202 protein-coding genes, 1 tRNA gene, 2 other RNA genes and 4 pseudogenes (1 of these 209 cut by a window edge) are annotated in these 230,686 nt (G+C 64.0%); 83 read left to right on the forward strand and 126 right to left on the reverse strand.

Annotated elements, in window-relative coordinates; translation table 11 throughout:
• Positions 1-101: 101 nt before the first annotated feature.
• The 3 genes and pseudogenes from IVB50_RS04540 to IVB50_RS04550 form a co-directional block, all read left to right on the forward strand.
• On the forward strand, positions 102-1,529 hold the full coding sequence (locus IVB50_RS04540) for an ATP-binding protein (RefSeq protein WP_247294780.1): 1,428 nt from the start codon (positions 102-104) through the stop codon (positions 1,527-1,529).
• A 480-nt stretch (positions 1,530-2,009) separates the two neighbouring features.
• A complete protein-coding gene (locus IVB50_RS04545) occupies positions 2,010-2,222 on the forward strand; it encodes a hypothetical protein (protein ID WP_204512002.1) in 213 nt (70 codons plus the stop codon).
• Between the two features lie 471 nt (positions 2,223-2,693).
• Positions 2,694-2,940, forward strand: a pseudogene (locus IVB50_RS04550) (DNA polymerase IV); the annotation flags it as partial.
• 718 nt (positions 2,941-3,658) lie between these two features.
• Here the strand turns inward: IVB50_RS04550 and IVB50_RS04555 are convergent.
• Positions 3,659-3,829 carry a hypothetical protein gene (locus IVB50_RS04555; RefSeq protein WP_018460462.1) on the reverse strand — a complete coding sequence of 57 codons (171 nt, stop codon included), beginning with the start codon at positions 3,827-3,829 and terminating at the stop codon, positions 3,659-3,661.
• 1,080 nt (positions 3,830-4,909) lie between these two features.
• Here IVB50_RS04555 and IVB50_RS04560 point away from each other — a divergent pair.
• Together IVB50_RS04560 and IVB50_RS04570 are read left to right on the forward strand one after the other, a co-directional pair.
• Positions 4,910-5,308 (forward strand): hypothetical protein, encoded by a 399-nt coding sequence (locus IVB50_RS04560; RefSeq protein ID WP_094183477.1) that lies wholly within the window; start codon positions 4,910-4,912, stop codon positions 5,306-5,308.
• A 1,384-nt stretch (positions 5,309-6,692) separates the two neighbouring features.
• Positions 6,693-6,908 (forward strand): hypothetical protein, encoded by a 216-nt coding sequence (locus tag IVB50_RS04570; RefSeq protein ID WP_247294782.1) that lies wholly within the window; start codon positions 6,693-6,695, stop codon positions 6,906-6,908.
• 1,296 nt (positions 6,909-8,204) lie between these two features.
• On the opposite strand, the gene IVB50_RS04575 is transcribed toward IVB50_RS04570, so the two are convergent.
• From IVB50_RS04575 to IVB50_RS04590, 4 genes are all read right to left on the reverse strand, one after another.
• The gene (locus IVB50_RS04575) at positions 8,205-8,543 is read right to left on the reverse strand and encodes an ABC transporter substrate binding protein (RefSeq protein WP_018460464.1); all 339 of its coding nucleotides are present in this window, start codon (positions 8,541-8,543) and stop codon (positions 8,205-8,207) included.
• The gene (locus IVB50_RS04580; RefSeq protein ID WP_157643160.1) at positions 8,540-8,848 is read right to left on the reverse strand and encodes a hypothetical protein; all 309 of its coding nucleotides are present in this window, start codon (positions 8,846-8,848) and stop codon (positions 8,540-8,542) included. The genes IVB50_RS04575 and IVB50_RS04580 overlap by 4 nt, the downstream gene beginning before the upstream one ends.
• Before the next feature lie 383 nt (positions 8,849-9,231).
• On the reverse strand, positions 9,232-9,435 hold the full coding sequence (locus IVB50_RS04585; protein WP_247294784.1) for a hypothetical protein: 204 nt from the start codon (positions 9,433-9,435) through the stop codon (positions 9,232-9,234).
• Between the two features lie 17 nt (positions 9,436-9,452).
• Positions 9,453-9,701: a hypothetical protein gene (locus tag IVB50_RS04590; RefSeq protein ID WP_247294787.1), complete on the reverse strand. Its 249-nt coding sequence runs from the start codon at positions 9,699-9,701 to the stop codon at positions 9,453-9,455.
• Between the two features lie 1,355 nt (positions 9,702-11,056).
• Between IVB50_RS04590 and IVB50_RS04595 the strand changes: the two genes are divergently transcribed.
• Positions 11,057-12,466, forward strand: a complete 1,410-nt coding sequence (locus IVB50_RS04595) for a patatin-like phospholipase family protein (protein ID WP_247294790.1) — start codon at positions 11,057-11,059, stop codon at positions 12,464-12,466.
• A 48-nt stretch (positions 12,467-12,514) separates the two neighbouring features.
• On the opposite strand, the gene IVB50_RS04600 is transcribed toward IVB50_RS04595, so the two are convergent.
• Positions 12,515-15,865: an adenylate/guanylate cyclase domain-containing protein gene (locus tag IVB50_RS04600; protein ID WP_247294791.1), complete on the reverse strand. Its 3,351-nt coding sequence runs from the start codon at positions 15,863-15,865 to the stop codon at positions 12,515-12,517.
• 706 nt (positions 15,866-16,571) lie between these two features.
• Here IVB50_RS04600 and IVB50_RS04605 point away from each other — a divergent pair.
• The gene (locus tag IVB50_RS04605; protein WP_247294793.1) at positions 16,572-17,594 is read left to right on the forward strand and encodes a tyrosine-type recombinase/integrase; all 1,023 of its coding nucleotides are present in this window, start codon (positions 16,572-16,574) and stop codon (positions 17,592-17,594) included.
• A gap of 61 nt (positions 17,595-17,655) precedes the next feature.
• Here IVB50_RS04605 and IVB50_RS04610 read toward each other — a convergent pair.
• From IVB50_RS04610 to IVB50_RS04630, 5 genes are all read right to left on the reverse strand, one after another.
• Positions 17,656-17,731: transfer RNA gene (locus IVB50_RS04610), tRNA-Lys, on the reverse strand.
• Between the two features lie 211 nt (positions 17,732-17,942).
• Positions 17,943-18,566, reverse strand: a complete 624-nt coding sequence (locus tag IVB50_RS04615) for a Spy/CpxP family protein refolding chaperone (RefSeq protein WP_018457502.1) — start codon at positions 18,564-18,566, stop codon at positions 17,943-17,945.
• 193 nt (positions 18,567-18,759) lie between these two features.
• The gene (locus tag IVB50_RS04620; RefSeq protein ID WP_018457501.1) at positions 18,760-19,764 is read right to left on the reverse strand and encodes a TRAP transporter substrate-binding protein; all 1,005 of its coding nucleotides are present in this window, start codon (positions 19,762-19,764) and stop codon (positions 18,760-18,762) included.
• 170 nt (positions 19,765-19,934) lie between these two features.
• On the reverse strand, positions 19,935-21,497 hold the full coding sequence (locus tag IVB50_RS04625; RefSeq protein ID WP_018457500.1) for a 2-isopropylmalate synthase: 1,563 nt from the start codon (positions 21,495-21,497) through the stop codon (positions 19,935-19,937).
• A 429-nt stretch (positions 21,498-21,926) separates the two neighbouring features.
• The gene (locus IVB50_RS04630; RefSeq protein ID WP_018457498.1) at positions 21,927-22,190 is read right to left on the reverse strand and encodes a hypothetical protein; all 264 of its coding nucleotides are present in this window, start codon (positions 22,188-22,190) and stop codon (positions 21,927-21,929) included.
• Positions 22,191-22,466: 276 nt separating this feature from the next.
• Between IVB50_RS04630 and IVB50_RS04635 the strand changes: the two genes are divergently transcribed.
• From IVB50_RS04635 to IVB50_RS04680, 10 genes and pseudogenes are all read left to right on the forward strand, one after another.
• Positions 22,467-23,687 (forward strand): SMP-30/gluconolactonase/LRE family protein, encoded by a 1,221-nt coding sequence (locus IVB50_RS04635; RefSeq protein ID WP_018457497.1) that lies wholly within the window; start codon positions 22,467-22,469, stop codon positions 23,685-23,687.
• 198 nt (positions 23,688-23,885) lie between these two features.
• A complete protein-coding gene (locus IVB50_RS04640; protein ID WP_247294795.1) occupies positions 23,886-25,070 on the forward strand; it encodes a hypothetical protein in 1,185 nt (394 codons plus the stop codon).
• A gap of 10 nt (positions 25,071-25,080) precedes the next feature.
• Positions 25,081-26,184: an FAD-dependent oxidoreductase gene (locus tag IVB50_RS04645; protein ID WP_018457495.1), complete on the forward strand. Its 1,104-nt coding sequence runs from the start codon at positions 25,081-25,083 to the stop codon at positions 26,182-26,184.
• A 250-nt stretch (positions 26,185-26,434) separates the two neighbouring features.
• Complete coding sequence (locus IVB50_RS04650) at positions 26,435-27,676, forward strand: ABC transporter substrate-binding protein (protein WP_026233384.1); 1,242 nt, start codon at positions 26,435-26,437, stop codon at positions 27,674-27,676.
• A gap of 104 nt (positions 27,677-27,780) precedes the next feature.
• The gene (locus tag IVB50_RS04655; protein WP_018457493.1) at positions 27,781-28,656 is read left to right on the forward strand and encodes a branched-chain amino acid ABC transporter permease; all 876 of its coding nucleotides are present in this window, start codon (positions 27,781-27,783) and stop codon (positions 28,654-28,656) included.
• A 1-nt stretch (position 28,657) separates the two neighbouring features.
• A complete protein-coding gene (locus IVB50_RS04660; RefSeq protein WP_018457492.1) occupies positions 28,658-29,584 on the forward strand; it encodes a branched-chain amino acid ABC transporter permease in 927 nt (308 codons plus the stop codon).
• Positions 29,584-31,065 (forward strand): ATP-binding cassette domain-containing protein, encoded by a 1,482-nt coding sequence (locus tag IVB50_RS04665; protein ID WP_026233383.1) that lies wholly within the window; start codon positions 29,584-29,586, stop codon positions 31,063-31,065. Before IVB50_RS04660 ends, IVB50_RS04665 begins: the two co-directional genes overlap by 1 nt.
• Positions 31,066-31,106: 41 nt before the next feature.
• On the forward strand, positions 31,107-32,348 hold the full coding sequence (locus tag IVB50_RS04670) for an ABC transporter substrate-binding protein (protein WP_026233382.1): 1,242 nt from the start codon (positions 31,107-31,109) through the stop codon (positions 32,346-32,348).
• Between the two features lie 175 nt (positions 32,349-32,523).
• A pseudogene (uvrA, locus tag IVB50_RS04675) lies at positions 32,524-35,027 on the forward strand (excinuclease ABC subunit UvrA).
• Positions 35,028-35,180: 153 nt separating this feature from the next.
• Positions 35,181-36,491 carry an ABC transporter substrate-binding protein gene (locus tag IVB50_RS04680; RefSeq protein WP_018457488.1) on the forward strand — a complete coding sequence of 437 codons (1,311 nt, stop codon included), beginning with the start codon at positions 35,181-35,183 and terminating at the stop codon, positions 36,489-36,491.
• 270 nt (positions 36,492-36,761) lie between these two features.
• On the opposite strand, the gene IVB50_RS04685 is transcribed toward IVB50_RS04680, so the two are convergent.
• From IVB50_RS04685 to IVB50_RS04720, 8 genes are all read right to left on the reverse strand, one after another.
• Positions 36,762-37,931 carry a Gfo/Idh/MocA family oxidoreductase gene (locus IVB50_RS04685; protein ID WP_247294797.1) on the reverse strand — a complete coding sequence of 390 codons (1,170 nt, stop codon included), beginning with the start codon at positions 37,929-37,931 and terminating at the stop codon, positions 36,762-36,764.
• 42 nt (positions 37,932-37,973) lie between these two features.
• Positions 37,974-38,285: a septal ring lytic transglycosylase RlpA family protein gene (locus tag IVB50_RS04690; protein ID WP_026233379.1), complete on the reverse strand. Its 312-nt coding sequence runs from the start codon at positions 38,283-38,285 to the stop codon at positions 37,974-37,976.
• A 103-nt stretch (positions 38,286-38,388) separates the two neighbouring features.
• Positions 38,389-39,234, reverse strand: a complete 846-nt coding sequence (locus tag IVB50_RS04695; protein WP_247294798.1) for a CmcJ/NvfI family oxidoreductase — start codon at positions 39,232-39,234, stop codon at positions 38,389-38,391.
• 405 nt (positions 39,235-39,639) lie between these two features.
• Entirely contained in the window at positions 39,640-40,740 is a 1,101-nt protein-coding gene (locus tag IVB50_RS04700) for an LLM class flavin-dependent oxidoreductase (RefSeq protein WP_018457484.1), read from the reverse strand.
• Between the two features lie 29 nt (positions 40,741-40,769).
• Complete coding sequence (locus IVB50_RS04705; RefSeq protein ID WP_018457483.1) at positions 40,770-41,942, reverse strand: acyl-CoA dehydrogenase family protein; 1,173 nt, start codon at positions 41,940-41,942, stop codon at positions 40,770-40,772.
• Positions 41,936-42,736: an ABC transporter ATP-binding protein gene (locus IVB50_RS04710; protein WP_018457482.1), complete on the reverse strand. Its 801-nt coding sequence runs from the start codon at positions 42,734-42,736 to the stop codon at positions 41,936-41,938. The genes IVB50_RS04705 and IVB50_RS04710 overlap by 7 nt, the downstream gene beginning before the upstream one ends.
• A complete protein-coding gene (locus tag IVB50_RS04715; protein WP_247294801.1) occupies positions 42,730-43,752 on the reverse strand; it encodes an ABC transporter permease subunit in 1,023 nt (340 codons plus the stop codon). The genes IVB50_RS04710 and IVB50_RS04715 overlap by 7 nt, the downstream gene beginning before the upstream one ends.
• On the reverse strand, positions 43,730-44,833 hold the full coding sequence (locus IVB50_RS04720) for an ABC transporter substrate-binding protein (protein ID WP_247294802.1): 1,104 nt from the start codon (positions 44,831-44,833) through the stop codon (positions 43,730-43,732). The genes IVB50_RS04715 and IVB50_RS04720 overlap by 23 nt, the downstream gene beginning before the upstream one ends.
• A 475-nt stretch (positions 44,834-45,308) precedes the next feature.
• On the opposite strand from IVB50_RS04720, the gene IVB50_RS04725 reads away from it, so the two are divergent.
• Positions 45,309-46,289 carry an ABC transporter substrate-binding protein gene (locus IVB50_RS04725; RefSeq protein WP_026233378.1) on the forward strand — a complete coding sequence of 327 codons (981 nt, stop codon included), beginning with the start codon at positions 45,309-45,311 and terminating at the stop codon, positions 46,287-46,289.
• A 381-nt stretch (positions 46,290-46,670) separates the two neighbouring features.
• A complete protein-coding gene (locus IVB50_RS04730) occupies positions 46,671-47,765 on the forward strand; it encodes a catalase family protein (RefSeq protein ID WP_026233377.1) in 1,095 nt (364 codons plus the stop codon).
• A gap of 5 nt (positions 47,766-47,770) precedes the next feature.
• Here the strand turns inward: IVB50_RS04730 and IVB50_RS04735 are convergent, their stop codons facing one another.
• Positions 47,771-50,842 carry an AAA family ATPase gene (locus IVB50_RS04735; protein ID WP_247294805.1) on the reverse strand — a complete coding sequence of 1,024 codons (3,072 nt, stop codon included), beginning with the start codon at positions 50,840-50,842 and terminating at the stop codon, positions 47,771-47,773.
• Positions 50,843-51,044: 202 nt separating this feature from the next.
• Here IVB50_RS04735 and IVB50_RS04740 point away from each other — a divergent pair, with 202 nt between their 5' ends.
• The gene (locus IVB50_RS04740) at positions 51,045-51,224 is read left to right on the forward strand and encodes a hypothetical protein (protein WP_018457475.1); all 180 of its coding nucleotides are present in this window, start codon (positions 51,045-51,047) and stop codon (positions 51,222-51,224) included.
• Between the two features lie 204 nt (positions 51,225-51,428).
• Here the strand turns inward: IVB50_RS04740 and IVB50_RS04745 are convergent, their stop codons facing one another.
• A complete protein-coding gene (locus tag IVB50_RS04745) occupies positions 51,429-51,860 on the reverse strand; it encodes a hypothetical protein (protein ID WP_018457473.1) in 432 nt (143 codons plus the stop codon).
• Positions 51,861-52,195: 335 nt separating this feature from the next.
• On the opposite strand from IVB50_RS04745, the gene glgC reads away from it, so the two are divergent.
• The 3 genes from glgC to IVB50_RS04760 are packed head-to-tail and all read left to right on the forward strand — an operon-like array spanning position 52,196 to position 55,207.
• Positions 52,196-53,458 (forward strand): glucose-1-phosphate adenylyltransferase, encoded by a 1,263-nt coding sequence (glgC, locus tag IVB50_RS04750; protein WP_007613273.1) that lies wholly within the window; start codon positions 52,196-52,198, stop codon positions 53,456-53,458.
• Positions 53,455-54,909, forward strand: coding sequence for a glycogen synthase GlgA (gene glgA, locus IVB50_RS04755; protein ID WP_018457472.1), 1,455 nt, complete (start codon positions 53,455-53,457; stop codon positions 54,907-54,909). The genes glgC and glgA overlap by 4 nt, the downstream gene beginning before the upstream one ends.
• Positions 54,910-54,946: 37 nt before the next feature.
• Positions 54,947-55,207 carry a SemiSWEET transporter gene (locus IVB50_RS04760; RefSeq protein WP_018457471.1) on the forward strand — a complete coding sequence of 87 codons (261 nt, stop codon included), beginning with the start codon at positions 54,947-54,949 and terminating at the stop codon, positions 55,205-55,207.
• Between the two features lie 44 nt (positions 55,208-55,251).
• On the opposite strand, the gene IVB50_RS04765 is transcribed toward IVB50_RS04760, so the two are convergent.
• Complete coding sequence (locus IVB50_RS04765) at positions 55,252-56,049, reverse strand: class III extradiol ring-cleavage dioxygenase (RefSeq protein WP_247294809.1); 798 nt, start codon at positions 56,047-56,049, stop codon at positions 55,252-55,254.
• Positions 56,050-56,207: 158 nt separating this feature from the next.
• Between IVB50_RS04765 and IVB50_RS04770 the strand changes: the two genes are divergently transcribed.
• Positions 56,208-56,387 carry a hypothetical protein gene (locus tag IVB50_RS04770; RefSeq protein WP_007601069.1) on the forward strand — a complete coding sequence of 60 codons (180 nt, stop codon included), beginning with the start codon at positions 56,208-56,210 and terminating at the stop codon, positions 56,385-56,387.
• 15 nt (positions 56,388-56,402) lie between these two features.
• Here the strand turns inward: IVB50_RS04770 and IVB50_RS04775 are convergent, their stop codons facing one another.
• Together IVB50_RS04775 and IVB50_RS04780 are read right to left on the reverse strand one after the other, a co-directional pair.
• Positions 56,403-57,863, reverse strand: a complete 1,461-nt coding sequence (locus IVB50_RS04775; RefSeq protein ID WP_018457469.1) for a carboxylesterase family protein — start codon at positions 57,861-57,863, stop codon at positions 56,403-56,405.
• Between the two features lie 81 nt (positions 57,864-57,944).
• Positions 57,945-58,190, reverse strand: coding sequence for a hypothetical protein (locus IVB50_RS04780; RefSeq protein ID WP_018457468.1), 246 nt, complete (start codon positions 58,188-58,190; stop codon positions 57,945-57,947).
• Between the two features lie 191 nt (positions 58,191-58,381).
• Between IVB50_RS04780 and IVB50_RS04785 the strand changes: the two genes are divergently transcribed.
• From IVB50_RS04785 to IVB50_RS04795, 3 genes are all read left to right on the forward strand, one after another.
• Complete coding sequence (locus IVB50_RS04785) at positions 58,382-61,072, forward strand: alpha/beta hydrolase fold domain-containing protein (RefSeq protein WP_026233376.1); 2,691 nt, start codon at positions 58,382-58,384, stop codon at positions 61,070-61,072.
• Positions 61,073-61,200: 128 nt separating this feature from the next.
• Positions 61,201-61,473, forward strand: coding sequence for a hypothetical protein (locus tag IVB50_RS04790; protein ID WP_018457466.1), 273 nt, complete (start codon positions 61,201-61,203; stop codon positions 61,471-61,473).
• Positions 61,474-61,561: 88 nt separating this feature from the next.
• Entirely contained in the window at positions 61,562-61,867 is a 306-nt protein-coding gene (locus IVB50_RS04795; RefSeq protein ID WP_018457465.1) for a hypothetical protein, read from the forward strand.
• 19 nt (positions 61,868-61,886) lie between these two features.
• On the opposite strand, the gene IVB50_RS04800 is transcribed toward IVB50_RS04795, so the two are convergent.
• The 10 genes from IVB50_RS04800 to IVB50_RS04845 all read right to left on the reverse strand — a co-directional run bounded on the left by IVB50_RS04800 (position 61,887) and on the right by IVB50_RS04845 (position 72,878).
• Positions 61,887-62,042 (reverse strand): hypothetical protein, encoded by a 156-nt coding sequence (locus IVB50_RS04800; RefSeq protein ID WP_018457464.1) that lies wholly within the window; start codon positions 62,040-62,042, stop codon positions 61,887-61,889.
• A 111-nt stretch (positions 62,043-62,153) separates the two neighbouring features.
• On the reverse strand, positions 62,154-62,669 hold the full coding sequence (locus IVB50_RS04805) for a septal ring lytic transglycosylase RlpA family protein (protein ID WP_018457463.1): 516 nt from the start codon (positions 62,667-62,669) through the stop codon (positions 62,154-62,156).
• 93 nt (positions 62,670-62,762) lie between these two features.
• Complete coding sequence (locus tag IVB50_RS04810; protein WP_026233375.1) at positions 62,763-62,984, reverse strand: hypothetical protein; 222 nt, start codon at positions 62,982-62,984, stop codon at positions 62,763-62,765.
• A 30-nt stretch (positions 62,985-63,014) separates the two neighbouring features.
• On the reverse strand, positions 63,015-64,265 hold the full coding sequence (locus tag IVB50_RS04815; RefSeq protein WP_018457461.1) for a DUF1501 domain-containing protein: 1,251 nt from the start codon (positions 64,263-64,265) through the stop codon (positions 63,015-63,017).
• A 2-nt stretch (positions 64,266-64,267) separates the two neighbouring features.
• The gene (locus tag IVB50_RS04820) at positions 64,268-65,719 is read right to left on the reverse strand and encodes a DUF1800 family protein (protein WP_018457460.1); all 1,452 of its coding nucleotides are present in this window, start codon (positions 65,717-65,719) and stop codon (positions 64,268-64,270) included.
• Positions 65,720-65,890: 171 nt separating this feature from the next.
• A complete protein-coding gene (locus IVB50_RS04825) occupies positions 65,891-68,407 on the reverse strand; it encodes a M56 family metallopeptidase (protein WP_018457459.1) in 2,517 nt (838 codons plus the stop codon).
• Positions 68,404-68,796 carry a BlaI/MecI/CopY family transcriptional regulator gene (locus IVB50_RS04830; RefSeq protein ID WP_018457458.1) on the reverse strand — a complete coding sequence of 131 codons (393 nt, stop codon included), beginning with the start codon at positions 68,794-68,796 and terminating at the stop codon, positions 68,404-68,406. The genes IVB50_RS04825 and IVB50_RS04830 overlap by 4 nt, the downstream gene beginning before the upstream one ends.
• 261 nt (positions 68,797-69,057) lie before the next feature.
• Complete coding sequence (locus tag IVB50_RS04835) at positions 69,058-70,710, reverse strand: NAD-dependent malic enzyme (RefSeq protein WP_083926483.1); 1,653 nt, start codon at positions 70,708-70,710, stop codon at positions 69,058-69,060.
• 313 nt (positions 70,711-71,023) lie between these two features.
• Positions 71,024-72,019: a tripartite tricarboxylate transporter substrate-binding protein gene (locus IVB50_RS04840; protein ID WP_085350245.1), complete on the reverse strand. Its 996-nt coding sequence runs from the start codon at positions 72,017-72,019 to the stop codon at positions 71,024-71,026.
• A 385-nt stretch (positions 72,020-72,404) separates the two neighbouring features.
• Positions 72,405-72,878: a helix-turn-helix domain-containing protein gene (locus IVB50_RS04845; RefSeq protein ID WP_018454364.1), complete on the reverse strand. Its 474-nt coding sequence runs from the start codon at positions 72,876-72,878 to the stop codon at positions 72,405-72,407.
• Positions 72,879-73,006: 128 nt separating this feature from the next.
• On the opposite strand from IVB50_RS04845, the gene IVB50_RS04850 reads away from it, so the two are divergent.
• Together IVB50_RS04850 and IVB50_RS04855 are read left to right on the forward strand one after the other, a co-directional pair.
• Positions 73,007-73,981 carry a zinc-dependent alcohol dehydrogenase family protein gene (locus IVB50_RS04850; RefSeq protein ID WP_018454363.1) on the forward strand — a complete coding sequence of 325 codons (975 nt, stop codon included), beginning with the start codon at positions 73,007-73,009 and terminating at the stop codon, positions 73,979-73,981.
• Between the two features lie 106 nt (positions 73,982-74,087).
• Positions 74,088-74,807: a hypothetical protein gene (locus IVB50_RS04855; protein WP_018454362.1), complete on the forward strand. Its 720-nt coding sequence runs from the start codon at positions 74,088-74,090 to the stop codon at positions 74,805-74,807.
• A 334-nt stretch (positions 74,808-75,141) separates the two neighbouring features.
• Here IVB50_RS04855 and IVB50_RS04860 read toward each other — a convergent pair whose 3' ends face one another.
• From IVB50_RS04860 to IVB50_RS04900, 9 genes are all read right to left on the reverse strand, one after another.
• The gene (locus IVB50_RS04860; RefSeq protein ID WP_018454361.1) at positions 75,142-77,463 is read right to left on the reverse strand and encodes a mechanosensitive ion channel domain-containing protein; all 2,322 of its coding nucleotides are present in this window, start codon (positions 77,461-77,463) and stop codon (positions 75,142-75,144) included.
• A gap of 1,040 nt (positions 77,464-78,503) precedes the next feature.
• A complete protein-coding gene (locus IVB50_RS04865) occupies positions 78,504-79,463 on the reverse strand; it encodes a polyphosphate kinase 2 family protein (protein ID WP_018454360.1) in 960 nt (319 codons plus the stop codon).
• Complete coding sequence (locus IVB50_RS04870; RefSeq protein WP_026232717.1) at positions 79,423-80,442, reverse strand: branched-chain amino acid ABC transporter permease; 1,020 nt, start codon at positions 80,440-80,442, stop codon at positions 79,423-79,425. The genes IVB50_RS04865 and IVB50_RS04870 overlap by 41 nt, the downstream gene beginning before the upstream one ends.
• Positions 80,439-81,320 carry a branched-chain amino acid ABC transporter permease gene (locus tag IVB50_RS04875; protein ID WP_018454358.1) on the reverse strand — a complete coding sequence of 294 codons (882 nt, stop codon included), beginning with the start codon at positions 81,318-81,320 and terminating at the stop codon, positions 80,439-80,441. The genes IVB50_RS04870 and IVB50_RS04875 overlap by 4 nt, the downstream gene beginning before the upstream one ends.
• 13 nt (positions 81,321-81,333) lie before the next feature.
• Positions 81,334-82,038: an ABC transporter ATP-binding protein gene (locus IVB50_RS04880; protein ID WP_018454357.1), complete on the reverse strand. Its 705-nt coding sequence runs from the start codon at positions 82,036-82,038 to the stop codon at positions 81,334-81,336.
• Positions 82,038-82,808: an ABC transporter ATP-binding protein gene (locus tag IVB50_RS04885; protein ID WP_018454356.1), complete on the reverse strand. Its 771-nt coding sequence runs from the start codon at positions 82,806-82,808 to the stop codon at positions 82,038-82,040. The genes IVB50_RS04880 and IVB50_RS04885 overlap by 1 nt, the downstream gene beginning before the upstream one ends.
• A 31-nt stretch (positions 82,809-82,839) precedes the next feature.
• Positions 82,840-84,162, reverse strand: a complete 1,323-nt coding sequence (locus IVB50_RS04890) for an ABC transporter substrate-binding protein (protein ID WP_247294813.1) — start codon at positions 84,160-84,162, stop codon at positions 82,840-82,842.
• Between the two features lie 95 nt (positions 84,163-84,257).
• Positions 84,258-84,962, reverse strand: coding sequence for a hypothetical protein (locus IVB50_RS04895; protein WP_018454354.1), 705 nt, complete (start codon positions 84,960-84,962; stop codon positions 84,258-84,260).
• Positions 84,963-84,991: 29 nt separating this feature from the next.
• Entirely contained in the window at positions 84,992-86,017 is a 1,026-nt protein-coding gene (locus IVB50_RS04900) for an ABC transporter substrate-binding protein (protein ID WP_018454353.1), read from the reverse strand.
• Positions 86,018-86,155: 138 nt separating this feature from the next.
• On the opposite strand from IVB50_RS04900, the gene IVB50_RS04905 reads away from it, so the two are divergent.
• A complete protein-coding gene (locus tag IVB50_RS04905; protein WP_018454352.1) occupies positions 86,156-86,605 on the forward strand; it encodes a cupin domain-containing protein in 450 nt (149 codons plus the stop codon).
• A gap of 45 nt (positions 86,606-86,650) precedes the next feature.
• On the opposite strand, the gene IVB50_RS04910 is transcribed toward IVB50_RS04905, so the two are convergent.
• Positions 86,651-87,436: an ABC transporter permease gene (locus IVB50_RS04910; protein ID WP_018454351.1), complete on the reverse strand. Its 786-nt coding sequence runs from the start codon at positions 87,434-87,436 to the stop codon at positions 86,651-86,653.
• Positions 87,436-88,254: an ABC transporter ATP-binding protein gene (locus IVB50_RS04915; RefSeq protein WP_026232716.1), complete on the reverse strand. Its 819-nt coding sequence runs from the start codon at positions 88,252-88,254 to the stop codon at positions 87,436-87,438. Before IVB50_RS04915 ends, IVB50_RS04910 begins: the two co-directional genes overlap by 1 nt.
• A gap of 146 nt (positions 88,255-88,400) precedes the next feature.
• Between IVB50_RS04915 and IVB50_RS04920 the strand changes: the two genes are divergently transcribed.
• Together IVB50_RS04920 and IVB50_RS04925 are read left to right on the forward strand one after the other, a co-directional pair.
• Positions 88,401-89,183 (forward strand): ABC transporter ATP-binding protein, encoded by a 783-nt coding sequence (locus IVB50_RS04920; protein ID WP_018454349.1) that lies wholly within the window; start codon positions 88,401-88,403, stop codon positions 89,181-89,183.
• Positions 89,180-90,739: a glycine betaine ABC transporter substrate-binding protein gene (locus tag IVB50_RS04925; RefSeq protein ID WP_018454348.1), complete on the forward strand. Its 1,560-nt coding sequence runs from the start codon at positions 89,180-89,182 to the stop codon at positions 90,737-90,739. Before IVB50_RS04920 ends, IVB50_RS04925 begins: the two co-directional genes overlap by 4 nt.
• A 56-nt stretch (positions 90,740-90,795) precedes the next feature.
• Here IVB50_RS04925 and IVB50_RS04930 read toward each other — a convergent pair whose 3' ends face one another.
• From IVB50_RS04930 to miaA, 11 genes are all read right to left on the reverse strand, one after another.
• On the reverse strand, positions 90,796-92,508 hold the full coding sequence (locus IVB50_RS04930; RefSeq protein WP_018454347.1) for a sulfatase-like hydrolase/transferase: 1,713 nt from the start codon (positions 92,506-92,508) through the stop codon (positions 90,796-90,798).
• Between the two features lie 232 nt (positions 92,509-92,740).
• Positions 92,741-93,031: a DUF1330 domain-containing protein gene (locus IVB50_RS04935; protein WP_018454346.1), complete on the reverse strand. Its 291-nt coding sequence runs from the start codon at positions 93,029-93,031 to the stop codon at positions 92,741-92,743.
• 62 nt (positions 93,032-93,093) lie between these two features.
• Positions 93,094-93,945: an SDR family oxidoreductase gene (locus IVB50_RS04940; RefSeq protein ID WP_018454345.1), complete on the reverse strand. Its 852-nt coding sequence runs from the start codon at positions 93,943-93,945 to the stop codon at positions 93,094-93,096.
• Between the two features lie 472 nt (positions 93,946-94,417).
• Positions 94,418-95,437: a ketol-acid reductoisomerase gene (gene ilvC, locus IVB50_RS04945; protein WP_007600992.1), complete on the reverse strand. Its 1,020-nt coding sequence runs from the start codon at positions 95,435-95,437 to the stop codon at positions 94,418-94,420.
• Between the two features lie 147 nt (positions 95,438-95,584).
• The gene (locus tag IVB50_RS04950; RefSeq protein WP_018454344.1) at positions 95,585-96,187 is read right to left on the reverse strand and encodes a LysE family translocator; all 603 of its coding nucleotides are present in this window, start codon (positions 96,185-96,187) and stop codon (positions 95,585-95,587) included.
• 7 nt (positions 96,188-96,194) lie between these two features.
• Complete coding sequence (locus tag IVB50_RS04955; RefSeq protein WP_018454343.1) at positions 96,195-97,070, reverse strand: EamA family transporter; 876 nt, start codon at positions 97,068-97,070, stop codon at positions 96,195-96,197.
• Between the two features lie 69 nt (positions 97,071-97,139).
• Positions 97,140-97,829 carry a class I SAM-dependent methyltransferase gene (locus IVB50_RS04960; protein WP_007613338.1) on the reverse strand — a complete coding sequence of 230 codons (690 nt, stop codon included), beginning with the start codon at positions 97,827-97,829 and terminating at the stop codon, positions 97,140-97,142.
• 3 nt (positions 97,830-97,832) lie between these two features.
• The gene (ilvN, locus tag IVB50_RS04965) at positions 97,833-98,375 is read right to left on the reverse strand and encodes an acetolactate synthase small subunit (RefSeq protein WP_007613340.1); all 543 of its coding nucleotides are present in this window, start codon (positions 98,373-98,375) and stop codon (positions 97,833-97,835) included.
• Positions 98,376-98,398: 23 nt separating this feature from the next.
• Positions 98,399-99,382 (reverse strand): threonine dehydratase, encoded by a 984-nt coding sequence (locus tag IVB50_RS04970; RefSeq protein WP_026232715.1) that lies wholly within the window; start codon positions 99,380-99,382, stop codon positions 98,399-98,401.
• A gap of 5 nt (positions 99,383-99,387) precedes the next feature.
• The gene (locus IVB50_RS04975; RefSeq protein ID WP_018454341.1) at positions 99,388-101,163 is read right to left on the reverse strand and encodes an acetolactate synthase 3 large subunit; all 1,776 of its coding nucleotides are present in this window, start codon (positions 101,161-101,163) and stop codon (positions 99,388-99,390) included.
• Between the two features lie 330 nt (positions 101,164-101,493).
• Positions 101,494-102,450 carry a tRNA (adenosine(37)-N6)-dimethylallyltransferase MiaA gene (miaA, locus tag IVB50_RS04980; protein ID WP_018454340.1) on the reverse strand — a complete coding sequence of 319 codons (957 nt, stop codon included), beginning with the start codon at positions 102,448-102,450 and terminating at the stop codon, positions 101,494-101,496.
• A gap of 11 nt (positions 102,451-102,461) precedes the next feature.
• Here miaA and serB point away from each other — a divergent pair, with 11 nt between their 5' ends.
• A complete protein-coding gene (gene serB, locus IVB50_RS04985; RefSeq protein WP_018454339.1) occupies positions 102,462-103,367 on the forward strand; it encodes a phosphoserine phosphatase SerB in 906 nt (301 codons plus the stop codon).
• A gap of 122 nt (positions 103,368-103,489) precedes the next feature.
• Here the strand turns inward: serB and IVB50_RS04990 are convergent, their stop codons facing one another.
• The 11 genes from IVB50_RS04990 to IVB50_RS05040 form a co-directional block, all read right to left on the reverse strand.
• A complete protein-coding gene (locus tag IVB50_RS04990; protein ID WP_018454338.1) occupies positions 103,490-104,992 on the reverse strand; it encodes a Do family serine endopeptidase in 1,503 nt (500 codons plus the stop codon).
• A gap of 144 nt (positions 104,993-105,136) precedes the next feature.
• Positions 105,137-105,343, reverse strand: a complete 207-nt coding sequence (locus IVB50_RS04995; RefSeq protein ID WP_018454337.1) for a DUF2065 domain-containing protein — start codon at positions 105,341-105,343, stop codon at positions 105,137-105,139.
• Between the two features lie 71 nt (positions 105,344-105,414).
• Positions 105,415-106,311, reverse strand: a complete 897-nt coding sequence (locus tag IVB50_RS05000) for a protease modulator HflC (protein ID WP_018454336.1) — start codon at positions 106,309-106,311, stop codon at positions 105,415-105,417.
• Positions 106,308-107,444 (reverse strand): FtsH protease activity modulator HflK, encoded by a 1,137-nt coding sequence (gene hflK, locus IVB50_RS05005; RefSeq protein ID WP_007600977.1) that lies wholly within the window; start codon positions 107,442-107,444, stop codon positions 106,308-106,310. Before hflK ends, IVB50_RS05000 begins: the two co-directional genes overlap by 4 nt.
• Before the next feature lie 153 nt (positions 107,445-107,597).
• Positions 107,598-108,107 carry a dihydrofolate reductase gene (locus IVB50_RS05010; RefSeq protein WP_018454335.1) on the reverse strand — a complete coding sequence of 170 codons (510 nt, stop codon included), beginning with the start codon at positions 108,105-108,107 and terminating at the stop codon, positions 107,598-107,600.
• Entirely contained in the window at positions 108,107-108,592 is a 486-nt protein-coding gene (locus tag IVB50_RS05015) for a GNAT family N-acetyltransferase (protein WP_018454334.1), read from the reverse strand. Before IVB50_RS05015 ends, IVB50_RS05010 begins: the two co-directional genes overlap by 1 nt.
• Positions 108,593-108,597: 5 nt before the next feature.
• Entirely contained in the window at positions 108,598-109,392 is a 795-nt protein-coding gene (locus IVB50_RS05020) for a thymidylate synthase (protein WP_007613362.1), read from the reverse strand.
• 221 nt (positions 109,393-109,613) lie between these two features.
• Positions 109,614-111,179, reverse strand: coding sequence for a tripartite tricarboxylate transporter permease (locus IVB50_RS05025; RefSeq protein ID WP_018454333.1), 1,566 nt, complete (start codon positions 111,177-111,179; stop codon positions 109,614-109,616).
• A 7-nt stretch (positions 111,180-111,186) separates the two neighbouring features.
• Complete coding sequence (locus IVB50_RS05030; RefSeq protein WP_018454332.1) at positions 111,187-111,948, reverse strand: tripartite tricarboxylate transporter TctB family protein; 762 nt, start codon at positions 111,946-111,948, stop codon at positions 111,187-111,189.
• Positions 111,949-112,043: 95 nt separating this feature from the next.
• Complete coding sequence (locus IVB50_RS05035; RefSeq protein WP_247294815.1) at positions 112,044-112,574, reverse strand: chromate transporter; 531 nt, start codon at positions 112,572-112,574, stop codon at positions 112,044-112,046.
• Positions 112,571-113,188, reverse strand: coding sequence for a chromate transporter (locus IVB50_RS05040; RefSeq protein ID WP_018454330.1), 618 nt, complete (start codon positions 113,186-113,188; stop codon positions 112,571-112,573). The genes IVB50_RS05035 and IVB50_RS05040 overlap by 4 nt, the downstream gene beginning before the upstream one ends.
• A gap of 84 nt (positions 113,189-113,272) precedes the next feature.
• Between IVB50_RS05040 and ssrA the strand changes: the two genes are divergently transcribed.
• From ssrA to IVB50_RS05075, 7 genes are all read left to right on the forward strand, one after another.
• Positions 113,273-113,639: a transfer-messenger RNA gene (gene ssrA / locus IVB50_RS05045) on the forward strand.
• A gap of 114 nt (positions 113,640-113,753) precedes the next feature.
• Positions 113,754-114,269, forward strand: a complete 516-nt coding sequence (locus IVB50_RS05050) for a ClpXP protease specificity-enhancing factor SspB (RefSeq protein ID WP_018454329.1) — start codon at positions 113,754-113,756, stop codon at positions 114,267-114,269.
• A gap of 99 nt (positions 114,270-114,368) precedes the next feature.
• Positions 114,369-115,814 carry a class II fumarate hydratase gene (gene fumC, locus IVB50_RS05055; protein WP_244561280.1) on the forward strand — a complete coding sequence of 482 codons (1,446 nt, stop codon included), beginning with the start codon at positions 114,369-114,371 and terminating at the stop codon, positions 115,812-115,814.
• A gap of 276 nt (positions 115,815-116,090) precedes the next feature.
• Entirely contained in the window at positions 116,091-116,279 is a 189-nt protein-coding gene (locus IVB50_RS05060) for a DUF4169 family protein (RefSeq protein ID WP_018454327.1), read from the forward strand.
• Entirely contained in the window at positions 116,276-116,530 is a 255-nt protein-coding gene (locus IVB50_RS05065) for a ribbon-helix-helix domain-containing protein (protein WP_018454326.1), read from the forward strand. Before IVB50_RS05060 ends, IVB50_RS05065 begins: the two co-directional genes overlap by 4 nt.
• A gap of 140 nt (positions 116,531-116,670) precedes the next feature.
• Positions 116,671-116,946 carry a FeoA family protein gene (locus IVB50_RS05070; protein WP_018454325.1) on the forward strand — a complete coding sequence of 92 codons (276 nt, stop codon included), beginning with the start codon at positions 116,671-116,673 and terminating at the stop codon, positions 116,944-116,946.
• Positions 116,947-116,966: 20 nt separating this feature from the next.
• Positions 116,967-118,838 carry a ferrous iron transporter B gene (locus IVB50_RS05075; RefSeq protein ID WP_018454324.1) on the forward strand — a complete coding sequence of 624 codons (1,872 nt, stop codon included), beginning with the start codon at positions 116,967-116,969 and terminating at the stop codon, positions 118,836-118,838.
• 169 nt (positions 118,839-119,007) lie between these two features.
• Here IVB50_RS05075 and IVB50_RS05080 read toward each other — a convergent pair whose 3' ends face one another.
• Together IVB50_RS05080 and IVB50_RS05085 are read right to left on the reverse strand one after the other, a co-directional pair.
• Positions 119,008-120,669, reverse strand: coding sequence for a hypothetical protein (locus IVB50_RS05080; protein ID WP_247294818.1), 1,662 nt, complete (start codon positions 120,667-120,669; stop codon positions 119,008-119,010).
• A 319-nt stretch (positions 120,670-120,988) separates the two neighbouring features.
• A complete protein-coding gene (locus tag IVB50_RS05085; protein WP_247294820.1) occupies positions 120,989-122,164 on the reverse strand; it encodes a GAF domain-containing sensor histidine kinase in 1,176 nt (391 codons plus the stop codon).
• Between the two features lie 143 nt (positions 122,165-122,307).
• Here IVB50_RS05085 and IVB50_RS05090 point away from each other — a divergent pair, with 143 nt between their 5' ends.
• Positions 122,308-122,805, forward strand: coding sequence for a GNAT family N-acetyltransferase (locus tag IVB50_RS05090; protein WP_018454321.1), 498 nt, complete (start codon positions 122,308-122,310; stop codon positions 122,803-122,805).
• 15 nt (positions 122,806-122,820) lie between these two features.
• On the opposite strand, the gene IVB50_RS05095 is transcribed toward IVB50_RS05090, so the two are convergent.
• From IVB50_RS05095 to IVB50_RS05115, 5 genes are all read right to left on the reverse strand, one after another.
• A complete protein-coding gene (locus IVB50_RS05095) occupies positions 122,821-123,306 on the reverse strand; it encodes a DUF417 family protein (protein ID WP_085360657.1) in 486 nt (161 codons plus the stop codon).
• Between the two features lie 269 nt (positions 123,307-123,575).
• Entirely contained in the window at positions 123,576-123,818 is a 243-nt protein-coding gene (locus IVB50_RS05100; protein WP_018454319.1) for a hypothetical protein, read from the reverse strand.
• Between the two features lie 58 nt (positions 123,819-123,876).
• Positions 123,877-124,995, reverse strand: a complete 1,119-nt coding sequence (locus IVB50_RS05105) for a DUF2336 domain-containing protein (protein WP_018454318.1) — start codon at positions 124,993-124,995, stop codon at positions 123,877-123,879.
• Positions 124,996-125,321: 326 nt separating this feature from the next.
• The gene (locus tag IVB50_RS05110; RefSeq protein WP_247294821.1) at positions 125,322-128,945 is read right to left on the reverse strand and encodes an AsmA-like C-terminal region-containing protein; all 3,624 of its coding nucleotides are present in this window, start codon (positions 128,943-128,945) and stop codon (positions 125,322-125,324) included.
• A gap of 139 nt (positions 128,946-129,084) precedes the next feature.
• Positions 129,085-130,314: a cytochrome P450 gene (locus tag IVB50_RS05115; RefSeq protein WP_018454316.1), complete on the reverse strand. Its 1,230-nt coding sequence runs from the start codon at positions 130,312-130,314 to the stop codon at positions 129,085-129,087.
• A 127-nt stretch (positions 130,315-130,441) separates the two neighbouring features.
• Here IVB50_RS05115 and IVB50_RS05120 point away from each other — a divergent pair, with 127 nt between their 5' ends.
• The 4 genes from IVB50_RS05120 (at position 130,442) to IVB50_RS05135 (ending at position 132,635) form a co-directional block, all read left to right on the forward strand.
• Positions 130,442-131,053 carry a TetR/AcrR family transcriptional regulator gene (locus IVB50_RS05120; protein ID WP_018454315.1) on the forward strand — a complete coding sequence of 204 codons (612 nt, stop codon included), beginning with the start codon at positions 130,442-130,444 and terminating at the stop codon, positions 131,051-131,053.
• 187 nt (positions 131,054-131,240) lie between these two features.
• Entirely contained in the window at positions 131,241-131,777 is a 537-nt protein-coding gene (locus tag IVB50_RS05125; RefSeq protein ID WP_018454314.1) for a hypothetical protein, read from the forward strand.
• 59 nt (positions 131,778-131,836) lie between these two features.
• Positions 131,837-132,190 (forward strand): hypothetical protein, encoded by a 354-nt coding sequence (locus tag IVB50_RS05130; RefSeq protein WP_026232714.1) that lies wholly within the window; start codon positions 131,837-131,839, stop codon positions 132,188-132,190.
• Positions 132,191-132,212: 22 nt separating this feature from the next.
• Positions 132,213-132,635 (forward strand): hypothetical protein, encoded by a 423-nt coding sequence (locus IVB50_RS05135; RefSeq protein WP_018454312.1) that lies wholly within the window; start codon positions 132,213-132,215, stop codon positions 132,633-132,635.
• A gap of 76 nt (positions 132,636-132,711) precedes the next feature.
• On the opposite strand, the gene IVB50_RS05140 is transcribed toward IVB50_RS05135, so the two are convergent.
• Together IVB50_RS05140 and IVB50_RS05145 are read right to left on the reverse strand one after the other, a co-directional pair.
• Positions 132,712-133,167 (reverse strand): hypothetical protein, encoded by a 456-nt coding sequence (locus IVB50_RS05140; RefSeq protein WP_026232713.1) that lies wholly within the window; start codon positions 133,165-133,167, stop codon positions 132,712-132,714.
• Between the two features lie 114 nt (positions 133,168-133,281).
• The gene (locus IVB50_RS05145; RefSeq protein ID WP_231190451.1) at positions 133,282-133,770 is read right to left on the reverse strand and encodes a MarR family winged helix-turn-helix transcriptional regulator; all 489 of its coding nucleotides are present in this window, start codon (positions 133,768-133,770) and stop codon (positions 133,282-133,284) included.
• A 120-nt stretch (positions 133,771-133,890) separates the two neighbouring features.
• Here IVB50_RS05145 and IVB50_RS05150 point away from each other — a divergent pair, with 120 nt between their 5' ends.
• Both IVB50_RS05150 and IVB50_RS05155 read left to right on the forward strand, forming a co-directional pair.
• Positions 133,891-134,799 (forward strand): alpha/beta hydrolase, encoded by a 909-nt coding sequence (locus tag IVB50_RS05150; RefSeq protein ID WP_026232712.1) that lies wholly within the window; start codon positions 133,891-133,893, stop codon positions 134,797-134,799.
• Positions 134,800-134,855: 56 nt separating this feature from the next.
• Positions 134,856-135,659: an isocitrate lyase/phosphoenolpyruvate mutase family protein gene (locus IVB50_RS05155; RefSeq protein ID WP_018454308.1), complete on the forward strand. Its 804-nt coding sequence runs from the start codon at positions 134,856-134,858 to the stop codon at positions 135,657-135,659.
• Between the two features lie 95 nt (positions 135,660-135,754).
• Here the strand turns inward: IVB50_RS05155 and IVB50_RS05160 are convergent, their stop codons facing one another.
• The 4 genes from IVB50_RS05160 to IVB50_RS05175 all read right to left on the reverse strand — a co-directional run bounded on the left by IVB50_RS05160 (position 135,755) and on the right by IVB50_RS05175 (position 140,548).
• Positions 135,755-137,059: a glycoside hydrolase family 130 protein gene (locus tag IVB50_RS05160; protein ID WP_026232711.1), complete on the reverse strand. Its 1,305-nt coding sequence runs from the start codon at positions 137,057-137,059 to the stop codon at positions 135,755-135,757.
• A gap of 44 nt (positions 137,060-137,103) precedes the next feature.
• On the reverse strand, positions 137,104-139,380 hold the full coding sequence (locus tag IVB50_RS05165; RefSeq protein ID WP_018454306.1) for a glycosyltransferase family 4 protein: 2,277 nt from the start codon (positions 139,378-139,380) through the stop codon (positions 137,104-137,106).
• Positions 139,368-140,228, reverse strand: a complete 861-nt coding sequence (locus IVB50_RS05170; protein ID WP_247294824.1) for a class I mannose-6-phosphate isomerase — start codon at positions 140,226-140,228, stop codon at positions 139,368-139,370. Before IVB50_RS05170 ends, IVB50_RS05165 begins: the two co-directional genes overlap by 13 nt.
• 128 nt (positions 140,229-140,356) lie before the next feature.
• Positions 140,357-140,548: a hypothetical protein gene (locus IVB50_RS05175; protein WP_018454304.1), complete on the reverse strand. Its 192-nt coding sequence runs from the start codon at positions 140,546-140,548 to the stop codon at positions 140,357-140,359.
• A 417-nt stretch (positions 140,549-140,965) separates the two neighbouring features.
• On the opposite strand from IVB50_RS05175, the gene IVB50_RS05180 reads away from it, so the two are divergent.
• Positions 140,966-141,250, forward strand: a complete 285-nt coding sequence (locus IVB50_RS05180) for a hypothetical protein (protein ID WP_143273233.1) — start codon at positions 140,966-140,968, stop codon at positions 141,248-141,250.
• Positions 141,251-141,315: 65 nt separating this feature from the next.
• Here IVB50_RS05180 and IVB50_RS05185 read toward each other — a convergent pair.
• The 3 genes and pseudogenes from IVB50_RS05185 to IVB50_RS05195 all read right to left on the reverse strand — a co-directional run bounded on the left by IVB50_RS05185 (position 141,316) and on the right by IVB50_RS05195 (position 147,835).
• Positions 141,316-143,900, reverse strand: a pseudogene (locus IVB50_RS05185) (EAL domain-containing protein).
• Between the two features lie 151 nt (positions 143,901-144,051).
• Entirely contained in the window at positions 144,052-145,344 is a 1,293-nt protein-coding gene (locus tag IVB50_RS05190) for an MFS transporter (protein WP_018454302.1), read from the reverse strand.
• Positions 145,345-145,444: 100 nt separating this feature from the next.
• Positions 145,445-147,835: an EAL domain-containing protein gene (locus tag IVB50_RS05195; RefSeq protein ID WP_018454301.1), complete on the reverse strand. Its 2,391-nt coding sequence runs from the start codon at positions 147,833-147,835 to the stop codon at positions 145,445-145,447.
• 349 nt (positions 147,836-148,184) lie between these two features.
• On the opposite strand from IVB50_RS05195, the gene IVB50_RS05200 reads away from it, so the two are divergent.
• The gene (locus IVB50_RS05200) at positions 148,185-149,318 is read left to right on the forward strand and encodes an ABC transporter substrate-binding protein (protein WP_018454300.1); all 1,134 of its coding nucleotides are present in this window, start codon (positions 148,185-148,187) and stop codon (positions 149,316-149,318) included.
• 6 nt (positions 149,319-149,324) lie between these two features.
• Here the strand turns inward: IVB50_RS05200 and IVB50_RS05205 are convergent, their stop codons facing one another.
• From IVB50_RS05205 to IVB50_RS05215, 3 genes are read right to left on the reverse strand one after another with little or no spacing between them, the layout of a single operon-like run.
• Positions 149,325-150,302: a hydroxyacid dehydrogenase gene (locus IVB50_RS05205; RefSeq protein WP_018454299.1), complete on the reverse strand. Its 978-nt coding sequence runs from the start codon at positions 150,300-150,302 to the stop codon at positions 149,325-149,327.
• Between the two features lie 12 nt (positions 150,303-150,314).
• Positions 150,315-152,192: a TRAP transporter large permease subunit gene (locus IVB50_RS05210; protein WP_018454298.1), complete on the reverse strand. Its 1,878-nt coding sequence runs from the start codon at positions 152,190-152,192 to the stop codon at positions 150,315-150,317.
• A 7-nt stretch (positions 152,193-152,199) separates the two neighbouring features.
• On the reverse strand, positions 152,200-153,231 hold the full coding sequence (locus tag IVB50_RS05215; protein ID WP_085350285.1) for a TRAP transporter substrate-binding protein: 1,032 nt from the start codon (positions 153,229-153,231) through the stop codon (positions 152,200-152,202).
• A gap of 68 nt (positions 153,232-153,299) precedes the next feature.
• On the opposite strand from IVB50_RS05215, the gene IVB50_RS05220 reads away from it, so the two are divergent.
• Entirely contained in the window at positions 153,300-153,614 is a 315-nt protein-coding gene (locus IVB50_RS05220; protein ID WP_026232707.1) for a hypothetical protein, read from the forward strand.
• Between the two features lie 43 nt (positions 153,615-153,657).
• A complete protein-coding gene (locus IVB50_RS05225; RefSeq protein ID WP_018454295.1) occupies positions 153,658-155,154 on the forward strand; it encodes a caspase family protein in 1,497 nt (498 codons plus the stop codon).
• Here IVB50_RS05225 and IVB50_RS05230 read toward each other — a convergent pair.
• Positions 155,148-156,494, reverse strand: coding sequence for an ATP-binding protein (locus IVB50_RS05230; protein ID WP_247294825.1), 1,347 nt, complete (start codon positions 156,492-156,494; stop codon positions 155,148-155,150). The genes IVB50_RS05225 and IVB50_RS05230 overlap by 7 nt on opposite strands.
• 18 nt (positions 156,495-156,512) lie before the next feature.
• Positions 156,513-157,223 carry a response regulator gene (locus IVB50_RS05235; RefSeq protein ID WP_018454293.1) on the reverse strand — a complete coding sequence of 237 codons (711 nt, stop codon included), beginning with the start codon at positions 157,221-157,223 and terminating at the stop codon, positions 156,513-156,515.
• Between the two features lie 171 nt (positions 157,224-157,394).
• Between IVB50_RS05235 and IVB50_RS05240 the strand changes: the two genes are divergently transcribed.
• The 4 genes from IVB50_RS05240 (at position 157,395) to IVB50_RS05255 (ending at position 160,186) form a co-directional block, all read left to right on the forward strand.
• A complete protein-coding gene (locus IVB50_RS05240; RefSeq protein ID WP_018454292.1) occupies positions 157,395-157,724 on the forward strand; it encodes a hypothetical protein in 330 nt (109 codons plus the stop codon).
• A gap of 90 nt (positions 157,725-157,814) precedes the next feature.
• Positions 157,815-158,096: a hypothetical protein gene (locus tag IVB50_RS05245; protein WP_143273231.1), complete on the forward strand. Its 282-nt coding sequence runs from the start codon at positions 157,815-157,817 to the stop codon at positions 158,094-158,096.
• Complete coding sequence (locus IVB50_RS05250; RefSeq protein ID WP_018454291.1) at positions 158,090-158,356, forward strand: hypothetical protein; 267 nt, start codon at positions 158,090-158,092, stop codon at positions 158,354-158,356. Before IVB50_RS05245 ends, IVB50_RS05250 begins: the two co-directional genes overlap by 7 nt.
• A 162-nt stretch (positions 158,357-158,518) precedes the next feature.
• Entirely contained in the window at positions 158,519-160,186 is a 1,668-nt protein-coding gene (locus IVB50_RS05255; RefSeq protein WP_018454290.1) for a SulP family inorganic anion transporter, read from the forward strand.
• 6 nt (positions 160,187-160,192) lie between these two features.
• Here the strand turns inward: IVB50_RS05255 and IVB50_RS05260 are convergent, their stop codons facing one another.
• Together IVB50_RS05260 and IVB50_RS05265 are read right to left on the reverse strand one after the other, a co-directional pair.
• Complete coding sequence (locus IVB50_RS05260; protein ID WP_026232706.1) at positions 160,193-160,555, reverse strand: hypothetical protein; 363 nt, start codon at positions 160,553-160,555, stop codon at positions 160,193-160,195.
• Positions 160,556-160,605: 50 nt separating this feature from the next.
• Positions 160,606-162,030, reverse strand: a complete 1,425-nt coding sequence (locus IVB50_RS05265; RefSeq protein WP_085350292.1) for an FAD-linked oxidase C-terminal domain-containing protein — start codon at positions 162,028-162,030, stop codon at positions 160,606-160,608.
• An 87-nt stretch (positions 162,031-162,117) separates the two neighbouring features.
• On the opposite strand from IVB50_RS05265, the gene IVB50_RS05270 reads away from it, so the two are divergent.
• Positions 162,118-162,624, forward strand: a complete 507-nt coding sequence (locus tag IVB50_RS05270) for a thioesterase family protein (RefSeq protein ID WP_085385101.1) — start codon at positions 162,118-162,120, stop codon at positions 162,622-162,624.
• Between the two features lie 5 nt (positions 162,625-162,629).
• Here the strand turns inward: IVB50_RS05270 and IVB50_RS05275 are convergent, their stop codons facing one another.
• Positions 162,630-162,803 carry a DUF1328 domain-containing protein gene (locus IVB50_RS05275; protein WP_007600914.1) on the reverse strand — a complete coding sequence of 58 codons (174 nt, stop codon included), beginning with the start codon at positions 162,801-162,803 and terminating at the stop codon, positions 162,630-162,632.
• A 234-nt stretch (positions 162,804-163,037) separates the two neighbouring features.
• On the opposite strand from IVB50_RS05275, the gene IVB50_RS05280 reads away from it, so the two are divergent.
• The 9 genes from IVB50_RS05280 to IVB50_RS05320 all read left to right on the forward strand — a co-directional run bounded on the left by IVB50_RS05280 (position 163,038) and on the right by IVB50_RS05320 (position 171,341).
• Positions 163,038-165,677, forward strand: coding sequence for a UvrD-helicase domain-containing protein (locus IVB50_RS05280; RefSeq protein ID WP_085385100.1), 2,640 nt, complete (start codon positions 163,038-163,040; stop codon positions 165,675-165,677).
• Positions 165,678-165,684: 7 nt separating this feature from the next.
• Positions 165,685-165,975, forward strand: coding sequence for a type II toxin-antitoxin system HicB family antitoxin (locus IVB50_RS05285; protein ID WP_018454285.1), 291 nt, complete (start codon positions 165,685-165,687; stop codon positions 165,973-165,975).
• Between the two features lie 88 nt (positions 165,976-166,063).
• Positions 166,064-166,480: a hypothetical protein gene (locus tag IVB50_RS05290; protein ID WP_247295143.1), complete on the forward strand. Its 417-nt coding sequence runs from the start codon at positions 166,064-166,066 to the stop codon at positions 166,478-166,480.
• Positions 166,480-167,151, forward strand: a complete 672-nt coding sequence (locus IVB50_RS05295) for an OmpA family protein (protein WP_018454283.1) — start codon at positions 166,480-166,482, stop codon at positions 167,149-167,151. The genes IVB50_RS05290 and IVB50_RS05295 overlap by 1 nt, the downstream gene beginning before the upstream one ends.
• 154 nt (positions 167,152-167,305) lie before the next feature.
• On the forward strand, positions 167,306-167,842 hold the full coding sequence (locus tag IVB50_RS05300; RefSeq protein ID WP_018454282.1) for an Mpo1-like protein: 537 nt from the start codon (positions 167,306-167,308) through the stop codon (positions 167,840-167,842).
• Between the two features lie 29 nt (positions 167,843-167,871).
• A complete protein-coding gene (locus IVB50_RS05305) occupies positions 167,872-168,903 on the forward strand; it encodes an NAD-dependent epimerase/dehydratase family protein (RefSeq protein ID WP_018454281.1) in 1,032 nt (343 codons plus the stop codon).
• Positions 168,904-168,933: 30 nt separating this feature from the next.
• Positions 168,934-169,560, forward strand: a complete 627-nt coding sequence (locus IVB50_RS05310) for an isoprenylcysteine carboxylmethyltransferase family protein (RefSeq protein WP_007600907.1) — start codon at positions 168,934-168,936, stop codon at positions 169,558-169,560.
• A gap of 124 nt (positions 169,561-169,684) precedes the next feature.
• Complete coding sequence (locus IVB50_RS05315; protein ID WP_018454280.1) at positions 169,685-169,894, forward strand: hypothetical protein; 210 nt, start codon at positions 169,685-169,687, stop codon at positions 169,892-169,894.
• 142 nt (positions 169,895-170,036) lie between these two features.
• Entirely contained in the window at positions 170,037-171,341 is a 1,305-nt protein-coding gene (locus tag IVB50_RS05320; RefSeq protein WP_018454279.1) for a sorbosone dehydrogenase family protein, read from the forward strand.
• Positions 171,342-171,344: 3 nt separating this feature from the next.
• Here the strand turns inward: IVB50_RS05320 and IVB50_RS05325 are convergent, their stop codons facing one another.
• Together IVB50_RS05325 and IVB50_RS05330 are read right to left on the reverse strand one after the other, a co-directional pair.
• Entirely contained in the window at positions 171,345-172,169 is an 825-nt protein-coding gene (locus tag IVB50_RS05325) for an aspartate dehydrogenase (protein WP_247294827.1), read from the reverse strand.
• Between the two features lie 37 nt (positions 172,170-172,206).
• Positions 172,207-173,124 (reverse strand): LysR family transcriptional regulator, encoded by a 918-nt coding sequence (locus tag IVB50_RS05330; RefSeq protein WP_018454277.1) that lies wholly within the window; start codon positions 173,122-173,124, stop codon positions 172,207-172,209.
• Between the two features lie 133 nt (positions 173,125-173,257).
• Between IVB50_RS05330 and IVB50_RS05335 the strand changes: the two genes are divergently transcribed.
• The 4 genes from IVB50_RS05335 to IVB50_RS05350 all read left to right on the forward strand — a co-directional run bounded on the left by IVB50_RS05335 (position 173,258) and on the right by IVB50_RS05350 (position 175,687).
• Positions 173,258-174,331: a tartrate dehydrogenase gene (locus IVB50_RS05335; protein WP_247294829.1), complete on the forward strand. Its 1,074-nt coding sequence runs from the start codon at positions 173,258-173,260 to the stop codon at positions 174,329-174,331.
• Positions 174,332-174,530: 199 nt separating this feature from the next.
• Complete coding sequence (locus tag IVB50_RS05340; RefSeq protein WP_247295145.1) at positions 174,531-174,986, forward strand: Hsp20 family protein; 456 nt, start codon at positions 174,531-174,533, stop codon at positions 174,984-174,986.
• A gap of 117 nt (positions 174,987-175,103) precedes the next feature.
• Positions 175,104-175,421 (forward strand): hypothetical protein, encoded by a 318-nt coding sequence (locus tag IVB50_RS05345; RefSeq protein ID WP_018454274.1) that lies wholly within the window; start codon positions 175,104-175,106, stop codon positions 175,419-175,421.
• 26 nt (positions 175,422-175,447) lie between these two features.
• Positions 175,448-175,687, forward strand: a complete 240-nt coding sequence (locus IVB50_RS05350; RefSeq protein WP_018454273.1) for a hypothetical protein — start codon at positions 175,448-175,450, stop codon at positions 175,685-175,687.
• Positions 175,688-176,023: 336 nt separating this feature from the next.
• On the opposite strand, the gene IVB50_RS05355 is transcribed toward IVB50_RS05350, so the two are convergent.
• Together IVB50_RS05355 and IVB50_RS05360 are read right to left on the reverse strand one after the other, a co-directional pair.
• Complete coding sequence (locus IVB50_RS05355; RefSeq protein ID WP_247294832.1) at positions 176,024-176,956, reverse strand: LysM peptidoglycan-binding domain-containing protein; 933 nt, start codon at positions 176,954-176,956, stop codon at positions 176,024-176,026.
• A gap of 128 nt (positions 176,957-177,084) precedes the next feature.
• Positions 177,085-177,702, reverse strand: a complete 618-nt coding sequence (locus IVB50_RS05360; RefSeq protein ID WP_247295147.1) for an ABATE domain-containing protein — start codon at positions 177,700-177,702, stop codon at positions 177,085-177,087.
• 124 nt (positions 177,703-177,826) lie between these two features.
• Here IVB50_RS05360 and IVB50_RS05365 point away from each other — a divergent pair, with 124 nt between their 5' ends.
• Complete coding sequence (locus IVB50_RS05365) at positions 177,827-178,678, forward strand: alpha/beta hydrolase (protein WP_247294835.1); 852 nt, start codon at positions 177,827-177,829, stop codon at positions 178,676-178,678.
• 22 nt (positions 178,679-178,700) lie between these two features.
• On the opposite strand, the gene IVB50_RS05370 is transcribed toward IVB50_RS05365, so the two are convergent.
• The gene (locus tag IVB50_RS05370; protein WP_346770966.1) at positions 178,701-179,801 is read right to left on the reverse strand and encodes a putative zinc-binding metallopeptidase; all 1,101 of its coding nucleotides are present in this window, start codon (positions 179,799-179,801) and stop codon (positions 178,701-178,703) included.
• Between the two features lie 302 nt (positions 179,802-180,103).
• Positions 180,104-180,817, reverse strand: coding sequence for a hypothetical protein (locus tag IVB50_RS05375; protein WP_247294840.1), 714 nt, complete (start codon positions 180,815-180,817; stop codon positions 180,104-180,106).
• Between the two features lie 280 nt (positions 180,818-181,097).
• On the opposite strand from IVB50_RS05375, the gene IVB50_RS05380 reads away from it, so the two are divergent.
• On the forward strand, positions 181,098-182,021 hold the full coding sequence (locus IVB50_RS05380) for an ABC transporter ATP-binding protein (protein WP_018454267.1): 924 nt from the start codon (positions 181,098-181,100) through the stop codon (positions 182,019-182,021).
• Positions 182,018-182,779 carry an ABC transporter permease gene (locus IVB50_RS05385; RefSeq protein WP_018454266.1) on the forward strand — a complete coding sequence of 254 codons (762 nt, stop codon included), beginning with the start codon at positions 182,018-182,020 and terminating at the stop codon, positions 182,777-182,779. The genes IVB50_RS05380 and IVB50_RS05385 overlap by 4 nt, the downstream gene beginning before the upstream one ends.
• Before the next feature lie 48 nt (positions 182,780-182,827).
• On the opposite strand, the gene IVB50_RS05390 is transcribed toward IVB50_RS05385, so the two are convergent.
• Positions 182,828-183,151, reverse strand: coding sequence for a hypothetical protein (locus IVB50_RS05390; protein WP_085349135.1), 324 nt, complete (start codon positions 183,149-183,151; stop codon positions 182,828-182,830).
• 305 nt (positions 183,152-183,456) lie between these two features.
• Between IVB50_RS05390 and IVB50_RS05395 the strand changes: the two genes are divergently transcribed.
• The 4 genes and pseudogenes from IVB50_RS05395 to IVB50_RS42650 all read left to right on the forward strand — a co-directional run bounded on the left by IVB50_RS05395 (position 183,457) and on the right by IVB50_RS42650 (position 186,463).
• The gene (locus IVB50_RS05395) at positions 183,457-184,263 is read left to right on the forward strand and encodes a L,D-transpeptidase (RefSeq protein ID WP_085349071.1); all 807 of its coding nucleotides are present in this window, start codon (positions 183,457-183,459) and stop codon (positions 184,261-184,263) included.
• A gap of 60 nt (positions 184,264-184,323) precedes the next feature.
• Complete coding sequence (locus tag IVB50_RS05400) at positions 184,324-184,743, forward strand: acyl carrier protein (RefSeq protein WP_231190427.1); 420 nt, start codon at positions 184,324-184,326, stop codon at positions 184,741-184,743.
• A gap of 24 nt (positions 184,744-184,767) precedes the next feature.
• Positions 184,768-185,898: pseudogene (locus tag IVB50_RS05405) on the forward strand (AMP-binding protein); the annotation flags it as partial.
• A 43-nt stretch (positions 185,899-185,941) separates the two neighbouring features.
• Positions 185,942-186,463 carry a hypothetical protein gene (locus IVB50_RS42650; protein ID WP_346770967.1) on the forward strand — a complete coding sequence of 174 codons (522 nt, stop codon included), beginning with the start codon at positions 185,942-185,944 and terminating at the stop codon, positions 186,461-186,463.
• Positions 186,464-186,469: 6 nt separating this feature from the next.
• Here IVB50_RS42650 and IVB50_RS05410 read toward each other — a convergent pair whose 3' ends face one another.
• Genes IVB50_RS05410 through IVB50_RS05420 form a run of 3 tightly spaced genes read right to left on the reverse strand, consistent with a single transcriptional unit; the run spans position 186,470 to position 189,845 of the window.
• Positions 186,470-187,432 (reverse strand): hypothetical protein, encoded by a 963-nt coding sequence (locus tag IVB50_RS05410; protein WP_247294842.1) that lies wholly within the window; start codon positions 187,430-187,432, stop codon positions 186,470-186,472.
• Positions 187,433-187,457: 25 nt separating this feature from the next.
• Positions 187,458-188,840 (reverse strand): MBOAT family O-acyltransferase, encoded by a 1,383-nt coding sequence (locus IVB50_RS05415; RefSeq protein WP_247294845.1) that lies wholly within the window; start codon positions 188,838-188,840, stop codon positions 187,458-187,460.
• A gap of 45 nt (positions 188,841-188,885) precedes the next feature.
• Positions 188,886-189,845 (reverse strand): fatty acid desaturase, encoded by a 960-nt coding sequence (locus IVB50_RS05420; protein WP_247294847.1) that lies wholly within the window; start codon positions 189,843-189,845, stop codon positions 188,886-188,888.
• Positions 189,846-190,065: 220 nt separating this feature from the next.
• Between IVB50_RS05420 and IVB50_RS05425 the strand changes: the two genes are divergently transcribed.
• Positions 190,066-191,013, forward strand: a complete 948-nt coding sequence (locus IVB50_RS05425; protein ID WP_247294849.1) for a glycerophosphodiester phosphodiesterase — start codon at positions 190,066-190,068, stop codon at positions 191,011-191,013.
• A gap of 9 nt (positions 191,014-191,022) precedes the next feature.
• On the opposite strand, the gene IVB50_RS05430 is transcribed toward IVB50_RS05425, so the two are convergent.
• The gene (locus IVB50_RS05430) at positions 191,023-193,302 is read right to left on the reverse strand and encodes a fused MFS/spermidine synthase (protein ID WP_018454256.1); all 2,280 of its coding nucleotides are present in this window, start codon (positions 193,300-193,302) and stop codon (positions 191,023-191,025) included.
• Positions 193,303-193,470: 168 nt separating this feature from the next.
• Here IVB50_RS05430 and IVB50_RS05435 point away from each other — a divergent pair, with 168 nt between their 5' ends.
• The gene (locus tag IVB50_RS05435) at positions 193,471-195,081 is read left to right on the forward strand and encodes an NAD(P)/FAD-dependent oxidoreductase (RefSeq protein WP_085385411.1); all 1,611 of its coding nucleotides are present in this window, start codon (positions 193,471-193,473) and stop codon (positions 195,079-195,081) included.
• Between the two features lie 275 nt (positions 195,082-195,356).
• Here the strand turns inward: IVB50_RS05435 and IVB50_RS05440 are convergent, their stop codons facing one another.
• Positions 195,357-195,521, reverse strand: a complete 165-nt coding sequence (locus IVB50_RS05440; RefSeq protein ID WP_018454254.1) for a Flp family type IVb pilin — start codon at positions 195,519-195,521, stop codon at positions 195,357-195,359.
• 153 nt (positions 195,522-195,674) lie between these two features.
• Here IVB50_RS05440 and IVB50_RS05445 point away from each other — a divergent pair, with 153 nt between their 5' ends.
• Complete coding sequence (locus IVB50_RS05445; RefSeq protein WP_018454253.1) at positions 195,675-196,562, forward strand: 50S ribosomal protein L11 methyltransferase; 888 nt, start codon at positions 195,675-195,677, stop codon at positions 196,560-196,562.
• A gap of 24 nt (positions 196,563-196,586) precedes the next feature.
• On the opposite strand, the gene IVB50_RS05450 is transcribed toward IVB50_RS05445, so the two are convergent.
• Positions 196,587-196,766: a hypothetical protein gene (locus IVB50_RS05450; RefSeq protein ID WP_018454252.1), complete on the reverse strand. Its 180-nt coding sequence runs from the start codon at positions 196,764-196,766 to the stop codon at positions 196,587-196,589.
• A 188-nt stretch (positions 196,767-196,954) separates the two neighbouring features.
• On the opposite strand from IVB50_RS05450, the gene IVB50_RS05455 reads away from it, so the two are divergent.
• Both IVB50_RS05455 and IVB50_RS05460 read left to right on the forward strand, forming a co-directional pair.
• Positions 196,955-198,784, forward strand: a complete 1,830-nt coding sequence (locus IVB50_RS05455) for an aminopeptidase P family protein (RefSeq protein WP_247294851.1) — start codon at positions 196,955-196,957, stop codon at positions 198,782-198,784.
• Positions 198,785-199,166: 382 nt separating this feature from the next.
• Complete coding sequence (locus IVB50_RS05460) at positions 199,167-200,441, forward strand: multidrug effflux MFS transporter (protein WP_085349080.1); 1,275 nt, start codon at positions 199,167-199,169, stop codon at positions 200,439-200,441.
• 174 nt (positions 200,442-200,615) lie between these two features.
• Here IVB50_RS05460 and ligA read toward each other — a convergent pair whose 3' ends face one another.
• From ligA to rsmH, 19 genes are all read right to left on the reverse strand, one after another.
• On the reverse strand, positions 200,616-202,769 hold the full coding sequence (gene ligA / locus IVB50_RS05465; RefSeq protein WP_247294856.1) for an NAD-dependent DNA ligase LigA: 2,154 nt from the start codon (positions 202,767-202,769) through the stop codon (positions 200,616-200,618).
• Positions 202,770-202,875: 106 nt separating this feature from the next.
• Positions 202,876-204,549 carry a DNA repair protein RecN gene (gene recN / locus IVB50_RS05470; protein ID WP_247294859.1) on the reverse strand — a complete coding sequence of 558 codons (1,674 nt, stop codon included), beginning with the start codon at positions 204,547-204,549 and terminating at the stop codon, positions 202,876-202,878.
• A 13-nt stretch (positions 204,550-204,562) separates the two neighbouring features.
• Positions 204,563-205,468, reverse strand: coding sequence for an outer membrane protein assembly factor BamD (locus IVB50_RS05475; protein WP_026232697.1), 906 nt, complete (start codon positions 205,466-205,468; stop codon positions 204,563-204,565).
• A gap of 295 nt (positions 205,469-205,763) precedes the next feature.
• Positions 205,764-206,726: a UDP-3-O-acyl-N-acetylglucosamine deacetylase gene (gene lpxC, locus IVB50_RS05480; protein ID WP_247294861.1), complete on the reverse strand. Its 963-nt coding sequence runs from the start codon at positions 206,724-206,726 to the stop codon at positions 205,764-205,766.
• A gap of 357 nt (positions 206,727-207,083) precedes the next feature.
• Positions 207,084-208,889, reverse strand: coding sequence for a cell division protein FtsZ (ftsZ, locus tag IVB50_RS05485; protein WP_018454245.1), 1,806 nt, complete (start codon positions 208,887-208,889; stop codon positions 207,084-207,086).
• An 87-nt stretch (positions 208,890-208,976) separates the two neighbouring features.
• Complete coding sequence (gene ftsA, locus IVB50_RS05490; protein WP_018454244.1) at positions 208,977-210,299, reverse strand: cell division protein FtsA; 1,323 nt, start codon at positions 210,297-210,299, stop codon at positions 208,977-208,979.
• Positions 210,296-211,324 (reverse strand): cell division protein FtsQ/DivIB, encoded by a 1,029-nt coding sequence (locus IVB50_RS05495; RefSeq protein ID WP_026232695.1) that lies wholly within the window; start codon positions 211,322-211,324, stop codon positions 210,296-210,298. The genes ftsA and IVB50_RS05495 overlap by 4 nt, the downstream gene beginning before the upstream one ends.
• A 350-nt stretch (positions 211,325-211,674) precedes the next feature.
• Positions 211,675-212,661 (reverse strand): D-alanine--D-alanine ligase, encoded by a 987-nt coding sequence (locus tag IVB50_RS05500; RefSeq protein WP_085349138.1) that lies wholly within the window; start codon positions 212,659-212,661, stop codon positions 211,675-211,677.
• Between the two features lie 22 nt (positions 212,662-212,683).
• Positions 212,684-213,604, reverse strand: coding sequence for a UDP-N-acetylmuramate dehydrogenase (gene murB, locus IVB50_RS05505; RefSeq protein ID WP_247294863.1), 921 nt, complete (start codon positions 213,602-213,604; stop codon positions 212,684-212,686).
• A 4-nt stretch (positions 213,605-213,608) separates the two neighbouring features.
• Positions 213,609-215,012: a UDP-N-acetylmuramate--L-alanine ligase gene (gene murC, locus IVB50_RS05510; protein ID WP_204513990.1), complete on the reverse strand. Its 1,404-nt coding sequence runs from the start codon at positions 215,010-215,012 to the stop codon at positions 213,609-213,611.
• 138 nt (positions 215,013-215,150) lie between these two features.
• Complete coding sequence (gene murG / locus IVB50_RS05515; RefSeq protein ID WP_085349085.1) at positions 215,151-216,251, reverse strand: undecaprenyldiphospho-muramoylpentapeptide beta-N-acetylglucosaminyltransferase; 1,101 nt, start codon at positions 216,249-216,251, stop codon at positions 215,151-215,153.
• 111 nt (positions 216,252-216,362) lie between these two features.
• Positions 216,363-217,514 carry a putative lipid II flippase FtsW gene (gene ftsW, locus IVB50_RS05520; protein WP_018454238.1) on the reverse strand — a complete coding sequence of 384 codons (1,152 nt, stop codon included), beginning with the start codon at positions 217,512-217,514 and terminating at the stop codon, positions 216,363-216,365.
• Between the two features lie 238 nt (positions 217,515-217,752).
• The gene (gene murD / locus IVB50_RS05525; protein ID WP_247294865.1) at positions 217,753-219,153 is read right to left on the reverse strand and encodes a UDP-N-acetylmuramoyl-L-alanine--D-glutamate ligase; all 1,401 of its coding nucleotides are present in this window, start codon (positions 219,151-219,153) and stop codon (positions 217,753-217,755) included.
• Between the two features lie 7 nt (positions 219,154-219,160).
• Positions 219,161-220,264 carry a phospho-N-acetylmuramoyl-pentapeptide-transferase gene (gene mraY / locus IVB50_RS05530; RefSeq protein WP_007600847.1) on the reverse strand — a complete coding sequence of 368 codons (1,104 nt, stop codon included), beginning with the start codon at positions 220,262-220,264 and terminating at the stop codon, positions 219,161-219,163.
• A 163-nt stretch (positions 220,265-220,427) separates the two neighbouring features.
• Positions 220,428-221,807, reverse strand: coding sequence for a UDP-N-acetylmuramoyl-tripeptide--D-alanyl-D-alanine ligase (gene murF / locus IVB50_RS05535; protein ID WP_204512073.1), 1,380 nt, complete (start codon positions 221,805-221,807; stop codon positions 220,428-220,430).
• Positions 221,804-223,276 carry a UDP-N-acetylmuramoyl-L-alanyl-D-glutamate--2,6-diaminopimelate ligase gene (locus IVB50_RS05540; protein ID WP_247294867.1) on the reverse strand — a complete coding sequence of 491 codons (1,473 nt, stop codon included), beginning with the start codon at positions 223,274-223,276 and terminating at the stop codon, positions 221,804-221,806. Before IVB50_RS05540 ends, murF begins: the two co-directional genes overlap by 4 nt.
• Before the next feature lie 84 nt (positions 223,277-223,360).
• Positions 223,361-225,115, reverse strand: coding sequence for a penicillin-binding protein 2 (locus tag IVB50_RS05545; protein WP_166517606.1), 1,755 nt, complete (start codon positions 225,113-225,115; stop codon positions 223,361-223,363).
• On the reverse strand, positions 225,112-225,504 hold the full coding sequence (locus tag IVB50_RS05550; protein WP_247294869.1) for a hypothetical protein: 393 nt from the start codon (positions 225,502-225,504) through the stop codon (positions 225,112-225,114). Before IVB50_RS05550 ends, IVB50_RS05545 begins: the two co-directional genes overlap by 4 nt.
• A gap of 3 nt (positions 225,505-225,507) precedes the next feature.
• A complete protein-coding gene (rsmH, locus tag IVB50_RS05555) occupies positions 225,508-226,497 on the reverse strand; it encodes a 16S rRNA (cytosine(1402)-N(4))-methyltransferase RsmH (RefSeq protein ID WP_162496556.1) in 990 nt (329 codons plus the stop codon).
• A gap of 523 nt (positions 226,498-227,020) precedes the next feature.
• Between rsmH and IVB50_RS05560 the strand changes: the two genes are divergently transcribed.
• On the forward strand, positions 227,021-227,803 hold the full coding sequence (locus IVB50_RS05560; protein WP_085349089.1) for an N-acetylmuramoyl-L-alanine amidase: 783 nt from the start codon (positions 227,021-227,023) through the stop codon (positions 227,801-227,803).
• A gap of 120 nt (positions 227,804-227,923) precedes the next feature.
• On the opposite strand, the gene IVB50_RS05565 is transcribed toward IVB50_RS05560, so the two are convergent.
• Both IVB50_RS05565 and IVB50_RS05570 read right to left on the reverse strand, forming a co-directional pair.
• A complete protein-coding gene (locus tag IVB50_RS05565; RefSeq protein ID WP_247294871.1) occupies positions 227,924-229,156 on the reverse strand; it encodes an RNA polymerase sigma factor in 1,233 nt (410 codons plus the stop codon).
• 22 nt (positions 229,157-229,178) lie between these two features.
• A complete protein-coding gene (locus IVB50_RS05570) occupies positions 229,179-229,532 on the reverse strand; it encodes a YciI family protein (RefSeq protein WP_018454229.1) in 354 nt (117 codons plus the stop codon).
• A 149-nt stretch (positions 229,533-229,681) separates the two neighbouring features.
• Here IVB50_RS05570 and rnpB point away from each other — a divergent pair.
• An RNA gene (gene rnpB, locus IVB50_RS05575) (RNase P RNA component class A) lies at positions 229,682-230,161 on the forward strand.
• A gap of 55 nt (positions 230,162-230,216) precedes the next feature.
• Here rnpB and IVB50_RS05580 read toward each other — a convergent pair.
• A protein-coding gene (locus IVB50_RS05580; RefSeq protein WP_247294873.1) for an alpha/beta hydrolase crosses the window boundary here: on the reverse strand, positions 230,217-230,686 show its 3' portion. It continues 244 nt past the right edge of the window; the window shows 470 of its 714 coding nt (coding positions 245-714); the start codon falls outside the window, past its right edge; the stop codon is at positions 230,217-230,219.

Consider the following 230,686-nt stretch of genomic DNA (forward strand, 5'->3'; position numbering starts at 1 on the left):
CAACGATGGGATCGAGGTCATCGCCAAGTCGACCGACCGTCAGCCCATAACCGCTGCCGCCTGACCGGCACCGCCGTCACCAAAATTTGGCGATAGCTCACTTGTCTATCCCTTGGAATGATATCGAATCGAGCCTTCCGCTTTTAATTGAACTACTAAAGACTGAAGCGCGGGTTCATATGGCCCTAGCGCGCGCAAGTTCTGCCACGGAGGCGGCTACTCACGCAACGCATCTTGCGAGAGCACTCGATGGTGCGCGTAAAGATGTGTCCGCTACGTCCTTAAAGCTACAGCAACTCAATGCGACGCTGGAACAGCGTGTAGCGGAAGAAATCGCGCGTCGAACGGAGGCCGAAGCAGCGCTGCGCCAAGCTCAAAAGCTTGAGGCCATCGGTCAGCTTACCGGCGGTGTTGCACACGACTTTAACAACCTGCTTACGGTGATCATGGGTGGTCTTGATACGATCGGACGGCAGATCGCAAGCATGTCCGATGCGCCACAGTTTGGGCGCATCATGCGAGCGCAGGCGATGGCGCATCATGCATCCCAGCGCGCGGCCACACTCACCGCCCGCTTGCTAGCTTTTTCACGTCGCCAACCGCTGGATCCAAAGTCCATTGATGTAGATCGCTTGCTCGGGGGAATGAGCGAACTGCTCAAGAGCACTTTAGGAGAGCAAATCAGGATCGAGATAGTTGGCAATGCCGGTTTGTGGAGCGCCTTTGCTGACGCATCGGAACTAGAACATGGCATCCTCAATCTGGCGGTTAACGCGCGGGATGCAATGCCCGGCGGCGGACGACTTACAATCGAGACCGGCAACACCTGGCTGGATGATGAGTATGTTGCCGCGCTCCCAGAACCCGTGCCTCCCGGCCAATACGTTTTGGTTGCTGTCACCGACACTGGAACCGGAATGGATAAGGCAACCCTGGATCGCGTGTTCGAGCCGTTCTTCACGACTAAGGAGGTCGGCAAAGGAACTGGGCTGGGGCTAAGTCAAGTTTACGGGTTCGTGCGACAGACGGGTGGCCACATTAGGATTTATAGCGAACCGGGGCATGGCACGACGGTCAAACTCTATCTTCCTCGGTCCAAGACTGAACCCGACAAGCAGGAAGATCGCAGTATTCCGACAGCAACAATGTTACGGGGGAATGAGGCCATCCTCGTTGTGGAAGATCATGACGATTTGCGCGCGTATTCATCCGGTGTGCTCCGCGATCTCGGATATCAAGTTTTCGAAGCAGCCGACGCGGCATCAGCGATTGCTTTCCTTGAATCATCTCGCACCATCGATCTTCTCTTCACCGACGTCGTGCTCCCGGATGGCCTTCACGGACGTAACATCGCAGATCGGGCTAGAAGGTTGCATCCAATGATCAAGGTGCTGTTCACGACGGGCTACACACGGAATGCGATAGTCCACAACGGTCGACTTGATGCGGGGGTCAACTTGTTGAGCAAGCCATTTACCTTTCGCGGTCTGGCGGAGAAAGTACGAAGAATTCTTGACGAACAAACATGACTGAAATCGGATCGAGGCTATTCATTTGCCGGCCTTCGGATGGGTGCCGTCCTTCTCCTCCCGAAGTTGATCGTTTTCCAGATGCCGGAATGCTCAAATCCTCTGCGGAATCGCGAGACATAAATATTCGCCATCATTCGTCCAATAATTTCGGGGTTGCATGCGCAACGACTTACGCGAGACGTATCTGTTTGAAGCCAGGCCAGTTCTGAAATGGCGCTTGCATTTTCAGTGCGAGTCTAATCCGCTGAACCGCAGCCTCCCCTTCACGGTTTCATCGGAAGCAGCCGTTATCGGCCGGCCGGGCAAGCCTTCCGGAATGGATAGGACACTGCCATCTGATTCCCCGCGCTGCCCATCAACGTCCTTCGCCACTGCGATCTCAAGTCGGTCGCAGAAAGTTGCGCGGGTGCGTCGGCTCTTCTTGACTTCGCAACCGTAGCCTACTCAACTGAGAGCAGTGATGTTGCGAGGTGCGTCATGGAGCAGGAATTCTACCAGGGTCTCGCGCAGCGGGTCCGCGCCATCGCCCCGAAGGCCGATCCGTTCACCCGCCGTCGGTTGCTGGATCTCGCCAAGCGATACGATGCGAAGGGCAAGCCGGCGTCCCGGTCCGGAGCAAGCGAGCGGCCGCTCCCGGGGCCGCGCACAACGCCACCGCCATCGATCTTCTCCGGACCGGGCGAGGCCTGAGGCACCGGCGCCAGCAGCCACCTCAAAGGCCGTTTGTGATGAGATCACTCTCACCCGCTCCACGAACTCGGCCGGGAATCAAGAGTGCCAGCAGTGCCCCTCGAAGAAATCGAAAATGAGAATTGAGAATATGCTGAAAGCAGCACTCTCCAGGAACGCCGGGGGAGAGGGTGCGATGCCGGAGGCACAGAGCGGAATCAGCCGGCGGATTCGCATTTGAAGCAGCGCCACGTCGAGGGCGCGTTGCAATTGCAACTTTCGGCTTCTTGCAACCCGGACAGGCGGGAATGGAGCGCGGCATCGGGTTCGAGACGCAGGAGCCGTGCAGAGAATTTAGCTGAAGGGATTCGACGCGCTGGCTAACTCAGGAGAACTTCGAATATGATCCTGCGGAGGCTTCCGTGGCAAGCCTTTCGGCCTGTTCGGCGAGTACGGGCCCGCTGATTGCGTATCCGGGATCAGTCTAAGCCCCACTGCGAGGACAAGGGCGCACCGGGCCGGACGGACACGCTGAAGATAAAGTTCAAGGACTTCGGGATCATCACCCGCAGCGGTCTGTCTCCGTGGTGGTCTCGAGCAGAGACGACCTCGAGCGCTGTCCATCGCACTGCTTCAAAACGCGATGCCGCTTCCCAGGCTGGTCCGGCTGTTGGACGTCTCACTCTCCTCGCTGCAAGGGGAGGGCTTGGCAGAGCCGCAGTTTGGCCTGCCGATCTGATAGTCGATGGAAGCCACTAACTTCCCTAGGCAGCCGCGCGGGTTCGATGCAGCGGGAGGGCCATCAGGTGTCCTGAGATCGACCTTCGCGCCGAGACTGCTCATGTCACATTCGACGTGAATAAAGGTGATGCAATCGCGGCTGCTCTAAGCTAATTTCAGTGCTACGGCGCCACGCAAGAGTGCCACACAAAAACAGATCGCCGGACCGAAAACATCAATAAAATCAATGAAAAGCAGGATTGTGATCATAGTTCAATCCTGTCTGGCAGCACCAGCTAATTCAAACACTTACCTCCATCGTGCTCTCCGCAAAATTCGCGCCGGAAGCACCCCGGAAGCACGGTGAGCGGATCTTCGCCGCTCACCGATGCCTCGTGCAGCAATCAGTGGAGCTGCAGGAGCTTCTACGACTGTTGCTCGGCACAGAAAGGCAGTCGCCCTTCTTGCGCCAACGTCGGTCCGGCAAATAGGCCGACGGCAGGAAAAGTTCTGGTCATCGCAATATTCCGTCGGACCTGGTTGAGCTGATTCCCGCTTCGATTGTATCGCATTCTCCTGAGAGATGGCGCCACAACCTTGGCCGGCTATCCCCTGAAAGAGCAAAATAGGATCGACGGGCGGAGTCGATACTTGGCATCTCGCGGCCCCGAGTCCGGAGTTCGAAATACCCCTACCCCTGACCCATCCGGCGATTTCGCTGAGGGGCGCCTGAAGCTCTATTCACGATGTTCGGCGCCGAGGACCGTATTGGTTGCAGGGTCGAATGGACAGCCTTGCGCGAACGTGCCGCCGCCGACCGCGCCGATCCGAATGATATTGCCGGCACGGTCAAAAGGCATCGGTAGACCATCGAGCAGATCGCAAGCGATCAGTACGACGACGGGCAACGAAATCCCGGTCGTTCGGACCGAGCAGCTCGTGCCGGCCGGCGGACGGCCCAACGACCGGACCGCGGCTCAAGCGCGACACCCTGACGCAGTGAGCCTGACGAATCAGTCAGCTATTTTACCTGTGGTAGTCTTTTACTTTTACTACTCGCGATCTTTTGCTCTGACGCCGTCCTGATAGTGCCTTTTTTGTGCTGGGGAGGACATTTATGCGAGGCTCTCGCGCAATCCTTTACGTCGAACAACTTAGCGAACTCACTTCTCAGCTCTCAGAATTGGAAGATCTTCGAGGTCTGGTCGACGAAGCAGAGCGTCACGCCCGCGGTGTGCCCCCATTTCGCTTCACACGCCCTACTTCGCGCCGCCTTCGAAGTCGCAAACCGAGCGCCCTCTCTGTCCCATTCCGCCGCCTCACGCCACCAAGCTGGAACGCAGGAGCTCTCAGCCCTCCTGACAACGACAACCAAATCGATCGGACCTTGCTTGAGCCATTCCCCGATGGATGATGGGCTTCCCCCTGAGCCGCTCCAAGCGCGACCTTGACGAACAGATCGATCCATGGTGACAGCCGCGCAAGAGGCGTCAAAGGTCCTTGCCGATCGCATCTTGGAATAATGCCCTTTCCACCCTGATTTGCCGGTCCATAAGATGGCTCGTGAGCATTGTGGCGGCGTTCTTGATCTGCCTCTTTATCTATGCCGGGTCCGTCTTCGTTGCGGCCTTGAGCCTAGTTTCGGCCGTGCGAAGCGGAGATGCCGCTGAGGTGATGGCCGTACGAATTTGCCGCGCATCCGGCATTCGATCGTCGACCAGCCACAATTTTTGGTCCGCGCTGCGCACGGGGAACGACCCCGGTCGTCCCGGGGCTGGCGCCGGACGCGCCGGGGCCGCCCGACGTGCCACCGAAGCAGCGCGCCGTTGCCATCTTGCTTCCGGCAATAACTAGCTGGTGTATCATTTGATAGAACGGGCGCTAAATCCCGCTTCCCTCTTTCGAATGAATCCTCGGAGATGCCAGAACGGCACCAATCCCTCCCGACGCAAAAATGAGATATCCTGCCCCGACTCAGGGAGCCTCCCATGGCTAAAAAATCAATAGTCGAACGAATTTCAGACACTGTAAAAGAGATCGTGGACACCGCCTCGACTGCAGCCGCGGATGCTATGAAGCCCGATCCAGAAGCGGTTGCCGGAGTGACCAACGAGCAAGTCTACATTCCTGAAGCGACCGATGCTGCCGCTGTTCCGCCGCCGATCATCACTCGGAAGAAGAAGCGCGTTCCTGCCCCTATGAGAGCTAACAGACGGGTCGCAGCTGCTCGTACAAAGAAGACCGTATCCGCGGCGAAGAAGTCTGCCAAGAAGCCGGCTAAAACGCCACCCAAGGAGGCTGCAAAGAAAGCCGCACCACAGAAGGCGACCAAGAATTCTGCGTCTAAGAAGACCGCGAAGAAGAGCAAGAGTAAATCGAAGCGCTAGCGCTCCTTCGCGGAGCAGTTCGTTGCGACCACCAGAAACGACTCATGCTTTACTTCTGCGGCGCTCGGGTCTTCCTCCCCGTGTTCGTCCTTCACAGCCCGGCCGTCCTGACAGTCGGGGTAGAACCTTGTGATCCCCCAATGCGATGCCTTTACAACGGCTGAAGCTTTCTAGCCGGTTACTTTCACGTCTCGAACTGGGACGGGCGAAACCACATTTCTTTCAGACTCCTCTCCTAAGCATTACGCAGGAGGCCGATGATGAAGCCATCAGAGATTTACAAAGAGAACGCAGACAACTGCGCAACGCTCGCTGAAGGGGAACCATCTAAGAATAGTCCGGCTTACAAGCGGTACCGGCGCATGGAAGAGGCGTGGCGAGCTTTAGCCGAGGAGCAGGAATGGCTAGATGGGGAAGTGCCCCCCGTCGGGTCAAACCGAGCCGACACAACGAAAAAGCGGCCCGGTTAGGGCGGCTACGTCGGAGCATTCAATAGGTTGCGAGGTACTTCCGCTTTGATGGTGGCATGTCCCCTCCTGCTAGACGCCACACGCCAACGGCCGAGCGCTCAAGATCACCTTCGGCGAGATGCGCGAGATGGGCCTACGCGGTGTCCTGGTCTGCTGCCACTCCGGCCACAACGTTGCACTCAGCGCCGCTCGCTGGTCGGACGATGTTCGCCTGTCTGATATCGAGGCGCGTTGTGTATGCGCCGGATGCGGCAACCGAGGGGCTCAGGTCAGACCGGATTTTAGCACCGGCAAGCCGCCGCAGTTTGCGAGATCGAGCGCTCGTTGGAGGAACGAACGCGCAGAGGAAAAATTGCAGGTTTTGTTAGCTCTCTTCTTCGAGCTGGCGGAGCGGCCCCGGCATCAACCCTCAAGCCCCCAAGCCGGGGTCGTCTCTCAGTGCGCCAGCTTCCGCTGCCAACATATCCCGGATAGCTTCCGACCGCCACCCTTTCATCTGCCAAATTGACATAGGCGACCGCTAAATCAAACTGGGCGCCAAGACGGTCCTGGAAAAAGCGGCCCCAGGCAGATGATTCCTGAGGCCGGAAGTTCTACGCGTCCGCTCCGAGACATCGCCCGGAGCTGGAGGCGAACGCACCCAGATTGCCGAATGTTCCCGATCCCCATGGACCTGAGAGCCGGGGCACTGATGCACGTTAAGCCTTCTGCCGATTGTGAAACTGATCATATTGCGAGCCAGAGATGCTGCGGTACGATCATCGCACCGGGGCTGGCTGCATATTTCACCTAGTCGTTTTTGACCCGGAATTTTTGACCGCGCGGGCCGCAGCAGCAGTCCCCCTGCTGCGGCCTTCGTGATCACGGCTCTTAGTACCAATGACTTCGCGTCCTGTGCCATTGGAGAAGGTATTATGCCCAAAGAGAAAAATTGCCTGATTGTTCGTGCTGCGGGAAGACAACTGGACCTGTTACGCGACGAAGCCTCCCGCATCGCAAAAGGCAGTAACGTCGATTGGTGGATCGATCAGGCAGAGGTCGGCACTCGCTTTTGCTTCGAGGATACAAAAGCAAAAGAGTCATTCGCTCTCGCTTGTGACAACTTCGGTATTCCCTGCCAAGACGGCTAGTCCGCAGTTGAGCTGTAAGCCAGCGGCAGGGCCGCACAACCATCATAGCAGTCCAGCCCTATCCGGCTCCCGTGCCTGGAGGTCCGCACCTGATCCGAAGCACGTGAACCGAGCCCGTCAGCGCCGGCGCCGACAGCGGGCCATGAAGCAACGCACTGGCCGAGATAAGGGCCAAGCTGTTCCCGTCTGAACTCGTTGTCACCCGCTCTGAGGCCATCGCACTGAGATCAGATTGCGCTGTGTAGAGCCCGCCTGAATGGGGCGCGAGATCAGAACCAGGTGCGGTTATTTTGGAAGCATGCCTGTTTGGTGCGGTCCCAGATGAAATCCCCGCCGCCGCAGGGTGGACGGGGGCGAGCGGTCGCCGGGCATTCGTTCCGAACCTTGGCTCCCGTGCCCCAGCCGTCGACGACACATGCGCCACCGGTTGTCCTATGACAGCCCTCGCCACAGCCACCCGCTGCGTGCGCCCCACTAGCAGCAGCCAGAACCGTGGTCGCGAGGAGCATTCCTTGTAAGATTTTTATCACGCCAGACTCCTTCGAAGCGAATGACCCGAGCGAGAAGGAACAGATCATAACTCCTGCCGTGCCTCTTAGCTACGATCAGCGCGGCGCGAAGTCCCCGGCTCCCCACGAACCGCTCGATGGATGCGCTCCCCGTTCGAAGCTGTTGATCCAGCATTTTTACAAACTACAACCAGGTCAGCACAGCTGCATTTTTCGAATCATCCACCTGTCTCCGGACTGGAGGGACGTTCTGTTCCCGAGGCGCGTGTGAGCCACTTTGCCTCGGTCCTGCTCTTGCTGGCCAACTTGATGCTAACGCTATGTTTCGGCTTGGCAGCGTGGCGCGTTTCCGACGAGGGGACGCTGGTAAACCCGTAGCATTGGCCTAGGCTGGATGCAAACCTCGGCCAACTGACATATCCGCGTACCCCTCGCATTTTGATCTCGCGGGCTGCTGAGCGCAGGCGACCACCTGCCCCGCTATGCGCCGCGACGCTGCTACGCTCTCAACGGCAAGGCGGTCCTGAAGCATATGACGTCCAGAGTGGGTCACGAGCGGCCTTTGGTGTCCCAGGCTGCTTACTTCCGCTTGAGCTCCGGGGACCATCATCAGCGCCGGTCAGAATGTCCGAGATGGGCCCAACAGCAGACTCGTGCAGCGCAGAAGATCGTTATTCAATCACCTCGGCCGAGCAGCGTCGCAGGGAGATCGATGCCGAGCGCCTTGACCTTCGAGAACATCGGAATGCTCCCGGTCCTCAACCCGGAGGTCTGCAATCGGTGGTCATTAGCGGACAATCAACTCGTCAGCCCTCGCGACCAAATGCTGAGGAACAGATAGGCCCATATCTTTGGCAGCTTTGAGGTTGATCGCAAGATGGAATTCGCTCGGCCCTTCGACGGGCAAATCACTTGGCTTTGCCCCGTTGAGGATCTTCTCGACGAAATATGCGCCCCGACGCCATATTCCATCAATTGTAGGACCAAAGGCAAGCAGTCCGCCGCTCTGCACCCATTCTCGATATTCATGGGCGTTCGGAATTTTGTTTTCTATTCCGAAGTCGACAATCCTCTTCCGATCAAAGACGAACATCGGATCGGTGACGGTAGTCATCGCATCAATCATCGGATCCTGCCTTTTGCGCAGGATTGAAGCAAACGCGACCTCAAATTCCGGCGGTGAACGAACTTCAAACGTTCCACGATCACGTCGACATTCTGCCGGACCAGATCGGCAGCCATCCCAGGCAGAAGTTCCGAATGTCCTTTTGCCTCCCGCCATTCGATGGTGAGATTGTTGCCCTCCGAATAGCCGCGATCACTTAATTCGCGAACGAAGCCGTTTACCCAAGGATAGCTGCTCAAATTAGCCGTCAGATATCCAATGCGGTAAATCTTTTTAGATTGCGCGCTTGAGCCGCCAGCGGCCACACCGCAGCGCCGCCGAGTGCCGTTATGAACTCGCGCCGCTTCATGTCTGATGCCTCGGCAAAGGTAGAGACAACCTATCACTCGCCCCAAACTAACACATTGGGACTGGCCGGCCATGACTTCTGCCACAGAATCTCGAGTACGCCTGCCAGCCGCGCGATGTGCGGTGCGGGTTCAAAAGCGAAAACCTCAACGCGAGCATATTCAGTCCGCTAAGCCCCATGGAACGGACCTCAATGAGACGTGGATGGGCCACTTGCAGACATCGCGCGAGCGGTGTGCATTTCGAGGCAACCGTATTTCGCTTTCGGACGCGTGCAGCAAGATCAAACGCCCACCCTCAAAGAGGATGGGCGCGTGGTGACTTACGACATGATGACGTCCTACTTCTTCTCGGCGCTGGCTTCCTTAGCTGGAGGCGGCTTCATGCCGACGGTCAACTGGCGGATTTTTAAAGCGCCGCCTTCACGTATGTCGATGGCGCCCCAGAACACTGTAACCTTGGTGGCGTCGCCGCTCTTAGGGTCCTTACCGAAGATGTCGGTCTCGCCGTTGGCAACGACCAGATCGTTGTTGATGACCGACATGTTGCCGACTCTGATCTCTATATGATCGGTGCCGTTCTTGAAGTTGTTTTCGTATACGGTCTTGAGATCGGAAAACACACCGCCCGGTTGATCTGGACCCCGTCCTTTGTATAGAGCGCAGCGACACAGGCCGCGTCTTTCTTGGCGACGCAGTCGGTGTAGGCGACGGCTAATTTTTCGGCCTCCTGCTTGACCTCATCGGCCAGTGCCGGTGCAGAGATGAAGGCGGAAGAACACAATGCCAAGAGCAATGAACGTCGCTTCATAGCAACTTCCCCTCTGGTTGTGATGCACAATTGCATCGCGACGTCCTCCTGACGTAGGACGTCGCGTTGCATTTGTTCCGGGGGGCATTCTTTCGTTAGGCTGTAATACTACGAGTATATGCCACTTTGCACGGCTTGGCGCGCGCCAACTTTGATCATCGACGACGGAGGCGGCATTCCTTCGAGAATGCGGCGAATGCGGTCGGGAAAGACAGGCAAGTTGACGCATGTGACAGATGAAAGTGTCTTGCTCGACGCGCGCGATGGCCTTGTTATCCAGATTGTTTACCAAAGCGGCCGGCAAACGGCCCAAGCAATTGCTGGATCGCTATCAAGCGGCCAGAGGCACGCACATCCCGATCCAGCTACTTGTGCGCGACCGCACCGCTCGATAGGCCCACTAGTGAGAGGGAGTCTCGGAACTCGGCCTGCGGGACGCATAATGCGTTGCACTATCACTGATCTTGTCGGGGACCCATTCCTCCGCGGTTGAGTCCCAATGATGAGTGTCGTCGAAGTGTTTCCAGAGTGGCCGCTTTGGCTTGCTTTCACCCTTCTGTCGGTTTGCATTCAGTGTGCGGAGTTGGACGACGAGCACCCCAGCCATCATCACCCATTCGCGAGCGCTATATCGGGAGTTCCATTTGATTGCGGCGAGCATTGGATGCCTCCTTTAAAGTAAGAAGCCTCTGCCACATTAGGGTGGGCCAAGAATGCAGGGATATAAACTACCTCACAGTTTGCCAACATCTTCGACATAGCCGCGGGCGATCTCACTGCGCGGCGACTGTAACCTACGTTCGTTCGGTACTCGGGCGTCATTTGCCGGGCCATCAAAACGCCCGCGACGATGTGTAGGATTGTTTTTTGGTCGCAAAGGCACGTCTCTCTTAGAGAGTGGATTTTATCGATCGTAGGTGCGCTCTCCATGGAGGTCAGCGCATGCTCCGTCCAAGGACGACTTCGGGTCAAAATGCGAAGAACTCAACCGGAGCAAATCTGGTCCGCCTTGCCGTACAGAGCGGACCTCAACGAAGCGCTCAGCGAGTTCGCTGACGCGCCATTACCGGAAGTCACGAAATGGACTACAGCTACTCCTACTACCGTCAGCGATTAATATCTAACGCGAACTGGTTCACACCTGTACGAGAGGGTCAAACGTAATCGCACGATACCAAGTCCTCGCGCTCCTAGCGTATGTGCGCTAGTTCGATGCGAAGGTCCAAGAAAGCGTCGAATATCCACCTCAACCGCGCTTTCCAATGATCCCAAAAACGATTAATCTCTTCCTCTTCACGCAATTCGGAAACTCGATCGGAGAATAAGCCACACGATAAAATAGATGGGAGGAACCAATGGTGAAGAGAGCGATTACGCTCGGCGGCGGCGGACCGGCAGCAGGGCTACACATCGGGGTTCTGAAAGCACTTGCTGAGGACGGCAAGACGTTCGACGATAAGTCTGATGTGTGGGCGTTGTCCTGCATCGGCGCCTGGGTTGGCATCGTCTACAATCAATTCGATGAAGAAAAAATCAAAAAAGAAAACAAAAGCAGAGCCGAGCTGACCTATGAATTCTTCAGGGACGGCGTGTTTCGGGACGATGAAGGCTATGAGCGTTTCCCCATAAACACCGTATTCGGGACGGATTGGAACGCCAACATCAAGGCCTTCCAGGACTTCGTCACCGATCCCAAAAGTTACAGTGATTTCCGATGGCAACCGTACAAAATGATGGAACAGATCCAGGGCAACATGTCCGCTTGGTTCAATCGTCTGCCTCGTGGTGAACAACCCTTCAAGGAATGGCGCGAAGGAGACATCAACAACTGGATACTCAATAAGGTGCTCGCACCTAATCCACTTGTCCGATACCTCACCTCCCTGGTGTACTTGTCCAAGGTCAACGGCCTATCCAGGATCAACTATCCGGATAGCGAGTTTATGAAGAGCATAAACTTCGACGAGCTGAAAAAGGACGGTATGCCACACATCTATCACAACGCCTGGAATCTCGACGAACAGAAGCTGGCGTTGTTTTCCAATCGTCGGATGAAGGAGGACGAGAAAAAGCAGTACAGGGGAGCTATCGACTCACGCAGCCTGTGTGCGTGTTCGTCTCTTCCCTTCGTCGAAGGGACGGTTGAGATCGACCAAGTTACATATTGCGAAGGGGCGTTAGTCGATACTGTGAACTTCGATAGCTTGCTCGAGGAGCACCCTGATTTGGATGAAATCTGGGTGAGCCGGATCGTCGATGCGAAGCAAATCCGCGTTCCGGAAAATCTTCACGATGCACTAGCAAATCTCTGCCAACTGTTTGCGGCAACGGTCGGTGAGGATGACGTCAAGCTTTTCAAATATCACGTCAAAGAGGCGCACACACTCGACAGAGCAGCCGAAGCCGGAATACTCGAGAAAGCGGTCGAGTGCGGGATGCTCGACAAACCAGCCGTGGACAGGAGGAACGGGAAAACGCCTTGGAGAGGCGTAGTCGTCGAGATTCACGTGCCGGGGCACATCAATTTCAAGTGGAACCACAGCAATCTCGAAAATTCGATAACGCTAGGATACGCCGCCGCTAAACAAGCAATCGATGCATTTAACAAAGCGGAAAACGAGATTAAGGCGAATAGTAAAGACGACAAGCTGCTCAAGCCCATTTTCATAAACGAGAATCCACAGGACGACCCGAATTGGTTAGAGCTGCGAGATCGTACTTATGCGGCTCTAAAGAGGGCGGCTAGTGGTGCCAAGCCCAAGTAAGCAGATCGCGTTGCGATTTAAATCTGCGCAAGCGTTGTCCCGGCTTGATCACCGTAGCCCATCGAGAAGCACCTTTGCCACCTTTAGATCATGCGTCTCGAACCCTTCGGTGAAGCTGGCATAAATCGGCGCGAGAAAATTGAGCGCTTCCTCGCGTCTGCCCTGATGGATCCACAGAGCAGCTTGGTCCGTTGCGGCGCGGAGCTCAAGCGTCCTGGCGTGTTGACTTCTTCCCGTGCTCAATGCCCGGTCGAGCAGCGCCTGCGCCTCGGCTTCCACGGCCGGTCCACCGCGGGCGACCAGCACCCGTGCCTTTAGACGATACAGTTCGGCTTCTAGGATTCGTTCGCTGTTACGGTTAGCTGTAGCTAGGCCGTGCTCGATCAACTCCAGCGCGGCCTCGTAGTCGTGACTATTTAACAATGGCGGACACAACAACACGTCGAGCGCGGTGATGGCCAGCTGATAACCGGCGCTGCGATATCCGTCCAAGACGGCACCGATCTCCCCCAGTGCGCTGGGTGAAGGATCGAGCGAAGCCACGCATATGCCCCGAAGGGCGCGCGCCAGGCGCCATTGCCGGAATCCATGTTCCTCGGAAAGGGCGATGCAACGTTCGGCATGACCTTGCGCGACCAGGAACTCGCCGCGAAGCGCGTGAAGAATGCATGCGTAGTAACAGGCATACGCCTGGGAATGCGGATGACTTATAGCGTCTGCGCGCCGAATGGCAGCGTCCATTCGCACAATTGCCGTATCGGGCTGGCCGAGCAGCCAGAGCGCCCACGACATCAGCGCCAGGTCCGCCACGCCGGCATCCTGGCCGGCCGAACGCGCCGCCAGCCTGTCGTCCTCGCTGCTCGCCTCGAACGCTTCATAGGCGCGTCCAATCGCTTCATGGGCACCGGTAAGCTGTCCCATGAAGAGGCGGATCATTGCCTGCCCGCGCATCGCGTTGAGCAACGCCGGTAGATCGTCGCGCGCTTCGGCGAGCTGGAGCAGGGCCGCGATCGTTTCCTCGGCGACCGGCAACTCACCGCGCATTACGCTCGCAGTGGTCAACCAGAACATCACCTGGAGTTGCTCGGGAGGGTCTCCCAGGCGCTCGCACAGCTCGCGCGCGCGGGCAAAGGTTGCCATCGCCTTGTTCGAGGCTGGCCCTTGCGTAGCGATCAGGCAGGGCCCAAGGGCGAAGTGGAAGGCAAGTTCCAGCTTATCCTTTCCGGCGCCTTCTGGCAGATGGCCCGAGGCCTCGATACCCCGCTGCAAGTGTGCGATGGCTTCAAGGTTGGCCGAGCGCATGGCGGCCTTCTTGCCTGCCTGCAGCCAATATGCCTCCGCCTTTTGAAACAGGCCGGCCTCTGTCAGATGATGCGCAAGAGTTTCGGGTTGAGTCTCCACAAGGTCCGGGAACCGTTGCTCGAAGGCACCCGCGATCGCAGCATGCAGCGCTGCGCGTCGGCTCTTCAGGAGTCCCGAGTAGGCAGCGTCCCGCACAAGCGCGTGCTTGAAGGTATAGATTGCCTGCGGTATCTCGCCCCGGCAGAATATCAACTCCGAGCGAACCAACTGAGCAAGCGCCTCCTCAAGTCTCTCTTTTGACAACCCGGCTACGGTGCTCAGCAGTTCGTAGGAGAACTCGCGACCCACCACAGCGCCGATCTGAGCCACCTCCCTCACTGGAGCCAATCGATCGAGCCTTGCCATCAGCGATGCGTGCAAACTCGTTGGAATCGCCATCGGGGGGAGAGGACGGTTGAGGACGTAGTGATCGTCCTGTTCATTTAATAGCCCGGTTTCGAGCACCGTCTTGGTCAGTTCCTCCACGAATAGGGGCACGCCATCGGTGCGGGCGAGGATCTGGTCCATTACCTCTTCCGGGAGCGTCTTGCCAGCGGTGACGCGCTCGATTAACGCCGCCCCGTTGCGTCGGTTCAGCCGCGTGAGCGAGATCGTCGTCACATGCGCATGACCTGGCCACGGCGGAGTGAACTCTGGCCTCGCCGTGATGAGCAGCAGCCCCCGAAGCCGGGGTAGGTGTTCCAAGGTCATCGTGAGCAGCTCCAGCGACGTCGGATCTGCCCAATGGACATCCTCTACAATGACGAACACCGGCTGTCTTGCGGCCAAGCCAGTTAGCTGGGACAAAAACGCCGCTAACGTTAGCTCCTTGCGCTTCTGCGGGCTCAGCTCTGGCATACGGTAGCGGTTACTCGGTGGAAGGGACAGAAGGTTGGCCAGAGGTAGCAACACGCGGTCGGCATCAGCCCGCACGAGCAGAGCCTCGAGCTTAGCGAACTTCTCTGCGGGCGGGTCGCCCCGCTCGAACCGGGCAGCGCGTTCGAGCTGGCGGGTGAAAGGATACAGCGCACTGTTGGTGTGGTGCGCCGAGCAGAACTGGCGCACCGTTATATGCGGTTCGCCTTGGAGCCGCTCCTCAAGCGCCAGCGCAATGTGCGACTTGCCGATACCGGGCTCTCCGGTGAGCATCACCGCGCAACCTTCGCTACGCCTGGCGTGCTGCCAGCGACGCAAGAGCATCTCGATTTCCTCGTCACGCCCGATTGGCGGCGCCAATCGAGATTTGTGCTGTGCCTCGAAGCGGCTTTCCACTTCGGTTGTTCCCAGTACCTGCCAGGCTGGCATTGGCTCGGCCCATCCTTTAAGCGCGACAGGGCCGAGATTGCGGAACTCGAAATGCCCATCAGTGAGCCGGTGCGTACTTTCGGAAATCAGCACGGTACCGGGATTGGCGAAGGTCTGCAGGCGCGCAGCCAAGTTTGGCGTCTCGCCAATGACCGTCTGCTCTTGAGCTGAACCTTCGCCGGTCAAATCGCCCACGACCACCATACCGGTAGCGATGCCAACGCGAACCTGCAGCTCGGTGGCGGGTTCTGTCCGGAGGCTAGCTACGGCATCGACCAGCGCCAGCCCGGCGCGTGTCGCTTGTTCGGCATCATCCTCGTGGGCCTGGGGATAACCGAAATAGGCGAGCACGCCATCTCCCATGTACCGCGCGATAACCCCTTCATTCCTGGCAACAACCTCCGCGATGCAGCGGTGATAGGTGCCCATTACGGCCCGCAGGTCCTCCAGATCAAGGCGGGCCGCAAGTGCCGACGAGCCGACCAAATCGCAAAACATGATTGTAAGCTGACGCCGGCCGGCGTGATCCGTCGAGGCCGGCTTAGCGCCCGCTTGAGGCGTTCGCAGGACCTCTCTCTGAAGTTCTACGATCGCGCGCAGCATCTTGCGGCGATGCCCAAGCAGGACGCCCAAATCCTTTAAATCCTGCTCCGTGAGATCGCGAACGACCGAGAGGTCGATGGCGTTTTCGCGGAATCGCTCGGCGTACTCGCCCAAACCGATCGATGCTAGCCACTCTGCAATACCTGCCATGGTATACCTATGGCTTATACGATGAGAATAGCACATTGGAGAGGCTTGCGAAGGCACATCTGTCGACCGAAGCGCCGGACGTCTTGCCCAATGTAACACAGTGGCCCAGGCGAAAAGTGAACGCCGCTGGGCGCGATGTCTGTTAGGGGTCAAAGTGCGAAGAACTCAACCTAAGCAAATCTGGTCCGCCATGCCTCATTAAGCGGACCTAGTCGAGATGTGCCGGTACTTCGCTAACGGGCCATAAGCGGGCAATCAATGCATGCCTCGTTAAGGGACCAGAAGCCCACATACCGAACAGCTCCCCCTCATCACCGAATCCCTTGGCACCTGGAGCTAAATGCGTAGACTGGGTCCGACCGAGCCAGGAGGGAGATTTGGCGATAGAGCGGCCAAATCGACGGCTGACGACGATCCTGGCGGCCGATGCAGTCGGCTAGCCCCCGCTGCAGCTTGCACGCTATCGGCTTCAGATCGACCTTGCGTTCGTTCAGCGACCTCGCACAGTTGATGTCGACTAGGGTGAAGAAGAAAACCTTCCTATCGGTCGCCCTAGTGGTGTTGTCGTAGCCAAAGTAAGGCTCCAGTTCCTCGCAGAGGAAATGGGCCCAGCATATCCGTGCCGAGCGACAGACCCTGAGCGGCGTAGGCGACGCCAAAAACTGCGAGACAGAGGGTGCGGCCTTGGACGAATGGAGGATGAACCGTGCGCGTCGTTCTGAAAGGAATTCATAAGGTCAAGAGACGGCTCGCAAATGGCGAGACGAAAGTACATTGCTACGCATGGCGTGGGGGCCCCGCCATCCATGCGCAGCCCGGTGCGCCAGACTTCGTTCGAGAGTATCACGATGCGCATGCGAGCCTTCGGCAGCCCCGCGCCGGCACCTTCATGACGATCGTTGCGCAGTACAAGGCCGCACCAGAGTTCACCGGACTAGCGGCATCGACCCGTCGTGCGTACCTCGCCTACATTAAGCTGATCGAAGATGAATTCGGCGACCTGCCGGTGGCAGCTCTGGCCGATCGTCGAGTGCGTGGTGAGTTCAAGGCCTGGCGCGACCTGTTCGCCGAGACACCACGTAAGGCGGACTACGCCTGGACCACGTTGGCGCGGATCATGTCGTTCGCAAAAGACCGCGGCATCATCGCGACCAACCCATGCGAGCGCGGGGGCCGCCTCTACGTAGCAGACCGCAGAGACAAGATTTGGACCGAGCAGGACATCGCAGCGGTTCTTGCGATCGCCTTTAGCGAGATCCAGCCCGCCTTAGTCCTGGCGTTGTGGAGTGGCCAGCGCCAAGGCGACTTGCTGCGACTGCCCTGGTCCGCCTACGAGAACCCCTACATTCGCCTGCGCCAGTCTAAAGGCGGGCGGCGCGTCGCGATGCCAGCCGGCGCGCCTTTGCGAACCCTTCTCGATATCACCGAGCGCCGAGGCCCCCTGATCCTGACCAACACGCTCGGTCGGCCATGGACGTCGGACGGCTTTCGCACGTCCTGGGGAAGGGCATGTGAGCGCGCCGGTATGGGTGAACTGACCTTTCACGACCTGCGCGGCACGGCAGTGGTGCGCCTCGCAATCGCAGGCGCCAGCGTGCCACAGATCGCAGCCGTCACAGGTCATTCGTTGAAAGACGTCGAGGCCATTCTCGATGCGCACTACCTCGGTCGCGACATTCAGCTCGCTGAAGCTGCGGTGGTGAAGCTCGAAGCGAGAACAAAACTGTAAACGGTGGTGTAAACGGCGCTGGTTTTGCCGTTTGCTCAGCCCGCAAAGTGTTTGAATTATATGGTGGGCGCACCAGGGCTCGAACCTGGGACCCGCTGATTAAGAGTCAGCTGCTCTACCAACTGAGCTATGCGCCCGAAAGGCGGTTAAAGCCTTGCGAGGCCGGTCGTTTAGCAAAGCGATCCGGGTCTGGCAAGCGATGGCACGTAAGTTTTCCAAGGGTATGCCAAGGGTACGCCAAGGGTACGCCAAGGGTACGCCAAGGGCGTGCCCACATCCCCCAAAAAAGCGAAAAGCCGCTGGATTCCAGCGGCTTCGCCAGGGTTGATCGCGGCAACCCTTGTAGGCTCAGAGCCGGCCCTCGCGGTCCCGGTCCGGGCCATCGTCGCGGTCGAAACGGTCGCGGTGGAAGTGGTCCATGCCGCGCTCCATCATGCGGTCCATGCCACGCTCCATGAAGTGGCGGCGCGGGCCGTCTTCGCCGCCGCCGAACGGGCCGCGGTGACGGGTCAGCACGGCGAGGCGCCGCTTCTGGCCCTCGTCGAGGGTCTTGTAGAGCGGATCGGCGGCATCGGCGATCTTCTTCAGGGCCGCCGACGTTGCCCCCATGTCCTCGGCGCGCTGACGCAGGCGGGCGACCGGATCCTCCGGCCTGACGGCGTCCTTGTTAGCGTCCTTGCCGGCATCGCCGGCTCCGGCATTCATCCGCGCATTGGCGCGGTCGATGCGCAGCTTGGCGAAGTCGCGCACGGCGGCCTCGACCGGCGGCCACAGCTTTTCCTGGTCGGCGTTGAGCTTCAGCCCGGCATGGACGGCAGCGATCCGCGCGTCGACCATGGCGGCGCGGTCTTCCGGGTTCATGCGGATGTGGCGCATGTGCTCGTGCATCCACGGGCGATGATACTGGGCATAGACCGCGCCCGAGCCGGCGATGCTGAGCACGGCGATGGCGGCGATGGTGAATTTCCTCATGCGAACTCTCCTCTGGAAGGATGTCGTGAGGATGAGCGCAGCGCGGCTTACGCGCAACTTACAACTTGGACAGGGAGCGAGTCCTTTCCAAGATGTAACGCTCCTGAATTTTAGTTCAGTCGCAATCGGAATCATTCGCAACAAAAGGGGCTTCCGCGCCAGGCACGGAAGCCCCTTTCAACCTCCGTTCAAATCAGTTCGTCGTGCTCTTCGCTTCCTTCTGGAACTCGTCGATCAGCGGCTGGCCGACGCGGCCTGCGGCGTCCTTGTAGACCGGCTCCATGGCCTTGCGCATCGCCTCGTCCTGCTCCGGCGTGAGCTTGATGATCTCGCTCTTGCCGCTCTTCCTGATCTCGGCGAGCGCGTCCTCGTTCTCCTTCTGCGACTGCGTATTGTTGAAGTCGGTCGCTTCCTTCATCGCCTTCGTCAGCTGGTCGCGGATGTCGGCCGGCAAATCGTCCCAGAACTTCTTGTTCACGATCACGACGTAGCCGATGTAGCCGTGGTTGCTCTCGGTGATGTACTTCTGCACCTCGTGCATCTTCTGGGTATAGATGTTCGACCAGGTGTTCTCCTGCCCGTCGACGACGCCGGTCTGCAGCGCCTGGTAGACTTCGCCGAACGCCATCACCTGCGGCAGCGAGCCGAGCGCCTTGAACTGGGCCTGGAGCACGCGCGAGGACTGGATGCGGAACTTGACGCCCTGATAGTCGGCCGGCGTCACCAGCTTCTTGTTGGCGCTCATCTGCTTGAAGCCGTTGTCCCAATAGGCGAGGCCGGTGATGCCCTTCGGTTCGAGCAGCTTGAGCAGCCTGGCACCGAGCGGACCTTCCGTCACCTTCCGCAGCGTCTTCAGATCAGGCAGGATGTAGGGGAGATCGAATACCTCGAACTCGCGGATGCCGAGCGGGCCGAACTTGGAATTGGACGGCGCCAGCATCTGCACGCTGCCGAGCTGGAGCGCCTCGAGTTCTTCCTTGTCCTTGTAAAGCGTCGAGTTCGGGTAGATCTCGACCTTGACCTTGCCGCCGGTGTACTTATCGGCGAGCTCCTTGAATTTCTCCGACGCCTTGCCCTTCGGCGTGTCGGTGGCCACCACGTGGCTGAACTTGATGATGATGGGCGACTGGGCCGATGCCGGCCCGGTCAAGCCAAGTGCCAGGACCGCGATGGACGCAGCGATCGCGAAGGTGCGCATAATCTCTCCCTGTTGTTATTTGGGCCACCGGGCGCGCGGGTGGCCTATGCCGTCAGCATCAATACAGGTCGACATCACCAGCTGCTATTGGTCGTTAGCAGGGCAGCCATTCATGGTGAACGCCGCAAGCACCGCCTCTCCCGCTTCCGGAAGAGGCGGTAGTAGCCACCTCAGCTCGCCGCCGCGGTCGTTACGGTGTCGCGCTGGCGTTTCATGACGATCTTGTTGAGCGCGCCGAGATAGGCCTTTGCTGAGGCCACCAGCGTATCCGGATCCGCCGCGCGCGCGGTCATCGCGCGTCCCTCGTGCGACAGCCGCACCGAGACTTCGGCCTGCGCGTCGGTGCCTTGGGTCACGGCGTGGACCTGGTACAGCTCGAGCTTGGCTTCGTGCGGCACCAGGCGCTTGATGCAGTTGAACACGGCATCGACCGGCCCGTTGCCTTCGGCCTCCTCGATCTTGATCTGGCCGTCGACATCGAGCTTCATCGTCGCGCGCTGCGGGCCATGGGTACCGGCGATCACGGTCAGCGAGGTCAGCTTGATGCGGTCGTGCGAAGCCGCCATCTCCTCGTCGACCAGCGCCTCGATGTCCTCGTCGTAGATGTCCTTCTTGCGGTCGGCCAGCGCCTTCATCCGCGTGAACGCATCTTCCAGCTGGTTCGGACCGAGCTTGTAGCCCATCTCCTCCAGCTTGTGCACGAAGGCGTGGCGGCCGGAATGCTTGCCCAGCACCAGCGAGGACTGCTTGAGGCCGACCATCTCGGGCCGCATGATCTCGTAAGTGGAAGCGTCCTTCAGCACGCCATCCTGATGGATGCCGCTCTCATGCGCGAACGCGTTGCGGCCGACGATGGCCTTGTTGTACTGCACCGGGAACGAGGTCGCCGCCGACACCACCTTCGAGGCGCGGGTCAGCTGCGTCGTGTCGATCTTATTCCAGAAAGGGAATTTGTCGTTGCGCACGTTGATCGCCATCACGATCTCTTCCAGCGCGGCGTTGCCGGCACGCTCGCCGATGCCGTTGATGGTGCACTCGACCTGGCGCGCGCCGCCAATGACGCCTGCCAGCGAGTTCGCCACCGCCATGCCGAGGTCGTTATGGCAGTGCACGGAGAACACCGCCTTGTCCGAGTTCGGCACGCGCTCGATCAGCGTCTTCATGAAGTGGGTGTATTCGTCGGGCGTGGTGTAACCGACGGTATCAGGAATGTTCACCGTGGTGGCGCCAGCCTTGATGACGGCTTCGACGATGCGGCACAGATAGTCCATCTCGCTGCGGGTGCCGTCTTCGGCCGACCATTCGACGTCGTCGATCTGGTTGCGGGCGCGCGCGACCATGGCCACCGAGGTCTCGAGCACCTGCTCCGGGGTCTTGTTCAGCTTCACCCGCATATGCAGCGGCGACGTCGCGATCACGGTGTGGACGCGGCCACGCTTGGCGAATTTCACCGCTTCTGCGCAGCGGTCGATGTCGGCCGGATGGGCACGCGACAGACCGGCGATGACGGCGTTCTTGGAGCGGCGGGCGATCTCGCTGACCGCCTGGAAGTCGCCTTCCGAGGTAATGGGGAAGCCGGCCTCGATGACGTCGACGCCCATATCGTCCAGCATCTCGGCGACCTCGAGCTTCTCCTCGAAGGTCATGGTGGCGCCGGGGCACTGCTCGCCGTCGCGCAGGGTGGTGTCGAAAATGATGACGCGGTCCTTATCGGACTTGTTCACGGGGGCCATTTGAATTTCCTTTTGAGCTTTTTGCGCCGTCAGTCTTCTGGGCGCTTGAGGTGTCCGGTGATCTCGACCAACCCCTGAGCGCCCAGGCGCATGGCGCCCAGCCGGCCCTCAGGGGCAAGTAAGAAGAAGCCCGCCAATCAGGAGGGTAGGCAGCAGCGCGGCCGGGATCGCGGCGGCGGCAAGAGCCACCTCCCCCGAAATCCCATCGATTTGGCCGCGAATCAGCATTACCGGACCCTTTGAGCCCTCAAATCCTCGGTCAAAACCGTTGACGGTTGGTTGCCGGGAGGCTCGATGCGTCGTTTCTAGACGAGAAATGGCAGCAACCGCAACGCCAAAAGATGGACAGAAGGGCTGACATGATCGCAGCGCCGGATGCGTGACCGGTGCCAATTGTTTGGCCGACCGAACGCCGGCAAGGCGGTCAAGCTATGCCGAGCGGCGAGCGCGAGCCCTGCTCTCCCAGCGGTTCAGCATCTGACCGAGCTCGCTGGTGGCAACCGGCGTAGCCGTGCCAGCGATCGCGATATCGTTGGTGTTGGCTGGTGCGTTGGCACTGAGCCAATCCGGCTCGCTGTACTCACGCCAGCGGCGCGCCTCGGCTCGTCTTTTTCGGGAGACGTAGTCGCGGGTGAAATAGCCGGCCGCAAATGCAATCCCGAGCAGCAAAACCAGTACGACGACAGCGACCACAGTAAACTCCGACTTACGCCCCGAATGACGTTCTGCCAGCATCGCGCAGGAGGTCAAGGCTTGACATTCCCCTGCTTGGCAATGTCCCGAAGACAGCTCCGGTAAACCCCGTCACGCCTGATGAATTTGTCGTTTCCATGTTCGACGTTGCAGCGCTTTGCCGCCCCGATCTCGCTGAGGATGCGTACCTCCCCCTCGCAACCGTCATCGGACCGGACTAACCTTGCCCTGCTCGGCCGGATCAACCGGCTAGCCGAACATGACCGGGAGGACGCGATGACACGCCAAAAGCAGCGTGACCAGGATGCTGCGCTTTCACGACGAACGCTCGTTCAGGGGTTTGCGCTCGGCGCCGCCACTTTTGCCGGCGCCGGCTCCGCGCTGGCCCAGACCGGACCAGCCGCACCGCCGACGACGATTACCACCCCGCCACGCGATTTCGGTCCCAACGGCGCGCCGACCACCTATTTCTGGGACCCCGATGTCGTCACAGTCGATCCGTCCTTCAACGATCTCGCGCAGCCCAACACTGCGATCAAGCGTCTCTATACGGGTTTGCTGTGGGCTGAAGGCCCGGCGTGGAGTGCACAGGGCCGCTATCTGCTATGGAGCGACATTCCCAACAACAGGCAGATGCGCTGGAGCGAAGACGACGGTCGCGTCAGCGTGTTCCGCTCGCCGTCCAACAATTCCAACGGCAACTCGTTCGATTTCCAGGGCCGTCAACTTTCCTGCGAACATTTGACCCGGCGGGTGACGCGTTATGAACATGACGGCACCGCGACCGTGCTTTGCGACAATTACAACGGCAAGAAGCTGAACTCGCCGAACGACGTCGTCGCGCATCCTGACGGCAGCTACTGGTTCACCGATCCGCCCTATGGCGGCCAGCTCTACGAAGGTGAGCCCGATGCCGTGGGCGGTCCGAGCAATTCCGGCGGCAAGCTCAATCCTCGGATTGGACAGCCGGCCGGCTTCGCACCGGGCAAGCGCGAGCTTCCGACCAATTGCTATCGCATCGACCCTAGCGGCCGTGTCGATCTCGTCGTCACCGAGGAGCAGGTGCCCGATCCCAACGGGCTGTGCTTCTCGCCGGACTTCAAGAAGCTCTACGTCGTCTCGACTGGCAAGGGACCCGGCGACACCGGCCCCGGCGGCAAGGGCGAAATATTCGTGTTCGACGTCGGCGCCGACAACAAGCTCACCAACCACAAGCGGTTCAGCGAGTGCGTGATTGACGGTGTGAAGTGCGGACCGGACGGCGTGCGCTGCGACGTCAACGGCAATGTCTGGGCCTCCAGCAATGCCGGCCGCGCCGTCGGCTACAGCGGCGTGACGACGTGGTCGCCGGAGGGCAAGCTGCTCGGCCGCATCCGGTTGCCCGAAGTGTGCGGCAACGTCTGCTTCGGCGGCCCCAAGCGCAATCGCCTGTTCATGGCGGCGAGCCAATCGCTCTATGCGGTGTACACGGCCACGCAAGGCGCCGGACCGGGCTGAGCCCGCGCGCAAGATCGCAAGCACGGGCGTCGGCGTGGATCGCCGGCGCCCGCGGTTCCCTGATCGCAATCAAATTACGCCGCGGGCAAATCTCCGCCATTAATCCAACGAAGATTGAATCGCGCGGCAAGGCCGCAGCGCGGTGCAAAGGCATGATGCTCTTCGTTCTCGCGCCCGACTTGAACCGGGAGTTGCGCGATGCGCCGTATGCCGAACGACACCATCATCGTCAGCGTGGGGAACCAGCAATTCGTGACGGAGTTCGGAGACCCGGGCCTTCCGAACGGAGGCCGCGGCGGCAGCGACAAGATGATCGCGACCGTCGACGGTGGCAACGCGGTCCTGATATTCGTTGGCGACGACCAGACCCTCCAAGGACATTCTCACGGAGGAGGCGACCATCTCGCCGCGACCGTCACAGGCTTCGGGGACTACGTGTTCCTGGACGGCGATGCGCAGGCGATGTCCGGCGACGCCCATGGCGGCAACGATGTACTTCATGTCGATGCATCGACATCGATCTACGCGTCTCTCGGCATTTTTGGCGATGCCGAAACCGCCATGTCAGCCGACACGGGGGGCGGCAATGACGTCGTCATTGCATCGATGGGAAACAGATCGTCCGGCACGTTCGGCGGAGATTCCGGCAGTTCCATGAGCGATCACGCGCGTGGCGGCAATGATATCCTCAGCGTGACCCAGGGCGGCAGTTACGGCGGCGCTTCAATCTCCGGCGATGCCCTCGTCTCCATGAGCGGCGATGCGCACGGCGGCAACGACATGCTCATCTACACCGTCGGTGCCCCAGCCCGATCCGGCGGCGCGTCTCTGGTCGGAGACGCCGGCTACATGAGCGACGATACCCGTGGCGGCAACGATATCCTGATCGCGACCGTCGACGGCAACCCGGACTCCACGTCCATCGTGCTCGTCGGAGACGCCTCGAACATGTCAGGCAATGCGCATGGCGGAGATGATATCCTCCTCGGCAGCAGCCGCGACGATTTCCTGTATGGCGACGCACAGACCTACGCTCCGTTCACAGCCGGCTCGATCACCGGCGGCAAGGACATGTTGAATGGCGGTGGCGGAAATGACCAGCTCTGGGGCGGACCGAACGACGACAGATTCGTCTTCGACAAAAATTCGGGCCTGGACGTGATCAACGATTTCGACCAGGGCAACAAGGCTGTCGGCAGCACGGCGCGAGAGCATGATTTGATCAATTTGCACGATTACGGCTTCGCAGACTGGGCGGCGCTGAAAAGCCTGATCAGCGATGACAGCACAGGAAACGCGGTGATCCACCTGACGGCGACCGATACGATTACGCTGGCGGGAATCCATACCGCGGATCTCCATGCGAAGGATTTCATTGTGTAAGGGAGCATTCATGCGCGTTGTGATCTGCGGCGGCGGCGTGATCGGCGCCTGCATCGCCTGGTTTCTCCGCCGCCGTGGCATCGAAATCGTCGTCGTGGAGCGGGCGGGCGTCGCGGCCGCGGCGTCAGGCAAGGCGGGCGGCTTCCTCGCGCGCGACTGGTGCGAGGGCTCGCCGCTCGATGCGCTGGCGCGACGGAGCTTTGCGATCCATGCGCAGCTGCCGGAACAGATCGCAGGCGATTGGGGCTATCGCCCGATGACCGCTTATAGCGGCTTCGTTGCCGCCGATGGCCACCCGCGCCGGGATGCACCGTCCGCGCTCGGCTGGCTCAGCAACGGCGTCATCATCGCCCAGCGCATCGGCACGATGGAGACCGCCGCGATCGTTCACCCCAAAAAATTCACCGCAGCCGTGATGAACGCGGCGCTCGCGGAAGGCGCCGAGTTTCGTCCCGGCCAGGTGACCGGCATCATGCGCGATGCGAACGGCACCACCGCGACGGGCGTCGAGGTCGACGGCGGCATCGTCGAGGCGGACGCCGTCGTGATCGCGATGGGACCATGGTCGCTGCTCGCGGCGCAATGGATGAGCCTGCCCGCCGTCTACGGCCAGCGCAGCCCGAGCATCGTGTACGACACCGGCACGGATGCGCCGGCCGATGCGCTGTTCCTGGAGTATGAAGAGAATGGCAGTGCCGTGTCGATCGAGGTCTTTCCTCGCGCCGACGGCAGCACGCATATCACCGCTCTCTCCGACATCGCGCCGCTTCCGCTCGATCCGGCGGCCGTGACGCCGGACAAGGACGCGATCGCGCGCCTGCAAACCATGTCCGAGCGGCTGTCGCCGCTGTTCCGCTCCGAGAGGATCATTGCGCAACAAGCCTGCTTCCGGCCGGTGACACAGGACGGCCTGCCGCTGATCGGCAAGGTGCCGCGAAGTGAAGGTCTGTATGTTGCGACGGGGCACAATGTATGGGGCATCCTGAATGCGCCCGCCACGGGCGAGGTCATGGCGCAACTGATCGCGGAGGGTGCGACGCGCAACGTCGACATCTCGCCATTCGATCCGGCCCGGCTCGCGCCGCTCGATCCATCGCTGCTGCAAGCGCGCTGAGCCGACGCGACGGCATCGCAATTCAGCGTTCCGGTTGCTGTGCGCCCGCGATAGCTGCGCATGCCTACCGACGAAATCTGCATGCCTCCGCGTGAAACGGGTCCGACAGCTTTCCTGCCCGCTATTGCCCAGCGCTAGACTTTAGTTCGTGCCTCACAATCCTGAACGCGGTTTCACTTGCCGAGAATGTCTCCGCCGGTATAGTCGCGGCATAATGGCTCATAAGAGGCCTGTTAAGGGAGAGAACAAGATGAAGAAACCGCTCTCTGTTGCGTTGCGAATAGCACTCGGTACCGCCGCGGCCGCTGTGTTGATGACGTCAGGCGCGGCGCTTGCGGCCGACCCGATCAGGATCGGCGTGATCGCGGAAGCGCAGGCGATTGCCGGCGCCTCCATCCCCCAGGCGGCACAGCTCGCCGCCGACGAGATAAACGCCAATGGCGGCGTCGACGGCCGCAAGATCGAGATCGTCTCTTACGACAATCATTCCTCCTCGGCAGATTCAGTGCGCGCCTTCCAGCGCGCGGTGAACGAGGACAAGGTCAATGCGGTCATCGCCAGCTACATCAGCGAAGTCGTGCTGGCACTGGAGCCCTGGGCCTCGCGGCTGAAGACGCCGTTCGTCACGCCCGGTGCCGCCTCCAACGAGATCAGCAAGAGCGTCCATGCCGACTACGAGAAGAACAAGTACACCTTCCACGGCTATCTGACCTCCGCCGCGCTGGCGCTTTCCGTCTGCGACGGCGCCAAGGACCTGCTCGTCGACAAGATGCACATGAAGACCGCGGTCATCATGAGCGAGGACGCCGCCTGGACCAAGCCGCTCGACATCGGCTACGAGGAATGCCTGCCCAAGATCGGGCTGAAGGTGCTCGACCACATCCGCTTCTCGCCCGATACCACCGACTTCACGCCGATCTTCAACAAGATCGAAGGCTCCAAGCCCGACGTGATCATCACCGGGATCTCCCATGTCGGCGTGCAGCCGACGGTGCAGTGGAAGAACCAGCAGGTGCCGATCCCGATGTTCGGCATCTCCTCGCAGGCCACCAACGAGACCTTCGGCAAGGACACCAATCAGGCGGCCGAGGGCGTACTCTACCAGGGCGTCTCCGGCCCAGGCGTCGCGGTGACGCCGAAATCAGTGCCGTTCGCCGAAGCCTTCAAGAAGAAGTTCGGCAACTATCCCTCCTATGCCGGCTACACCGCCTATGACGAGGTCTACTACATCGCCGATGCGGTGAAGCGCGCGGGCTCGACCGACGCCGACAAGCTGGTCGCCGCTCTGGAGACGACCGACTGGGAAGGCACGATCGGCCGTGTCCAGTTCTACGGCAAGGACGATCCGTTCACGCACTCGATCAAATACGGCAAGGGCCTGATCACCGGGCTGATGCTGCAATGGCAGGACGGCAAGCAGAGCGCGGTCTGGCCCAAGGAAGTCGCCAAGGTCGACGTCAAGTTCCCGAGCTTCATCAAGCTCTCGAACTAGCAGGACACGCTCCCGGGACCAGCTCCCGGGAGCTTCCACATGCGGCCCCCGCAGCACGTTGCTCCAGCAACATCGTCTCTCATAAATCGGATTGCCAACCCTAGATGCGTGCTTTCCAGATTCTGATCGATGGCTTTGCCATCAGCGCTCTCTATGCTCTCGGTGCCACCGGCTTCACGCTGATCTTCGGCGTCTCCGGCGTCCTCAACCTCTCCCACGGGGCCATCATGGTGGCGGCAGCGGTGGCGGCCTGGGCTGCCGCCAGCATCCTGAATGTCGGCACCTATGCCGGCGCACTGATCGGCGTCGGTGTCGCCCTCCTTACATCCTTTGCGACCTATTTCGCGGTGGTGAAGCCGATCCAGGATTCCCGGCGCATCCCGAATGAAGAGAAGGAGATCTTCGTCCTCACCGGCACGCTGCTATGGGGGATCATGATCCAGGAGGTGATCGCTTATTTGTTCACCAACAACGCCAAGACCGTGCTGCCGATCGTCGAGGGCGTGGTCGAGATTCTCGGCGTCCGCACGCCCAGGAACGAGATCTTTACCGCGATCGTGTGCTGCTTCGTCATCGCTCTGTTGTGGCTCCTGGTGAACCGCACCCGCACCGGTAAGGCGGTGCTGGCGGCCTCGATGAACCCACGCGGCGTCACCCTGCTCGGCCTCGAGCTCACCAACATCTACGTCGTGGTGTGGGCGATCTACGGCATCCTCGCCGGCATCGCCGGCGTGCTGCTCGGAATGTTTCTCGGCGTCAGCTCCTACAGCGTCGGACCGCTGACCGCGAGCGCGTTCTCGATAGTCGTGCTCGGCGGCCTCGGCAGCGTCTCCGGCTCGCTGATCGCAGCCTTCGTGGTCGGCTATCTCGAAACGCTCACGGCCTATCTGGTCTCGCCGGCCTACCGCACCATTCCGGCGCTGCTGCTGCTCGTGTTCGTGATGTACATCCGGCCCCAGGGCCTTCTGGGGAGGCGCTGAGATGGCCAGCTTCTTTACGACACGCCTGTTCTTCATCTCATTCGCGCTCGTCGTCATCGCGGCGACGCTGCCGCTCTACGTCTCCGGCTACGTGCTCGGGCTTCTCACCGTCGCCTTCTATTTCGGCGTGTTCGCAATGGCGTGGGACCTGCTGTTCGGCTTCGCCGGCGAGGTCAATTTCGGGCCGACCTTCCTGATCGGCGTCGGCGCCTACACCGCCGGCATCCTGAATGCCCAGTTCGGCTGGTCGGTTTACGCTTGCATCGTGCTCGGCGCGCTCGCCTCCGTCATCGCCGGCCTCGTGCTGGCGTTGCCGGCGCTTCGGGTGCGCGGACCGTATTTCGGCCTGACCACGCTGGTCGCGGTGCTGATGCTGCAGAATTTCATCGTGGTGTTTGCCGACCTCACCGGTGGCGAGATCGGGCTGACCATTCCCGACGTCATCTCCATCAACGCCGGCGTCAATTACTGGATCGCGCTCGGCTTCATGACGATCTCGGCGGCCATTCTCTATGGCCTGTCGCAATCGCCTGTTGGCCTGGTGCTGCAAGCCAGCGGCCAGGACCCGGTCCAGGCCGGCGCGCTCGGCTTCAACATCGTCAAGCACAAGCTCGCCGCCTTCATCGTCAGTGCGTTCTTCTCGGGGTTATCAGGCGCGCTGCTGGTGTTCTACTTCGGCACCGCCTCGGTCGGCACCGTCGTCGACGTCGCGGTCGGCGTCAACGTGATCGTCTCAGCCGTGCTCGGCGGCCGGCGCACCGTGCTTGGCGCGGCACTCGGCGCGATCTTCCTGATCGTCGCCGGCGAGTTCCTCAGGCCCACCGGCGAGCTTGCGACCTTCATCGTCTCGGCCGTCGCGCTGCTCGTCGTGCTGTTTTTCCCCGGCGGCTTCCTCGGAGCGGCCCTCTCGCGTGAGGCGCGCTCGTGATGGATATGCGATCTTCAAACCGGGCCGTGCTCGAAGTCCGCGGCCTGACCAAGCGCTTCGGCGGATTGACGGCGGTGAAGAACCTGGGCTTCGAGGTCAATAGCGGCGAGATCTTTGGCCTGATCGGCCCGAACGGCTCGGGCAAATCGACCGCGATGAAGAGCGTCATGGGCATCGAGCGCCCGACATCAGGCGAAGTCGTATTCGAGGGCGAGAACGTCGCGGGCTTGCCGGCGCACAAGATCGCGCGCAAGGGCTTTGGCATGGTGTTCCAGCATTCGCGACCGCTGAACCGGCAGACTGTGCTGGAGAACATCATGGTCGCGCTGCTGCCGGACAGCCTGTTCATGCTGTTTCCGGACAAGGCGCTGCTCGAGCGCGCCAAATGGATCGCCGATCGCGTCGGGCTCGGCAACGTGATGAACCGCCGCCCGCCGACGCTGCCCTTCGCCGACCTGCGCCGGCTCGAGCTGGCCAAGGCTATCGCGCGCGATCCCAAGGTCGTGCTGGTGGACGAGCCCTTTGCCGGGCTGACGCGGGCCGAGGTCGAAATGTTTTCCGACCTGATCCGCAGTTTCCGCGACGAGGGCCGCGCGGTGATGCTGGTCGACCACAACGTCAAGAGCGTCGCGGCGTTGGTCGACCGCGTGCTCGCGATGTATCTCGGCGAGGAGATCGTCACCGGCAAGGCCGAGGACGTCATGAAGAACGAGACGGTGCGGCGGGTCTATCTCGGCGGCGCCATCGAGACCCATGCGCGGCCCGAGACCAGCTTCAAGGACAAGGTGCCGCTGCTCCAGGTCGAGAATGTCAGCGTGTTCTACGGCAAGGCGCAGGCGCTGGAGAACGTCTCGATCCACGTCCATGAGGGCGAGTTCGTCTCGATCGTCGGTCTCAACGGCGCCGGCAAGACCACATTGTTCAACACCATCTCGGGCTTCCTGCCTTATAGCGGCGAGATCGTGCGCAACGGCGAGAAGCTGCGCGGCACGACGCCGGCGAAGATCGCCCGCAGCGGCCTCGTGCAGTGCCCGGAATCGCGCGAGCTGTTCGGCGAGATGAGCGTGCGCGAAAACCTCGATCTCGGCGGGCAACATCTGGCCGACGACAAGCGCGCGGCACAGCTCGCCTGGCTGTTCGAGCTATTCCCGATCCTGAAAGAGCGTCAGGGCCAGATGGCGCAAACGCTCTCCGGCGGCGAGCAGCAGATGCTCGCGATCGGCCGCGCGCTGATGATGCAGCCGCAGATCCTGATCCTGGATGAACCGACGCTGGGTCTCGCCCCCGTCATCCTCGAACTCCTGTCCAAGGCCCTAACGAGGCTGCGGCAGACGACGTCGATTACGGTGCTGCTCGGCGAGCAGAACGTGACCTTCGCGCTTCCGCATGCCGACCGCGTCTATGTGCTCGAGCATGCGAGGATCGTCTGGGAGGGCGATCCGGGCCGCTTCGCCGCGGAGGCTGGCGCCGATTTTCTCTAGTTCGCCCATACCAACAACAAAACAAGCAAAAGGAAACGACCATGCGACCATCGAAGAGTTTGAGCGGCAGCTTCCTCCTCGCCTCCGCGCTGGCGCTGTGCCTTGCTGCTCCCGCCTATGCGCAGTCGAACGATCCTATCAAGATCGGCGTCATCGCCGAGGTGCAGTCGATCGCTGGTGCCGCGACGCCCGGCGGCGCGCAGATCGCCGCCGACGAGATCAACGCCAAGGGTGGCATTCTCGGCCGCAAGATCGAGATCGTGACCTACGACAACAAGAGCTCCTCGGCGGACTCGGTGCGCGCGTTCCAGCGCGCGGTGAGCGAGGACAAAGTCTCCGCCGTGATCGCGAGCTATATCAGCGAGGTCGTGCTGGCGCTCGAGCCCTGGGCAGCGCGGCTGAAGATGCCGCTGATCACCCCCGGCGCGGCCTCGAACGAGATCACCAAGGCGATCCATAACGACTACGAAAAGAACAAATACACCTTCCACGGCTATCTGACCTCGGCCGCACAAGCGCAGCTCGTCTGCGACGCCGCCAAGGATCTGCTGGTCGAGAAGCTCAAGTTCAAGACGGCCGCGATCATGAGCGAGGACGCCGCCTGGACCAAGCCGCTCGACGTCGGCTACGAAGCCTGTCTTCCGAAAGCAGGCCTCAAGGTCGTCGAGCACGTGCGGTTCTCGCCCGATACCACCGACTTCACGCCGATCTTCAACAATATCGAGGCCAAGAAGCCGGACGTGATCGTCACCGGCATCTCGCATGTCGGCGTGCAGCCGACGGTGCAGTGGAAGAACCAGCAGGTGCCGGTCCCGATGTTCGGCATCAGCGCGCAGGCGCTGAGCCCGACCTTCTGGAAGGACACCAATGGCGCCGCCGACGGCGTGCCGTCGCTGGCGGTCGCAACGCCCGACGTCGCCGTGACCTCCAAGACGAAGCCGTTCGCGGCCGCCTTCAAGGCCAAGTTCGGCTCGCCGCCGGCCTACACCGGCTACACCGCCTATGACGAAGTCTACTTCATCACGGAGGCGATCAAGCGCGCCGGCTCGACCGATCCGGACAAGATGGTCGCTGAGCTCGAAAAGACCGACTACGAGGGCACGATCGGCCGCATCCAGTTCTACGGCAAGGACGACGAGTTCACCCACGGCATCAAGTCCGGTCCCACGACCGTATCCGGTCTGGTCTTCCAGTGGCAGGACTCCAAGCAGGTCGTGGTCTGGCCCGAGAAGATCGCGGAGGGCAAGCTGAAGTTTCCGAGCTTCGTGAAGCTGTCGCAGTAACACGCCACGCTGGGGCACCAGGGCCCCGTCCCGAGCGCCCCATCGCCCTTGCATGGCCCGTCGCTTCAATCGCGGCGGGCCTTCGCTTTGTGCAGAACGCAACCGATGCGCTGGCATCTGTGGACCCATCCTGCGATCCTGCCGTTATCTCCCATGCGTGGGCCGGAGCAGCGAGATGGACGACCGATCAAGACACCCCGATGACCTGATGCAGGATGACGGCTTCGTTCGCGTGCGGGGCGCGCGTGAGCACAATCTCAGGAACGTCGACGTCAGTATTCCGCGCAACGCCCTCGTCGTGTTCACCGGCGTGTCGGGCTCCGGAAAATCCTCGCTCGCCTTCGGAACGGTCTACGCCGAGGCGCAACGGCGATATCTGGAATCGGTGTCGCCTTACGCGCGGCGCCTCTTCCACCAGATGCAGATCCCTGAGGTGGACGACATCGAAGGCCTGCCGCCCGCCGTAGCGCTCCAGCAGCAGCGCGGCGCGCCGACGACGAGGTCGTCCGTGGGCAGCGTGACGACCATCTCGAACCTGCTCAGGATGCTCTATTCCCGTGCCGGCGAATACCCGCGCGGACAAAGGATGCTCTATGCGGAATCGTTCTCGCCGAACACGCCGGAAGGAGCCTGCCCGACCTGTCACGGTATCGGCAGGATGCTCGACGTCACCGAGAAGTCCATGGTGCCCGACGACACCCTCACCATTCGCGAGCGCGCCGTCGCGGCGTGGCCGAGTGCCTGGCAGGGGCAGAACCTCCGGGACATCCTGACCACGCTGGGCTACGACGTGGACAAGCCCTGGCGTGAGCTGCCCAGGAAGGACCGCGACTGGATCCTGTTCACGGAGGAGCAGCCGACCGTTCCGGTCTATGCCGGTTACGACTTGGCCGAGGTCAAACGGGCCCTGCGCCGCAAGGAGGAGCCGAGCTATCAGGGCACGTTCACCGGCGCCAAGCGCTACGTGATGCAGACCTTTGCCAAGTCCGAGAGTGCGATGATGAAGCGCCGCGTCGCGCAATTCATGATCACCCAGGACTGCCCGACCTGCCATGGCACGCGATTGAAGCCCGAGGCACTCAAGGTCAAATTCGCCGGACTTGATATCGCCGAGATGTCTCATCTGCCGCTCGAGAAGCTGCAGGAGGTGATGAACCCTTTCGCGGAGACTTCGACCGTCGGAGCATCGGAGAAAACCATCGTCGCCAGGCGCATCTGCGAGGATCTGTCGGCGCGGCTGGCCGTCCTGCTCGACCTCGGCCTCGGCTATCTCGCCTGCGAGCGCAGCACGCCAACGCTGTCGCCCGGCGAGTTGCAGCGGCTGCGGCTTGCGACCCAGGTTCGCTCCAACCTGTTCGGCGTCGTCTATGTGCTCGACGAACCGTCGGCAGGTCTGCATCCCGCCGACACCGAGGCGCTGCTGCGGGCGCTGGACCGGCTGAAACACGCGGGCAATTCGATCTTCGTGGTCGAGCACGAGATCGAGGTGATCAAGCATGCCGACTGGCTGGTGGATGTCGGGCCTGATGCCGGCGAAGGCGGCGGGAACATCCTCTATAGCGGACCGCCCTCAGGACTCGGGCAGGTCGCGCAATCGCGAACCGCCCATTATCTCGCGCATCCACGAAAGCCGCTGCCGATGGTCCGCCGCCAGCCGAAGGCGCATCTGAAAGTCCGGGGTGTGACCCGGAATAATCTCCGCGGCCTCGACGTCGATATCCCGCTCGGCGTTCTCGCCAGCGTGACCGGCGTGTCGGGCTCCGGCAAATCGAGCCTGATCAGCCAATTCCTCGTCGATGCCATGGCGGAGCATCTCGGCCATGCACGGGCTGCGGACGCGGACGACGATAGCCTGGCACCCACGGTCGAGACATTGGGCGGCGAGATCGTCGCCGGCCTCGACCAGGTCGATCGTCTCGTCGTGGTGGATCAGAGGCCGATCGGCCGCACGCCGCGATCCAACCTTGCAACCTATACCGGCCTGTTCGACCACGTCCGGAAGCTGTTCGCCGTGACGCCGCAGGCAAAGTCCCGCCGCTACGATGCCGGGCGCTTTTCCTTCAATGTCGCGAAGGGCCGATGCAGCACCTGCGAAGGCGAAGGATTTGTCTGCGTCGAGCTTCTGTTTCTTCCCAGCGTCTATGCGCCCTGCCCGACCTGCAAGGGCGCGCGCTACAATGACAAGACGCTGGAGGTGAAGATCCGCGGAAAATCCATCGCGGATGTGCTGGCGATGCGCGTCGACGAAGCCTTCGAATTCTTCCACGAAGATCCAACCCTCAACCGGTCCCTATCGGTCGTCCGCGAGGTCGGGCTCGGCTATATTCGTCTCGGTCAGTCCGCCACCGAATTGTCGGGCGGGGAAGCCCAGCGCATCAAGCTTGCGACCGAGCTCATGCGGCCGCAACGCGGTCACACGCTCTATGTCCTGGACGAGCCGACCACCGGTCTTCATCCCAGGGATGTCGAGCGGCTGATCGCCCAACTCGAGCGCATCGTGGACGCCGGCAACAGCGTGGTCGTGGTCGAGCACGACATGGATGTCGTCTCTCATAGCGACTGGATCATCGACCTCGGTCCCGGCGCCGGCGAGGAAGGCGGCCGTCGGGGACGCCGCGAGAGGTCGCCGCGGCCGGCGGGAAGACCGCTGGCTATCTTGCCCGTCGCTTGAAACAGTAACGGGCGCGCTCATCACCCATTTCGCAATTGCGTTCTGCGTCGCGGAGACCGGACCTCGACTTTCGCCATGTTGACTTTCCGCCGCCCCGCTCCCCATACTTCGAAAAAGAATAACAAGACCAAATCATAAGACGATCTTTGAGGGAGGATAGGATGCCCACTTCACGCAGGCAGCTGCTGAAGAGCTCGGCGGCTGCCGCCGCCGCACTCAGCCTCGATTGGACACGGGCCCAGGCGCAAGCCGAGAATTTGCGCATCGGCTTGATCTACGACCTCACCGGTCCGTTTGCCGCCGGCGGCTCGGTCGCCTCCTCGGTCGGCGCGCAGATCGCCATCGACCTCGTCAACGAAAAGGGCGGCATCGGCGGCAAGACCAAGATCGTGCCGGTCGCGGCGGACTCTCAGAGCAAGGCCGACGTCGCCATCAACGAGGCCGAGCGGCTGATCAGCCAGGAAAAGATCGACATCATCAACGGCGTCTATTCCAGCGCGCATGCGGTGCCGATGGCGGCGAAGGTCGAGCAGCAGAAGAAGATCCTCTGGATCACCACCGCGGTCTCGACCGCCGTGTTCAAGGACAAGAACCTGCAATATGTGTTTCGCGCGCAGATCCATTCCGATCAGTACGGCCAGGCCTTCGCGGGCTTCGTCGCCGAGCACGCGCAAGGCAAGCTCGGCATGGACCCGAAGGACGTCAAGGTCGCGCTGATCCACGAGGACGGCCCTTACGGCGTCGGCGTCGCGGCGGCCGACGAGGCCTATGCCAAGCAGGCGGGCATCCAGGTGGTGATGCGCGAAGGCTATTCGGCTTCCGCGCCCGATCTCTCGGTGCTCGTGACCAAGCTCAAGCGCGCCAAGGTCGATGTGATCTCGCACGCCGGCTACAACCCCGACATCACCCTGTTCCTGCGCCAGGCCCGCGAGAGCGGATTGCGCTTCAAGATGCTGTTCGGCGCGGGCGCCGGCTACAGCCAGCTCGACAAGCTGCGCGCGACCTTCGGCCCCGACATCGACAATTTCTGCAACATCGATCCGGTGCCGGCGCAACTGCTCGATGCCTCCAAGCTCGCGCCTGGAATCGGCGACCTGACCAAGACCATGGTCTCGCGCTACCAGGCCAAGACCAGCGCCACCGACGTGCCGCCGCATTGCTCGATGGGTTTCAACCAGACCTGGATCTTGCTCAACAACGTGCTGCCGGTCGCCAAGGAGAAGTACGGCAGCTTCGAGCCCGAGGCCATTCGCAAGGCCGCGCTCGACGTCGACATTCCAGCCGGCGGCACCATCCAGGGCTATGGCGTGAAATTCTTCCCGCCGGGCACGCCGATGTCCGGCCAGAACGAGCGCTCGACCCCGGTGGTGATGCAGAATGCCGGCGAACACATCTCGGTGGTGTGGCCGACGAACATCCGGACGCGGGACCCGGTGTTTCCGCTGCCGAAGGGCTCGACCTACGGGACGTGAGGCTACGCGCCGCGCCGACGGTGCACCCTTTCCCCTTGCTTGCGGGAGAGGGTGGCTCGCCGCGAAGCGGCGAGACGGGTGAGGGTTGCCTCCGCGAGCAAACCTCTCTCATTTTAAACCGCGGAGAGAACCCCTCATCCGGCGCTATAGCCGAAGCTACGCTTCGGCGTTCTTGAGAACGGCGGCCGAAGGCCGCCTATGCCACCTTCTCCCGCAAGGGGAGAAGGATTGGCACCGTGCCTGCGGCTAGCTCAGTGAGTTCATCACGCCCTACATCATCACCCTTCGTCCCTCCTCCGCCGCCCAGTATCCCGCGTAGTTCACCTTGATTGTCTCGTACGCCAGCGCGAGGTCCGACAGCGGCTGCCGTCCCGTCGCGGCGCATTCCATGAAGTCCTGGATCTCCTGGAGATAGCCGCGCGTCCACTCCTCTTCGAGGCAGACATATTGCCAGCCGGTTTTGCGGTCGACCTTCTCGGTGATGTAGACGGAGGCGAGTTTCTCCTCGGAGGTCTGGTAGCTCATCAGATGATCATTCGGCGTGATGTTGGCGAACAGCGAGCCGCCTGACGTGTAGGTCTCGATCAGATTGCGCACGCCGCCCATGATCATGTCGCCGGAGAACACGGTGGCCTTGGTGCCGTCCGAAAACGTCGCGGTCAGCGTGCCCCAATCCTCGACGTCGACAGGATTGGCCTTGATGTAGGTGCGCTCCTCCGGCTTGAGGATGGCCGTGACATTGCCGACATCGCCGCTGACGCTGGCGACGCGGATGGTTTCACCGCGCGCCTTGGCCTCGACCTGCTTGAGATACAGCACCGCCGAGAGCGGATGGCAGCCCATCCGGATCAGCGAGCCGCCCCCGGTCATCGCCCATTGCGCGGCATGGGCCGCATGCGATCCGGAATGGCTCTCCTCGCCCTTCATGAACAGGATTTTGTCCTTGGTCGCTCTCAGAATCTCCGCGGTCTTGGTCACGGCCGGCGCGTAGATCCAGTCCTCGGCATACATGAAGAGCTTTCCGGTGCGCTCGATCGCGGCACGCGTGGCGTCCATCTCTTCCAGCACGCGCTCATACATCAGCGCCTTCGGCACATGCCTGCCGATCGGCTGCCGGTCGCCGTCGCGGCCGAAATAGCCGGCGAACGGCTTTTCGCAGATCACATGCTTGCCGGCCTGCATGGCGGCGACGATCATCCCCGCATGAAGATTGGGCGGCGTGCAGATGTCGATGACATCGAGCTCGCGGTCTGCGATCAGCTCGGCGAAGCTGCGATAGACCCGTTGGATCTGGTGGCGGCCGGCGAATTCGACGACATGGTCGCCGCGCGCAGCGACCGCCGCGACCTCGACATCCACCCCGTAGACGCGCCGGAACGCATACATATGCAGCTCCGACACGAAGCCGCAGCCGACGAGTCCCACCCTGATCCTGGCCATAGCGCCCCCCGCTTTGGGCGGCACTATAGCGTGCTGGCAGGTCTATTCCACCGAGACCCGCACCACGCCGGCGCTCATCATGCCCAGCGCCTTGGCAGCCGGCACCGAGAGATCGACGATGCGGCCGCGGATGAAGGGGCCGCGATCGTTGACGCGGCACTGAATCGAGCGGCTGCCGTAGGACACCCTCAGCACGCTTCCGAACGGACGCGTCCGGTGCGCGCAGGTCAGCTCACCTTTCCCGGCTTTTCCGTAGCTGTAATAGGAGGCAAGCCCGCTTTCGGCCTGGGCAAAGGAAACTGCAGAAAGCGAAAACGTAGCAAGGCAAGAAAATAACGTGGTCTGCGCTCGCACGGCACCCCTCCGGGTTGGCCTGCCCCGGGCGCAAACGTTTGTCGGTTCCCGTGGGTTCCTGAGCCACTGCCGGGCCGCGCCCGGCAGTGCCATCACAGTTCTGTTACTGTTTGTGGAATACGAGCGTCCGAACCTCGATGCTCTCGCGCGGCGCGGCATCGGCCGGCGTGGTCGGATCGACGAACGCGGCGTGCGGCCCGAAGCGGGTGCGGCCATCGGTTGCGGAATCGTAGCACTTGAGCAGCAGTGCTTCGTCCGCCGTCATCTCGGGGAAATAGAACCAGCGATGGTTCGGATTGTATTTCACCGAATAGATTTCGCCGCGACGGTTGGGATAGATCAGATCCGAGGCGACGAGATCGTCGGGCGCAACCGTCGTGCCGTCGGCCATCGCCAGCGGCGAATCTCGCAAAGGACCGCGGATCGGCCGCCACAGATTGATCACCTGGACGCGGCCCTTCAGCAACTCTTCGGCCTCGTCGGGCAGATGCTCGCGCACGCGGTTGGCGCCTGAGACGGCGGTCTGATCCACGTGGACGCGCGTTGCCGGCTGACGCGGGCCACCGTCGCGGATGTCCGCGGCACCCTCAACGCGCCTGCGCACGGTATGGTCGAAGATGACGACGCGGTCGGCTTTCAGCGTTGCGCGCAGGAAGGCCTCGACGGCGGGATAGTAGACCGCCTTGATTTCCTCCTCATTAGAGAAGTCCTTCACCTGATGTGGATGCCGCACCAGCGCAAAGCCTTCGCGGTCGAGCGAGATGTTTTGTGCGATCAGCCGGGCATCGAAGATCGGTACCTGATGCGGCTCCGGCAATGACGTGCTTTTGGGCTCGCCAGGCGGTGGATCGAAGGCGTAAGTGCGCGGCTTGCCCGAAACCGGCGCGAGGTAATTGAGTTCAGCGGTGACGAAGGGAAGCGATTCGATTTTTGTTTCTTGCAGGCCCATGGCCGGTCTCCCGATGTGGTCGTCTGGATGATTTTTGAAGACACCGGGCGTACTGCAAGGGAGTTGGTGCAAATAGCAATGCGAGTGCTGTCGCTGGCATGAAACGCAGAACAAACGCATCGCGAAATCCGGCCGGGTTGGAATGCGCCCTGCCCGCTTCACGGATGCTTGAGAGCCTTTTGAGATCTCGTGCCCCGGACGCAGCGCATCACGCAGTGGTACGCTGCTGAGCCGGGGCCTATCTCACCGGGAGCATCTGTGCGGCATGGGTCCCGGCTCTGCGCAGTAGCGATCTCGGCCGCCTCGAGCTTCTGCTTGATCAGACCCCAGTGAAGGTAGAGGTCGATTTCGCTCTGCTCGTCCGCGACCAGCCGAACATTATCGCGTCGGCCAGCATGAGACGGATCATTCCGCCGCCTCGCCGCGAACAGGCTGGCGCTTGGCGATCAGCTCGCGCGTCAGCGGGATCAGCTCACGGCCATACTCGATGGCATCGGGAAGCGGATCGAAGCCGCGGATCAGGAAATGGCTGACGCCGAGGTCGCAATAGTCGCCGAAGACCTCGGCGACCTGCTCGGGCGTGCCGACCAGCGCGGTGGTGTTGCTGTTGGCGCCGGTGAGCTTTGCGATCTCGGTCCACAGCCGCTTGTCGATGCGGCTGCCCTGGTCGGCGAGCGAGAGCAGACGCCGCGCGCCAGCGGTGGCATGGCCGTCGGCGGGCTTGCGATAGCCGGTCTTGTCCTGGAGCGCGGTGGCGCGCGCAAGAATCTCGTCCGCCTTTTCCCAGGCCTGCTTCTCGGTCGGAGCGATGATCGGCCGCACCGAGAGGCTGAAGCGCGGCGTCCGACGGCCCTGCCTGACGGCCGCATTGTGAACCCGCGAGGTGACGTCGCGCACCTGCGCATAGGATTCACCCCACAGCGCAAAGGTGTCGGCATGCTTGCCCGCGACGTCGATCGCAGCGTCAGAGCCACCACCGACGAAGGTGTAGATGCCGGCCTTCTGCAGCGGCTTCACCTGCGAAAAACCGTTCTCGACGTTGTAGTACTTTCCGCTGTAGTTGAACGGCTTCTCGCTGGTCCATTCCAGCTTCACCACGTCGAGAAACTCGCTGGTGCGGGCGTAACGCTCGTCCTTGTCGTCGAGCGTATTGCCGTCCTGCCTAAGCTCGGCTGCATTGCCGCCGGTGATGACGTGGAGCGAGACGCGGCCTCCATAGAGTTGGTCAAGCGTCGCAAGCTGCCGCGCGAGCAGCGTCGGCGCGGTAAAGCCCGGTCGCTGCGCGATCATCACTTTCAACGATTTGGTGATGGTCAGCACATGCTGTGCGACCTGGAGCGCATCGGGCGTGGTTGAATGGAACGCCAGCAGCGCACGATCGAAACCCGCGAGCTCATGCGCCTTCGCCACCGTCTCGATATAGGCGGCATCGAGCACCGGGCCCTGGCGTACGATGGTCTCGGAAGCATTGCTGTTGGCGATAAAGCCGATGAACTCGACCGACATGATGTTCTCCCTGAATGTTTGGCGGCAGGCTAGAGGCCCAATGCGGCACGGCCGAGGCCGGTGCGCGTGGAATCGTCCTGCGGCGTGTGCACGCGACCGCACAGGACGTCGCGATAGTGCCGCTCCAGCGGATTGGCGCGGGACAGGCCGTGATTGCCGGTCAGCGACAAGGCATTCTCGACCGCGGCGACGGCGTTATTGGTGACGGCCAGCTTGATGACGTTGGACTCGGCCGCGGAAAGCGCGACACCGTCATCGAAATCACCGGCAAAGGATGCGATCAGCCGTGCATTGACGATGAGCCGCGCCTCGATCGCGCCAAGGATCTCCTGCGCCCGCGGCAAGGTCGCAAGCGGCGCGCCCAGGCTGGCAGGGACCCGCTGCTTCAGGAACCCGACCAGCCAGTCGCGTGCAGCCCGCGCAACGCCGTCATAGATCGCGGCGACAAAGATCGTGTGGACCGTCGCCTGCGCCACATCAGGTGCGCGCCAGTCCGCCGGCTCGCGCACATCGATCTCGGCATCGAGGGGTATCACGACGTCCTCGAAGATGACGTCGTGGCTGCCGCTGGCCCGCAGGCCGTGATGATCCCATGTCTCGACGATGCGCGTGCCTGGCAGGCCCGCCGGCACCAGGAACTGTCCAACGCGCGGCTCGGCTTCGTCCGTCCGCGCCCAGACCAGATACCATTTCAGGATCGGCGATCCCGTCGAATAGATCTTGTGCCCCGAGAGCCGCCAGCCGGTCTCGGTCCGACGTGCAATGGTCGCGGGCAGGCCGCCGCGCGCAGGCGAGCCCAGTTCGGGCTCGACGCGGAGCGCATTGACGAGCGCAAGGCCTTCGACGCTCTCGCGCGCGAGCTTGCGCGACAGCCGCGCCGGCCAGGTCGGGCTCCGTGCCATCACCAGATGGTTGATGTAGTGCATCGACAGCACCAGCGCTGTCGACGGATCGGCCTTGCCGATGATGCCGAGGACGCGGGCGGCGTATCGTGCGCCAGCTCCGGCCCCGCCATGGGCGGCAGGCACCGTCAGCGACAGCAGGCCTGCTTCGGAAAGCTCGCGAAAGTTCTCGAACGGGAAGCTGCCGGTGCGATCGTGCTCGGCCGCGCGGGCGGCGAAAGCCTCGGCCAGCGCCTCGGCACGTGCGATGTAGTCGGGCTCGTGATGCGCCGCGCGGCCCTTGGCGATCGAAGTCACCATGTGGCGTCCAATCCGAGCAGGCCAAGGATCTGGCGGCGCAAATCCACCAGATACGGATCGCCGCGATGGCGCGGATAGGACCGGTCGACACGGATGTCTGCCTTCACACGCGCCGGGCGGTCGCTGAACACGATGACGCGGTTGGCGAGCACCAGCGCCTCCTCGGCGTCATGCGTCACCAGCAGCGTGGTAAAACCCTTGCGCTGCCACAGTGAGACCAGCTCGGCCTGCATGGTGATGCGGGTCAGCGAGTCGAGCTTACCGAGCGGTTCGTCGAGGATGAGGATTTTGGGATCATTGACCAGTGCGCGGGCCAGCGCGACGCGCTGCGCCATGCCGCCCGAGAGCTGGTGCGGATAGGCATTGCGGAAGGACGATAGCCCGACGAGATCGAGCGCGGCATCGACGCGATGACGCTGGCTCTTCAAGATGCCCTGCGCCTCCAACCCGAGCGCGACGTTGTCCCAGACCGTGCGCCAAGGAAACAAGGTGGGATCCTGGAACACGACGACGCGCGACGGGTGCGGTCGCGTGATGCGCGCCTCGTCCTCGCGCAGCGTTCCGGACCGGGGCTTGTCGAGGCCTGCGACGAGGCGCAGCAGCGTGGACTTGCCGCAGCCGGAGGGGCCGAGCAGCGCAACGAACTCGCCCGGCTCGACGGAGATGCTGACGTCGCTGAGCACCGGCAGCTCGGCGCCGTCGATGTCGAAGGCGTGGCTGACCTGCTCGATGTCGAGCGCGGCACCGGCCGCCGGGTGAGCGTCGAAGTCAGCCAGTGCGGTTGCGGCTACCATTTCACTGTCCCCTTTTGCCAAACCAGCAGGCGATCGCGGATCGCAAACAGCAGCGTGATCGCGCCGGAGCAGAGCAACGACATCACGATCAGCGCCGCATACATGTTGGCATAGGCGGCCCAGCCCTGCGCCCATTGCAGGTACCAGCCGAGCCCTGCCTTGACGCCGATCATCTCGGCGACGACGAGCACGGCAAAGGACGAGCCGAGCCCCATGAACAGGCCCACGAAAACGTGCGGCAAGGCCGCGGGGATCGCGACCTTCAGCACCAGGAAGGAAGGCTTCGCCCCGAGCGTCCGCGCGACGTCGTAATATGCGTTGCTCACGCTCGCGACACCCGACCAAGTCAGCACGGTGACCGGGAAGCCGGTTGCCAGCGCGATCAGAAAGCTCGATGCGCTCCAGCTCGACGGAAAGGTGAAGAAGGCGATCGGCAGCCAGGCGGTCGCCGGCAACGGGCCGATGAAGCGCAGCACCGGATGCACCCAATAGCCGACCGCGCGCGACCAGCCGATCGAGACGCCGGTCAGGAAGCCGACCGTCGCGCCGATCAGATAGCCGCCGAGCTGGAGCTTGACCGAGGCGAACACGCTGTCGAGCAGTTTTGGCAGATCGTCGGTGTAGACCTCGATGATCGATTGCGGCGGCGGAAAGAACGGCAACGGTAGCCAGGCGAATTTTGCCGTCGCGACTTCCCACAGGGTCAGGACAACGCCGAGCACGACGAGCCACGGCGCGCGCTGGCGCAAGGCCCGGCCCGTCGAACCGAGGTAATCGGCGCCGACCGTCCCGAACAACGCGATCGCTGCGATGACAAACGCGGCAATGCCGAGCGAATGGGTCCGCGACCAGTCGCCGACGTCCTCCCACCACAGGCAGGACAGGCCGAAGGCAATCCACGCCACGCTGGCGAGAATGCCGGCACCGGAGTCCCGGACCCAGCTCGTCAGCCAGGGTGCGCGCGAGAGGCGCGGCGCGCCGGAGGCAAGGCCGTCAGACAGCGAATACGTCGACATAGATGCGCTCCGCGAATCTGGCCGTATCGGTGCTCTGCTTGAACACCTGCACGCTCTTGAGATCGTCGGCATAGGCCTTGAGCTCGCGCTTTAGCACTTCGCCGACGGGGTGATGGTGATGAGTGTGGTAGCGCACCATGCCCTCGATATCCGTGAGCGACGCCGTCTTCGGCGCGTAAGGCTGGAACGATTTCGCCGTCACAGACGGATTTTGCGCGGTGAACATCGCGGCATCAAGCAGCGCCTGCGTCAGGGCGCGCGCGACCAGCGGCTCCTCGCGCACCAGGCTGCCGCGCAGGCCGAGGATGCAGCAGCTCTTGTCGCGATACTCGCCATCGAGATTGGAGGCGACCTCCTTGTACTGGCTGTCCTTGAGCCAGAGATAACCCAGCGGGTCGGACGACAGGAATGCCTGCACCTCGCCCTTCTCGACGGCGACGTTGAGAAGGTTGCCGGGATAGGCGCGCCAGTCGACATCCTTGTTCGGATCGATACCGAGCTTGGCGAGCTGAATGGAGAAGAAATTCTTGTCTGGGCCGCCGAGATCACCGACCGCGACGATCTTGCCCTTGAGATCGGCAAGCTTGCTCACGCTGGAATCGGCGCGGGTCAGGACCCGCATGCAGCCACCGTGGGTGCCGGCGGCAATCTTGACGTCAAAGCCCTGCTCCAGCGGCTTTAGCCAGCGCAGCGCCATGCCGAGACCGGCATCGCTCTTGCCGGTTGCGATGGCCTCGAGCAGCTGGTCGGTCGAACCGGAATAATTGATGAGCTCGATGCCGAGATTATGCTTCTGGAACAAGCCGTGCTCGATGGCGACCGGCACCGGGGCGAGACAGACCGCGCCCGCGTTCCAGGATAGCTTGAGCTTGCGCGGCGCGCCGGTGAGCGCGGGCACATCCGACGCAGTCCGGCACAGCGGAAACTCCGAGAGATCGACGCCGGGCGCGATTGTCCGCGGCGCAAAGGCCTGTGCCGCACCGAAGGCACCGAGCGGCGCAGCGAATGCCGCAGCTAATCCCGCCTGGAGCAAATGGCGCCGGTCGAGCCTCGATCCGTCGCGCTTGTCGTCGTCGTTCATCCGTCTCCACTCCTGCGCTGGCACGGCTCCGCCATCGGCACAACAGCTTGCGTTGCGCCTGTTCCGTGCGGACCTGCGTCGAGAGAAAATCTTTTCGCCGGCGCCTGCTCGGTGCCTTGATGCGATGCGCAAATCATGCGGCGCGTTCGCCGTATCGTCAATGAAATGGAATTTCGAATGTGGCACGAAGCGAAGTCATTCTCTCCACCGGTGCGTGCGAGGACGACGAAAGGATTTCCGCCGATGGATCGATTGACGGAGCACGGGGCTACTCCCTCTCCTGCTTCATTTTTGCGCAGCATCAGTGGCGCATACCGCACGTTCTCGAAATCGGCGCCTCGCTGAAACGTCCTTGCCGATCGCGCGCGCAATACGGTTAGCCATTTCATTGACCGCGCATCATGCGGCCATAGACTTGATCGTCTCGATGCATCGTTCGCTCACGCGTCGTGGGCAAAGCAACAAGACAGGCCACATGAGCATCAACTCCCTCGATCATTCCATCGCGCGCCGGCTCGCTGCATCGCTGCTTGCCGCCGCCATCACCCTGTCGACGGCCGCGGCGTCGTTCGCAGCCGATGCCGTCGTGCTGCGGGTCGGCGACCAGAAGGGCGGCAATCGTTCGCTGCTCGAGATCTCGGGCTACGCGAAGGATCTGCCTTACAAGATCGAGTGGTCGGAATTCCCCGCGGCAGCTCCAATCCTGGAGGCGCTCAACGCCGGCGCGCTCGACGTCGGCTATACCGGCGACCTTTCGTTCCTTTCCGTCTACGCGGCCGGCGCGCCGATCAAGGCGATCGGCGGCACAAGGTCGGATGCCAAGACACAAGCCATCCTCGTGCGCCAGGATTCCCCGATCAAATCGGCCGCCGACCTCAAGGGAAAACGCCTCGCCGGCACGCGCAGCGGCTGGGGCCAGTTTCTGATCGACGCCACGCTGGAGAAGGCGCAGATCAGGCTGGAGGACGCGACCTTCGCGCCGCTCGGCCCGGTCGACGCCAAGATCGCGCTGGTTGCGGGCTCGATCGACGCCTGGGCGGTGTGGGAGCCCTACGTCTCGTTCGCGACGCTCAAGGACAAGGCCCGCGTCATCGCCAATGGCGAGGGCCTGACGCCGACCATCACCTTCATCGTCGCTTCCGACAACGCCATCGCCACCAAGCGCGCAGCGGTGCAGGACCTCGTGCAGCGGCTGAACAAGGCGCGGCTGTGGTCGCTGGATCATCTCGGCGAGTACGCCAAGAGCACGGCCGAGTTGACCAAGCTGCCGGAGGATGTGCTGCTCTCGGCCTACACCGCGCAGCGCACCAGCCCGATTCCGATCGACGAGAACGTCGTGAAGGAGGTGCAGGAAGCCTCCGACCGCTCGACGCGCTACGGCATCCTGCCGAAGAAGCTCGACGTCAGCAAAGCCGTCGACCGCAGCTTCACCGCTGCGGCCGCGGGATCGAACTAGGCGGAGGCGGCGGGATGCGCGGGCTCCGTCTCAACGCTGGCCCGCTGCATCTCGCCGCGATCTTACTCGCGCATTTGGCCTGCATGAGCCTGATCGTGTGGCTGTCGCTTTAGACGCCAGCCAGGACCCCCGCTCGCCGGCCCGGCCTTAAGGAAAAAATCAGGACAACATAAGGAACCCATAAGGACTTACGAGACGCCGCTGGCCTAGCATCGACCGTGTGATCGCGTCGGTAACAGGATGCCTCATCCCGCGGCTTGTCCAGGCAATCACAACTCGCTCTCGGGTTGCCGATCCCGACTGGACGGGCTTACAGTGATCCGCCCTGCGGCCGTCGACGCTTGCAATGGGAAGGCGACCTTCGGGCTGGAGATCAGCGCCATGTCAGCCGATCAGTATCTTCGTTACGATCCGTCCGTCGAACACATCCTGCCGGAGGAAGCGGCGGCGGTCGAGGAGATCGTTGCTTCGATTTCGCGAACGAGTGATCGCACTTTTCGCAAAAACAAGCATGGGACCCGGCAGCAGCACGCCAAGGGCGCCGGCTATCTCCGGGGCGAGCTGATCGTCTACGACAATTTGCCGGATCATCTGCGCCAAGGCCTGTTCAAGCAGGCTGGCCACTTCCCGATCATCGTCCGCCTCTCCACCGCATTCAACAGGAGCGATCGTGTACGTTCGCCGCGAGGGTTTGCCATCAAGGTTTTGGGTGTGACGGGGGCTAAGGCGCTCGGCGACGACGATTCGACGAACCAGGATCTCCTGCTCGTCAATCACCCCAGCTATTTCGCGGATGCGATGGCCTATATGCGCGCACAGCACAAGGTCGAGCACACCCTGTTCCTGCCTGATCTGGCGTACGGACCCATAGGCTTTTTGGCGCGCGCCCTGGTCGCCGCATCGGACAGAACAGGCATTCCGATCCCGATCGTCTTGAAAGCGCTCGGTGATGCCGGCAGCAACATCCTCGGAGAGACCTTTCACACCGAGGGTGCATTGCGGTTTGGCGATTATATCGCAAGGCTTCGCCTGATGCCGATGTCGGCGTCGGTTCGCCAACTCACCGGCCGACCCTGCCACGATGCCGATGATGCCGTGCTGAACAGCGTCGTTGCCTTCTTCAAGGATAATGCGGCCGAGTACGAATTATTCGCCCAGCTCTGCACCGACCTCGAGCGAACACCGATCGAAGATGCCTCGATCGACTGGCCTGAAGACGTCGCGCCGCCGCAAGCACTCGGCAAGATCACGCTTCCGCGCCAGACCGCCGACAGCCCCGCGCGTCGCGTCTATTCCGACGAGGTGCTTTCGTTCGATCCATGGCGATGTCTCGCCGCGCATCAGCCGCTCGGCTCGATCATGCGATTGCGCAGGGATGCCTACCGTGCCTCCCGCACGCTGCGGCAGCAGCAAAATCAATTCAAGGTCAAGCAACGGCCCGGCGAACCGCGAGAGATCGCGGACCTGCCGGATTGAGCCGATCAGCGTCCCGCAATATCGGGCCCGGTGTCCCGGCCTGCGTCGAAAAAGGATGCCGAGCGCAGCGGATCATTGGGATCAAGCGTCTCTGCCAGCGATGCGATCACCTGGCAGGAGCGGTCCCGCCACTTGGCAGCCCTTTGCGCTTGTCCGAGGCTCTCATAGAGCCCCGCGGTCGTGCGGTAAACCCGCCAGGTGGCATGCGGCAACCTGGCATGGCGGAGGATCGACATGGCCGCCGACAGATGCCCGCCGGCGAGTTGCGCATCGTGCTTCAGCATCGCAATTCTCGCCATGGCCTCGTAGCACAGCGCGAGAAACGGCCGGTCAGGTGCCGCGCTCGTCACCTCGTGAAACTGGCTGGCCGAGCCCTGGGCACGGTCCAGATCGCCGATCGCGATCCAATAGTCGCAGCAAGTCAGCAGATAATGGGGGATGACCAGCGACTCCATCGGCACCCGGTCGACCTCCATTCGCCGCTCCATCGCATCGAGATGCTGCCGCGCCCGAGCCAGGTCGCCCATCCTGACATAAGCTCGCGCCAGCAGATTCCTGCCAACGAAGAAGGTGAACGGATTGGCCTCGATCATCGGGCCGAGCGCATCCTCCGCACGCCGTGACGCGCTGCCATATTCCTCCGCCTCGGAGTACAGCCATCCGATCGCGAGATGACACAGCGCGACGGCCTGCGGATTTGCATTCCGCTCCGAGATAGCCAACGCGGAGACGAGGTTTCGTTGCGCCTGGCCCCATTCGCCGAGATAAATCTGGGCAAACGCCTCGACCGATTCATAAAGCACGAACAGATAGACGTCACCGACCAGGCGGGCGAGCTCCTTTCCCCTGGTCGTCGCATCGCAGCAGGCCGGATAATTCGCGCGCAGAAACTCCAGCACCATTTCCATCGAGCAGCGTCGCAGCCGCATGCTCAGATCCTGCTCTCCGGTGATCAGTGCTGACGCACGCTCGGCAAGGTCCGCATTCTCACGATCCCAGCCGCGGAGCATCAGCTTCAGATTGGCAACGTTGCCCTGGACCAGAGCGCTGAATGCGGCGTCGTCGATCGCCCTGCTTTTGATAAGGGCCTGTTCCGCAACAGGCAGGCTCTGGCGCCGATCGACGTAAAGACAGAATCTGCTGAGATCGACCAGCGCGTTCACCTCTTCGCGCACGTGCCCGTTCTCCGCCGCGTGCGCCACGATAGCGCTGAGATCCTGCAGGGAATTCAGGAAATCTCCACTGGCCCGCCAGGCCCAGGCGCGCTGAAGCAGCAACTTCAGACGTGTCGTCACCCGAAATTCCGGCGGCAGATGCGGCACCAGCTCCAAGGCGCGGGACAGGTAATTGGCGGCCTCGCGCGTGCTGAACCTTCGCGCCGAGCCCTCGGCCGCCGCGCCCAGATAATGCATCGCTTTCGGGAAATCACGGCCCAGTTCGAAATGGCGCGCGACAACGGCGGCGATCTCCGCAGCCTGCGGCCCATAGCCCTGCTCGAGCCCCGCCCCAAGCAGCGCATGGGTTTTCGCGCAGCGCGCTGGTGCGAGCCGCTGGTAGAGGATCTCCTGGTAAAGCGCGTGCTGGAACGCATAGCGACCGGAGACGCTTCCGTTCGGCCACTCGGTCATGCCGGCCCCGACGATAATGCGATCGGTCCGTGCCAGGTCCTCGCACATCTGCTCGACATCCAGCACGGGACGGTCCAGCGCACCGGCGATATGGAGCGCGGAAAACTCCGCTCCCGCCGCACTGGCGACCTCGAGCAGGCAGCGCTCGTCTTCGGTGAGGTGATCGATCTGCTGCTTGATCATTCCTTCCAGATCGCGCGGCATGCTGTCATGCGAGGCCGCGTCTTCGCTGACCAGCCGCCAGCCCAATTCGTGCTCGACCAGTGCACCCTGCGCCACGAGATGATCGAGCAGAGACGACACGAACAGAGGATGCCCGCCGGTTCGCGCGAAGATGCGCTCGACCAGCTCTCTGGCAAAATCGGCCGAGTTGAAGCGCAGGGACAGATAGCGTTCGACGTCGGTGCCGGTCAGTCGATCGAGCGCGAGCTCGGTGGCGTGTCCGTGAATCCGCAAGTCCTGATGAACGGCACGGATAGGATGTCCGCCGACGGCGACTTCCATCGGCCGGTAGGTGGCGAGCACGAGGATAGAAGCCCTCCGATCCCGCCGCGCCAGCCGGGAGAGCACATCCACGGTGGCAAAGTCGCTCCAATGCAGATCTTCCAGGATGATCACCCATGGTCGCGTGACAGCGAGATGTTCCATGAGATCGGAAAATTCGCGCAGCATGCGCTCCCGCGTTGCGCCAAAGACCTCATGCTGGAATGTGGCCCGCTCTGCTTCGCCGAGGAAACCGGGCATCTGCGCGAGCCAGGTCGGCGCGTGCTCGCGGATGGACGTCAGCAGCGATGCTCCATCGGTGCGACGGCAGCACTCGTTCAGCGCTCCGATCAGCGGAAGAAAGGCCTCATGGGTGCCGAACAACTCGTTGCAGCTACAATGCAGCACGCCCAGTCCCTGCTGGTTCATCCTGTCGAGCGTCATTTGCAAGAGGGTGGTCTTGCCGATCCCGGCCTCGCCGGTGATGAAGACGACCTGACGCTGTCCGGTGCGAGCGAGTTGCAATGCCTTCTCCAGCGTGTCGAGTGCCCCGGTGCGCCCGACTCTCCAGTGCCGGCGTCGATCGACGACCTGCTCCGTGACGGAAGCGGTCTCTTCTTCGGGCGCCCGCTCGATCGCAGGCAAGTCGGCGGTCGCGACCGGCGCAATGAAACGATAGCCGCGCCGCGTGACCGTCTCGATGTAATTGGGGGACTGCCTGTCGTCGCCGAGCACCGAGCGTAGCGCGTTCACGGCAACGGCGAGGCTCGACTCGCTGACGTGCAGATCGGACCAGACCGCGTCGAGCAACTCTTCCTTGGTGACGAGCTCACCGGGCCGACCGACGAGATAGCAAAGAACCTCGAACGGCTTCGGCGCCAGCGCGATCCGCTCCCCGCCTCGCCACAACAGCGCGTTGGCACGGTCGAGGCGGAATTCACCAAAGGCAAGCGCGTCTCTACGCACGGCTCAGACCCCCGGATGCTCGCCCATCTTAAGGGAAAGCTCAGCCAAATGTAAGGACGCGATAAAGACCTGCGCCCTGCGCCGGCACTAGCATTGGCCTGTCCATTTCAGAGACGCCGGCAAGGCGTCGGACGGCCTTTTCATCACGCTGTCATTTCAGTCGGCAGGCAGTCGATGCCTGAATTTTGGCAAGGAGTTGGCCATGAGCATTCTAAAACATCTGGCGATCTCGCCTCTCGCTTTTGCCATTCGCCATTACGACATCAGGGTCATATTGGGCCTCACCGTCCTCAGCCGCATCTTCCTCGTCGCCATCTACCTTGCGTGCGGCGGCCCGGGCCTGTCCGAGTTCGATCTCGCCAACGCCATCGCGCTGCCATGAGCTCGGGACCGCTCGAATGGTGCATCGAGATCGCGATCATCGTCGCGATCTGCATCGGGATTGTCGTGGGCGGGCATGGCCGGCTCGTCGTGCCGCATCACCGGGTTCAGCGCGCGCAAGCCGATCGGGCCGCTTGCATTCAGCGGCCCTCAAACCTCTTCAGCGTCGTCGCCCTGCGGCGAGCGGGTCCGCCCGTTTGATCGATCACCAATACGCGCGGTGATAGTGCCGGTAATACGGCCGGTAGTAGCCGTAACGAGGGCCGAAATACGGGCGGTAAGGCCGATAGTAGCGCGGATAAGCATAGGCCGGACCATAGCCGTAATAGGCCGGCGCATAACCATAGCCGTAGCCCGGGTATCCGTAGCCGCCATAATAGGGCCCGCCGCCATAGTAGCCATAGCCATAGGGCGCGCTGCTGGCGATGGCACCTGCGATGATCGCGCCAGCGGCAAGGCCGCCGAGACCCCATCCAAAACCTCGGCCGCGCCAGTGCACCTGCGTGACATCGTCGCCGACGGCGGCCTTCATGGTTGCGACATTGGTGGGCAGCGGAGCCGCCGCCGCCTGCTGAATCCCCCCCGCCATGACCGCGGCGGCGAGCGAACCGGCGACTGCCGTTTTCCAGACCCTCATCGTCTTACTCCTTTCTGACGTTTGGCTTTGACATGGATCGCAGCGCCATCATCGGGCATCCTGGCGCGAGGTCAAAGCCTCGAGTTTTGCGTGCACCGCACAAGACGCATGCCTCCATTCTGATCAACCGGTACCTGACGGGCTCGACAACCTTGCCGCGAGTGACACCGGCAGGACGGTGCCTGGGGCCCGATCACGGCGGCAAAGCATTAAGCTTCCGGCGCATTCGCAACCAACAACCACCTTCCCGATTTACTATTCGTGCCGTTACTATCGGTTCCAAATGAGCGCGGCCGGGAGGCTTCTCGCGAGCGCAAGAGTTGTGGGAGGATGACATGAGTGCCGCGAGACCCGAGCCGCTTGCCCGTCAGGCGCTGGCGTTTGTCCTGGCCGGCGGACGCGGCAGCCGGCTGCTGGAGCTGACCGACCGTCGCGCCAAGCCTGCGGTCTATTTCGGCGGAAAATCCCGCATCATCGATTTCGCGCTGTCGAACGCGGTGAACTCGGGCATCCGCCGCATCGCCGTCGCCACCCAGTACAAGGCGCACAGCCTGATCCGGCACCTTCAGATGGGCTGGAACTTCTTCCGCCCCGAGCGCAACGAGAGCTTCGACATCCTCCCGGCGAGCCAGCGCGTCTCCGAAAACATGTGGTATGTCGGCACGGCCGATGCAGTCTACCAGAACATCGACATCATCGAATCCCACGCCTGCCGCTTCATCGTCGTTCTCGCCGGCGACCATATCTATAAAATGGATTACGAGGTGATGCTGCGCCAGCACGTCGACAGCGGCGCCGACGTCACCGTCGGCTGCCTGGAGATGCCGCGCCAGGAATCTTCCGGCTTCGGCATCATGCATATCGACGAGAACGGCTGGATCAAAGAGTTCCTGGAAAAGCCGAAAGATCCGCCGCCGATGCCGGGCAAGCCGGACGTTTCGCTCGCCAGCATGGGCATCTACGTGTTCGACGCAAAATTCCTGTTCGAAGAGCTCAAGCGCGACGCCGAGGATCCGAATTCCAACCACGATTTCGGCAAGGACATCATCCCCTACCTCGTCAAGAACGGCCGCGCCATGGCGCACCAGTATTCGACCTCCTGCGTTCGCTCGGGCAGCGACCCCCGCGCCTATTGGCGCGACGTCGGCACGGTCGACGCCTATTGGGCCGCCAATATCGACCTCACCGACGTAGTGCCCGAGCTCGATTTGTTCGACAGCGCCTGGCCGATCTGGTCCTATTCCGAGATCACACCACCGGCAAAATTCGTCCACGACGAGGAGAGCCGGCGCGGCCAGGCCGTGAGCTCGCTGGTCTCGGGCGGCTGCATCATTTCCGGCGCCTCGCTGCGGCGCTCACTGCTGTTCACCGGCGTGCGCGTCAACTCCTACGCCAATGTCGAGAACGCCGTGATCATGCCCTATGTCAATGTCGGCCGCGGCGCGCGCCTGAAGAACGTCGTGATCGATCGCGGCGTCGAGATCCCGGAAGGGCTCGTCGTCGGCGAAGATCCCGAGCTGGACGCAAGACGCTTCCGCACCACCGAGCAGGGCATTTCGCTCATCACCCAGCCGATGCTCGACAGGCTCAATACATGACGCCTGTTCGCGTCCTCGCGGTCGCCTCTGAAGTCTATCCCATCGTCAAGACTGGCGGTCTCGCCGATGTCGCGGGCGCGCTGCCGATTGCGCTCAAGGCGCATGGCGTCGAGATGCGCACCTTGATGCCAGGCTATCCTGACGTGATGCGGGTGCTGGGGGGAGCCGACGAAATCCGGCGCTGGCCGGATTATTTCGGCGGACCCGGACGTCTGCTCGCCGGCTCGCATGACGGCCTCGATCTGTTCGTGCTCGACGTGCCGCATCTCTACGCACGGCCTGGCAACCCCTACGTGACGCCCGAAGGCGTCGACTGGCCGGACAATGGCGTGCGGTTCGCCGCGCTCTCGCGCATCGCGGCCGATATCGGCCACGGCCTCGTTCCCGCCTTCGTGCCCGACGTGGTGCATGCCCATGACTGGCAGGCCGGGCTCGCGCCGGCCTATCTGCACTATGACAATCGGCCGCGGCCGGCCACCGTGATGACCATCCACAACATGGCCTATCAGGGCAAGTTCGTGCCCGAGCTGATTGGTTCGATTGGCCTGCCGTGGCGCGCCTACGGCGTCAACGACCTCGAATATTTCGGCGGCATCAGTTTCTTGAAGGCCGGCCTGCAATTCGCCGATCGCATCACCACGGTCTCGCCGACCTATGCGCAGGAGATCCAGACCGACGAGGGCGGCATGGGGTTCGGCGGCCTGCTTCGCGCCCGCGCGAACGCGCTGAGCGGAATCCTCAACGGCATCGATGTATCCGTTTGGAATCCGCAAGAAGATCCGCACATCGCCTACCGCTTCGGCGCGGAGGACCTCACGTTCCGGGCCGCGAACAAGGCGGTGCTTCAGCAACAGTTCAATCTGGATTCCTCGGACGAAGCGCCATTGCTCGGCGTCATCAGCCGCCTGTCGTGGCAGAAGGGGCTCGATCTCCTGCTCGAAGCCATTCCGACCATTTTGCGCGAAGGCATGCAGCTCGCTTTGCTCGGCAGCGGCGATCGCGATCTCCAGGATCGCTATCAGGCCGTAGCGCGCGCGAACCCTGGCCGGATCGGGGTCGTGATCGGCTACGACGAGATCATGGCGCATCTGATCCAGGCCGGCTCGGACGCGCTCATCGTGCCCTCGCGGTTCGAGCCATGCGGCCTGACCCAGCTCTGCGCGTTGCGCTACGGCGCCGTGCCCATCGTCTCGCGGGTCGGCGGCCTCGAGGATACCATCGTCGATATCGGCGAGGCCGATAAATCAGGCCGCGATGCCACCGGCTTCAAGTTCGCACCCGTCACCGCGGATGCCCTCGCCGGCACGCTGCGCAAGGCCAACATCGCCTTCCACGACAAGCTGACCTGGCGCCGGCTGCAACTGAGCGGCCTTGCGACCGACGTGTCCTGGCGCAACCGCGCCGGTGACTATGCCGCGCTCTATCGCGGCCTCATGACCGCGCGCGCCTGAGGCGCGACCATCCTCGAATCAATGCTATAGAGCCGCCATGGACCCGTTCTTGATCAAGCTGATCGGCTTTGCCGCCGCGACCTGCACCACCGTGGCCTACGCGCCGCAAGCCATCAAAGTGTGGAAGACCCGCTCCACCGGCGATATTTCGCTCGGCATGTTCCTGGTCATGGTGCTTGGGCTGGCGCTCTGGCTCGTCTATGGCCTGCTGTCGGGCGATGCGCCCCTCGTCGCCGCGAACGCCATCACCATGGTGCTCGCCGGCGGCATCCTGTTCATGAAGCTGAAATACGGGTGAGCCACTCTTCTTCACCTCTCCTCGCTTGCGGGAAGAGGAGAAGATCACCCGCCAAACACATACGACGCCATCGCGACATTCGCGACCTCGTCGACGAAGACGCGCTTGCCCGTGTCGCTGACGGCGGCGCCGGCGGCCACCATCAGCGGCAGCAGATGATCTTCGCGCGGATGGGCCAGGCGCGCACTCGGCGCGTTCTCCCAGTCAACCAGCATCGCGTTGCGCCGCGCCGCGTCCTTGTGGCTGATCGCCTCGTTCAGGTAAGCCTCGAAATCATACGAGACCGGCTTCGATTCGGCACGGCCGAACCCGCGCATGTTGTGATAGGTGAGTCCGCTGCCGACGATCAGAATGCCTTCGTCGCGTAGGGAGGCAATCGCCTGCCCCATCCTGATGTGCTCGGCCGGATCGTAACTCGATCTCAGCGACAGCAGCACGATCGGCATGTCGGCGTTCGGATACATCAGCCCGAGCGGCACGAAGGTGCCGTGATCGAACCCCTGGTTGGGATCCTCCCGGCAATCAACACCCGCGCGCGTGAGCAGCGCCTTTACCTCCGCGGCGAGCTCGGGCCGCCCCGGCGCCGGGTATTTGAGGTGATAGGTGTGCTCGGGGAAACCGTGATAATCGTACACCATCGGCGGATGCGCGGAAGTCGACACGGTGAAGGCGTCAGCCTCCCAATGTCCTGATATGACGAGCACGGCCTTGGGCCTCTCCGGCAAGAGCTGTGGCAGCCGGCCGAACGCCTCGGCGGTTTTCGCGTATTGCACCCGCCTGTCTTCCATGAACGGCCACGGACCGCCGCCATGCGACAGGAAGAAGGTGGGAAATCGCACCATGGGCGAAGGCTCGTTTCGTTGGCAACATGCGCGTGCGAGTTGCCCGCGCGATCGGCCGCGAGCATAGGCAAACCCGTATGGTTAGCAAGACGTTAACGATTTGCTGCCCAGAATCCCGGGCGTAGCCGAAGGAGTCGGCCAGCAGCCAGGGACGTGAAATGAAGAAGTTTGCGTTGGGGGATGTCGTCAACAGTGACAAGGGCCGCCGCGGCGTCGTTCGCGCCGCCTACAAGTCGAAGGAAGGCCAGCAGTTCTACGCCGTCGAGAAAGACGGCGCGATGGATTATCTGGAGGAAGACCGGCTAAGCCCGGCGCCGCGCGTCGAGCTCGCGGCTTAAGTCCAACTCATCCCTCTAATGCGCGAACCGGTCCAGACGCTCCGACCAGGGGTCGTCTCCGCTCGCGATGCCATCGTTCGCGATCAGCAGCAGGCGATCGCTGCCTGCGGCCGAATCCCAATGCGGCAGGTCCGCACCGTTGGGATCGCCGCTCCTGGCGAAATTGATCCAGTAGGCGCGCATGCGATTTGCGACCTCGCGATCGGCTCCTGACAAGATGCCTGCACCGGGCATGCCTTCGACGCCGAAGATGAACTGCAATTCCCGCCCGTGACCGCCCTCGGGGTTTGCGCGCCGTGCCTCCGGCACATAGGTGAAGCGATAGCGAAAGGTCGGCGCACCGCTGGCGGCATGCAGGCGCGCCAGCAGTCTCACTGGCTCGGAGAAGACCCTGTCGGTGTAGAACCTTGCCGCGCGGTCCGAAGGTCTGGCGAGATCGGGATAGAGCCTGCGCAGCTCATCGCTGGTGGTGCCTGACGATGCCAGCTCTTCCCGGATATCCAGCTCGCCGTCGAAACCGGTCTCGTCGTCGTTCGAGCCGATGATCAAGGGGATGCGGCTCTCATGTCCAGCTGCGAAGCCCGCGGCGACCTCCTCGCTCACCAGACTCCCATCGATCGTCGGCGCGAAGCTGCGCGGCGATTTTTCCAGGAAATGTTTTTCGACGGCAAGCAGGCGTTGCGGTTCGGCTGTACGTAAATCGGCCTGTCGCCCCAGCACCGCCACGAATTGCCGCCCCACAATTTCGGCCTCTTGTGCCGAACGCAGGCGCGCACGGCCGGGGATCGATTGCAGAATGGCTTTCTGGAAGAGATCGCGCGATTGCTCCGACAGCATCAGCAGCGCGATCGACGTTGCGCCTGCGCCACTGCCGAACAAGGTGACGTTGGTGGGATCACCGCCGAAGGCCGCGATGTTGTCGTGCACCCAATGCAGCGCCGCGATCTGGTCCATCAGGCCGAAATTGCCGGAGCCGCCTTCCGACAGCGCGGGATCGCTGAGCCAGCCGAACGCGCCGAGGCGAAAATTCACGGTCACCACGATGAGGCCGGCTTGCGCGAGCCTGGCACCGTCGAACAGCGGATCATTCGCGGTGCCGCTGACGAAAGCGCCGTCGTGGATGAACATCATCACCGGTAGCGGGCCGTCGACCCCGAACGGACGAAACACGTTCAGCGTGAGGCAATCCTCGCTCGATCCCGGCAGCGAGGGCTGAAGACACGGCGCGCCATAGGCATAGGCGGTGCGCATCTCCGAACTCTCGGGTGCAGCCTGCGGCGGACGCCAGCGCAGCGGTCCGAGCGGCGCGGCCACATAGGCCAGCCCCTTGAACGAGGCCACCTCGCCTTCGACGGCGCCAAGCATCTGTCCTTCGCGCGTCAGCGCAAATGGAAACTGGCCGACCGGCTGGGCCACGACCGAGCCGGCGCAACAGAGGACGAGTGACGTCGCAAAAAGCGCGAACACGGACCGCATCTTCGGAGCATCTCGACGCGCGGAAGGATTTTGGGCAGGTTATGTCCGTGGCCCGCCGCGAAGCAAGCGCCGCGGCTGCGCCTAGCTCCGCTTGGCGGCAAGCTCCGCCAGTGCGTGCCGTGCGATGATGCCGAGCTCGCCGAGCGTGGAGTGACCGGACCGCGCCGCCTCGATCAGCCGCTCGGCGATGAACCTGCGGCTGTCGTGATCGCCGCCGTGAGGCAGTTGGCGGCACGTCTCCTCCAGGACGACGTCCATGTTCGCTTTGGTCCGCTCACTCAACTCTGTCATGACGCCCGTTTGCACGCGTGGCAAAAACAAGAGCATACACAGGTGGATCGACCCTGATTAGCCCGGGAAATCACGGCCCTTGTGCATCGCGATGCGTGTGCCGCCGCAACATTCACGCGGCCATGATGACGCCGCAAATGGCTACCGAAGATTGCACATGCCGTGATGACAAGCCGAACCTGCAGCGATAGCCTGCGGGCAAAACAAAACACACGGGAGGAAATGCCATGCCTGATGCAATGGTTGCTGCACGTGCCTCGGACACGGGGCGCGGAACCAGCCAGCAGGTCGATGTTGCCGTGGTCGGTGCCGGATTTGCCGGCCTCTATCTTCTGCATCGGCTACGCAAGGCCGGCCTGACGGCGGTCGGCCTCGAAGAAGCCGGCGACGTCGGCGGCACCTGGTACTGGAACCGATATCCCGGGGCGCGCTGCGACATCCAGACCATTGATTACAGCTACACCTTCGATCCCGACCTCGAGACCGCATGGACCTGGTCGGAGAAATATGCGACCCAGCCCGAGATCCTGCGCTATCTCGGCTTCGTCGCCGACCGCTACGATCTCAGGCGTGACATCCGCTTCAAGACCAAGGTCACGGAAGCGAAATGGGACGAGGCGATCGAGCGCTGGCAGCTCACCACCGATAATGGCCCGCCGGTCTCCTGCCGCCATTACATCATGGCCACCGGCTGCCTCTCGGCGCCCAAGCCGCCGGAGATCGACGGCGTGAAGGACTTCAAGGGCGAGGTCTATTTCACCGGACGCTGGCCGCATGACGGCGTCCATCTCGGCGGCAAGCGCGTCGCGGTGATCGGCACGGGATCGTCGGCCATTCAGTCGATCCCGCTGATCGCCGAGCAGGCTGCGCACCTGACCGTGTTCCAGCGCACCCCGAATTTCGCGCTTCCGGCGCACAACGGTCCCGCGCCGTCCGATCGCATGAGCCTGCTGCAAGGCGATCGCGCGGCCTATCGCGAGCAGGCGCGCCAGTCGATGGCCGGCGTGCCCTATCCGCAGCAGACGGTCGTTAGCTGGCAATTAAGCGATGCCGAGCGTCGTGAGCGGTTCGAACGCGCTTGGGCGGCCGGCGACCTCGTCCACATCCTGACCCAGCTCTGGGCCGACCAGGCGGTCGACATCGACGGCAACAAGATCGTCCAGGACCTGATCCGCGAGAAGATCCGCGCCGCCGTCAAAGACCCCGAGACCGCCGCGGCGCTGATGCCGGACGATCATCCGTTCGGCGCCAAACGCCCCTGCCTCGATACCAACTATTACGCGACCTACAACCGGCCGAACGTCACGCTGGTCAATCTGCGTCAGGAGCCGATCAAGGCGATCACCGCAAGTGGGATCACGACGGCCAAGCGCAGCGTCGACGTGGACGTGATCGTGTTCGCGACCGGCTTCGACGCCATGACCGGCGCGATCCGCGCCGTGCATCCGATCACCGGACGTGGCGGCAAGTCGCTCACCGACGTCTGGGCGCAGGGGCCGCAGACCTATCTCGGCCTCACCGTCGCAGGCTTCCCGAACTTCTTCATGATCACCGGTCCCGGCAGCCCGTCGGTGCTGTCGAACATGGCGGTGTCAATCGAGCAGCATGTCGACTGGGTCGTCGACCGGCTCAAAGCATTGCGCGACGGCGGCTTCACCACGATCGAGCCGACCGAGACGGCGCAAGCCGGCTGGAACAGGCACATGGCCGATTGCTCGATGGTGACGCTGCACCGGCTCGCCAACACCTGGTACACGGGCGCCAACGTGCCCGGCAAGGTGCAGGGCCTGATGCCCTATACCGGCGGCGTCGGTCCCTATCGCAGCATCTGCGACGAGGTGGTCAGCCGCGGCATGCTCGGCTTCAAGCTGACCGGCCCCGACGTCGCCGCGCAATGCAATGACGGCGAGGTGGTGCGGCTGCAGCCGGACGTGCGGCTGGTGCTGAACCTGCTGGCGTCACTCAACCTGCCGCCGATCGAGTCGATGGGCGCCCTCGGCGCCCGCGCCTTCGTCGACGAGTTCAACAAGGGCCGCCCGGCGGGACGGCCGATCGGCGAGATCGTCGACGGCACCCTGACAGGCGCCGACGGTCCGCTGCCTTACCGGGTATACCGGCCGGCAACGCCGGGGCCGCATCCGGTGGTGGTCTATTTCCACGGCGGCGGCTGGGTGCTCGGCGACGAGCAGTCGGACGAGCCGTTCTGCCGCGACATGGTGCGGCGGACCGGCATGATGCTGGTCAGCGTCGGCTATCGTCATGCGCCCGAGCATCGTTTCCCGGCCGCGGCCGAAGACGGCTATGCGGCGACGCGCTGGATCGCCGAGCACGCCGCCGAGCTCGGCGGCAGGCCGGGCCCGGTGCTGGTCGCGGGCTGGAGCGCCGGCGGCAACATCGCCGCCGTCACCTGCCAGCTTGCGCGCGATCGCGGCGGCCCTGAGATCGCGGGCCAACTCCTGATCTGCCCGGTCACCGACTGCACCTTCGACCGCCCCTCCTACAACGACAATGCGACCGGCTATTTCCTGACGCGCTCGCTGATGTACTGGTTCTGGGACCTCTACTGCTCGCCGACCGACCGCACCGATCCACGCGCCTCGCCGCTCCGCGGCAAGGTCGAAAGGCTACCGCCGGCCTTCGTCGTCACCTGCGAATTCGATCCCCTGCGCGACGAAGGCATCGCCTATGCCGAGGCGATGGCAGCCGCCGGCGTCCCGGTCGAGCAACTCAAGGCGCGTGGCCATTTCCATTCGTCCTTCACGATGGTGGACGTGATCATCACCGGCGCGCCGAGCCGGGTGCAGATGGCCGAGGCCTTGCGGCGCTTTGCCGGGCTTCCGCCCGAAGTTGGTCGCGGCGATGAGACCAGCCACGGGCACACCAGCCCGGGCCATAAAATCGCGGCGGCCGCGAGCTGAAAGCAAACATTTGCCGGGAACTATTTCCCGGTCATCGCGTTTGGTGCTGAGGCATTGAGATGCAGTAATGGGTGTAGGCCCCGGTACGCACGATCGTGTGCCGGGGTCTTTTTGCGTGAGGCGGGACGATGGGGGACGTGGTTGGGGATTCAAAGGTCGACTTTGGTGTCCTTGCGGTGCTGCATAAATGGCCGTCGCTTGCGAACCAGCGACGGTCGGACCGAGCGTCCTACCAGGTGATCGAGGGTACGCTCGACGAATGCATCTCGGCGTTCATGGCGAAGCCGGCGGCGACCAGGCATCTCTATGAGATCCGCACCATCGCGCAACCGCCGCTGGTCACGGACATTCTCTCGCCCGAGCACATCACGGAGCTGGCGCGGCTGCGCGAATTTCTCTGATCCTCGCAGAAGCACCGGCTGAGCGCGGGAACCTTCTGCCGGTTTTTCCCGTTGATGGTGATCGGAAGCGAAGGCGTGAGTGCCTCACATGCTTGAAGCCGGCGTGCCAGCCCCTGTCGTGCCCTATGGCGCAGACCAGACCCTGTTCGTGGTGATCGACCGCCTCGACAAGGCGACCGAAATTCGCGTCGAGCGAAGCGATCTCGACGCCACGATCGGCGAGCTCGTCGCTGGCTGCTTCAACGACCCCATCAAGGTCATCTCGTTCAACACGCTGGAGCACTGGATGAAGGACATCTCGACCGATGTCGCCGGCGAGATCCGGGCGCGCTGTGACATTGATGGCATGACGCTGCCGGACTATCTCAGCGACTTCGTCGAAAGCCACAGCTGAGCGCGCATGGGGATGAGAATCAGGCGCGCCGGTACTTGCCGGCGATGACCTCGATCTCGCGGCGGCGTTCGTGCGCGAAGGTCAGGAGCTTTTCGATCGTCAATGTATCCGTGATCCGTTTGGCCAGCCGCTCGGCGCGTGCGGCCTGATCTTCGAGATACTGGATCGTGGTCAAACGCCGCCTCCCAAGAGCTTAGATCTAGTCCCGAATGATTGGGTATCCATGGTGGCTTGAGGCGGCTAACAGCCGGTTAAGCACAGCGCTTCGGATCGATGCAGCCGCAAATTATTGCACCACGTCGAGCCGGACATTGGTGACACCCTTGTCGACCATGCCGAGCGCCTCCGCCGCGGAGGGAGAGACGTCGACCACGCGTCCGCGAACATACGGCCCGCGATCGTTGATCCTGACGGTGACGAAGCGGCCGGATGAGACATCGGTGACGCGCAGCTTGGTGCCGAACGGCAGGCTGGGATGGGCCGCGGTCAATTCGTTCTTGTCGAACCTCTCGCCGCTCGCCGTCTCCGTGTCCGAATAGAAACTGGCGACGCCGTGGGAGACGCTCTGCTTTGCATCACCGTCGGGGATGCGCGCCCGGCTGATCGGACGCGGATGCAGCGCCGCCACCCTGTGCGGTCGTTCGACAGCGGCCTGGCGGTGGGTGCCGAGATCGGCCTTCTGGTGGCCGACCGGCGATTGCGCACACGCCGCAAGCGACGCCGCGCCGATGGTGGCGAGCAGGATCCGGCACAGGCTTGCCGGCGAAATCCGGGCATTTTCGGCACGTGCAAAGCAAGACATGATGCGCCCTCCGAATGGCCCCGAGTTTCGGTGGGCAATGAGGGCAGAACCTTGTCGGAACGAAAGCGCGCCTGAGGCCGCAGCCGTTTCGGGTTAGCTGTGGCGATTCCACCACACTGGCTTGTCCTGAATCGAGACAGGCTCGTGGGATAAGCCCGATACGACGCGCCAGATCGGGCGCGTCTCCGGCGGAACCTCGTCAGGTTCGGCGCCGCTCCTCGAGAGCCGCGCGAGCTCGCGCCGATAGAGCCGCTGCCAGCCGGTCTTCAAGCTGGCGAGAAAGTCGAGCTCCCGTTGTGTCAGCGTGCACATCATGAACCCGATCCGGTTGCGAGAGCCGCGTCGTCAGCCGACGAGGCCTCCCATCGGTTTGACGTCGGCGCTGCCCGGGAAGACGGCTTCTGCGAGCACCTTCTCCTCGACGCGCAGATGATCCCTCAGCAGGCCTTTCAGCACCGCGCGCAAATCCGTGGTCGGCTTGAGATCGCGATCCTCGAAGAGTTGCGCCGGCTTCAGACCGGGCCAGTCCGCGATCACGCGACCACCGTTGAGCCCGCCGCCGATCAGGAAAGCGACCGTGCCCGTGCCGTGGTCGGTACCCTGCGTACCGTTGATGCGCGCGGTTCGCCCGAACTCGGTGACGACGGCCACGACTGTTTCGCGCCACGCTTCGCCCATATTGCTCTCGATCGCGGCAAAGGCGCCGTCGAGAGCACCGAGCAGATTGTAGAGCTGGCCCGAGGCCACGCCCTCGGCGATGTGCGTATCCCAGCCGACGAAGCCCATGGCGCCGACACGCGGGCCGTCAGGCTTGGCGAGATAGCGCGCGGCCGTGCCGGCGGCTTCGGCGAAATAGGCGCGCACGCGCGCGATGCCGGGCGGCGGCAAGGTCGGATCGTCGGACATCGGATCGCCCGCGCCTGGTGCGCCGCCGAGCGAAGCGAGCCTCATGCGGGCCTGGAGCACGGTCGCAAGCTTCGGATCGGTGTGCTGGTAGAGATCGAGCAGGCGGTTCTGCGTGTCCTCGCTCGCCGGCAACAATCTCTGCGGCACCCATGTCATGACGGGCGCCGAACCGCGCACCACCAGCGGCGTCACGGAGCCGATGCCGAGCGCGCGGCTGCCGCGCGGGTCGACACGCCCGCTGGATTCCAGCGCGAGCAGCGCGCGGTTGAGCCATCCCGAGCTGGTCATGCCCGGCTTGACGAGCCCGCTTTCCAGCACGTCCTGGCCGTCGAAATGCGAACGCTCGCGATAGGGCGTCGCGGCGGCATGGACGATCGCAGCCTTGCCGCTCTTGTAGAGCCGATGCAGATTCGGCATCGCCGGATTGAGCGCGAAGAAGGCATCGAGCGGCAGCGCGGGCGGCTTGCCGTCCAGCACCAGCGCACGATCGCCGCGCAAGGAGATCCAGTCGGGATCGCCGACCGGCGCAACCGCGCCAAGGCCGTCGAGCGCACCGCGCAGCACAATGACCAGCAGGCGCGGATCGCGCCCTTCGGCACGCGCGATCCGCGGCATCTGGCTCCACGTGAACAGCGCGCCGGAGCCGACCAGAAGCTCGCGCCGCGTGGGCAGATGATGGTCAAAGCCCATGGTCACCTCCTCTGGAAATCCGCCGACATGAACAACAGCGCGAGCGCCTGCTGCCGGCTCTCGGCGCGGCCGACGGCCTGCTTCACCTCGGGTGATATCTCCGATGCGAAGACGTCCTCGATGATCGCCTGCGGATCAGCCGTACCGGCGAGGCGCTCGGCAAAATTGTTGGCGATGTCGAGCCGCCGGCCGACGCCGTCGATCCAGCTCGCCTCGTCGTCCGGATAGCCCTTGGGCGCGGATGGACGCCACAGCGCCTCGCCGAGCAGCTCCAGCCCGCCGGTGAAGCGGACTGGATCGACCGTCGTGGCGCCGGTCGCGCGCACCATGCCAACGCCCCACTCGCTGGGACGCTTGAGCTTCGACGGCGGCCCGCGCCAGGCCTCGTCCGAGGACACCATCGCGATCGCGACCTGCTTAAGATCGCCCTCGGTGTCGCGAAAAGTCTTCGCCATCTGCTCGATCAGCACAGGCGGCGGCTCGTCGGCGACGAAATGGCGCGCGAGCTTGGTCGCGATATGGGTTGCGGTCGCCGGATGCGCGGCGAGATCGCGCAGCACCGCGCGGCCCTGCTCGGCATCCTCCTGCTCGTAGCGCTTGCCGAGCACGGTTTGCCCGCCGGGCTCGTGCAGCCGCGGATTGAAGGTGAACTCGCCACCGTGCTCGGGATTGTCGCCGGGCGGCACCAGCGTCCATCCCGTCAACACATTGGCGAAGCTGATGACGTCGTCCTGGGTGTAGCCGGCGCGCACGCCGAGCGTATGCAGCTCCATGATCTCGCGCGCGATGTTCTCGTTGAGGCCGCGGCTGCGGTTGATGCCGGCGATCGAGTTCGCACCCATCGAGCCGAGATTGTCGAGATAGAACAGCATCGCCGGATGGCCCTCGACGGCCAACAGGAGATCGACGAAGCGGCCGAGCATATTGGCGCGAACGGCTTCGCGCTCATAGGCGCCGGACATGCTCTGGATCTTGTTGGCCGAGATGCAGAAATGGTTGGACCAGAACCACACCAGCCGCTCGGCGAAGCCGATCTCGGCGGCAAGCGCGGCTTCCGTGCGCAGCTTGGCTTCCTGCAAATAGATCGGACGCCCGGGATCGGGCACGGCCTCGGCCGCCTGCTTGGCCGCCATCTCGGCGGCGTCCTTGTCCGCACCCTGCCCTTGCGTCTGGTCTTCCGACATTGTCGGCGCGGACGCCGTCTGCTGCCTCTTGGCCTGCTGCTGCGCCTGCTTGGCCCTAGCCGCGCGCCGCGCATTGGCGTCGGCAACGGTGCGATAGGCCTTTGCGCTGGTGGGAAGGACGGCGGCGGCGGTCAGCGTGAGCGGCCGGTCGAGATCGGCGATCAGTGCGCCGCGCGGGTCGGTGCCGACGGCGGCGATCGATCCCGGTCGCGGCCCCATCCCGAAGCGATGAAGCGCCAGCACAGCTTCGGCCTTTGCGGAATTGGTCATCGCGAACGCCTGATTTTCTCGAGCCTGCCAGCGGCACGCCGCGCAAGGCTACGAACCGTAATGCTACATATCGTAGCATTTGCGGTGCTGGCCCGCAAGCAGAGATTGCGCTGTCCCGTCCGATATCGCGAGCCGCCCATCCGGCGTGACTGATGGACGGCCGCAACGCTCCTAGAAATTCGGCCCGAGCGCGATCTTGGTGATCGTGCCGTTCCTGACGCCGATCCGCCATTCCGCCGAGCCGTTGGCGAACTGGGCGATGTAGATGTCGCTGTCGAGCGCGGTGACGCCGCGGAACGAGACCGCACGCAGCGCGCCGAGCTTCGCCAGGATCGCCTGGTCGAACGGAAGCTGCTGCCGCGTGATGTCGGCGACTTCCGACGTCATGTGCTCGTAGTCCGGCTGGCCCTTGCCGACATCAGCGATATAGCGGCGCAGCATATCCTCGCCATTGGCGATCGGAACGGCGCGGCGGGCGGCGCGCCCCGGCTTCGCGCCCATGTTGGAAGCCTCGACATTGTGGAAGCGCGTCTGCCGACCCGGCATCAGCACCTCGAGGCACCGTCCGGACTTGTCGGCGATCACCCAGGGATTGTTCACCGTGGTCGTGGCCGCCCAGCTCATGTTGGGCCGGACCACGCTCTGGGCCTTGCGATTGCCGTCGGCATCGAGATTGAAGACGCGGATGTCCTCGCCCATCTCGTTGTAGACCATGATCCGGATCGGCGAAGTGCCGGCGCGGCCGCGCACATTCGCCTCCTCGGCGCACGTGACGATGCCGCCGAGCTCATCATTGCCGTCGGCCCGGAAGATGACGTCGCCGGCCTTGCCGTCTGGCTCGAGCAGCAGGCGGAATTCCGCCGTGCCGTTCTCGAATTTCGCACCATAGATGTCGTAGCCGCCCGGTCCGACGCCGCGGAAGAACAGCGACTCCACCGGACCGAGGGCGACGAAGGTCGCGTGCAACTCGTCGACCTGGCGGTGGACCTTGGCGGCGAGCGGTGCGCTCATCCGGTCGTAGTTCGGCGTGCCGCTGCGCAGATCCTCGATCCCGCGCAGGATCATCTCCTTGCCGCCGGCGACCGGGACCTGCTCGCGGAAACGATCGGGGACTTCCGCAACGCGACGCGCGAAGTCGGCCTCGATCGCCTGCGCCGCGGCCGCATCGATCCGCGGTGCGAGGCGGGCGCCGAACACCGCGTTCTGGACCAGCACGCGCGAGACCCTGGCCTGCTCGTCGCGCAGGAAAACCAGCAGATTGTCGCCACGGATCGAGAAGGCGTCGGCCCCCTCAGCGAGGAGCGCAGCCCGGCCCTGTACGGTTTCCTGCACCTGGAGCCGATCCCCGTCGCGGTCCACCGTGAGCACGCGGTTCGGTGCGATCCTGTACCAGCCCACATATTGATCGAGTGATCCGGAATCGGTGGCCGCCGTCGGCATCTCGGCAACGAGAAGTGCGCGGATGTCGCGTCCATTCATGCGCAGCATCAGCTCGGCGGAGCGGCGCTCCGCATCGAGCGGGAACGTGATCTCACCGGACGAGGCGGGGTAGGATGCGATGCCGTCAGTGCCGACCGTCAGGCGCAATTTGCGCTGCCCGGTGAGCTGGCCGTAGACCTCGTCGCCGTCGCGGAAGATCGCGAACACCGAGGTCGGACCCATGGCGTAGAAATTGACGAAGGGGCGGTAATGCTGGGCCGGCACCTCTCCACTATCCGCGGCGAGCGGCGCAGGCTCCGGCGTGCGATAGGCGATCATGCCGGCGGACACGATCACGGCCGGGACGATCGCAGCCGCGATCCACGCCCGCTTGCGCCAGCCGACCGCGACGGGCATCGCGGCGGCCGCGATGATGCGCTCGACGCGGGCGCGCACGGTCGAGGCCCGCGCCATCGCGAGCTCGACCGGCCGCGGGTTTACCGTGCTTGCAAAATCAAGCAGGATTTCCGCATAGGACAGCCGGTCGTCGATCACCTCGATGGCCTCGGCGTCGCTGATGATCTCGGCAAGTTCGGCCAGACGCGCGAGCTGCCACCACGAGAACGGGCTGAACCAGAACACCGCGCGATTGAGGGAGGCGAGCAGGAGTATATAGAAATCGCGGTTGGCGACATGCGCGCCCTCATGCGCGAGCACCGCGAGGCGCTTCTTGGCGTCCCAGCCGGAAAATTGCGGCGGCACCAGAATGGTCGAGCCAAACGTGACGGGACCGCCGACGTCGCGGCTGACGCGCACATCGGCGTCGACCATGCGCGGACCGTTGATCGGCCTTGCCGCGCGCGCGAGGCGCCAGGTCAGACAGAGGCCGATGGCCAGCCGCAGCAGCAACAGGCTGGCGACGCCGGCATGGATGACGGTAGCGATCAGCCACCAATTGATTGAGACGCCGTTCTTCGACGGCGGAATCGCCGCGCCGGGCGTCATCGGCTGCATGGGCTGCGGCATCTCGAACGTCGAGATATCAACTGGCATGACATCAGCCGGCACCGATACCGGCGATGGCAGCCGGGTGATCGTGACCGTCGGCCAATGCATCACGAACGGCATCGCCAGCGACGCCAGCAGCACGACGACCCACGCCGTCATGTGGACGTGCGGATTGCGCACGCGAAACAGGTTGAGGCCGAACCAGACGACGCCTCCCAGCACAAGGGAGCGCAGCGCCGCCTCCGCCAGAGTTGCGATCATTCTTTCTTCACTCCCCTCGCCTTCTTCGCCTTGGCCACCTGGTCGGCCAGTGTGCGCAACTGCTGCTGATCGAGCATCGCATTGTCGACCATGCCGACGAGGACCTCCTCCATCGAGCCGTTGCAGAACCAGTCGACGATGCGCTGCACCGCCTTGGCCGCAACCCGCGCGCGCTCTTCGGCTGCGTGGTAGACATAGGTGCGTCCGTCCACCGTGTGCCGAGCATAGCCCTTTTCTTCCAGCCGGCGCAGCACCGTGCGGACTGTCGATTCCTTCAGCCGACGCGACAGCTTCTCGCGCACAATTTCGGCCGTCACAGGACCATGGGCCCAAACCAGTTGCATGACCTCGTGCTCGAGGTCGCCCAGTTCGGGCAAACGATCGTCCATGGCGGCTTACCTTGATTGAATTTCTTGTAACGCTACAGAGCGTCGCATATACGGCCGCGCCGCGCAACCGGGTTTCTACCTGAAATGGTATCGCTGTGCTGACCTAACGTGGCTTGCTTCAAGCGGTCGTCGGGCCCGGGCTTGTCCGGGGCATCCACGTTCTTCGTACCATCCGGCGAGGCGTGGATGGCCGGGACATAGGCGAGCGGAAGCGACGCCGTCCTTCGGACGGCTATGCCCGGCCATGACGAGGCGGAGGCCTCAGTACTGCGGCTCGTACATCTGGGACTGAACCAGTCCCTTCACGTCGTTCGGCGCGGGTCCGTCCGCGAGCCCGCGCTGAAAGGCGACATCGGCGACGGCGGCGGCGATACGCACCGAGACTTCGCGGATGCGTGGCAGCGCCGGGTAGAGGCTGCCTTGCGCGAGATCGTCCTTGCCGACGCAATCGGCGAGCGTATGGGCGGCCGCCATGAACATCTCGTCCGTGACCAGCCGCGAGCGGCTGGCGATGACGCCGAGGCCGACGCCCGGGAAGATGTAGGAGTTGTTGCCCTGGCGCGGCACGAAGGTTCGGCCGTTGAGCTTGACGGGGTCATACGGACTGCCGCAGGCAAACAGCGCGCGGCCTCCGGTGTAGCGGTAGGCGTCCTCCGCCGAACATTCGGCCTTCGAAGTCGGATTGGAGAGCGCGAACACGATCGGCTGCTCGTTGAGCTCGGCCATCGCCTTGAGCACGTCGGGCGTGAAGGCGCCACCGACCGCGGCAACACCGATGATGGCGGTCGGCTTCAGCGTCCTGATCGCGGTGAGGAAATCGGCGATCGGCGCCTGACCGGCATGGGCATAACGGAGCTTGTGACCGGACAGGCCTTGGCGGGCGCCAACGACGAGGCCGCGGGAATCCACCAGCCAGTTGCGCCGAAGCGCCTCGGCTTCAGAGGCACCTTCCGCCATCATCGCGGACGTCACGAGATCGGCGATGCCGGTCGCGGCCTCGCCGGCGCCGAGGAACAGGATGCGCTGGTCCTTCAGCTTGCCGCCGTTGACGCGCAGCGCCGAAAACAGGCCGGCGAGCGCCACCGCAGCCGTGCCCTGGATGTCGTCGTTGAAGACGCAGGCCTCATCGCGGTATTTGTGCAGCAGCTTGAACGCCGAGTGGTTGGCGAAATCCTCGAACTGGATCAGCACACCCGGAAAGGTCTTTCGCGCGGCGACCATGAACTCGTCGACGAAGCTGTCATAGGCCTCGCCCGTGAGCCGCCGCTCGCGCAGGCCGAGATAATACGGGTCCTTCAGGAGCTCTTCGTTGTTGGTGCCGACGTCGAGCACGATCGGCAGGCACGTTTCGGGATGCACGCCGGCGCAGGCCGAATAGAGCGAGAGCTTTCCGACCGGAATGCCCATTCCGTTGGCGCCGAGATCGCCGAGGCCGAGGATGCGCTCGCCATCGGTGACGACGATCAGCTTGGCCGGATAGGGCCAGTTCTTCAGGATCTCGGCGATCTGGCCGCGATCGCGCGAGGAGATGAACATGCCGCGTGGCCGCTGGAAAATCAGGCCGTATTTCTGGCAGGCGAGCCCGACCGTCGGCGTGTAGATGATCGGTTGAATCTCGTCGATATTGTCGACGACGACGCGGAAGAACAGCGCCTCGTTGCGGTCGTGCAAGGCATTCAGCGCGACATATTTCTCGAGATCGGTCGGCAGCGTGCGCAGATTGACCAGCACGCGCTCGACCTGGGTCTCCATCGTCAGCACGCAAGGCGGCAGCAGGCCGCGCAGGCCGAGATCGTCGCGCTCCTGCGCGGAGAAGGCGGTGCCCTTGTTGAGCAGGGGATCGCGCAGCAGCGCCATGCCGTGCACGGAATCGGACGATGTCGAATGGGCGCTGACCCGAGCAGGTCTATTCACGAATTCCCCCAGGGAGTTTCTTATTGAAGGGCGAGCATTGTCGGCCAGCACTCACCTGAGATCAAGGACGCAGAAAACTGCGGCAAGCATTGTGATCCCGCACCGCAGCGAGGTTTTGGTGACAGACCGGTCGTCGTGCGCACGAAAAGGTTAACGCCGCGAGGCTGTCGTTCTCCTCATGGTGAGGAGCGCGGAACGCGCGTCTCCGGACGATGCTTTGCATCGCCGGGCGAACCACGCAGGCCCTGCTCTCGCTTGCGGCGCATCCTTCGAGACACCCGCTCCGCGGGCTCCTCAGGATGAGGCAGTGGTATTATTCCGCCTTGATGTCGGCGGCCTTCACGATCGGCCACCATTTCTCGGTCTCGGCCTTCTGGAAGGCTCCGAGCGCTGCGGGCGTCTGCTGATCGGGCGGAGGAATCTCCTGCCCCAATTCGCCAAACCGCTGCTTGACGGTGGGATCGGCAAGCACGGTGACAATGGCCGCGTTGAGCTTTGTGACGATCTCCTTCGGCGTGTTCTTCGGTGCCCAGATGCCGTGCCAGTAGGAGATGTAGAGACCGGGCAACCCCGCCTCGTCGACCGTCGGGATATCGGGCGCGGAGGCGAGCCGCGTCGGCGACGTCACCGCGAACGCCTTGATCGCACCGTTCTTGTAGTGCGGCAGCGAGTTCGAGGCCTGATCGAACATGATGTCGATCTGCCCGGCCACGAGGTCGATCATGGCGGGCCCCGCGCCGCGATACGGCACGAACTGGAAGTCGGTGCCGGTCCTCTCCTTGAAGAAGACACCGGCGACGTGGGCCCCCGTGCCGGCGCCGGCCGTGCCGGCAGTCACCTTGCCGGGGTTGGCCTTCAGCCACGCGATCATCTCTTTCAGAGTGTTGGCTTCGAGCGTCTTCCGGCCGACGATGAGCTGCGTGCCCATCGCGATCGTCGCGACCGGCTCGAAATCGGCGATCACGTCGTATGGCAGCTTGAAGATCGCGCCGTTGAGCACATGCGTGCCCCAATGGCCGATCGTGATCGTGGTGCCATCAGGCGTTGCGCGCGCGACGCGGGCGCCGGCGATGCTGCCGGAGGCGCCGGCGATGTTCTCCACCACGATCGACGTGTGCAATTCAGCGGCGATGCGTTCGGACAGGATGCGCGCCAGCGTATCGGTCGGACCGCCCGCCGCGAACGGCACCACGAGGGTGATCGGCCGCGACGGAAACGGCTGGGCGCTTAGCGGCGCGATCAACCCATAGGCGATCAGCCCAGCAATGACGATCGCATGATTATGCAATCCGGCCCACAGCCCCCGCATCAGTCTCCCCCCACGCTTTTTGTCGCCCGCATGTTGTCAGCAGGCTGGAGCCGGAGTGAACGCTGCGGCGCGGGCCGAGGCAAGCTGAAAATGATGTCGGACAGCTTAGGACATGTACTCATAAACTCGCGCTGCACTTCGTCTGAGGTCCACTCTGCCTCCGATACCGGCCGCGTTGGCGCACCTCACCCTAGGTCCGAGTTGGGCCATGTGTGGAAATCGCGTGGGGCCCGCTCAGCTGGCGTTAGTGCTTCATTGGCGCGTGTCCGACCGATGATCCGCAGGCTCGGCAAATCGCACGATGGGACCCCGCCTGCTCAATCGCTCAAGAACTTCTTTCTTACTTTCAGCAAGCCGATCAACATTATTGACCACAAACGTGTGATTACCTCCGCACTACTGGTCGCACCCGCTCCACTGGGACATGGTCGCCGTTTTTGCTGACGACCTTCAGAAACACTTCTTCCCGAGTCGCTTTGTCGATCATGCGGGCAGATCCTTTGCCGAGATGCTCATCTCCCCATTGGCTCAATGCCATCAGCACAGGCAATAGCTTGATGCCGGCTTTGGTGGGTTCGTATTGATAGCGCTTTCGCGCCCCCGGCTCCTTGTAAGGAGTTTTTTCAAAGATTCCGTACTCAACAAGTTTTTCCAGGCGCTCAGACAGCACCGCTCTTGGTATGCCCAAAAACGTTTGAAAGTCCTGGAAGCGGCGAACCCCCCATGAGGCCTCGCGCAAGATCAACAAGGTCCAGGTTTCACCAACAATCTCGAGCGTTCGCTTGATGGAGCAGTTGTTTTTTAGCTCCAACATCAAGCGAAGATCCAGCTCGGGCGAATGCGCTTTTTCTGAGTTCATTTTTCATACACAGGTTGACGTTAATGACAGTTCGTTATATGAACTTAGCATGGTTTGGCCGGTCGAGCGGTCAGGGAACCGTAAGATTACTTGGCGGAATGAGCCATACAGCTCTCGCGGAGGGGACAATGAAGTTTCTGCAAATGTCTAAGTTTGGCAAACCCACCGAGGTGGTTGAAGTTGTCGAAAGCGATCCACCCCCACCGCCGGCAGCAAATGAAGCCACGGTCGCGGTCGAATACTCAGCGATCGGACTTGCTGAACTTCTGATGATCCGTGGCATGTATGCGATCAGGCCGCAGCCGCCCGCGCCGCTCGGGAACGAAGCTATTGGCCGCGTTGTCGCCGTAGGAGCCTCGGTTAAAAATGTAAGGACTGGCGATCGTGTGGCCATTCCGATCGGGCTTCCCGTGTGGAGACAGGCCATCACGGTGCCGGCCACCGATCTCATCGTCTTGTCTGAGCAAGCCGATCCCCAACAGATGTCAATGCTTCGGATCAATCCGCTCACAGCGGCATTGCTCCTAACCGAGTATGTCGAACTCGGCAAGGACGACTGGGTCATCCAGAACGCCGGCAATTCCGGTGTGGGACGCAGCGTCATTGCGTTTGCAAAGGAGTTCGGACTGCGCTCGGTAAGCCTCGTGCGCAGACCCGAGCTGGTGGATGAGCTGAAGTCAGCCGGAGCTGACGTCGTCCTTGTCGATGGACCCGACGTTGTGAAGCAGGTCGCAGCGGCGACCGGCAAGGCTAAAATCAAGCTGGGCATCGACGGCGTGGGTGGCGAGTCCTCGCACTCGGTAGCGTCTTGCCTCGCGTCGAACACCAAGATGGTCGTCTATGGCGGCGTCAGCGGAAAGCCCGCGGCCATGAGTCCTCTGAACATCATTTTCAAGCAGATGACCCTGGAAGGGTTTTGGCTGGGATTTCCGCGCTTTCGAGATGCACACGAAAAGCTTGCGGCTCATACGCGGACAGCCGAGCGACTGATCGCCGAAGGCAAACTGCACGTTCCGGTCGCCGGCGTTTATTCGCTCGAGCAGGCAACTCAGGCCATGGCGCATGCGCAAAAAGGCGGGAAAGTCCTTCTGAAACCCAACTAATGGATGATCAACGGTCAGGCGCCCTGAATTCTAAGCGCCTGAAACCGCAGCTAGTGCGATATCGAAAGCGATGGCCCTAATTCCAATAGGGCGAACCGGAGGACACATGACTGCTCTTTTAGATCTGGTGCTTGAGTCTCACGGAACTCTTGAACGATGGCGAAAATTCAACGCGATCGACGTGAACCTCTCGATGCATGGTTCGCACTGGACTAGAAAGGGATGGGATGGTGTCTTCGAAAATGTTCAATTGAAGGCGCAAACGAAAGAACAGCGAACTTGCTTTACGCACTTTACCGAAGAAGGCGTGCAAAGCATCTACGAACCGGATCGTGTTCGGCTAGAGACAATCGACGGGAAGCTTATCGAGGAGCGCGTACATCCAAGAAATGCGTTTGAAGGACATACTCTTCAGACGACGTGGGATAGGCTGCATCTGGCTTACTTTACCGGGTATGCACTTTGGAATTATCTGAATACTCCATTTATGTTTGTCACTGAGAGTGCCAAAGCGGAAGAGATAGACCCGGCGACCGACCAAGGCACGGTACGCCGGCGGCTCAAGATCACTTTTCCCGAGAAGGTTGGAACTCACTGTCCGGACCAGATATTCCACGTCGATGAAAACGGGCTCATCGCTCGTTTGGATTATACCACACTCGTGGCAGGTGGTGCTCCAGCCGCGCACTACATGTCCGAGTACAAGAACATTCAAGGGATTATGATGCCAACCAAACGGCGCGCGTTCAGGAGAAACCCGGACGGAAGTATAAATACCGAATCTGTCCTCGTCGGTATCGATATCTCTGCAATTGCTTTGACTTAAAAAAGCATTCAGACGGCAGGAAGCACGCAAGCAAATGGGTACCCCCCGACTGCCCCATGGCGCGCGCCGTGGGTGTCATCGGCGATTGGGGTAGACACAATCGACTTGAGGAGCGCGTACATCCAAGAAAAACGTTTGAAGGACACGCGCGAGTACGTTCATGGCGTGGACACAAACGAACTTAAGGGCAAGGCGGGGCCAAAAGGCGCCACCTCCTCTGTTCTGAGTTATCGTTGGCATGCCGACTTCCGGTTTGGATCACGAGCCGCCGATCACACGTAAGGTCGGACACTTCCGCTTTCGATTGGCAAGCCGACGTTTATGGACAGACTCTCTAGCCGACCGCTCGCCTTGGCGTCAGATGAGCGGCGCCATCAGCCGGCGGCGCGATGTGCATCAGGATGGTCTGGGTGGCGGATGCGACCTCGATGCCGTTGTGCTGGAAACGCTGCTTCATGCGGCGGTTGAATTCGCGCTGCACCGGCCAGCGGCCGGCCTCGGTGCAGCGGATCTGGCCGACGATCGACACCATGGCGCCGTCGACCTTGTCGATGCCCCAGAGCTCGAGATCGCCGCGGATCAGACTGCGGAATTCCACCTCGCGGCGCATCTCGTCGACGATGTCCTTGAGGATCTGGCCGGCGCGGTCGGTATCCTCCTTGTAGGCGACGTTGACGCTGACGGACGCATTGCCGGCGCCGCGGCTGGCATTGGTGATAGTCGTGACCGCGCTGAACGGCACGATGTGCACGGCACCGTCGCCGGCACGAAGCCTGATCGTGCGGATCGAGACGTTCTCGACCACGCCCGATAGCCCGGACACGCTGACGCTGTCGCCGACCTGGACGGTGTTCTCCAGCAGCAGGAACAGGCCGGTGATGAGATCCTGCACCAGCTTCTGCGAGCCGAAGCCGATGGCGATGCCGACGATGCCGGCGCCCGCCAGCAGCGGCGCGACGTTGACGCCGATCTCGCTGAGCGCCGTGAGCCCGACGACAGTGGCGATCACGCACAGCAAGGCCGTGCGCAGCATCGGCTGAAAGGTCCGCAGCCGCGCGGCCCGGGCATAGTGCCCATCGCGCGACAGCGTATTGATCTGGCGGTCCAGCAGCGCGTTGCTGGCTTCCCAGATCGCAGCTGCGATGAACACGGCAAGTCCGATCGTCACCACCGCCGAGATCAGCCGGCTGCCGATCTGGCCCCCATAAAACCATACGATGGCGTCGACGCCCCAGACTTCGAGCACGGCCACCAGGCCGATGAAGGCGATCACGCCGGATACGATCTTGCGCAGCAGCGGCAGGTAGCGGTTGGCGCGGATCTCGAGGCCCGGAAAGCGCTGGAGGATCTCGGGCTTGATGCGGAAGCCGCGGTCGATCAGGCCCAGCGTCAGCATGATGGCGACACGCGTGATCAGCGCCACCGCGATGGTGCCGACGAAATATTGCAGCAGCAACGAATAGCCGTTGCGAATGTTCAGCGCCCACACGGCCCACAGCGCAAGGTCGAGCGCGATGGCGAGATAGTGCCAGCCGCCCGCGATGCGGTTGCGCAGTCGCGCCGCGATCCCCTGCCGGTCGGCCGGCGCGCGGATCGCTTCGGCGACCTGGCGGCGGCATTGCAGGATGATGACGACGATGAAGAGATGCACGACCAGCATCACCATGCGCAGGAGCGCGGCGTAGCCGCCGCGATGCAGGCCGAGCAGCAGCGCCACATTCGCAAAGGCGATGCCGGAGACGCCGACACCGACGATACGGCGCGCCCAGATCTCGATATAGGCGGCGGTTTCGGCCTTGACCGGAAACAAGCCGAACGGTCCCGCCAGCACACGGACCACACAGAAGAGCCCGCGCGAGAACGCATAGGCGTTGACGACGGCGAGGATCACGAGACGGACGGTGGTGGGCCCGCCGATCTCGGTGCCGAGCAGCGCCGTGGCGACGCCGACAAAGACCAACACGGGTAGCAGCTCGAGCAGGAAGCGTCCCAGCACGAGCGGCAGCCGCAGCATGATTTGCCAGGCCCGCGCCAGGCTGTGGCGGCGCATGTGCAGTTCGGGCGCCGGGGTGACATCGGCCACGGATGACGGCGGATCGGCAATGGGCAACACCTGCACCGGCAGACGCGCCGTTTGCGGCATGCGCCCTTCCAGGAACACGACGGGGCGGCGGATCAGACGGAAGATCACCCATTCGGCGCAGAAGGCGCAGCCGAACACCAGCGCAAGCTTCCAGGCGATCTCGATCAGGAGATTGTAGGCCGCGGGATCGTTCGCGGTCCGCACGATCCAGTAATAGAACGCCGGGAAGTGCGTGAGCGTCCTGGCCATATCGGCGACGTCTCGCGAAATCTCGCCGATTTCCTCGGACACGGTGAGCATGAGCTGCGCACCGAGGCCGTCGGCCGCGAGCGGGATCGGCGATTTTGGCTCGGGCGCGGGCTGCTGTGCACCGGACGCATTGGCGATCGCGCGCAGCGTGTCGATCATCTGCGCGCGCTTCTTGTCGTCCTGCAGCGTTTCCAGCGCGCGCTTGGCCTCATCGGGCGACAACGCGGCAGCGCTACTCGTCGGCGGCGCGGCGCGGGCGCAGGAGAGAGATGAGATCGCGATCAAGAGCGCGGCGAGAAGCGCGGAGGCAAGCTTATGCGACACGAGGGATCCCTGGGAAAATGAATGCGACGGCGACGTCGGGCCCGTCACCGCCGAAGCACATGCATCATGTCGGATCGACGCTATTCGCCCGGGCGCTGTGTCGGAAGTTGGCCAATGAGGCGACATTCTCTTGGCATTTGCCGCGGTGCAGTAAACGGGAACCGCGGTCTCAAGGCAGGACGTGCAGCGATCGGAATGCAGGCACGCGGCTGGAAGCTCAACCGCGGCCATTCTTCGAGACGCCCGCCTGCGGCGAGCCCTCAGGATGAGGGATGAATATGCGGCAACATTTCAACGCAGATGGATGCAGCTGAGCCTCATCCTGAGGAGCCGCAGAACGCGGCGTCTCGAAGGACGAGGCGCTCGCTCAGGCGCCGCTGAGACGTCATATGCGACAGCCCTGATATGCGACAGCCCTCCGTCATTCCGGGAGTCGGCCCGGAATGACGGCCGTGAGGAGGAGGAAGAGAGAAGCACGATGTCAAAAGCACGGCGGCCGCGTCACGGCCCTCCGACGTGGATCGGTGTGCAATCGATGTGATGCACAATACAGCGCCGGGCAGGTAGGGGCTATGCCACACTGATGCAGCCCTCTAAACCTTGGCCCGGCGTGCCGTTCGCGGTTTTCTGCCGCTATGCGATAGTCCGAACGAGCTCCATCGCACTTAACGCGGCTGGATCTGCGGAGGTGGTGTCATAGACCTCCCCTTGCTCTTGATGTGGACGTTGCGCGTCGCTTGTTTGCGACCATTGAGATGGTCCTCCCGTGACGAAGAACTGTCAAGCAAGATCAACGGCGCGCAAATCACATTTGAGGGCGCGTTCCATCTGACTGCGACGGATTCGCTTGCAGCGAAATGCGAGAAGTGGGCGAATTGCGAGGCCGCCCTTCCCGCCAATGTAGAACGCTTCTGCTACCGGTGGACGCGAGTACTGAGGAATTTGGGGATGATCACATCATGCCCCTGTTTTGCCCGGCGAGTCAAACGATTTCGTTAAATCCGCAAGCGCTCGCGCTGACCTTCAAGTCATTGATTTCGTTATCCCCGGCTACTGTGCATGGGGTTGTTTTCGCGTTTTTGTTTCTTGCCCGCCTTCTCCTCCTTCTCCAGCGCCTTGCGCACCTCGTCGAATTCACCCGCCGAGGCCTTGTCGGCGCGAGGGAAGCGCAGATCGAGCTTTTCGAGCGCCGCGACGATGGCCGACCCGATCACGACGCGCGCGAACCATTTGTGGTCGGCCGGCACGACATACCACGGCGCATGAGGCGTTGCCGTGTGCCGGACGATGTCCTGATAGACCGCCTGGTAGCGCGGCCACAGCGCGCGCTCCTTAATGTCGTCCATGGAGAACTTCCACTGCTTGGACGGATCCTCCAGCCGGTCGAGGAAGCGCTCGCGCTGCTCGTCTTTGGACAGGTTGAGGAAGAACTTCAGCACCACGGTGCCGTTGCGCGCGAGATAGCGCTCCCACGCACAGATGTCCTCGAACCGCTCCTTCCAGATGTTCTTGGTGACGAGCATTGACGGCAGCTTCTCCTTGGCGAGGACCTCCGGATGCACGCGCGTCACCAGGCATTCCTCGTAATGGGAGCGGTTGAAGATGCCGATATGCCCGCGCTCCGGCAGCGCGACCACGTGGCGCCAGAGGAAATCGTGATCGAGCTCCTTGCTGCTCGGCGCCTTGAAGGCACTGACCTCGCAGCCCTGCGGATTGATCCCCTCGAAGATCGCCTTGATCGCGGAATCCTTGCCGCCGGCGTCCATCGCCTGGAACACGATCAGTACCGACCAGCGGTCCTGGGCGTAGAGCTTCTCCTGAAACGCGATCAGCCGCTTCATGTTGGCATCGAGAATCTCCTGGGCCTTCTCCTTGTCGAGGTCGCCCTTCTCGTTGGTCTTGTGATCCTTGAGATGAAACTTGCCCGAACCATCGTAGCGGAACGGCGTGATGTAGCGGTCAAGTTCCTGGGCGAGCGATTTGGACGACTTCTTGCTCATGAGCGCGGGACACCTTGCGTTGCGGCTTCAATCGGTCGAGCAAGCTACCAAGGATACCCTTGGGAAGGAATATGATGAAAAGCACGAGCAACACGCCGTAGACGAGATTGTCCCAGCCGACCGCCTTGGTGCCGAAGCCGATGCGCAGGGTCTCGGCCAGCATAATCGTGATGATAGCGCCGAAGGTCGGGCCGAGCGAGACGAACAGGCCGCCGACGATGGCCGCGAACACCATCTGGAGCGACACCGCGATGCCGCTGACGGTATCAGGCGTGATGAACATCTGGTACTGGCAGTAGAGCGCGCCGGCCAATGCCGTCATCAGCGCGCTGAGCAGCGTGATCTTCAGCTTCTCCGCGGTGACGTCGACGCCGGCGGCGGCCGCGGCGTCCTCGTCCTCCGAGATCGCCTCCAGCGCATAGCGGGCCATGCTGCGGTCGACCCAGTGCCAGACCACGATGCCGAAAAGCCAGACCCCGAGCGCGATCAGGTACCAGGTGATCTTGTCGTCGAATTGCAGCGACCAGAGCTTGTTGCCCGCGGCCCGGTTCGGCGTGTAGCCGAGCGAGCCGCCGGTGTAGTCGCGCGTCGCCGTAATGACCTGGAGCACGATGCCGGAGAGCGCGAGCGTCACCAGCACGAAATAGTGCCCGGTGATGCGGAAGCGGAAACAGGGATAGCCGACGATCAGCGCCAGCGCGCCGGCCGCGACCATGCCGATGGGGATGCCGATCCAGGGCGACCAGCCTAGGTGATTCCAGAGTAGCGCGGTGACATACGCGCCGATTCCCATGAAACCGCCGTGGCCGAGCGAGACGAGGCCGAACCGCCCCATCATCGACCAGGACGTATAGGCGAACGACCAGATCAGGATCAGCACCAGGATGTGCAGATGATAGGGATCGCGATAGACGAAAGGCAGCGCGACCAGCGCCGCCAATCCGATCCCCCAGGCTGCAAGCCGTCCCCGCCCCATCATCGGCGCCTCGCGAGCAGGCCCGCGGGCCGGATGAACATCATGACGATGAAGAACGCGAAGGCAAGCACATAGCCCCATTCGAGATCGGAGAACAGGCCGCCGAGCGAGATGATCTCGGCGAACACGAAGGCGGCGATGAAGCCGCCGATGAAATTGCCGAGGCCCCCGAGCACGCAGATCAGGAAGGTGATCGGGCCGAACGACAGGCCGACGAAGGGATGCACGTCATATTGCAGAACCAGCAGGCATGCTGCGAGCCCGGCCAGCCCCCCGCCGATCGCAGAGGTAATGAGATAGATCCGCTTCGTGTCGACGCCCATCAGCGCCATGATCTGCCGGTCCTGCGAGATCGCCCGGATCGCGGTCCCTGTGAAGGTCCGCGTCATGAACAGATAGACCGCGACCATGCCGACCAGCGCGGCCAGGAAGGACAGCAGTCGCGCGTAGCTGAAATTCATGTCGCCGAAGGCGAGCACCGGCAGGCGGATGCCGAGGTTACGGAAGTCGATGCCGAAGGCGACCGTGGCAAAGCTCTGCAGCACGAACAGCACCCCGCCGGTCGCCAGCAACTGGTTGATTGGCGGCGCCGTGAGCAGCGGCGCGATCACGAGGTAATGCAGCGCCGCGCCGAGCACCGCGACCAGCAGGATGGTGAGCGGCGCGGCGACGAAATAGCTGATGCCGTAATACTGCACCAGGAAGTACATGGCGTACATGCCGATCATCACCAGCTCTGCGTAGCAGATCCAGGTCACGTCGATGACGCCGAAGATCAAATTGAGCCCGAGCGCGAGCAACGCCAGCACGCCGCCGAGCAGGATGCCGTTGATCACGGCCTCCAGCAGGTAGATGTCGAAAATGTCCAGAAATGCTTGCATGCCTGCATGAACCTCACACCCCGAGATACGCTTCCTTGACCGTGTCGCTCGCCAGCATCTCGGCCGAGGTGCCTGAGGACCTGATCGTACCCGCCTCGATCAGATAGGCGCGATCGACCACTTTCAGCACCTGCTGCACATTCTGCTCGACGATCAGCACGGTCAGCCCGCTGGCGCGGATCCGCTTCACCAGCTCGAACACCTGCTGCACCACGACCGGCGCGAGCCCCGCCGACGGCTCGTCGAGCAGCAGCAGCTTTGGATTCGACATCAGCGCGCGGCCGATCGCGCACATCTGCTGCTCGCCGCCGGACATGGTGCCCGCCATCTGGTGGCGGCGCTCCTTCAGGCGCGGAAACAGCTCGAACACCACGTCCAGCCGCTCGGCATAGTGGCCGCGCGCCTCCTGCATGAAGGCGCCCATCTTGAGATTGTCGTCGACCGAGAGCTGCGGAAACAGCCGCCGGTTCTCCGGCACATGCGCGATCCCGAGGCTGACGATCTTGTGCGGCGGCGTGGCCACGACGTCGACGGCTTCCATTCTGATCGCCCCACGCGAGGGGCGGATCAGGCCGGAGATGACGCGCATCAGGGTGGTCTTGCCGGCCCCGTTGGGACCGATGACGCCGACGGCCTCACCCGCCCTCACGTCGAGATCGACGTCGAACAGTGCCTGGAAGGTACCATAGCCGGCATTGACGCCGCGGAGCTCCAACATCACTGCACCCCCGCGCGGCGGCGCGCTGCGGCGGCCGCAGCCTGCGTGGTCTCGGCATCGGTGCCGAGATAGACCTCGATGACACGGGGATCGCCGGCAACGGCACTCGGCAAACCTTCAGAGATCTTCTCGCCGTGATCGAGCACCATGACGCGATCGACGACGCGCATCAGCACGCCCATGATGTGCTCGACCCAGATGATGGTAATGCCGAGCTCGTCGCGGATGTTGCGGAGCATGTTAGCCGCCTGCCCCATCTCGGCCTCGTCGAGGCCGCCGAGGCTCTCATCGGCCAGCAGAAGTTTGGGCGCGGTGGCGAGTGCTTTCGCCAGTTCGAGCTTTTTCAGGCCGGCTGCGCCGAGGCCGTCGACGCTGGCATGGCGATCGGTCGGCAAGCCGACCATCGCCAGCGAGCGCTCGGCCGCCTCCTCGGCCCTGGCACGGCTGTGGCGGCCCTGGCCATAGAATCCGGCGAGCGCGACGTTCTCGAAGATCGTCAGGCGGCGGAATGGTCGCGGGATCTGGAAGGTGCGGCCGATGCCGCTGTTGATGATCCGGTGCGGCGGAAGGCCCGCGATCTCGGAGCCGTCGAACAGGATCGAACCGGACGTCGGCGCCAGTGTACCCGAGAGCATATTGAAGATCGTGCTCTTGCCCGAGCCGTTGGGGCCGATCAGGCCGAGGATCTCGCCCTGATCGACTTTGAACGACACATTGTTGACGGCGGTGAAGCCACCAAACCGCTTCACCAGCCCGCTGACTTCCAGCACCGTCCCGCTCTCCTCTCTGCGCGCATTTGCGCTACTGATTGCTGTAGGTGGTGCCCTTCGGCAGCGGCAGCACAGCCTCGCGCTGCGCCTGACTCTTGGGCCACACCACGGAGGACTTGTCGTCGATGTACTGGATCACGACCGGGAACGAGCGCTCGTTCTGCCCGGCCATCGGCGTGCCCTCGCCGTAAAACTTCACGCCGAAGCCGAGCATGGTGCCCCCTTCGGGAATATCAGTATCGAGGGCAGCCTTGCGCAGCGCATCCGGATCGACCCCGCCATACTTCTTGATCGCGCGCGGCAGCACGTCATTCATGAACACATAGGTGTTGGACGCACCGATGCCGACATGCGCCGAGCGGATCGCGACGCCGGGCCGGATCTTGTCGAATTCCTCGCCAACCATCTTGATCACAGGCGGGAGCTTGGGATCCATGGTCTTCTGGTTGGCAAGCCAGATCGAGATCGGGTCTGTGTTGAAGATGTAGGTGGCATCGGCTCCCATGCCTTCCTTCAGTTTTTCATAGACGCCGTAACCCGCGCCGTGCCCCATCAGCGCGCCGAACTTCAGCCCCTGCTCGCGCGCCTGACGCAGCAACAGCGTGATATCAGGGTTGTAGCCAGTGTGGAAAATGACATCAGGCTTGGCGCGCTTCAGCTTGGTCACCAGCGCGGAGAGGTCAGGCGCGGTGGCTGAATAACCCTCCTTCATCACGACGTTGAATCCCGCCTTCTTCGCGCCGGCCTCGTTGCCCCTGGACACGTCGACGCCATAGGCGCCGTCTTCGTGAATGATGGCGACGCGCAGATCCTTCGGCTCCTTGTCGAACTTCGCCTTGGCATTCTGCGCGATGAAATCCATGGTCATCATGCCGAACTGGTCGCCGCTCGCCTGCGGGCGGAAGACGTATTTGTAACCCTTCTCGTTGAACACGGCCGACGAGATGCAAGTCGTCATCCACATGAACTTCTTGAGCTGCTCGACGCGGGCCGCGACCGGCACACATTGCGCCGAGGAGAAGAAGCCGAGCACCATGTCGACCTTTTCCTGCTCGAGCAGGCGGACGGATTCGTTGATCGCGATGTCGGGCTTGCTTTGCGCATCGGCATAGACCGCTTCGATCTTGTAACCCTCGACGCCGGTCTTGGCGAAATGGTCGAGAATGATCTTTGCGCCGATATAGCCGAGTTCAGAGCCACCGCCGGCGAGAGGCCCGGTCAGATCGAAAACGACGCCGATCTTGATCTTCTTCTCTTTGCCTTGATCCTGGGCCTGGGCGGACAGCGCCAAGCCTGTCGCCGATACCGCGACCAACAGCCCACGTACCAAACGGGCAGCCATGCGCACGCGCATCAAAACCTCCCTGGACGATTGTGCATTGCATTCTTTTTGGTTTTATATTTTCGCCCATCACATGGGCTGAGCGCAGCGATGTCAAGCCTCGCGCATCAGCGCAACGCGAACTGCTGCTCGACGAAGGCCGTGACAAATCGCGGCATGGACGGCGTGAGATCGCTCACCCCGCGCACGAGATGAATGGCCGAGAGCTCTGGCTCGGCCTCGTCCGCCAGATTGGCTTCGATCCGCGCACGCGCCACATCACCCGGCATGTCCAGGTTGACGATTTGCAACATCGCAATCGTCGGGCCGGTGACGACGCAGTGCCAGTCCGGCTCGACCCGATAGTCGGCGGCGGTCAGGCCGGTCTCTTCCTCGAGTTCGCGGATCACGCTGCCGGGAATGTCCAGCGTGTGGCCCCTGACGTCTTCGAGATCGGGCGTACCGGACGGGAAATAAATCCGGCCCGCATTGGCGGTGTGCTGCGCCATCTCACCCATGACGAAGGCGCCGTCGGAGGCGCGCAACGCGCCCATGCCAAAACCGTTGAACACGGCCTTGTCGGGAAAACCCCAATCGCGCCAGGCGAGGAAGCTCGCGAAATCGGTCTCGAAATAGGTCGCAGAAAGATGCCCGTCGGCGAACGTTGCATCACGCCCGAGCAGGACGCGACCGTTCCAGATCTTTGGCCGCTCGCGCTGCTTCTCGGCGAAATGCGTGGCGATCTCGGCGCGCCGCTCCTCCGCGAACGCCCAGACGATCGGCCGCACGGCAAGTTCAAGCGTCGTGACCCGATGAATGATTGGTGACGTCATGACGCCTGATGACCACACCTTCGCGTCAGTTATTTGACGCTTCCCGTGGTCTTCTTGGCCTGCTCGACATACTTGTTGGTGAAGGTCTTGCTGACGTCGATCTTGGCGTTGGCGACCTCGGGCGATCCAACGCTGAACACCGCGAGCACGGCGTCGGCGCCCTTCGGGTCCATCTTGCCGGTCTCGGAGAACATTGGGATCGTGTTCTTCAGTGCCGCGAGATAGAGGTCCTTGTTCTTGCCAACCGTCTCCTCCGGCATCTTCGCCATGATCTCCTCGGGCGAGTGCGAGTGGATCCAGGCGAGCGTGCCCAGGATCGCGTTGGTCAGCGCCTGCGTCTCCTTCTCGTGGCCGGCGACCCAGGCCGCGGTCGAGTACAGCGCGCCGCCCGGATATTCGCCGCCGAACGTCTCAAGTGTATCCTTTTGCGTGCGGGTGTCCGAGAGGATGCGCAGATCCTTGTGGCTGCCCTGGAGCACGGTCACGGAGGGATCGAGCATCACGGCCGCATCGATCTGGCCCTGCTCCATGGCGGCGACCGCAGTGGCGCCGAGGCCAACGCCGATCACGGCGGTGCTGGCGGGATCGACGCCATTCTTCTTCAGCATATACTTCAGGAAGAAGTCAGTGGAGGAGCCGGGCGCGCTGACGCCGACCTTCTTGCCGGCGAGGTCCTTGATCGACTTGATCTCGTTGGTGTGCGACGGCGAAACCACCAGCACGAGGCCGGGATAACGGTCATAGACCACGAAGGCCTGAAGCTCCTGCTTCTTGGCCGCGAGGTTGACGCAATGGTCGAAATAGCCGGAGACCACGTCGGCGCTGCCGCCGAGCACGGCCTTGAGCGCGTCCGAGCCGCCCTTGAGGTCCACGAGCTCAACGTCGAGACCCGCCTTGTCGTATTCGCCGAGCTGCTTTGCCAGCACCGTCGGCAAATAGCACAAACAGGAGCCGCCGCCGATCGCGATCGTGACCTTGCTTTGCGCCGCGGCAAGACCGGTGGTGAGCGTCAGCGCGAGCAGCGCGCCCGCGAGCCTGGCTATCGTGTTCTTCATTGGTTTCCTCCGTTCGGCTGGCGGCACCATAAAGCAGCCGGGCTGGCTTGAGAAGCAGGACCGAAGGCGCTGGCCATCGGCCTTTCGGCGCAATAGCATGAAGCCCACAAGAACAATTCTTGATGGGGAGGATCATCCATGAATCGCCTTGCAATCGGACTGTCGATCGCCACCGCTTTTGCCGCCGGATGCGGCGCAACCCACCTGCTGCGGCCGGCGCTGGCCGCGGAGAACATCCCTCCGCAGATCATCCACACCGGCGAGATGGAGGGCGACGCGCTCGGGAATGCCAACGCCGTCGGCTACCGCTCCAAGACGTTCGCAAGCGCCGATGGCGCCACCATCTCGATCCAGGTCGGCAATGTGCCCAAGCACATGCATCCCAACACCAACGAGATCCAGTACATCTTAGAGGGCACCGGCACGATCTGGTTCGGCGACAAGGAGGTCACGGTGAAGCCGGGCGACCTCGTCATCATCCCGAAGGGGACGCCGCATGGCGGCACCAAGCCGATCAGCGGACAGGTCAAGGCGATCGCGATCAAGACGCCGCCGCAGGCCCCCGATGACACCAAGCTGCTGGATTGAGCTTTCGCGATCCGGGGCTCGCGCGGTGCGCGGGCCCCTCGCGGCTTAGCCACGCCCGTCCACGGTCGGGCGCCAGACCAGCAGTCTCCGCTCCACCAATGTCACGCCAAAATCGATCAGGATGACGAAGGCCGACAGCACGAACATGCCGGCGAAGACGCCGGCGACGTCGAATATGCCCTCGGCCTGCTGAATGAGGTAGCCGAGCCCCGCCGCCGATCCCAGATACTCGCCGACGACGGCACCGACCACGGCAAAACCGACCGACGTGTGCAGCGAGGAGAACATCCACGACAGCGCCGAAGGCCAATAGACGTGCTGCATCAGCTGCCGCTCGCTCATGCCGAGCATGCGGCCGTTGTCCAGCACGGTGCGGCTGACCTCCTTGACGCCCTGATAGACGTTGAAGAACACGATGAAGAACACCAGCGTCACGCCGAGCGCGACCTTGGACCAGATGCCCAGCCCAAGCCACAGCGCGAAGATCGGCGCCAGCACCACACGCGGCAGAGCGTTGACCATCTTGACGTAGGGATCGAACACCGCGGCGACCAGCGGCTGGCGCGCGAACCAGAAGCCGATCAGCACACCGCCGGCCGATCCGATCACGAAGGCCAGGATCGATTCCGTCAGCGTGATGCCGAGATGCTTCCAGATCACACCGGACGAGAACCATTTGACGATCTGGGCGAAGACATCGACCGGATTGGAGAAGAAGAACGGCGGCAGCAGGATCTTGCCGAACACGGGCACGGTCGACAGCAATTGCCACAGCGCGAGGCAGACCACCGCGACCAGCACTTGCAGCGTAAGCAGCGTGACGCGCGACATCAGACCGCCTCCGCCGCTTGCGTGGACTGCGCATAGCCCTTCATGACCTCGTCCTTGAGCACGCTCCAGATCTCGCGATGAAGCGCATGGAATTCCTTGTCCAGCCGCACTTCGAAAATGTCGCGCGGGCGCGGCAGGCTCACGCGCCAGTCGCCGATGATGCGGGAGGACGGCCCCGCCGACATGATCACGACGCGGTCGGCGAGCGCGATCGCCTCTTCCAGATCATGGGTGACGAACAGCACGGCCTTGCGGTCAGCGTTCCAGAGGTCGAGCAACAGGTTGCCCATCACCTGCCGGGTCTGTGCATCCAGCGGTCCGAACGGCTCATCCATCAGCAGGATCTTTGGATCGCGGATCAGCACCTGCGCCAGCGCCACGCGCTTGCGCTGGCCGCCCGAGAGCATGTGCGGATAGCGGTTGGCGAAGGCACCCAAGCCGACCGAGGTCAGCCATTTCTGCGCCCGCGGCAGTGCCTCGCTGCGCGGCGTGCCGCTGACTTCGAGCCCGATCGCGACGTTGTCGAGCGCGGTCTTCCAGGGGAACAGCGCATCGGCCTGGAACAGGTAGCCGGCGTCCCGGTTCAGCCCGGCAAGTGGCTGGTCGAATATCCTGACGCTCCCCGCAGCCGGCTTCAGCAGCCCGGCCGCGACGTTGAGCAGTGTTGATTTCCCGCAGCCGGTCGGGCCGACGATGGCGACGAACTCGCCCTGCGCCACCGTCAGATGCGCCTTCTCCACCGCCGTATAGACCCGCCCGTCCCCCAACTGGAACGCGACCTTGGCATCTTCCAGCGCCACTGCCGTAGGCGTTATCATATGCTTCCTCCGAACTTGGCCCGATGCCTTAGCCGCTCGCGCGACCAAGTTCAATCAAGCCGCCAAGCGTGCTACGCATGGGCCTTGTCATCCCCTCCCTTCCCCCTCCCTTCCCTGGGGCGGGTCAGCGCAGTGAGCCCCGCCCGATGCCGTCCAGGCCGATGATTGGCTATGCCCACGTCACCAAGAGCTTCGGCGCGCTCAAGGCCGTGGACGATGTGTCACTCGACATCGCCGAAGGCGAATTTGTAGCCGTCGTCGGCGGCTCGGGTTCGGGCAAGACGACGCTGCTGCGGCTCGCCAACCGCCTGATCGAGGCGGATGGGGGCACGATCACGGTCGAGGGCGACGACGTGCAATCCGTCGATCCGGTCGCGCTGCGGCGCCGCATCGGCTACGTTTTCCAGAGCGGCGGACTGTTCCCGCATCTGAGCGTCGCCGACAATATCGGGATCACGCCGAAGCTGCTCGGCGTCTCGGCAGCGGATATCGCAACACGGGTCGATGAGTTGCTCGAGCTCGTGCAGCTCGACCGGGCCGCCCATCGCGGGCGGTTGCCGGATGCGCTCTCGGGCGGCCAGCGCCAGCGTGTCGGCGTGGCGCGGGCGCTTGCGGCAAGGCCCCGCATCGTGCTGATGGATGAGCCATTCGGCGCGCTCGATCCCCTTACCCGCGATGCGCTCGGCGACGATTTTCGCGAGCTGCACCGCAAGCTCGGCCTGACCACCGTGATGATCACCCACGACATGACGGAAGCGATCCTGCTCGCCGACCGCATCGCGGTGATGCGCAGCGGGAAGCTGCTGGCGCAGGGCACGCCAGTGGAGCTCTCGAAAAGCAGCGACGCCTACGTGCTGGAGCTGCTGCGGACGCCGCGACGCCAGGTCGAGCGATTGAACGCGCTGCTGCTAAAGGGCGGGGCGGCATGAGCCTTTTCACGGATCCGCGTTGGGGCGAAGCGCTGGCGCATTTGCCCGACTATCTCGGCAACCACGTGCGGGTGAGTCTCGCCGCGCTTGCGCTCGGCCTGATCGTCAGCCTGCCGCTGGCGATTCTGACGCGCAACCGTCCCACGCCGCGCGCTGTGCTGCTCGCGCTCGCCAGCATCGTGCAGACGGTGCCCGGGCTGGCGCTGCTCGCGCTGTTCTATCCGCTCCTGCTGCTCGCGGCCTCCGTGGCGCTGGCCTGGTTCGGCGTCTCCTTCTCCGCTTTCGGCTTCCTGCCGGCGATGCTGGCGCTGGCGCTCTATTCGATGCTGCCGGTGCTGCGCAATGGCATCACCGGCCTCAACGGCATCGATCCCGCGCTGATAGAGGCTGCCAAAGGCGTCGGAATGACCGCGCGGCAGTCGCTGGTGATGGTCGAACTGCCGCTGGCGCTGCCGGTCATGATGGCGGGGATCCGCACCGCCGCGGTGTGGGTGATCGGCACCGCGACGCTGTCGACCCCGATCGGGCAGACCAGCCTCGGCAATTACATCTTTGCCGGGCTCCAGACCCAGAACTGGGTGTTCGTGCTGTTCGGCTGCTTTGCCTCGGCCCTGCTGGCGCTCGCCGTCGATCAACTGCTCGGCCTGGTCGAGAGCGGCCTGCGCTGGCGCAGCCGCGTGCGTGCGGCGCTTGGCGCGGCCGGGATCGCGGCACTGGTCGCCGCAACATTGGTGCCGACGATGGGGCGCTCGTCACAGAACTATGTCGTCGGCGCCAAGACGTTCGCCGAGCAGTATGTGCTGTCGGCGCTGATGCGGGACCGGCTTCAGGCCGCCGGTCTCGCCGCCGTCGCACGCTCCGGTCTCGGCTCAAGCGTGATCTTCGAGGCGTTGAAAGCCGGCGATATCGATCTCTACGTCGATTATTCCGGCACGCTCTGGGCCAATCAGCTTCACCGCACGGACATCAAGCCGCGCGCGGAGCTGTTGGCGGAGCTGCAGACAACGCTTGCGAAGGAGAACATCACCCTGCTCGGCGAGCTCGGTTTCGAGAACGCCTATGCGCTGGTGATCCCGAAGAAGCGCGCCGAGGCGCTTGGCATCCGCACCATCGCCGATCTCGCCGCGCATGCTTCGACCCTGTCGATCGCCGGCGACTATGAGTTTTTCTCGCGACCCGAATGGGCGGCGCTGCAAAAGGCCTATGGCCTCTCGTTCCGCGCCCAGCGCCAGATGCAGCCGGACTTCATGTATGCGGCCGTCGCCAGCGGCGAGGTCGATGTCATCGCCGGCTACACCAGCGACGGGTTGATCGCAAAATACGATCTCGTTGCGCTCGACGATCCCAGGCACGCGATCCCGCCCTACGATGCGATCCTGCTGCTGGCCCCAAAGCGCGCCGGCGACGAACGGCTGCGGGCCGCGGTGAAGCCGCTGCTCGGCAAGATCGACATCGCGACCATGCGCGAAGCTAATTTGCGCGCCGCCGGCAATGACGCGAATTCGTCGCCGGATGCAGTGGCGAAATGGCTGTGGGAGAAGGTGGGTGGGCGGTAGCCGCGCCATTCGTTCGATGTCGTCCTGGCCTTCGCCAGGACGACGTTGGAGAGACGCTACAGCCCCCTGATCATCCCCGCATCGATCAGCAGCCGGTTAAGCCGGCGCGCTTCGGCCCCGTCCTTGCATCCGTAGAATATGCCCTTGCAGCGGAGCATGATCTCCTTCTGCTCGGCGAAGGACGGATCGAGCGGGATGCCGGCGGCTTCCTGGATAACCAGCGGCAGATACGGGCCGTCGACCGTGTCCATCACGGCCTCGCTTTTCACCGGCTCGAAATTGACGGCGTCGATCGCGTAGTAAGTCGCGTAGAGACGTGCGTCGTAGGCGTCGAGCTTCTTGCCGAGAGCGCCCTCGTCGAGCCCGGGCTCGAGGATACCGGGCGCGAATTCCGGCTGATGATCGCCGTAGCGCACGATCAGGAAGGGTTCGCCGGGAAATTTCTTCTTCAAGCCCGCGAGGAAAGCGTTGTACTGCTCGGCGCTCATCGCCTGCCGCCGCAGGTACTCGTCGATGGACGGCACATTGCCCGGTGCGCGCCAGTTCGGCAGCAGATCCGGGCGGAAGCGCGTCTCCCAGGGGAAATGATTGGCGCCGAGATAGATGAAGGTGAACAGCGGCTTGTTCGGCGTCCGCTCGCCCATCAGCCGGAGCGCCTTGTCGTAGAAGAAGCTATCCGGCTCGACATCCTTGGCGCCGAGATCCTTGGAGTCGAGAAAGCGTTCGATGCCGGTCGTCACCTGAAAGCTGCGCGCGGCCATGAAGCCGCCATAGGCGGGGTACAGCGACATCGTGTCGTAGCCGCAGCGGCGCAGCGCCAGCGGCAGGCCGCGCTCGACACGGCCTGTTGCAATGCGCGTCACGAAATAGGCGAAGCGGCCGAACGAGCGCGACGACAACCCCGCGAGCACGTTGTATTCGGTGAACCAGCTCGGCCCGCCATTGCTCTCGGCCAGGAACGCGCGCTCCTTGCCGTCCCAGGATTTGAAATGGCTGCCGTAGCCGGCCGGCACCTTGATGCCCTGCGCGGCGCGGATGTCGAAGCTCGATTCATCATGGACCATGATGATGTTCGGCCGCCGGCCGGCAGGATGGCAGGCATCGACCAGCGGCATGTTGAGCCGTTCGTTGGTCGAAGCGGCCGACTCCATGAAGCCGTATTGCGCGAAGTCGGAGACCGCGCTGACGCCGGAGCGGAAGAACTTCGAGAGATAGCCGTCGTCGTAATAGCCGCGCCAAGCCTCGTCCGGATGGTGGAGCGAATAGCCGACCAGCGCGGCGAGGCAGGCGAGCATCGAGGCGAGCGCCGGTAGCCTACGGATGCGGAATGGGTCGAGCCACCACAGCGCATACATCAGCGGCAGCGTGACCAGGCCGGCCCCGATCACCGACCAGCGCAAATTCGGGAAGATCGTGAACAGGAACGCCACCGTGTCGCGGTCGATCATCATCAGGTCGATGAAGTTGGCCGTCATCTGCACGACGTCGTGCTTCAGCCGTGACAGCAGCACCAGCACCACGACCATAGTCAGCGACAGCGCACCCGAGAGCGCCGGCCGCCGCAGCAGCGCGATCCAGAAGAAGTTGAGGATGCCCCAGGCCAGCACGAAGGAGAGCCGTGCGCCGAAATCCGTCTCGGTCTCGTACATCAGGACGAGCGCCGCGAGATGCGGCGCTGCAACCGCGAGCAGCCGCCAGATGCCGAGCGCAGCGACGCTTGCCAGCACGGCGGTCGTGGCAGAAGGACCTGGATTGGGCGCGGACGCCATCGACGACACGCAACTGCTGGTCCGGCACGGTGATGCCGAGCCGGCTGACCGGGCCTGCGGCGTTCGGCGCAGCCGGAAGGCCTGCACCGTGTCATAAAACTGTAATTGAACGGTCACGGACAAGCAACGCGTGTCGCGGTCCGACCTTCGCTTAATGTTAGCGGAAGCCGATCGGTCTCCGGGCCCAATTCGTCCCTAGGGCAAATCCCGCAGTGCAGAACCGACTTGCCGTCTAGTCGAGGCCTTCGACGCTGACCAGGCGGGCAGAACTGCAAGCGTCCCGGACCGCTTTGAGACCCTGGTAGGTCGCGCCTGTGTAAAATGCCTCCCAGGCTGCGACGGATGGGAATTCCAGCAGAACGATCCTGCGGGGCTGCCAGTCTCCCTCGTAGACCTTGTGGGCGCCCCCTCGCGCCAGATATCGAGCTCCAGCGGCCTCCAGGGCGGGCTTCACGCCCAACATGAAGCTTTGGTACTGCTGCAAATCCCTGATCTCGACGTCGAAAATCACATAAGCCGGCATCTCAAGACGCTCCCACGATCGGAAATTGATCACCTGTCCGGCAATGGTCTCACCTCGGAGGCTCAGCCCTGCGGCAGCAGCCCGAGCCGCTTGGCGATGATGCGGTCGACCACACGCTTGGGCAGCGTGGCCGTCATCAAATGCCGCATCCGGTCCGGCGTGATCTGGTAGCGAACCTTGGGCCTCTCGGCGGTGAGCGCCTCGAAAACGACCTCGGCAATCCGCTCGGCCGGCAGCCCGGTCTCGCCGAGCTTCATCATGAACGCCATGACCTTGTTCAGCGCCGGCAGATAAGGCGAGTTCTGGTAGACCGAAAGATCGATCTGCTCGGCCTTGCTCCAGATCGGCGTCTTGACGGCGCCGGGTGCGACGATAATGACGTCGATGCCAAACAGCATCAATTCGCGGCGCAAGCTCTCCGACAGACCTTCGATGGCATGCTTGGAGGTGCAGTAAGGCGCCGACAACGGATTGCCGTTCTTGCCCGCGACCGAGCTGATCATCACGATCCGGCCCTTCGGTCCCTCCAGCGACGGGTCGGCGCCCAGCAGCGGCCCAAAGGCCTGCGTCGCGATGACCGGGCCGATGACGTTGATCTCCATCTGCCGGCGAAAGTCGTCGACCGACAATTCGAGCACGGGACCGGCGACCGCGACGCCGGCGTTGTTGACGAGACCGGCCAGCGTCTCGCCGCCCAGCGCCTCGCGGACTTTTCGCGCAGCCGCGAGGACCGCCGCCTCGTCGGTGACGTCGAACAGCAGCGCCGTGAAGTTCGTACCGAATTCACCCATGAGCCGATCCGCATCGGCCTGCTTGCGGACACTACCGAAAACACGATAGCCGCGCCCGATCAGAAACTTCGCAATGGCCCAGCCGATGCCGGTGGACGCGCCGGTGACGACGACGGATCGCATGATCTTCCTCCCCAAGAGCTCCCGCGATCATGCAGGCGAAAGGTGCCGGGGCGCAATGCCGTCCACCGCTCAAGGAGACGCCGCGGGTGTCAGTTCTTAAGTTGAAGGCGAGGTGCGAACCTCGCGACGTGCGATTGATTGCATCCTGAAGGTATGGATGAAGAGCCGAATCCTTGACCCTGAAGACGCTGGGCTTTTGAGGATCGGGAGCTTCTGAGAAATTCCGAAAACAACGCGAGACCAAGAATGTGGTTTAAGCGTCAGTTCTTCATGCTCAGGGAGCACTTCAGCTCGCGAAGAATTTGAATGAAGCAGCAATGCTTCGCGCGAGACGAAAAGAGCGAGACCGCTGGTTGCGATCTCGCTCGAATATAATCGCGAAGATTTAAGAATTGGTTTGGCGAGCGAAGCTTGTGTTTTCGCTCGCGTGTCCGGATGCGGCGCAACCGATACGCCGCATCCGAACGGCCGCTTAGTTCTTCGACTTGTCGACCAGCGCGCCCTTCTTGATCCAGGGCATCATGTCGCGCAGCTTGGCGCCGACTTCCTCGATCGGGTGCTCGGCGAGCTTGGCGCGGGTCGCCTTGAACGAGGTCTGGTTGACCTTGTTCTCGAGCATCCAGTCGCGGGCGAACTTGCCGGACTGGATGTCGTTCAGAACCCGCTTCATCTCCTTCTTGGTCTCGTCGGTGACGATGCGCGGGCCGGTGACGTACTCACCGTACTCCGCGGTGTTGGAGATCGAGTAGTTCATGTTGGCGATGCCGCCTTCATAGATCAGGTCGACGATCAGCTTCACTTCGTGCAGGCACTCGAAATAGGCCATCTCCGGGGCGTAGCCGGCTTCGACCAGCGTCTCGTAGCCGCCCTTGATCAGCTCGACCAGGCCGCCGCAGAGCACGACCTGCTCGCCGAACAGGTCGGTCTCGCATTCTTCCTTGAAAGTGGTCTCGATGATGCCAGCACGGCCGCCGCCGACGGCGGAGGCGTAGGACAGGCCGAGGTCGTGGGCGTTACCCGAGACGTCCTTGGCGATCGCGATCAGGCAGGGCACGCCGCCGCCACGCTGGTATTCCGAACGCACCGTGTGGCCGGGGCCCTTCGGCGCGATCATCAGAACGTCGAGATCGGCGCGCGGGTCGAGCAGGTTGAAGTGGACGTTGAGACCGTGCGCGAAGACGAGGGCGGCGCCCTTCTTCATGTTGTCGTGCAGGTGCTCGCGGTAAATGTCGCCCTGGAGCTCGTCCGGGGTCAGCATCATGACCAGGTCGGCCCATTTGGCGGCCTCGGCGACTTCCATCACCTTGAAGCCGGCAGCTTCCGCCTTCTTGGCCGAGGCCGAACCCTTGCGGAGCGCAATCGCCACGTCCTTGACGCCGGAATCCTTCAGGTTCAGCGCATGGGCGTGGCCCTGGCTGCCATAGCCGACGATGACGACCTTCTTGCCCTTGATCAGGTTCAGGTCGGCGTCGCGATCGTAATAAACACGCATGGTCGTTTCCTCGTTCAGGGGCCGGAATCGGCCGTTGGTCAGGTCTTGTCGGTCAGGTCTCGGACGGTGAAATTTGCGGATTTCGGGGGCTGTCTAGAGCATTTTCGGCCCCCTGGGAAACCCGTTTCTGCATGGAAAGCTGAGGCATCATGCATCCATAACGACGGGGTAGAGAGACGCCAGCAGCAGGATCGCCATCAGGATGTTGAAGGCGCGGACCAGCCGCTCGGAGGTCAGCACCGGCCGTAGTGCAGTGCCGAACAGGACCCAGACCACGGTCGAGACCGCGCCGACGAGTAGGCTGACCAGGGTCTGGATCGCGATATTGATGGGGAATCGGGCAATCGCCGCGTAGGCGGTGATTGTGCCGATCACGATCACCCAGCCCTTGGCGTTGATCCACTGGAACATCGCCGCGCCCCAGAAGGTCATCGGGCCGCGGCCGGTCTCGCCGTCCGGCGTGGTCGGGCCGGACAAAGCAATCACGGCGGCAAGGTAAATCAGATAGACCGCGCCGGCGTATTTCAGGATGGTCTGAAGGATCGGATAGGCCAGAAACACTGTGCCGAGCCCGAGACCCACGGCGGCGATCATGAAAGCAAAGCCGATGACGATACCGGCGATGTGGGGGATGGTGCGCCGAAAGCCGTAGGTCAGGCCCGAGGCCAGCAGCATGATGTTGTTCGGCCCGGGCGTGAAATACATCACGACCATAAAGGCGAGGAAGGCATAGAAGAGCGAATAGGCCATAGTCACCTCACGCGGTCTTCGGCAGGACTTGCGGACGCTTCGCGAGCACCATCACCGCGATACCGCCGATCACGGTGAGCATGCCGGCGAGACGCAGCGGGCCGAACCGCTCGCCGAACACGATGCTGGACGCAGCCGAGCCGACGAACGGCACCAGCAGCGCGAACGGCACCACTTGCGCAGGGGGATAGTCACGTAGCAGCCGGCCCCACAGCCAATAGGCGATGCTGGTGGAGATGCCGCCGATCAACAGCAGGCAAATGAGGCCGGTGAGCGACATGTGGATCAGCGACTGCCAGGTCGGCGTTGGTCCGTTGACGACCAGCGTGAGCGCGAACAGCGGCACCGCGGTGGCGAGGCACAACCAGGCGAACAGATCGAACATCGGCACGCCGCGGGCGCCGCGCAGCAGGACATTGCCGACCGCAAAGCTGACCGGCGCGATCATCAGCACGGCGAAGGCACCGACGCTGAAATCATAGCCGACCGTGCCGCAGATCATCAAAAGGCCGATGGCTGCGATGACGATGCCCAGCGTCTGCACCGGCGTCGGCCGCTCACCGAATGCGATCGCGGCAAAGCCGATCGTGAACAGCGCCTGGCTCTGCACGACGACGCTGGTCAGCCCCACCGGCACGCCATGGGCGATGCCATAGGCCTGGCTCAGAAATTGGCCGAGAAAGAGCGTGAAGCTGATCGCGATCAGGAGCGACCAGGCGACTTTGGGCTTGCGGATGAATAGGCACGGCACCGCGGCAATGGTGAAGCGCATCGCCGTCATCAGCTCCGGCGAAAATTCGTCGAGCGCGATCCGGCTCGCCACGAAGGCAAGCCCCCAGATGACCGCCACCAGGATGGCGATGAGGATGTCGGCCGGCTTCATTGTCGTTCCCGGTTCTGCCCTGTCGTGCAGCCCTGTTTGTTGTTCTGGTCGAGCCTTGCTCGCCGGCCGTTACGTGGAGGAATTGGGTTTCCGCAGCAGATAGGTGCCGTGCATCGGGGCGTGGTAATCGGCCGAGACCAGCGTGAAGCCGACGTCGGTCAGCATCCGCTCCATGACCCAGCCGAAAGTGGAATACTCGTCGCGCATGTGGGTGACGACGCTTTCACGCGGGACATCGTGGTTCTTGATCTCAAAGTCGGCCCATTGGTCAACGTCGCGCTCGACGGCATCGGGCATCGAGGCGTAGACGATGTCGCGCAAATAGAAAGTGGCACCGGGCTTGAGCGCGCGATAGATCCGCGACATGGCTACCGCCTTCCAGAAATCCGGCAGATGGTGCAGCGTGAACTCGCTGACGATCAGGTCATAGGATTCCGGACGGTAGGCGAAGCTGAGCAGGCCGGCGGACTGCGTGCGCACGGGCGCCTTGCGGTCGCGCGCGTAGATCTCGGCGAGCGCCAGCATCGCGGGCGAGATGTCGATGGCATCGACCTCGGCGCCCATCAGCGCCGCCTCGGTCGCGAGCACGCCGTTGCCGCAACCGATATCGGCAATGCGCCAGCCGCGCTGGACGCCGAGCATTTTCAGCGCGGCGCGCGCCCGTAGATCGGCATCGTCATGACTGTCGTAGATCGAGGCCACTGCAGGCCCGATCCCCATCCGGTTCCGCTCGTTGTAATACCAGTCGCGCGCCAGCATGGCTCACATTCCCTCAGGCCCGCGACCAATCGCGGCAACACCGGTGCGCGACACTTCGACAAGGCCAAGCGGACGCATCAGGTCGATAAACTGATTGATCTTGTCTGTATTGCCTGTGATCTCGAACACGAAGCTCTCGGTGGTGGCATCGATCACGCGGGCGCGGAACGCGTCCGCCAGCCGCAGCGCCTCGACGCGATGCTCGCCCTGCCCGCGTACCTTGACCATCGCCAGCTCGCGCTCGATCGAGCGCTTGGTCAGCGTCATGTCGACGACGCGATAGACCGGGATCATGCGGTCGAGCTGATGCTTTATCTGCTCGATCACCATGGGCGTACCCGTGGTGACGATAGTGATGCGCGAGAGATGCTTCTGGCTCTCGGTCTCCGAGACCGTGAGGCTCTCGATGTTGTAGCCGCGCCCCGAGAACAGGCCGATGACGCGCGCGAGCACGCCGGGCTCGTTCTGCACGAGCACCGAAAGCGTATGCGTCTCGTTCGGGTCGTGGCGCTCCTCGATGAAATAGGCAGATGCGGGCTGGTTCATTGTCGTCCCCTTCATTCTCGTCGTTACGCCGTCGCCTGATGAGCGACCGGCGCATCCGTCCCGACCCAACCGCGGAACAGATCGAAATCGATATTGCCGCCGGACAGCACGAGACCGACGCGCTTGCCCGACAATCCTGTCTTGTCCTGAAGCGCCGCGGCGAGCGCGGCGGCGCCGGCGCCTTCGGCGAGATTGTGCGTGTCGGTCCAGAGCGCATGGATCGCGAGCGCGATTTCATCGTCCGTCACCTGGACGATACGCGAGGCGCCCTTGAGGATGACCGCGAGCGCTTCCGGATCGGGAATCCGCGTCGCCATGCCGTCCGCGAGCGTGTTGCTGGTCTCGGTGGTCACCACCTGACCCGCCGCGAACGACAGCGCGTAGGACGGCGCCTCGGTCGACTGCACGCCCACGATCTCGGTCTTCAGGCCGAGCAGATCGCGCGCCATGATACAGCCGCAGATCCCCGAGCCTTGCCCGATCGGCACATAGAGGATGTCGAGATCGGGCGCGGCCCGGAACAATTCGAGCGCATAGGTCGCCACGCCCAGCACCAGGTCCGTATGGAACGACGGCACCATGTGCAGCCCGGCGAACTGCGCGTGGCGTCCGGCTTCCTCGCGTGCGGCCTGAAAGTCCTCGCCGTGCTCAACGAGTTCGGCGCCGAACGCCTTCATCGCGCGGTTCTTCTCGACCGAATTGCCGCGCGGCACATAGATCACGGCAGTTACGCCATGGCGGCTCGCCGCAAAGGCGAGGCTCTGGCCATGATTGCCGCGCGTCGCCGAGATGATGCCCGGAATGTTCGGCCGTTCGCGCTTCAGCCGATCGAGATAGACCAACCCGCCGCGCACCTTGAAGGCGCCCGTCGGCGTGTGATTCTCGTGCTTGACCACGACCTGCGTGCCGAGCCGCTCGGCGAGCAGCGGCCAGGCGTGCGCCGGCGTTGCCGGCACCGCCTGCCCCACGATCGCATGTGCGCGTTCGAGCTCGTTCAGGTCGAACATCACGCTCACACCAGCGCCTTACCGCCGGCGAACGCCTTCGCGGTGGCTTCGTCGTTGGCCTGCTCCGGCAACAGCATCTCGTTGTGCGCCTTGCCGGAGGGGATCATCGGGAAACAGTTTTCCAGCGACGCGACGCGGCAGTCGAACAGCACCGGGCGCTTGACCGAGATCATCTCCTGGATGGCGCCGTCGAGATCACCGGGCTTGTGCACCTGGAGGCCGACGCCGCCGTAGGCTTCCGCGAGCTTGACGAAGTCCGGCATCGCCTCCGAATAGGAATGCGACAGGCGGTTGCCATGGAGCAGCTGCTGCCACTGCCGCACCATGCCCATGTACTGGTTGTTCAGGATGAAGATCTTGATCGGCAGCTCGTACTGCACAGCCGTCGACATCTCCTGCATCGTCATCTGCACCGAGGCATCACCCGCGATGTCGATGACGAGGCTGTCGGGATGGGCAACCTGCACGCCAACCGCGGCCGGCAGGCCGTAGCCCATGGTGCCGAGACCGCCCGAGGTCATCCAACGATGCGGCTCCTCGAAGCCGTAGAACTGCGCGGCCCACATCTGATGCTGACCGACCTCGGTGGTGATGTAGGTGTCCTTGCCGCGCGTCGCCTCGAACAGGCTCTGGATCGCATGCTGCGGCAGGATGACGTCGTTGCTCTTCCTGAAATAGAGCGAGTTGCGGGCGCGCCACTGCGCGATCTGCTGCCACCAGGCCTTGATGTCGGGCTTCTTCGCCTCCGCCTTGAACACCTGGAGAATGTCGCCGAGGATGTTGCCGCAGTCGCCGATGATCGGCACGTCGACGCGGATGTTCTTGTTGATCGAAGACGGGTCGATGTCGATGTGGATCTTCTTCGACCCCGGCGAGAACGCATCGACGCGGCCGGTGATGCGGTCGTCGAAGCGCGCGCCGACGCACAGCATGACGTCGCAATCATGCATGGTCATGTTGGCTTCATAGGTGCCGTGCATGCCGAGCATGCCGAGCCAGCTCTTGCCCGAGGCGGGATATGCGCCGAGGCCCATCAGGGTGGAGGTGATCGGAAAGCCGGTGACCTCGACCAGCTCGCGCAGCAGCCTGGTCGCCTCGGGACCGGAATTGATCACGCCGCCGCCGCTATAGATCACGGGGCGCTTGGCGCCTGCGAGCAGCGCGACGGCCTTGCGGATTTGCGTCGCATCGCCCTTCACGCGCGGCGCGTAGGAGCGATGCACGTCGGATTTGCGCGGCGGATGATAGGTGCCGGTCGCGAACTGCACGTCCTTGGGCACGTCGACGAGCACCGGGCCCGGCCGACCCGTGGTCGCAACGTAAAACGCCTCGTGCAGCACCTTTGCGAGATCGTTGACGTCGCGCACCAGCCAGTTGTGCTTGGTGCAGGGGCGCGTGATGCCGACGGTGTCGCATTCCTGGAACGCGTCGTTGCCGATCAGGTGCGTCGGCACCTGGCCGGAGATGCAGACCAGCGGGATCGAGTCCATCAGCGCGTCGGTGAGCGGCGTCACCATGTTGGTGGCGCCGGGGCCGGAGGTCACCAGTGCAACGCCCGGCCTGCCGGTCGAACGCGCATAGCCCTCGGCGGCGTGGCCCGCGCCCTGCTCATGCCGAACCAGGATGTGCTGGACCTCGCTTTGCTGGAAGATCTCGTCGTAGATCGGGAGCACCGCGCCGCCGGGGTAGCCGAAAATGTCGGTCACGCCATGATCGATGAGCGCGCGGACGATCATCGCGGCGCCGGTCATCTGGTTCGGATCGTGGCTCTTGTCGCTCATTGGCTTGCTCCGGATGCGCTGTTGTCAGCGGCTTCGTTCGTGTCGGGTTTTCGGAAATAAAAAAGGCCCCGAAGAGGGCCCATGCACACCGCCTGTCATGTGGATGGCAGCTAGCCACCCCCGGCGGTGTGCCTGGGTACGACGGCGATAAGGAGTTTGGTAATAATGTTACGCATGGCAGGTGCCCGGCTTCCCAAAGGTTGCGCGAAACATAGCGGCCAGCGCCCCGATGTCAAGGCAATGCGGCCGTTCCCGCGCGATTTTGGCAGTGTAGCGGTGTTCCCGGGGTTGGGCGAGAGGTAAATTCGGGAGCCGAGGCACAAAAGCGTGTCAGCCTTGGTCCCGCGCCGCGTTCACGATCGCCGCCAGCCAGCCCCGAATCTCCCCCGGCTTCACCCACTCGAATTCGGGCAATTGGTGCCGGAACCAGGTGAACTGCCGCTTGGCGTAGTGGCGGGTGTCGGCGCGGCCGATGGTCGCCGCCTGCTCCAGGCTGAGCTCACCGCGCAGATGCCGGATTAGCGCCGGCACGCCATGAGCCTTCATCGCCGGCAGCAGCGGATCGAGGTTTCGGGCGGCGAGACGCACCGCCTCCTCTAGCGCGCCGGCACCCAACATGGCGTCGAAGCGGGCGTCGATGCGCGCATAGAGCTCGTCGCGCTCGGGCGCGAGGAACACCGCCCGAAAACTGTCCTTGGGCAAGAGCGGCGGCTGGCCCTCATGATGCCAGTCCAGCAGCGAACGGCCGGTGGCTTCGACCACTTCGAGCGCGCGCGCAATGCGCGTGCGATCGCGACGGTTCAAGCGCTCGGCCGCCCGCGGATCGGAGGCTGCGAGTTCGTCGTGCAGCGCTTCGACGCCGTTCCGCTCCAGCCGCGCCCGGACGTCCTCGCGCACCTCGAGAGGGATCGGTGGCACCACGGAAAGGCCCGCCGTGAGCGCCTTGAAATAGAGCCCGGTGCCGCCGATGAAGATCGGCAGGCGCCCTTCGGCTTTCGCCGCTTCGAGCGCCTTGGCCGCGTCGCCCACCCAGGCACCGGCTGAAAAATTCACGGCCGCATCGACATGGCCGTACAGGCGATGAGGCACCTGCGCCTCGTCGCCAAGGGTGGGGCGCGCGGTGATGATGCGGAGGTCACGGTAGACCTGCATGGAATCGGCATTGATCACGACCCCGCCCGCAGCGAGCGCAAGCTCGAGCGCCAGCGCCGACTTGCCGCTGGCGGTCGGGCCTGCGATAAGCACCGCCTTGCCAACATGCCTTCTGCCGACTTGCCCCTCGCTCACGAAAACCTCAAATGTCCCTCGTTGCCACGCTGATCTGCAACCCGAATAATCCCGCGCTCGACTCGACCATCGTCGACGGCGCCCGCGCCGTGCTGCCTCAGGCAGCTCCCGCGCACTGGCTGTTCGACGGGGTTGCAGTCGACATCCCGTTCGGCGCCGACAGTAACCTCGAAGGCGACCGTCACGCCATCGAGCAGCGGCTCCGCGAGCTTCGCGGCGACCTGCCCATCGACATCGTGGTGCAGCCAGTCGGCTTCCGGCGCAAGAAGCTTTTTCTCGCCGACATGGATTCCACCATGATCGGTCAGGAATGCATCGACGAGCTCGCCGATTTCGTCGGGGTGAAGGCCCATGTGGCCGCCATCACCGAGCGCGCGATGCGCGGCGAGATCGAGTTCGAGCCGGCGCTGCGCGAGCGCGTCGCGCTGCTCAAGGACCTTCCCGCCAGTGCCGTCGACGAGGTGCTGGCCAAGCGCATTACGCTGACGCCGGGTGGCCGCGAACTGGTCGCGACCATGCGCGCCCATGGCGCCTATGCCTGCCTCGTCTCCGGCGGCTTCACGCTTTTCACCAGCGCGGTCGCCACCAGGATCGGTTTCCAGGAGAACCGCGCCAACGAGCTCGTCGTCCGCGACGGCAAGTTCACTGGCGAGGTGAAGGAGCCGATTTTGGGGCGCGCGGCAAAGCTCGCGACGCTGGTGGATCTGATGGAATCGTTCGATCTCGACGACATCGACTCGCTGGCGGTCGGCGACGGCGCCAATGATCTCGCGATGATCCAGGCGGCGGGGCTGGGCGTGGCGTATCACGCCAAGCCCGCGGTGGCCGCCGCTGCGGCGGCGCGGATCGATCATGGCGATCTCACCGCGCTGCTGTACGCGCAGGGGTATCGGCGCGAGGAGTTCGTGGAGGCGTAGCCTCCTCCTCTCCGCCGTCATGCCCGGGCTTGTCCCGGGCATCCACGTTACGCTCGTCCGCATGGCAAGGCGTGGACGGCCGGGTCAAGCCCGGCCATGACGAGAGGTGAAAGCGAGCGCTCTTACTGCACGCTCAGCGCGACAAAACGCAGCTCGCCGTCGGCGTTCGACACCAGCAGCAGCACCGATTTCTTGCCGTCCTTCTTGAGCTGGTCGACCCGTTTCTGGATGTCGGCGCCGCTGGAGACGGCCTCCTGCGCCACCTCGACAATGACGTCGCCGGCCGAGAGGCGCTTCTCGGCGGCATCCGAATTGGCGTCGACATTGGTGACGACCACGCCCTTGACGCTGTCCTTGATCTTGTAGCGCGCACGCAGGTCCTTGCTCAGCGCGGCGAGATCGAGGCCGAGCGCCTTCTGTGTCACGGTCTTTTCAGGCGGAGGCTCGTCGGTCTTCACCGCGGCCTGCACCTTGTCGGCATCCTGCAACCGGCCGAGCGTGACCTTCTTGGTTTCCTCCTGGCTCTTGCGGATGATGACGACGTCGACCTCCTTGCCGACCGCCGTGTCGGCGACCACGCGAGACAGATCCTTCGGGTCCTTGACGTCCTTGCCGTCGAACTTGACGACGACGTCGCCGGGCTCGATGCCGGCCGGTTTGGCCGGGCCCTTGTCGTCGACACCGGCAACCAGCGCGCCGCGCGGCGGCTTGATGTTGAGGCTCTCGGCGATCTCGTCGGTGACGCTCTGGATGCGCACGCCAAGCCAGCCGCGGCGCAATTCGCCGAACTGGCGGAGCTGGTCGACGACACCCGCCACCGTCTTCGACGGTACGGCGAAGCCGATGCCGATCGAGCCGCCGGACGGCGAGATGATCAGCGTGTTGACGCCGATGACGTCGCCATCGAGGTTGAACAGCGGACCGCCGGAATTTCCGCGGTTGATGGAGGCGTCGGTCTGAATGTAGCTGTCGTAGGGACCTGAGGAGATGTCACGGTTCTTCGCCGAAACGATACCGGCCGTCACGGTGCCGCCGAGGCTGAAAGGATTGCCGATCGCGACGACCCAGTCGCCGAGGCGCAGCTTGTCGGAATCACCGAACTTCACCGACACCAGCGGCTTCGACGGCTTGAACTTGAGCACGGCAAGGTCGGTCTTCTTGTCGACTCCGACCAGTTCGGCCTTGATCTTGGTCCCGTCGTTGAGAATGACGTTAATCTCATCGGCGTCCGCGATGACATGGTTGTTGGTGACGACGACGCCTGACGTGTCGATGATGAAGCCACTTCCGAGCGAGTTGGTCTTGCGCGGCGCCGGGCTGTTCTCGCCGCCCTTGCTGCCGCCGCCGGGACCCTTGCGGTTCTTGAAGAAGTCGTCGAAGAACTCCTCGAAGGGCGAACCGGGCGGCAGTTGCGGCATGGCATTGCTGCCGCCGCCCCCGCCCTTGGCTTCGACGGTCTGCGAGGTCGAGATGTTGACGACCGCGTCAATCACCTTCTCGGCGACGTCGGCGATGCCATCCGGTCCGCGCGCATAGGCCGGTGTGCCGAGTGCGCTGAAAGCGCCAACGGCGAGCGCGGCCAGCCCTAAGCGCAAACGGGTCGGGGCAATGGTGGCAGCGGTCATTGTGATCTCCAGGAAACAAGGATTCGACGTCAAGACTGCGCTCGAACGGGGGGACGGCGCAAGCGCGGACCTTAACGGGCCTCAAGACCCGGATAATAAGGCGAAAACCGGTCCCTCGCCTTCACTTTGGCGTTGGTGCGACGGCTAAATTGGACGTCGCATAACCCAGATCAGGACCAGGCCGGCCACGGCCGAACCAATGCCGACCGCCCGCAGGACGTTATCCGGCGTGGCCATCGCGCTTTTCATGGCCTTGCGCATCCAGGCCGGACTTGCCGCGAACATCAAGCCTTCCAGCACGAACAGGATGCCCAAACCGATGAGGAAGTCGGCGAACGCAATGGACCTCATCGGATTGGAACCTCCCGTTGTGCTGTTCTTGTCTGGACGAAGGGCGGCCAGACTTGCCGCCCTTGTCTCACTTACGGCTTCGCTGGCGTCGTGGTCGCCGTCTTGCCGGACGGGTTACCAAAGAACCGGAAGAAATCCGAGTCCGGGCGCAGCAGGAAGCGGGTGTCGTTCGCGCGCAGCCCGGTCTCATAGGCCGCCATCGAACGGTAGAAGGCGAAGAAATCCGCGTCCTGGCCGTAGGCTTCGGCGAACAGACGGTTGCGCTCGGCATCGCCGACGCCGCGCGTCTGCTCGGCCAGCGACCTTGCATCCGCCTCGATCACGGTCGCCTCGCGGTCGGCCTTGGAGCGGATCTCCTGGGCCTTCTGGCCGCCCTGCGCGCGGAACTCGGCGGCTTCGCGCTCGCGTTCCGTCTTCATGCGCTGATAGACCGCCTGGCTGTTCTGCTCCGGCAGATCGGCGCGGCGGATCCGGACGTCGACGACCTGGATGCCGTAGCCGTCGGCCTCGTGGTCGAGCTGATCGCGGATGCGCTGCATCAGCTTCTCGCGGTCGTCGCGGACCACGTTGATGAAGGTGACCTCGCCGAGCACGCGGCGCAGCGCAGCGTTCAAGAGCGTGGTGAGCTGGATGTTGGCGGCCTGGATCGAGCCGATGCTCTGATAGAAGCGGAGCGCGTCCTTGATGCGGTAACGCGCGAAGGCGTCGACCACGAGCCGCTTCTGGTCGGACGCGATCGCTTCCTGCGACGGGTTCTCCAGATCGAGGATGCGCTTGTCGATGTTGATCACCGAATTCCACGGCGCCTTGAAGTGCAGGCCGGGAGCGGTAACGACATCGACGGGCTTGCCGAACTGCAGCACGATGGTCTGCTCGGTCTGCGCCACCGTGAACAGGGACATGTAGCCCACGATCACGACGAGCAGGAGGCCGAGCAGCGTGACGATACCTGTGACCGGAGATCTCATCGGTTGCCTCCGGTCGTCTGCTGGCCGGTTGCAGGCGGCCGCTTGGCCGTCAACTCGCTGAGCGGCAGATAAGGCACGACGCCCTGGCCCGACTGGCCGCCGTCATAAATGAGCTTTTCCGAACCGCCGAGCACGCGCTCCATCGTCTCCAGATAAATCCGTTCACGCGTCACGTCGGGCGCCTTCTTGTATTCCTCGTAAACCTTCAGGAAGCGCGAGCTCTGGCCCTTGGCCTCGGCGACGGTCTGCTCCCTGTAGCCTTCGGCGGCCTGCATGATCTGCGCCGCACGCCCGCGTGCCTGCGGCACGACCTGGTTGGCATACGTCTGCGCCTCGTTCTGCAGCTGCTCGAGATTGGCGCGCGCCGCCTGGACGTCGCGGAAGGCGTCGATCACCTGCGCCGGCGGGTCGACCTTCTGCATCTGCACCTGGCTGATCTGAATGCCGGCGCCGTAGCTGTCCAGGGTCTTCTGGATTAGTTCCTGCACGCCTTGTTCGGTAACGTTGCGCGCGCCGGTCAGGATCGGCTGGATCTGCGAGCGGCCGATCACCTCGCGCATCGCGCTCTCGGCGACCGCCTTCACGGTGCCTTCGGGATTCTGGATGTTGAAGAGGAAATCGCCGACGCCGTTGGGCTTGATGCGCCAGAGCACGGTGAAGTCGACGTCGACGATGTTCTCGTCGCCGGTCAGCATCAGGCTCTCTTCCGGCACGTCACGAATGGAGCGGCCGCGCCGCGCCGGGTCGTCGATCAGCGTCATGCCGATGGAGATGGTGGAAACGCGCAAGGCCTTTGGCAGCAGCACGGTCTCGATTGGATAGGGCAGATGGTAGTTCAGGCCGGGCTCCACGGTGCGGACATGCTTGCCGAAGCGCAGCACGACGCCGAGCTCTTCGGACTGCACCCGGAAGAAGCCCGACAGCAGCCAGAACGCGACGATGAGCAGCACGATCAGCGTGATGCCGATGCCGGAGAAATAGCCACCCGGCATGATCTGCTGGAGGCGATCCTGGCCGCGCCGCAGAAGATCTTCCAGATCCGGCGGCCTTGGCCCGACCGGTTGCGGGCCGTTGCCCCATGGTCCCTTCGGACCCGAGCCCCATGGGCCACCGCCCTGATTCTTCCACGGCATTCGACGCTCTCCTCGGCAGGGTGAAATTGCCCCCGCCCGCTTTGTCCGGTCCGGCTTTATAGGGGACAGGCAGGTCCCTTACAACGCAGCCCTCGCCGCCCTCCGAGCTAAGCTTGGGGGCAGAAAAGTCAATGTTAACATTGGCAAATGCGGTTAATGGCCTGCCCGCCGACGATATGTCACATAGGAGTAGTCGGCGCTGTCGTGGGGTCCGGCAGGATGACGGATGCGTTCAACCTCATCCCACTCTGCCCTGTCGATGTCGAAATGCGTGTCGCCTTCGGGCCGGGCATGCACTTCGGTGATCTCGAGGCGATCGGCGCGATCGAGCCATTGCCGAAAGATTTCGGCGCCGCCAATCACGGCGATCTCGGCGACCGAACGCCGCAGGGCATCGCCGCGCGCGATGGCGTCTGCGGCGGCAGTCGATGTCGTCACGATGGCGCCGGCGGCGCGATAATCCGCATCGCGCGTGACGACGATGTTGGTGCGGCCGGGAAGCGGCCGGGGCAGGGATTCGAAGGTCCTGCGGCCCATGATCACGGGCTTGCCGATCGTGAGCGCCTTGAAGCGCGCCATGTCGGATTTCATTCGCCACGGCATTGCGTTGCCGGCCCCGATGACGCCGTTCTCCGCGATCGCGACGACGAAGACGATCTCCATCAGGTCGCGCTCCCGGCAAGCCGCGTCAGCGCCGGACCGGTGACGCGGCACAGCGTCCAGTCCTCCAGCATGATGGCACCGAGCGATTTGTAGAACGCGATCGACGGCGCGTTCCAGTCAAGCACCGCCCATTGCAGCCGGGACCAGCCGTTCTCGACGCATTCCCTGGCGAGGTGCACGAGCAGAGCCTTGCCGAGGCCCCTGCCCCGATGCGATGGCCGCACATACAAATCTTCGAGATAGATGCCGTGGCGGCCGCTGAACGTCGAAAAATTCGCAAACCACACCGCGAAGCCGACCGGCTCGCCGTTCCACTCGGCGAGAGCGCAATGGAGTTGCGGTCGTTCGCCGAACAGTGCGTCGGCGATGTCAGCCTCGGTCGCCTCGACCTCGTGCGAAAGTTTTTCGTACTCGGCGAGCTCGCGGATGAAAGCGAGAACCAGCCCGGCCTCACCGGGACGCACACGGCGGATGTTGAGCTGCATCGACTTCAGACCGCGACCGCGGCCTTGATGTGCGGATGCGGATCGTAGCCGACGAGCTCGAAGTCCTCGTAACGGAAGGAGAAGATGTCCTTCACGTCGGGGTTGATCCGCATCACCGGCAGCGCGCGCGGTGCGCGCGTGAGCTGGAGCTTCGCCTGCTCCAGATGGTTGGAATAGAGATGGGTGTCACCGAACGAATGCACGAAGTCGCCGGGCTTCAAGCCCGTGACCTGCGCCACCATCATGGTGAGCAGTGCGTAGGAGGCGATGTTGAAGGGGACGCCGAGGAACACGTCGGCCGAACGCTGATAGAGCTGGCACGACAGCTTGCCGTTGGCGACATAGAACTGGAACAGGCAGTGGCACGGCGGCAACGCCATCTTGTCGACCTCGGCCGGATTCCAGGCCGAGACGATCAGGCGGCGCGAGTCCGGGTTGCGCTTGATCATGTCGATCACATTCGCGATCTGATCGATGCTGCGTCCGTCCGGCGCGGGCCAGGAGCGCCACTGGTGGCCGTAGACGGGGCCAAGATCGCCGTTGGCGTCGGCCCACTCGTCCCAGATGGTGACGCCGTTGTCGCGCAGATATTTGATGTTGGTATCGCCTTTCAGGAACCACAACAGTTCGTGCACGATCGCCTTCAGCGGCAGGCGCTTTGTCGTCAGCATCGGAAAACCGGCGGACAGGTTGAAGCGCATCTGATGGCCGAACACCGACAGCGTGCCGGTGCCGGTCCGGTCGGTCTTTTCGGCGCCGTCTGAAAGAATCCGCTCGAGCAGGTCCTGATACTGGTGCATGTGCGTGAGCCTTTGGGGAGGCGGCGAACTTAGCGGCCGCCCCCGCGCTGCGACAGCGGCGATTCGCCATCCATGCGCATTATACCCGGAAAAGTGAGCGCTCCCGGTGCAAACGACAAGGGGCGGAACTCAGCGTCCCGCCCCTTGTCTATCAGATTGATCCTGCTGGCCAACTTGCCGGCTTGGGTTCGGGTCACGGCGCGCCGACGCTGGCGGCGCCCCTAGTTTTCGGATTCGGTGAACACCTCGTCGCGCTTGGCACGCAACGCCGGCAGCACCGTGAGCACCAGGAGGAAAGCGGCGATGCCGAGCAGCACGGCCGACAGCGGACGCGTCAGGAACACGCTCCAGTCGCCGCGCGAGATCAGCAGCGCGCGGCGCAGGTTCTCTTCCATCAGCGGTCCGAGCACCATGCCGAGCAGCAGCGGCGCCGGCTCGAAATCGTGCTTGATCAGCCAGTAGCCGACCAGACCGAACACGCCTGCCAGGATGACGTCGACCGGCGCGTTGTTCACCGAGTAGATGCCGATCGCGCAGAAGATCACGATCGAGGGGAACATCAGCCGGTAAGGGACGCGCAACAGCCGCACCCAGATTCCGACCAGCGGCAGGTTGATGATGATCAGCATCAGATTGCCAATCCACATCGAGGCGATCATGCCCCAAACCAGCTCCGGCTGCTTCTGCATCACCTGCGGACCGGGCACGATGCCGTGGATGGTCATCGCGCCCACCATCAGCGCCATCACGGCATTGGGCGGGATGCCGAGTGTCAGCAGCGGGATGAAGGAGGTCTGCGCCGCGGCATTGTTGGCGCTTTCCGGCGCCGCCACGCCTTCGATCGCACCGCGGCCGAACCGCGACGGGTTCTTGGCGATCTTCTTCTCGAGCGTGTAGGACGCAAAGGACGCGATGACCGCGCCGCCGCCCGGCAGAATACCGAGGATCGATCCGAGCACGGTGCCGCGCAGGATCGCAGGCGCCGAGTCGATCAGGTCTTTCCTGGTCGGCATCAGGCCGGTGATCTTCTGCTGCACGAGGTCGCGGTTCATCTCGGCGCCGGCGTCGAGGTTGCGGATGATCTCGGCGAAGCCGAACACGCCCATCGCCACCGTCGCAAAGCCGAGACCGTCGGCAAGCTCCGGAATGTTGAACGCCATGCGCGAGGCGCCGGTCTCGATGTCGGAGCCGACCATCGACAGCATCAGGCCGAACACGATCATCGCGATCGCTTTCAGGACCGAGCCCTTGGCCAGCACCACCGCAAAGATCAGGCCGAGCACCATCAGCGAGAAATATTCCGCCGGGCCGAACGCCAGAGCGAGCTTGGTCAGCGGCGCACCGAGCACGGCGATGAGCACGGTCGCAACGCATCCGGCGAAGAACGAGCCGATCGCCGCGATCGCCAGCGCCGGGCCGGCACGGCCTTGCTTCGCCATCTGGTGACCGTCGATGGCGGTAACGACCGACGTCGCCTCACCGGGAATATTGACCAGGATCGAGGTGGTGGAGCCGCCGTACTGGGCACCATAATAGATGCCGGCGAGCATGATCAGCGCGCCGACCGGCGGCAATCCGAACGTGATCGGCAGGAGCATCGCCACGGTTGCGACGGTGCCGATACCGGGCAGCACGCCGACCAGTGTGCCAACCAATGCGCCAATCAGGCACATGAGAATATTGATCGAGATCGGGAGCGACAGACCGTAGAGCCACCAGGGTGACCACCAGGAGATCTGAAACACCACACCGAAACCAAGGCCCAGATTGTGGAAGAGATCGAACATCACACCCTCACTGAACCAGGAAGCGCGGGAACATCGGCATCGGCAGGCCTAGCACGTAGGGGAAGAGCAGCGCGCAGCCGAGCGTCAGGCAGGCGCCGACAATGAGCGCTTCGACCCAGCGTGTCTCATGCGTACCCATCGCCGCGATCATGAAGCTTGCGAACGCCGTTACCACCACCCCAAGCGGACGAATCGCCAGCGCGAAGAAGACGATCGAGAACATCACGAAGAGCGGCCCACGCCAGGCATAGTGCGCCATGCTGGGCCCGTCGGTCAGCAGCCCCGTCAACGCGATGCCGGCGCCAAGTGCGACGAGGAGCCCGCCAAACATCCGCGGCGCCGTGCCGGCGCCAAAGGAGAAGCCCCGCATCCCCTGCAAATCGCTAGAGGCCCACAGTGCGAACAAGGCGAGCGCCATCAGCACGATTCCGCCGACATAGTCCTGCGCGGACCTGATCGTCATGAAGAACGTGAGAATCGCCACCGCAAAGATCGGATAGGAATAGATCAGCGCCAGCAGCACATCGGATGACGCCTTCTTGGTGTCACCGCCGACCGCCCCGAGCAACGCGCCGGGCGCCCCCGCGAGCAGCGCAGTCGCGTGGCTGATGACGACGGCGGCCGGCCCGCGTCCAGCGCCCCAGCCAAAGATCGTCCCGAACGACCAGATGAATTCGAAAATCTGCGGCGCTATGGCCAGCAGACAAAAGCTGATCACCACCGAGGTGTTTCGGTTGGCTGTCGCCGAGTGGCCCATCGTATCGGCCATGCATGTCTCCTCCGCGACCCGTAAGCCACGAGCACTGTTGTTCTAATCGGCTGGAAATCGATGCCCCCGCCCGGATCCCTGCCTAGCCATTTTCATTACACAATGCCAGCAAAACCCAACAAGCCCCCGACGAGCAAAATCCATAGTGGATTGATGCGCGAGACGGATGCGACCACTGCAACCGTCGCGGTCAGAAGCAGCGCAGCAAGCGTACGATCGGTCGACTCGGCGAGGATCAGGGCGCTCGCCGCCATCAGGCCGATCGAGAGCGGAACCAGTGCAGCCTGGATCAGCCCGGGCCAGCGCGATTGGTTCGGCCGGTTGAGGAGCCGGCTGACATAATAGGCAAGCAACGCGGTGGGCAGGCACATGGCCAAAGTCGCCGCCAGGGCGCCGGGGATGCCGGCGACAGCATAGCCGATCAACGTGACGATAAGCACATTCGGACCTGGTGAGAGCTGCGCGATCGCATAGGCATCGGCGAACTGCTTGTCGGTCATCCAGTGATGCACATCGACCGCGATGCGGTGCATCTCGGGCACCGCCGCCGCGGCACCGCCGACCGCGAACAGCGACATCAGACCGAAGGTCGAGATCAGCCCCCGGATCGGGTTCTCCGCGTTCATGCTGCTACCTTCCGCCGCATCAGGAAAGTGGCGCCGACGCTGACGGGGATCGCGACCAAAAGCACGGCCTGGAGCGGCAGGCGAAGGACGCCGATGGCGAGGAACACGCCCAGCATCAGGATGAGCGCCAAGGCGTCCAGCCGCTTGAGCAGCGGCGTCATCATCCGGAAGACCACCGCGATCAAGAGGCCGACGGCCGCACAGGAAATGCCCGCGAGGATGCGGCGCAGCACGTCCACATCGCCGAACCGGGCGTAGATGATCGCGAGCACCGTCATGATCAGCGTGGGCGGCAGCAACAGCCCTGCAAAGGCGGCAATGCCGCCGGCGATCCCGCGCAGCCGCGCGCCGAACACCATCGAGAGATTGACGATGTTGGGCCCGGGCAGGAAATGGCAGAGCGCAAAAGTCTCGTTGAACTCGTCCGCCGTCATCCAGCGGTGCTGCTCGACGATGGCCTGCCGGGCGAATACCAAAACCCCTCCGAAGCCCGCCAGCGACATCCTGGCGAAGGCGAGGAACAGCGCGAGCAAGCCCGGCGGAACGGCGCTGGTGGCTGGACCGTCCGGCTCTTGAACTGGTTGTTGCGCGACCGGTGCGGAATCCTCGGACATGTCAGGAGCTTAGAACGCCGGCCGGCAGGCGGCCAAGCCTGCCGGGAACCTATCCAGAGGGAACCTCGGAATGATCCCTCGAAACACCTGTTATTTGAAACGTTTGCCCCCTATATTGGGAGTGCCGGTTCGCCGGCTATGGAAATAAACGGTCGTCGCAATAAACCATTCGGACCCGGGGGCGGTACCCGGCGCCTCCACCAAAGCCCACCAGCGGGCTGGCCCTGAAAGCGGGCTTTGGCGGGGGCGAAATAGGATCGACGAGGGCGTAAAGGGCGTTCTTTTTCCCGGTATTGTTCCGCCGTTATCGGGCTATGCAATAGTTGCCAACGACAACTTTGCTCCGGTTGCTCAGGCTGCGTAACGCAGTTTGAAAGACCATTCTGAAGTCCTAACGGGTTAAGCTCCGTTAGGCGGGGTTCGGAGGCACCTGGCAACAGAAGCCTCCACTTACCTCTTATTTCCTACCCCGCGGGGACTCCTGCTGACCCGTCAGGCGCGGTACTATTGCGACTTGGCGAGTCGGGCCGGCAGGGCCCAGCTCCTGGAATGCAACAGGACCACCATGGCGACCGATCATATCCGATACGATGTGCTGGCCCGCGACGCGCTGCGCGGCGTGTTGCGCAAGGTGCTGACCGACGCCGCGTCCCAGGGACTACCCGGCGAGCATCATTTCTTCATCACCTTCGTGTCGAAGGCGGAGGGCGTGAAGCTGTCGTCGCGGCTGCTGGCCCAATATCCAGAAGAGATGACGATCATCCTGCAGCACCAGTTCTGGGATTTGACCGTGCTCGAGGACCGCTTCGAGGTCGGCCTGTCTTTCGGCGGCATTCCGGAGCGGCTGATCGTGCCGTTCAGCGCCATCAAGAGCTTCCTTGATCCGTCCGTGAAATTCGGCCTCCAGTTCGACACCTCCGATGTCGCCGACGTCTCGGCCGAGACCTTGCCGGCCGCTCCCGCCCCGTCCGCGGTCGCGGTGGCCCCTGCCACTGACCCTGCGGAAGGCACTGAGGAGCCGGCGGCTCCGAACCAGGGCGGCGCCGAAGTCGTGCGATTGGATCGTTTCCGCAAGAAATGATCTAGATCGGGTCGGCGCCCGTCGCAGGCGGCCAAACTCCCTATATAGAGGCACATGATGAGGCCGCGCGGCATTTCGCGCGGCGGAATGGATGTGCTCATGGCCAAAACTTCCCTCTCGAAGACTTCCCCCTCGAAGACCGACGGCTCCTCGCGCCCGGCGACCCGCACCGAGACCGACAGCTTCGGCCCGATCGAGGTCCTCGCCGATCGTTATTGGGGCGCGCAGACCGAACGCTCGCGCCAGAATTTTCGCATCGGCATCGATCGCATGCCGATCTCGCTCGTGCATGCGCTCGGCATCGTCAAGCTCGCCGCAGCGCAGTCCAACCAGGAGCTCGGTTTGCTCGACCAGCGCCGCGCCAACGCCATCATCCGCGCTGCGCGCGAGGTGATCGAGGGCAAGCTGGACGATCATTTTCCGCTGGTGGTGTGGCAGACCGGCTCGGGCACCCAGAGCAACATGAATCTCAACGAGGTCATCGCCAACCGCGCCAATGAGATCCTGGGCGGCGAGCTTGGCGCCAAGAAGCCGGTGCATCCCAACGATCACGTCAACATGAGCCAGTCGTCGAACGACTCGTTCCCGACCGCGATGCATATCGCGGCGGCAAGCCGCATTACCGCCGATCTGGTCCCTGCCCTTGGCGAATTGCTGCGTGCACTGCGCAAGAAGGAGAAGGAGTTCGCAAAGATCGTCAAGATCGGCCGCACCCACACCCAGGACGCGACGCCGTTGACGCTCGGCCAGGAATTTTCCGGCTATGCCGCACAGGTCGAAAGCGGCATCGCCCGGCTCAAGGTCGCGGTGAAGGAGCTCTATCCGCTGGCGCAGGGCGGCACCGCCGTCGGCACCGGCCTCAATTCGAAGCCGCGCTTTGCAAAACTGTTCGCAAAGCACGTTGCCGGGATTACCAAGCTGCCGTTCACCAGCGCGGCCAACAAATTTGAGGCGCTGGCTTCGAACGACGCCTATGTATCGGCGCACGGCGCCATCAATTCGGTCGCGACAGGCCTGTTCAAGATCGCCAACGACATCCGCCTGCTCGGATCGGGTCCGCGTTCGGGCCTCGGCGAACTCATGCTGCCGGAGAACGAGCCGGGCTCCTCGATCATGCCGGGCAAGGTCAATCCGACGCAGTGCGAGGCGATGACGATGGTGTGCTGCCAGGTGTTCGGCAATCACACCGCGATCACGGTCGCCGGCAGCCAGGGCCATTTCGAGCTCAACGTCTATAAGCCCGTACTGGCCTACAACATGCTGCACTCGATCCGGCTGATGGCGGACGCCGCGCGCTCCTTCACCGAGCATTGCGTCAGCGGCATCCGCGCCGACGAGAAGCGCATCAAGGAACTGATGCAGCGCTCGCTGATGCTGGTGACGGCGCTCGCCCCCAAGATCGGCTACGACAACGCGGCCAAGGTGGCCAAGACGGCGCATGCCAACGGCACCACCCTGAAGGAAGAGGCGCTGCGGCTTGGCTTCGTCTCAAGCGAGGAATTCGACCGCCTGGTGCGCCCCGAGAAGATGACCAGCCCGGGATAAATTCCGAATTCCGATAGCCATCCGTAATGATACGGAGCCCCTAGCTCCATTAAATGTAGGGCTTAAAGGACGGGATTTGATTACCGTCAATGTCGCGGCGGGATTGCGTGTTACGTAGCCCCTCCGCCCCCACGGGGCGGAATTCATCGTTTGATGGCCCAAGGGTCGATTGACGAGGACAAGCGAATGGCGATCAAGTCTCATCGGGCGCAATTCGGCGCACAGTTTCTGAATGTTTCATCCTGCCCACGGAGGATCGGATGATGGAGACGCGACATGGCGAACGTCATCAACCTGAATCGTTTCCGGAAGCGCGCCGAGCGGGAAGCCACGGCGAAGCAGGCGGACGCCAACCGAACGAAGTTCGGCCGCACGAAGGCGGAGCGGTCGGCGGAGGAGACGCGCGCGGATCAGGCGAAGACGCACCTGGACCAGCACCGGATCGATTGCGAGGAGCAGCCATGAAGTCGCCCGTCGTGAAACGGTCGATCGTCGTCGCCGGCCACAAGACCAGTGTCAGCCTGGAAGAGGCGTTCTGGAACGGCATGAAGGAGATCTCGGGCCTGCGCAACATGACGCTGTCCGAGCTGGTCGGCGAGATCGACAGCAACCGCCAGCAGGGCAATCTGTCCTCGGCGATCCGCCTGTTCGTGCTCGACTACTTCAAGAGCCGCGCCATGGCCGCCATCCAGGCGGAAAAGGTCCCGGCCCAGTAGCCGTCTTTGCGCCGATCCTTGATGCCGATCCTGGCGCCGATCGCTTCTGTCACGAAGCTGGTACTTTAAAATCACTCTAAGGTGCAGTTTCAGCGACCGAGCGCGCTTGACCTCGATGCCCTGCGTTGAAAATACAGGGCATGACCGACATCCATGATACGCGTCCGCAGATGCCGCTGGGCCTGGCCCAGCGCGGCTATACCGGCGTCATCCAGCACCTTTCCCCCAAGGACGCAGGCTCGGCACTCTCGGACATCGAACTCGAGAGTCGGCTGATCGAGCTCGGCTTCGTCGAGGGCGCGCGGGTCGAGATCCTGCACGAGGGGTTGGTCGGCCGCGACCCGATCGCCGTGCGGGTCGACAGCATCACCATCGCGGTCCGCCGTCGCGAAGCCATGGCCATTATCGTCGCCTGAAGCGACCGGACCCCAATTCCATGGAAGCACCCCTGCTGCATCTCGCCCTGGTCGGCACGCCAAACAGCGGCAAGACCTCGCTGTTCAATGCGCTGACCGGCAGCCGGCAGAAGGTCGCGAACTATCCCGGCGTCACCGTCGAGCGCAAGGAAGGCTTCTTCGTCACGCCCTTGGGACGCCAGGTCTCCGTGGTCGACCTGCCGGGCACCTATTCGCTGCGCGGACGGAGCCCGGACGAGGAGATCACCCGGGACTTCGTGCTCGGCAAGGCCACCGGCGAGATCGTGCCCGACCTCGTGCTGTGCGTGGCGGACTCGACCAATCTGCGCCTGACCATCCGCCTGCTGCTGGAGCTCAAGCGCACCGGCCGGCCGATGATCCTCGTGCTCAACATGTTCGACATCGCGACCCGCCGCGGCATCACTGTCGACGTCGAGCGGCTCGCCAAGGAGCTCGGCGTGCCCGTGGTCACCTCGATCGCGGTGCGCAAGGGCGGCACGGCCGACCTGCTGTCGCTGACCGACGAGATTTCGGCAAAGCTCGCCGCCGAGCCGGGAGAGAACAATTGGCGGGCGCTCAGCGTGGCCGACTTGCGCGCCACCCAGCGCGAAGCCGACCGCATCATCGCCGACTGCGTCAGCCTGCCCAGCCGGCCCGACACCTGGACGGCGCGGATCGACGCGGTCGTGCTGCATCCCGTCGGGGGGCTGATCGTGCTCGCGGCGATCCTGTTCGTGATGTTCCAGGCGGTGTTCGCCTGGGCGCAGCCGCTGATGGAGTTGCTCAATTCCGGCTTCGACTCCCTCGGCGAGTTCGTGCACGCGACCTTACCCGCCGGCCTGCTGCAGAGCTTCCTTCAGAACGGCGTGATCTCAGGCGTCGGCAGCGTCATCGTGTTCCTTCCGCAGATTATCATCATCTTCCTGTTTATCCTGCTGCTGGAAGATTTCGGCTACATGGCGCGCGCCGCGTTCCTGATGGACCGCATCATGGGCGGCGCCGGCCTGCACGGCCGCGCCTTCATTCCGCTGCTGTCGAGCTTCGCCTGCGCCATCCCCGGCATCATGGCGACGCGCGTGATCGACAACAAGCGCGACCGGCTGACCACGATCCTGATCGCGCCGCTGATGACCTGCTCGGCGCGCATTCCCGTCTACACGCTGATCATCTCCGCCTTCATTCCGGCCAAAGACGTCTGGGGCTTCATCAACCTCCAGGGCCTCGTGATGTTCGGCCTCTACGCTGCCGGCATCATCAGCGCGCTGCTGGTCTCGTTTCTCATCAAATTCTTCATGCTGCGCGACTATGCGCCGGCGCCGTTCATGCTGGAGCTGCCGGACTACAAGATGCCGCGGCTGAAATCGATCGCGATCGGCGTCTACACGCGGGCCAAGATGTTCCTGCACCGCGCCGGCACCACGATCTTCTCGATGATGGTGCTGATCTGGTTCCTGGCCTCGTTCCCGCAGCCGCCCGCAGGCGCCACCGAACCGGCGATCGATTTCAGCCTCGCTGCGATCATCGGCAAGGCACTCGAGCCGCTGCTGGCGCCGGTCGGCTTCAATTGGCAGATCGCGGTCGCGCTGATCCCCGGCATGGCGGCGCGCGAGGTCGCGGTCGCGGCGCTCGGCACCGTCTATGCGATCGAAGGCGGCAAGGAAGCGGCCGAGCAGATCGGCCAGGTGCTGGCGACGAAATGGTCGCTCGCGACCGCGCTGTCGATGCTTGCCTGGTACATCTTTGCCCCGCAATGCGCATCGACGCTGGCCGTGATCCGGCGCGAGACCGGAAGCTGGACCTGGATGGCCGTCACCTTCTTCTACATGCTGGTGCTGGCCTATGCCGCGAGCCTTCTGACCTACAATGTCGCGGTCGCGTTCGGGGCGGGGTAGGCCCCAAACAAAAAACTGCGAAAACAACCCCATGCACAGTAGACGGGTGTTGTGAAATCAATGACTTACACTTGTGCGAAAATCGTCCGGCCGCAGGGCTGCGCCAGTTGCTCCGTCGGGCAAAACAGGAGCATGATGCCATCATCGCCACGACCGACCATATCTGGCGTCAAGCCGGTTTATGCGCCAGCACCGTTCCAATCCGCTCCTTCTTGAGCGCGAACTGCGCGGCCAATGCGAGGCCGAATGCCAGGCAGAACGTCGTCCCAGCCGCAATGAAGCGCAGCTTATTGGTTTCCCAGATTGCCCCCTCCTGTGCCATCAGCGACAGCAGTTGGGGCAGAAGCAAGAACACATTGGTTGCCGCAAAGCCGAAGCAATTGCACAGCCGCCACGCGACCGTTCGCATCGAATTGTCGATGTCCGGCAGATCGGAGCAGCTCTGCCTGTCGAGATAGTACGAAATATAGACTGTCACGAGCGCCGGCCCGAGGCCCCACCGCAACATCGCAAAGTAAAGGCTGGCAAGGGACATTTCCCGCAAATTGCCCTCGCCAAAGTTATGCACGGCCAACGTCAGACCAGCGGGCCCTACGGCGAGCGCGACCAGGAAGCTCCAGCAATAAGTGGTGAGGTGGGACTGATCTGAATCGCTTCCCAGAGATGACATCGCAAATCGAAGCAAGAGAACGACGACGATTGCCAATCCATAATTGCAAAGCGAATACATGACCCATGCAATCGAGCGATTGGGGTCCTGCGCCCAGACGACGCCTCTGCCTTGCAGCACGTCATAAATCACGGCCGAAATGGTCACGCCCAGATAAACGGAGCAGATCAAGGCAATGATATAGACGATCCAGTACCGTAGCGGATTGTCGTGAATGGGCGCATCGATTTCGATGCCGAATTTGCTGGCCTCATTGCGCAGGTCGATGCGGGAGCCGTTGCGATAGATCAGGTAACACGCGACAAGCCGGGCAAATCGGTTGTAGAGGTCCTTGATCAGTTGCGTGGCCTGGGGCGCAGCAAGGCCCGTCAACGTCCCAGCCTTCCACTGGCTCATCGTCGGCGCCCCCTGCTGGAAGTCTGCCATCAGCTTGTCGAAACCAAAGCTGTCCTCGGTGAAGAAGGTGGCGTCATCTCCGGTGTCGCGTCCCTGCGTCAGCCACCATTTCATGTAACAGATTTCCGCCCACATCCGATCCGGGGTGTTCGGATCCTTGCGGAAGTCCTGATCGACGACATCTGGAGAATTCGCGATGACTTTCGAGAGCACCTCCTGCGGCACACGCAGCGAAAAGCGGATTTGCGCCATGATCTGCTTCGCGAGCTGAGGCACGCTGATCCAGCTCTGGATCACATCGCGCACCATCAGCAGGACGTTCCATTGAGCCTCCTTCGTCAGGAGGAACAGATACACGATCCCCATTGCGGCGACGACGGTCAGGTACGGAGCAGACTGACTTTTCGCAGCCTCTATGAAGGCTACTGGAAATGCAGGAACCAGCGGCGCCAGGGCAATGACGTCGCGGTTCTCATGGATGAGAAGAAGGAAGAAGCCGCATGAGAATACGACAAAGATGAACCCGCCCAATCGATACTGCTGCCGGGTCGTCATGTATCGCGGGAAAGTCGGGACTTCGGCAATGTTGACCGCGCGGCCAAAAGCCTGCCAGGCCAACCGGCCTGCCACCACCAGGCCCAACAACGTGATGGACCAGCGCACCAGCGAAGGAACCAGGTCGGACGCGGCGTCACGGACCTGATCTGCGGAGGCTTGTGTCGATAGTAAAATGGAAATGACAATTCCCAACACGATGCTAGCCATAGCCTGAACTCCCTCTTGAGCGAGATAGTTCGAACGGGCCGCTCTACGCGGAATTAGGCGTACCGTAAATCCGGAGCGACCACGTGTGTGTGAACCAATTCACATCCTCTGGACGTTTTCGTGCAGCTCTCTCTCTGAAGAGGCACAATGCCTTGCCCGCAAGAAAATCGCCGGACCGCATCCGGAAAGAGCCTCGCACAATCAGCGCTATCAGCTGTTCGCCGGTTGCACCGTCGCGCAAAACAGGCGCATGATGGTATTGTCGGAGAATTGGCGCGACGCTTCGTGACGGCAAGCTAGGCCGGCGTAGCACGCCTTCTCAGCCGCGGGCCGGGCTCGCCGGAAACGTCGCGGTGAACACCGTTTCATCTCGCATCGACGACGCGACGATCAACCCGCCATGGGCGCGCGCGATCTCTTGGGCAATGTACAGTCCGAGCCCAAGCCCTTTCTGGTTCGGCAGAACGTCGCCGCGATCGAACGCAGTGAAAAGGCGCGGGATCGCATCAGCCGGAATTGGCGCGCCTTTGTTGGCAACGCTGAGATCAAAGCCAGCGCCGGTCGTCTGCGCCAGCACCCTGATCGGCTTGTCGGCGGCGCCATAGGAAATCGCGTTGCCGAGAAGATTGGACAGCATCTGACCTATGCGGTCGGCGTCGATTCTCACAGGTCCCGGAACGTTGACGACCGTTTCGATGACGCGATCCGGGTGCACGTTCTCGAACTCCGCGACGATTTGCCTGATGACAGGCTCGAGTGGCTGTTCTTTCAACTTGAGCTGCATCCCGGCGCCGAGCCGCGCGCGGGCGAAGTCCATGACATTGTCGATCAGGCCCGCCATCCGGCCCACGCTTCCCTGCAGGAGGTTGATCCAGTTCTTCCCCTCGTCATCGACCTTCTTGTTCAGAAGCCGCAGGCCGCCCTGGATCGAGGCAAGAGGGTTTCGGAGGTCGTGACCGAGCACGGCGATGAACTGCTCGCGCAGTTCCGCATTGCGTTGTTCCAGCGCGAGCCTGTTCTCGATCAGTTCGACGCGCTCGGCCGCGTCGAGATGAGACGCGATCAGCTCGGCAAAAAGCTTGAACATGCCGATGACTTCGGGAGTCCGAAGCTTGCGCGGCTTCGGATCGATCGCACAAAGAGTTCCGAAGAATGAACCGTCGGGCAGAATGATCGGCACGGAGATGTAGCTTTGGAAGCCATATTGTGCAGGCGTGTGATGCTTGCAGTAGCCGGCGTCTTTGCTGACATTCTCGATGACGACCGCCTCGCGGCTCTTCCGGATCTCATGGCAGATCGTGGTCTCGACCTTGAGCTCGTCACCGGGTTTCAGCCCGAACGCAAGTTCGTCACGCGAGGCACATGTGATCCACCTGTCCTCGGTGACGCGGGCAACGGCCGTAAACCCCATGCCGGTGGTCCGGCTGACCACGTCGAGGATGGTCGAGACCGCAGCGATCCCGCTGATCTTGGCTATGTCGCGCTCGAAATCCATTGCCACTCCGCTTGGGAACATTCGCCCCGGGCCGGCCGCCCAACTGAAAGCGCGTCCTTGCAACGGTGAAAAGCACTGCCAGCCAAGTCATTCCGCGTCAATGTTACTCGACGCCCCACCTCGGAAGCGGCTATCTGTTCCCAATGGAACATTTCAGAACGGCGAGGCTCAGCGCCGAAAGGCTTCGTGAAAATCATCTCGCCGACCTCGTCGCGTTGCATCTCGATGCCGAGGTTTCGCGCTATCTCGGCGGCGTCCGTTCGGCGGAGAAGACGAAGACCTATCTCGACGCCAATATGGCGCATTGGGATCAGCATGGCTTCGGTCTGTGGGTGCTGCGAACGAAAGACGGGGCATTCGCCGGGCGAGCGGGCATCAGGCATATCCTCGTGGACGATGTCGACGAGATCGAGATTGCCTACGCGTTCAAGCGCGAATTCTGGGGCCGTGGCCTTGCAAGCGAGACCGCGACCGCACTCACCGATATTGGACTGTTACACCATGAGCTGCCGTCCCTCATTGGCCTGGTCTATGTCGGCAATGGCGCATCGCGCCGAGTTCTGGAGAAGTCCAACTATCTCCTCGAGCGAACCACGTTCCGTCACGGCGAGAACGGCGTCCTCTACCGGATCCGGCGGTGAGAGACGGCCTGACGATCACCCGGTGCGCAGCCGGACAACCGATTGCGGCAGGGAGGCCAGAAACAACACCGCGCAAACGCACAGCAGGACGATGTCCTTGAACAGAAATTCGCCGGTCAGATTCCACGCCATCGGATCGGATGAAAGGCTCCATTTGACCACACCGGGCGTCGTGAAGAAGAACGACCAGGTGATCGCAAAGGTCACCATGCCCATGAATGAACCGAGGGCGGACGAAACCGGGCTGAAGCTGCCTGCCGCGAGCAGCGCCGCAATCACGAATTCAGCGACACCGAGGACATAGGCCTCTCCCCTCAGGCCGAACACCGACAGCCAGGAGATGAACGGGCTGTTGCTGATGAACTGCGCGATGCCCTGCGCAGATTGCGGCGTGAATTTCTGCATGCCAAACGATACGAAGATGATCACCATGACCCAGCGCAGAATGGCAAGAGGACGATAGGAACCGCCCCCGACCTCAGCGACGTTGAACTCTTTCATCCGACCATGTCTCCCCGGTTTCACATCCATCAGCTCTGCGAGACTACGCTCGCTGAAGGCTGTACGAAGGGGAGCTTCGGTCGTTACCCGCGTCGGCCGGTTCCGGAGATCACAGCTGCGTGCGATGCGCGTGTTCGCGGGATGGCCGCCCGGTCTGGGGCTGTCGGCGCGTTAATGTGCCGTTGAAGGAGCGACGGCGGTGCCCTGCGCTCGCAATGACGGTGTGGAAACAGCCGCTATCGCGCGGATGGAGCGGACGCCCGCGGAGTCTACCTGAAATACCCGAGCACGAGATCGACATCCGCGCTGCCGGCCGCCGTGCCGTTCAGCTCGGCGTCGATGACGCGGCGGCAAGCCTCGATCGCGGCATGGTCGCCGAGGTCGTTGGCGGCTTCCAGCACGAGCCATGCCGCATCGACCGAGGCCTGGTCCGCTGCTCCGCCGCCGATCTCGCCGGCTGCGGCGTTGTTGAGGTTCTTCTTGCGAACTGCGGTGCCGAATTGAGGCAACATTGAAAATACTCCCTGCCAATTCCCGGATGATGCTCGGTGTACCTGTTCGGTGTACCGCTCAGTGCACCTGCAGCTCGGGCTGACGACCCGTGACGGGATCGGTGCCGGTCTTGCGCGATTGGTAGAACTTCAAGACGCTGCGCGAGGTCTCGATCTTGAGCTTGCCGAAATCGCGCTCGTTGTCGTGGAGCTCGCGCGCCGTGATCAGATGATCCTTGGCGCCGAGGAACAGCAGCGACATGGTGGTGTCCCAGGAGAAGTCGAGCGCCTTGCACAGCACCAGGATCATCTCGCGATTGCGGTCCATCATCGCACGCTCGATCACGTCGACCGGCAGCGACGACAACAGCGACAGGCCGATCTGCACCTCGTCGGACCGGTGCTGGCGAGCATAGTTCGAGATCGAGTCCTGGTTGAGGTTGCCCTGCCGGTACTGCGTCGTCACCACGCGCTTGGCAACGAAATAGCTGCGCGAGGACGGGCCGAACTTGGACTGCAGATCGCCGGTGACGTCGCTTACCGAGCTCTGGATCTGCGCCATCATTTCCGGGCGCTCGTGCTCGAGCCGGCGACGGACGTCCTCCGACGCCTTCGAGATCAGTTGCTGGAAGATGTGACGCGGCACGTCCTTGCGCAGGCCAAGCTGCTCGGCGAGAATCGAGTCACCCTCGGCGCGGCGGACCATGTGGAGCAGACCCGAACCTGAAAAGCGCGCGCCCTCGTTTTTGGCGACCGACGTCACGACCTCCTGGTCGCCGCGCTTGACCAGCACGTCGGTGACGGCCTCGCCGATCGACTTGCGCTGGGCGATCGCGAGCAGATGCGACTGGCTCTTGGTCATGGCGCTCTCGACCAGCAGCTTCTCGTCGATACGATTGGAATCGCGCAGCACGGGACCGGCGACCTCGATTTCGTCGGCGATCGCGAGTTGCGCAATGACATTGAGCGGAGCGTGATCGCAGGCTGCCATCACCTCGGAGAGCTGCACCCGTGCGGCGACCTCGATCTCGTCGGCGAGCCGGCCGATGACTTCGCCGAACGTGCTGATCTCGTCGTCGCTGTAGCGACCGGTGATCAGAATGTCGGTCGCATGCCACAACGCCTTGGTCCGGCTTTCGTCGGTGCCGCGTGCGATTGCGTCGTCCAGATCCTGCAGAAGTGTTGTCGCGCCGTTCATCCCGATGACCCCAGTTCTTGGCTGGCCATCCTGCTTGTGCCGGCAGGACGCCGAGTTCCTCTGGGAACAGAGGCTAGGGAACAAACGCGAGAATCCGGTAAAGTCGGCAGATCAGTTTTGCCGCGGAAAATTCGATAAAAAGCGAGAGAATGAGTTTACCGGTACGTCACGAGGAAGCTGCGCCCCCTCTCCCGCTTGCGGGAGAGGGTTGGGGTGAGGGTGTCTCTCCGGCGTCATGGCCGGGCTTGTCCCGGCCATCCACGTCTCACCGCCTGGGACGGAGAACGTGGATGCCCGGGACAAGCCCGGGCATGACGGACTATCGCCTACGGATTTGACGGCGTCAGCACCAGCGGCGGCTTTGGCTTGGGCTTTGCGGGCGGCGGGCCCGGGGCCGGCCTGACGTCGATCGGCGGAGGCAGCGGCGCGATCTGCGTGCTTGCAAGCGGCGGGCTTGGTGCCGCGGGAGCGGCCTGCGGCGCCTTTGGCGTCGGCGCAACCCTGATATCGGACTTGGGCTTCGGCGGCGGCGCACGGCGCGGATCGCGGCCGGGCATCGGCACATCCGTGAGCGACGGCTCCGGCGCCGGTTCGGGCGACACCAGCGTCGGCAACGCGGCGGTGGCCGGCGGCGGCTCGCCGCGCTCGATGGCGTCCAGCCGGCGCGTCTCGCGATCGATTGTGCGTACCGCGAGCCACGACGACAGCGGCCCAAGATCGACGGTGCGATTGAGCCTGTCGGGGGGACCGGCCGCGAACAGCTGGATTTCGGGCGGCGCGCCGGAGAGCCCGGTCATGATCGGCGTCAGGCTGGCACGGATGTCGGCCTGGTCGGCGGGGATGTCGTAACCGCCGGAGACGATGGCACGCGCGTTCTTCGCCTCTAGCGACGTTGCGCCGACGCGCAGGCGCCCGTCCCGGATCGTGAACGGGATCTGCGCCGAGGCCACTGCAATCGGACCCGCCGACAGCGCGGGCTCGACCAGCTGCCGCAGCCGATTGTCGTCGGCAATTTGGCCGCCGTCGCTGGCGCGGATGGCGATTTCGAAGGCGCGTGGATTGAGGCCGGAGATTTCAGCGGATTCGAGCGTCACCGTACCGTTGCCGGCGAGCGCACCGGTGAGCGCCGCGACGCTACGGCCCTGGCTGGTCAGCGCCATCTGCGCCGAGGCTCGTCCCTTCGGCAGCGCGAGGTCGCGGTAGCGCAGCGCCGCCGCGTCGACATTGCCGAGCTCGATGCGCGCGTTGAGCGTCAGACCATTGGCGCCATTGCGCGCATCAAGGCTCGCCGACATCTCGCCGCCGCCGACGCCGCCCTTCATTGCGTCGAGCGCGAGCGACTGACCGTCGCTCCGGACCGTACCGCCGAAGGGGCGCAGCTCGATGCCGCCGGGCAACGTGCCGTGCAACGCCTGGAAGGCGACGCGGCCGCGCCAGCCGCCGAGAAGCCCGGCACTCAGCGGCGCATTGGCATCGTGTCCGGCCGCGCCGATGGCCATCGCGAGCGCGGGCACGAGGTCGAGCGTATCGAGGCCGACTTCGCCGTCGACGGTCTTCTCCTGATCGAGCGTCACCGCCAGATGACCGCGCAAATGCGAGCCGGCCAGGGTGCTCTCGAGATCGTTGAAGGTCAGGCGGTTGCCGGAGAGGCCGACGCGCGAGGACAGATTGACGCTCTGCACCGATTTATCGGCCGGGCTGGTCCCGAACAGCGGCCCCAGATTGGCGTTGCGCACGCGCAAATTTACGCTGCCTTTCGGCTCCGACAATTCGACGTTGCCTTGTGCGTCCGCATCCAGCCCGCCGCCGCTAAGCTTGGCATTCAATTGCAGCTGATGGCGCCACGCGCCGCTCAAGCGGCCTTCGAACTGCGAAGCGCCCTCGCCTGCGGCCACCACGCGATCGAGCCCGAGCAACGCCAGCAGTGCACTGGCTTGCGGTGTCGCGACTTTCGAGTCCAGCGTGAAGTCGCTGTTGCGCAAGCGGTCGACGTCGATGCCGTTGACGGCGGCCACCGGCGTCTGCGCAGCCAGCGTCGCGGTGGCCTTGAGCTGCGGCGCGTCGAGTTCGAGGACAGCGCGCGCGTCGTTGCGATCGGCGTGCTCGGCGTTCTTGTCGAGGCTGAGGTCGAGCTTCAGGCGGGTCGCAGCCGGCAGCGACGGGATGGCGTCGAAGCGCGCGCGCACCGATGGCGCAAACGGCTCGAGCAGTGCAGTGACATCGCGCAGCGAATTGGCGGAGGATTTCAGCGCGAGCTTGCCCGTGGCCTTGGCGCGGTCGAAGCTGCCACTTGCTTCCGTGGTCACGCCACTGGCCTGGCCGAACCGCAACTGCTCCAGCGAGAGCGATGCGGGGCCGTAGCCGAGTTTCGCGGTGAACGGCCGCAGCTCCTGCCCGGCCGAGATCGCGCGGCCGATATCGAGCGACAGCTTCGCTTCCTCCGGCCATTCGCCCTGCGGTCCCGAAAGCGCGCGCACAAAACTTGCGGCCGCATCGAGGTCAAGGCGGTCGGCCTTGAGCTCCGCGTCGATCCGCGAGCCCTTGCTCGCGCCGGTCTGGACGAAAGCGATGCGGCCTTCGACCGCGCCGCCGTCGATCTCGGCCTTCAGCCTGTCGATGGCGAAATGGTTGGCGGCGATGGTCACGTCACCGGCAAGGCGCAGCGGCCGCGTGCTGCGGCGGTTGACCTCGCTGCGGCCCTGGAGCCAGGCCACTAGCGTATCGGGATCGGAGGAATCGACGCTGAGACGGCCGCTGAAGCTGTCGGCGCCGGGCGTCGCGCCGTTGAGCGAGAGCTGCGTCTGTCCCGGCGCGCGCAGCTCGAGCCGCTGGAAGGTCCAGGATCGTCCGTCGGTCGCAAGCTCGGCCGTGATGTTCTGGAGCGGCCGTGCGCCGAGCATGATCTGGTCGGAGTTGAACTCGATCTGTGCCGGGATCGGCGCCTGCGGGATTGCGGCGAGGCCTGCGCGGAGCGCCGGAAGGATGCGCTGCGGCTCGTCCTTGCCGGTCAGCTTGTCGGCATCGACCTGGCGCGCCGACAGCACCGCACGCAGCAGCGGCGAAGCCCCGAACCTGATATCGCCGACGCCGCCGAGCTTCAGCGCGGAGTCTTCGGACCCGAAGCTGGCGTCGACCTGCTCGAACTTGGCGCCGGCCGGATCAGCCTTGAGTTTCGTCGTGAGCTTCCAGGGCATCGGCCCCGCCTCGCCCGGCTTCTTCGGCGCCGGCACGGCGAACGTCAGCGCGCCCTCGAATTTCGGCAGGCGGTTGTCGAAGGCGAGCACGCCTTCGAGATCGGCGAGGATCGCGCGCTCGCCGGGATCGATGTTGAGGTGGAGGCGGGTGGCATTGCCGTCGGCGCTCGGGCCGGAGGAGACGCGGAACGGATAGCGCACGCCGCTGAGGGCAAAACTGCCGTCGCCCCGGACCGAGCCGGCCAGCGAGCGCACATCGCCGGAGAAAGCGATGTCGTTGAGCTCCAGTGTCGAATGGCTGGCGGCATCATGCAGGGCGATGCGACCGGTGAGATTCAGCCGCTCGATCGCCAGCGATGCCAGATTGAAGCTCCCGCTCGCGGTGGACGGCAGATCGACCCGCCCGCGCGCGTCGAGGCCGAGATCGACCGCCATGCCATTGACCGAAAGCTCGGTGGCGCGCCATTCGCCGCGCATCAGCGAGCTCAGGCTGAATTCGACATCGAGCTTGTCGGCGCGCAGGCGGCCGAGATCGTTGTTGCCGCCGAAGGTGACCGCGCGCAGCCGCAGCGTCGGCGCCGGCAACAGCCGCGCGTCGAGCTCGCCCGCCACCCGCACCGGCACGCCGATGATCCTGCCGGCCTCTGCTTCGAACTGGGGCCTGAACTGGTTCCAGTCGACGAAGTACGGTCCGATCAGAGCGGCCAGCAGCGCTAAGATAAAGGCAATCGCCAATCCGAGCAGCGTCGTCTGCACGGGTCTCCCCTCGGCCAAACCGGATGCGGGCCTTGCCTGAGCCGCAGGGCCTCAGACGTACCGGAACAGCCCCTTATATAGGGGGAAGTGTGGCGAAGTCACAGCGACTGTTGCGCGCGGAGGTTAACGCCGGCAGCCATCACCAGCTCGCAGGCAGCCGCTTCAGGCCGCGCAGCACGAAGGTCGGCCGCCATTCGGGGTTTTCGACGTCGTCGATGCGCAGGTCGGGCAGCCGACGCAACAGCGTGGCGATGGCGATCTCGGCCTCGAGGCGGGCCAATTGGGCCCCCAGGCAGAAATGGATGCCACCGCCGAACGACAGCGGCCTCACATTCTGGCGGGTGACGTCGAGCCGGTCGGGCCGGTCAGGATAGACCGCCGGGTCGCGGTTGGCCGAGCCCAGCAGGCAGAGCACGGTCTCGCCCTTGGGGATCTTGGCGCCGCCGAGATCGTCGATATCCTCCAGCGCGACCCGCCCGGTCATCTGCACCGAGGAATCGTAGCGCAGAAACTCCTCGATCGCGCCCACCATCAGGTCCGGCCGCGCCTTCAAAAGCGCGAGCTGGTCCGGATTGCGATGCAGCGCCAGCAGGCCGTTGCCGATCAGATTGACCGTGGTCTCGTGGCCGGCGCCGAACAACAGGATGATGTTGGCGGTCAGTTCCTCGTTGGTGAGCTTGTTGCCGTCTTCCTCGGCCTGCACCAGCTGGGTAATGAGATCGTCGCCGGGATTTTTGCGACGAAGCTCGAACAGCTGCTGGAAATACATCTGCGCCATCATGTTGCCGGCGTTGCCCTTGGCGATCTCCTCCGGCGACAGCGGCACGGGATCGAGCAGCCGTCCGCCATCGCGCGAGCTGTTATAGAAAGTCTCGCGATGGTCCTCGGGGATGCCGAGCATGTCGCAGATGATGGTGACAGGCAGGCGGAAGGCGAAGTCTTCGATCAGGTCCATGTGGCCGCGGTCGATCACGGCATCGATGGTCTGGTCGACGATCTCCTGGATGCGTGGCCGCATGTCCTCGACGCGGCGGGCGGTGAAGGCCTTCACGACGAGGCCGCGCAGGCGGGTGTGGTCAGGCGGATCGGCCTGCAGCATCCAGTGGCTCATGCTGCGGAAGACCGGCTCCTCCATGATCTTCTCGCTATAGCGGCGCTTGGAGCGCTCGACGAAATCCTTGCCAAAACGCTTGTCGCGCATCACGAGGCTGACATCGGCATGGCGGCTGGCGACGAACTGGCCGAACGGCGTCACGTGAATCGGGTAGATCGCGCGGAGCCGGTCATAATGCGGATAGGGATCGCGGATGAAGTCCGGCGACAGCGGGTTGAACAGCGGACCGCCGGTGCCCTGCACGTGCTCGTTCATGGTGACCTCATATCGGTTGCCGCATGAATCGCATACGCCGCAGCCCCTCTTGCGCAGCGTAACCATCCCGGAATTATCAACTCGATACATTGTTGTATCGAGTTGCATTTTGCCCTAAACTGCCCCGATGTCAAGGGTGAGAACCAGGCCGACCAGGGACGACACGCGCGACAGGCTGTTCGAGGCGGCGGCGCGCGTGTTCGAGCAGGACGGCATCGGCGGCGCCAGCATCGAGGCGATCGCGGCGGCGGCCGGATTTAGCCGCGGCGCGTTCTATTCCAACTTCAAGAGCAAGGACGAGCTGATTATCGCCATGCTCGAGGAGCATGTCGCGCAGTCGATCCGGCGCAACATGGACATCCTCGCGCAGCACGACAATCTCGACGACTTCATCGCGGCGCTGAAGGCGATGGATCGCACAAGGCAGGATCCGCTCGGCCGCTCGCCGCTGCTCCACATGGAGATGATCCTGTTTGTCGCCCGCGCCGAGAAGCGCCGACCGGAGCTTGCAAAGCGCCTGCGCGCGCGGCGCAAGCTGGTCGCCGACATCATCGAGGCAACGCTGAAGAGCAACGCGAAGGGCGACACGCTCAATCCCCCCTGGATGGCCTCCGTCGTGCTGGCATTGGAAGACGGCTTTCGCCTGCACCGCCTGATCGATCCGGAGACGACGCCGGCCGACAGTTTTCTGCGCGCGATCACGGATCTGCGGCGCAGGACGGGATTGTCGTTGAAGTAGCGTTTGTTTTCTTCAGATCGTCGCGCTTCGCTGTTCCCGCTCGGCATCGGCGCGCCGCGCCGCTGGAACCTCGTCGCAATTCTCGCGCGCATTTTCCACATCCTCATACCGATCCAAGGAACGTTTCTGCAGCTTGCCACTTTATCCCGTGCCTGTTTTGGCAATTTGATCATTCGAGGAGACAGCGATGAGGATTCTGAAATTGTCTGCGGCCGCAGCTGCGCTGCTGGCCGGTACCGCGCTCGCCGTGGCGCAGTCGAGTTCGACGGTCGGCACTGGCGGGTCGTCAGCCGGCGGTGGCACCAGCAACTCGACCGTAGGCACGGGCGGTTCATCGGCGGGTTCGGGCAGCGGATCGGGCTCGGCCTCGACGCTTGGCACCGGCGGCTCGTCGGCGGGCGGCGGCACCAGCAGTTCGTCGATCGGCACCGGCGGCTCCGCCGCAGGCTCCGGCAGCGGCTCAGGCTCGGCCTCGACGCTCGGCACCGGTGGTTCGTCGGCGGGTGGCGGCAAGAGTTCGTCCAGCGTCGGCACCGGCGGCTCTGCGGCAGGCTCCGGCTCCAACTCGGCATCGACAGTCGGCACGGGCGGCTCGTCGGCCGGCGGCGGCAAGAGCGGCTCGACCGTGGGAGCGGCCGGCTCCTCCGCGGGACATGCCAGCGACATGGGCATGGAAAAGGGCAAAGGCCACCACAAGGACGAGATGAAGAAGGACAAGGACTGACATCCGGCCGGCGGAGCGGCAGCAATGCCGCTCCTTCGTCCTTCCTGAGGAGGACTGGCATGAACAGACCAATCGTTGCGATCGCAGTTTTGACTTTGATGAGCAGCGCCGCTGCGGGGGAAACCATGCAGAAAACCGGCAAGACCGCGTCCGGCGAGACCTGCCGGGTCACGGTGGAAAAACATCCCGACGGCAGCATTACCGCGCTGGGGTCATCGGGTTCGGGCACCACCGGCTCGACCTCATCGAGCGGCTCGCTGTCGAGCTCTAGCTCGGCCGGCGGATCGTCGGTGCACGTCCAGGCCGGTGGCGGCAACGTGTCGAGTTCGTCCTCGACGGCCGGCGGCCCGGGTTCGACCAGCGCGAGCACCGTCACGGTCAACGGCTGCACCATCTCGACATCGTCGCCCTAGCAAAAGGATTTCACAGATGAGAATGTTGATCGCGACCTCGTCGGTCGCACTTCTGCTCGCCGCCGCCTCGCCGTTGTCGGCGCAAACCAGCATGACCGGCGGCACCGGGGGCTCGGCCGCGGCCGGCGGCACCTCGGCCAGCACGCTCGGCACCGGCGGCACGTCGACGTCGGGCTCCGGACAGACCGGCTCGTCGATTGCAGCGGGCGGCAGCGCCGCGTCTGCCAACGGCAAGGCGCAGTCCGGCACCAGCATGAACAAGGGCAACGGTCCGGTGCTCAATTCCAATGCGCGCGCGCAGGCGCATGAGGGTGGTACGTTCAGCCGCTCCCACACCCGCACGAAAGTCAAGGCGGGCGAGGAGGTCGGGTCGACCACCAAGACCATGTCGCACGTGCCGGGCTCCAAGCCGACCATGTCGACGACATCGACCAACGTGCGCTGAACCATCCTCACGAGACTGCTGCCCACAACCTGCGGGCAGTTTTTCTTTGTGAGCAGGTTTTTCGTTGGTGAACGGATCAACCGCCGCTCAGCGTGCGGCTGACGCGGGTCACGAGTGCATCCCACTGCCGCTTCTCGGCGGCCGGATAGTTGATCAGCACGCAATGCACGTAGCGGCGGCCAAAGTTGCAGCGGTCGTACCAGATCTTGCCGCCCCGGGTGCTGGAGACCACGAAGAAGCGCGGCGTGATGCGCTTGTAGGTGATGCCGGGCGGCGGATTCTTCCGCGCCAGGAAAGCGGCCGGTGAGCTGCCGTCATTGGGAACGGCCTGCACCGTCAAATCCGCACGGCCGTCGCTGGTCCGGTACTGCATGCCATAGCCGTCGGGCCGGCCGGCTTGCTCGGTGAAGATGGACGAAGGGATATCGACGCTGGTCCCGGTCTCGGGAATGCGATAGCCACTCCAGCTGTCCGCGCGGGCGGCCGCCGGAAAGGCACAGAGCATGACAAGGATGGTGGCGATCTTCTTCATCGTATGGACCGGCTTGTGCTGGTGGGCCGACAACGTGGGGAAACGCCGGACGTTCCTTTCCGCGATGTGAACGCGCGTTGCGCCCAAGCCGGATGATAGTCTCGAGCGCGCCCGCTAGCGAGCGCGTTTGCCCTTGTCCGTGGGCAAGGGGCAATTCGTACAAGCGCTGTCGTCGCACATGCGGCAGATCGTGAAGCGATCCATCTCGGAGGTATCCTGCCGAGCCAACAACTCATGGAGCAGCGTTTCAAGGCGCTTCGTTTCAGCCGGCGACAGTACATCCAGAAGCGACGCGACGGCCGAAATCCGCGAAGTCATCAAATCGTTGCGGGTTGCGGCGCCCTTCGCCGTCAGGTGCAAGGCAACCTCGCGGCCGTCCTGTCCGGGCCGACGTTCGACCAGCCGATCCGACACCAGACGGTCCACCAGCCGGACCGTTCCTGAATGCGACAGGCCAAGGATCCGCCGCAGCTTGTCGTTGGTCATGCCCTGGCCATAGCCGATGACGACCAGTGCCGCAGGGGTCTCGCCACCGCGGCCGATGACCTCGCGCGCGCCCTGCTCGATCCGATCCATGACGGCGAGCGAAAGCGCCCCCAGCAAATTTGCGATTCCAATTTCCATACACCGACAATATGTGCGGAGCGCACAAAAAACAACTTGACGATATGTGCGCTCCGCACATAATTTGGATCGCGGGGCTCGATCACATGGAGAATGACGATGAATACTCGGAGCGCGGCACGACAAGCGAATGCCCAAGCGGATACCAGGGGCACCGAACCCGCCTTGAAATACGTGCAGGCCAACGGCGTGCGCTTCGCCTATCTCGAACAGGGCGATGGCCCCCTGGTCATGTTCCTGCACGGCTTTCCCGACAATGCCTGGTCGTATCGAAAGCAGCTGCAGGTCTTCGCGGATGCCGGGTATCGTGCCGTCGCGCCGTTCCTGCGTGGCTATGCGCCGACCGAGATTCCGGCGGACGGCATTTTCGATCCGATCGCACTGGGCAAGGATCTCGAAGCCCTCATCGCGGCGCTGAGCGACGACGGACAGGCACGCGTCGTCGGCATGGATTGGGGCGGCACCTCGACCTTTCAGGCGCTGGCCACGGCGCCATCGGCAATCAAGGCCGCCGTGGTCATGAACACCGCGCACCCGATTACAATTTCGAGCATCAGACGGGATCCGGAGCTCGTTCGAGCCGTCTTCCACGTCTATTTTTTCCAGCTGCCCGGCGCCGAATCCGCGGTCAATACCGAGGGCCTCCCCTTTGTCGACTATCTCTGGAAGCTGTGGTCACCGACATTCAACAATGCCGAGCACATCCGTTCGATCAAGGAGACACTCAGCTCGCCCGGCACGATGGCCGCGGCGCTGAAATATTACGGAGGCCTGACCGATGCGGGGCTCACGGGCCGGCTGCCGATCAATGACATGCACACGCCGACGCTGACGATCTATGGCAGCAACGATCCGACAGCGAGGTACTCGGTCAAGGAGGAGCCGCTGTTCAAGGGGCCGCACAAGCGGATTGTCCTGCCCGATGTCGGGCACTTCCCGCACCTCGAGCGTGAGGAAGAAGTCACCGGCCTGATCATGGACTGGTTCAAGACGCACGCGCCTGACTGAACGCAGAGGGCGGTGGCCCACAACATCCTTCGATTTTCTAATCTGGAGTGCGCGCAATGGACGCCAAGACACAACATCAATATGCCGAGACCTTTCATGCCCTTCACAGGAAGGGCGATCCGCTCGTCCTGTTCAACGCCTGGGACGCCGCCACCGCCAAAGCCATCGCGAAGACCGCTCCGGCCATCGCGACCAGCAGCGGCGCGGTCGCCTCCGCACTTGGATACGCCGACGGAGAAAATGTCCCGTTCGACATGGTGACCGGCCTCGTATCGCGGATGACTGCGGCCGTGTCAGTTCCAGTCTCAATCGATCTGGAGGCAGGATATGGCGACACCCCGGAGGCCGCCGCCAGATCGGCGACCGAGATTTTGAAAGCCGGCGCCGTCGGCATCAATATCGAGGACGGGCTATCGGGGGGAAAGCGGCAACTGGTCAATCCCGAACTCCATGCCGCCAAGATCAAGGCCGTGCGCGACGCCGCGAAAGATCTTGGAGTTCAGCTGTTCATCAATGCGAGAACAGATCCGTTCCTGCTGAAATTCGGATCGCCGGACGAGTGCATGAACGAAGCGGCAAGGCGGGCGAAGGTCTATGCCGAGGCCGGCGCCGACGGAATTTTCGTCCCCGGCCTCACCGATCTCGCTCTCATTGAAAAGTTGGTTCAGCTCACGCCTCTGCCGGTCAACATCATGGTGACACAAGGCGTTCCCGCACTTCCGGATCTGGCTCGCGTCGGCGTTCGGCGGGTCAGCCTCGGGCCGTGGCCGATGATGGCCGCGATGCGGATGATCGGACAGGCCGCGGCCGCGGTCGCCGCGACCAAGCAGTACGGCACGTTCCTGCAACCGGATGCCTGAGCCCGGATATCACCAGCTCGACGCAGTGTTCTGCGCCGACCGCTTCACGCTTTTCCAATCCACCGGATGGATGTCGAGAACGGTCAGCGCAGTTCCTATGCGCTCCTGTCCATGGCCGCGATCAAGGATCCGATCTCGATTGTCGCGACATTGCAGTAGCTGTCGGAGACCGCGTAGGGGAAGATGATCTTGTCGTGGTGGCGCATCGCGCCGCAAGTGTAGACGACGTTTGGAACATATCCTTCGCGTTCGGAAGGGTCCGGGCGCAATAGTGGCTCGCGCAGGCGGCCGAGCACCTTCGAAGGGTCGTTCTTGTCCAGCAGCGCGGCCCCGATCGAATATTTTCGCAAAGGTCCGACGCCGTGCGTCAGCAGCAGCCACCCGACGTCGAGCTCGATGGGTGATCCGCAATTGCCGATCTGCACGAATTCCCAGGGGTATCGCGGCTTCAGAATCGGCTGGCCGCCATCCCACGTCTGGAGATCGTCGGAAAAGATCAGATAGAGGTTCTCGTTATCCTGGCGCGCGATCATTGCATATCTGCCCCCGATCTTGCGCGGGAATAACGCCATGCCCTTGTTGCGCGCGGCACTGCCCTTCAGGGTCGATAGCCGGAACGATACAAAGTCGGACGTCTCGATCAGCTCCGACCGGATCGCCCGTCCGCTATAAGCGGTGTAGGTCGCGTAGTAGATCGTCTCGCCGGCGTTGCTGAAATGCACAAAGCGGGCGTCCTCGATCCCGTTCGACTGCGCTTCAGTGACCGGGAAAATCACCCGCTCGCTCAGATCCTGGCCGGCCGCAAATGTAACATCAATCTCGTCGCCGCCGGCGCCCGATGTCAGCTTGACGAGATCGGGGCTGGATGCAAGGCGCGCCGTCGGGTCGATGGTCACGGTCCCGTCTGCCGCAATAAGCCCCGAGCGAAATGTCAGGGACGACACGTGACCCTCGCCGACGGCACGAAGACTTAGGATGAAGCGAAGGCTGCCTTCCGGCGTTCCGGATTGATCGGGATGCGGCACGATACTCGGATTGAACAATGCCGAGGCCTCGAACGAATATTCGTTGAGAAAATAGGCGCCCGCGAGTTGGCGCTGCACCTGCGTGAATACAGCATGGTCGGCCAGCGCCTCTTCCATTTCCGCGGCGCGTGTCTCGAATATCTGCAACAGGTTGCGGTGACGGCCGAGGAAATTCTCCAGAACGTCGGCCAATTGCCGGTCAGCCGTCTCGGCATCGAGCGCGAGGACCCGTTCGACGATATGGTTGGCGCGGGTCTTGTCCGTCGGATTGAGGTCGCGCGGCTCTGTTGCCGGCTTGAAAGGCCGAACGATGACACGGGTCGGATCAGGCCGCAGCTGAAGGGCTTGACGTTTGAGGAAGGGAGATTGCGACAAGACGGCCTCGATGGGTTGAAGGAGGAAATCGTAATCCTGCTCCGTCAAGCGACGAGAGGAGCAGGCTTGGCCCGGCTTTCGCTCAGGCGGGCAATTTGCCGAATCTCGGAAAGCCCAAGCAAATAAGACACCACGGATTCCCCTCCCCGGTTCTCATTGGGACGATCGGGATGCAGGCCATCCCGGCAGCTTCCGGTCTCCAGATCGACCAGCGAGGCCGACAGGTCGTTGCTGCCCAGAAACCACGCGAAGACCCGCGCGGCTTCGGCTTTCCACTCGACATCGTGATCGGCCCGCCACGCGGCGAGGCATGCCGCGATGGTCGCCGCGGCCTCCAGCGGCTGCTGGTCGAAGGCTTGCGACGGCTGGCGTCGATCGCCAAACCCCGCCGTGCCGATCGGGCGGAATTGGCCTTTCGCTGAGGTTTGCCGCTTCACAAGCCAGCGCAACGACTCCAGCCCGATATTGACATAGCGCGATGTCTTGCTGGCAAGACCGGTTATGATCAGCGCCTGGGGCAAGCGCGCGTTATCATAGGCCAACCCGTCCTCGAACCAGACCCAATCGCCGGTTGCCACGGTGTCGAAGATCAAGATCAAGCGATCGGCAAGCACGGCACGCAGGCGGGTCGCCTGGACATCGCCCGGGACAGCCGAGCAGTAAGCATCGAGGCCCAGCAATACGAACGCCCACGCACGGGGCGAACGAAAATCTTCCACTGTCGCCATTGCTTCGGAAAACAAGGCCCCGGCCCATGAGCGCCGCGACGAGCTGGCGTCGGTCAACGCGCACACCCCCAAGGCCCAGAGCGTACGTCCGTGACTGTCCTCCGACCCCTTGTCCTCCAACCAGCAGCGGTTGAAGCCCATGAAATTGCGAAATCGTCGTGTATCCGGATTCCAGGCGTGCTGGACGAAAGCGGCAAATCGTGCCGTCAGCGCATCCGGCAGCCGCTCTTCACCCGGATTGTTGAGCGCACAGGCCACGAGCAGCGCCCGGGCGTTGTCGTCGACGCAATAGCCGTGGGCACGATCCGGCACGCTATGAACGGCATGCTGAAACAGTCCCGTGTCGTCGCACATCGACAGGAAATGGCCGAGCTGCATTTCCGGCGGGGCGCGGCTGTCGCGCAGCAGCGTGCCAGTATCCATACGCGCGATGGTCTTGAGCCGATGCCGGCGGCCGGCGTTCTCGAAGACCGACATATAGCGCTCGGCGGTTCTTTCCCATGTCATCGCGCGGCTGCTCGAATAGGCGCGCTTGCGCATCGCCTGCCGAAGCACGTCGTTGGTGAGCAACTTGGCGATTTCAATGCCGAGCGCTGCCGCGTCGCCAAACGGAACCAGGATGCCGCGGCCCTCGGCCAATAGTTCACGGGCATGCCAATACGGGGTGGACACCACGGCTTTACCGAGGCCAAAACTGTAGGCCAGCGTGCCCGAGGTCATCTGGGCCTCACTGAGGTACGGCGTCACGTAGACGTCAGACATCGAGATGAAATCGAGCAGCGTTTTCTTGTCGACGAACTGATCGAGGAACACGACGTGATCCTCGACGCCAGCCTGGCGCGCGTGCGCCATCAGGGACTCACGATAAGCTTCGCCACGGTCGCGCACGAGGTTGGGATGCGTCGCACCGAGGACGACGTAAACGGCGTCGGGTCGGGTCTTCAGAATCGAAGGCATCGCATCGATCATGACTTCGATACCCTTGTTCGGCGACAGCAATCCGAAGGTCAGGATGACCGACTTGTTGCTGAATCCGAGCGCAGCCTTGGCCGCGTCGGGTTCGACGAACGCAAATTCCGGGATGCCATGCGGGATGATCTCGATCTTCTCGTCAGCCATGTGATAGACGGAGCGCAACAATTCCCGACCTTTTTCAGCCATCACGACGATCTTGGACGAGCACTCGACGATGCGCGTGATGACGTCGCGCTGAGCCTCTGTCGGCTCGGACAAGACCGTATGCAGGGTTGTCACGATCGGTATGGTCAGGCGCGACAGAAGCGCCATGATCTGGCCTCCGGCTTCGCCGCCGAAAATTCCGAATTCGTGTTGCAGCGAAACGGCCTCGAAGCCGCCGCTGTTCAGATAGGCAGCCGCACGGACATAATCATCTTGCCTGTCGTCGTCGATCTCCAGGCCCACGGTGGTAGGATAATCGTAGACCTGGCCGTGATCGGTCATCGCGACGATGACCGTCTCCAGATCACTCCGGGACGCCGCAACGGCGCTCTGCAAGTCAGTAGTGAAGGTCGCGATGCCGCAGCGGCGGGGAAGCGAATTGCCGATGAATGCGATACGATTTACGGCAGCCAATTTGGCGTCTCCGATTGTTTGAGCGTGGCGGTCTCGAAGGGAGACGGGACCAGGGTGCCGGGAAAGGCGTGCGGTGCGAGACTGGCGCTCGCGGCACTGCGCTCTGTTAGCGCAGCAGGGTTTATCTTCGGGCCGGGATAGGCCAGCAGCGCTTTCAAGCCGCTCGCACCGACCTCGATTTCCGCATGGTCGGCTTCCAGGAAGATCGCGTCCCCCGGCGCCAGCCTCGTCGAGCCGAGTTGGGCCTGGCCTTCTATCGCCAGCAGCCAGGTCTCTTTCGGTGCGTCGAGCATCCAAACGGAGCCAGGAGCAAGGTCCGTCTGCTCCAGCGCAAAATAGGAATTGACCGTGAGGACCGTTCGCGCGCCGCTCAGGCGTTCGGACGGCGATTGAATCTGGCGTGGGCCTGCCGTCGCCACCGCGACGGCATGGTCGATGTGCAGTTCGCGCGCTCGTCCATAGTCGAACAGCCGGAACGTGGCGTCGCTGTGCTGCTGGATTTCCACGAGCACGATGCCGGCGCCGATCGCGTGGATCGTTCCAGCAGGAATGAGAATGACGTCGCCTGGATGAACCGGCTGCCAATCCACGATATCGGCGATCGAGCCATCAGTGATCGCGGTTCGCAACTCCGCGGCGGAGCGCAAATGGTTCAATCCCACCGCGACCCGGGCGCCGGGGATCGCGGAGACGATATACCAGGCTTCGGTCTTGCCATTGGCAAGCCCGATCGAACGCGCGAACGCATCATCCGGATGAACTTGAATCGACAGCGGCTCGGTGGTGAAGAGCATTTTGAGCAGCAACGTCGTCTTGGGCGCAGCAAGACCGGGGCGCTCGAACCACAATTCCCCGATCGGCCCGTCGCTCTCGACGTCTCACTCCAGGGCCGCAGATCGAGACTGCCCCAGGGCTTCGGCTTGGTTCGCACGATGGCATGTTCGACCGTCAAGCGGGCCTCCCCAAGGCTGTGCGATCAGTCGTTGGCTGTTCGTGCCGGGCGCGGACCGGTCCAGGGCGGAAGCGCATCCCATTCGGCCCTTCGCATGCGGCGCTCTTCATCGCCGACCTTGACGAAGACAAACGGAGCGTCGTCCTGCCCGGTCTTCGATCCCGTGAATGTGGCCGGAAGTCCGTTCGAATTTCGGATCGTTGCTGTGTTTGCCACGTAAACCTCCTGACGATCTGCGTGCGAGATCGCTGCCGCAGATCAATTGAAAATGGATTCCGCTGCATGCAGGCCGACGCAGCGACCCGCACCGGCACCCGAGATACCAATCGGTCCAGGAGATTTGTATTTTGGGATATCGGACATGCGACCGCCTGCGTGGTTGAGGCGGGAGCGAAATGCTCTCAGTCACCGATAACTGCCAAGGGCGGGCGGTGATCTCGAGCATATAGGAACGCCGTCACCCAATAGCGAGACGAGCGCATCAATCCGATCGGCTTTATTAGCTGTATCTTTGTGTTGGCATTGCTCTATGGTCACGCGGCCTGGCGTCTGAGTTGACGGGGTTCCTCGCTCGATTTCATTATTGGCCGGCTGATCCCCCTCTCAGAAGGGTTTTCGGCAATCGGATGTCGCATGGTTTCAACGGATCGTTTCCGGCAAGAGATTCGATCCCGGCTCGAATTGGCGAACGCGCAAGGCCGGCCGAACCTGACCATCGAGTGTGGCGAGCTTTACCGCTCCATGAGCCAGCTGCCCACGTTCAATCGATGGATGATCTTCTGCTGCAACGCGATGCGCGCGGAAATGGCCTTGACCGATCATTTGATTTTCGATGACAGGAACGAAAGCCTGCTGACCGTTCACTATGCATTGCCGCGTCAATGCCGAGCAAAATCAAACCAGACACGATCGAAGTAACGCGTTTCGTTGATTTCGATGACTAGCCGGTCGTTGCTGCCGTGGCGGCTCCGAGAGTAGACGCCCTACGCCGACCGCTTCACCGCGGTCGCGCCGGCCGGTGCAATGTCGAGACGAGCGAGCATCGCCCGCGCCTGCTCGGCGCAGTGCTCGATCAGCCAGCGCTCGAACGCTAGGGGCGCGAGCGCGGGCGCGTAGAGGAAGCCTTGCACGACGTCGCAGCCGAGCTCGGCCAGCACCTTGCGCTGCGCCTCGGTCTCAACTCCTTCCCCGACGACAGTCATGCCGAGGCCCTGCCCGACGCGCACCACAGCGGTGGCGATCGCGAGCGCGCCAGCGTCACGCTCGATGTCGCGCATGAAGCTGCGGTCGATCTTGAGCTCGCGGATCGGCAGATGGGCGAGCCGGCTGAGGCTGGAATAGCCGGTGCCGAAATCGTCCACGGAAAGCCCGACGCCGAGCTCCCGGATCGCGTTCATCGTCTCGAGCGCGGCGACGCTGTCCTGCATGAACGCGCCCTCGGTGATCTCGAGCATCAGCGCATCCGCCGTCAGATCGTATTCGGCGAGGATATCCTTGAGCCGCGCGGCCAGCGTGACGTTGCGGAAATTGATCGGCGACAGGTTCACCGACACGGATGGAATGTTCAGCCCAGCGCGGCGCCAGCTCGCCATCTGCCGGCAGGCCTCGCGCACGGACCACAGGCCGATCTGCTCGATCAGGCCGCACTCTTCGGCGAGTGGGATGAATTTTGCCGGCGAGACGTCGCCAAGCTCGGCATCGTGCCAGCGCGCCAGCGCCTCGACGCCATGGATCGCGCCGTCGCAGCTGCGGATCTGCGGCTGATAGCGGAGGGTCAGCGTGCCCTCGGCGATGGCGCGGCGCAGCGCCGCAATCAAGGCCAGCCGCTGCTCGGTGAGCCCGTTCATCTCGGCGCTGAACAGGCGATGGGTCGAGCGGCCGGCCTGCTTGGCCATGTACATGGCCGCGTCCGCCTGCTGCATCAGGGTGTCGATGTCGGTGGCGTGATCGGGATAGAGGCTGACGCCGATGCTCGCCGACATCTGCAGTTGCCTGGAGCCGAGCCGCAGCGGCGCGGCCAGCGCTTCGGTGATTCCGGCCGCGACGCGCTCGGCACCCTCGGCGTTGCGCTGCGGCAGCAGGATCACGAACTCGTCGCCGCCGAGTCGCCCCAGCATGTCCTCGGGCCCGATCTGCTCGCGCAGGCGCTGCGCGAGCTGGATCAGGAGCTCGTCGCCGGCGGCATGACCGAGTGTGTCGTTGACGTCCTTGAAATGATCGACGTCGAGGAAGGCCAGCGCGACGTGGCTGCCGGTCGGGCAGGCATCGATGGCGGTGGTGATCAGGCGCCGCAATTGCGCGCGGTTCGGCAGGCCCGTGAGGATATCGTGATAGGCGAGCCGCGCGATCTCGGCGCGCGCTTCCTTGCGCTCGATCGCGAAAGCGCCGAGATTGACGCAGGCCTCGACGATGCGCCGATGCCAATTGCTCGGCGCGCGCGGCTCCCGGTAGTAGAAGGCGAACGTGGCGATGACCCGTCCGTCCTTGGCCTTGACCGGCGTCGACCAGCATGCGCGCAGGCCAATCGCGAGCGGCATCGCCTTGTACGGCCGCCAGCGCGGATCGGTCTCCAGATCCGTCGCCAGCACCGGCTCGCCGTAGAAGGCCGCGGTTCCGCACGAGCCGACATTGGGGCCGATGGCAACGCCGTCCAGTGCGCGGGAATAGTCCTCGGGCAGACTTGGGCCGCCGAGCGGATGGATCAGGCCCGCGGCATCGATATGAAGCAGCGAACAGACGACGTCGGGCGCGATCTGCTCGACACGGCGGCACAGCCGGTCGGCAATCTCGCCGATCGGAACCTCGTCGGCGAGCGCGCCCATGATGAGCTGCTGCAGCGAGCGCAGCTGCTTGGTCTCGGTGATATCCTCGAGCAGCGCGAAGATGTGCTTGACCTGGCCCTCCTGTCGCGGAAGGCATCGATGCGGGCGCAGACCCAGATCTCCTCGCCGTCCTTGTCATAGGCGAGCATCTCGACCTCGCCGCGGTGGCCACCCTCCATCAGGCGCTTGACGAGCTTCGCAACGGCCTTGCGATCGGTGTGGCGGCCGGCGAGCAGGCCCCTGGCACGGCGGCCCTCGGCTTCCTCGCTGGTGTAGCCGAACAGCGTCGTGAAGGCGGCATTGACGTAGACGATGCTCTGGTCGGTGTCGGTGATGAGCACCGCGCGGTTGGTCTGGTCGGAGACGGCGTGGAGAAGCCCGATCCTGGCGCGGCGTTCGGCATTCGCGGTGACGTCGCGCGCGAACACGATGCGATAGGTGATGCCTTCACTTGCAATGGATGAAAGCGAGATGGCCGCCCGGATGCGGCTGCCGTCGTTTCGCACGAGGCTGATCTCGTCACGGAATTCTGCAACCGGATCGGCCTGAAGGCATTTGAGGGTGAGAATTTCGGCGTCGTGACCGAGCACATCAGCGCGTGCGAGTTTCCAAATCCGCTCCGCACCGGCATTGAAATGCGTGATGCGATGCGCGCTGTCGACGATGACGATGCCCTCGTCGGCGCGTTCGAGCGCGGCCAACAGCACTTCCGGAGTTTCTGTCATGGCACAATCGGAGGCGGACATCGCTAGACCCGGAGGCATCGGGAAAATATGCAACCGACGCTAGCGCCACCATGGTGTCCAAGTCCTTTTTGCAGTCCCCTCGCACCGCGCCAAGACGCGACATGATTAACATTCCGCGAAAGAAACGAAGGTAATTGGGCGCGCACGGAACCTATTCGGCGCCGGTTTCCACCTGAAGCTTGCCGGCAACGGCGCGCACCTTGCGGGGCGCAGCTTGCCAGATCGAGAGCGCCGACAATCCGCTCACGATGATGGCGACGCCAAAGGCCAGCGTGTAGTCGCCGACCCGATCGTAAAGCAAGCCGGTGACCCAGGGACCGGCAGCGCCGCCGGCCAATGCCGCCAGCATGATCGTGCCGAAAATGCTGCCCTGGTGCTTGCCCTGAAAAATCTCGAACACCACTGCGCCCATGATCGAGGTCAGGCCGTAACCGAGCGCGCCTTGCGTGAACACCATGAGGTAGACCAGCCACAATGACGGCTGGAATTTCAGGGCCATCAGCGCCGCGAAAGAGATCGCAAAACCCGCGCAGCTGATCGCCCACACCCATTCCCGCCCGATCCGGTCGGAGACATGGCCGAGCAGGATCTGGCCGGGAATGCCGAGCAGGCTGACGATGCCGAGTGCCCACACCGCGACACCCGGGCTGAAGCCGATGTCGAGCAGGAATTTGGTCTGGTGCACCTGCACCGCGTACCAGATGTAGAGGCCGCAGAAATAGCCGAGCGCGATCCACCAGAACCGTGTCGTGGCGACCGCTTTCCGGAGTGTCCATTCGGTCCCGGCCCAGACGGGATCGACGACGTTGGAGGCGGGTTTTGCGGCGCCTGCGGCCGGGGCCGCATCGCCGTCAGGCCGAAGGCCGATATCCTCGGGACGTCGATGCAGGAACAGATTGATCGGCGCCAGCACGATCAGGATCATCAGGCCCATCGCCGTGCAGGCGGTGCGCCAGCCGGTCCCTTCGATCATGTGTTGCACCCATGGCAGCAGCGTGACCGAGCCGATGCCGACCCCGGCGAAGGCGATGCCGATGGCGAGGCCGCGCGTGCGGATAAACCAGTTCGGCAGGAACAACGACTGCCCGGAATAGCCGAGACACACCGAACCGGCGCCGACCATGACGCCGATGGTGACATAGAGATGCCATGGCTGGCTCGTGAGCGGCGCGAGCAGCAATCCGCCGCCCATCAGAACGACGCCGAGCTCCATCACCGCGCGCGGGCCGGCGCGGTCCATCAGCCGGCCGATCAGCGGGCTGACCATGCCCGACACCACGAAGCCGAAGGAGAAGGCGCCCGCGGTGACGCCGCGCTCCCAGCCGAATTCGGAGATGATGGGAGGGAAGAACAGCGAGAAGGCGGTGCGCGCGTTGACGCCGATGGCCATGGTGACGAAGGTCACCGCGACCACGACCCAGCCGTAGAAGAACGGAAGCCGCATTGTGTGTTTCATCCCTGGACGGCCCTTCCGACCATCCAGGACTGCCCGGGTCAAGCGCTTTTCGCGCATGCCTCATTGAGCGATCCTTGGGCGGCCGCCCTCAGGCCGCGTCGCGTTGCGACGATTTGGCGGGCGCGTCGAACAGGATCCGTTCGATCGGCTGCGGGCGGCCGAACAGATAGCCTTGCGCGAAATTGACGCCGAGCGCCTTCAGCCGCTCGTACTCCTCGCGGGTCTCGACGCCCTCGGCGGTGACCGACATGTCCAGCCCGCGCGCCAACGTCACGATCGAGGAGATGATGGCGGAGCTGCGCGGCTGATGCGTGAGGTTCCGGATGAACGATTTGTCGATCTTGATCTTGTCGAACGGGAAAGCGGTCAGATAGCTGAGCGACGAATAGCCGGTGCCGAAATCGTCGAGTGCGAGCGCGATGCCGATGCTCTTCAGCCGCTCCATGAAGGCGTGGTTCTCGACGCCACGCTCCAGCAGCACGGATTCCGTGATCTCGATCTCCAGCCGCTGCGGCGGCAATCCGGAATCGGCGAGCGCCGCGCTGATCATCTCGAACAGCTCGGCCTCCTTGAACTGGATCGGCGACAGGTTGACGGCGACCGCAAGATCGGACGGCCAGCCGGCCGCGTCCGCGCAGGCGCGCCGCAGCACAAACTCGCCGAGCGGCACGATCAGCCCGGTCTCCTCCGCAAGCGGGATGAACTGGTCCGGCGCAATCAAGCCGCGCGTCGGATGCCGCCAGCGCACCAACGCCTCGAAGCCGCGCCGCGTGCCGCTGAGGGCGTCGACGAACGGCTGGTAGTGCACCTCGAGCTGGCACCGCGCGATGGCGTCGCGCAGATCGCCTTCCAGCGTGCTGCGCGCCTCGAGCTCGGCCGACATCGCCTTGTCGTAGATGGTGAAGCAGTTGCGGCCCGACGATTTCGAGCGGTAGAGCGCCAGGTCCGCCTTCTTCAGCAGCTGCTCCTGATCGCTGCCATGATCGGGCGCGATCGCAATGCCGATGCTGGTACCGATCTCGACGCGGTGTCCGGGAAGAAGGAACGGCTCGGCCACGAGCTTGGCGATCCGCCCCGCCAGTTCGGTCGAGCAGACGCGCTGATCCTCGCAAGCTTCCTGGATGATGGCGAATTCGTCGCCGCCGAGCCGGGCCAGCACGTCGCTGGTGCGCAAAGCGGATTTCAGCCGCTGTGCGACCTGACGCAGCAGCGCATCGCCGGCACCGTGACCGAGCGAGTCGTTGACGTTCTTGAAGCGGTCGAGGTCGAGCATCAGGATCGAGAAGGTCGGACCGGCGTCCTTCAAACGGCCCTTGAGCTCGTCGAGCCGGGCCAGGAAGAAAGCGCGGTTCGGCAATCCGGTCAGGATGTCGGTCTGGGCGAGTTCGAGCACCCGCCGGTTCGCCAGTGACAGCCGCTGCGAATTGCGGGTTGCGAGCATGAGATAGGTCGAAAGCGACAGCGTCAGCAGCATGCCGACGATCAGCACCGCACCCGCGCGATCGTAAGTCGTCTCCAGCGGACCGCCGGCAGCCGGAACCGCCCGCACCTGCCAATCGGTGTCGCCGATCTTGAGATTGCCCGACCAGTGCAGGGCTAGCGCGACGTCCCGCATCGTCTGCGGCGCCGTCGCGGCCGACGAGTAATCCGGCAGCATTTGCTCCAGGCCGACGATCTGACCCGCGAACGGCGGATAGACGTTGACGCTGACCGCGGGGCTTGCCCCGGTGGTCACGCGAATGGACTGGATCAGCAGCGGCAGGTCGAAGACGCCGACGACGAAGCCGGCGAGATTGCGGCGCCGGTCCACGACCGCGTCGCGCGACGTTCCCTTGGCGTAGACGGGAATGGCGACGAGGACGTCGGGCAACCGGCCGCCCTCCTTCGGCTCGTAGAGGCGGGTGCGAATGGCCCCTATCCGGTCGGTGTCGCGCGCGCGCTCGAGGACCGCGCGGCGCTCCGGAACGGTCGCGTAGTCCATTCCGTAGACTGGAGACGTCTTCGGCTGGGTCGAGTAGAACACCGGAAAATATTCGTCGCTCTGCGGCGCGGTCGCGAACGCATCGCCCTGGAGCGACTTGATGCGATAGCCGGACACGCCGTCCGTGATCGCCGCGGCCTCGTATTCGGCGCGCTCCTTGCGGTTCACCCGCGGCACCCAGGAGATGCGCAGCATGCCGGGATGGCGCTCGAACAGGCGGGCGCTGAAGGTCTCGAATTCGCTGCGGGTGATCTCCTGATTGGTCGATTCGAACAGCGTGCGCAGCGCGACGAGCCTGGAGATGTACTCGCTCATGCCGTTCTGCATGACGATCACTTCGGTCTCGGCCGCGTTCTCGAACTCGATCTTGTTGACGCGGCCTTCCCATCGCGCCACGGCGGCTGCAGCCACGACCGAGAACAGAAGACCGACGCCGACTGCGACGAGCGCAGGGCGATAGAGCCCGAGCAGCGGCGCGGCACGCCACCATCCGGTCATACGCCCCCGATCCTGATCGTTCTGATCCCGACCGCCCATTCCAAAAACCGCCGTCCCCTGTCCCGCTCAACCGAACCTCTGGTTGAGCCGCCGGAGCCACTATCGGAACAGGACCGCGGTTAAGAACTGCACAATTTCGGAACCCGGCTTTTCCGCATTACCCGGTTTAGTTAATGAAGTGCAGGATGATGCGGGCTCTGTCGAAGCAAGTTGCCGGTTTTCCCCGGAGTAGTACGGAGCCGTCGATACATCGCCGATTCATCCCGTGGCGATAGCTTTCACGAAGCTACTCACCGCACCCAGCAAGACTTTTCTGATGTATCGATCTCGATCTGCGACATGCATCGTCATGACCGTCGCCGTCCTGGCAGCAATCATGCTGCCGGCGAAAGCCGACGAGATCGGCGTCAGCGAGGATGCGATCCTGTTCGGCCAAGCCGCAGCGCTCGAGGGTCCCTCCTCCACACTCGGACAGCGCATGCGGCAGGGCATTGTCGCAGCCTTCACCGAGATCAACGCCAAAGGCGGCGTCCACGGCCGCAAGCTCCAGCTCATCAGCCGTGACGACGGCTACGACCCCGACCGCTCGCTGGCGCAGACGCTGCGGCTGATCGAGGACGAGAAGGTGTTCGCGCTGATCGGCGCGGTGGGCACGCCGACCGCGGTGGCGACGATACCGATCACCAGCGCCAGGAACGTGCCCTTCATCGGTCCCTTCAGCGGCGCTGAATTCTTGCGCGACTTCGAGCTTGCGAACGTGGTCAACATCCGTGCAAGCTATGGCGCCGAGGCCGAGGCGTGGGTCAAGCATCTCACCGAGGATCGCCATTTCACCCGCATCGCCATTTTCTACCAGGACGACTCGTTCGGGCGCGACGGTCTTTCCGGCGTGAAGCGCGCGCTTGCCAGGCGCGGCCTCGAGCTCGCCGCCGAAGGCACCTTCGAGCGCAACACCCGCGCCGTCGCGTCGGCCTGGCGCACGATCAAGCGCGTCGAACCCGAGGCGATCGTCATGGTCGGGACCTACGGTCCCTGCGCCGAGTTCATCAAGCTCGCGCACCGCAGCGGCGCCAATCCGACCTTCGTCAACATCTCCTTTGTCGGCGCCGTTGCGCTCGCCAAGGAGCTCGGCCCCGAGGGCGAAGGCGTCGTCGTCACGCAGGTCGTGCCGTTTCCCTGGGACCGCTCGCTTAAGCTGGTCGCCGACTACCAGGCGGCGCAGACGGCGTTCGACCCGGCGCTGACACCGAATTTCGTGGCGCTCGAAGGCTATATCGCCGGCCGTCTCGCGGCCGCGGCGCTGGAACAAGCCGGACCGCAACCGACGCGCGCGAGCCTGCTGCGCACCATCAACGATGTCGGCCGCTTCGACATCAGCGGCAGCACCATCACCGTCGGCATGCGCATGCTCGACGCGCCGCCGAAGGTGTTTTTGACGGTGATCCAGAAGGACGGGACGTTCAAAGCTGTGGACCGGCTATAGAGCAGATCACGGCCGCCGCGTCCAGCGGTCGGCGTTGACGGCGCCTTGCGGGATCTCGCCTTTGACGATCGCTTCGACCTGCCGCACGGTTTCCAGCGACTGATATTCGATCGCCTGCGGCGTCAGGCCGCCGACATGGGGCGTGGCGATGACGTTGGGAAGCTTCGCAAGCTCCGGGCTTGGCATCTGGTCGGGCGCGCGGCCCACATCCATCGCGGCACCCGCGATTCGATTTTCAAGCAACGCCTTCGCCAGCGCCGCTTCGTCGACCAGGTTGCCGCGGGAGAGATTGATGAAGACCGCATGCTTCTGCATCCGCGCCAGCGCCGCCTCGCCGATCAGATTTTCGGTCTGCTCGTTGGCGATGGCAAGGCAGACGACATAGTCGGACGCGGCGAGGAGCTCGTCGAGGCTGACCTGCCGGATGGCACCGTCGGTCACGGTCGCAAAGGGATCTGCGACCAGCACTTCCATGCGCATCACCTTGGCGATTTCCCCGAGATAGCGCCCGATGCTGCCATAGCCAATGATGCCGATCTTGCTGCCGGCGAGTTGACGGCCCATCCGCGCTTCCGGCTTGCGGCCGGCGTGATAATCGGCCGTCGCTCGCGATACGCCGCGGGAGAGATCGACCATGAAGCCAACCGCGAGCTCGGCAACGGCTTGCACGAAGCCAGGCCCGGCGCGGGTCACGAGCACGCCGGCGTTCGAGGCCGCCTCGACATCGACGTTGCGGATGTCGACGGCGCAGCGGACGAAGGCGCGCAGGCGCGGCAGTTGCGCAAAGATCTCGCCGCGTCCCTCGGTCATGCGATCGGCCACGATGATGTCGACATCTTGCGCAGCGCGCACGAGGCTGGCTGAGACCAGCGTCTCATCGCTCTCGTGCAGGATCACCTCGGCGGTCGCGCGCAAGCCGTTCAGGCTGCGATCGCCGTAGTAATTGCGGCGCATCTCCGGCGTGTGGGCCAGCAGGACTTTCACGGCGATACTCCCTCAATAGCCGAACGCGCGCGGCAATGCCGTGCTGAGCCATGGCACGAACGCGATCACGAGCAGGCAAAGGAACAACAGGCCGAGATAGCCCATGATCGGCTTCACCGTCTGCTCGATCGGCACATTGCCGATCAGGCAGGCGCCGTAAAGCCCGAGCCCGAGCGGCGGCGCGAACAGGCCGATGCCCATCGCGATCACAAGCACCACCCCGAAATGCAGGGGATCGATGCCGAGCTGCACGGCCACCGGCAGCAGCAGCGGCCCGAAGATGATCAGCGCGGCCGCCCCCTCCAGCACCGAGCCCATCACGATCAGCACGCCGATCGCGAGCAGGATGAACAGCCAGGTGCCGCTGGTCTTGGACAATCCCAGCATGAAATCGCCGACCGCATGCGGCACCTGCTGCAGGGTCAGCGTGAACGCCAGCGATTGCGCTGCGGCAACGATGAACAGCACGAGCCCCGCGCGCGTCGCTCCCTGGACGAAGCTGTGCGCAGCCGATGTGAAGCTGAGTTCGCGGAACACCACGCTGCCGACGACGAGTGCATAAGCCACGGCGAAGGCCGAGATTTCCGTGGCGGTGGCAAAGCCGCTCTTGAAGCCGAAGAAGATCATGAAGATCAGGCCGAACGAGGCGATCGCGCCGCTCCACAGGCCCGACACCGGCATCTGCGGCGCGATGACCTCGGCATCAGCTGGAGACTCAGTTGGAGTCTCAATTGGAGTCTTGCCGAAGATGATGGAGACGGCGATCAAGGCCAGCGCCATCAGCGCCGCGGGCAACAGCCCTGCGACGAACAGACCACCGATCGACAGGTTCGCGACGAAGCCCAGGATGATCAGGTTGATGCAGGGCGGAATAGTCTCCGCCATCACCGCGGAGGCTGCGAGCAGCGCCACGGCGCCGCCCGGATTCTGCTTGGAGCGGCGCGCGGCCGGAATCAGCACGGAGCCGACCGCGGCGACGTCGGCCATCTTCGAGCCGGAAATGCCGGAGAACAGCACCATCGAGGCCACCATCACGACGTTCAAACCGCCGCGCATGCGGCCGACCCCGCGCTGCAACAGCTCGATCAGCCGCACCGACATGCCGTTGGCTTCCATGAGGTAGCCGACGAGAATGAAGAACGGAATCGCGAGCAGCACGAAATTGTCGATGCCGCGCGCCATCTGCTGGGCGAAGATCACGCCGGGCAGCGCGCCCTCGACCCAGATGAAGATCAGCGCGGCCAGCGCCAGTGCAAAGCCGATCGGCAAGCCACCGACCAACGTCGCAAAGAAACCGATCAGCATCAGCGTGCCCGCCGACGGCACCGTGGCGGGCGACAGATAATCCCAGGCGAGATAAAGGCCGGTCACGACGGCAATCGCGACGAGGCCTCTGACGATGTCAGGGAGCGGCCTGGCGCAGAGCTGGTCGATCGCAAACACCGTCATGAACAGCGCGCCGGCGCCCATCGGGTAGAAGGTCAGCTCCAGCGGCAGGCCGGATCCGGTGGTCTGGCCCGCCGTCAGCGAGCCGAGCTTGATGGCGTTGTAGGCGACGTAGCCCGAAATCAGCACCACCAGCAGCGCGCTCGCGGCGTCGACCAGCGCGCGCAGCCGTACCGGAGCCAGATCGCGGAAGAAAGAGACGCCGACATTCTCGCCGCGCGCGAGCGCGCTCGCCGCGCCGAAGAAGGCCGATCCGACCATCAGTCCGCGCGCGACGTCGTCGGACCACTCCACCGGCGCGTTGAAGCAGAAGCGCAGCAGCACGGAACCGCAGACGACGACGAGATCCGTGGCCAGCAGGATGGCCGCGATCGCGTCGCTGAAGCGAAGCAGCAGGGCGATGCTCCCGTGGCGGCCGCCCGAGAGAGGTACGGCAGCTGTCATTGCCACGTCAGGCCTGCGTGGCGCGGATGATGTCGATCACGGCCTTGGATTCCGGCCGCGCCTTCATGAAGTTCTCGATCTGCGGCGCGACGCGCTTTTTGAACGCCTCGCGGTCGCATTCGGCCACCGTCACGCCCTTTTCGGTCAAGGCCGACAGCGCTTCCTTCTCGACGGCGAGCCCGTGGGTCCGCGTGTCGGCCGCAGCCTTCTTCGCGGCATCGAGAAATCCCTCGCGCAGCTTCGGATCCATGCGATTGTAGGTCGTGTCGCTGAAATAGATCGCGAGCGGCGAGAAATTGTGCTGCGTCAATGCATAGAATTTCGCCGTTTCGAAGAACTTGCTGGCCAGGATGGTCGGCGGGTCGTGCTCTAGCCCGTCCAGCACGCCGGCCTGCAATGCCGTGTAGATTTCGCCGAACGCCAGCGGCGTCGCGGCGGCTCCCATCAGGCGCAGGCATTCCGTGATGACGGGATTTGGCAGCGTGCGGATCTTGAGACCGGCGAGATCTTCCGGCGTCTTCACCGGCTTCCTCGCAAGTACGCTGCGTGAACCGAAATTATAGGCCCAGGCGATGATGCGGATGTTGCTGCCCTTGAGCAGCGCGTCCTCGATCGGCTTGGCCGCGCCAGCGTCGAACGCCTTGGTCTGCTGCGGAAAGCTCGAGAACAGAAAGCCGAGGTCGTAGGTGCCGACCAGCGGCACCAGATTCGCCGAGATCGAGGAGCCCGACACCATGAGGTCGATGACGCCGAGCTTCACTGAGTTGATGACGTCGATTTCCTGACCCAATTGGTTGTCGGGAAAGAACGCGACCTCGACCTGCTCACCGAGGCCGTTCGCCTTCAGGTTCTTCACCAGATTGTCGTAGTAGACCCGGCCGTTGGCGAATTTGGGATCGTTCGGCAGCGACGAGGAGCATTTCAGCTTCAGCGTCGCGGCTTCGGCGCGGCCGATGAGTGCGGGGGAAAGCACGAGGCCGGCAGCAAGTCCCGTCGACGACTTGATGAACGCGCGACGGTTCACGGGCACGATGGACATAATGCGGTTTCTCCCCAATTATTGTTTTTCGAGCAACGGTCGTTGCCGCAGCCCGTTGCGCGGACTGTATGGCCAAAGCGACGGCGCAGGCAAGGCTTGCGGCCGGCCGTTGCAAAGCGGCGTGTCGCGAGGATCAACGGCATCAGCGCGCGGCAAAACAGCCATGTTTTTGCGGGATTCTCGATCAGATCGGCATGGGGCCGATGCGCGAGAAGATGCTTTCGCGCAGCGTTGGGCATCGATCCAATTGGCGCATGGATCAATGCGCAATTCACATGGATGGCGCCAGAACGATGCCGCACCAGCTCTGGCAGACCTTCTGCCCCATTTTGCCGCAGCTCAACGTGATCCAGTGCACAGACAGACGCATGGCGGCCACCTAGAAAAGGTGACATCATCGCGCGCATTGCCGATGGAGGTGACACCATGCGCCGTCCAGTCTTTCGCAATTTGTTTCTTGCATCCGCTCTTCTCGCGCTCACGCAATTGACGATGCCGACGGGGGCCGCGGCCGAAGCGCGGCTCGCACTGGTGATCGGCCAATCGGCCTATCGCACCGTGCCGGAACTCCCCAACGCAGCCAACGACGCCAAGGGCATGACGGAGCTGCTCGGCAATGCCGGCTTCACCGTCACCACGGCATCCAATCTGGCGCAAAACGATATGCGTCAGGCGATCTCGGATTTCGCCGGCAAGGTCAGCGCCAGCGGCGCCGACACCGTCGCGCTGGTGTTCTATGCCGGCCACGGCCTCCAGATCGACGGCGAGAACTATCTCGTTCCCGTCGATCTCGACCCCAAGCGCGAAGCCGACATTCCGCTGCAGGGTGTGCGACTGAACGATTTGCTCAACACGCTCGGCGCACTGCCGACGCGGGCGCGCATCTTCATGCTCGATGCCTGCCGCAACAATCCCTTCCCTGCGCTCAGCGGCGCCGGACACGGGCTTGCGATCGTCGACACCAAGGCCGGCGCGCCGGGCTCCTTCATTTCCTATTCGACCTCGCCGGGCTCCGAAGCCGAGGATGGCTCCGGCATCGACAGCCCCTATACCACCGCGGCGCTGACCGTCGCCAAGCAGCCCAATCTGCCGATCGAGGAAGTGTTCAAGCGCATTCGCGTCGCCGTGGCGCAATCGACCGACGGACGCCAGATCCCCTGGGAAAGCTCGTCGCTGACGACTGACTTCAAGTTCTTCGGCGGCGACAGCAGCGGCAGTCAGACTGCGCTTCCTGGCGCATCCTCCATGGCACTTGCGAGCGGCACGCGCAGCCTCGAGGACTGGCGCAAGGATTTGCAGGGCAAGCCGGCCATGGTCGCCTATGAGATAGTGATCACCGACGACACCGTGCCGGCGTATCAGGCCTATATCGAGTTGTACGCTCAGGATACCCGTACGCCGCGGCTGCGCACGATTGTGGAGCGCCGGCGCCAGATGCTGGCGTGGGAGCGCGCCACCGCGATCAACACCCGCGCCTCGTTCGAGGCGTATCTGGCGAACTGGGACAACAGCGATCTGGCCGCGACCGCACGCCGGCTGCTGCTCCGCGTGCAGAACCGCAACTACGTCTTGCCTGCCGCGGTCGCGGCCGCTCCTGCCCCGGTCGCCGTCGCGATGGCCCCGACCTGCCCGTGCTCGACGCCCACACCACCGGCTTCGCCGATCAACCCGACGATCGCGCCTGTGATCAAGAAGCGCGTCGACGACACACCGCCGAAGCGCAAGGTGGTCGACACGCCGCCCAGGCCGCGCCGGCCGCCGCCTGATGAGGTGATCTACGAGCGCGCGCCGCCACCGGATCGCGGCCCGCCGCCAGAAGCCTTAGGTGTCGGAATAGGCATCGGAATTGGCATGGGCATGGGCGGTCGAGGCGGCAACTACGGCGGCCCGGGACACGGCGATGGCTACCGCAGCCGTTACTGAGACCGCTCGCGCGGCAGCCGGACGCGGACACGGGTGCCGCCACCGGGACGATGCTCAATGGCGACCGTGCCGCCGTTGCTTTCGACAACTTGCCTCACGATTGTGAGTCCCAATCCTGCGCCGCCGCTCTCGCGGCTGCGCGAGGTCTCCAGCCGGTAGAATGGATCGAATACGCGGGTGCGTTCGTCAACCGGGATTCCCGGCCCGCGGTCCTCGACCAGGAGTTCGATCACATCGGTCTCGGCGTACAACGAGATGTCCGCGGCGCCACCATAGAGGATCGCGTTGTTGACGAGATTGGCAACGACCCGAGCCATGCCCGCAGCCGAGCCGCGGATGAGGAGAGCCGGATCTTCGCAGGTGAGCGTCAGCGCTGCGCAGGCGCCCTTGCGCGCTTCGTACTCGGTCCGCGCGACGCGGGCAAGATCGACGGTTTCCGCCGACGGGCCTGCGAACGAGGCGCGGACAAAGGCGAGCGCATCATCCATCAGCGATTGCATGTCGTCGAGATCGACGGTTGCCTTGTCCCGCTGCACGCTTTCGGGCAGCAGCTCGAGACGTAGCCGCAGCCGCGTGACATAAGTGCGCAGATCATGGCTGATCGCGCCGAGCACGAGGGTGCGGCTGCGCAGCAGTTCGGCGATGTTCGCCTGCATGGCGTTGACGGCGCGGATCAGCGCCCGGACGTCGGGAGCACCCCGCTCGCTGACCGGCATGGTCTCCATGGCAGCGCCGAAGCGCTCGATGGCGACGGTCAACTCGGACAGCGGCCTGGTCTCGTGGCGGACCGCGAGCAAGGCCGCCAAAGCGACGACGAAGCCGAGAATTCCGGCCAGCAGGCCGACAGGAATGCCGAGCAGGCGAAGGCTGAGCTCACCTGCGGTCTCGATCACCAGATAGCCGCCGCCAGCAAGTTCAATGACAGCTTGCAGGCGCGAGGTGACGAGATCACGCAAGCGGGCCACCTGTTGGCCGTCCCTGACGTTGACGAAGGACAGTGCGACCAGCCGCTCCGCTGGCACACCGCTCAGCGCGCGCAACCGTTGCTCCGCGCTGCCCAGGAAACGGCCATGCAACGGGTTGGGCGGCACGTCCTGACGCACGACCGGCTTAAATCGCGCCGTCGTGGCCGCGCGCAGCACCAGGTCGCGATCGTCGCGCGGGACCCTGTCGATCGCCTCCGCCAAGGCGGCGACCTGCGCGAGCAAAGCGGCAAATCCGGACGGCTCGCCGCGGCCGCGCTGCTCCACCAAATAGATGGCGACCGACAGCAACTGCACGAGAATGATGGCGCCGACGACGATAAGGCCGAGGCGGGCGGCGATGTGAAGCCTGCTCATTCCGCACAGGCTCCGTGCTCAGAGCGGGCGAACGTCAGCACTGAAGAGATAGCCGCCATTGCGCACGGTCCTGATCGAGAACGCAGCCTTGGGATCCGCGGCGACGAGCTTGCGGCGCAGCCGGCTAACCGACACGTCAATGACGCGGTCGAACGGATCCGCGGTCCGGCCGCGTGTCCAGTCGAGCAACTGGTCGCGGGACAGCACCCGCTTGGGCCGTTCGAGGAAACATGCCAGCAGATCAAACTCCGCTGCCGTCAACTCGACGACACGGTTCTGGTCGTTGGTCAGGCTGCGCCCGTCGAGATCGGCCACCAGCCTGCCGAAAGCAATTCGCCGCGGCGGCGGCATCTGCAGCGGGCCGTCCACACGCCGCAAGACGGCCTTGATGCGCGCCAGCAATTCCCGAGGATTGAAAGGCTTCGGCAGATAATCGTCGGCGCCGAGCTCCAGGCCGATGATGCGGTCGACATCGTCGGCCTTGGCCGTCAGCATCAGGATCGGCGTGCGGCTCTTGCTGCGCAGGCGCTGGCAGATCGACAGTCCGTCCTCGCCCGGCAGCATGATGTCAAGCACGATGAGATCCGGGCATGCCTGCATCAGCGCCCGGTCCATCGCCGCGCCGTTCTCGACGCAAACCGGCGCATAGCCCTCCCGCGTCAGCAGGTCCGCCAAGAGCGCGCGGATCTCGCGGTCGTCCTCCACGATCATGATCGTCCGAGTGTCCATCGCGGCCTCTATCGAGCAGCCCGCTGGCAGGAATGTGGCGACCCCGTCACTCGTTACAAAACGTTACACTTCCGGCCTCGCCGGCAATATCACGGCAAAAGATCGAGGCGAGATTGGCCCCATGCGGCGACCGGTCTCGTTCCGGCGCGTCCTCACAAACAGGAGTATCCGATGAAACCCATTCTGGCTTCGCTATCACTCGCAACGGTGCTGGCCCTCACGGGAGCCTCCGGTGCAAACGCCTGGGTTCGCAGCGGCGGCGTCACGACTTGGCGAGGTACCTACTACGGCAGCGCCAGCGGCGGATGCGCCGGCGGAACCTGCTCGCGTTCGGCTTCGGTGACGGGACCTTATGGCGGCACGATCGCACGCAGCGGCAGCATCACGCGCGTCGCTCCGCATGCATTCGACTACACGCGCACCACGACGGGTCCGAACGGCAACAGCGTGACGCGCAGCGGCACGGTCGGGACTCATCCCTATTACGGATACCGGTACTGACCCTCGCGCCGCACGACCGTGAATTCCGGCCGGGGTCAGAACACTGGCCGCGGACTGCCTTCCTCCAACTTGCAAGCATGGATATCTCGAATGCGACGATTGACGATCTTGGCGTCGGCCGCGGCAGCCGCACTGGCCGCAGGTTCGACCGCGCTAGCCTTCACCCCCAGCCCTCACCCCGGCATGTCCGACGGCCTCACCGAAGTCAGCGGCGGCTGCGGACCCGGCTGGCACCTGACGGCCAACGGCCTGTGCCGGCGGACCATCGTGCCCTACGCCCATCCACCCTATGCCTATGCGGCGCCTCCCTATCCTGGGGCCTGTTGGTGGACCAGCACGCCATTCGGCGTGCGGAGGGTCTGCGCATGGTGAGACCTGTACAGCTACGGGAGCTGCGACGCGCGATCGCGGCCATCATCGCCGCGTTGGTCGCGATATCGTCCGCGGGCGCCGCGTCCGCCCAGCAACCGCGACAGGAGATACGCCAAGCGTGCACCGCGGACATGCGCGCGCTGTGCTCCGGCATCATGCCGGGAGGCGGCCGCGTCAAGCAGTGCATGATCGAGCATTTCAACCAGCTGTCGGATGGCTGCAAGAGCGCGCTGAAGCAGGCGCAGGCGTCGAAGCCATAGGGCGTGCCTCGCGGGAGTGCGCGTGGGGCTCGCAGACGCGATAAGTGCCGCGAGCCCTGCGGTGTCGCACGATATACAGGCGAGGCCGGCAACCCCATGTTTGCCGACGACCGGCAGCTGTGGTCTGGTCGACCAACGGAACACTTCGGGGATTCGCTGCTGATGGCGCAGGACGCTCACACCGCAACATCATGGCCGCTGTTTCGCTCACTCGCGTCCTATTCGCTGCCGGGCGATTTGATGGCCGGCCTGACGCTCGCGGCAATCGCGATCCCAGAGCAGATGGCCACGGCGCGGCTCGGCGGCTTCGCGCCGCAGATCGGCTTCTTCGCCTTCATGGCGGGATCGCTCGGCTTTGCGATGCTCGGCGGAAACCGCTTCCTGTCCTGCGGCGCCGATTCCACGATCACGCCGATCTTCGCCGGCGGGCTGGCGGCGCTGGCCGCCGCCGGCTCGCCTGAGTATCAGGGCCTCGCGATCGCGCTGGCACTGATGGTCGGCGCAATGATGCTGGCCGGCGGCGCCTTCCGCCTCGGCGGCATCGCCAATCTCTTGTCCGTGCCCGTCATGGTCGGTTTCCTCGCCGGCATCTCCGTCCACATCATCGTGTCGCAATTACCGGGCGTGCTGGGCCTGGACTCGCCGAACGGGCCGACGCTCGATCGCATCGGTGTGCTCGCAAGCGAGCTCGGCCGCACCAATCCCTTCACGCTATGCATCGGCTTCGGTGTGCTGGCCGTGGTCTTCGTCGCCGAGAAGATCAGCGCAAAAATTCCGGGCGCGCTGATCGGGCTCGTCGCCGCGACCCTGGCCACGATCGCGCTCGGCCTCGAGAGCAAGGGCGTCAATGTCGTAGGCCTCGTGCCGGGGACGCTGCCGCGGCCGACCTTCCCCGAGCTTGCACCGGAGCAATGGGTCCGCCTCGTGCCGCTCGCCTTTGTCATCACGGTCGTGGTGATGGTGCAGACCGCGGCGACGACGCGCTCATTCCCGTCCGATCCCGACAAGCCGGCCGATGTCGATCGCGATTTTCTCGGCGCGGGCGTAGGCTGCGTACTGTCGGGCCTGTTCGGCGCGTTTCCGGTCAACGCCAGCCCGCCGCGGACGGGCATTGTCGCCGAGACCGGCGGACAATCGCAGCTCGCGGGTCTCGCCGCCGCTGCGATCGTGCTGGCGCTGCTCGCGTTTGGAACGGGATTGCTGCAGCACGTTCCAGACGCAGCCCTCGGCGGCATCCTGCTGTTCGTCGCGCTGCGCATCATCCGCGTGAAGCAGATCGTCACGATCTATCGCCAATCCCCCAGCGAATTCCTGCTGATCGCCGCCACCGCCGCGCTGATCATCGTGCTGCCGATCCAGCAAGGCGCGTTCCTCGGCATCGTGCTGTCGCTGCTGCACGGCATCTGGAGCACGACGCGCGCGCGGCTGGTCGAGTTCGAGCGCGTGCCGGGCACCACGATCTGGTGGCCGGCACATCCGCACATCGCCGGCGAGCGCATCGCCGGCGTCGCCGTGCTCGGGCTGCAGGCGCCGCTGTCCTTCCTCAACGCGCCCGGCTTTCGCAGCGACGTGATCAAGGTGCTCGGCACGATGCCGCCACAGCTGCTGGTGCTGGAGGCGAGCGGCATGGTCGAGATCGACTTCACCGCCGCGCAGATCCTGCTGGACGTGTTCAGGGCGTGCAGCGAACAGGGCGTCACCGTCGCGCTGGCCCGGCTGGAATCAGTGCGCGCGCAGGACGCGTTCGAGCGGTTTAGATTGTTCGACGCCCTGCCGAGAGAGCGTGTCTTCCACAGCGTCGACGAGGCCGTGCGGAAGTTGGCGCGATAACTGGGCTCACTGCGCCAATGGCGGGTGATCGCGCTGGATCGTTTCGCGGATCCAGCTGGCATGGATCGCGCGAAACAGGATTTGCGCCGTCTTGAGGTCGTTCGCCTTCATGCAGAGATCGACGATGCGACGGACTGCGTCGTCGCGCATCAGTCCATCCGAGATCTTCATCGCGATTTCCATCGCGACTTTCGCCGCGCGCTCGTAGCGCTCGCTGTCGCGCTTGTCGCTGCGCGCGCTACCTGCCGCGCTCGCCGCAGCGGCGTCACAGATCGCACGGATGCGCTCGGCGGCCTCGATGTCGCCGAGCGGCCGTTCGATCGCTTCGTCCCAGACGTCCTGACGCGTCTTGCGCGCGAACCACTGCATTGCCTGCTCCGTGGTGAGGGAGCGAGCATAAACGGCGGCCACGCCGCGCGCTACGCCTCCGGTACGATCTTCCCGGGATTGAAGATGTTCTGCGGATCGAGCGCCTTTTTCAGCGCCCGCATCGCGTCGATCGCCTCGGGGCCGAGCTCCGCCTTGAGGTATTTCTGCTTGCCCTGACCGATGCCGTGCTCGCCGGTGCAGGTGCCGTCCATCGCCTGCGCGCGCTCGACCAGCCGATGCATGAACTCCTCGCCGCGCGCCATCTCGTCGGCATCGTTGGTGTCGCAGACCAGCGAGCAGTGGAAATTGCCGTCGCCGACATGGCCGACGATCGGCGACAACAGGTTGAGGCGCTTGAGATCTTCCTCGGTCTCGCCGACGCATTCGGCAAGCCGCGAGATCGGCACGCAGACGTCGGTCGCGACCACCCCGATGCTGTCGCCGGGCCGCAGCGCTTTCACCGACCAATAGGCGTCGTGCCGCGCCTGCCACAGCTTTGTGCGATCCTCCGGCTTGGTGGTCCAGGAGAAGTCGCCGCCGCCGCAATCCCTGGCGATCTCGCCGAAGGCCTTGGACTGTTCGGCGACCTCGATCTCGCTGCCGTGGAATTCCATCAGCAGCAGCGGCGTTTCGGGCAGGGTCAACTTCGAATAGGCGTTGCAGGCCCGCACCTGCGCGGCGTTGAGCAGCTCGATGCGCGCCACGGGAATGCCGGTCTGGATCGCCAGGATCACGGCCTGACACGCCCCGTGCACGGTCTCGAACGACACCGCTCCGGCCGCGATCGTATCGGGGATGCCGCGCAGGCGGATGGTCAGCTCCGAGATGATGCCGAGCGTGCCCTCGGCGCCGACGAACAGATGCGTCAGGTCGTAGCCGGCGGATGATTTCTTCGCACGCGTGCCGGTCGTGATGATCTCGCCGTCGCCGCGGACCACTTTCAGCGCCAGCACACTGTCGCGCATGGTGCCGTAGCGCACCGCATTGGTGCCGGAAGCGCGGGTCGAGGCCATGCCACCGAGGGAAGCGTCCGCGCCGGGGTCGATCGGGAAGAACAGGCCCTGGTCGCGCAGATGCTCGTTGAGCGCCTTGCGGGTCACCCCGGGCTGGATCACGCAGTCGAGGTCCTCGGCATGCACCGCGAGCACCTTGTTCATGTCGCGCAGGTCGATGCAAATTCCGCCGGCGGGTGCGTTGACCTGGCCCTCGAGCGAGGTGCCGGTGCCGAAGGCGATGACAGGCACGCCGTTTTTCGCGCAGATCCGCACCACGTCCTGGATGTCGGCAGTCTCCTGCGCCATCACCACGCCGTCCGGCGGCTGGTTCACGATCCATGTGGTGGTATGGCCGTGCTGCTCGCGGACGGCTTGCGAGGTGATGAGGCGGTTGCCGAACCGCGCGGCAAGTTGCTCCAGCGCGCTCGCGAGGGCTTTCGGCGCCGGCCGCGGCGGATTATTGGTGATGGTCGTACCCACGGACGTTCCTCCCGACGAGACGAACCGTGGCAAAGGACATCTCACCGGTCAAGTCAAGCGACCGGACGCATAGCTGGGGAAGGACACATGCCGGAGACTGCTGCCACAACGATCGAGGGCGTGCCGTTCCGCTCGTCAATCATGCAGATCGAGCCGCAATGGATCGACTACAACGGCCACCTCAACATGGCCTATTACAACGTGATGTTCGACCGCGCGATCGACCAGATGTGGCTGACGCTCGGGATCGGACCGGGCTACATGAAGGAGCGCGGCGGCTCGACCTTCACCGCCGAATGCCACGTGCGGTATTTGCGCGAAATCCACCTCGACGATCTCGTGCAGGTCTCGGTCTGGCTGCTGGAAGCCGACGACAAGCGGCTGCACACCTTCCAGGAGCTGCGGCACGCGACCGAAGGATGGCTGTCCGCCACATCGGAAAACATGTCGCTTCACATCGACATGGGCTCACGAAAGGTGGCGGCTTTTCCCCCAGACATCCGTGAGCGCATCGCAGCGGTGGTCAAGGCCCACAGCGCCGTCCCGCGGCCCGAGGGCATCGGCCGGAACGTGGCGATGCCCTCGAAGCGGTAAGCGCGCTAAACCCTGTTACGACCCCGTGCCAGTCCGACAACGGCCGAGACCAGGAACAACACGACTGCGATGAAGAAGATGATCTTGGCGATTTCGATCGACGCGCCGGCGAGGCCGCCAAAGCCCAGGATACCGGCGATCAGGGCGATAACCAGAAACGTAACTACCCAGCTAAGCATGATCCGAACCTCTGTTTCGATGTCTGTCTGCGATCGGCGCGGCTGACGCGCCTCACTTGCAGAACCAATCGCCAACTCGGAACAATGGTTCCGGGCCGCTGAAGCCGGAAATTCGCCTGACCGACAGGAACAAATTGGCTTTCGGCGCACGTGGAAAACCCCTGTCCGCGGCCCCATATAGGGACCAATCCCTGTTAAGAAGGCTCCCCTTTCACCACCCCGCGGTGCCGGCAAATGATTCGCATGACCGAGCCGAGCAAGATCACGTCCCAGAGCGTCCCCGACCACCAGCCCGCAGCCGGCGGCATCGCCGCGCGTGCGCGCGCCTCGGTAGGCCCGCAATACCTGTCCGGGCTCAATCCGGAGCAGCGCGAGGCTGTGGAGACGCTGGACGGGCCGGTTCTGGTGCTGGCCGGCGCCGGCACCGGCAAGACCCGCGTGCTGACCACGCGCATCGCCCACATCCTGAGCCAGGGCCGCGCCCGCCCATCCGAAATCCTGTCGGTGACCTTCACCAACAAGGCCGCGCGCGAAATGAAACATCGGCTCGGTCAGATGCTCGGCCATGCCGTCGAAGGCATGCCGTGGCTCGGCACCTTCCACTCCATCGGCGGGCGCATCCTGCGCACCCACGCCGAGCTGGCGCAGCTCAAGTCGAACTTCACCGTGCTCGACGTCGACGATCAGGTCCGACTGCTCAAGCAGCTTCTGCAAGCCGACAATATCGACGACAAGCGCTGGCCGGCGCGCATGCTGGCCGGGCTGATCGACGGCTGGAAGAACCGCGGCCTGACGCCGTCGCAGGTGCCGTCGGGCGAAGCCGCCGTGTTCGCCAACGGCAAGGGCGGCAAGCTCTATGCGAGCTACCAGGAGCGGCTGAAGATCCTGAACGCCGCCGATTTCGGCGATCTGCTGCTCGAGGACATCCGCATCTTCCGCGAGCACCCGGATATCCTGCGGCAGTACCAGCAGCGCTTCAAATTCATCCTGGTCGATGAGTATCAAGACACCAACGTCGCTCAATATCTGTGGCTGCGGCTGCTGTCCCAAGCGCCGACTTCTTTTGCCTCTCCCCGCGTGCGGGGAGAGGTCGGATCGCCCGGCAGCGCAATTGCGCGCCCGAGCGATCCGGGTGAGGGGGACTCTCAGCAAGCTGAGCTCGTGGAGGCAGCCCCTCATCCTGACCTTCTCAGCGTGAGCGAAGCTCGTCGCGACCCCGCAAGCGGGGAGAAGGAGCAGACGCGCCACGTCAAAAACATCTGCTGCGTCGGCGACGACGACCAGTCGATCTATGGCTGGCGCGGCGCGGAGGTCGACAACATCCTGCGCTTCGACCATGATTTCCCCGGCGCCAAGGTCATCCGCCTCGAGCGCAACTACCGCTCGACGGGCCACATCCTCGCCGCCGCCTCGCACCTGATCGCCCACAACGAGGGCCGGCTCGGCAAGACGCTGCGCACCGAGGACCAGGACGGCGAGAAGGTCACGGTAACAGGCTCTTGGGATTCGGAAGAGGAAGCCCGCGGCATCGGCGAGGAGATCGAGCAGATCCAGCGCCAGGGCGACAAGCTCAACGAGATCGCGATTCTGGTGCGCGCCTCCTACCAGATGCGCGAGTTCGAGGACCGCTTCGTCACGCTCGGCCTGCCCTATCGCGTCATCGGCGGCCCGCGCTTCTACGAGCGCGCCGAGATCCGCGATGCGCTGGCTTATCTCCGCGTCATCAATTCACCGGCCGACGATCTCGCCTTCGAGCGCATCGTCAACACGCCCAAGCGCGGCCTGGGCGATGCCACCGTGCAGATGCTGCACGATCACGCCCGCAAGCGCCGCATCCCGCTGTTCGAGGCGGCGCGCGCGGTGGTCGAGACCGATGAGCTGAAGCCGAAGGCGCGCGGCTCCTTGCGCGACGTCGTCGCCCAGTTCGACCGCTGGCGCGCCCAGCGCGAGGTCACCTCGCACACCGAGCTCGCCGAGATCGTGCTCGACGAGAGCGGCTACACCGAGATGTGGCAGAAGGACCGTTCGGCGGACGCCGCGGGTCGGCTCGAAAACCTCAAGGAGCTGGTGCGCTCGATGGAGGAGTTCGAGAACCTGCAAGGGTTTTTGGAGCACATCTCACTGGTGATGGACCGCGACAGCGGCGCCGACGAGGACGCGGTGTCGCTGATGACGCTGCATTCGGCCAAGGGGCTGGAATTCGACAACGTGTTCCTGCCCGGCTGGGAGGAAGGCCTGTTTCCGAGCCAGCGCACGTTGGACGAACAGGGCCGCGCCGGCCTCGAGGAAGAGCGCCGGCTCGGTCATGTCGGCCTGACCCGGGCCCGCCGCCGCGCCAAAATCTATTTTGCCACCAACCGCCGGATCCACGGCACCTGGTCGACCACGATCCCCTCGCGCTTTCTCGACGAACTGCCCGCGGCCAATGTCGAGATCACGGAATCCAAGGGCGGCTCGGCCTGGGGCGGCACCGGCGGCTACGGCGCCTCCCGCTTCGACGACATGGAAGCGTTCGGCTCCACCTATTCGACCCCGGGCTGGCAGCGCGCCCAGGCCAATCGCAATCGCGGCGGCGGTGGCGGCGGCAATGGCGGCCGCGGCAGTTTCGAGGAACAGGCCTCGTCGTTTTCGTCCCAGTCGTCCTCGCCCGATTTCGGCAGCTTCTCCTCGCGCCGCCGCGGGCCGCTGACGATCGAGGGCGAGCTGGTGGCCAAATCCACCGGCACGACCTCGGAATTCTCCCTCTCCGACCGCGTCTTCCACCAGAAATTCGGCTATGGCCGCGTCACCAAGATCGACGGCAACAAGCTCACCATCGCCTTCGACAAGGCGGGGGAGAAGAAGGTCGTGGACAGTTTTGTGCAGCGGGCGTGAGGCCTGCATGCCGCACTACATCGCCATCATCGAGGACGCCGGCCCGGACGAAGCCGTCGGCGTGTGGTTTCCGGACCTGCCCGGCTGCATTTCCGGCGGCGACGACGTCGATGAGGCCCTGGAGAATGCGCCCGAGGCACTCGCGTTCTATGCACAGGAACTGACCGCGGACGGCCGCCAGCTTCCCCCGCCGCGGACATTGGACGAGCTCAAGGCCGACCCTGATGTCGCCGACGAGCTCGGGAAGCACACGGTCGCCCTGATCGAATGGCCACCCCTCACTGAGGCCACGGAGTGAGGACTGTTCGCCGCACTGGTCGGACTCTCGACAGTTCAGGTCCGAACAGCCCTTGACCACCGTGAACTTCCCCGTATCAGATGCGGCCATGGTCCGGGGCTCCATCACACTGATCTTGCTGGCATTGGGTATGCCGTCGCTTGCGGCGGCGGAGACCATGAGCTTTGGCGATGCGATCGGGCTGCTGGCGAAAAGTTGCGGCGCGGAAATCGTCGCCAATTGCCGCGGCGTCAACCCGGATTCGACCCGCCTGAAGGAGTGCCTCTCGCGCAACCGCGACGTGCTCTCGCAGCAGTGCCAGAGCGATTATCTCGGTGCCTTCGACGCCATCCAGAGGCGCGTCGCAGCCCGTGTCACCGTGGCGAACGTCTGCCAGCGCGAGATCGTCAAGGTCTGCGGCGGCTCGACCAAGGAGACCAGCAAGGCGGTCCCCTGCCTGGTCTCGACGCCCAAGGGCATCAGCAACAATTGCCTGAAGGCCGTTGACGACGCGGGGTATCGGTGATGCCAGCGACGAGGCTTTCCACCGCCGGAATATGCATCGCGCTCGGCCTCGCTTTGCTCGCGGGCACAGCGGAAGCGCAGACGGCGCCGCCAACCCGCGACGACATCGTCGGCAAGCTCAACCATTTCGAACAAGCCGCCGAGATCGATCTCCCCGCGCTGAAGCTGCAGGTGATGGAGCGGGCCAAGGCCAGGATCAAGAACGATCCCGGTCCGGTGAACCGGCCGCTGATCGCGCCTGATCTGGTCAATCTGCCGACCTTCACTGCGCAGATCCAGTTCGACGCCGACACGCCGATCATCCAGCCGGCGTCCTACCAGACCGTCGGCCGCCTCGCCGATGCGCTGGTCCATGCCTCGCTGCTGCCCTACACGTTCCTGATCGTCGGCCATGTCGAATCCAACGCGAAGACGCGCGAGGCCAACGCGATCCTGAGCCAGCGCCGGGCGGACGCGATACGCGACGTGCTGGTGAACACGTTCAAGATCTCGACCAAGCGGCTGCATCCGATCGGCCTCGGCGAGGAGCAGTTTCTCGACCGGGCCAGGCCGACCTCAGCCGCCAACGCCCAGTTGCAAATCCTGACCTACGCCAAGGTACCGGAGGAAGCGCCTGCGCATCCGGCTGCGACACCTGCGCCTGCAGCGAAAAAGCCCGCCAAGAAGCGCTGAGCGGACGCGCCACGGCGTCTGACGCAACCCTTTGAAGTCACGTTTCTTTTGTGACCTGTCTCACAGCGCAACAGCGCGGTTTCGCGCGACAATTACGCCGGTTTGTGCACCGCCCTATCAGGTGCTATAGGCTTTTTTCGCCCTGCCCGACCCCATGCTGCACGAGACCGAGATGGCCAGTTATTTTCAACGTCAGCTGGCCGACTACGTCGAATATCATCGCGATCCCTGGAACTGCGCGATGCACGTGGTCGGCATCCTCCTGCTCTTCACCGGCGCCGTGCTGCCGCTGACGCTGGTCCATTTCCCGGTGTTCGGGATCGAGGTCAGCCTGGCCATGGTTCTTGCCCTGCCGGTGCTGGCCTACTGGCTGATGCTGGACGCCGGGATCGGGCTCGGCATCCTCGCCTCGATGATCGTGCTGCTTTCGGTCGCAACCGCGATTGGCAATCAGGTCTCGATCGTCATGATGTGGTCGATTTTTGTGGTGCTGATCGGGCTCGGCGTCGCGTCGCAAATCGTCGGTCACAAGGTTTTCGAGGAGCGGCAGCCGTCGATGGTCGACCACCCCACGCATTTTCTGCTTGGACCGATGTTTGTCATGGCAAAATTATTCATTGCATTGGGCTTCCGTCGCGACCTTGCCGCGATTCTGGCGCCTGCTCCGACCAATTCCCTTTCAACCCGATAGTTCTAGACGCGAAACAGCAAACCTACTGCATGGCTCTCGTACTGGTTACCGGTGGCAGCGGCTTCATCGGACATCATCTTGTAGAAGCGCTCCGCGCCCGTGGGCAGCGGGTGCGTGTTCTCGACGTCCGTGCGCCTGCCGCGCCGTATGCCGACGTTGAATATGCCCAAGGCTCGGTGCTCGACGGTGCCGCGGTCGATGCCGCGATTGCTGGGGTCGATCAGGTCTATCACCTCGCGGGCCTGCCCGGCATGTGGGTCGCCGACAAGCAGGCCTTTCACGACGTCAATTGCCGCGGCACCGAGATCGTGCTCGCGGCCGCGATGAAGCGCGGGGTCTCGCGCTTTCTGCACTGCTCGACGGAATCGATCCTATTCCCCTATTCCGACCTCAACGGTGTTCCCGCCGAAGAGGCGCTGCAGCCGGCCGATGCGATGCCGGGCGCCTACACGCGGTCGAAATCGCTGGCCGAGCATTGCGCCGCGAAGGCCGCAGCTGAAGGTTTTCCGCTGGTGATCGGCACCCCGACCATGCCGATCGGTGCTGCCGACCACAATCTGACGCCGCCGACTGCGATGCTGTGGTACTTCCTGCAGAAGAAAGTGCAGCCGCATCTCGACTTCCCGGTCAATCTCGTCGACGTTCGCGACGTTGCCATGGGCCTCGTGCTGACCATGGAACGCGGGCGTAACGGCCAGCGCTACATCCTCGGCGGCGACTGCGTCAGGCTCGGCCAGATTCTGCGGATGATGTCCGCGATGAGCGGCCGCCGGCAATTCCCGGTCGTCGTTCCCGGCAAGATGGCCGAGCTGTCCGGCATCATGCTTGAATATCTCTCTGACCGCATCACGCGCAGGCCGCCCAACGGCACCGCCGAGGGCGTGCGCATTGCGCTCGCCGCGAGCGACCTCTCGATCAGCAAGGCGCGCACCGAACTCGGCTACGCGCCGCGCCCGATCGAGCCGGTCCTGCGCGAAACCATCACCCATCTTCTCGCCCGCGGCGGCGCGCTTGCCTCCGGCGCCATCGAGCATCACGCGCTCTCCTCGCGCGCCAGCTGAGCTGCCGCCCAACCCAAAGAACCTTTCCGCATGTCCTTCGATTTCAGCAAGCTTCTCTCTGTCGCCTGGGGTGGTTGGACCACGACTTGGCCGACGCAACTGCTCGCCCTGATCTGGCTCGCCTGGCTCGCAAGCTGGGTCGGCGCCTCGTTCTGGCAGGGCCGCACCCAGAAGCAGGTAATGACGCTGGAGTCCGGCCGCTATCGCATCCCGATCCTGGTCGGCGGCATCCTGTTCACGCCATGGACCGCGGAAGTGCTCGGCGAGAAGCCGCTCTGGGTGTTCAGCAATACAGCTGTCTACGTGGTGGCGCTGATCGTGCTGGCCGGGATCTCCTTCACCTGGTGGGGACGGCTGCATCTCGGACAATTCTGGTCCAACACCATCACCCACAAGCAAGACCACCGCGTCATCGACACCGGCCCGTACGGCATCGTACGCCATCCGATCTACACCGGCCTGATCCTCGGCATGCTGGTGACGGGCATCGCGGTCGGCACGGTGACCGCGATGCTCGGCGCGATCCTGATCTCGCTCGGCATGTGGCAGAAGGGCCGGATGGAAGAAGTGTTCCTGTCCAAGGAGCTCGGCGAAGACGCCTACGGCGCCTATTGCCGCCGCGTGCCGATGATCATCCCGTTCCTGTCGCCGCGCTGAGAGCGGCGGACGCGCCCCACATTCGCTGTCGTCCCGGCCTTCGCCGGACGACAGCGAGAGGAACTGCCTTCCCTCCAGCCCGTTAGCCTCTCGATACCTGCCACTGACCGCAGAGCATCGAGCCATGTCCGACGCCTACGATTATTTTCGCGAGCACGCGATCGCCGCCGTCCGCAAGGCGCGGGCGCTGCCGCCGGGGCGGCCGAAGCAGAAGCAGCGCACCGTGGCGCGTGTCTATCATCTCCTGTCCAGGGAGGCCGCGCTCGCGCCGAACATCCATCATCTGGATGATTTTCGCGCGGCGCGCCGGGCAGAGCGGCAGATCGGCCACTGATCTCCGGGCCCCGCTTGCCGGCATTCGTCCCATGCAAATTCGAACGGCTGCCATTCCACGGGAATAGAGCCCCGCGGCCCATCGCACAGGTTGACGTCTGCCCCGCCAGCCCGTTGGATGCGCCCGCAAACAGGGGCTTCTCATGACGTTTTCCAGCATCTTTGCGCAGTTCGTTGCGCTTCTCGGCGGCATCGCGCTGCAATGGCGGAAGCTGTCAGGCACCGTGCCTGCGCCGGCCTGGGGCCAGTCGCCCGCGATTCCCGAAGCAAAACCGCAAGGCGCCATTCCGACACTGAAGATGCCGACGGCGCGGGGCTGGAGCGAAGGACAGAAGCCGACGGTCGCACCCGGGCTCAAGGTCAATGCGTTCGCGACCGGCCTCGACCATCCGCGCTGGATCGAGGTGCTGCCCAATGGCGACGTGCTGATCGCGGAGGCGACGCAGATCGCGGGGGCGCCGCGGTCCGTGTTTCACTACGCAATGCAAGCGACGATGCGGCGCGCCGCCGCGCTCGGCGTCAGCGCCAACCGCATCACGCTGCTGCGCGACAAGGATGGCGACGGCGTCGCGGAGTATCGCGGCGCGTTCATGGAAAACCTCAGCCAGCCGTTCGGCATGGCGCTGGTCGGCGACACCTTCTATGTCGGCAACACCGACGGCGTGATGGCCTTCCCGTACGTGGCGAATGCCGATCGCATCACCGCGCCGGGCAAGCGCCTCACCACTTTCAAGCCGAGCGGCCACTGGACCCGCAGCCTGCTCGCAAGCCCCGACGGCAAGAAACTCTATGCCGGCGTCGGCTCGCTCAGCAACATCGGCGAGATGGGCATGGAGGTCGAGGAAGGCCGCGCCGCGGTCTACGAGCTCGACCTCGTCGCCGGTACGCACCGCATCTTCGCCGCCGGCCTGCGCAACCCGGTTGGTCTCGCCTGGGAGCCGACGACCGGTGTGCTCTGGACCGTCGTCAACGAGCGCGACGGCCTCGGCGACGAAACGCCGCCGGACTATCTGACCTCGGTGCGCGACGGCGGTTTCTACGGCTGGCCCTATTGCTACTGGGGCAAGACGGTGGATGACCGCGTGCCGCAGGATCCGGCGATGGTCGCCAAGGCACTCACGCCTGACTACGCGCTCGGCGGCCACACCGCCTCGCTCGGCCTGTGCTGGATGCCCGCGGGCACGCTGCCGGGCTTCCCCGACGGCATGGCGATCGGCCAGCACGGCTCGTGGAATCGCAGCACGCTGTCCGGCTACAAGCTGGTGTTCATCCCGTTCGAGAACGGAAAGCCTTCGGGTCCAGCACGCGACATCCTGTCCGGCTTCCTCGCGCCGGACGAGAAAGAATCCTACGGCCGTCCGGTCGGCGTCGTGATCGGTCCCGACAAGAAATCGCTGCTGATGGCCGACGACGTCGGCAACGTGATCTGGCGCGTGACGGGCGCTTGAAGGTTATGTTCCAACGCTAAGCGTGGTGCGCTGCTTGCGGAGCAGCGCGATCACCGACAGTGCCGTGATCAACCCGGTCTTGGGATTCTCGGAGGGGACGTTCTCGATTGACATCGAGAAGCGCGCGGAATCCGACTCGACCTCGATGCGATGAACATTGCGCGTCACGGTCGGGTCGGCCCAGATTTGCACCTGGGTGCGATCCGGCCCGACGCCCGCGAGCGACAGCGCGACCGCGACGTTGAGATTGGCCGGAAAGCCTTTCGCTGCCTCTCGCGCGGTCCCCTCGAACAGCTTGAGCGGCTCGCGCAGATTGTCGATATCGATGTTGTTCTGGACGATGAACGGCGCGCCCTTCAAGCCGTCGATCGGCTTGCGCGTCACCATCTTCACCGAGTGAATTGTGCCGATCGCGGCGGCGTTGACGGCGTCGAGCCCGATCAGCGCGCCGGTCGGCACGAGGATGCGGCCGCCATTGGCCCGGGCGAGATCGACGAGATCAAAATTGTCGAGCAGCCCACCGACGCTGACAACGACCGCGGCCCTGCCGCGTTTCACCGCGGGCTCGACGATCGCGCGGAGTTGGCTGCTCGGCGCGCACTCCACCACGATATCGGCGGCGTCGCCGAGCTGGTCGAGCGGCAGTAGGGATGGCGGACGACGCAGGCTGCCGAGCAATTTCTGATGCTTTGCAGGATCGCGCACCGCCACGGCGGAGAGCGTCAATCCCTCGATGCCCTGATCGAGCGCGGCGGCGATCTTGGTGCCGATCGAGCCGAGCCCCGCGACGGCAACCCGCAATTCGTTCGAAGCTGTCCGTTCAGCCATCGCATCACCCCTCTCGCCAAGTCGATGTCATAGCGCCTCAGGCGTCGCGCGCATAGCTGCGCAGGCGCGTCTCGAGCACGGAGAGCATTGCGTCGCGGGCGGGGTCGCGCGAGCCGCGCAGCCATGCGGCAGCGAGCGGCAGCCGGCCGACGGGCCCGATCTGCTTTGGCCGCAGCGGCACGAAGCGCACGCCTGACACCGCCATCCGCATGGTCCAGCGCGGCACGATCGCGACCCCGAGCCTGGTTGCGACGAGATTGATGATGGTCTGCTTCTCGTCGGCGACCTGCACGACGCGCGGCGTGAGGCCTGCCTGCTCGAATAGTCTTATCGTGAGGTCGTGGCTGTGCGGCCGCGAGCGACGATCCGGCACCAGCATCGCCTCCTCGGCGATCTCCGCCGGCGTGATCGACTTGCGTTTGGCCAGCGCGTGGCGCTGCGGGAAGGCCACGATGGCTGTTTCCTGCAGCAGATCGCGGAATTCGAGCCGCTTGTCCCGCTGAGCCGGTGGACGCACGAAGGCAAGATCGAGCGCGCCGGTCAGGATCTTTGGCAGCAGCCGGACGGTCTTCTCTTCCAGGAGCTGCACTGCGATATCGGGATGCTTTGCGCGAAAATCGCGCAGCAGCGCCGGTAACAGCCCCGCCGCGGCACTGTCGATGGCGCCGACCCGGAGTTTTCGAGCAGCCCCCGCGCGCGCGCGATTGCGCAGGTTGGTCTCGACCGCCTCGACGCGGGCGAGGATGGCACGGGCATCACGCAGCAGCGTCACGCCATCTTCCGTCAGCGACACCGCACGCGTCGTCCGCGCGAACAGCCGCGTGCCCAGATCCTGCTCCAGCAGCCTGATCTGGCGGCCGAGTGCGGAGGGCAGCATCTGGAGATGCTGCGCTGCGCGGCCGAAATGCAGCTGCTCGGCCGCCGCCACGAAGCATCGCAACTGATGCAATTCCATCTCGCTGTCCTCTGATCCCGTGACGGGATTATATCATTTTTTTGTATAAACCAGCGCCGATTGAGTCCCTGCCCCTCCCCGCCTAGGTTCGCTCGTGTCACGCAACCCCACCGACATCTGGACGGAGCCCTTCATGCGCACCCATTCGATTGCAGCGATCCCCGCGGACGGCATCGGCCCCGAGGTCATCTCCGCCGGCGTCCGCGTGCTGGAGGCGCTGGCCAACCGCAGCGGTGACCTCGCCTTCAACATCAAGACCTTCGACTGGGGTTCGGACTATTACAAGAAGCACGGCGTGATGATGCCGGCCGACGGTCTCGCGGAGCTCAAGAAATTCGACGCGATCTATTTCGGCGCGGTCGGTGCGCCCGACGTGCCCGATCACATCACGCTGTGGGGCCTGCGGCTGCCGATCTGCCAGGGCTTTGACCAATACGCCAATGTGCGGCCGACCAAGATCTTGCCGGGCGTCGCCTCGCCGCTGCGCAATGTCGGCGTCGGCGACCTCGACTGGGTGATCGTGCGCGAGAATTCCGAGGGCGAATATGCCGGCATGGGCGGCCGCGCCCACAGGGGTCTCCCCGAAGAGGTCGGCACCGAGGTCGCGGTGTTCACCCGCGTCGGCGTGACGCGGATCATGCGCTATGCATTCGAGCTGGCGCGGTCGCGCCCGCGCAAGTTCCTGACCGTGGTGACCAAGTCGAACGCGCAGCGCCATGGCATGGTGATGTGGGACGAGATCGCAGCCGAAGTCGCGGCCGAATTCCCCGATGTGACCTGGGACAAGATGCTGGTCGACGCCATGACGGTGCGCATGACGCTGCATCCGAAGAGCCTCGACACCATTGTCGCGACCAATTTGCACGCCGACGTCCTCTCCGACCTCGCCGGGGCGCTGGCGGGCAGCCTCGGCGTCGCGCCAACCGCCAATATCGACCCGCAGCGCCGCTTCCCCTCGATGTTCGAGCCGATCCACGGCTCGGCCTTCGACATCACCGGCAAGGGCATCGCCAATCCGGTCGCGACGTTCTGGACCGGCGCACAGATGCTGGAGCATCTGGGCGAGAAGGACGCGGCGGTGCGGTTGATGGCCGCGGTGGAGCGCGTCTGCGCGGCCGGCGTGCTGACGCCCGATGTCGGCGGCAAGGCGAGGACGAAGGACGTGACCGATGCCGTGATCGAAGCGATCCACGGATCGAACGTGTAATCCGAGCTACGTCAGCGGGAGGCGCCAGGGTTTCCGAAAAATTTTGAGCCCCCCTCTTGAAACCAAAACGGGCTTTTTTTATTTTTCCGCTGCCGCCGAGAGGTGGCGTTCCCGACGCCTGGTGGGTCGGGAAGCTGAGACGGGCACCGGTCGTGTCCGGTGTCGTTCGTATCCATTTTGCTCCTTGGAGGATCTGGCTATGCGCGCTTACGACTTCTCTCCCTTGTGGCGTTCGACCGTTGGTTTCGACCGCCTTTTCGACCTCGTTGAAACGGCACAGCGTGCCGGCGAGGACAACTATCCTCCCTACAACATCGAACGTCTCGGCGAGGATCGCTACCAGATTTCGCTTGCGATTGCGGGCTTCTCACCCAACGAGGTCGCGGTGACGGCCGAGCAGAACGCGGTGACCGTCGAGGGAAACAAGCCGGACAGAACTGAACGCGAGTATCTCTACCGGGGCATTTCCGCGCGGCCGTTCAAGCGGCAGTTTAACCTGGCCGAATATGTTCAGGTGCACAGCGCCTCGTTCGAAAACGGCCTGCTCAAGATCGAACTGGTCCGGGAAATCCCTGAAGCCATGAAGCCGCGGCGGATTGCGATCAATGCCGCGCCGTCCGGCAACGTGCATCAACTCGAGGGCAAAGCCGCCTGAATTCGGTCTGTCGGAGGCCCGGTGATCCCGCCCGATCGTCGGGCGGGATGGGCCATGGCCTTCGATCGCGTACCCGAATGCAAGTCAGAGGTTTTAGAGAAAGGAGGAGGACCTCTCATGCTCGATCATGCCGACAACATCATCGATCTGAACGCGATATTGCACCCTGGCTCCGTCTATGATCATCCCCGCGACGTCATAGCCGATCCAACTTTGTCGATCGGCGAGAAGCGCGCGATCCTAGCGTCCTGGGCTTCGGACGCAGCCAGTGTCGCCTCGAGCCCGACATTGCGGGAGCTGCCCGGCTCGGACAAAGCCGTCACCATCGACGAAATTCTGGAAGCGCTCGCGAGCCTCGACCACCATCCGAAGGGCCCTCCGGGCGGCAAGCCGGTCCGCACGCGATCCGTCGAACGAACCGGCCTCGCAGCCTAGGCAACGACAGCTCAACGGGGATTGCGATGATGCTTGATGAAGAGCTGGCCTTGTTGCGCGGCCACCGCAGCAACATCAGCCGCTATCAGCGGTTGCTCAAGACCGAGCTGACCGAGTTCGAACGGCGGTTCATCGAGAGACGTGTGTCCGAGGAGCGCTCGGCGATCGAGAAGCTCGCCGTCTCCGCCTTTCCGCTCACCTTTCAGGCTCCGAGCCGGGCGATGGGGAACGCCACCACGCGCCTGACGGCAAGCCGGCACGGGTGATCGACATGCCCGAACACCTCCCGACATTCGAAGTGTTCCTGAAGAAGTGCGGTCGAAGGACATGGCGATGGCGTGTCTGCACGACGGAAGGACGCCTGGTCATGCACGGCTTCGAAAATGGCCGACCCGCTGCCAAATATGCGGCTGACAGGGCCTTGTTTATGATGCTTCTCGCCGCGCCCTATCGCCCGGCGGGCCGGGCTTCCGCCACGGCTCGCTCCTCCTTGGCGACACCCGCATCAAGATGGCTGCCGCGGCACAAGATGCGTGAATGACAGGTGCCGCGAGGGATGGTGCCTGCATCAGCCCATCCCGACCATCTCCGTTGCTGACTGCTTACCGCCGTCCCGGCGGCGGGTTCGCCATAGCGGCTGTCGGCTCCGGCGGCGTCAGGTGGCGTGGAACGATGATGGACTGGCCGGGGGTGAGCGTCGCGTTCTCCGGCAGCGAGTTGCTCTGCGCCAGCGACCACAGCGGCACGCGATTGGCTGCCGCGATGCTCTCCATGGTGTCGCCGCGGCGCACCGGTAGCCGCACGCCACTGTCCCACAATTCGACGAGCGTATTCGCCGGCACGAGATAACGCAGCGGCACGGCATCCACCTGCGTCTGGGGCGGAATGCGCGGCAACTGCGTGACCATGTCGACGATCTGACGGTGGATGTCGTCGGACTTCTCGATGTTGATGTGGCTGACCCGCGCGTTCTCCTTCAGGTCATAGCTCGCATAGTGACCGCGATAGCCCGGCACCGCGACCACGTTGCCGCCGCCAAGCACGCTGTCGGAGAGATAGATGTTGATGAAGCGCTCGACATTGAGCGGCACGTCGCCGGTCGCATGCGCGGGATCGATGGTGATGACGAGGCTGATCGGGATGTTCTCCTTGGCCGCCATCTCGGAGATGACGATCGAGCAAAGCCCGCCCATCGAATGCCCCATCAGCACGATCGGCGCCGGCGCTTCCTTGTAGCTGGAGATCGCACGATCGCCGATCCATCGGCAGATGGTGAATTCATAGACGTTGGCCGAAAAGCCGGCCTGCGTCAGCTTCTCTTCGAGCCGGTCCATGCCGGTGGAGAAGAACGGCCCCATGGCGCCACGGAACAGGTAGATCTTCGGCGGCGGCAATGGCTCGAACGGTGGGGGCGGCGGCGCGGCGGGTGCGGCCGCGGCGGGCTTCGTCTTGGCAGGTGAGGCAGCGGTCGTCCCGGTGCTCAAGGCGAGCAGCGCAACGGCTGCCAGCGCGAGAAGTCGCCTCAAATCGATCATCAGTCCAGCAGTCCCACTCCGGGAGGCTGCAGCCTCCCCCAAAGGCGCTTAGTGACGGTCGATTGGGCGGAATTTGGGGCACGGAACCGGGGCTCGATCCGCGCTCATTCCAGCATCTCGCCCCCCAATCACTGCATGCTCTTGAGCCTGCTGCGGTGTGCGGCCTGTTTCGCGCGGTTGCCGCAGACCGCCATGATGCACCATCGTCGCGCGCGTCTGCGCGTGTGGTCAGCGAACAGCATGGTGCAGTTGTGCCCCTCGCACGCCTTGACGTTCGAAAAATCCTCGTCGCAAACGAACTTCGCCATGGCCTCGCCAACCGGCAGCAATAGCGCCTCCGGCGATCGCCAGCGCCGCCTCATTCGCAATGCCAGAGCGCCGCCATCGGCATGGCCCGGCTCGATCCGGCTGAACGCTTCGTCGCGCTCCAGCAGGCTGTTCAACGGATCGAGTTCGCGCAATGCATCCGTCGTGAGCGGTCGGCCTGCATGCTTGCGCACGAAGCCCCTGAACCATTCGCGCAAGGCGCGCGCCTGATCCGCAACCTTGTCCAGCTCGTCCGGCGTGGCGCGCGCCGTCAGCGCGTGCAGATCATCCGCGGGCACCAGCTTCGCCTGCGCCAGCCAGTCGATCAGGCCATGACCATCATCGATCCAGTCGACCGGCGTATCGAGCGGCGTCGCCACCGAGTTGAGGAAGTCGAGGCCGAGAGAGTCGGCGATGAACATGGCGGGCGGGCGGTCCATGAGCGGTCCTTGGCCGGTCGGGAGCATGGACTCAGATAACCTGATAGAACGGCGTTGACAAGTTACGGTAAGGAGACGTAACCTCTTAGTAGGCAATTTAGTGGTTACTAAGATGGAGAATGTCATGGCCGCAATCGCGTACCGCACCGCGGATGTCGAGGGCTTCAAGGTGTTCTATCGCGAGGCCGGTCGTGTCGGAGCGCCAAAACTCCTGCTGCTGCACGGCTTCCCCAGCGCAGGCCACATGTTTCGTGACCTCATTCCGCTGCTGGCGGACAGGTTTCATATCGTGGCGCCCGACCTTCCCGGCTTCGGCCAATCCGACATGCCTTCGCGCGAAAGCTTCCGTTACACGTTCGACAATTTCGCGCGCGTGATCGAACGCTTCACCGAAATGATCGGCTTCGACCGTTTCGCGGTCTACGTTTTCGATTACGGCGCGCCGACTGGTTTCCGGCTTGCGCTCAGTCACCCCGAGCGGATCACGGCAATCATCTCACAGAACGGCAACGCCTACGAGGAAGGGCTCAGCGACGACTGGACTCCGCTCAAGACCTATTGGCAGGATCCGTCGCCGGCCAATCGCGACGCGCTACGCGCGCTCCTCACGCCGGAAGCGACGCGCTGGCAGTACACGCATGGCGTCCCCGATCCGATGACCGTGTCACCGGACGGCCAGAACCTCGACAATTTCTACCTTGCGCGCCCGGGCTCGGACGACGTGCAGCTCGACCTGTTCGGCGACTACAAGAGCAACGTCGCGCTCTATCCGGCCTTCCAGGACTATTTCTGCAAGCACACGCCGCCGTTCCTCGCGGTCTGGGGCAAGAACGACCCATTCTTTATTCCGCCCGGCGCCGAAGCGTTCAAGCGCGATAATCCGAACGCCGTGGTGCAGTTCTTTGACACCGGTCATTTCGCGCTGGAGACGCACGCGAAGGAAATCGCGGACAGCATTCGTACCTTCCTGACGTAACGGGGGCTGTCCTCCGCGAAAGTTACGCCGCCAGGCTCTGCTGAGCGCGGAATGCGCTGATCGCCATATGGACGAGATGCAGCTTGCCTTTGACCGCCGGCGATATGTCGAAGGGATATGCATCGCTCATCCCGAGCGAGCGGTTGAGTTCGTTGATGCTGCGAGCAAGCGGCATCCACAGTGCCAGGAGTGCCTCGAAGTCGCTCTCGAGATAGGGATCCGTCAGGGTCTGCCGGGCGCGCTCGTCCAGCGCCAACGGCAAACCTGCGAGCGAGTCGAGCGTCGACACGATATGCAGGAAATGCGCGAACGTTTCCGCCCAATCCTCCCAGGGGTGGGACGTGGCGTACTCGCTGATGAAGCCGCTTCGGTCGTATGAACGATCGGCGCGGCTGTAATAGGAGTTGATCGCGGCCTGATAGTCCTGCGCCTGGTCACCGAAGATCAGCTTGAACGGGGCCTGGAATGTCGTGCCGTCGACGAGCAGGTCCCAATAGAAGTGACCGATCTCGTGCCGGAAATGCCCGAGCAGCGTGCGGTACGGCTCCCGGAACGCCACGCGGCGAGATTCTCGTTCGACATCGTCGGCCTCCCCAAGGTTGAGCGTGATCAGGCCCGAGAGATGCCCCGTCACGATCGGACCGACCTCGTCCGAAAGAATGTCGAAAGCCAATTCTGCGCCGTTGCGCGATGCGAGCGGAAGCTTGAGGCGACTGAGATCATAGAGAAGACGGCGCTTGGCTTCCTCCATAAGGCGCCAGAGCATGATGTTTCTGGTGCTGCCGAGGTTTGGAATTGTGCGCGTGAGGCGGCACGAGCCGCAATACCAGTCCGCGCCCTCGACACACCAGTTGCAGCCGATGATCTCGCGGTTACGGCAAGATTGATGGGATGCAAGCCTAGTCATCTCGATGCGCGAGGAGTCGAACGCCAGCTCAGTGCTGCAATTCGCGCACGCGATGTGCTCGAACGAGACAGGATGGCGGCATGACGGGCACTGAAAGATCTTCACGTGGACTGGCCCCAGACAGACGGCACACCGGAAGGCCGGCCTGTCAATTCGAGGAACTCTTGCACTTCGAGGAACTCTTGCGACCGTCGCTGTTGCCGGCGAGCAACGCACGCTGCGTCCGCAGCGCGTGCTGTCTTAACAAGCCGGCTCGCGTCGCGCTCAACTGGCTCGATTGAGGCTGCGGCTTTTTCTCAAGGACATTTTCGGAAACAGGCCGACCGGCCCACGTCCGCTCGGGCTGAACCGCCATGGGGCCGACGTTTCGTCCGCTTGTCATGCTGTAACAACACCAGATCGTACGCCGAGTTCCCTTCCTCGACCGGCGGGTGATCGAGCTTGGCTTGTGCAGATACGACAATGCCGCCGTCGGCGTGACGGCGGCATTGTCAATTCACCTGCTTGCGGCGAACGGCTTAATTCCGGGGAGCCGCTGCCGCCGCCGAGCGCGCCGACCTGGGCGCGCCGGGTTCGGCAACCGGAGCCGGTGCGCGCGATCGCATGATTGCGGCGTCGATCTCGGCAATCACGCGGCGCTGGATCGCTTCGTTCTTGTCGATCGAGATGTGGCCGACGCCGGAGCCGCGGACGTCGACATTGTCGAGCTTGCCGCGAAAACCGTCCGCGCGCTTCACCGGCTCGCCGGGGCCGTCGCCGATATAGATGTTGATGTAGCGCTCCGCGCCGGTCGACAGCTTGGTCTTGAACACGGAGTCGAGCCCGATCGCGAGTTTCACGGGCACGCCGAGACGGTTGAGCTTGGCGATCATGTCTGGCAGCGCAGTCGCGCCGGAGGAGTGCCCGACCAGTACGATGGTCTTGAGCCGGCCGGCCTTGTAGGCGGTCGCGGCCTCATCCGCGAGCGAGGACCAGGACACGAAATTCGCCACGGTCACCGGGATGCCCTGCGCCTGGAGCCGGGCGCCGATCGTGTCGAGCCCGAGCGAGAAGATGTTGAGCACGCCGCGGAGCAGGTAGACATGCGTGGTCGCGACGGCAGCCTGGCTTGGCGCCGCCGTGGCGGTGGTCGGGCTGATGGCAACAGCTGACAGCAGGAGCAGGCCCATCGCCCAGGCACGGAGGGCGGACAACTGGCTGACGCCAGCGGTGTGACGGCCGTTCGGTCTCATCGATCTTTTCCCTGGGAATATGCTTCGGCCGGAATCGTAGCCATGGCCTGCTCGCAGACGCAACAAAGAGCCGCGTGAACGACGATCTTAGCATCAAGCCGTGACCATCGCGCAACACTTGCCCGAAACCTGCCACGGAAGGAGCTGTTTCGAGGCCATTTTTCTCCCGCTAATTGCAGCCGCGCAAGGGCCTTCCTATGTCAGGGCTCCGCTGACCCGCCCCTCCCGGTAGGTTCCAGCCTCCCCTCCCCAGCCTTAGCCCCTCAGACTTGCGGCCATCATGTCCTCCATCATTTCCGTCGCCAATTTGTCGAAGACCTATGGGTCCGGCTTCAAGGCGCTCAAGAACGTCAATCTTGACATCACGCGCGGCGAAATCTTCGCCTTGCTCGGCCCCAACGGCGCCGGCAAGACCACGCTGATCTCGATCATCTGCGGCATTGCCAATCCGAGCGAAGGCAAGGTCCTCGTCGGCGGCGAGAACATCCAGACCTCCTATCGCAAGGCGCGCTCGCTGATCGGGCTGGTGCCGCAGGAATTGCACACCGATGCCTTCGAGAGCGTGTGGGCGACCGTGAGCTTCTCCCGCGGGCTGTTCGGCAAGCCGAAGAACCCCGATCATATCGAGAAGGTGCTGAAAGACCTCTCGCTGTGGGACAAGAAGGACAGCAAGATCATCACGCTCTCCGGCGGCATGAAGCGTCGCGTGATGATCGCCAAAGCGCTGTCGCACGAGCCGCAGATCCTGTTCCTGGACGAGCCGACCGCCGGGGTCGACGTCGAACTGCGCAAGGGCATGTGGGAGGTGGTGCGCACGCTCCAGCAATCCGGCGTCACCATCATCCTGACCACGCATTACATCGAGGAAGCCGAGGAGATGGCCGACCGCATCGGCGTCATCAACAAGGGCGAGATCGTGCTGATCGAGGACAAGGCCACCTTGATGCAGAAGCTCGGCAAGAAGCGGCTGACGCTGCATCTGCAAGGCAAGCTCGATGCGCTGCCGGAGAGCCTCAGGCATTACGAGCTCGACCTCTGCGACGGCGGCGCGACGCTGGTCTACGACTACGACACCAAGGGCGAGCGCACCGGCATCACCAGCCTGCTCGGCGATCTCCGTACAGCCGGCATCCGCTTCAACGATCTCGACACGACGCAATCGTCGCTCGAGGACATCTTCGTCGATCTCGTGAGGGCGTCATGAACTACCGCGCTGTCCGCGCCATCTACCTGTTCGAAATGGCGCGCACCTGGCGCACGCTGCTGCAAAGCATCGTCTCGCCGGTGGTCTCGACCTCGCTGTATTTCGTGGTGTTCGGCGCCGCGATCGGCTCGCGCATCAGCCAGGTCGAGGGCGTCAGCTACGGCACCTTCATCGTGCCGGGCCTGATCATGCTCTCGGTGCTGACGCAGAGCATCGCCAACGCCTCGTTCGGCATCTACTTCCCGAAATTCACCGGCACGATCTACGAGATCCTGTCGGCGCCGATCTCCTATTTCGAGATCGTGCTCGGCTATGTCGGCGCGGCCGCGACCAAATCGATCATCCTCGGCCTGATCATCCTCGCCACGGCTGGCCTGTTCGTGCCGCTGCACATCCATCATCCGGTCTGGATGCTGGCCTTCCTTGTGCTGACGGCGGTGACGTTCAGCCTGTTCGGCTTCATCATCGGCATCTGGGCCGACGGATTCGAAAAGCTGCAGATGATCCCGATGCTGGTGGTGACGCCGTTGACCTTCCTCGGCGGCAGCTTCTATTCCATCGACATGCTGCCGCCCGCCTGGCGCACGGTGGCGCTGCTCAATCCGGTCGTCTATCTGATCTCCGGCTTCCGCTGGAGCTTCTACGAGATCGCGGACGTCAGCATGGCCGTCAGCATCGGCATGACAACGGCGTTCCTGGTGATCTGCCTGGTCGTGATCTGGTGGATTTTCCGCACGGGATATCGGTTGAAGAACTGATCCGGCCGTCATTCCGGGGGGCACGCGCGCGCCCCGGAATCGCAAGCTCTACCGATAGCAGTGGAAGCGGTTGTATCCGTCGTAATAGCCGCGACACCGACGGTGGCCGCGATGGGGAATGCCGAACACCCCCTCGACCGCGCCGACGGCACCGCCGACACCGGCGCCGACCGCGCCCCCAACCACGCCGCCGACGGGGCCGGCGATCCGGTTGCCTTCGTAAGAACCTTCCTGGGCGCCCCGAACGATGCCTTGGGCATGGCCAGGCTGGGGGACGCAGGACAGCGCGGCCAGAACGGCGGCGCCAGCGAAGAGCACACGGAAAGGCAGACCAGCCGGCCGAGAAGCGGCGGCGACGCAGACTTTGTTCATCTTCATTCCCAAAGGTAAAACCGGCCGCGGAAGCGGCCGGTCGAGGCAGCGATCGTCAACGCCGATGCGGCCAAATGGTTGCGCCCCGGATGGTTGCACCATTGTGATGAATTGTCGGCGTTGTGAACGCATCTCCCGCTCGCGAAAATGTCAGCGCTGCCGCTCGCTTTGCGGCACAAAGCGGCCTTGCTTACGCCGGGCGTCCCGTTAACGATGGCAATAAGGTTTGCTTTGCAGGCCGCTGGAACGAAAGCGCGATTGCAGGCATAATGCACGCCGGGGGACGGAGAGCCGCGGCGCCTAGTATGAACAGGCCGGAGGCCACGAGTCAGATGCGTTCGTTTTTTATTGCTTTCACCTCCCTGATGCTTTTGAGCGCGGGCGCCGCGCAGGCCAAGGTCGACATCACCGTCGACAAGGACAATCAGCAGATGACCGTCGCCGTCGACGGCGTCGCGCGCTACCACTGGCCGGTGTCGACAGGCATCCCCTCGCGGGAGACGCCGAACGGCGCGTTCCGCGCCTTCCGCATGGAAGAGGATCACTATTCCAAGGAATTCGACGACGCGCCGATGCCGCACGCGATCTTCTTCACCAAGGTCGGGCACGCCATCCACGGCACCGACTCGGTCGGCCGGCTCGGCACGCCCGCCTCGCATGGCTGCGTGCGGCTGTCGCGCCAGAATGCCACCACGCTCTACGCGCTGGTGCAGCAGCAGGGCGTGCTCAACACCACGGTAACGCTGACCGGCTCGGCGCAGGTGGCGCTCGCCCGCAATCCGCGTGGCCGCAATCCCACGGCAGTGGCCCGCGCGCCGCAGCCCGCCGAAGAGCAGTACGCCACATCAGGCGATCCCGTGAACCTGACGCCTCAGGCCGCACCTGCCCGCCGCTACATGCCGCAAGACGACAACTACATCTATCCGGCCGACGGCAGCGACACCGGCGCGCGCTACCCCGCGCCGCGCGGCAGCCGCCCGCTCTATGACGCACAGGTCTATCAGCCGCAGCCGCAGCAATACTACAATCAGGGCTACGGCCAGCAGGGCACCTACTATCAGCCGCAGCCCCGGCAGGTTTACCAACCGCGTGGCTATTACTACCAGAACTGACCTATCTGGACGCGGCGTTGCCGCGCCAGCGAATCAGAAAGCCGCTGCCGCGACGGGCGCTTGCCGCAATCGACCGCAGGAAATAACGCCAGCCTTGTGCACGGATTGGGCACCGGCCGACGCAAGGAAGCAACAGTCCACAACCTTCAACGCAGCGGCGTTCCGACCAAATTGACAACCAGGGGGTCGCCCCTATTGTCGTTCCCATTGTTTCTGGGACATGACATGACACGCGAGCAGATTTCGGATTTCTGCGTTACCGCCCTGGCAAATATCCTGCGAATTTCGAGCGACCGCGTCGATATCGGCACGAAATTCAGCCGCCTCGGCCTCGATTCGGCGATGCTGGTCTACCTGATGATGGAACTCGAGGAGAAGCTCGACCTCGAGCTGTCGACGGACGACTTCTACGACCATCCGACCGTTGAGGCGTTGTCGCGGTTTCTCGCCGACAAGCGCGCAATCCGCCCCGCCGCCTGAGGGCGGTTGAAGTCGGCGCAACCCATGGAAACCTTCCGCTCGCTCGTGGCATTGCTGGCCCGGCGTGCGGCGGAGCAGGCCGACGACCGCGCCTATGTCTTCGTCTCCGATCGCGGGACGGAGGACGCTGTCCTCAGCTTTCGACAGCTGCACGATGCCGCGGGCGCGCTCGCGTCGCGACTGACCGTGGCCGCGCGTCCCGGCGATCGCGCCATCCTGGTGTTTCCGCCCGGCATCGAATTCATGGTGGCGTTCTTCGGCTGTCTGATGGCCGGCATCATCGCCGTGCCGATGATGATGCCGCGGCGAAACGGAGCGCGCGATGCCAGCGCCGCGATCCTCGCCAATTGCACGCCGGCGGTGGCGCTGACCAATTCGGCCGTCGCGCTCCGCGGTGATTTGCGGGCACGCTTCGCGCATGAGCACATTCGCTGGATCGAGGTCGATCTCGCCGCGGCCGAAGGTGAGACAATCGAACTACCCGAGCCGGCGCCGGACGACATCGCCTTCCTGCAATACACCTCCGGCTCGACGTCCGCGCCCAAAGGCGTAATGGTGAGCCACGCCAATCTGCTCGCCAATCTCGAGATGATCCGGCTCGCGCTCGGCAACAGCCGGCAATCGACTTACGTCAATTGGGTGCCGCTCTATCACGACATGGGGCTGATCCTGAACGCGCTGCAAGCGCTCTATGTCGGCGCGACCTGCGTACTGATGGCGCCGAACGCGTTCATGCAGCGGCCGCTCGGCTGGCTGCGCGCGATCGCGCGTTATCGCGCGGAAGTGGCATGCAGCCCGAACTTCGGCTTCGATTTCTGCGTCAGCCGCTATCGCGCCGACCAGATGGAAGGCATCGAGCTGTCCTCGCTCAGGATCGCACTGAACGGCGCAGAACCGGTGCATGCGGAAACCATCGAGCGGTTCATCCAGACATTTGCGCCCCACGGCTTCGATCCGCGCGCAATGTATCCCGCCTACGGAATGGCGGAAGCGACGCTCCTGATTTCCGGCGGACGCCGTGGCGGCGGTCATGTCACACGCAGCGTGAGCCGCACGGCGCTGCAGGCGCATGCGGCGCAGGCGCCTTCCGACGCCGAAGATACACAGGTCGCCGTCGGCTGCGGGCGCCCGCTCACCGGCGAACGGATCGCCATCGTGGACGCGGACAACCGCACGCGGCTGCCCGCGGACCGCGTCGGTGAGATATGGTGGGGCCAATATTGCCCGCGCCTATTGGCGCAACGACGAGGCGACGCGCGAGGGGCTCAATGCGCAGATTGCCGGCGAAGACGGAGCGTGGCTGCGCACCGGCGACCTCGGCTTCATCGACGTCACAGGCGAATTGTTCGTCACGGGACGGATCAAGGACCTCATCATCATCCGTGGCATCAACCATTATCCGCAGGACGTGGAGCGCACGGTGCAATCGCTCAATGGAGCTTTGCGCGAAAACTGCGGCGCGGCGTTCTCGGTGCCGGACGAGACCGGCGAAGAAATGCTCGTCATCGTCCAGGAAATCGAGCGCACCGCGCGCCACTCGATCGACACCGAAGCGATCAAGGGCCGAATTCGCGAGGCCGTCGCCGACAACCACGAACTCTCCGCGCGTCACATCGCGCTGATCCGGCCCGGCACGCTGCCGAAGACCACCAGCGGCAAGATCCAGCGCAAGCTGGCACGCAAGCTCTGGCTCGATGGCGGGTTCGAACAGCTCGGCTGAGACGATTCAGAAATCGATCTTCGCGCTCTCCCCATCGCGCAGGCTCGCATCGATCCCCTGCTCGATCTTGCGCGCGAGAATTGGGCGATAATGGATGAAGTCGGCAAAATTGGCGCGGTCGCGCGTGAGATCGTTGTCGACGCGATAGCTGATGAAATTGCTGCGCGGTCGGCCCGCGACCACTTTCTTCAGCGCGGCATCGCAGGCGCTGCGCTCCAAGGCGGCTTCCGTACCGGGCTTCGGCACGGTGGTCGCCAAGGTCGGCGGCACGATGATGACGACGGGCACATCGGCCGGCAATGCCCTGACGATATCTGCCAGCGCAGCGATCTCGGGAAATGTCGCCCGCATCTCGGCAGACGAGGCCGGCGCCGGATCCCTGGGCCAGCCGACTTCTTTGAATTGGCCCGGCGGCCAGATGTCCTCGTAGCTGACAAAGCCGTCGGGGTTCATCCTTGGTCGCCGGCCAAGGCCGATGCTGATGCGTTGAAAGGCGTGCTCGATGGCCTGCCAGGAGATCAGGCGTGCAGCGTAAGTGACGACGGTTCTGTCATAGAACCAGTCGGGGAATGGGACGCCGCCCTCCTCCTTCGCCCGTGCATGCGTGCACCAGCCAGGGTCAGTCACGATCACCAGTGCGCCGACCTCCCGGTGATTCCGCAGGAAGAAGTCCAGCACCGCGAGTTCCTGGCGGGGGAACGCACCGGTCATGTAGAGCTGCACGAATCGCAGGCCGGTTGCGCGCGACAATTCCGCCGGCTCGATCATCTGCGCCGTCGAATTACCCAGGATCGCGGCATTGAAATCCGGATCCCGCGCGCGGCTCGCGGCCGTGATTTTGGTCAGACGATTATCGACGCCGTCGATGCCAAGCAGGCCGAGCTTGCCGCTGTCATAGGGATCGACCGCCACCATCAGTGCGAGCACCAGCAGCGCAGCCCCGATCAGCGTGCCCAGACACGCCAGCAAGCTCCGGCCCCAGCCGGGATCGGTCTCAGAACTTGAAGTAGACGAACTCATGGAGATCCCGACCACCCATGTGAAGCAGCAATGCGAATAGCCCAAGACCGAGCAGACCCGCGAGCCACGGATTGGGACGGCGCGTGAGCACCGCCACGATGTCCTGGCTCGCCGGCAGCAGGAAGGCGAACAGCGGCGCTGCGATTAGCGGCCACAAATGCTTTCCGCGCTCGAGCGGGAGCCGCGAAGCCAGTCCGGCGAAGACATGCCAGGCCGCCTCCACCGATCCTGCACGAAAGATCACGCCGGTCGCGAGCACGAACAGCACGGTAAGCGCCCAGCCGAGCCATGACGGGAACTCCGGGCCATAGCGACGCCACAGCGTGCAGGCGACCAGCGCAAGCCCGTGCAGCACGCCCCACAGCACGAAGGTCCAGCTCGCGCCGTGCCAGAGGCCACACAGCGCCATCGTGATCATCATCGCGCCGAAAAACTGCACCGGCAGCCAGCGCCGCGGCAGCAGGCGCAGATTGACCAGCGGATAAAACACGTAATCGCGCAGGAACAGCATCAGGGTGATGTGCCAGCGCTGCCAGAAATCCTGGATGTTGGTCGAGCGCAGCGGCGCATCGAAATTGTACGGCAGCTGCACGCCGAACAGCAGGCCGAGGCCGATCGCGACGTCGGAATAGCCGGAGAAATCGAACAGGATCTGGAAGGAGAAGCAGAAGGCGAGCCAGGCGTCACCGCCCGCGAGCGGCCCGTTCGCGGCCTGCGCGTAGATGGGATCGAGCAGATGCGCGAGGCCGTCGGCGATCACGATTTTCTCGAACAGGCCGATCGCGATGAAGCAGGTGGCGATGCAGAACTGACGCTGCCAGCCCGGAACGTAGACCTGCCTGCCGAACTGATGCATCACCTCCGACCAGCGCGCCAGGGGGCCGGCGATCGCCTGCGGGAAGAAGGCGATGTAGAGCGCATAGCGGTCGAACGCATAGAGCGGCGCCCTGCCGCGCTTCAGGTCGACCAGATACATGATGTGATGGAAGGTGAAGAAGGAGATGCCGAGCGGCAGCCCGACGTCGAGCACCGGCAGCGTCGTACCGAGCACGAGACCCAGATTAGCGAGAACGAAGTTGGCGTATTTGAACAGGGCCAGCACCGCGAGATCGAGCCCGATCACCAGCGTCAGCAGCGCCGGCCATTTCACGCGCCCATAGGCAACCGAGGCGAGCCAGTTGATCGCGATCGAGCCGATCAGGAGCAGGATGAAGGACGGGCTGCCCCAGGCATAGAAGGCGAGCGACAGCGCGACCTGCACGCCGATACGCAAGCCCGGATAGGGATCGGCCAAGCGATAGATCAGCAGCGCCGCGGGCAGGAAGACCAGGAGAAAGGGATAGTCGTTGAACAGCATCGGTTCACAGCCGCGCCATCGCCGGCGTGAGCCGGCGGATGATGCTCAGCCCGTTTCGAGGTCGGGCGCAGCGTCACCCGGCTGCCGCAGCATGCGTCGCGCAATCTTCTCCTCGCTCGGCACCTTGACGTCCCAGGCCAGTCCCAGCGCTTCCAGCGCCCGGATGAAGACAAAGCCCGGATCGAACTCGAACCAGCGCAAGCCGAAGGCCGCGGAATAGGGAAAGGCGTGGTGGTTGTTGTGCCAGCCCTCGCCCCAGGCAAGCCAGGCCACCACGCCGAGATTGCGGCTGTTGTCGTCGCGGGTGACGAACGGCTGCGCGCCAAAGCTGTGCATGACGGAGTTGATGGCCGACATGGTCTGCTCGACCACGAACATGCGCACCACGCCGCCCCAGAGCAAGCCGGTCAGTGCGCCCCACGGGCTCATGGTGGCGAGGCCGCCGATCGCGGCCGGCAGCACCAGGCCGAGACCGACCCAACTGTAATAGTAGCTGTTGACGGCAACCAGCCTGCGATCCGCCATCAGGTCCGGGACATAGTGCGCAACATTGGGATAATCGTGCGCGATCATCCAGGTCAAATGCGCGTGCAGGAAGCCGCGCAGGCGGCCGAATGCGCCCTCGCCGTGCAGCCGCGGCGAATGCAGATCGCCGTCGTGATCGGACAATTCGTGGTGCCGGCGGTGCATTGCCGCCCAGGACAGCATGGGGCCGCGGCCGGCCATCGATCCCATCACGACCAGGATCGCACTCATCGCCGTGGAGGTCGCGAAGGCGCGGTGGGTGAAGAGCCGGTGATAGCCGACGGTAAGGCCGAGGCCGGTGACCAGCCAGAAGCCGACGGACAGGCCAAGCTCCATCGCGCCGATCGGGCGGTAGAACAGAAGGACCAGCGCCAGCAGCGTGCCGACGAAGGGCAAAACGTCGAAGATCATGAAATGCCGGCGCTGCATCCGGCGAAAATGCCGGCTGCGGATAATTCGATGATCGCGTTGCTGCTGCACGGGCGGGATTCCAGGGCACCGACTATGAGTACATACCCCCGCGGCGGGCGCAACCCAAGCCACCGCCCAAGGTTTCAACAGCCAGGAAAGCCTATACAATAGGACGGACGCGCCAAACGCGTTGAAATATCGCCCCTTTCCCCTTGCCCCATGAGCCACCATGCCGTCACGTGCTGCGACGATCTTGACCGTACTGTCACTTCTCATTGCGGGACCGGCCATGGGATTCGATTCGGCATTTGATTCGGCTTTCGACCTCGAGGCCCATCGCGGCGGGCGGGCACTGCTGCCGGAAAACACGCTTCCGGCCTTCGCCAACGCGCTGTCGATCGGCGTGGACACGCTGGAGCTCGATGTCGGCATCACCGCCGACGGCGAAGTCGTCGTCTCGCATGAGCGCGGGCTCAATCCTGATATCACGCGGGATGCGAGCGGCGCCTACGTCACGCCTCCCGGCACGCCCTTCGTGAAACTGCGGCTCGCCGACGTCAGGACCTATGACGTCGGCCAGATCCGGCCAGACAGCCCTTACGCGAAGCAATTCCCCGACCAGCGCGCCATGCCCGGGACCCGTATTCCGACCTTGAGCGAGCTGTTCGCGCTGGTGCGCAAATCCGGCAATACGCGCGTGCGCTTCAACATCGAGACCAAGATCGATCCGAACCATCCGGACGAGACGCTCGATCCGCAATCTTTCGTCACCAAACTGCTCGGCGTGATCGAAGCCGAGAAATTCTCCGACCGCGTCATGATCCAGTCGTTCGACTGGCGGACCCTGCTGCTCGTCCAGCAGCGGGCACCAAAGATGCCGACGGTGTACCTGACGCTCCAGCGCGGCTCGGGCCAGACGGTGGCGCTGGACAAGGCGACCAATTGGACGGCGGGCTTCAGCCCGGCCGATCACGGCGGGTCGCTGCCGCGGACCATCAAGGCGGCGGGCGGCGCGGTCTGGTCACCCTATTTCGGCGATGTGACCGCGGCACTGATCGCCGAGGCCCATGCGCTCGGGCTGCATGTCGTGGTCTGGACGGTCAACAAACCCGAAGACATGGCGCGCATGATCGAGATCGGCGTCGACGGGATCATCTCCGACAGGCCCGATTTGTTGCGGCAGGTCGCTGGCGAGAAGGCAATCGCGTTGCCCGCGGGGACGCCGGTGGAGCCGTAGAAGCGGGCCCTACTCCCCGTCCCGCAAGCGCCGGTACAGCGCGCCCAAAATGTTGGAGTAATCGTCGGTCCAGACCCGCACCCGGTCGTCGGCTTCGGTCTGCTCCCATGTTTTCGACGATGCGAGCCTGCCGACGTCGGCATCCTCGCGGGCGGAGATGACGACGTCGGTCGAGAAGATGTAGTCACCATCGCGCCCGGAATCCTCGTTGTAGACCCAGCTCTTGAGATCGTTGGCATCGGCGATACCGACCACGACCGTCTCGAGATCGAGGTGGCGGTTGGAGACGTGCATCACCACGGCGCCGTGCGGAGCGAGCTTGTCCTTGTAGATCTTCATCGCCTCTTCGGTCGCAAGATGGATCGGGATCGCATCCGACGAATAGGCATCGACGATGATGAGATCATAGGCACCGTCCGGCTCCTTCGCGAAGGTGAGGCGGGCATCGCCGATCACCGGCTTCAGGCCCGGCATGCAGCTCGAGATGTAGCGGAAATTCTTCGGATCGCTTGCCGCGTCGACCATGGACTGATCGATCTCGAAGAATGTCCAGCTCTCGCCGGGCTCGGCGGCGCAGGCGAGCGTGCCCGATCCGACGCCGATCGCCGCGACCTTCAGCGGCGCGCCCTTGCGCTCGCGCATCGCGGTCACGGCCTGACCGATGCCGCCGTCCTTGTGATAGTAGGTGATCGGCTCCGGCCGGCCGGTGACCGGCGTGCCGTCATTGTTGAGGAAGCGCTCGGCGCCGTGAATCGTGGTGCCGTGCATCAGCACGTGGAAATAGCCGCCGGGCGTCACCACGATCTTGTGCACGCCGAAGAAGCTGCGCACCGTGGTGACGCGGCCTTCGTCCGCCGGATAAACCCGGATCAACGCCAGCGCGAGCGCGACGGTGGCGAATATCTTCCAGCGGCCGGCGTTGACCGCCAGCGCCAGCAGCGCGGCGAGCACGCCGACGCCGCCGGCCATCCAGACCCGGTGATCCTCGAACCAGGTCGATAGCCCGCCCGTCGTGGTGGACGGCACAACGAGCACGACGGCGAGCGCGGCAAGCGCCAGCCAGTACCATTTGACGATGCCCGCCAGCCGCTCGTTCGCGGGCGGCCGGCACAGCGCGGCAAGCGCAACCAGGATCGGATATTCGGCGATCCAGGAGAATGTGAACGGCGCAAGGAGCCCTGCGAACAGGCCGCCGACCATGCCGCCGAACGATAGCGCGACATAGAATCCGGTGAGATATTTGGCGGCCGGCCGGGTTCGCGCCAATTCGCCGTGGCAGGCCATCGCGATGACGAAGAAGCACAATTGATGACCGCCGAGCGTCAGCAGCAGGTTCTGTTCGCCGCCGAACGCCAGCAGGAAGACGACGCCCGCGATCGCGACCGGCTGGAGCATCAGCATCCATTTGTGCGGCAGTAACGGCCGCGACTGGAACACCACCACCCAGGTCAGGAGATACAGCGACAGCGGCAGCACCCACAGCAGCGGCGCTGCCGCAACATCGGTCGAGATGTGCGCGGTGACGGCGATGAGCAGGCCGGACGGCACTCCGGCGAGGAATATCCAGCGCAGCCGCGTCATGAGACCGGGCGCCGGCGCATTCAAATCCTCGGTTCGCGCATCGACCATGGCCAGTTTCGGCGAGCGCAACAGCAGCACGCCGCAGGCGGCGATCAGGACGATCAGAATGCCGTAACCGCCGGTCCAGAGCCGGTTCTGCGTGTGCAGCGTGAACATCGGCTCCAGCAGGAACGGATAGGACAGCAGGGCGAGGAAGCTGCCGATGTTGGAGGACGCATAGAGGAAATAGGGATCGTGTCCGGCAGGATGCCCGGTGCGGACGAACCAGGCCTGCAGCAACGGATTGTTGGCGGCAAGCGCGAAGAACGGCAGCCCGATCGAGATCACGAACAGACCGAGCAGCCAGATCGCGTAGCCCGAAGCGGGCGGATCGCCATAGGCCGAGGCGATGCCGAGCGGCAACGTGACGAACGCCGTGATCAGCAGCAGGAGATGCACCACCACCGGAACGATGCGGTTCCTCACCTGCATCAACAAATGCGCATAGGCGTAGCCCGCCAGCAGCAGCGACTGGAAGAACACCATCGCCACCGACCACACCGCCGGCGAGCCGCCGAGCCGCGGCAGGACCATTTTCGTGAACAGCGGCTGCACCGAGAACAGCAACAGCGCGCTGACGAAGATCGCGGCGGTGTAGACCGTCAGCAGCAGCCGGTTGCGTGACGAGGACGGCTGCTCCGTGGCGGCGGGTTGCACGATCGAATCCATGGAAGCTCCAGCCCCGGCGGGCGCCGGGCGCGCGCAATGGAGCACAAGGCGCCTGAACGGGCAATAAAGGGTCTCGTGATGTTGCAGCGGGGAATGCTTGATATACAGATGTCCCGAGCCCGGTCGTTCAGACCATCCCGGAATGGGCGTGGAACAGCTGACCCCTTCATGATCGAAACCGACGTCATCATCATCGGCGCTGGCCATAACGGCCTCACCTGCGCGGCCTATCTCGCGATGGCCGGCTTGCGCGTGCGCGTGGTCGAGCGCCGCAAGGTGGTCGGCGGGGCCGCGGTCACGGAGGAATTTCATCCCGGCTTCCGCAATTCGGTCGCGGCCTACACCGTGAGCCTGCTCAATCCGCTGGTGATCCGTGACTTGAAGCTGGCCGAACAGGGCCTGCGCATCGTCGAACGGCGCGCGCAGAATTTTCTGCCCGCCCCCGACGGCAGCTATCTTCTCACCGGCGAGGGGCGGACGCAGGCGTCCGTCGCCCGGCTGAGCCCGCATGACGCAAATGCACTCGACGGGTTTTCGCGCGAACTGGAAGATATCGCCGACGTGCTTCGGCAATTCGTGCTGCGCGCGCCGCCAAACCTGCTCGATGGTTTCGGCACGGCCTCGATCCGCGAAGCCGTGAACGCATTCCAGAGCGCCAACATCCTGCGCGGGCTGTCGCTGGAGCAGAGCCGCAGCCTGCTCGATCTCTTCACCCGCTCGGCCGGCGAGATGCTGGACGAACGTTTCGAGCATGATCTGGTCAAGGCGCTGTTCGGCTTCGATGCCATCGTCGGCAATTATGCCAGCCCCTACGCCGCGGGCTCGGCCTATGTGATGCTGCATCACGCCTTCGGCGAGGTGAACGGCAAGAAGGGCGTCTGGGGTCACGCCATCGGCGGCATGGGTGCGATCACGCAGGCCATGGCGCGCGCCGCACGCGACCGCGGCGTTGTGATCGACACCGATGCAGGCGTGCGCGAGGTCATCGTCGAGCGCGATCGCGCGGTCGGCGTGGCGCTGGAGAACGGTACGACCATCCGCGCGAAATATGTCGCAGCCAACGTCAATCCGAAACTGCTCTACACGCGGCTGGTCGCCGCCGATGCGCTTCCCCAAGACTTCCTCGCCCGCATCCGGCACTGGAAGAACGGCTCCGGCACCTTCCGCATGAACGTGGCGCTGGACCGCCTGCCCTCCTTCACGGCGCTGCCGGGCGACGGCGATCATCTCACCTCCGGCATTATCCTGGCCCCTGATCTCGGCTACATGGACCGCGCCTTTTTCGATGCCCGCGCGCACGGCTGGAGCCGGGAGCCGGTCGTGGAAATGCTGATCCCCTCGACGCTCGACGACACGCTCGCGCCCGCAGGACACCACGTCGCAAGCCTGTTCTGCCAGCACGTCGCGCCGGAGCTTCCCGATGGGAAGTCGTGGGACGACCATCGCGACGAGGTTGCCGACCTCATGATCGCGACGGTGGACAAATACGCGCCGGGTTTTGCGACAAGCGTGCTCGGCCGCCAGATCCTGTCACCGCTCGACCTCGAACGGCAGTTCGGCCTGCTCGGCGGCGACATCTTCCACGGCGCGCTGACGCTGAACCAGCTGTTTTCGGCGCGGCCGATGCTGGGCCACGCCGATTATCGCGGGCCCGTGAAGGGCCTCTATCATTGCGGCTCCGGCGCCCACCCCGGCGGCGGCGTCACCGGCGCGCCTGGCCACAACGCCGCCCAGGCAATCCTGAGGGATCACCGGTCGTTGTTCGGAAGCCGTGGATAAGCCTGTGGATGGGCTGTGGACAGACTGTTGGCAAAGCTGTGAAAGGGCGGTGGGTTATGCCCCTTCAAAGCCTGCTACAAATCGGTGGAAAATCCGGGAATGAGCGGCGGGATAATCCGTGGACAAAGTCCGGACAAACCAGCGGGTAGCCTGTGGGCATTCTGTGAAAACCTCTCCCCAAAACGACTTCGCCCGCCAGGGGGCAATTCCCCCGGCGGGCGCGGCTCGAAAGCAGTCGTATGGAGAATTGCCCCGCCGGGAATGGGAGGCGGAAATTACTTTAAGGAGCTGCTAATCGAAGTGAACTTGTCGTTCATGGTGGTGCCCAGTCCGTTCACGACGGTGATGATCGCCAGCGCGATGCCGGCTGCGATCAGGCCGTACTCGATTGCGGTTGCACCTGAATCGTCGGTCCAGAATTTCAAAATCATGCGCTTCAAGTCTCGCCTCCTTTTCCATTTCAAGCTGTGTGGGTTGCCCAACACCCGCAAATCTACGTGGCACAACCTGCGGTCGGGTTAACCTCATAAATGCAAGTTATTAGAAAAATCGGGAACAAAAGTTCCAAAAATTGAACCGGACGGAACCCTGAGATGCAGCCTGCCCCCACCCATCGCGCCAATTTTTCGATCGGCAGCGAGATCGCCGCAAGGCGCATTGTCGACGTCCTCACCGAAATGTTCTTCGAGGATGATGCGGCGGTCGCCGCCTTCGAGCAGCCGAACGGACAGTGGGACGTCGCGCTGCATTTCGCCCACGCGCCGGACCGGGCGTGGCTGCGCGAACTCGTTGCAACATCAGCAGGAAATGAGATCGCGGACACGCTGGCCTTCGACACCGTCGAAGCCAGGGACTGGGTCAAGTCGAGCCTGGAAGATCTCGTCCCGGTGCCGGCCGGGCGCTTCGTCGTCCACGGCAGCCATGACCGCGACCGCGTGGCCCCGAACAAGCTCGCCATCGAGATCGAGGCGGCTCTCGCCTTCGGCACTGGCCATCACGGCACCACACGCGGCTGTTTACTCCTGCTTGACCATGTCCTGAAACGCACCCGGCCGGACCGCGTGCTCGACCTCGGTACCGGGACCGGCGTGCTCGGGATAGCGGCGGCGAAAGCGCTGCATCGCGCGGTGCTGGCCTCCGACATCGACCCGGCCTCGGTCAAGGTGGCAGCCGAGAACGCCGTGTTGAACGAGGTCGGTCACCATGTGCGAGTGATCCGCGCCATCGGCTTCGCGGCGGCTGATTTCGGCAGACGCGGCCCGTTCGACCTGGTGCTGGCCAACATCCTTGCCAATCCGTTACGGCAATTGGCGGGCCCGATGACGCGCCACCTCGCCCCTGGCGGGCGCGTCATCCTCTCCGGCCTGTTGACGCCCCAGGTCCCCGCCGTGATCGCCGCCTACCGCGCGCGCGGCCTCGTGCCTCTGAAGCACATGCGAATCCAGGGATGGAGCAGCCTGTTGCTGCGGAAGATGGGGTGAGTACGGCTGCTGCCGTAGATGCCGCTACTTTGCCGTCTCTTCGTCCCGGCGCATCGCGCGCTCGGCCTGCGAGGCGCGCCTCGCGCGGCGTTCGGCGAAACGGTCGATCATCTGGCTGATCAGGCCGCGCGGTTTCTTCGGTGTTGCCGCAGCCGGGGCGCGGCGCACCGGCGGCGTAATCTTTTCAAACGTGAACGCTGGCATCGAGTGTCCCCTCGTCGTTGAGATGAACAACTTGCTCGAATTTCCCTGTCATCTGGACGAAGCGCAACTGCCGCATCCTGTACTCCACTCAATTCGAATGGAACTTGTTCAAGCACAGTCCATGCCAGATGCGACCTCAAATGCGTCTACATTGCGGACTGATCCGCATGATCCTAAAGTGATCCACCATGTTCGAAGCGCATTTCCAGACATTCGAGGAGCCCGAGGCCGGCGTCGCATTGACAGCCCGGCTGGCCGCGCTCCGTGAAGAACTCGCCCGCCGCAAGCTGACCGGTTTCGTGATTCCACGCGCCGATCAGCAGCAGAATGAGTACGTGCCGCCGTCCGAAGAACGTCTCGCCTGGCTGACCGGTTTTACGGGCTCGGCGGGACTGGCGGTGGTGCTGACGCACGAGGCCGCGGTCTTCGTCGACGGCCGCTACACGATCCAGGCGGCCAAGCAGGTCGATTCAAGGGCCTGGGCCGTGGAATCTCTGATCGATCCCCCGCCGGAAAGCTGGATGTCGGCACACCTGAAGGCCGGCGACCGCCTAGGATTTGATCCGTGGCTGCACACTTTTGCAGCAGCCGAGCGTTTGGCCGCCGCCTGCACCAAGGCCGGTGCCGAACTGGTCGCCGTCGACAGCAATCCGGTCGATGCGATCTGGCAAGACCGGCCACAGCCGCCGATTGCGCCGGTCACGGTGCACGGAATGCAACATGCCGGCGTGACTGAAGCCGAGAAGCTGACGCAGATCAGGAGCGAGATCGGCAAGCTCGGCGTCGATGCGTTGGTGCTGTCCGACAGCCATGCCGTGGCCTGGACCTTCAACATCCGCGGCGCCGACGTCGCGCATACGCCGCTGCCGCTGTCCTATGCGCTGGTGCCGAAGGACGGCCGTCCCACCATCTTCATCGATCACCGCAAGCTCTCAAATCTGACCCGCGACCATCTCGAGCAGTCCGCCGACGTGCGCGAGCCCGATGCGATGGCGCCGACGCTGATGGCGCTCGCCAAGAGCGGCGGATCGATCGCGCTCGACAATGCGACCGCGGCCGACGCCCTCAGCCGGCTGATCACGGGCGCCGGCGGCAAGCCGGTGCGCGGCAGCGATCCGATCGCGCTGCTCAAGGCGGTCAAGAACACGACCGAGATCAAGGGCACGCAATCGGCGCACCGGCGCGACGCCGTGGCGCTGGCACGCTTCCTCGCCTTTATCGACCGCGAGGCGGCAAGCGGCAAGCTCACCGAGATCGACGCGGTCGAGGCGCTGGAGACATTCCGCCGCGACACCGGCGCGCTCAAAGATGTGTCGTTCCCGACCATATCGGGCACCGGCCCGAATGGCGCGATCGTGCACTACCGCGTCACCCGCAAGAGCAACCGGCGGATCGTCCCCGGCGATCTGCTGCTGATCGATTCAGGTGCACAATACGAAGACGGCACCACCGACGTCACCCGCACCATGGCCGTGGGCGAGCCGACCGACGAGATGCGCGACCGCTTCACGCGTGTGCTGCGCGGCCACATCGCGATTGCGCGGGCGATCTTTCCCGACGGCGCCACCGGCGCGCAGCTCGACACACTCGCACGGCAATATCTCTGGGCCGCCGGCGTCGATTTCGAGCATGGCACCGGCCACGGCGTCGGCAGCTATCTGAGCGTGCATGAGGGGCCGGCGCGAATCTCGAAGCTCGGCACTACGCCGCTGAAGCGCGGCATGATCCTGTCCAACGAGCCCGGCTACTACAAGACAGACGGTTTCGGCATCCGCATCGAGAACCTCGAACTGGTGGTCGAAGCCGATATCAAGGGCGCGGAAAAATCGATGAACGCGTTCGAGACGCTGACCCTGGCGCCGATCGACCGCCGGCTGATCGATGTCGGCATGCTCAGCAAGGACGAGCTCGACTGGCTCAACGCCTACCACGCGGGCGTCAGGGCCGAGGTGCGGCCGGCGCTGGACGAGACGACCAAGGCCTGGCTGGACCAGGCCACGGCGGAGTTGAAGGCGTAAGCGCGTCGTCGCAAAGCCGCATGGCTCCACGCGCTTTGCGCAAGGCTGCTTCTCCACCACAGCTGTCATGCCCCGCGACCCGGCTACGCCAAGGCTTCGCCGGGGTGAGGTCTAGGGGCGCCGAAGCTTTAGCGAAGGCGGCAGGCGGGGAATCCAGCATTCCAGAGACAGGAAACGCATGCGAAGAAGCCGCGGCGTACTGGATCGCCCGGTCAAGCCGGCGATGACACCGACTTTTTGACGCGAGCAACGCGCCCAAGCGGCGCTATGGCGCCCTCATCATAACCGTCCCGGAATCCGTATAGCCGCATTCCGAAACGCCGATATGCGTCTTGCGCGAGCGCGCTACAGTCCGATTCGAATTTCTACGAGACGGACACGCATGCACGGCATGATCAGCAAGCCGCCGGACACGGCGAAGAACCTCGCGACCTCGCGCGTGGTGTTGCTGCTGCTCGTCGTCATGACCGGCATCGCGCCGATCTCGCTTTACATGCTGGTTCCGGCGCTGCCGGTGCTGGCGACGACCTTTGGCAGCGACATCTCGGTCGCGCAGATGACGGTGTCGCTGTACATGGTCGGCATCGCGCTGTCGCAACTCATCATGGGCCCGCTGTCGGACCGTTTCGGGCGGCGACCGGTGCTGCTCGGAGGACTGGCGCTGATGGTGGTCGCCAGCGCCGCCTGCATCTTCGCGGAAACCCTGCCGCAGCTGATCGCCGCGCGCTTTTTCCAGGCGTTGGGCGGCGCCGCGGGCATGGTGGTGAGCCGCGCCATCATCCGCGACATCTACGAGCGCGACCGCGTCGCCTCGATGATCAGCCTCGTGGTCGCGGCGCTGATGATCGGGCAGATGGTCTCTCCGCTCAGCGGCGGCCTGATCGAGACAGCGTTCGGCTGGCGCGCGATCTTCTACGCCATCACCGTCGCCGCGATCATTGTCGCCGTCGGCATCGCATTCGCGCTGCCCGAGACGCGCCGAGATCGCGCCGCCGGCAGCGGCTTTCGCGGCGATGTCGGCATCCTGATCCGCAACCGCGCCTTCGTCGGCTACGTGATGTGCCAGGTGCTGGCCTCGCAGATCATCTTCACCTTCGCCGGCGGCGGCCCCTATATCGTGGTGACGCAGATGGGCAGGACCAGCGCCGAATACGGCGCGTGGTTCGCGACGACGGGTTTTGCCTATCTCGTCGGCAATCTGCTCTGCGTGCGCTTCGCGCCCAGGCACTCGCTGGAGAAGTTGATCTGGTTCGGCCTCGCGCTTCAGCTTTGCGGCAGCCTGTTGAACCTGCTCTGGAGCTTCACCGGCTGGAACGAGGCGCCCGCCTGGCTGTTCGGCACGCAGATGATCGTGATGGTCGGCAATGCCTTCGTGATGGCGAACTCGGCCGCCGGCGCGATCAGCATCCGTCCCGAGGCCGCCGGCACCGCATCAGGTGCGATGGGCTTTCTCCAGCAAGGCATCGGCGCGCTGATGTCGCAATTCGGCGCCTATCTCGGCGGCCATTCCGCGACCACGCTGCCGCTCACCGCCGCGGTACTGGCGATCTCCCTGCTCTGCGCCTGCACGATGATCTTCGTCGTCCCCCGCCGCGAGGTCATGATGAGCGAGACGCTGATCGAGCAGGCGGAAGAGGAAGAGAGCGGGATGATGTGATCGGGCGCGGTGAGGCCTTCTTCCTTCTCCCCTTGTGGGAGAAGGTGGCGCGCGTAGCGCGCCGGATGAGGGGTCTCTCTCCGCGCGGGTCCCCTCTCAAAGCTTGAACTCGAGAATAGAACCCCTCATCCGGCGCTACGCGCCACCTTCTCCCACAAGGGGAGAAGGGAAGAGTCACTCCCCGATCAGCTGCAGCCACTCGTCCTCGGTCAGCACCTTGACGCCATGCTTGTTGGCCTCCGCGAGCTTCGAACCTGCGCCGGGGCCTGCGACGACGAGATCGGTTTTCTTGGACACCGAGCCGGACACTTTTGCGCCTAACCGCTCAGCGGTGGCCTTGGCCTCGTCGCGCGTCATCTTCTCCAGCGAGCCCGTGAACACCACGGTCTTGCCGGCGACGGCGGAGTTGCTCTTCGGCTTCTCCGCGTCGATGATCTCGACCTCCCTGGTGAGCCGCTCGACGATGCCGCGATTGTGGCTCTCGCCGAAATAATCGGCGATGCTCTTGATCACGGTCTCGCCGATCTGGTCGAGCGCGTCCATCTCGGCCATCGCCTCCTCGTCGCCCTTGGCGACCTTCAGGCTGGCATCGTGGAAGCCGTCCCAGGAGCCGTAGCCGCGGGCCAGCGCCAGCGCCGTGGTCTCGCCGATATGGCGCATGCCGAGCGCGTAGATAAAACGCTCCAGCGCGATCTTGCGACGGCTCTCGATCGCGCCGAACAGATTGCGCACCGAGGTTGCGCCGTAACCCTCGATGTCCTCCAGCTTGAGCTTTGCGTTGCGCTTTTCCAGCGTGAAGATGTCGGCTGGCTCCTTCACAAAACCTTCGTCGAAGAAGTACTGGAGCTGCTTCTCGCCAAGACCGTCGATGTCGAAGGCGCGCCGCGACACGAACAGCTTCAGATGCTCGATCTTCTGATAGGGGCAGGCGAACTCGCCGGTGCAGCGAGCGCGTGAGCCCTCTTCGCCCGCCGCCGTCTCCTCGCGCGTGACATCGGTGTGCAACGGGCACGGGCACTTCTTCGGAAACTGGAATTCCCTGGCAGCCTTCGGCCGCTTGTCGAGGACGACGTCGACCACCTGCGGGATGACGTCGCCGGCGCGCTGGATCACGACGGTGTCGCCGATCCTGATGTCGCGGCCCTCGCGCAGCACTTCGCCCTTGTTGCCGATGCCCTTGATGTAGTCCTCGTTGTGCAGCGTGACGTTCTGCACGATCACGCCGCCGACGCCGACCGGTTCGAGCTTGCCCACCGGCGTGAACGAGCCGGTGCGGCCGACCTGGATCTCGATGTCGCGCAGCACCGTCGTGGCGCGCTCGGCCGGGAATTTGTGCGCGATGCCCCAGCGCGGCGTGCGCGAGACGAAGCCGAGCCGTTCCTGCCAATCGATGCGGTCAACCTTGTAGACGACGCCGTCGATGTCGTAGTCGAGTTTTGCGCGCTGTTCCTCGATCGCACGATGAAACGCCAGCAGTTCCTCGACGGAGTGACAGAGCTTGGTCAGCGGGTTAGTCCTGAAGCCGCAGCGCTCGAACCAGCCGATCATGCCGCTCTGCGTGCCCTCTGGCATCGCGCTCATCTCGCCCCAGGCATAGGCGAAGAAGCCGAGGGGGCGCGAGGCGGTGATGGTCGGATCCTTCTGCCGGAGCGAGCCCGCGGCCGAGTTGCGTGGATTGGCGAAGATGGTGCTGCCTTCCGCCTTCTGCCGCTCGTTGAGCGCCAGAAACGCCTTCTTGGTCATGTAGACCTCGCCGCGCACCTCGCAGATGTCGGGGACGTTGCGGCCCTTCAGCCTCTTCGGCACGTCTTCGAGCGTGCGGATGTTGGCGGTGACGTCCTCGCCGACCGCGCCGTCGCCGCGAGTCGCCGCGGTGACGAGTTCACCGCCCTCGTAGCGCAGCGACATCGAGAGGCCGTCGATCTTCGGCTCGGCGGAAAAATCGATCTTGTCGTCGTCGAGCTTCAGGAAGCGCACGATGCGGCCGACGAAGTCGCGCAGATCCTCTTCCGCAAAGGCGTTGTCGAGCGACAACATGGGGACGGCATGCCGCACCTTCTTGAAGCGGCCTGATGGTGCAGCACCGACTTTCTGCGACGGAGAGTCCGCGCTGACGAATTCCGGAAAGCGCTTCTCGATCGCGTTGAAGCGCTGGCGTAGCGCGTCATACTCGGCGTCGGTGACGGTGGGCGCGTCGTCCTGGTAGTAGCGTTCGTTATGCCCCTCGATCTCGAGCGCGAGCCGCATGTGCTCGACCTTGGCCTGCGCCTTGGTGAGGTCGGCGACTTCGCGAAGCGGTGTTGGTTTCGATTTTGCTGCTCTGGCCATGGTGCTTGGATACGATGGAGCGGGCAGGAGGGTAAAGGCGGTTACAGTTTCGTACCCCGGACTCAACGTTTAGGGCCCTGCGGTTGCGCGCGTCCGGGACACGAAATCAAGCCGTCGCCGCCTTGAGCAGACGGTCCGCGGCAGCCCTCGCCTCGGCGGTGATCTCGGCACCGGCGAGCATCCGCGCGATCTCCTCGCGGCGGTGGTCGGCGGCAAGCGCATTGACGCGGGTCGCAACGCGCTTGCCCTTGTCCAGTGCGTCCTTTGAGATCAGCAAATGCTGGTCGGCACGGGCGGCGACCTGCGGGGCGTGGGTGACGGCCATCACCTGGACCTTGCCGGCGAGCCGCGCCAGCCGTCCGCCGATGGCGTCCGCGACCGCGCCGCCGACACCGGTGTCGATCTCGTCGAAGACCAAGGTCGGCGCCGAACCGCGGTCGGACAGCACGACCTTCAGCGCCAGCAGGAAACGCGACAGCTCGCCGCCGGAGGCGACCTTCATCAGCGGCCCCGGCTTGGTGCCCGGGTTGGTCTGCACCCAGAACTCGACGCGGTCGAACCCTTGCGGGCCCGGAGCTGCCTCGTCGGTCTCGACCTGGGTCATGAACTTTGCGCGCTCGAGCTTGAGCGGCGCGAGCTCGGCATTGACGGCCTTGTTGAGCTTCTCCGCCGATTTCTGCCGCGCCATCGACAGCTTCTTCGCAGCCGCCGCATAGCGCGCATCGGCCTCGATCGCGGCCTGCTCCAGCTTCTTCAGCCGTGAGGCGCCGGCATCGATCAGAACGACATCGGCGGCGTATCTTGCGGCCAGCGCGGCGAGCCCGTCGACCGGCGTCGAATATTTGCGCGAGGCGGCGCGCAACGCGAACAGGCGCTCCTCGATGCGTTCGAGCTCCGAGGGATCAAAATCGGTTGCGGCAAGCGCCGCCTGAAGATGCTGGTCGGCTTCCTCCAGCGCGTTGATGGCGATGTCGATCGCCCTCACCGCGGGTTCGACCAGCGCCGGCGAGTTGACGCCGCGACGCTCCAGCCGCCGCACGGCGGCCGACAGCGAGGCGACCGGCGAATGGTGGCCGCCGACCGCCTCCTGCGCCTCGCGCAGGTCGGAGGCGATCTTCTCGCCCTGCATCATCGTGGTCCGACGGGAGGCCAGCGAGGTCTCCTCGCCGTCCTTGGGCGCGAGCTGCTTCAATTCGTCGGAGGCGTGGCGGAGGTAATCGGCTTCGCGCGCGGCGCGCTCCATGCCGGCGCGATGCTCCTCCAGCGCGGTGTTGGCGGTGCGGCGTGCGTCCCAGAGCGCCTCGACCGCCGAGACGTCCTTTTCGAGACCGGCGAAGGCGTCGAGCAGGCGGCGGTGGGTGGCGGCATCGACCAGCGCGCGCTCGTCGTGCTGGCCGTGGATCTCGACCAGGGCAGCCCCGACCGCCTTCAGCGTCTGCACGCTGATCGCCTGGTCGTTGATGAAGGCGCGGGTGCGGCCGTCGGCGAGCTGGACCCGGCGGAGAATCATCTCGCCGGTATCGTCCAGCCCGTTCTCCGCGAGGATTTTGGCCGCGGGATGGTTTTTTGGGATATCGAATACGGCAGTGACCTGCCCCTGCTCCGCCCCATGCCGCACGAGGCCGGCATCGCCGCGGCCGCCGAGCGCCAACGCAAAGGCATCGAGCAGGATGGATTTGCCCGCACCGGTCTCGCCGGTCAAAACCGCGAGGCCCGGTGCGAATTCGATATCGAGCCGTTCGATCAGGACGATGTCACGGATCGACAGACGCGCCAGCATGGAATTCTATTTCCTAGCCGAGACCCATTTTCTTGAAGGTCTTGCTAATCCAGGACCCCTGATTCTCGCTCGGTTCGAGACCGCCTGATTTTACAAGATTATAGGCGTCCTTGTACCAGCGACTATCAGGAAAATTGTGCCCGAGCACGGCGGCGGCCGTCTGGGCCTCGCCAACGATGCCGATCGCCATATAGGCCTCGGTCAGGCGGTACAGCGCCTCCTCGACATGGCGGGTGGTCTGGTACTGCGTCACCACGGCCTTGTACCGGTTGATCGCCGCCGTGTAGTCGCGCTTCTGCGCGTAATAGCGGCCGACGTTCATTTCCTTGCCGGCGAGCTGGTCGCGCGCACCTTCGATCTTGGCCTTGGCCGAGGTCGCATATTCGGAGGTCGGATATTTGCGCACCACCTCTTCCAGCGAGGCGATCGCCTTCTCGGTGCGGGTCTGGTCGCGGCTGATGTCCGGAATCTGGTCGTAATGCGAGGCGGCGATCAGATATTGCGCGTAGGCCGCATCCGGGCTGCCGGGATGCAGCGTGACGTAGCGGGTGGCCGCGCCGATACAATTGTCATAATCCCCGCCCTGGTAGGACGCGTAGGCCGACATCAGCAATGATTTGCGGGCCCAGTCGGAATAAGGATGCTGGCGGTCGACCTCTTCGAACTTCTTGTTCGCCGCCTTCATGTCCTTCTTCTCGTTCATGAGGTACAGGCCCTCATTGTAGATCTTGTCGGCGGGCTCCTCGACGAAGGTGTCGTCCTTGGCGGTGAACTTGTCCCAAAGCGCGCCGGTGCCGCAGCCGGCCAGCGGCAGCGCGAGCACGAAGAGGGCGACAACCTGAAGCAGCCCACGGGCTCGAGACGAGACTTCTCGAGACGGGACTTGAAGATATCCGCGCGTCATACGCTGTGCCGACATGAGTATTGCCCTGACGCCCTGTGGTGCGGTGTCCGCCAGCCCATGAACCCCGTCCTGGGCGCGAAATATAGCCGTGGTGCCTGCCGTGCGACCACGCCGGTGTAACCGAAAAACGATCTTCAACCAACCGGATAGGCAGGCATTCCGCCCGGATTAAGGCGAGGCGCCGCAATCCTAGCCGATCATCGTTACCAGGAGTTTCCCGGGGAAAGCCGCCGCCAAACGCCCGCGGCGACGGGTCTCTTCAGGACGCGTCTCTCGTCTAGGAAACGTCCGCTGCAGGAAACGTCTCTCTTCAGGAAACGTCCGGCCCGTAGACCGCGGCGATCCGGCCACCGACGATGCCGCGACCGGTTTCGGCCACCGGACGCGTGGTGCGGCGGGCTGCCTCGCCCTCGACCACCCGCCAAGCGGTGCGGTCGGCGAGCAGCGCGGTCAGAACGGCGTGGTTGAGCTTGTGGCCGCCACGTACCGAGCGGTAGGCGCCGAGCAGCGGCAGACCCGCCAGCGCGAGGTCGCCGATCACGTCCAGCACCTTGTGGCGGGCGCATTCGTCGGCGTAGCGCAGGCCCTCGGTGTTGAGCAGCCGCTCCTCGTCGAACACGACGGTGTTGTCGAATGAGGCACCGAGCGCGTAGCCGGCGCTCCAGAGCCGCGCGACGTCGCACATCAGACCGAAAGTCCGGGCCCGGCCGACTTCGCGGCGGAAACGCTCCGGGTTGAGGTCGAAGGCATAGCTCTGCTGGCCGATGACAGGATTGGTGAAGTCGATCTCGACCTCGGCGCGGAACCCGTCGGCATAGGGCCTGATCTCACCGAAGGAGTCGCCGATCTTGACCGAGATCGGCTTCAAAACCTGGATGAAGCGGCGCTGCGCCGGCTGGGTCACGATGCCGGCCTGGTCGATCGCAGCAACGAAGGCTGCCGCGCTGCCGTCCATGATCGGCACTTCCGGCCCATCGATCTCGATGATGGCGTTGTCGACGCCCATTCCCCGCAGCGCAGCAAGGACATGCTCGGCGGTGGAAACCAGCGGACCGTTGCGATCACCGAGGACGGTGGCGAAATCCGTCGCGATCACCTGCTCGGCGGTGGCCTGAACTTCGCGGTCGCTTCCCTCGAGCCCGGTGCGGATAAAAACAAATCCCGCGTCGACAGGCGCGGGTCCAAGCGCGAGCGTGACAGGAAGACCGGAATGAACGCCGACGCCTGCCACACTGGCTTGCGCACGAAGCGTTGTTTGCCGGCTAAATTTCATCAGGAACCGCCCCACTACGACCATCGCGACTTATACTGAACCCGACTGCGGCCTAGACCGCTGTTCCGAATCCGTATCCCCAAGTCACGGCAAACCATAGTCACTGCCCCAAACAGCGCCAACTCACGCTTTTTTACCGATTGTTACCCCAAACCCGCCGTATTCGCGCCAAGGCTTAACCAAATTGGACCGGAGTTCGGGACCGTTTTCGGTAGTTTTACTGAACCATCGAATACGTAATTAATGATTTAAAATCAGTTGCTTGGCCACGCAATCCGGATATGCACGGGGCAAAAGAAAAGGTCCCGGCAAGCTTCCCCCCGGGACCTTTTTTCGTCTGCCTTATTGTAACAATCCTCAGGTCGCCTGCCGCCGCAGGAAGGCCGGGATATCAAGATGGTCATCTCCCTGTGGCGCCGGGGCAACAGGCGCGGGACGGCCGTGCATGTCCAGGCCCTGCGGCGCGGGACGACGGGCATACTCAGACACCGGCTCGGTAGAAGCGATTTGCTGCGCCACGGTCTTCTGGGGGCGGCGATCGGGCAGTGGCGGCATCGCGGGACCGGCGGTGCGGGCCGCGATCGGCGCCTCGGTCTCCTCGTCACGACGGCCGAGGCCGACATTGGCGAGGCGCTGCAGCAGCGACAGCCGGGTCTTTTGCGGGGTCTCCTCCTCGACCTCGCCGCGGGCCTGGCGAAGCTCGGCCTGGGCGGGCATCGGAAGTTCCTCGATCCGCGGCATCCGCGGTGTGCGGACCGGTGCACGCTCGGCCTGCGGAGGGATGAAGGTTTCCGGCGTCATCGGCTCTTGCATGGCCATCGGCGCCTGCTCGGGCTCGGGGAACAGCGTGGGCTTCTGCGCGATCGGGCGCACGGTAACGTCGCCATAGGTCTGCATCGGCGCGGGAGCCTGCGGAACGTCCGCAACGGCGGCGGCGATGGCGGCAAGCGCAGCGCGCTCGACGTTCGGACGCGGAGCCGTGGGAGCGGCGGCAAATTGGCCCGTTCCTGTGGCCGGGGTCTGTCCTTCGAACTTCTGGGCGCGCTCGGCCATGCGCTGATTGTCAGCGCGCAGCCGCGCGGTCAGATCGGCAAGACGGCTCTCGGCAGCCGCGGCGGGAGCGGCGGGAGCCTGCTGCGCCTGCGGAGCAGGATTCGCCACGGGAGCGCTGGTGGCCTGGCTGTTGCGCGCGATCGCGGCCTGTTCGATGCCGGTGGCGACGACCGAGACGCGGATCAGGCCATCGAGGGCCTCGTCGAAGGTGGCGCCGACGATGATGTTGGCGTCCTGGTCGACTTCCTCGCGGATGCGGGTCGCAGCTTCGTCGACCTCGAACAGGGTGAGATCCTTGCCGCCGGTGATGGAGATCAGGAGGCCCTTGGCGCCCTTCATCGAGCTATCGTCGATCAGCGGGTTGGCGATCGCGGCTTCGGCGGCGGTCAGCGCGCGCTTGTCGCCGGAGGCTTCGCCCGTGCCCATCATCGCCTTGCCCATCTCGCGCATGACGGCGCGGACGTCGGCGAAGTCGAGATTGATCAGGCCTTCCTTGACCATCAGGTCGGTGATGCAGGCAACGCCCGAATAGAGCACCTGGTCGGCCATCGCGAAGGCGTCGGCGAAGGTGGTCTTCTCGTTCGCGACCCGGAACAGGTTCTGGTTCGGGATGATCAGCAGCGTATCAACGACCTTGTGCAGCTCATTGATGCCCGCTTCCGCGGTGCGCATGCGGCGGCCGCCCTCGAAGTGGAAGGGCTTGGTCACGACGCCGACGGTGAGGATGCCCATCTCGCGCGCGATCTTGGCGATCACGGGAGCTGCGCCGGTGCCGGTGCCGCCGCCCATGCCGGCGGTGACGAACACCATGTTGGCGCCCGAGAGATGGTCACGGAGTTCGTCCATGACTTCTTCGGCCGCGGCCGCGCCGACCACCGGCTGCGAACCTGCGCCCAACCCTTGCGTGGCCGCCGTGCCCATCTGCACGATGCGCTGCGCCTTCGACATCGTCAGCGCCTGCGCGTCGGTGTTGGCGACCACGAAGTCGACGCCCTGGAGGCCCGCCGTGATCATGTTGTTGACGGCGTTACCACCGGCGCCGCCGACGCCGAACACGGTGATGCGGGGCTTCAGTTCGTGAATATCAGGAACATTGATGCTGATGGTCATGTTTGCCTCTCGATCACGCGCGCGTGGGTTCGCCCCGGCCGGCGGCCGCGGGAGTTGGTGAAAATCGAATATTGCGGGAAGGAGTCATCAGAAGCCCTCGCGTAGCCATCGTCCGACCTTTCCGAAATACCCGCCGGTCCCCGTCCTGACCTGCTGCCGCGTATGCCGCGGTTCGACATGTTCGTGGTGAACATATTGCGGGTAGACGAGCAGTCCGGCCGGCACCGCGAAGGCGGCGTTCTTCGCCTCGTTGGGCAGCCGGCCGAAACCGAGCGGACGTCCGACCCGCACGGGCCGGCCGAGAATCTGCGTTCCGAGCTCAACGAGACCCGTGAGCTGCGAGGCCCCGCCCGAGAGCACGACGCGGCCGTTCGGCTCCGAGGCGAAGGGCGAGTCCTTCAGCTTGTCCCGAACCATTTCGAAGACTTCCTCGGCACGATGCTTGACGATGTTGGCGATGGTAGCGCGGGAGACGATCTGCGGCAGATCCTGCTCGTCACCGGCTGTCGGTACAGACATCAGCTCACGCGAGTCCGATCCGCCGGTGATGACGGTCCCGTATAACGTCTTGATTCGCTCGGCATCGGCAATGGTCGCGGAGAGTCCGCGCGCCAGATCCATCGTGATGTGTTGCCCGCCGACCGCAAAACCCGCGGCATGCACGAAGTGGCCGCCGGAAAAGACCGCGATCGTGGTGGTGCCCGCGCCCATTTCGACCACGGCGGCGCCGAGATCGGCCTCGTCGTCGGTCAGCACCGACAGGCCTGCCACATAGGGGCTTGCCGCCATTGCTTCGACGTTGATGTGGCAGCGTTCGACCGCCAGCATCAGGTTCCGCGCCACCGTGGCGTCGCAGGTGACGACATTCATGTCGATGCCGAACTGATGCGCAACCATGCCGCGGGGGTCGCGGATACCTTTGACGCCGTCAAGCGTGTAGCCGACCGGCAGCGCGTGCAGCACGGTGCGGCCTTCGCCGGTGGCGTGGCGCATGCCGGTGGAGGTGACGCGGCTGACATCGGCCGGTGTCACGGCGCCGCCGCGGATGTCGGCCGCAGCTTCGACCAGCTGACCGGAGAGCCGGCCGCCGGAGACCGACAGCAGCACGGACTCGACCCGCACCTTGGCCATTTTCTCTGCAAGCCCGACGGCCTGTCGCACCGCCTGCTCGCATTCGCCGAGATCGATCACGGCGCCGGCCTTCATGCCGCGCGACTGAATCTGGCTGTAGCCGATCAGCTCCACCGCATGGGTCCGGTCGCGCAGGGCTTCGCTCGGCGCCGACGGCTTCAGCCGCGCGATCATGCAGGCGATCTTGCTGGTGCCGATGTCGAGGCAGGCGACGAGGCCGCCGCGCTTGTGCGGCATCGGGCGTGTCTTCGGTGTCTGGGTGCGATCAAGACCGGTCATGCAGCGTCCCCGGCCTTTTTCTTCTTCTTGTCCTTGAACAAATCGTCGCGCGCCTTGGCGGCGTCCTCGGACAGCTGCACGACGAGCCGATCGGGCAGGCGCAGGTCGACGGCGACGATGTCGCGGGAGAACAGCCTGTCCTCCTTGTCGAGCCTGGACAGCATCGCAAGCGCGTTGCCGACGTCCTGTTCGGGCAGGCGGATGTCGAGGCCGTCCTTGAGCCTCAGGTTCCAGCGCCGCTCACCGACGAAGATCGCGGCCTTGGTAATGGAATTGACCTGCGGATAGCGCGCCAGCAAAGCGAGGAAATCGCGGGCCTGCGTCTCGGCGCCCTTGCCGACCACGAGCGGCAGCGACAGGAAGCGGCGCGAGACGTAGGGTTCGAGCACGGCGCCGTCATCGGCGATGACGGAGAGCCGGCCGGCCTCCTGCCACAGCGCGAACGCCTTGCGCTCGGTGAGCTCGATCATGAGCTGGCCCGGATAGAGCTTCAGCACGGTCGCATCCGCGATCCAGGGATTGGCCTTGAGCTTGTCGCGCACGGCGTCGGCGTCGAGAAACAGCAGCGAGGATCGGCCGCTGACGCCGCCGATCGCGAGGATCTCGTCCTGGCTGAGCTGCTTGCGACCGTTGATCACGACGGAGGTGATGCGGAAGCCGGCGGAATTGGCCAGCGCGTTGCGGGTGTCGTTGACCGCCGTGATGAAATCCTGGAGATGGCCGCCCTTGACGATACCGAAGCCGCAGCTTCCGATCAGGAGCAGCACCGTCATGCTGATCCCGACCCGGCGCGGCAGATAGCGCTCGACCAGCGCGACCAACCGCGGCGGCGGCTCGCGCTCGACGATGGCTTTGGCCCTGGTCTTTTCCTTGGCGGCAGCACGGGCGCCGAGAACTCTTTCCTGACGCTTGTCCTGCACCCACTCGCGCAGAAGCACGACCGCTCCGATAGCGGCCGCCTTCAGGTCAGCTTGGGGCCTCAGCGATCTGAAAAGCGACCGAGTGAGGCTTCCTGCTCCATCCATTGCACGAGCTCGTCAACAGTTTGCCCGCGACATCGCGCGGGTCCTGGCGAACATGACGTCTCGGACTTGCCGGGCCGGGTGCTGGTCTTCAGCAGAAGAAAACCTCTCCCCTTCAGAGCGTTCGCTGGGGGTGACAACACCCGCAACGGTCCACGCGCCGGCAGCCAAAGCGTCATATGCGCCGCCAGCGTTAACCTTCGGACGTCCTGGTAAACAAAAGGTAAAGTTCGTTAACGACGTGAGCTTTTTGCCCAGGCCTGTGAGGCATTTATGCCGCAATATCCGGCATTTTACCGGTTTTGGGTTCCAAAACCGGCCGTTTCGCCAGTTCGGCCGTTAACCAGTCCTAATTATTTTCGCACACCGGCCACAGCGAGCTCGATCAGGCCGCGCAGGAAGTCGACGAACTCGATGCTCTCGGCCTTCAGCGCCTTGGGGTAGAGCGAGGACTTGGTCAGGCCGGGCAGCGTGTTGGTTTCGAGATAGACCAGCCCCTTGTCCGAGACGATGAAGTCCGAACGGGAATAGCCGGTACACGACATCGCCCGGTGCGCCAGCATCGCCTGGTGCTTCAGCGCGGCGGTGATTTCGGGTGCGAAACGGCCGGGACAGATCTCTTGGGTCGACTTCAAAAGATATTTCGCCGCGTAGTCGAAACTGCCCTCGCCCGGAATGATCTCGATCGGCGGCAGCGAGATGATCGAGCCGTCCGGCCGCTCCAGCACGCCGCAGGTCGCCTCGACGCCGGAGATGTAGGGCTCGATCACGTACTCTTCGTGCTTGGCCGCATTGCGAACGGCGACGAGATCCTGCTTGGCGTTGACGAAGATCAGGCCGTAGCTCGAGCCATCCCTGGCGGGCTTTGCGATCAGCCGGCCGTATTCGGCGAAGGCCTCGTCGATCTGGTCCAGCGCAATGTTGGCCGGCGGCGTCACGCCGCCGAGCGCGGCGAAATGCTTGGCCGCGATCTTGTCGAACGCGAGATGCGAGGAGGCCGAGCCCGATCCGGTGAACGGCACGCCGCGCGCTTCGCACATCACCTGCAATTCGCCGTTCTCGGCACGCCCGCCATGCAGGCCGAGCACCAGCACGCGGTCCTCCGCCCTGGCCTGGTCGAGCGCCTGCTCCAACGGAATGCCCGACGTGCCCGGCTTGAACTCGTCCTCGAACGGGCGGGCATGTTCGAGCAGCTGTTTGGACTGCACGACATGCACCTTGTCCTCGACGTCCCACCACCAGAGATCGGCCTCGGGCAGCGCCTGATGCAGCGCCTGGGCTGAGGCGACGGAAACCAGACGTTCGCGGTTGGAGCCGCCGAAGAGGATGGTGATGCGCATGTTCTCTCGTCGCTTGTCCAAATTAGCCGGGAATTCCGATCCGCTTGATTTCCCAGTGTAGCTCAATTCCGGAATTTGCCTTCACCCGTTCACGTACGGTCTCGCCCAGCGTCTCGATATCGTGCGCGGTGGCATTGCCCGTGTTGATCAGGAAATTGCAGTGCATCTCGGAGACTTCTGCACCGCCGACGCGCAAACCGCGGCAGCCGGCGGCATCGACCAGCTTCCAGGCGGAATGGCCGGGCGGATTCTTGAAGGTCGAGCCGCCGGTCTTTTCGCGGATCGGCTGCGCGGTCTCGCGATGGGTTTGCACTTCCGCCATGCGCGCGCGGATCGCCTCGGCATCCCTGAGCTCGCCGCAGAACCGCGCGGAGGTGAAGATGATGGAGGCATCGACGCCGCTGTTGCGGTAGACAAACTTCATGTCGGCATTGGAGAAGATGTGCTTCGTGCCGTCGCGCCCGACGCCACGCGCCTCGATCAACACGTCCTTGGTCTCGCCGCCATTGGCGCCCGCATTCATGCGCAGCGCGCCGCCGATCGTGCCGGGAATGCCGAAGTAAAATTCGAGCCCGCCGATATTGGCCGACGCGGCGACTTCCGCCACGCGCTTGTCGAGCGCGGCTGCGCCCGCGGTGACGACATCGCCGCTCGCGCTCGCCTCGCCAAAGGCGCGCGGCGCAAGCCGGATCACCACGCCCGCCATGCCGCCGTCGCGCACGATCAGGTTGGAGCCGACGCCGACGACATAGACGGGAATGTCGCTTGCGAGATGCGCGAGGAAATAAGAGAGATCGTCCTCATCCGTCGGCGTGAACAGCACCTGCGCGGGACCTCCGACGCGAAACCAGGTGAGCTCGGCGAGCGACTGGTTCGCCAGCAGCCGGCCGCGAAGATCGGGCATCACGGCTTTGAGGTCGGGTGTGATGTCGGGGAAGCTCACTGCGCTACCCCAGCGCCTTCAATTCGCCGGGCAAGGCATACGCCCATTGCGTGATGTTGCCGGCGCCCAGACACACGACGAGATCGCCGGACTTCGCCACGCCCTTGACGATGCCAGCGAGATCGGACGCCGCGGGCAGCGGGATCACCTCGCGGTGGCCGTGGGCGCGCAGGCCCGCGGCGAAATGGTCGCGATCGATGCCTTCGATCGGCGTCTCGCCCGCAGCATAGACCTCGGCGACGATCACCGCATCCGCATCGTTGAAGCAGGTGCAGAATTCCTCGAACAGCGACTGCAGGCGGGTGTAGCGATGCGGCTGCACCACCGCGACGATCTTACCGTTGGTGGATTCCCGCGCCGCCTTCAGCACCGCCGCGATCTCGACCGGATGATGGCCGTAGTCGTCGATGACGGTGACGCCGTTCCACTCGCCGGTCTTGGTGAAGCGGCGCTTGACGCCGCCGAAGCCGGCGATCGCCTTGCGGATCGCCTCGTCCGACACGCCGAGCTCGCGCGCGACCGCAATCGCGGCGGTCGCGTTGGAGGCATTGTGGCGCCCCGGCATCGGCAGCATGAGATCGGAGATCTCGTGCACGGCGCCCGTCTTGCGATCGCGGAAGGCAACCTTGAACTTCGATCCGCCGCCCGCCGGGGTCAGGTCGACGAAGCGCACATCGGCCTGCGGATTCTCACCATAGGTGATGATGCGTCGATCCTCGATCTTGCCGACAAGGGTTTGCACCACGGGATGATCGATGCACATCACGGCGAAGCCATAGAACGGCAGGTTCTCGACGAAATGGCGGAAGGCGTCCTGCACCGCCTCGAAGGTCTTGAAGTGATCGAGATGCTCGGGATCGACATTGGTGACGATCGCGACCTCGGTCGGCAGCTTCAGGAACGTGCCGTCGCTCTCGTCCGCTTCGACCACCATCCAGTCACCCGCACCGAGACGCGCATTGGAGCCGTAGGCATTGATGATGCCGCCGTTGATCACGGTGGGATCGAGGCCGCCGGCGTCGAGCAGCGTCGCGACCATCGTGGTCGTGGTGGTCTTGCCGTGGGTGCCGGCGATGGCGACGCAGCTCTTCAGCCGCATGAGCTCGGCCAGCATCTCGGCGCGGCGCACCACGGGGATGCGCCGTTCGCGCGCCGCCGTCAGTTCCGGATTGTCGCGCTTGATCGCGGTAGAAACCACGACGACCTCGGCCCCGTCGACGTTCTCCGCCTTGTGGCCGACCGAGACCCTCGCACCGTTCTTGCGCAGGCGGTCGAGATTGTAATTGTCGGAGGCGTCCGAACCCTGCACGGAATAGCCGAGATTGAGCAGCACCTCGGCGATTCCGCTCATGCCTATCCCGCCGATCCCGACGAAGTGGATAGGTCCGATCTCGCGCGGCAGTCTCATGGTGTATCCCGCAGTTCCCTTCGTCATGCCCGGGCTCGTCCCGGGCATCCACGAATCCTTACCACTTCTTGCAAGACGTGGATGGCCGGGACAAGCCCGGCCATGACGGCAAAAGTAGGAATTCCGGCCGATTTCGCGTCAGATTCCCGCGATTTTGGCCACCAGATCGGCCAGCCGCTCCGCTGCGTCGAGCCGGCCGGCGCCGCGGGCGGCCTGCGCCATGGCGGCAAGACGCGCGGGCTCGGCGGCGAAGGCGGAGATCTCGGCGGCGAGGCGATCGGAGGAAAACTCGGTCTGCGGAATGCGGATCGCACCGTCGACCTTGGCCAGCACGCCGGCATTGGCGAACTGGTCCTGGTCGATCGCGCCCGGCAGCGGCACCAGGATCGAGGGCCGCCCGATCGCGGCAAGTTCCGCCACGGTGCCGGCGCCTGAGCGCGACACCACCAGATGGTTGGAGGCCAGCCGTGCCGGAAGATCGGTGAAAAACGGCGCGAGCTCGGCCTTGATCTTCAGTCTGTCGTAGACCGCACGCACGCGCGCCATATCCTCGTCGCGCACCTGCTGGGTGAGGACGAGCCGGCTCCACAGCGCAGGCTCGAGGCGCTCGATCGCGCCCGGCACGATGTCGGCCATGATGCGCGCGCCCTGGCTGCCGCCGACGACGAGCAGGCGCAGCGGACCGTTCACTTCAGGCGCAGCATATGGCACGCCAGCTGCGGCGAGGATCGCCGGACGCATCGGCGTGCCGACCGTCGTGGTCTTGCCTGATAGCGCCGGATCGCGATCGAGCACGCCGGGCAACGACGTCGCGATGGCTTGGACGCGGCTCGACAGGAACCGGTTGGCGCGGCCGAGCACCGCATTGGCGTCATGGATGATGCCGGGCACGCCGGCGAATTTTGCGGCGACCAGCGGCGGCAGCGTCGGATAGCCGCCGAAGCCGACGACGGCGACCGGCTTCAGTCGCTTGATCAGGCTGTAGGCGGACAGCGTGCCGGCCGCGAGCGTCAGGCCGGCATAGGCGAGCTGCAGCGGATTGCGTCCGCGCGCAGTCTCGCTCGAGACGACGTCGATCATGTCCTTGGTGAACAGTCCGCTGTAGCGCAGCGCGCGCTCGTCCGTGACGAGGCGGACGCGGAAGCCGCGCCGGATCAGCTCGACGCCGAGCGCCTCGGCCGGAAACAGATGGCCGCCGGTGCCGCCCGCGGCGAGAAGAATCAGGGGGGAGGTGTCCATGGTGGCGAGTTTTACAAGGACTCTTTCGTCATTGCGAGCGCAGCGAAGCAATCCAGACTGCCACCGCGGAGAGATTCTGGATTGCTTCGCTTCGCTCGCAATGACGAAAAACTATGCGTAGCTGCGCATCGCCTCGGCGTGGCCGCTCGCCTCGACTTCGGTGCGCGGGCGCAGCCGCGTCAGCGCGAGCATCATGCCGACACCATAGGCCAGCGACACGATCGAGGAGCCACCATAGGAGATGAAGGGCAGCGTCATGCCCTTGGCGGGGATGAGCTGGAGATTGACCGACATGTTGATGGCGGCCTGCACGCCGAACAGGATCGCCAAGCCCGAGGCCGCGAAGCGCGAGAACATGTCCTCGTTGGCATAGGCGCGCGACAGCGTCCGGATGACGACGAAAGCAAACAGTGCCAGCATCGCGAGGCACAGGATGATGCCGAACTCTTCGGCGGCAACCGCGAACACGAAATCGGTGTGGCTGTCGGGCAGGCTGCGCTTGGCGATGCCCTCGCCCGGTCCGAGGCCGAACCAGCCGCCATTGTAGAAGGCCTCCATGGCGGTATCGACCTGGAAGGTGTCGCCCGAGGCCGGATTCATGAAGCGCTTGATGCGGCCGGCGACGTGGGGAACAAAAAGATAGGCGCTGAACAGTCCGGCGGCGCCGAGGCCGGCGAGCCCGAACACCCAGATCATCCGCATGCCCGCGATGAAGAACAGCGAGCCCCACACCATCAGGATCAGCATGGTCTGGCCGAAGTCGGGCTCCATCACCAGCAGCGAGACCAGCATCAAGAGCAGCACCAGCGCCATCGAGGTCGCCGGCATTTCTGGCCGCCTAGTGGATTCCGCGAACAGCCAGGCGGCCATGACGACGAACGACGGTTTTGCGATCTCGGAGGCCTGGATATTGAGGCCGAGTAGCGTGATCCAGCGCCGCGAGCCCTTTACTTCGGGGCCGATCGCGAGCGTCAGCACGATCAGGACGATGCTGACCGCAAAGATGATCAGCGCCGAGCGACGGATCGCCCGCGGCGACAGGAAGGAGACCCCGAGCAGCACGATGCAGGACGGCACCAGGAATAGCACGTGCCGGCTGAAGAAGTGGAAGGGATCGAGCCCGATGCGGGTCGCAACCGGCGGGCTCGCCGCCAGCGACAGGATCACGCCGGTCAGCATCAGCGCCAGGATGGCACCCATCAGCGGCTTGTCGACGGTCCACCACCACTCGGAAAAGGGGGTGCGTTCTTCACGGGAGAGCATGGCGGCCGCTTTCGGACAGAGGTCGGTCCATTGGTCGCCGAGGTTGGTTACCGGGGGGTTAAGGAAACGGGGATGATTGGAGATGAAGGCGAGCGCTTACCTCAAATGCCCGTCATGCCCCGCGAAAGCGGGGCATCCAGTATTCCAGAGACGTCGAGGGTTCATAACCACAGCCGCGGCGTACTGGATCACCCGGTCAAGCCGGGCGACGACAGCGGAGCAACAACCAGCAGCGTCCCTACACCACCGGCTTCATGCCCGGCAGCGCCTGCACCAGCTCGCGGAACCTGGTGCCGCGAATTTCGAAGTTGCGATACTGGTCGAAGGAGGCGCAGGCGGGCGACAGCAGGACGACCGCGTCAGCGATGCCTGACGCCTCCGCATCGCATGCGGCTTGCTCGACGGCGACGTCGAGGGTCTGGCTGATCTCGTGCGGCACCTTCGTGCCGAGCGTGCCCGAAAATTCCTGCGCGGCCTCGCCGATCAGATAGGCTTTTCGGATGCGCGGGAAGTAGCCGGTGAGGCCGGTGATTCCGCCGGCCTTCGGCTTGCCGCCCGCGATCCAGAAGATGTCCGAAAAGGACGACAGCGCATGCGCGGTGGCGTCGGCATTGGTGCCCTTGGAATCGTTGACGAACAGCACGTTGCCGCGGCGGCCGACCTGCTCCATGCGATGCGCAAGGCCGGGGAAGCTGCGCAGGCCGTTCTGCAAGACGTCGAGGCCGATGCCCATCGCGAGCGCGGCGGCTGCCGCGCACGCCGCGTTCTGCGCATTGTGCAAGCCGCGCAGAGAACCGATGCCGCCGAGCGCCGCGATTTCACTGCGCGCGCCGCCCGAATTGCGCACGATATGGCCGTGCTCGACATGGATGCCGCTGGCCAGCGGATTCTTGACGGAGATCCGCACCACGTTCTTGCCGGCGCGATCGAGCCGGTCGGCGATATCGCGGCAAAAGCCGTCGTCGACGCCGACGATCGCGGTGCCGCCGGCCTGCACACCGGCAACGAGTCGCTCCTTCACCGCGGCGTAATGCGCGATGGTGCCGTGGCGATCGATGTGGTCTTCGCTGACATTGAGCAGAATGCCGACGGAGGGATCGAGTGAAGGCGTGAGGTCGATCTGATAGGACGACATCTCGATGACGTGGACGCGGCCCATGCCCGGCGGCTCCAGCGACAGGATTGCGGTGCCGATATTTCCGCCCATCTGGGTGTCATAGCCGGCGACCTTGGTGAGATGCGCGATCAAAGCCGTCGTCGTCGATTTGCCATTGGTGCCGGTGATGGCGACGAACGGCGCATCCGGCGCGTGCCGGCGCCTTTCGCGGCAGAACAGCTCGATGTCGCCGATCACCTCGATAGCGGCCTCGCGCGCCTTCAGCACGCTCCAATGCGGGACTGGGTGGGTCATCGGCACACCGGGCGCGAGCACCAGCGCGGCGAAATTCGCCCATGAGACGTTGCGCAAATCAGCCGTGATGAAGCCCGCTTGCGCGGCCTTGGCGACATTCTCGGCGCTGTCGTCGGCGGCGATCACCTCGGCGCCGCCCGCTTTCAACGCGTGACAGGAGGCGAGTCCCGAGCCGCCGAGGCCCAACACCGCGACCGTCTTGCCGGCAAAGGACGTGACGGGGATCATCGATCGTTCACCGCAGCTTCAGCGTGGATAGGCCAGCGAGCGCCAGCATCACCGAGATGATCCAGAACCGGATCACGATCTGGGGCTCGGTCCAGCCGAGTTGCTCGAAATGGTGATGGATCGGCGCCATCCGGAAGATGCGTTTTCCCGTCATCTTGAACGACACCACCTGCACGATGACGGAGACTGCCTCCAGCACGAACAGGCCGCCGATCACCGCGAGCACGATCTCGTGCTTCACCGCCACTGCGATCGCGCCCAGCATGCCGCCGAGCGCGAGCGAGCCGGTGTCGCCCATGAAGATCGAGGCCGGCGGCGCGTTGAACCAGAGGAAGCCCAGGCCCGCACCCAGCAGCGCGCCGCAGAGCACGGCGAGCTCGCCGGTGCCGGCGACATATTTGATCTGGAGATAATCGGCGAACACCGCGTTGCCGGCGAGATAGGCGATCATGGCAAAGCTCGCAGTCGCGATCATCACCGGCACGATGGCAAGGCCGTCGAGACCGTCGGTCAGGTTCACCGCGTTGCCGGCGCCAACGATGACGAAGGCGCCGAACACGACGAAGAACCAGCCGAAATGCAGCACGGTGTCCTTCAGGAAAGGAATCGTCAGCGCGGTCGACGCGGGATCGCGGTTCAGCCGCACCAGCGCGTAGCAGGCCACCAGCGCGATCGCCGCCTCGATCAGCAGGCGAAGCTTGCTGCCGAACCCGGTCGTGGTCTGCTTCGTCACCTTGAGATAATCGTCATAGAAGCCGACGAAGCCGAAGCCAAGCGTCACCGCCAGCACGATCCAGACGTAAGGGTTGAGCGGATTGGCCCACAGCACCGTGCCGACCGTGAGACCGGACAAGATCATCAGCCCGCCCATGGTGGGCGTGCCTTTCTTGGCGAGATGCGATTGCGGACCATCGGCCCGGATCGGCTGGCCCTTGCCTTGCCGGATGCGCAGATGGTCGATGATCCAGGGTCCGAACAGGAATACGAACAGCGCGCCGGTGACGACGGCGCCGCCGGTGCGGAAGGTGATGTAGCGGAAGACGTTCAGGAAGGTGCGAACGGCACCGAAGCCCGGAAATGTGTTGGAGAGCTCGATCAGCCAGTAAAACATTCAGACGGTCCTATGGCGCCTTTGCACGCGCCTTGATCTTGGCCTTGTCAACCTGCCTCACGCGCATTCGCTGGTCTTCATCATCGGGTCGGGCGACCTCTAAAGAAAACGAACGGCTTCGCGCCGGAAAGGGGGGATTCGGGAACAGCGCCTTCCAAGCAGTTTACGCCCTTGCCTGCAAGGCGGCCACTAGGCCCGGCACAAACTTGTTGACCCAGAACATCTTCTTGCTGCCCTTGACAACCACGACATCGCCTGCCCTCAGCAGATTTGCGACCTCCCCCGGCTTCAGCGTGACGGGGTCGTCGTGCCAACCGAGACCCTTGCCGGCTGGAAGCACCTCGAACAGGTGACGCATCAGGGGTCCGACGCAATAGACGCCGTCGATGCCGTCGAGATGCCTGGCGAGGTCGATGTGATAGGTTGGTGCGCCGTCGCCCAGCTCCAGCATGTCGCCGAGCACGGCAATGCGGCGGCCACCGGTCGTGTTGCGCGCCTGCAAGCTTTGCAGCGCGGCAGCCACGCTGGCCGGATTACCGTTGAAGCTGTCGTCGATCACGGTGACGCCACCGGCCGCCTGCTCGACGCCACGGCCGCTCATGATACCGACCCGGTCGAGCTTGATCGCAAGCGTCGCCGCATCGAGGTTGGTCGCACGGATCGATGCGAGCGCGGCCAGCGCATTCTGAACGCGATGCGGCGCGCCCGGCGTCAGGCTGAACGCGATCTCCTTCTTGCCGAGCGCGGCCACGACCTGCCAGCTGTCGCCGTGCGGCGCGTGCGCGACTTCATGCACCTCGGCTTTCTCGCCGAAGCGTATGACCTTGCCCTTCCAGTCCGGCGCCTTGATCCCGGCGGGCAGCACCAGCACGCCTTCCGCGGGCAGGCCGAGTGCAATCGACACCTTCTCGCGACGGATGGCTTCGAGCGAGCCGAGCTTCTCCAGATGCACCGGCTGGACGTTGACGACGAGCGCCACCGTCGGCCGCGTCAGTTCGCTAAGCCGCGCGATTTCGCCCGCCTGGTTCATGCCCATCTCGACGACCCAGAGACTGGCATCGGGGCGCGCATTGCACAGCGTCAGCGGCACGCCCCAGAAATTATTGAAGCTCGACGGGCTGGCATAGGCATTGGGATAGGCCGCGAGGAATTCCTTGGTGCTGGTTTTGCCCGCGCTGCCGGTGAGCCCGATCACCGGCCCGTTGAAGCGCGCGCGTGCCGCGCGCGCAAGGCCCCAGAGGCCGTCGATCAGCGTGTCCTTGACGACGATCTGGGGAATGCGGATGCCCGCGATCTCGTGCGGCACGATCATCGCGACCGCGCCCGAGGCTTCCGCCTTGTCCGCGAACTCCCAGCCGTCACGCGCGCTGGCGAAGGCCGAAATGAAGCCGCCGCTTGGCGTGCCGCTCAGCGCGACGAACAGGCTGCCCGGCTTCGCCAGCCGGCTGTCCTGGGTGACGAAGTCGATCGGCGTGTCCGGGAACGATCCGGCGGCGCCCAGCGCGCGCGCCACTTCGGCCACCGTCCATATGGGCGCGCTCATGCAATCCTCGACGCTAATGCGGCGGCGACCGCCTCGTGATCACTGAAGGGCAAAACCTCTCCGCCGACGATCTGCCCGGTCTCGTGGCCCTTGCCGGCGATGAGCAGCGCATCGCCATCTTCCAATTCGGCGATCGCGGTGCGGATCGCCGCGGCCCGGTCGCCGATTTCGCGGGCGCCCTTGGCGGCGGCGAGAATTTCGGCGCGGATCGATTCCGGCTTCTCGCTGCGCGGATTGTCGTCGGTGATGATGACACCGTCGGCGTTGCCGGCGGCGATCTCGCCCATGATCGGACGCTTGCCGGCATCGCGGTCGCCGCCGGCGCCGAACACGACGACCAGCCTGCGCCTGGCGTAGGGACGCAGCGCCTGCAGCGCCTTCGCCAGCGCATCGGGCTTGTGCGCATAGTCGACGAAGATCGGCGCACCGTTGCGCTCGCCGACGCGCTCCAACCGACCTTTGGCGCCTTCGAGATGTTCGAGGCTCGCGAACACGTCCGCGGCGTCGCCGCCGGTGCCGATGGCGAGGCCAGCTGACACCAGCGCATTCTCGATCTGGAACTCGCCGACCAGCGGCAGCCGGATCGTATACCGCTTGCCGCGATGTTCGAGCGCGAGCACTTGCGAAAATCCTTCGACCTCCGCACCGGCGAGACGAATGCCCTCGCCCGCCCCGTCGCCGTTGCGACCGACTGCCATCACGCGCAAGCCGCGCGAATTCGCAGCACTGATCGCCTCCGCCGAGCAATCATGATCGGCGGAGATCACGGCCGCGCCCCCCGGCGGGACAAGTTCGCGGAACAGCCTGAGCTTGGCCGCGAGGTAATGCGCGACGGTCGGATGGTAATCCATATGGTCGCGCGAGAGATTGGTGAAGCCGCCGGCGGACACGCGCACGCCGTCGAGGCGATATTGGTCGAGCCCGTGAGAAGAGGCCTCGAAGGCGAGATGCGTGACGCCCTCGCGTGCGATCTCGTCGAGCTGCCGGTGCAGTGCGATCGGATCGGGCGTCGTCAGCGAGCCGTAGACGGTACGCTTCGGGGAAACGAGCCCGATGGTTCCGATGCTGGCGGAGGCGTGCCCGAGCCGCTCCCAGATCTGCCGGGTGAATGCGGCGACCGAGGTCTTGCCGATGGTGCCGGTCACCGCCGCAATTGTCGCGGGCTGCGCGGGAAAAAATTTTGCCGCGGCCAGCGCCAGCGCGCGGCGCGGATTCGCGACTGTGATGAACGGCACCTTGCAGCCATCAGGGGCATGGTCGCCGACGACCGCCACCGCGCCGGCGGCAATCGCGGCATCGATGAAGCGCGCACCGTCGGTCTTGCTGCCCGCAAGTGCGAAGAAGAGATCGCCGGGCTTGACCGCGCGGCTGTCGAGGGCGCCGCCGGTCACGTCGAGCGCCGCGACCGCGGGCTCGATTGCGGCATCATTGCCCTGAACGTCCTGATCGAGGAGGTCGCGCAGCTTCATGGTCTTCCAGTCGACATGCCGGACCGGATTGCCGAATCTGCAGGGAAATCCCGACTCAGCAGCGGCAACGGCCCACCCGGTTGATTACTGGGTTGTCCTGGATGCTGCAAGAATAAGGCGCTCGGACGGCGGCAGGTCGAACCGCGGTTCGACGCCCAATAGCGGCGCGATCCGCTCGATCACCTTGCCGCCGGTCGGCACCGCGTTCCAGCCCGAGGTGATGAAACCTTTCGTTTCGGGAATCGCCTGGGGCTCGTCCAGCATGATCAGGATCTGATATTTCGGATCGTCGCAGGGCATGATCGCGGTGAAGGAGTTGAGCACGCGCTTCTTGGCATAGCGGCCGTTGATGACCTTCTCCGACGTGCCGGTCTTGCCGCCAACATAGTAACCCTTGACGTCGGCGGTCTTGGCGGTGCCGATTTCGGCATTGAGCCGCATCAGGAACCGCATCTTGTCGCTGGTCTCCGTCCTGATGACGCGCTTGGCCATCGCCGCCGCTTCGGACTCGCTGCGCTTCATGAAGGTCGGCGGAATCAAATAGCCGCCGTTCACCAGCGCGTTGATGCCCATCACCGCCTGCAGCGGCGCCACCGACATGCCCTGGCCGAAAGCGATGGTGACCGTGTTCAGCTCGCCCCAGCGGCGCGGAATCAGCGGAGCCGCGCTTTCCGGCAGTTCGGTGCGCAGCCGCGTCAACTGGCCCATCTTGCCGAGGAATGCCTTGTGGGCCTCGACGCCCTGGCCGAGCGCGATCCGCGCCGCGCCGATGTTGGACGAGAAGGTGAACACTTCCTTGGTGTTGATGAAGCGTCCGAGCGGATGGCTGTCGTGGATGGTGAACTTGCCGTAGTGCAGGTTTCCGCGTGCATCCCACGATGTGTTCAGATTGATCTTGCCGGAATCGAGCGCCATCGCCAGCGTGAACGCCTTGAAGGTCGAGCCCATCTCGTAAACGCCGGTGGTCAGGCGATTGATGCGGTCGGGATCGTGCGCTTCCTTCGGATTGTTGGGATCGAAGTCCGGAAGGGAGACCATCGCCACGATCTCGCCGGTCTTGACGTTGGAGACGATGCCGGAGGCAGCCTTGGTGTGGTATTTCTCCTTGGCCTTCAGCAGCTCGTCACGCAGTGCGTGCTCGACCCGCAGATCCACCGATAGCTCGATCGGCTTTTGCAGCCGGTCGGTGGCAAAGCCCGCGCGGTGGAGATCGGCGAGCCCCTGATTGTCGAGCCACTTCTCCATGCCGGCGATGCCCTGGTTGTCGATGTTGACGAGACCAATGAGGTGGGCGACCTCGTTGCCGGTCGGATAGACGCGCTTGTTCTCGCGCAGGAAACCGATGCCGGGAATGCCGAGCTTGTGGATGTCCTGCTGCTGCTTCGCCGTAATCTCGCGCTTGAGCCAGACGAAGCCCTTGCGCGTCTTCAGGCGCTCGCGCACCTCGGCCTCGTCGAGGTCGGGCACCGTGGCGGTCAGAAGTTCGATTGCCTCGTCCTTGTCGATGATGCGGCGCGGCTCGCCGAACAGGCTCGAGGCCTTGACGTCGGTCGCGAGAATCGCGCCGTTGCGGTCGACGATGTCGGGCCGCGCGGTCGCGACCACCTCCTGCGCCGCGGCGCGGCGTGCGCCATGGGCGTCGGCGCCGATCGCGAACATCACGAGCCGGCCGCCGATCAGGGCGTAGACCGCGCCGAAGGCGAGCATCGCCAGGCCGACGCGCGCCCGCGCCTTGGCCGCGCGATCGACGTTGCGCCCGTACAGCAGGCTGCGGATCAGCCGCTGCCGCCAGGGCTCAGCGGGCTTTTCTGCAGGTTTGGCCGGGGTCACAGCACTCATGGCTTGTCCTCGGGCTGAGGCACGGAGCCCGTCACATTATCGGGATCGCTGGCGGCTTCGATGGTGTTGAGCATGGCGCCGATCGGATCCGGCTCGCCCGGCCTGAACATCCGCAGCGGACGCTCGGGCAAATTCTTCAGTGAATCATATTGCGTGCCGTTGACCGGCTTGAGCTGCAGATGCCGGTCGGACAGGCCTTGCAGGCGCAGGGGCGCATCGAGCTTGGCCCATTCGGAGCGCAGCGCCGCGATCGCATCGCGCTGCTCGCGGATCTCCGCATGCAGCCGCAGCACCTTTTCGGTGCGCGCCGTGGAGTCCATCTTGATCCTATAGACATAGGCTGCCGCGAAGATCAGCGCGCCGATGACGAGGAGGTGGATGAAGCGCATGCGCTAGCCACCCCTCATGACGTCGGAGAGTTTTGGCCATGACGATTGCTCGCGATCATCATGCGCAGGCGCCGAGGTGCGCTCGCCGGCGCGCAGTTTTGCCGACCGCGCGCGCGGGTTATGCGCGACCTCGTCTTCGCCCGCGATCACCGGCCGCCGCGTCAGCAGCTGGAAGCTCGGCACCGCCTGCGACACTTCCGGCAAATGGCGTGAGCCGCCACCCGTCTTGCTGCGCAGGCTAAGGAAATTCTTGACGATGCGGTCTTCCAGCGAATGGAACGAGACGACAACGAGGCGACCACCGGGCTTGAGCACGCGCTCGGCAGCGATGAGCGCGCTCTGGAGTTCCTCGAGCTCTTCGTTGACGAAGATGCGCAGGGCCTGGAACGTCCGCGTCGCCGGGTGAATATCGCCGGGCTTGGACCGAACCACCCTGCCGACGAGCTCGGCGAGCGCGCGCGTGGTCGTGAACGGCGTCTCCTGACGGTCCGCGACGATAGCGCGGGCGATCCGGCGCGACTGCCGCTCTTCGCCGAGAAGATAAATGATGTCGGCGAGATCGCCTTCCGAGGCGCGCGCCACGACATCGGCCGCAGTCGGGCCTGCCTGCCCCATCCGCATGTCGAGCGGACCATCGAGGCGGAACGAGAAGCCGCGGCCGGCCTGGTCGAGCTGCATCGAGGATACCCCGACGTCCATCACGACGCCGTCGACGCCATCGATGCCTTGAGCCGCGCAGACCTCGGCGAGGTTGGAGAAACGATCTTCAACGAGGGTCAGCCTGCCCGCCGAGCATGCGACGAGCTCGGCGCCGCCCTCGATCGCAGTACGGTCGCGATCAATGGCAATCACCTGAGTTCCCGGCACGTCGAGGATCGCGCGGCTGTAGCCGCCGGCACCAAAGGTCGCGTCGATATAAAGGCCGCCTTCGCGCGGGGCGAGGTGGTCGATGGCCTCGCGGCCAAGAACGGGGATGTGCGGAGCCGAGCTCATGCGCCAGGCCTGCCGATCGCCCCGCCGGACTCCCAAGTGAGATCGGGGACGAACAAGCTCATAACGCCTCGAATGATTCCGCGTCGCGGCGGTTCCACGACCCAACCCCCGTCCGATATGGTTACCGTGCCCGGTCGTCCCGGGCCACCAACCCAGTATTCCCCTTGGAATTTGTCGGGCAGCCATGGGATTTCGAGCCAAAATACGCTTTGGCCGCCTCCGGACGCGGGTCGGCTCTTCATCTCTCAGTAACGGCCCTTAGCGTTAAGAAAGCGTTGATCGGCTCGCGACAAGTCGAAAAGCTGACGCGGCGGTGATGCTTCATCCACACACATGCGCCAAAATGCATCCGTTAACCTCGTCGCGCGGTTGCGCACGGTGGAGGGTAAAGGAATAGTAAAGAAAAGGGCTTGGCCCACTCTCTGTCTGTCTCGAGCTATTTATGTCGTCCGGTTCGTCCACGCCGTCTGGATCTGATTCGAAGCGTCAACGCGTTCTGCCGGTTCCCAAAGCGGCCGCGAACATGCGGACGTTCGAGCCGGATTCCTCGATCGTCTCCGACATCATCCCCTCACCGAACCATGGCGACCGCAACAAGGGCCGCCAACCCGATATGATTGTGCTGCACTACACCGGCATGCCCGACGTCGAAGGTGCGCTGGCGCGGCTCTGCTCCGCGGGCACAGAGGTATCGGCACATTATGTCGTGCTGGAAGACGGCCGCATCGTGCAATGCGTGCCGGAGGCCAGGCGCGCCTGGCATGCCGGCGTCTCGTCCTGGTCCGGCGAGGACGACATCAATTCCTGCTCGATCGGGATCGAGATCGTCAATCGCGGCCACGATTGGGGCTATCCGGAGTTTCCGCTGCGCCAGATCGCCGCCGTGATCGCGCTGTGCCGCGGCATCATGCTCCGCCGCAAGGTGCCCGCGCACCGGGTGCTCGGCCATTCCGACGTGGCGCCGGCGCGCAAGAAAGATCCCGGCGAAAAATTTCCGTGGCATTCGCTGGCCAATTCCGGCGTCGGACACTGGGTCACGCCCGCGCCGGTGGTGCGCGGCGAAAGCCTGATGCTCGGCACCATCAGCGATGAGGTGCTGAGCCTGCAGCAAGCGCTCGCCAGATACGGCTACGGCGTTCCCCTCACCGGCAAATACGACGCCGCGACCATGGAAGTCGTCACCGCGTTCCAGCGCCATTTCCGCCCGGCGCGACTGGATGGGGTCGCGGATCACTCGACGCTCTCGACCTTGCAGGCGCTGTTGGGGAGTCTCCCTCAGGAGACAACGACCATCGTGACGAAGTAGCTGACGTCTTCGAGAACGTGACCTCTTGCTCCGTCATGCCCGGGCTTGTCCCGGGCATCCACGTCTTTGTCGCGCCGGAAGAACGTGGATGGCCGGGACAAGCCCCGCCATGACGGAAACTCAGTTCATCTCCCTCATCCTTCGCGCATAAAGCCGTCGCAGCGGCTCTAACTGCGTCGCCTCCGTCGCAGCGCGATAGGCCTCGCGCGCCTCCTCCTTCCGGCCAAGCCGCCGCAACAAATCCGCCCGCACCGCTGGCAGCAGCTCATAGCCATGAAGCGCGCCGCGTGCGGCGGTCGCATCCACGAGATCGAGCGCGCGCGCGGGCCCATCGACCATCGACACCGCCGCCGCGTGGTTGAGTTCGATCACCGGCGACGGATTGATCCGCAGCAGCACTTCATAGAGCCCGGCAATCTGCGGCCAGTCTGTCTGCTCGTAGCTCGGCGCACGCGCATGCAGCGCAGCGATCGCGGCTTGTACTGCATACGGCTGCGGCCGGCCGGGCACGCGCAGTGCGTCGTCCACCAGGCGCAGACCCTCCTCGATCTGTGCATGGTCCCACTGCGAACGATCCTGCTCTTCCAGCAGCACGATGTCGCCGGCGGCGGTCTGGCGCCCTGCGCGGCGCGCATCGTGCAGCAGCATCAGCGCCAGCAGGCCCTTGATCCCGGCTCGATCGGGTAGCAGCCGGTCGAGCAAGCGGCCAAGCCGGATCGCCTCGGCGGCAAGATCGGGTCGCATCAAATCCGCACCGGACGTCGCCACGTAGCCTTCGGTGAAGACGAGATAGATCACGGCAAGCACACCATCGAGCCGCGGCACCAGCGTGTCGCGCTCGGGGACCTCATAGGGAATGCCGGCGAGCCTGATCTTCTGCTTGGCGCGGACGAGACGCTGCGCCATCGCCTCCTCGCTGACGAGGAAGGCGCGCGCGACCTGCGCCGTGGAGAGCCCGCAGACGGTGCGCAGTGTCAGCGCGACCTGGACTTCGGGCGCGAACGCAGGATGGCAGCAGGTGAAGATCAGCCGCAGCATGTCGTCGTCGAGCATTGCCGGCGGCTCGGCGGGCGCCTGCGCGTTCAGCTCGAGCTCGTGCACGAGCGCCTGCTCCTTGCCGCGGAAAACGGCCTGGCGCCTGATACGGTCGATCGCCTTGTGCCTGGCGACATTGACCAGCCAGGCACGCGGATTGTCGGGGACCTCGCACGCCGGCCAGCGCGCCAGTGCCACCGCAAAGGCGTCCTGGAGCGCGTCCTCGGCGAGATCGAAATCGCCGACGAGGCGGATCAGCGTGGCCAGCGCCCGCCCCGCCTCGTCGCGGAAGATCTTGTCGATCTCGGACAGCGTCATGCGCCGATGCGCGACGGCGCCGTCACTTGTCGTAGACCCAGATCGGCCGCACCTCGATCGAGCCGATACGCGCCGACGGAATCCGCGACGCGATCTCGATCGCAGCATCGAGATCCTTGGCCTCCACCAGGTAATAGCCGCCGAGCTGCTCGCGTGTTTCGGCAAACGGGCCGTCGGTCGTCAGCGTCTTGCCGTCGCGCACGCGGACGGTCGTTGCAGTCGTGGTCGGCTGCAAACGGTCGCCGGCCTTGAAATTGCCGCTCTGGATGATGCCTTGCGTGAAGGTCTGATATTCCGCCGTCATCTGCTGGCCGGCCGCCGGACGCATATTCGCGTACTCGGCTTCGTTCTGGTAGATCATCAGCAAATACTGCATCGCTTAACTCCTGCTGCACGGCTGGATCGCCGACATCCAGTCGAACGGGACACGCGCCCAACGACATCTTCAGGATAAATTATTTCGGGCGAACCGTGCATGGCGATATCGGCTTGCGGAACCGACACAAATGCTTCATGCGTAAGCCGTCAGTCGGCCGGACGGCCGCTCCGGCAAGTGCCGAAAGGCCGCCGGGGAGGAAAGTCCGGGCTCCCTTGACATACGGTGCCGGATAACGTCCGGCGGGGGCGACCCCAGGGAAAGTGCCACAGAGAACGAACCGCCCGCCGTCGCCCCTTCGGGGCTTTGGCGCGGCAAGCCCTCGGGCCTGCCGTGCCGTAGCAGCGCAAGCTGCGTAGGCAGGTAAGGGTGAAAAGGTGCGGTAAGAGCGCACCGCGGCTGCGGCAACGGAGCCGGCATGGTAAACCCCACCGGGAGCAAAACCGAATAGGGACGGCATAGCGGAGTGTTCGCGAAAGCGATAACGCCGCGGGGCGATGTCAGGCCCGCCGTCCGGGTAGGTTGCTCGAGGCCATGTGCAAACATGGTCCCAGAGGAATGGCCGTCACGTATCGTTCGCGCAAGCGGACGGTGCCCTACAGAACCCGGCTTAGAGGCCGGCTGATATCTTCAACGAGGGGTTCGATGCTGACTGCATCGGGCCCCTCACCATTTGGGGGCTTGCTATCCGACGATCTCTTGCAACACACCCATCAGCGCCTCCGGCGCTGTCACATTCGGCGCATGGCTCGCATCGAGTTCGAAAGTGCGCCAGCCATCCTCGGTCTTGGTGCGCTTCGCGAACTGCCCGAACACGTCGCCCGGCGGAATGCGCGTGCAATAGATGTAGCTGCGCGGCATCGCCGGCTCGCCATGTTCGAGTTTCAGCTTCGTCTCGAAACATTTGATCGGCATGTTGATCCGGCGGGCGTTGAGCCAGTCGAGATCGGCCGGCGGCGTGTCCGGCGGCGGCGGGTTCGGCGGGATGCGGTAGCCGTCGCCTGAGCTTGCAGCCTTGCGCATCGGCTCGCGCCCGCCCTCGTGGAGATCGAACAGCGATTGGCCGTCACGCGGCACGAAGGCGTCGAGATAGATCAATTGCGTCACCCGCTCGCGCGCGCGATCGGCGACACCGGTGGCGACCATGCCGCCAT

The sequence above is a fragment of the Bradyrhizobium sp. 87 genome (assembly GCF_023073015.1).
GTDB classification, from domain to species: domain Bacteria; phylum Pseudomonadota; class Alphaproteobacteria; order Rhizobiales; family Xanthobacteraceae; genus Bradyrhizobium; species Bradyrhizobium canariense_D.

Coding starts and splice junctions, on each gene's coding strand:
- ilvC (WP_007600992.1), bottom strand. CDS start 95,437: ATGCGTGTTTATTACGATCGCGACGCCGACCTGAACCTGATCAAGGGC.
- mraY (WP_007600847.1), bottom strand. CDS start 220,264: ATGTTTTACTGGCTGATCGAGCTCTCCAACACATTTCCGGGCTTCGGT.
- IVB50_RS04920 (WP_018454349.1), top strand. CDS start 88,401: ATGCCGTCCAGGCCGATGATTGGCTATGCCCACGTCACCAAGAGCTTC.
- IVB50_RS05340 (WP_247295145.1), top strand. CDS start 174,531: ATGCGCGCTTACGACTTCTCTCCCTTGTGGCGTTCGACCGTTGGTTTC.
- murD (WP_247294865.1), bottom strand. CDS start 219,153: ATGATCCCCGTCACGTCCTTTGCCGGCAAGACGGTCGCGGTGTTGGGC.
- IVB50_RS04890 (WP_247294813.1), bottom strand. CDS start 84,162: ATGCGCGTGCGCATGGCTGCCCGTTTGGTACGTGGGCTGTTGGTCGCG.
- IVB50_RS04910 (WP_018454351.1), bottom strand. CDS start 87,436: ATGTCGCGCGTCACGCTGCTTACGCTGCAAGTGCTGGTCGCGGTGGTC.
- IVB50_RS05135 (WP_018454312.1), top strand. CDS start 132,213: ATGTTGATCGCGACCTCGTCGGTCGCACTTCTGCTCGCCGCCGCCTCG.
- IVB50_RS04870 (WP_026232717.1), bottom strand. CDS start 80,442: ATGATGGGGCGGGGACGGCTTGCAGCCTGGGGGATCGGATTGGCGGCG.
- IVB50_RS04615 (WP_018457502.1), bottom strand. CDS start 18,566: ATGAGGAAATTCACCATCGCCGCCATCGCCGTGCTCAGCATCGCCGGC.
- IVB50_RS04975 (WP_018454341.1), bottom strand. CDS start 101,163: ATGAGCGACAAGAGCCACGATCCGAACCAGATGACCGGCGCCGCGATG.
- IVB50_RS05050 (WP_018454329.1), top strand. CDS start 113,754: ATGGCGACCGATCATATCCGATACGATGTGCTGGCCCGCGACGCGCTG.
- IVB50_RS05190 (WP_018454302.1), bottom strand. CDS start 145,344: ATGCGGCTTCCGTTCTTCTACGGCTGGGTCGTGGTCGCGGTGACCTTC.
- IVB50_RS05235 (WP_018454293.1), bottom strand. CDS start 157,223: ATGGACACTCGGACGATCATGATCGTGGAGGACGACCGCGAGATCCGC.
- IVB50_RS04725 (WP_026233378.1), top strand. CDS start 45,309: ATGAGCATCAACTCCCTCGATCATTCCATCGCGCGCCGGCTCGCTGCA.
- IVB50_RS04745 (WP_018457473.1), bottom strand. CDS start 51,860: ATGAGGGTCTGGAAAACGGCAGTCGCCGGTTCGCTCGCCGCCGCGGTC.
- IVB50_RS04850 (WP_018454363.1), top strand. CDS start 73,007: ATGAAGTTTCTGCAAATGTCTAAGTTTGGCAAACCCACCGAGGTGGTT.
- hflK (WP_007600977.1), bottom strand. CDS start 107,444: ATGCCGTGGAAGAATCAGGGCGGTGGCCCATGGGGCTCGGGTCCGAAG.
- IVB50_RS04995 (WP_018454337.1), bottom strand. CDS start 105,343: ATGAGGTCCATTGCGTTCGCCGACTTCCTCATCGGTTTGGGCATCCTG.
- IVB50_RS05325 (WP_247294827.1), bottom strand. CDS start 172,169: ATGGCTGAACGGACAGCTTCGAACGAATTGCGGGTTGCCGTCGCGGGG.
- IVB50_RS05245 (WP_143273231.1), top strand. CDS start 157,815: ATGCGACGATTGACGATCTTGGCGTCGGCCGCGGCAGCCGCACTGGCC.
- IVB50_RS05475 (WP_026232697.1), bottom strand. CDS start 205,468: ATGTCGGCACAGCGTATGACGCGCGGATATCTTCAAGTCCCGTCTCGA.
- serB (WP_018454339.1), top strand. CDS start 102,462: ATGTCCCTCGTTGCCACGCTGATCTGCAACCCGAATAATCCCGCGCTC.
- IVB50_RS04820 (WP_018457460.1), bottom strand. CDS start 65,719: ATGACCAATTCCGCAAAGGCCGAAGCTGTGCTGGCGCTTCATCGCTTC.
- IVB50_RS04845 (WP_018454364.1), bottom strand. CDS start 72,878: ATGAACTCAGAAAAAGCGCATTCGCCCGAGCTGGATCTTCGCTTGATG.
- IVB50_RS05120 (WP_018454315.1), top strand. CDS start 130,442: ATGTCAAGGGTGAGAACCAGGCCGACCAGGGACGACACGCGCGACAGG.
- IVB50_RS04795 (WP_018457465.1), top strand. CDS start 61,562: ATGCTTGAAGCCGGCGTGCCAGCCCCTGTCGTGCCCTATGGCGCAGAC.
- IVB50_RS04670 (WP_026233382.1), top strand. CDS start 31,107: ATGCGACCATCGAAGAGTTTGAGCGGCAGCTTCCTCCTCGCCTCCGCG.
- ftsW (WP_018454238.1), bottom strand. CDS start 217,514: ATGCTCTCCCGTGAAGAACGCACCCCCTTTTCCGAGTGGTGGTGGACC.
- IVB50_RS05270 (WP_085385101.1), top strand. CDS start 162,118: ATGCCGGAGACTGCTGCCACAACGATCGAGGGCGTGCCGTTCCGCTCG.
- rsmH (WP_162496556.1), bottom strand. CDS start 226,497: ATGAGCTCGGCTCCGCACATCCCCGTTCTTGGCCGCGAGGCCATCGAC.
- IVB50_RS05250 (WP_018454291.1), top strand. CDS start 158,090: ATGGTGAGACCTGTACAGCTACGGGAGCTGCGACGCGCGATCGCGGCC.
- IVB50_RS05345 (WP_018454274.1), top strand. CDS start 175,104: ATGCTCGATCATGCCGACAACATCATCGATCTGAACGCGATATTGCAC.
- IVB50_RS04625 (WP_018457500.1), bottom strand. CDS start 21,497: ATGGCCCCCGTGAACAAGTCCGATAAGGACCGCGTCATCATTTTCGAC.
- IVB50_RS04815 (WP_018457461.1), bottom strand. CDS start 64,265: ATGGGCTTTGACCATCATCTGCCCACGCGGCGCGAGCTTCTGGTCGGC.
- IVB50_RS04590 (WP_247294787.1), bottom strand. CDS start 9,701: ATGAAGCGACGTTCATTGCTCTTGGCATTGTGTTCTTCCGCCTTCATC.
- IVB50_RS05290 (WP_247295143.1), top strand. CDS start 166,064: ATGGTCCGGGGCTCCATCACACTGATCTTGCTGGCATTGGGTATGCCG.
- IVB50_RS05360 (WP_247295147.1), bottom strand. CDS start 177,702: ATGGACCGCCCGCCCGCCATGTTCATCGCCGACTCTCTCGGCCTCGAC.
- IVB50_RS05495 (WP_026232695.1), bottom strand. CDS start 211,324: ATGGATGGAGCAGGAAGCCTCACTCGGTCGCTTTTCAGATCGCTGAGG.
- IVB50_RS05415 (WP_247294845.1), bottom strand. CDS start 188,840: ATGCTGTTCAACGACTATCCCTTTCTCCTGGTCTTCCTGCCCGCGGCG.
- IVB50_RS04950 (WP_018454344.1), bottom strand. CDS start 96,187: ATGGCCTATTCGCTCTTCTATGCCTTCCTCGCCTTTATGGTCGTGATG.
- IVB50_RS04575 (WP_018460464.1), bottom strand. CDS start 8,543: ATGATTGATGCGATGACTACCGTCACCGATCCGATGTTCGTCTTTGAT.
- IVB50_RS04810 (WP_026233375.1), bottom strand. CDS start 62,984: ATGATGTGCACGCTGACACAACGGGAGCTCGACTTTCTCGCCAGCTTG.
- ligA (WP_247294856.1), bottom strand. CDS start 202,769: ATGGCCAGAGCAGCAAAATCGAAACCAACACCGCTTCGCGAAGTCGCC.
- IVB50_RS05210 (WP_018454298.1), bottom strand. CDS start 152,192: ATGACAGCTGCCGTACCTCTCTCGGGCGGCCGCCACGGGAGCATCGCC.
- IVB50_RS05180 (WP_143273233.1), top strand. CDS start 140,966: ATGGTTTCAACGGATCGTTTCCGGCAAGAGATTCGATCCCGGCTCGAA.
- IVB50_RS05085 (WP_247294820.1), bottom strand. CDS start 122,164: ATGGATTTCGAGCGCGACATAGCCAAGATCAGCGGGATCGCTGCGGTC.
- IVB50_RS05255 (WP_018454290.1), top strand. CDS start 158,519: ATGGCGCAGGACGCTCACACCGCAACATCATGGCCGCTGTTTCGCTCA.
- IVB50_RS04925 (WP_018454348.1), top strand. CDS start 89,180: ATGAGCCTTTTCACGGATCCGCGTTGGGGCGAAGCGCTGGCGCATTTG.
- IVB50_RS04840 (WP_085350245.1), bottom strand. CDS start 72,019: ATGCGGGGGCTGTGGGCCGGATTGCATAATCATGCGATCGTCATTGCT.
- IVB50_RS04760 (WP_018457471.1), top strand. CDS start 54,947: ATGGACCCGTTCTTGATCAAGCTGATCGGCTTTGCCGCCGCGACCTGC.
- IVB50_RS05240 (WP_018454292.1), top strand. CDS start 157,395: ATGAAACCCATTCTGGCTTCGCTATCACTCGCAACGGTGCTGGCCCTC.
- IVB50_RS04765 (WP_247294809.1), bottom strand. CDS start 56,049: ATGGTGCGATTTCCCACCTTCTTCCTGTCGCATGGCGGCGGTCCGTGG.
- IVB50_RS04595 (WP_247294790.1), top strand. CDS start 11,057: ATGGTGAAGAGAGCGATTACGCTCGGCGGCGGCGGACCGGCAGCAGGG.
- IVB50_RS05125 (WP_018454314.1), top strand. CDS start 131,241: ATGAGGATTCTGAAATTGTCTGCGGCCGCAGCTGCGCTGCTGGCCGGT.
- IVB50_RS04875 (WP_018454358.1), bottom strand. CDS start 81,320: ATGCAAGCATTTCTGGACATTTTCGACATCTACCTGCTGGAGGCCGTG.
- IVB50_RS04900 (WP_018454353.1), bottom strand. CDS start 86,017: ATGAAGAACACGATAGCCAGGCTCGCGGGCGCGCTGCTCGCGCTGACG.
- IVB50_RS05550 (WP_247294869.1), bottom strand. CDS start 225,504: ATGCGCTTCATCCACCTCCTCGTCATCGGCGCGCTGATCTTCGCGGCA.
- IVB50_RS04710 (WP_018457482.1), bottom strand. CDS start 42,736: ATGGTAGCCGCAACCGCACTGGCTGACTTCGACGCTCACCCGGCGGCC.
- IVB50_RS05500 (WP_085349138.1), bottom strand. CDS start 212,661: ATGCGCATCACCATCCTCTTCGGCGGCTCCAACCGCGAACGTCTGGTT.
- IVB50_RS05385 (WP_018454266.1), top strand. CDS start 182,018: ATGAACTACCGCGCTGTCCGCGCCATCTACCTGTTCGAAATGGCGCGC.
- IVB50_RS05295 (WP_018454283.1), top strand. CDS start 166,480: ATGCCAGCGACGAGGCTTTCCACCGCCGGAATATGCATCGCGCTCGGC.
- IVB50_RS04915 (WP_026232716.1), bottom strand. CDS start 88,254: ATGATAACGCCTACGGCAGTGGCGCTGGAAGATGCCAAGGTCGCGTTC.
- IVB50_RS04940 (WP_018454345.1), bottom strand. CDS start 93,945: ATGCGATCCGTCGTCGTCACCGGCGCGTCCACCGGCATCGGCTGGGCC.
- IVB50_RS04930 (WP_018454347.1), bottom strand. CDS start 92,508: ATGGCGTCCGCGCCCAATCCAGGTCCTTCTGCCACGACCGCCGTGCTG.
- IVB50_RS05455 (WP_247294851.1), top strand. CDS start 196,955: ATGTTCGAAGCGCATTTCCAGACATTCGAGGAGCCCGAGGCCGGCGTC.
- IVB50_RS04600 (WP_247294791.1), bottom strand. CDS start 15,865: ATGGCAGGTATTGCAGAGTGGCTAGCATCGATCGGTTTGGGCGAGTAC.
- IVB50_RS04680 (WP_018457488.1), top strand. CDS start 35,181: ATGCCCACTTCACGCAGGCAGCTGCTGAAGAGCTCGGCGGCTGCCGCC.
- ilvN (WP_007613340.1), bottom strand. CDS start 98,375: ATGAACCAGCCCGCATCTGCCTATTTCATCGAGGAGCGCCACGACCCG.
- IVB50_RS05355 (WP_247294832.1), bottom strand. CDS start 176,956: ATGATCGATTTGAGGCGACTTCTCGCGCTGGCAGCCGTTGCGCTGCTC.
- IVB50_RS05330 (WP_018454277.1), bottom strand. CDS start 173,124: ATGGAATTGCATCAGTTGCGATGCTTCGTGGCGGCGGCCGAGCAGCTG.
- ftsA (WP_018454244.1), bottom strand. CDS start 210,299: ATGACCGGTCTTGATCGCACCCAGACACCGAAGACACGCCCGATGCCG.
- IVB50_RS04825 (WP_018457459.1), bottom strand. CDS start 68,407: ATGATCGCAACTCTGGCGGAGGCGGCGCTGCGCTCCCTTGTGCTGGGA.
- IVB50_RS05040 (WP_018454330.1), bottom strand. CDS start 113,188: ATGTCCGAGGATTCCGCACCGGTCGCGCAACAACCAGTTCAAGAGCCG.
- IVB50_RS05425 (WP_247294849.1), top strand. CDS start 190,066: ATGGGATTCGATTCGGCATTTGATTCGGCTTTCGACCTCGAGGCCCAT.
- IVB50_RS05260 (WP_026232706.1), bottom strand. CDS start 160,555: ATGCAGTGGTTCGCGCGCAAGACGCGTCAGGACGTCTGGGACGAAGCG.
- IVB50_RS05025 (WP_018454333.1), bottom strand. CDS start 111,179: ATGTTCGATCTCTTCCACAATCTGGGCCTTGGTTTCGGTGTGGTGTTT.
- IVB50_RS04665 (WP_026233383.1), top strand. CDS start 29,584: ATGGATATGCGATCTTCAAACCGGGCCGTGCTCGAAGTCCGCGGCCTG.
- IVB50_RS04970 (WP_026232715.1), bottom strand. CDS start 99,382: ATGTTCGACCTGAACGAGCTCGAACGCGCACATGCGATCGTGGGGCAG.
- IVB50_RS05450 (WP_018454252.1), bottom strand. CDS start 196,766: ATGCCAGCGTTCACGTTTGAAAAGATTACGCCGCCGGTGCGCCGCGCC.
- IVB50_RS05565 (WP_247294871.1), bottom strand. CDS start 229,156: ATGACGCTGTCCGAGATCGACAAGATCTTCCGCGACGAGGCGGGGCGG.
- IVB50_RS04790 (WP_018457466.1), top strand. CDS start 61,201: ATGGGGGACGTGGTTGGGGATTCAAAGGTCGACTTTGGTGTCCTTGCG.
- lpxC (WP_247294861.1), bottom strand. CDS start 206,726: ATGAAATTTAGCCGGCAAACAACGCTTCGTGCGCAAGCCAGTGTGGCA.
- IVB50_RS05095 (WP_085360657.1), bottom strand. CDS start 123,306: ATGAAAGAGTTCAACGTCGCTGAGGTCGGGGGCGGTTCCTATCGTCCT.
- IVB50_RS05540 (WP_247294867.1), bottom strand. CDS start 223,276: ATGAAGCTGCGCGACCTCCTCGATCAGGACGTTCAGGGCAATGATGCC.
- IVB50_RS05375 (WP_247294840.1), bottom strand. CDS start 180,817: ATGAGACCGAACGGCCGTCACACCGCTGGCGTCAGCCAGTTGTCCGCC.
- ftsZ (WP_018454245.1), bottom strand. CDS start 208,889: ATGACCATCAGCATCAATGTTCCTGATATTCACGAACTGAAGCCCCGC.
- IVB50_RS05065 (WP_018454326.1), top strand. CDS start 116,276: ATGAAGTCGCCCGTCGTGAAACGGTCGATCGTCGTCGCCGGCCACAAG.
- IVB50_RS05545 (WP_166517606.1), bottom strand. CDS start 225,115: ATGAGTGCTGTGACCCCGGCCAAACCTGCAGAAAAGCCCGCTGAGCCC.
- IVB50_RS05080 (WP_247294818.1), bottom strand. CDS start 120,669: ATGGCTAGCATCGTGTTGGGAATTGTCATTTCCATTTTACTATCGACA.
- IVB50_RS05430 (WP_018454256.1), bottom strand. CDS start 193,302: ATGGATTCGATCGTGCAACCCGCCGCCACGGAGCAGCCGTCCTCGTCA.
- IVB50_RS04905 (WP_018454352.1), top strand. CDS start 86,156: ATGAATCGCCTTGCAATCGGACTGTCGATCGCCACCGCTTTTGCCGCC.
- IVB50_RS05310 (WP_007600907.1), top strand. CDS start 168,934: ATGTCCTTCGATTTCAGCAAGCTTCTCTCTGTCGCCTGGGGTGGTTGG.
- IVB50_RS05300 (WP_018454282.1), top strand. CDS start 167,306: ATGCTGCACGAGACCGAGATGGCCAGTTATTTTCAACGTCAGCTGGCC.
- IVB50_RS04635 (WP_018457497.1), top strand. CDS start 22,467: ATGACACGCCAAAAGCAGCGTGACCAGGATGCTGCGCTTTCACGACGA.
- IVB50_RS05060 (WP_018454327.1), top strand. CDS start 116,091: ATGGCGAACGTCATCAACCTGAATCGTTTCCGGAAGCGCGCCGAGCGG.
- IVB50_RS04705 (WP_018457483.1), bottom strand. CDS start 41,942: ATGGTGACTTCGATCGCCAAGGGCCGCGCGGCGCATCACGAGCCCGAC.
- IVB50_RS05195 (WP_018454301.1), bottom strand. CDS start 147,835: ATGACCGGATGGTGGCGTGCCGCGCCGCTGCTCGGGCTCTATCGCCCT.
- IVB50_RS04545 (WP_204512002.1), top strand. CDS start 2,010: ATGGAGCAGGAATTCTACCAGGGTCTCGCGCAGCGGGTCCGCGCCATC.
- IVB50_RS05010 (WP_018454335.1), bottom strand. CDS start 108,107: ATGGAGATCGTCTTCGTCGTCGCGATCGCGGAGAACGGCGTCATCGGG.
- IVB50_RS05315 (WP_018454280.1), top strand. CDS start 169,685: ATGTCCGACGCCTACGATTATTTTCGCGAGCACGCGATCGCCGCCGTC.
- IVB50_RS05320 (WP_018454279.1), top strand. CDS start 170,037: ATGACGTTTTCCAGCATCTTTGCGCAGTTCGTTGCGCTTCTCGGCGGC.
- IVB50_RS04640 (WP_247294795.1), top strand. CDS start 23,886: ATGCGCCGTATGCCGAACGACACCATCATCGTCAGCGTGGGGAACCAG.
- IVB50_RS05115 (WP_018454316.1), bottom strand. CDS start 130,314: ATGAACGAGCACGTGCAGGGCACCGGCGGTCCGCTGTTCAACCCGCTG.
- IVB50_RS04720 (WP_247294802.1), bottom strand. CDS start 44,833: ATGAACGACGACGACAAGCGCGACGGATCGAGGCTCGACCGGCGCCAT.
- IVB50_RS05560 (WP_085349089.1), top strand. CDS start 227,021: ATGCGGACGTTCGAGCCGGATTCCTCGATCGTCTCCGACATCATCCCC.
- IVB50_RS04770 (WP_007601069.1), top strand. CDS start 56,208: ATGAAGAAGTTTGCGTTGGGGGATGTCGTCAACAGTGACAAGGGCCGC.
- IVB50_RS05070 (WP_018454325.1), top strand. CDS start 116,671: ATGACCGACATCCATGATACGCGTCCGCAGATGCCGCTGGGCCTGGCC.
- murG (WP_085349085.1), bottom strand. CDS start 216,251: ATGGACACCTCCCCCCTGATTCTTCTCGCCGCGGGCGGCACCGGCGGC.
- IVB50_RS05365 (WP_247294835.1), top strand. CDS start 177,827: ATGGCCGCAATCGCGTACCGCACCGCGGATGTCGAGGGCTTCAAGGTG.
- IVB50_RS04775 (WP_018457469.1), bottom strand. CDS start 57,863: ATGCGGTCCGTGTTCGCGCTTTTTGCGACGTCACTCGTCCTCTGTTGC.
- IVB50_RS04655 (WP_018457493.1), top strand. CDS start 27,781: ATGCGTGCTTTCCAGATTCTGATCGATGGCTTTGCCATCAGCGCTCTC.
- IVB50_RS05435 (WP_085385411.1), top strand. CDS start 193,471: ATGATCGAAACCGACGTCATCATCATCGGCGCTGGCCATAACGGCCTC.
- IVB50_RS04955 (WP_018454343.1), bottom strand. CDS start 97,070: ATGAAGCCGGCCGACATCCTCATCGCCATCCTGGTGGCGGTCATCTGG.
- murC (WP_204513990.1), bottom strand. CDS start 215,012: ATGAGACTGCCGCGCGAGATCGGACCTATCCACTTCGTCGGGATCGGC.
- recN (WP_247294859.1), bottom strand. CDS start 204,549: ATGCTGGCGCGTCTGTCGATCCGTGACATCGTCCTGATCGAACGGCTC.
- murF (WP_204512073.1), bottom strand. CDS start 221,807: ATGAGCGCGCCCATATGGACGGTGGCCGAAGTGGCGCGCGCGCTGGGC.
- IVB50_RS05130 (WP_026232714.1), top strand. CDS start 131,837: ATGAACAGACCAATCGTTGCGATCGCAGTTTTGACTTTGATGAGCAGC.
- IVB50_RS05275 (WP_007600914.1), bottom strand. CDS start 162,803: ATGCTTAGCTGGGTAGTTACGTTTCTGGTTATCGCCCTGATCGCCGGT.
- IVB50_RS05155 (WP_018454308.1), top strand. CDS start 134,856: ATGGACGCCAAGACACAACATCAATATGCCGAGACCTTTCATGCCCTT.
- IVB50_RS04895 (WP_018454354.1), bottom strand. CDS start 84,962: ATGACGTCACCAATCATTCATCGGGTCACGACGCTTGAACTTGCCGTG.
- IVB50_RS05350 (WP_018454273.1), top strand. CDS start 175,448: ATGATGCTTGATGAAGAGCTGGCCTTGTTGCGCGGCCACCGCAGCAAC.
- IVB50_RS04990 (WP_018454338.1), bottom strand. CDS start 104,992: ATGACCGCTGCCACCATTGCCCCGACCCGTTTGCGCTTAGGGCTGGCC.
- IVB50_RS05305 (WP_018454281.1), top strand. CDS start 167,872: ATGGCTCTCGTACTGGTTACCGGTGGCAGCGGCTTCATCGGACATCAT.
- IVB50_RS05100 (WP_018454319.1), bottom strand. CDS start 123,818: ATGTTGCCTCAATTCGGCACCGCAGTTCGCAAGAAGAACCTCAACAAC.
- IVB50_RS04960 (WP_007613338.1), bottom strand. CDS start 97,829: ATGCTGGCGCGCGACTGGTATTACAACGAGCGGAACCGGATGGGGATC.
- IVB50_RS05020 (WP_007613362.1), bottom strand. CDS start 109,392: ATGCACCAGTATCAGGACCTGCTCGAGCGGATTCTTTCAGACGGCGCC.
- IVB50_RS05230 (WP_247294825.1), bottom strand. CDS start 156,494: ATGAGCAGGCTTCACATCGCCGCCCGCCTCGGCCTTATCGTCGTCGGC.
- IVB50_RS05200 (WP_018454300.1), top strand. CDS start 148,185: ATGACCGTCGCCGTCCTGGCAGCAATCATGCTGCCGGCGAAAGCCGAC.
- IVB50_RS05225 (WP_018454295.1), top strand. CDS start 153,658: ATGCGCCGTCCAGTCTTTCGCAATTTGTTTCTTGCATCCGCTCTTCTC.
- IVB50_RS05215 (WP_085350285.1), bottom strand. CDS start 153,231: ATGTCCATCGTGCCCGTGAACCGTCGCGCGTTCATCAAGTCGTCGACG.
- IVB50_RS04785 (WP_026233376.1), top strand. CDS start 58,382: ATGCCTGATGCAATGGTTGCTGCACGTGCCTCGGACACGGGGCGCGGA.
- IVB50_RS04570 (WP_247294782.1), top strand. CDS start 6,693: ATGCCCAAAGAGAAAAATTGCCTGATTGTTCGTGCTGCGGGAAGACAA.
- glgA (WP_018457472.1), top strand. CDS start 53,455: ATGACGCCTGTTCGCGTCCTCGCGGTCGCCTCTGAAGTCTATCCCATC.
- IVB50_RS05460 (WP_085349080.1), top strand. CDS start 199,167: ATGCACGGCATGATCAGCAAGCCGCCGGACACGGCGAAGAACCTCGCG.
- IVB50_RS05445 (WP_018454253.1), top strand. CDS start 195,675: ATGCAGCCTGCCCCCACCCATCGCGCCAATTTTTCGATCGGCAGCGAG.
- IVB50_RS05390 (WP_085349135.1), bottom strand. CDS start 183,151: ATGAACAAAGTCTGCGTCGCCGCCGCTTCTCGGCCGGCTGGTCTGCCT.
- IVB50_RS04700 (WP_018457484.1), bottom strand. CDS start 40,740: ATGTCGGTCGAGTTCATCGGCTTTATCGCCAACAGCAATGCTTCCGAG.
- IVB50_RS04805 (WP_018457463.1), bottom strand. CDS start 62,669: ATGTCTTGCTTTGCACGTGCCGAAAATGCCCGGATTTCGCCGGCAAGC.
- IVB50_RS05380 (WP_018454267.1), top strand. CDS start 181,098: ATGTCCTCCATCATTTCCGTCGCCAATTTGTCGAAGACCTATGGGTCC.
- IVB50_RS05220 (WP_026232707.1), top strand. CDS start 153,300: ATGGCCAAAGCGACGGCGCAGGCAAGGCTTGCGGCCGGCCGTTGCAAA.
- glgC (WP_007613273.1), top strand. CDS start 52,196: ATGAGTGCCGCGAGACCCGAGCCGCTTGCCCGTCAGGCGCTGGCGTTT.
- IVB50_RS05000 (WP_018454336.1), bottom strand. CDS start 106,311: ATGAGATCTCCGGTCACAGGTATCGTCACGCTGCTCGGCCTCCTGCTC.
- IVB50_RS04935 (WP_018454346.1), bottom strand. CDS start 93,031: ATGCCGGCTTATGTGATTTTCGACGTCGAGATCAGGGATTTGCAGCAG.
- IVB50_RS04855 (WP_018454362.1), top strand. CDS start 74,088: ATGACTGCTCTTTTAGATCTGGTGCTTGAGTCTCACGGAACTCTTGAA.
- IVB50_RS05035 (WP_247294815.1), bottom strand. CDS start 112,574: ATGAACGCGGAGAACCCGATCCGGGGGCTGATCTCGACCTTCGGTCTG.
- IVB50_RS04620 (WP_018457501.1), bottom strand. CDS start 19,764: ATGCGCACCTTCGCGATCGCTGCGTCCATCGCGGTCCTGGCACTTGGC.
- IVB50_RS05105 (WP_018454318.1), bottom strand. CDS start 124,995: ATGAACGGCGCGACAACACTTCTGCAGGATCTGGACGACGCAATCGCA.
- IVB50_RS04695 (WP_247294798.1), bottom strand. CDS start 39,234: ATGGGCCTGCAAGAAACAAAAATCGAATCGCTTCCCTTCGTCACCGCT.
- IVB50_RS05280 (WP_085385100.1), top strand. CDS start 163,038: ATGATTCGCATGACCGAGCCGAGCAAGATCACGTCCCAGAGCGTCCCC.
- IVB50_RS05150 (WP_026232712.1), top strand. CDS start 133,891: ATGAATACTCGGAGCGCGGCACGACAAGCGAATGCCCAAGCGGATACC.
- IVB50_RS04830 (WP_018457458.1), bottom strand. CDS start 68,796: ATGGACGATCGTTTGCCCGAACTGGGCGACCTCGAGCACGAGGTCATG.
- IVB50_RS04865 (WP_018454360.1), bottom strand. CDS start 79,463: ATGAGCAAGAAGTCGTCCAAATCGCTCGCCCAGGAACTTGACCGCTAC.
- IVB50_RS04740 (WP_018457475.1), top strand. CDS start 51,045: ATGAGCATTCTAAAACATCTGGCGATCTCGCCTCTCGCTTTTGCCATT.
- IVB50_RS05395 (WP_085349071.1), top strand. CDS start 183,457: ATGAACAGGCCGGAGGCCACGAGTCAGATGCGTTCGTTTTTTATTGCT.
- IVB50_RS04715 (WP_247294801.1), bottom strand. CDS start 43,752: ATGTCGACGTATTCGCTGTCTGACGGCCTTGCCTCCGGCGCGCCGCGC.
- IVB50_RS05285 (WP_018454285.1), top strand. CDS start 165,685: ATGCCGCACTACATCGCCATCATCGAGGACGCCGGCCCGGACGAAGCC.
- IVB50_RS04730 (WP_026233377.1), top strand. CDS start 46,671: ATGTCAGCCGATCAGTATCTTCGTTACGATCCGTCCGTCGAACACATC.
- fumC (WP_244561280.1), top strand. CDS start 114,369: ATGGCCAAAACTTCCCTCTCGAAGACTTCCCCCTCGAAGACCGACGGC.
- IVB50_RS05090 (WP_018454321.1), top strand. CDS start 122,308: ATGGAACATTTCAGAACGGCGAGGCTCAGCGCCGAAAGGCTTCGTGAA.
- IVB50_RS04560 (WP_094183477.1), top strand. CDS start 4,910: ATGGCTAAAAAATCAATAGTCGAACGAATTTCAGACACTGTAAAAGAG.
- IVB50_RS05140 (WP_026232713.1), bottom strand. CDS start 133,167: ATGAAGAAGATCGCCACCATCCTTGTCATGCTCTGTGCCTTTCCGGCG.
- IVB50_RS05075 (WP_018454324.1), top strand. CDS start 116,967: ATGGAAGCACCCCTGCTGCATCTCGCCCTGGTCGGCACGCCAAACAGC.
- IVB50_RS04880 (WP_018454357.1), bottom strand. CDS start 82,038: ATGTTGGAGCTCCGCGGCGTCAATGCCGGCTATGGTACCTTCCAGGCA.
- IVB50_RS04585 (WP_247294784.1), bottom strand. CDS start 9,435: ATGTCGGTCATCAACAACGATCTGGTCGTTGCCAACGGCGAGACCGAC.
- IVB50_RS05570 (WP_018454229.1), bottom strand. CDS start 229,532: ATGCAGTATTTGCTGATGATCTACCAGAACGAAGCCGAGTACGCGAAT.
- IVB50_RS04650 (WP_026233384.1), top strand. CDS start 26,435: ATGAAGAAACCGCTCTCTGTTGCGTTGCGAATAGCACTCGGTACCGCC.
- IVB50_RS05030 (WP_018454332.1), bottom strand. CDS start 111,948: ATGGCCGATACGATGGGCCACTCGGCGACAGCCAACCGAAACACCTCG.
- IVB50_RS05015 (WP_018454334.1), bottom strand. CDS start 108,592: ATGCAGCTCAACATCCGCCGTGTGCGTCCCGGTGAGGCCGGGCTGGTT.
- IVB50_RS05335 (WP_247294829.1), top strand. CDS start 173,258: ATGCGCACCCATTCGATTGCAGCGATCCCCGCGGACGGCATCGGCCCC.
- IVB50_RS04685 (WP_247294797.1), bottom strand. CDS start 37,931: ATGGCCAGGATCAGGGTGGGACTCGTCGGCTGCGGCTTCGTGTCGGAG.
- IVB50_RS04645 (WP_018457495.1), top strand. CDS start 25,081: ATGCGCGTTGTGATCTGCGGCGGCGGCGTGATCGGCGCCTGCATCGCC.
- IVB50_RS04660 (WP_018457492.1), top strand. CDS start 28,658: ATGGCCAGCTTCTTTACGACACGCCTGTTCTTCATCTCATTCGCGCTC.
- IVB50_RS04780 (WP_018457468.1), bottom strand. CDS start 58,190: ATGCTCTTGTTTTTGCCACGCGTGCAAACGGGCGTCATGACAGAGTTG.